The organism is Clostridium sp. DL-VIII (assembly GCF_000230835.1).
In the GTDB taxonomy this organism is placed as follows: Bacteria; Bacillota; Clostridia; order Clostridiales; family Clostridiaceae; genus Clostridium.
This window is the reverse complement of sequence record NZ_CM001240.1, coordinates 4947821-5178506: the sequence shown is the minus strand read 5'-3', so window position 1 is coordinate 5178506 and position 230686 is coordinate 4947821. Positions and strand designations below refer to the sequence as shown.

At 29.8% G+C, this 230686-nt stretch carries 197 protein-coding genes, 4 pseudogenes, 4 riboswitches and 2 other annotated features (2 of these 207 cut by a window edge); of the genes and pseudogenes, 166 read left to right on the top strand and 35 right to left on the bottom strand.

Going from position 1 to position 230686, the window contains the following annotated elements; all coding sequences use genetic code 11:
- The 5 genes from CDLVIII_RS23790 to CDLVIII_RS23770 form a co-directional block, all read left to right on the top strand.
- Positions 1-666, top strand: the 3' portion of a protein-coding gene (locus CDLVIII_RS23790; RefSeq protein WP_009172032.1) for an amino acid ABC transporter ATP-binding protein. The gene continues 57 nt to the left of window position 1, outside the view; 666 of the gene's 723 nt are visible here — the last part of the coding sequence; its start codon lies off the left edge, out of view; it ends in the stop codon at positions 664-666.
- Positions 667-693: 27 nt separating this feature from the next.
- Entirely contained in the window at positions 694-1521 is an 828-nt protein-coding gene (locus CDLVIII_RS23785) for a transporter substrate-binding domain-containing protein (protein WP_009172031.1), read from the top strand.
- Positions 1521-2249 (top strand): amino acid ABC transporter permease, encoded by a 729-nt coding sequence (locus tag CDLVIII_RS23780; RefSeq protein ID WP_009172030.1) that lies wholly within the window; start codon positions 1521-1523, stop codon positions 2247-2249. The genes CDLVIII_RS23785 and CDLVIII_RS23780 overlap by 1 nt, the downstream gene beginning before the upstream one ends.
- A gap of 2 nt (positions 2250-2251) precedes the next feature.
- Positions 2252-2884: an amino acid ABC transporter permease gene (locus CDLVIII_RS23775; protein ID WP_009172029.1), complete on the top strand. Its 633-nt coding sequence runs from the start codon at positions 2252-2254 to the stop codon at positions 2882-2884.
- Between the two features lie 338 nt (positions 2885-3222).
- Positions 3223-4938 (top strand): methyl-accepting chemotaxis protein, encoded by a 1716-nt coding sequence (locus tag CDLVIII_RS23770; protein ID WP_009172028.1) that lies wholly within the window; start codon positions 3223-3225, stop codon positions 4936-4938.
- A gap of 607 nt (positions 4939-5545) precedes the next feature.
- On the opposite strand, the gene CDLVIII_RS31615 is transcribed toward CDLVIII_RS23770, so the two are convergent.
- A complete protein-coding gene (locus CDLVIII_RS31615; protein WP_009172027.1) occupies positions 5546-5707 on the bottom strand; it encodes a hypothetical protein in 162 nt (53 codons plus the stop codon).
- A 332-nt stretch (positions 5708-6039) separates the two neighbouring features.
- On the opposite strand from CDLVIII_RS31615, the gene CDLVIII_RS23765 reads away from it, so the two are divergent.
- The 35 genes from CDLVIII_RS23765 to CDLVIII_RS23600 all read left to right on the top strand — a co-directional run bounded on the left by CDLVIII_RS23765 (position 6040) and on the right by CDLVIII_RS23600 (position 48833).
- Positions 6040-6711, top strand: coding sequence for a response regulator transcription factor (locus CDLVIII_RS23765; protein ID WP_009172026.1), 672 nt, complete (start codon positions 6040-6042; stop codon positions 6709-6711).
- On the top strand, positions 6708-7721 hold the full coding sequence (locus CDLVIII_RS23760) for a sensor histidine kinase (protein ID WP_009172025.1): 1014 nt from the start codon (positions 6708-6710) through the stop codon (positions 7719-7721). The genes CDLVIII_RS23765 and CDLVIII_RS23760 overlap by 4 nt, the downstream gene beginning before the upstream one ends.
- Before the next feature lie 20 nt (positions 7722-7741).
- Positions 7742-8455 (top strand): cell wall-binding repeat-containing protein, encoded by a 714-nt coding sequence (locus CDLVIII_RS32675; protein ID WP_009172024.1) that lies wholly within the window; start codon positions 7742-7744, stop codon positions 8453-8455.
- 298 nt (positions 8456-8753) lie between these two features.
- A complete protein-coding gene (locus tag CDLVIII_RS23750; protein ID WP_009172023.1) occupies positions 8754-9521 on the top strand; it encodes an ABC transporter ATP-binding protein in 768 nt (255 codons plus the stop codon).
- Entirely contained in the window at positions 9511-11538 is a 2028-nt protein-coding gene (locus tag CDLVIII_RS23745) for an ABC transporter permease (RefSeq protein ID WP_009172022.1), read from the top strand. The genes CDLVIII_RS23750 and CDLVIII_RS23745 overlap by 11 nt, the downstream gene beginning before the upstream one ends.
- Positions 11539-11703: 165 nt before the next feature.
- On the top strand, positions 11704-13479 hold the full coding sequence (locus CDLVIII_RS23740) for an HD domain-containing phosphohydrolase (RefSeq protein WP_035301907.1): 1776 nt from the start codon (positions 11704-11706) through the stop codon (positions 13477-13479).
- A 164-nt stretch (positions 13480-13643) separates the two neighbouring features.
- A complete protein-coding gene (locus CDLVIII_RS23735) occupies positions 13644-14024 on the top strand; it encodes a spore germination protein GerW family protein (protein WP_009172020.1) in 381 nt (126 codons plus the stop codon).
- Positions 14025-14036: 12 nt separating this feature from the next.
- Positions 14037-14849 carry a purine-nucleoside phosphorylase gene (locus CDLVIII_RS23730; RefSeq protein ID WP_009172019.1) on the top strand — a complete coding sequence of 271 codons (813 nt, stop codon included), beginning with the start codon at positions 14037-14039 and terminating at the stop codon, positions 14847-14849.
- Positions 14850-15280: 431 nt separating this feature from the next.
- Positions 15281-17215 carry a molecular chaperone HtpG gene (htpG, locus tag CDLVIII_RS23725; RefSeq protein WP_009172017.1) on the top strand — a complete coding sequence of 645 codons (1935 nt, stop codon included), beginning with the start codon at positions 15281-15283 and terminating at the stop codon, positions 17213-17215.
- A gap of 230 nt (positions 17216-17445) precedes the next feature.
- A riboswitch (cyclic di-GMP riboswitch) is annotated at positions 17446-17527 on the top strand.
- A 322-nt stretch (positions 17528-17849) separates the two neighbouring features.
- Complete coding sequence (locus CDLVIII_RS23720) at positions 17850-20318, top strand: LuxR C-terminal-related transcriptional regulator (RefSeq protein WP_009172016.1); 2469 nt, start codon at positions 17850-17852, stop codon at positions 20316-20318.
- 621 nt (positions 20319-20939) lie between these two features.
- Positions 20940-21077: a six-cysteine ranthipeptide SCIFF gene (gene scfA / locus CDLVIII_RS23715; RefSeq protein ID WP_009172015.1), complete on the top strand. Its 138-nt coding sequence runs from the start codon at positions 20940-20942 to the stop codon at positions 21075-21077.
- Between the two features lie 111 nt (positions 21078-21188).
- The gene (gene scfB, locus CDLVIII_RS23710) at positions 21189-22550 is read left to right on the top strand and encodes a thioether cross-link-forming SCIFF peptide maturase (RefSeq protein WP_035301905.1); all 1362 of its coding nucleotides are present in this window, start codon (positions 21189-21191) and stop codon (positions 22548-22550) included.
- 490 nt (positions 22551-23040) lie between these two features.
- Positions 23041-24282: a pitrilysin family protein gene (locus CDLVIII_RS23705; RefSeq protein ID WP_035302546.1), complete on the top strand. Its 1242-nt coding sequence runs from the start codon at positions 23041-23043 to the stop codon at positions 24280-24282.
- A gap of 15 nt (positions 24283-24297) precedes the next feature.
- On the top strand, positions 24298-25326 hold the full coding sequence (locus CDLVIII_RS23700) for a low specificity L-threonine aldolase (RefSeq protein ID WP_009172012.1): 1029 nt from the start codon (positions 24298-24300) through the stop codon (positions 25324-25326).
- A gap of 89 nt (positions 25327-25415) precedes the next feature.
- Positions 25416-26885: an aminotransferase class I/II-fold pyridoxal phosphate-dependent enzyme gene (locus CDLVIII_RS23695; RefSeq protein WP_009172011.1), complete on the top strand. Its 1470-nt coding sequence runs from the start codon at positions 25416-25418 to the stop codon at positions 26883-26885.
- Positions 26886-27047: 162 nt separating this feature from the next.
- A complete protein-coding gene (locus CDLVIII_RS23690) occupies positions 27048-27347 on the top strand; it encodes an ATP-dependent Clp protease adaptor ClpS (protein WP_009172010.1) in 300 nt (99 codons plus the stop codon).
- A gap of 2 nt (positions 27348-27349) precedes the next feature.
- Positions 27350-29620 (top strand): ATP-dependent Clp protease ATP-binding subunit ClpA, encoded by a 2271-nt coding sequence (gene clpA, locus CDLVIII_RS23685; protein WP_009172009.1) that lies wholly within the window; start codon positions 27350-27352, stop codon positions 29618-29620.
- Between the two features lie 283 nt (positions 29621-29903).
- Positions 29904-30053 carry a zinc-ribbon domain-containing protein gene (locus CDLVIII_RS23680; protein ID WP_009172008.1) on the top strand — a complete coding sequence of 50 codons (150 nt, stop codon included), beginning with the start codon at positions 29904-29906 and terminating at the stop codon, positions 30051-30053.
- Between the two features lie 275 nt (positions 30054-30328).
- Positions 30329-30590, top strand: a binding site (T-box leader).
- Between the two features lie 75 nt (positions 30591-30665).
- Positions 30666-31145, top strand: coding sequence for an Lrp/AsnC family transcriptional regulator (locus CDLVIII_RS23675; protein ID WP_009172007.1), 480 nt, complete (start codon positions 30666-30668; stop codon positions 31143-31145).
- Positions 31142-32314, top strand: coding sequence for an aminotransferase class I/II-fold pyridoxal phosphate-dependent enzyme (locus tag CDLVIII_RS23670; protein WP_009172006.1), 1173 nt, complete (start codon positions 31142-31144; stop codon positions 32312-32314). Before CDLVIII_RS23675 ends, CDLVIII_RS23670 begins: the two co-directional genes overlap by 4 nt.
- A gap of 427 nt (positions 32315-32741) precedes the next feature.
- Entirely contained in the window at positions 32742-33767 is a 1026-nt protein-coding gene (locus CDLVIII_RS23665; RefSeq protein WP_009172005.1) for a LacI family DNA-binding transcriptional regulator, read from the top strand.
- 283 nt (positions 33768-34050) lie between these two features.
- The gene (locus CDLVIII_RS23660) at positions 34051-35121 is read left to right on the top strand and encodes a BMP family ABC transporter substrate-binding protein (protein WP_009172004.1); all 1071 of its coding nucleotides are present in this window, start codon (positions 34051-34053) and stop codon (positions 35119-35121) included.
- Positions 35122-35213: 92 nt separating this feature from the next.
- Positions 35214-36764: an ABC transporter ATP-binding protein gene (locus CDLVIII_RS23655; RefSeq protein WP_009172003.1), complete on the top strand. Its 1551-nt coding sequence runs from the start codon at positions 35214-35216 to the stop codon at positions 36762-36764.
- Positions 36739-37866: an ABC transporter permease gene (locus CDLVIII_RS23650; protein WP_009172002.1), complete on the top strand. Its 1128-nt coding sequence runs from the start codon at positions 36739-36741 to the stop codon at positions 37864-37866. Before CDLVIII_RS23655 ends, CDLVIII_RS23650 begins: the two co-directional genes overlap by 26 nt.
- Positions 37856-38740, top strand: coding sequence for an ABC transporter permease (locus tag CDLVIII_RS23645; RefSeq protein WP_009172001.1), 885 nt, complete (start codon positions 37856-37858; stop codon positions 38738-38740). The genes CDLVIII_RS23650 and CDLVIII_RS23645 overlap by 11 nt, the downstream gene beginning before the upstream one ends.
- 162 nt (positions 38741-38902) lie before the next feature.
- Complete coding sequence (gene deoC, locus CDLVIII_RS23640) at positions 38903-39553, top strand: deoxyribose-phosphate aldolase (protein ID WP_009172000.1); 651 nt, start codon at positions 38903-38905, stop codon at positions 39551-39553.
- A 148-nt stretch (positions 39554-39701) separates the two neighbouring features.
- A complete protein-coding gene (locus tag CDLVIII_RS23635) occupies positions 39702-41006 on the top strand; it encodes a pyrimidine-nucleoside phosphorylase (protein WP_009171999.1) in 1305 nt (434 codons plus the stop codon).
- Between the two features lie 170 nt (positions 41007-41176).
- Positions 41177-42349 (top strand): phosphopentomutase, encoded by a 1173-nt coding sequence (locus tag CDLVIII_RS23630; protein WP_009171998.1) that lies wholly within the window; start codon positions 41177-41179, stop codon positions 42347-42349.
- Positions 42350-42503: 154 nt separating this feature from the next.
- The gene (locus CDLVIII_RS23625) at positions 42504-42905 is read left to right on the top strand and encodes a cytidine deaminase (protein ID WP_009171997.1); all 402 of its coding nucleotides are present in this window, start codon (positions 42504-42506) and stop codon (positions 42903-42905) included.
- Positions 42906-42929: 24 nt separating this feature from the next.
- Positions 42930-43643, top strand: a complete 714-nt coding sequence (gene deoD / locus CDLVIII_RS23620; RefSeq protein WP_009171996.1) for a purine-nucleoside phosphorylase — start codon at positions 42930-42932, stop codon at positions 43641-43643.
- A 508-nt stretch (positions 43644-44151) separates the two neighbouring features.
- Positions 44152-44499 carry an arsenate reductase family protein gene (locus CDLVIII_RS23615; RefSeq protein ID WP_009171995.1) on the top strand — a complete coding sequence of 116 codons (348 nt, stop codon included), beginning with the start codon at positions 44152-44154 and terminating at the stop codon, positions 44497-44499.
- 123 nt (positions 44500-44622) lie between these two features.
- On the top strand, positions 44623-44781 hold the full coding sequence (locus CDLVIII_RS31610; RefSeq protein ID WP_009171994.1) for a hypothetical protein: 159 nt from the start codon (positions 44623-44625) through the stop codon (positions 44779-44781).
- Positions 44782-45240: 459 nt separating this feature from the next.
- Positions 45241-46296: an HD-GYP domain-containing protein gene (locus tag CDLVIII_RS23610; RefSeq protein ID WP_009171993.1), complete on the top strand. Its 1056-nt coding sequence runs from the start codon at positions 45241-45243 to the stop codon at positions 46294-46296.
- Between the two features lie 32 nt (positions 46297-46328).
- Positions 46329-47387, top strand: coding sequence for an HD domain-containing phosphohydrolase (locus CDLVIII_RS23605; RefSeq protein ID WP_009171992.1), 1059 nt, complete (start codon positions 46329-46331; stop codon positions 47385-47387).
- Between the two features lie 408 nt (positions 47388-47795).
- Positions 47796-48833: an alpha/beta hydrolase gene (locus CDLVIII_RS23600; RefSeq protein WP_009171991.1), complete on the top strand. Its 1038-nt coding sequence runs from the start codon at positions 47796-47798 to the stop codon at positions 48831-48833.
- Here CDLVIII_RS23600 and CDLVIII_RS23595 read toward each other — a convergent pair.
- Entirely contained in the window at positions 48830-50068 is a 1239-nt protein-coding gene (locus CDLVIII_RS23595; RefSeq protein WP_009167586.1) for an ISL3 family transposase, read from the bottom strand. The genes CDLVIII_RS23600 and CDLVIII_RS23595 overlap by 4 nt on opposite strands.
- 210 nt (positions 50069-50278) lie before the next feature.
- Positions 50279-50752 carry a hypothetical protein gene (locus tag CDLVIII_RS23590; RefSeq protein WP_009171990.1) on the bottom strand — a complete coding sequence of 158 codons (474 nt, stop codon included), beginning with the start codon at positions 50750-50752 and terminating at the stop codon, positions 50279-50281.
- Between the two features lie 222 nt (positions 50753-50974).
- On the opposite strand from CDLVIII_RS23590, the gene CDLVIII_RS23585 reads away from it, so the two are divergent.
- The 14 genes from CDLVIII_RS23585 (at position 50975) to CDLVIII_RS23520 (ending at position 71243) form a co-directional block, all read left to right on the top strand.
- Complete coding sequence (locus tag CDLVIII_RS23585) at positions 50975-52318, top strand: alpha-amylase family glycosyl hydrolase (protein ID WP_009171989.1); 1344 nt, start codon at positions 50975-50977, stop codon at positions 52316-52318.
- An 80-nt stretch (positions 52319-52398) separates the two neighbouring features.
- Positions 52399-54372 (top strand): type I pullulanase, encoded by a 1974-nt coding sequence (pulA, locus tag CDLVIII_RS23580; protein WP_009171988.1) that lies wholly within the window; start codon positions 52399-52401, stop codon positions 54370-54372.
- Between the two features lie 171 nt (positions 54373-54543).
- Positions 54544-55311 (top strand): DUF4931 domain-containing protein, encoded by a 768-nt coding sequence (locus tag CDLVIII_RS23575; protein WP_009171987.1) that lies wholly within the window; start codon positions 54544-54546, stop codon positions 55309-55311.
- Between the two features lie 376 nt (positions 55312-55687).
- A complete protein-coding gene (locus CDLVIII_RS23570) occupies positions 55688-57355 on the top strand; it encodes a ribonuclease J (RefSeq protein ID WP_242836035.1) in 1668 nt (555 codons plus the stop codon).
- A gap of 238 nt (positions 57356-57593) precedes the next feature.
- The gene (locus CDLVIII_RS23565; RefSeq protein WP_009171985.1) at positions 57594-58775 is read left to right on the top strand and encodes a DegT/DnrJ/EryC1/StrS aminotransferase family protein; all 1182 of its coding nucleotides are present in this window, start codon (positions 57594-57596) and stop codon (positions 58773-58775) included.
- A gap of 240 nt (positions 58776-59015) precedes the next feature.
- Positions 59016-60176 (top strand): methyltransferase domain-containing protein, encoded by a 1161-nt coding sequence (locus tag CDLVIII_RS23560; protein ID WP_009171984.1) that lies wholly within the window; start codon positions 59016-59018, stop codon positions 60174-60176.
- A gap of 94 nt (positions 60177-60270) precedes the next feature.
- The gene (locus tag CDLVIII_RS23555; RefSeq protein ID WP_009171983.1) at positions 60271-61470 is read left to right on the top strand and encodes a DegT/DnrJ/EryC1/StrS family aminotransferase; all 1200 of its coding nucleotides are present in this window, start codon (positions 60271-60273) and stop codon (positions 61468-61470) included.
- A 221-nt stretch (positions 61471-61691) separates the two neighbouring features.
- Positions 61692-62879, top strand: coding sequence for a class I SAM-dependent rRNA methyltransferase (locus CDLVIII_RS23550; RefSeq protein ID WP_009171982.1), 1188 nt, complete (start codon positions 61692-61694; stop codon positions 62877-62879).
- 199 nt (positions 62880-63078) lie between these two features.
- Positions 63079-63528 (top strand): Hsp20/alpha crystallin family protein, encoded by a 450-nt coding sequence (locus CDLVIII_RS23545; protein ID WP_009171981.1) that lies wholly within the window; start codon positions 63079-63081, stop codon positions 63526-63528.
- A 220-nt stretch (positions 63529-63748) separates the two neighbouring features.
- Positions 63749-64084, top strand: a complete 336-nt coding sequence (locus CDLVIII_RS23540) for a rubredoxin-like domain-containing protein (RefSeq protein WP_009171980.1) — start codon at positions 63749-63751, stop codon at positions 64082-64084.
- 348 nt (positions 64085-64432) lie between these two features.
- Complete coding sequence (locus tag CDLVIII_RS23535; protein WP_009171979.1) at positions 64433-66955, top strand: dynamin family protein; 2523 nt, start codon at positions 64433-64435, stop codon at positions 66953-66955.
- Between the two features lies 1 nt (position 66956).
- Entirely contained in the window at positions 66957-67649 is a 693-nt protein-coding gene (locus CDLVIII_RS23530) for a hypothetical protein (protein ID WP_009171978.1), read from the top strand.
- 3 nt (positions 67650-67652) lie between these two features.
- Positions 67653-69422, top strand: a complete 1770-nt coding sequence (locus CDLVIII_RS23525) for a dynamin family protein (RefSeq protein WP_009171977.1) — start codon at positions 67653-67655, stop codon at positions 69420-69422.
- A gap of 3 nt (positions 69423-69425) precedes the next feature.
- Positions 69426-71243 carry a dynamin family protein gene (locus CDLVIII_RS23520; protein ID WP_009171976.1) on the top strand — a complete coding sequence of 606 codons (1818 nt, stop codon included), beginning with the start codon at positions 69426-69428 and terminating at the stop codon, positions 71241-71243.
- Positions 71244-71736: 493 nt separating this feature from the next.
- Here CDLVIII_RS23520 and alr read toward each other — a convergent pair whose 3' ends face one another.
- Positions 71737-72900 (bottom strand): alanine racemase, encoded by a 1164-nt coding sequence (alr, locus tag CDLVIII_RS23515; protein ID WP_009171975.1) that lies wholly within the window; start codon positions 72898-72900, stop codon positions 71737-71739.
- Between the two features lie 557 nt (positions 72901-73457).
- On the opposite strand from alr, the gene CDLVIII_RS23510 reads away from it, so the two are divergent.
- The 33 genes and pseudogenes from CDLVIII_RS23510 (at position 73458) to CDLVIII_RS23360 (ending at position 111199) form a co-directional block, all read left to right on the top strand.
- Positions 73458-73946: an NAD(P)H-dependent oxidoreductase subunit E gene (locus tag CDLVIII_RS23510; RefSeq protein WP_009171974.1), complete on the top strand. Its 489-nt coding sequence runs from the start codon at positions 73458-73460 to the stop codon at positions 73944-73946.
- Entirely contained in the window at positions 73936-75816 is a 1881-nt protein-coding gene (nuoF, locus tag CDLVIII_RS23505; RefSeq protein ID WP_009171973.1) for an NADH-quinone oxidoreductase subunit NuoF, read from the top strand. Before CDLVIII_RS23510 ends, nuoF begins: the two co-directional genes overlap by 11 nt.
- Before the next feature lie 79 nt (positions 75817-75895).
- Positions 75896-77596: a [FeFe] hydrogenase, group A gene (locus CDLVIII_RS23500; RefSeq protein WP_009171972.1), complete on the top strand. Its 1701-nt coding sequence runs from the start codon at positions 75896-75898 to the stop codon at positions 77594-77596.
- Positions 77597-77797: 201 nt separating this feature from the next.
- Positions 77798-77962, top strand: a riboswitch (TPP riboswitch).
- Between the two features lie 106 nt (positions 77963-78068).
- Positions 78069-78821 (top strand): ABC transporter ATP-binding protein, encoded by a 753-nt coding sequence (locus CDLVIII_RS23495; RefSeq protein WP_009171971.1) that lies wholly within the window; start codon positions 78069-78071, stop codon positions 78819-78821.
- Positions 78818-79561 (top strand): ABC transporter permease, encoded by a 744-nt coding sequence (locus CDLVIII_RS23490; RefSeq protein WP_009171970.1) that lies wholly within the window; start codon positions 78818-78820, stop codon positions 79559-79561. Before CDLVIII_RS23495 ends, CDLVIII_RS23490 begins: the two co-directional genes overlap by 4 nt.
- Positions 79562-79564: 3 nt before the next feature.
- Complete coding sequence (locus CDLVIII_RS23485) at positions 79565-80578, top strand: ABC transporter substrate-binding protein (RefSeq protein WP_009171969.1); 1014 nt, start codon at positions 79565-79567, stop codon at positions 80576-80578.
- Between the two features lie 172 nt (positions 80579-80750).
- Positions 80751-81110 (top strand): BlaI/MecI/CopY family transcriptional regulator, encoded by a 360-nt coding sequence (locus tag CDLVIII_RS23480; RefSeq protein ID WP_242836034.1) that lies wholly within the window; start codon positions 80751-80753, stop codon positions 81108-81110.
- A gap of 2 nt (positions 81111-81112) precedes the next feature.
- Complete coding sequence (locus tag CDLVIII_RS23475; RefSeq protein ID WP_009171967.1) at positions 81113-83455, top strand: M56 family metallopeptidase; 2343 nt, start codon at positions 81113-81115, stop codon at positions 83453-83455.
- A gap of 182 nt (positions 83456-83637) precedes the next feature.
- On the top strand, positions 83638-85344 hold the full coding sequence (locus CDLVIII_RS23470) for an NAD(P)/FAD-dependent oxidoreductase (protein ID WP_009171966.1): 1707 nt from the start codon (positions 83638-83640) through the stop codon (positions 85342-85344).
- A gap of 116 nt (positions 85345-85460) precedes the next feature.
- Positions 85461-86849 carry a peptidoglycan binding domain-containing protein gene (locus CDLVIII_RS23465; RefSeq protein ID WP_009171965.1) on the top strand — a complete coding sequence of 463 codons (1389 nt, stop codon included), beginning with the start codon at positions 85461-85463 and terminating at the stop codon, positions 86847-86849.
- A gap of 182 nt (positions 86850-87031) precedes the next feature.
- Positions 87032-87718: a response regulator transcription factor gene (locus CDLVIII_RS23460; RefSeq protein ID WP_009171964.1), complete on the top strand. Its 687-nt coding sequence runs from the start codon at positions 87032-87034 to the stop codon at positions 87716-87718.
- A complete protein-coding gene (locus CDLVIII_RS23455; protein ID WP_009171963.1) occupies positions 87705-89123 on the top strand; it encodes a HAMP domain-containing sensor histidine kinase in 1419 nt (472 codons plus the stop codon). The genes CDLVIII_RS23460 and CDLVIII_RS23455 overlap by 14 nt, the downstream gene beginning before the upstream one ends.
- A gap of 100 nt (positions 89124-89223) precedes the next feature.
- Positions 89224-89862, top strand: coding sequence for a hypothetical protein (locus CDLVIII_RS23450; protein ID WP_009171962.1), 639 nt, complete (start codon positions 89224-89226; stop codon positions 89860-89862).
- Positions 89863-90122: 260 nt separating this feature from the next.
- Positions 90123-90749 (top strand): class I SAM-dependent methyltransferase, encoded by a 627-nt coding sequence (locus CDLVIII_RS23445; RefSeq protein WP_009171961.1) that lies wholly within the window; start codon positions 90123-90125, stop codon positions 90747-90749.
- Between the two features lie 327 nt (positions 90750-91076).
- Complete coding sequence (locus CDLVIII_RS23440) at positions 91077-92069, top strand: efflux RND transporter periplasmic adaptor subunit (protein ID WP_009171960.1); 993 nt, start codon at positions 91077-91079, stop codon at positions 92067-92069.
- Positions 92070-92088: 19 nt separating this feature from the next.
- On the top strand, positions 92089-92742 hold the full coding sequence (locus CDLVIII_RS23435) for an efflux RND transporter periplasmic adaptor subunit (RefSeq protein ID WP_009171959.1): 654 nt from the start codon (positions 92089-92091) through the stop codon (positions 92740-92742).
- A 14-nt stretch (positions 92743-92756) separates the two neighbouring features.
- A complete protein-coding gene (locus tag CDLVIII_RS23430) occupies positions 92757-94349 on the top strand; it encodes a DHA2 family efflux MFS transporter permease subunit (protein ID WP_009171958.1) in 1593 nt (530 codons plus the stop codon).
- On the top strand, positions 94315-94797 hold the full coding sequence (locus CDLVIII_RS23425) for a MarR family winged helix-turn-helix transcriptional regulator (RefSeq protein WP_035301903.1): 483 nt from the start codon (positions 94315-94317) through the stop codon (positions 94795-94797). Before CDLVIII_RS23430 ends, CDLVIII_RS23425 begins: the two co-directional genes overlap by 35 nt.
- A 425-nt stretch (positions 94798-95222) precedes the next feature.
- On the top strand, positions 95223-96203 hold the full coding sequence (locus CDLVIII_RS23420; protein ID WP_009171956.1) for a LacI family DNA-binding transcriptional regulator: 981 nt from the start codon (positions 95223-95225) through the stop codon (positions 96201-96203).
- A gap of 33 nt (positions 96204-96236) precedes the next feature.
- Entirely contained in the window at positions 96237-97991 is a 1755-nt protein-coding gene (locus CDLVIII_RS23415) for an ABC transporter ATP-binding protein (protein WP_009171955.1), read from the top strand.
- On the top strand, positions 97930-99717 hold the full coding sequence (locus CDLVIII_RS23410; protein WP_009171954.1) for an ABC transporter ATP-binding protein: 1788 nt from the start codon (positions 97930-97932) through the stop codon (positions 99715-99717). Before CDLVIII_RS23415 ends, CDLVIII_RS23410 begins: the two co-directional genes overlap by 62 nt.
- A 99-nt stretch (positions 99718-99816) precedes the next feature.
- Positions 99817-101055: an MFS transporter gene (locus tag CDLVIII_RS23405; protein ID WP_009171953.1), complete on the top strand. Its 1239-nt coding sequence runs from the start codon at positions 99817-99819 to the stop codon at positions 101053-101055.
- 168 nt (positions 101056-101223) lie between these two features.
- Positions 101224-101961, top strand: a complete 738-nt coding sequence (locus CDLVIII_RS23400; protein WP_009171952.1) for a FadR/GntR family transcriptional regulator — start codon at positions 101224-101226, stop codon at positions 101959-101961.
- A gap of 236 nt (positions 101962-102197) precedes the next feature.
- Positions 102198-103913: a dihydroxy-acid dehydratase gene (ilvD, locus tag CDLVIII_RS23395; RefSeq protein WP_009171951.1), complete on the top strand. Its 1716-nt coding sequence runs from the start codon at positions 102198-102200 to the stop codon at positions 103911-103913.
- A gap of 140 nt (positions 103914-104053) precedes the next feature.
- Positions 104054-104227: pseudogene (locus CDLVIII_RS30895) on the top strand (amino acid permease); the annotation flags it as partial.
- Between the two features lie 276 nt (positions 104228-104503).
- Positions 104504-104695 (top strand): PspC domain-containing protein, encoded by a 192-nt coding sequence (locus tag CDLVIII_RS23390; protein ID WP_009171950.1) that lies wholly within the window; start codon positions 104504-104506, stop codon positions 104693-104695.
- Positions 104696-104747: 52 nt separating this feature from the next.
- Positions 104748-105059 carry a hypothetical protein gene (locus tag CDLVIII_RS23385; protein ID WP_009171949.1) on the top strand — a complete coding sequence of 104 codons (312 nt, stop codon included), beginning with the start codon at positions 104748-104750 and terminating at the stop codon, positions 105057-105059.
- Between the two features lie 19 nt (positions 105060-105078).
- The gene (locus CDLVIII_RS23380) at positions 105079-106140 is read left to right on the top strand and encodes an iron-containing alcohol dehydrogenase family protein (RefSeq protein ID WP_009171948.1); all 1062 of its coding nucleotides are present in this window, start codon (positions 105079-105081) and stop codon (positions 106138-106140) included.
- Between the two features lie 94 nt (positions 106141-106234).
- Positions 106235-106390, top strand: a complete 156-nt coding sequence (locus CDLVIII_RS31605; RefSeq protein ID WP_009171947.1) for a hypothetical protein — start codon at positions 106235-106237, stop codon at positions 106388-106390.
- A 204-nt stretch (positions 106391-106594) separates the two neighbouring features.
- Positions 106595-107047 carry a GNAT family N-acetyltransferase gene (locus CDLVIII_RS23375; RefSeq protein WP_035301902.1) on the top strand — a complete coding sequence of 151 codons (453 nt, stop codon included), beginning with the start codon at positions 106595-106597 and terminating at the stop codon, positions 107045-107047.
- Positions 107048-107217: 170 nt separating this feature from the next.
- Positions 107218-107304: riboswitch (cyclic di-GMP riboswitch) on the top strand.
- A gap of 281 nt (positions 107305-107585) precedes the next feature.
- The gene (locus tag CDLVIII_RS23370; protein ID WP_009171945.1) at positions 107586-108572 is read left to right on the top strand and encodes a 3-oxoacyl-[acyl-carrier-protein] synthase III C-terminal domain-containing protein; all 987 of its coding nucleotides are present in this window, start codon (positions 107586-107588) and stop codon (positions 108570-108572) included.
- A gap of 36 nt (positions 108573-108608) precedes the next feature.
- Positions 108609-110141: a methyl-accepting chemotaxis protein gene (locus CDLVIII_RS23365; protein ID WP_009171944.1), complete on the top strand. Its 1533-nt coding sequence runs from the start codon at positions 108609-108611 to the stop codon at positions 110139-110141.
- Positions 110142-110641: 500 nt separating this feature from the next.
- On the top strand, positions 110642-111199 hold the full coding sequence (locus tag CDLVIII_RS23360; protein ID WP_009171943.1) for an rRNA adenine N-6-methyltransferase family protein: 558 nt from the start codon (positions 110642-110644) through the stop codon (positions 111197-111199).
- A gap of 140 nt (positions 111200-111339) precedes the next feature.
- Here CDLVIII_RS23360 and CDLVIII_RS23355 read toward each other — a convergent pair whose 3' ends face one another.
- Both CDLVIII_RS23355 and CDLVIII_RS23350 read right to left on the bottom strand, forming a co-directional pair.
- Positions 111340-112251, bottom strand: coding sequence for a metallophosphoesterase (locus CDLVIII_RS23355; protein WP_009171942.1), 912 nt, complete (start codon positions 112249-112251; stop codon positions 111340-111342).
- A gap of 35 nt (positions 112252-112286) precedes the next feature.
- Positions 112287-112829, bottom strand: a complete 543-nt coding sequence (locus CDLVIII_RS23350) for a hypothetical protein (RefSeq protein WP_009171941.1) — start codon at positions 112827-112829, stop codon at positions 112287-112289.
- A gap of 215 nt (positions 112830-113044) precedes the next feature.
- Here CDLVIII_RS23350 and ugpC point away from each other — a divergent pair, with 215 nt between their 5' ends.
- The 6 genes from ugpC to CDLVIII_RS23320 all read left to right on the top strand — a co-directional run bounded on the left by ugpC (position 113045) and on the right by CDLVIII_RS23320 (position 120035).
- A complete protein-coding gene (gene ugpC / locus CDLVIII_RS23345; protein WP_009171940.1) occupies positions 113045-114223 on the top strand; it encodes a sn-glycerol-3-phosphate ABC transporter ATP-binding protein UgpC in 1179 nt (392 codons plus the stop codon).
- Positions 114223-115086 carry a sugar ABC transporter permease gene (locus CDLVIII_RS23340; protein WP_009171939.1) on the top strand — a complete coding sequence of 288 codons (864 nt, stop codon included), beginning with the start codon at positions 114223-114225 and terminating at the stop codon, positions 115084-115086. Before ugpC ends, CDLVIII_RS23340 begins: the two co-directional genes overlap by 1 nt.
- Positions 115086-115907 carry an ABC transporter permease subunit gene (locus tag CDLVIII_RS23335; protein WP_009171938.1) on the top strand — a complete coding sequence of 274 codons (822 nt, stop codon included), beginning with the start codon at positions 115086-115088 and terminating at the stop codon, positions 115905-115907. Before CDLVIII_RS23340 ends, CDLVIII_RS23335 begins: the two co-directional genes overlap by 1 nt.
- An 87-nt stretch (positions 115908-115994) precedes the next feature.
- Complete coding sequence (locus CDLVIII_RS23330; RefSeq protein WP_009171937.1) at positions 115995-117347, top strand: ABC transporter substrate-binding protein; 1353 nt, start codon at positions 115995-115997, stop codon at positions 117345-117347.
- Positions 117348-117460: 113 nt separating this feature from the next.
- Positions 117461-118186: a glycerophosphodiester phosphodiesterase gene (locus tag CDLVIII_RS23325; RefSeq protein ID WP_009171936.1), complete on the top strand. Its 726-nt coding sequence runs from the start codon at positions 117461-117463 to the stop codon at positions 118184-118186.
- 236 nt (positions 118187-118422) lie between these two features.
- Positions 118423-118524, top strand: a riboswitch (purine riboswitch).
- A gap of 176 nt (positions 118525-118700) precedes the next feature.
- On the top strand, positions 118701-120035 hold the full coding sequence (locus CDLVIII_RS23320) for an NCS2 family permease (protein ID WP_009171935.1): 1335 nt from the start codon (positions 118701-118703) through the stop codon (positions 120033-120035).
- An 87-nt stretch (positions 120036-120122) separates the two neighbouring features.
- Here CDLVIII_RS23320 and CDLVIII_RS23315 read toward each other — a convergent pair whose 3' ends face one another.
- Together CDLVIII_RS23315 and CDLVIII_RS23310 are read right to left on the bottom strand one after the other, a co-directional pair.
- A complete protein-coding gene (locus CDLVIII_RS23315) occupies positions 120123-121298 on the bottom strand; it encodes an extracellular solute-binding protein (RefSeq protein WP_009171934.1) in 1176 nt (391 codons plus the stop codon).
- 141 nt (positions 121299-121439) lie between these two features.
- Positions 121440-123119 (bottom strand): methyl-accepting chemotaxis protein, encoded by a 1680-nt coding sequence (locus CDLVIII_RS23310; RefSeq protein ID WP_009171933.1) that lies wholly within the window; start codon positions 123117-123119, stop codon positions 121440-121442.
- A 460-nt stretch (positions 123120-123579) separates the two neighbouring features.
- Here CDLVIII_RS23310 and CDLVIII_RS23305 point away from each other — a divergent pair, with 460 nt between their 5' ends.
- The 7 genes from CDLVIII_RS23305 (at position 123580) to CDLVIII_RS23275 (ending at position 132520) form a co-directional block, all read left to right on the top strand.
- Positions 123580-124251, top strand: a complete 672-nt coding sequence (locus CDLVIII_RS23305; RefSeq protein ID WP_009171932.1) for a GntR family transcriptional regulator — start codon at positions 123580-123582, stop codon at positions 124249-124251.
- 151 nt (positions 124252-124402) lie between these two features.
- Complete coding sequence (gene uxuA, locus CDLVIII_RS23300; RefSeq protein ID WP_009171931.1) at positions 124403-125464, top strand: mannonate dehydratase; 1062 nt, start codon at positions 124403-124405, stop codon at positions 125462-125464.
- 123 nt (positions 125465-125587) lie between these two features.
- A complete protein-coding gene (locus CDLVIII_RS23295) occupies positions 125588-127201 on the top strand; it encodes a mannitol dehydrogenase family protein (RefSeq protein WP_009171930.1) in 1614 nt (537 codons plus the stop codon).
- Positions 127202-127698: 497 nt separating this feature from the next.
- A complete protein-coding gene (locus tag CDLVIII_RS23290; protein WP_009167586.1) occupies positions 127699-128937 on the top strand; it encodes an ISL3 family transposase in 1239 nt (412 codons plus the stop codon).
- A gap of 47 nt (positions 128938-128984) precedes the next feature.
- Positions 128985-130391, top strand: a complete 1407-nt coding sequence (gene uxaC, locus CDLVIII_RS23285) for a glucuronate isomerase (RefSeq protein ID WP_009171929.1) — start codon at positions 128985-128987, stop codon at positions 130389-130391.
- 38 nt (positions 130392-130429) lie between these two features.
- Positions 130430-131935, top strand: coding sequence for an MFS transporter (locus tag CDLVIII_RS23280; protein WP_009171928.1), 1506 nt, complete (start codon positions 130430-130432; stop codon positions 131933-131935).
- 162 nt (positions 131936-132097) lie between these two features.
- Positions 132098-132520, top strand: coding sequence for an HIT family protein (locus tag CDLVIII_RS23275; protein WP_009171927.1), 423 nt, complete (start codon positions 132098-132100; stop codon positions 132518-132520).
- Between the two features lie 159 nt (positions 132521-132679).
- Here the strand turns inward: CDLVIII_RS23275 and treR are convergent, their stop codons facing one another.
- Complete coding sequence (gene treR, locus CDLVIII_RS23270; protein WP_242836033.1) at positions 132680-133390, bottom strand: trehalose operon repressor; 711 nt, start codon at positions 133388-133390, stop codon at positions 132680-132682.
- A 627-nt stretch (positions 133391-134017) separates the two neighbouring features.
- Here treR and treP point away from each other — a divergent pair.
- The 11 genes from treP (at position 134018) to CDLVIII_RS23215 (ending at position 148161) form a co-directional block, all read left to right on the top strand.
- Complete coding sequence (gene treP, locus CDLVIII_RS23265; RefSeq protein ID WP_009171925.1) at positions 134018-135433, top strand: PTS system trehalose-specific EIIBC component; 1416 nt, start codon at positions 134018-134020, stop codon at positions 135431-135433.
- Between the two features lie 23 nt (positions 135434-135456).
- Entirely contained in the window at positions 135457-137109 is a 1653-nt protein-coding gene (gene treC / locus CDLVIII_RS23260) for an alpha,alpha-phosphotrehalase (protein WP_009171924.1), read from the top strand.
- A 263-nt stretch (positions 137110-137372) separates the two neighbouring features.
- On the top strand, positions 137373-138752 hold the full coding sequence (locus CDLVIII_RS23255) for an MATE family efflux transporter (protein ID WP_083825381.1): 1380 nt from the start codon (positions 137373-137375) through the stop codon (positions 138750-138752).
- Positions 138753-138830: 78 nt separating this feature from the next.
- Positions 138831-139796 (top strand): aromatic acid exporter family protein, encoded by a 966-nt coding sequence (locus CDLVIII_RS23250; RefSeq protein WP_009171922.1) that lies wholly within the window; start codon positions 138831-138833, stop codon positions 139794-139796.
- Positions 139797-139852: 56 nt separating this feature from the next.
- On the top strand, positions 139853-140719 hold the full coding sequence (locus tag CDLVIII_RS23245; protein WP_009171921.1) for a radical SAM protein: 867 nt from the start codon (positions 139853-139855) through the stop codon (positions 140717-140719).
- 185 nt (positions 140720-140904) lie between these two features.
- On the top strand, positions 140905-142365 hold the full coding sequence (locus CDLVIII_RS23240) for a glycosyltransferase family 39 protein (RefSeq protein WP_009171920.1): 1461 nt from the start codon (positions 140905-140907) through the stop codon (positions 142363-142365).
- Positions 142366-142461: 96 nt separating this feature from the next.
- Complete coding sequence (locus CDLVIII_RS23235) at positions 142462-142986, top strand: sigma-70 family RNA polymerase sigma factor (protein WP_186005523.1); 525 nt, start codon at positions 142462-142464, stop codon at positions 142984-142986.
- The gene (locus CDLVIII_RS23230; RefSeq protein WP_009171918.1) at positions 142979-143998 is read left to right on the top strand and encodes an anti sigma factor C-terminal domain-containing protein; all 1020 of its coding nucleotides are present in this window, start codon (positions 142979-142981) and stop codon (positions 143996-143998) included. Before CDLVIII_RS23235 ends, CDLVIII_RS23230 begins: the two co-directional genes overlap by 8 nt.
- 265 nt (positions 143999-144263) lie before the next feature.
- Positions 144264-145616: an amino acid permease gene (locus CDLVIII_RS23225; protein ID WP_009171917.1), complete on the top strand. Its 1353-nt coding sequence runs from the start codon at positions 144264-144266 to the stop codon at positions 145614-145616.
- Between the two features lie 552 nt (positions 145617-146168).
- The gene (gene rsgA, locus CDLVIII_RS23220; RefSeq protein WP_009171916.1) at positions 146169-147239 is read left to right on the top strand and encodes a ribosome small subunit-dependent GTPase A; all 1071 of its coding nucleotides are present in this window, start codon (positions 146169-146171) and stop codon (positions 147237-147239) included.
- Position 147240: 1 nt separating this feature from the next.
- Positions 147241-148161 carry a GNAT family N-acetyltransferase gene (locus tag CDLVIII_RS23215; RefSeq protein WP_009171915.1) on the top strand — a complete coding sequence of 307 codons (921 nt, stop codon included), beginning with the start codon at positions 147241-147243 and terminating at the stop codon, positions 148159-148161.
- 173 nt (positions 148162-148334) lie between these two features.
- On the opposite strand, the gene CDLVIII_RS23210 is transcribed toward CDLVIII_RS23215, so the two are convergent.
- The 3 genes from CDLVIII_RS23210 to CDLVIII_RS23200 are packed head-to-tail and all read right to left on the bottom strand — an operon-like array spanning position 148335 to position 151279.
- The gene (locus CDLVIII_RS23210; protein ID WP_009171914.1) at positions 148335-149309 is read right to left on the bottom strand and encodes an acyl-CoA dehydratase activase; all 975 of its coding nucleotides are present in this window, start codon (positions 149307-149309) and stop codon (positions 148335-148337) included.
- A complete protein-coding gene (locus CDLVIII_RS23205; RefSeq protein WP_009171913.1) occupies positions 149290-150387 on the bottom strand; it encodes a 2-hydroxyglutaryl-CoA dehydratase in 1098 nt (365 codons plus the stop codon). Before CDLVIII_RS23205 ends, CDLVIII_RS23210 begins: the two co-directional genes overlap by 20 nt.
- Positions 150359-151279: an acyl-CoA dehydratase activase-related protein gene (locus CDLVIII_RS23200; RefSeq protein ID WP_009171912.1), complete on the bottom strand. Its 921-nt coding sequence runs from the start codon at positions 151277-151279 to the stop codon at positions 150359-150361. Before CDLVIII_RS23200 ends, CDLVIII_RS23205 begins: the two co-directional genes overlap by 29 nt.
- A gap of 189 nt (positions 151280-151468) precedes the next feature.
- Between CDLVIII_RS23200 and CDLVIII_RS32340 the strand changes: the two genes are divergently transcribed.
- The 3 genes from CDLVIII_RS32340 (at position 151469) to CDLVIII_RS23190 (ending at position 153176) form a co-directional block, all read left to right on the top strand.
- A complete protein-coding gene (locus CDLVIII_RS32340; RefSeq protein WP_009171911.1) occupies positions 151469-151627 on the top strand; it encodes a hypothetical protein in 159 nt (52 codons plus the stop codon).
- Positions 151609-151884 (top strand): cell wall binding repeat-containing protein, encoded by a 276-nt coding sequence (locus tag CDLVIII_RS23195; RefSeq protein ID WP_009171910.1) that lies wholly within the window; start codon positions 151609-151611, stop codon positions 151882-151884. Before CDLVIII_RS32340 ends, CDLVIII_RS23195 begins: the two co-directional genes overlap by 19 nt.
- A 389-nt stretch (positions 151885-152273) precedes the next feature.
- Positions 152274-153176, top strand: coding sequence for a DMT family transporter (locus CDLVIII_RS23190; protein WP_035301901.1), 903 nt, complete (start codon positions 152274-152276; stop codon positions 153174-153176).
- Between the two features lie 172 nt (positions 153177-153348).
- Here CDLVIII_RS23190 and CDLVIII_RS23185 read toward each other — a convergent pair whose 3' ends face one another.
- Entirely contained in the window at positions 153349-155610 is a 2262-nt protein-coding gene (locus CDLVIII_RS23185; RefSeq protein WP_009171908.1) for a glycoside hydrolase family 3 C-terminal domain-containing protein, read from the bottom strand.
- A gap of 186 nt (positions 155611-155796) precedes the next feature.
- On the opposite strand from CDLVIII_RS23185, the gene CDLVIII_RS23180 reads away from it, so the two are divergent.
- Positions 155797-156579, top strand: a complete 783-nt coding sequence (locus tag CDLVIII_RS23180; protein WP_009171907.1) for a Cof-type HAD-IIB family hydrolase — start codon at positions 155797-155799, stop codon at positions 156577-156579.
- A gap of 443 nt (positions 156580-157022) precedes the next feature.
- A complete protein-coding gene (locus tag CDLVIII_RS23175; protein ID WP_009171906.1) occupies positions 157023-158366 on the top strand; it encodes an FAD-dependent oxidoreductase in 1344 nt (447 codons plus the stop codon).
- Between the two features lie 115 nt (positions 158367-158481).
- Here CDLVIII_RS23175 and CDLVIII_RS23170 read toward each other — a convergent pair whose 3' ends face one another.
- Positions 158482-159990 (bottom strand): PLP-dependent aminotransferase family protein, encoded by a 1509-nt coding sequence (locus CDLVIII_RS23170; RefSeq protein ID WP_009171905.1) that lies wholly within the window; start codon positions 159988-159990, stop codon positions 158482-158484.
- 746 nt (positions 159991-160736) lie between these two features.
- On the opposite strand from CDLVIII_RS23170, the gene CDLVIII_RS23165 reads away from it, so the two are divergent.
- On the top strand, positions 160737-161327 hold the full coding sequence (locus CDLVIII_RS23165) for a TetR/AcrR family transcriptional regulator (protein WP_009171904.1): 591 nt from the start codon (positions 160737-160739) through the stop codon (positions 161325-161327).
- 91 nt (positions 161328-161418) lie between these two features.
- On the opposite strand, the gene CDLVIII_RS23160 is transcribed toward CDLVIII_RS23165, so the two are convergent.
- Positions 161419-162015: a DJ-1/PfpI family protein gene (locus CDLVIII_RS23160; protein ID WP_009171903.1), complete on the bottom strand. Its 597-nt coding sequence runs from the start codon at positions 162013-162015 to the stop codon at positions 161419-161421.
- 201 nt (positions 162016-162216) lie between these two features.
- Between CDLVIII_RS23160 and CDLVIII_RS23155 the strand changes: the two genes are divergently transcribed.
- From CDLVIII_RS23155 to CDLVIII_RS23145, 4 genes are all read left to right on the top strand, one after another.
- Entirely contained in the window at positions 162217-163110 is an 894-nt protein-coding gene (locus CDLVIII_RS23155) for a LysR family transcriptional regulator (RefSeq protein ID WP_009171902.1), read from the top strand.
- 150 nt (positions 163111-163260) lie between these two features.
- On the top strand, positions 163261-163692 hold the full coding sequence (locus CDLVIII_RS32335; RefSeq protein ID WP_050816266.1) for a transposase zinc-binding domain-containing protein: 432 nt from the start codon (positions 163261-163263) through the stop codon (positions 163690-163692).
- A 50-nt stretch (positions 163693-163742) separates the two neighbouring features.
- Positions 163743-164489, top strand: a complete 747-nt coding sequence (locus tag CDLVIII_RS32330) for an IS91 family transposase (protein WP_050816267.1) — start codon at positions 163743-163745, stop codon at positions 164487-164489.
- Positions 164490-164504: 15 nt separating this feature from the next.
- A complete protein-coding gene (locus CDLVIII_RS23145) occupies positions 164505-164699 on the top strand; it encodes a hypothetical protein (protein ID WP_009168857.1) in 195 nt (64 codons plus the stop codon).
- 147 nt (positions 164700-164846) lie between these two features.
- Here CDLVIII_RS23145 and CDLVIII_RS23140 read toward each other — a convergent pair whose 3' ends face one another.
- Positions 164847-166085 carry an ISL3 family transposase gene (locus CDLVIII_RS23140; protein WP_009167586.1) on the bottom strand — a complete coding sequence of 413 codons (1239 nt, stop codon included), beginning with the start codon at positions 166083-166085 and terminating at the stop codon, positions 164847-164849.
- Positions 166086-166315: 230 nt separating this feature from the next.
- On the opposite strand from CDLVIII_RS23140, the gene CDLVIII_RS23135 reads away from it, so the two are divergent.
- From CDLVIII_RS23135 to CDLVIII_RS23125, 3 genes are read left to right on the top strand one after another with little or no spacing between them, the layout of a single operon-like run.
- On the top strand, positions 166316-166876 hold the full coding sequence (locus CDLVIII_RS23135; RefSeq protein WP_009171900.1) for a PadR family transcriptional regulator: 561 nt from the start codon (positions 166316-166318) through the stop codon (positions 166874-166876).
- A gap of 21 nt (positions 166877-166897) precedes the next feature.
- Entirely contained in the window at positions 166898-167602 is a 705-nt protein-coding gene (locus CDLVIII_RS23130) for a flavodoxin family protein (protein WP_009171899.1), read from the top strand.
- 38 nt (positions 167603-167640) lie between these two features.
- Positions 167641-168294 (top strand): VC0807 family protein, encoded by a 654-nt coding sequence (locus CDLVIII_RS23125; protein WP_009171898.1) that lies wholly within the window; start codon positions 167641-167643, stop codon positions 168292-168294.
- A gap of 132 nt (positions 168295-168426) precedes the next feature.
- Here CDLVIII_RS23125 and CDLVIII_RS23120 read toward each other — a convergent pair whose 3' ends face one another.
- Entirely contained in the window at positions 168427-168972 is a 546-nt protein-coding gene (locus CDLVIII_RS23120; RefSeq protein ID WP_009171897.1) for a DUF6512 family protein, read from the bottom strand.
- 183 nt (positions 168973-169155) lie between these two features.
- Here CDLVIII_RS23120 and CDLVIII_RS23115 point away from each other — a divergent pair.
- Together CDLVIII_RS23115 and buk are read left to right on the top strand one after the other, a co-directional pair.
- Positions 169156-169379: pseudogene (locus tag CDLVIII_RS23115) on the top strand (2-keto-3-deoxygluconate permease); the annotation flags it as partial.
- A gap of 149 nt (positions 169380-169528) precedes the next feature.
- Entirely contained in the window at positions 169529-170599 is a 1071-nt protein-coding gene (gene buk / locus CDLVIII_RS23110; RefSeq protein ID WP_009171896.1) for a butyrate kinase, read from the top strand.
- A 332-nt stretch (positions 170600-170931) separates the two neighbouring features.
- Here the strand turns inward: buk and CDLVIII_RS23105 are convergent, their stop codons facing one another.
- The 3 genes from CDLVIII_RS23105 to CDLVIII_RS23095 all read right to left on the bottom strand — a co-directional run bounded on the left by CDLVIII_RS23105 (position 170932) and on the right by CDLVIII_RS23095 (position 173401).
- Positions 170932-171705 carry a 3'-5' exonuclease gene (locus tag CDLVIII_RS23105; RefSeq protein ID WP_009171895.1) on the bottom strand — a complete coding sequence of 258 codons (774 nt, stop codon included), beginning with the start codon at positions 171703-171705 and terminating at the stop codon, positions 170932-170934.
- A gap of 564 nt (positions 171706-172269) precedes the next feature.
- A complete protein-coding gene (clpP, locus tag CDLVIII_RS23100; protein ID WP_009171894.1) occupies positions 172270-172848 on the bottom strand; it encodes an ATP-dependent Clp endopeptidase proteolytic subunit ClpP in 579 nt (192 codons plus the stop codon).
- 154 nt (positions 172849-173002) lie between these two features.
- Positions 173003-173401 (bottom strand): helix-turn-helix transcriptional regulator, encoded by a 399-nt coding sequence (locus CDLVIII_RS23095; RefSeq protein ID WP_009171893.1) that lies wholly within the window; start codon positions 173399-173401, stop codon positions 173003-173005.
- 141 nt (positions 173402-173542) lie between these two features.
- On the opposite strand from CDLVIII_RS23095, the gene CDLVIII_RS23090 reads away from it, so the two are divergent.
- From CDLVIII_RS23090 to CDLVIII_RS23065, 6 genes are all read left to right on the top strand, one after another.
- Positions 173543-175123 (top strand): [Fe-Fe] hydrogenase large subunit C-terminal domain-containing protein, encoded by a 1581-nt coding sequence (locus CDLVIII_RS23090; protein WP_035301899.1) that lies wholly within the window; start codon positions 173543-173545, stop codon positions 175121-175123.
- Positions 175124-175486: 363 nt separating this feature from the next.
- Entirely contained in the window at positions 175487-175774 is a 288-nt protein-coding gene (locus CDLVIII_RS23085) for a hypothetical protein (RefSeq protein WP_009171891.1), read from the top strand.
- A 316-nt stretch (positions 175775-176090) separates the two neighbouring features.
- The gene (locus CDLVIII_RS23080; protein WP_009171890.1) at positions 176091-176999 is read left to right on the top strand and encodes an EamA family transporter; all 909 of its coding nucleotides are present in this window, start codon (positions 176091-176093) and stop codon (positions 176997-176999) included.
- A 22-nt stretch (positions 177000-177021) separates the two neighbouring features.
- A complete protein-coding gene (locus CDLVIII_RS23075) occupies positions 177022-177816 on the top strand; it encodes a YdcF family protein (protein ID WP_009171889.1) in 795 nt (264 codons plus the stop codon).
- A 17-nt stretch (positions 177817-177833) separates the two neighbouring features.
- Complete coding sequence (lepB, locus tag CDLVIII_RS23070) at positions 177834-178376, top strand: signal peptidase I (protein ID WP_009171888.1); 543 nt, start codon at positions 177834-177836, stop codon at positions 178374-178376.
- 197 nt (positions 178377-178573) lie between these two features.
- Positions 178574-179014, top strand: a complete 441-nt coding sequence (locus tag CDLVIII_RS23065) for a hypothetical protein (RefSeq protein WP_009171887.1) — start codon at positions 178574-178576, stop codon at positions 179012-179014.
- A gap of 303 nt (positions 179015-179317) precedes the next feature.
- Here CDLVIII_RS23065 and CDLVIII_RS23060 read toward each other — a convergent pair whose 3' ends face one another.
- Positions 179318-179524 carry a helix-turn-helix transcriptional regulator gene (locus tag CDLVIII_RS23060; protein ID WP_009171886.1) on the bottom strand — a complete coding sequence of 69 codons (207 nt, stop codon included), beginning with the start codon at positions 179522-179524 and terminating at the stop codon, positions 179318-179320.
- 393 nt (positions 179525-179917) lie between these two features.
- Here CDLVIII_RS23060 and CDLVIII_RS30245 point away from each other — a divergent pair, with 393 nt between their 5' ends.
- Together CDLVIII_RS30245 and CDLVIII_RS23055 are read left to right on the top strand one after the other, a co-directional pair.
- Positions 179918-180073 carry a Spo0E family sporulation regulatory protein-aspartic acid phosphatase gene (locus CDLVIII_RS30245; RefSeq protein WP_009171885.1) on the top strand — a complete coding sequence of 52 codons (156 nt, stop codon included), beginning with the start codon at positions 179918-179920 and terminating at the stop codon, positions 180071-180073.
- A 204-nt stretch (positions 180074-180277) separates the two neighbouring features.
- Positions 180278-181570 (top strand): hemolysin family protein, encoded by a 1293-nt coding sequence (locus CDLVIII_RS23055; protein WP_009171884.1) that lies wholly within the window; start codon positions 180278-180280, stop codon positions 181568-181570.
- 94 nt (positions 181571-181664) lie between these two features.
- Here the strand turns inward: CDLVIII_RS23055 and CDLVIII_RS23050 are convergent, their stop codons facing one another.
- A complete protein-coding gene (locus CDLVIII_RS23050; RefSeq protein ID WP_009171883.1) occupies positions 181665-182546 on the bottom strand; it encodes a helix-turn-helix domain-containing protein in 882 nt (293 codons plus the stop codon).
- 203 nt (positions 182547-182749) lie between these two features.
- Here CDLVIII_RS23050 and fabF point away from each other — a divergent pair, with 203 nt between their 5' ends.
- The 9 genes from fabF (at position 182750) to CDLVIII_RS23005 (ending at position 195057) form a co-directional block, all read left to right on the top strand.
- Positions 182750-183985: a beta-ketoacyl-ACP synthase II gene (fabF, locus tag CDLVIII_RS23045; protein ID WP_009171882.1), complete on the top strand. Its 1236-nt coding sequence runs from the start codon at positions 182750-182752 to the stop codon at positions 183983-183985.
- A gap of 112 nt (positions 183986-184097) precedes the next feature.
- The gene (locus CDLVIII_RS23040; RefSeq protein WP_035302533.1) at positions 184098-185006 is read left to right on the top strand and encodes a PhzF family isomerase; all 909 of its coding nucleotides are present in this window, start codon (positions 184098-184100) and stop codon (positions 185004-185006) included.
- 328 nt (positions 185007-185334) lie between these two features.
- Positions 185335-187599: an RNA polymerase recycling motor HelD gene (gene helD / locus CDLVIII_RS23035; protein ID WP_035302530.1), complete on the top strand. Its 2265-nt coding sequence runs from the start codon at positions 185335-185337 to the stop codon at positions 187597-187599.
- A 307-nt stretch (positions 187600-187906) separates the two neighbouring features.
- Positions 187907-189862, top strand: a complete 1956-nt coding sequence (locus CDLVIII_RS23030) for a BglG family transcription antiterminator (RefSeq protein WP_009171879.1) — start codon at positions 187907-187909, stop codon at positions 189860-189862.
- 4 nt (positions 189863-189866) lie between these two features.
- Positions 189867-190337 (top strand): fructose PTS transporter subunit IIA, encoded by a 471-nt coding sequence (locus tag CDLVIII_RS23025; RefSeq protein WP_009171878.1) that lies wholly within the window; start codon positions 189867-189869, stop codon positions 190335-190337.
- Positions 190338-190341: 4 nt separating this feature from the next.
- Positions 190342-190650: a PTS fructose transporter subunit IIB gene (locus CDLVIII_RS23020; protein ID WP_009171877.1), complete on the top strand. Its 309-nt coding sequence runs from the start codon at positions 190342-190344 to the stop codon at positions 190648-190650.
- Positions 190651-190670: 20 nt separating this feature from the next.
- Positions 190671-191738 carry a PTS fructose transporter subunit IIC gene (locus tag CDLVIII_RS23015; protein WP_009171876.1) on the top strand — a complete coding sequence of 356 codons (1068 nt, stop codon included), beginning with the start codon at positions 190671-190673 and terminating at the stop codon, positions 191736-191738.
- A 79-nt stretch (positions 191739-191817) separates the two neighbouring features.
- Positions 191818-192432 carry a YitT family protein gene (locus CDLVIII_RS23010; protein ID WP_009171875.1) on the top strand — a complete coding sequence of 205 codons (615 nt, stop codon included), beginning with the start codon at positions 191818-191820 and terminating at the stop codon, positions 192430-192432.
- Between the two features lie 21 nt (positions 192433-192453).
- Positions 192454-195057 carry a glycosyl hydrolase-related protein gene (locus CDLVIII_RS23005; protein WP_009171874.1) on the top strand — a complete coding sequence of 868 codons (2604 nt, stop codon included), beginning with the start codon at positions 192454-192456 and terminating at the stop codon, positions 195055-195057.
- Between the two features lie 154 nt (positions 195058-195211).
- Here the strand turns inward: CDLVIII_RS23005 and CDLVIII_RS23000 are convergent, their stop codons facing one another.
- Both CDLVIII_RS23000 and CDLVIII_RS22995 read right to left on the bottom strand, forming a co-directional pair.
- Entirely contained in the window at positions 195212-195865 is a 654-nt protein-coding gene (locus CDLVIII_RS23000) for a hypothetical protein (RefSeq protein WP_009171873.1), read from the bottom strand.
- 348 nt (positions 195866-196213) lie between these two features.
- Positions 196214-196744, bottom strand: coding sequence for a nitroreductase family protein (locus tag CDLVIII_RS22995; RefSeq protein ID WP_009171872.1), 531 nt, complete (start codon positions 196742-196744; stop codon positions 196214-196216).
- A 304-nt stretch (positions 196745-197048) separates the two neighbouring features.
- Between CDLVIII_RS22995 and CDLVIII_RS22990 the strand changes: the two genes are divergently transcribed.
- From CDLVIII_RS22990 to ltrA, 4 genes are all read left to right on the top strand, one after another.
- On the top strand, positions 197049-197441 hold the full coding sequence (locus tag CDLVIII_RS22990; RefSeq protein ID WP_009171871.1) for a helix-turn-helix domain-containing protein: 393 nt from the start codon (positions 197049-197051) through the stop codon (positions 197439-197441).
- 368 nt (positions 197442-197809) lie between these two features.
- Positions 197810-199294: a hypothetical protein gene (locus tag CDLVIII_RS22985; RefSeq protein ID WP_009171870.1), complete on the top strand. Its 1485-nt coding sequence runs from the start codon at positions 197810-197812 to the stop codon at positions 199292-199294.
- A gap of 155 nt (positions 199295-199449) precedes the next feature.
- Positions 199450-199596: a hypothetical protein gene (locus CDLVIII_RS31600; protein ID WP_186005522.1), complete on the top strand. Its 147-nt coding sequence runs from the start codon at positions 199450-199452 to the stop codon at positions 199594-199596.
- A gap of 230 nt (positions 199597-199826) precedes the next feature.
- Positions 199827-200831, top strand: coding sequence for a group II intron reverse transcriptase/maturase (ltrA, locus tag CDLVIII_RS22980; RefSeq protein ID WP_242835797.1), 1005 nt, complete (start codon positions 199827-199829; stop codon positions 200829-200831).
- Between the two features lie 642 nt (positions 200832-201473).
- Here ltrA and CDLVIII_RS22975 read toward each other — a convergent pair.
- Positions 201474-202316 (bottom strand): SDR family oxidoreductase, encoded by an 843-nt coding sequence (locus tag CDLVIII_RS22975; protein WP_009171869.1) that lies wholly within the window; start codon positions 202314-202316, stop codon positions 201474-201476.
- A gap of 276 nt (positions 202317-202592) precedes the next feature.
- Between CDLVIII_RS22975 and CDLVIII_RS22970 the strand changes: the two genes are divergently transcribed.
- From CDLVIII_RS22970 to CDLVIII_RS22960, 4 genes and pseudogenes are all read left to right on the top strand, one after another.
- Positions 202593-203570: an AraC family transcriptional regulator gene (locus CDLVIII_RS22970; RefSeq protein ID WP_009171868.1), complete on the top strand. Its 978-nt coding sequence runs from the start codon at positions 202593-202595 to the stop codon at positions 203568-203570.
- A gap of 176 nt (positions 203571-203746) precedes the next feature.
- Positions 203747-203968: a binding site (T-box leader), on the top strand.
- A gap of 57 nt (positions 203969-204025) precedes the next feature.
- Positions 204026-205468: a proline--tRNA ligase gene (proS, locus tag CDLVIII_RS22965; protein ID WP_009171867.1), complete on the top strand. Its 1443-nt coding sequence runs from the start codon at positions 204026-204028 to the stop codon at positions 205466-205468.
- Positions 205469-206065: 597 nt separating this feature from the next.
- Positions 206066-206146: pseudogene (locus CDLVIII_RS32805) on the top strand (hypothetical protein); the annotation flags it as partial.
- Positions 206147-206185: 39 nt separating this feature from the next.
- Positions 206186-206917: a HAMP domain-containing sensor histidine kinase gene (locus CDLVIII_RS22960; RefSeq protein ID WP_242835796.1), complete on the top strand. Its 732-nt coding sequence runs from the start codon at positions 206186-206188 to the stop codon at positions 206915-206917.
- A gap of 272 nt (positions 206918-207189) precedes the next feature.
- Here the strand turns inward: CDLVIII_RS22960 and CDLVIII_RS31595 are convergent, their stop codons facing one another.
- Together CDLVIII_RS31595 and CDLVIII_RS22950 are read right to left on the bottom strand one after the other, a co-directional pair.
- Positions 207190-207363 (bottom strand): hypothetical protein, encoded by a 174-nt coding sequence (locus CDLVIII_RS31595; protein ID WP_186005521.1) that lies wholly within the window; start codon positions 207361-207363, stop codon positions 207190-207192.
- Positions 207364-207385: 22 nt separating this feature from the next.
- The gene (locus tag CDLVIII_RS22950) at positions 207386-207712 is read right to left on the bottom strand and encodes a helix-turn-helix domain-containing protein (protein WP_009171865.1); all 327 of its coding nucleotides are present in this window, start codon (positions 207710-207712) and stop codon (positions 207386-207388) included.
- Positions 207713-207841: 129 nt separating this feature from the next.
- Here CDLVIII_RS22950 and CDLVIII_RS22945 point away from each other — a divergent pair, with 129 nt between their 5' ends.
- The gene (locus tag CDLVIII_RS22945) at positions 207842-208519 is read left to right on the top strand and encodes a flavodoxin family protein (RefSeq protein ID WP_009171864.1); all 678 of its coding nucleotides are present in this window, start codon (positions 207842-207844) and stop codon (positions 208517-208519) included.
- A gap of 40 nt (positions 208520-208559) precedes the next feature.
- Positions 208560-208847 carry a Dabb family protein gene (locus CDLVIII_RS22940; protein ID WP_009171863.1) on the top strand — a complete coding sequence of 96 codons (288 nt, stop codon included), beginning with the start codon at positions 208560-208562 and terminating at the stop codon, positions 208845-208847.
- A 355-nt stretch (positions 208848-209202) separates the two neighbouring features.
- Here the strand turns inward: CDLVIII_RS22940 and CDLVIII_RS22935 are convergent, their stop codons facing one another.
- Together CDLVIII_RS22935 and CDLVIII_RS22930 are read right to left on the bottom strand one after the other, a co-directional pair.
- Positions 209203-210396: a PLP-dependent aminotransferase family protein gene (locus tag CDLVIII_RS22935; RefSeq protein WP_009171862.1), complete on the bottom strand. Its 1194-nt coding sequence runs from the start codon at positions 210394-210396 to the stop codon at positions 209203-209205.
- Positions 210397-210440: 44 nt separating this feature from the next.
- Entirely contained in the window at positions 210441-211043 is a 603-nt protein-coding gene (locus CDLVIII_RS22930) for a LysE family transporter (protein ID WP_009171861.1), read from the bottom strand.
- A gap of 129 nt (positions 211044-211172) precedes the next feature.
- On the opposite strand from CDLVIII_RS22930, the gene CDLVIII_RS22925 reads away from it, so the two are divergent.
- Positions 211173-212060 carry a LysR family transcriptional regulator gene (locus CDLVIII_RS22925; RefSeq protein ID WP_009171860.1) on the top strand — a complete coding sequence of 296 codons (888 nt, stop codon included), beginning with the start codon at positions 211173-211175 and terminating at the stop codon, positions 212058-212060.
- 211 nt (positions 212061-212271) lie between these two features.
- Here CDLVIII_RS22925 and CDLVIII_RS22920 read toward each other — a convergent pair whose 3' ends face one another.
- Together CDLVIII_RS22920 and CDLVIII_RS22915 are read right to left on the bottom strand one after the other, a co-directional pair.
- Entirely contained in the window at positions 212272-213216 is a 945-nt protein-coding gene (locus CDLVIII_RS22920; RefSeq protein ID WP_009171859.1) for an NAD(P)-dependent oxidoreductase, read from the bottom strand.
- Positions 213217-213304: 88 nt separating this feature from the next.
- Entirely contained in the window at positions 213305-214420 is a 1116-nt protein-coding gene (locus CDLVIII_RS22915) for an alkaline phosphatase family protein (RefSeq protein WP_009171858.1), read from the bottom strand.
- Positions 214421-214549: 129 nt separating this feature from the next.
- Between CDLVIII_RS22915 and CDLVIII_RS22910 the strand changes: the two genes are divergently transcribed.
- Positions 214550-215443 (top strand): LysR substrate-binding domain-containing protein, encoded by an 894-nt coding sequence (locus CDLVIII_RS22910; RefSeq protein WP_009171857.1) that lies wholly within the window; start codon positions 214550-214552, stop codon positions 215441-215443.
- 351 nt (positions 215444-215794) lie between these two features.
- Here CDLVIII_RS22910 and CDLVIII_RS22905 read toward each other — a convergent pair whose 3' ends face one another.
- The gene (locus CDLVIII_RS22905; protein WP_035301896.1) at positions 215795-217531 is read right to left on the bottom strand and encodes a solute:sodium symporter family transporter; all 1737 of its coding nucleotides are present in this window, start codon (positions 217529-217531) and stop codon (positions 215795-215797) included.
- 279 nt (positions 217532-217810) lie between these two features.
- Between CDLVIII_RS22905 and CDLVIII_RS22900 the strand changes: the two genes are divergently transcribed.
- The 3 genes from CDLVIII_RS22900 (at position 217811) to CDLVIII_RS22890 (ending at position 222524) form a co-directional block, all read left to right on the top strand.
- Complete coding sequence (locus CDLVIII_RS22900) at positions 217811-219550, top strand: histidine kinase (RefSeq protein WP_009171855.1); 1740 nt, start codon at positions 217811-217813, stop codon at positions 219548-219550.
- A gap of 211 nt (positions 219551-219761) precedes the next feature.
- The gene (locus CDLVIII_RS22895; RefSeq protein WP_009171854.1) at positions 219762-221387 is read left to right on the top strand and encodes a response regulator; all 1626 of its coding nucleotides are present in this window, start codon (positions 219762-219764) and stop codon (positions 221385-221387) included.
- Between the two features lie 144 nt (positions 221388-221531).
- Positions 221532-222524 (top strand): substrate-binding domain-containing protein, encoded by a 993-nt coding sequence (locus tag CDLVIII_RS22890; RefSeq protein ID WP_009171853.1) that lies wholly within the window; start codon positions 221532-221534, stop codon positions 222522-222524.
- 70 nt (positions 222525-222594) lie between these two features.
- On the opposite strand, the gene CDLVIII_RS22885 is transcribed toward CDLVIII_RS22890, so the two are convergent.
- Complete coding sequence (locus CDLVIII_RS22885) at positions 222595-222999, bottom strand: amino acid permease (protein ID WP_242835795.1); 405 nt, start codon at positions 222997-222999, stop codon at positions 222595-222597.
- Between the two features lie 96 nt (positions 223000-223095).
- On the opposite strand from CDLVIII_RS22885, the pseudogene CDLVIII_RS30230 reads away from it, so the two are divergent.
- A pseudogene (locus CDLVIII_RS30230) lies at positions 223096-223302 on the top strand (prolipoprotein diacylglyceryl transferase family protein); the annotation flags it as partial.
- A 243-nt stretch (positions 223303-223545) separates the two neighbouring features.
- Positions 223546-224202, top strand: a complete 657-nt coding sequence (locus CDLVIII_RS22880) for a 4Fe-4S binding protein (protein ID WP_009171852.1) — start codon at positions 223546-223548, stop codon at positions 224200-224202.
- 126 nt (positions 224203-224328) lie between these two features.
- On the opposite strand, the gene CDLVIII_RS22875 is transcribed toward CDLVIII_RS22880, so the two are convergent.
- Positions 224329-224544: a hypothetical protein gene (locus CDLVIII_RS22875; RefSeq protein WP_009171851.1), complete on the bottom strand. Its 216-nt coding sequence runs from the start codon at positions 224542-224544 to the stop codon at positions 224329-224331.
- Between the two features lie 388 nt (positions 224545-224932).
- On the opposite strand from CDLVIII_RS22875, the gene CDLVIII_RS22870 reads away from it, so the two are divergent.
- The 6 genes from CDLVIII_RS22870 (at position 224933) to CDLVIII_RS22845 (ending at position 229991) form a co-directional block, all read left to right on the top strand.
- Complete coding sequence (locus tag CDLVIII_RS22870) at positions 224933-225751, top strand: sulfite exporter TauE/SafE family protein (protein ID WP_009171850.1); 819 nt, start codon at positions 224933-224935, stop codon at positions 225749-225751.
- A 281-nt stretch (positions 225752-226032) separates the two neighbouring features.
- Positions 226033-226563, top strand: a complete 531-nt coding sequence (locus CDLVIII_RS22865) for a cyclic nucleotide-binding domain-containing protein (protein WP_009171849.1) — start codon at positions 226033-226035, stop codon at positions 226561-226563.
- On the top strand, positions 226527-226847 hold the full coding sequence (locus CDLVIII_RS22860; RefSeq protein WP_009171848.1) for a rhodanese-like domain-containing protein: 321 nt from the start codon (positions 226527-226529) through the stop codon (positions 226845-226847). Before CDLVIII_RS22865 ends, CDLVIII_RS22860 begins: the two co-directional genes overlap by 37 nt.
- Positions 226848-226953: 106 nt before the next feature.
- Entirely contained in the window at positions 226954-228654 is a 1701-nt protein-coding gene (locus CDLVIII_RS22855) for an FAD-dependent oxidoreductase (RefSeq protein ID WP_009171847.1), read from the top strand.
- Between the two features lie 169 nt (positions 228655-228823).
- On the top strand, positions 228824-229432 hold the full coding sequence (locus CDLVIII_RS22850; protein ID WP_085959830.1) for a cytochrome b5 domain-containing protein: 609 nt from the start codon (positions 228824-228826) through the stop codon (positions 229430-229432).
- A gap of 139 nt (positions 229433-229571) precedes the next feature.
- A complete protein-coding gene (locus CDLVIII_RS22845; RefSeq protein WP_009171845.1) occupies positions 229572-229991 on the top strand; it encodes a bacteriohemerythrin in 420 nt (139 codons plus the stop codon).
- A gap of 69 nt (positions 229992-230060) precedes the next feature.
- Here the strand turns inward: CDLVIII_RS22845 and modD are convergent, their stop codons facing one another.
- A protein-coding gene (gene modD / locus CDLVIII_RS22840) for a ModD protein (protein ID WP_009171844.1) crosses the window boundary here: on the bottom strand, positions 230061-230686 show its 3' portion. Its footprint extends 223 nt past the window's final position; the window shows 626 of its 849 coding nt (coding positions 224-849); its start codon lies off the right edge, out of view — the gene reads right to left on this strand; it ends in the stop codon at positions 230061-230063.

The following is a 230686-nucleotide window of genomic DNA, read 5'->3' as shown; positions in this document are numbered from 1 at the left end:
GTCAATTTAACAGTTAATGAAGGGGAAAAATTAGTTGTTATAGGGCCAAGCGGATCAGGTAAATCAACTCTTATAAGGTGTATGAATTACTTAGAAGAACCTACTTCAGGAAAAGTAACCATAGATGAATATGACTTGAGCTTAAAGAAGAATTTAGCTAAGGTGAGACAGTCTACAGCAATGGTTTTTCAACAGTTTAATTTATATCCACATATGACAGTACTCGAAAATCTCACATTAGCACCGATAAAGCTTCAAAATATCAGTAAAAAGGATGCAGAAGAATCGGGAATGAAATATTTAGAAAGAGTAGGTTTAAAGGAAAAGGCAAATGCTTATCCAAGCCAACTATCAGGAGGACAGCAGCAAAGAGTAGCGATTGCAAGAGCTCTTAATATGCATCCAAAAATAATGCTGTTTGATGAACCTACATCAGCGTTAGATCCAGAAATGATTCAAGAAGTATTAGATGTTTTGGTTGGATTGTCAAAGGAGAATATAACAATGGTTGTTGTAACTCATGAAATGGGCTTTGCAAAACAGGTTGCAGATAGAATTGTATTTATGGATGGAGGGCAAATAATAGAAGAAGGAGTTCCAGAGGAATTTTTCTCAAGTCCTAAAAATGATAGGGCAAAAAGCTTTTTAAATAAAGTTATAAGATAAAGAATAAATGAATAGGGGGAAAAAAATATGAAATTGAAAAAAATATTTTTAGCATTAGGATTAGGTATTTGTATTATAATGACAGGATGCGGTGGGGCACAATCAACATCAACAAGCAGTAATAGCTCAAGCACAGGAAGCTCTGAAGCAAAAGAGATACAAGCTATAAAAGATAGAGGTGTATTAAAAGTTGGAGTAAAAGTTGATGTACCTAAATATGGGTATAAAAATCCTCAAACTGGACAAGTAGAAGGTTTGGAAATTGATATATCAAAAGCAGTAGCTAAAAAAATATTAGGTGATGAAAATAAGGTTGAATTCCAAGGAGTTACAGCGAAGACAAGAGGTCCGCTTCTTGATAATGGAGAAATAGATATGGTTGCAGCTACATTTACCATAACTGATGAAAGAAAGAAGAGCTATAATTTTTCAGATCCTTATATAAAGGATGGAGTTGGATTACTTGTTAAGAAGAGTCTTGGCGCATCATCTCTTAAAGACTTAAATGGAAAGACAATTGGTGTTGCTCAAAGTGCAACAACTAAAGATGCACTACAAAAAGAAGCAGATAAACAAGGTATAACGCTTAAATTTTCGGAACTTGCTGGATATCCTGAACTTAAGGCTGCATTAGATTCAGGCAGAGTTGATTGTTTCGCAGTTGATGCATCTATTTTAAATGGATACGTTGATGATTCAACAGTAATATTAGATGATAGATATGATCCTCAAGAATATGGTATTGCAAGTAAAAAGGACAATACTGAACTTGCTAAAGTTATAAATGAAGTAATAGATGACATGAAGAGTTCAGGAGAATTGGATAAATTGATTGCAAAGTGGGATATTAAATAATGAATGGACCTTTTTCTATATTTAAATGGGAGGCACTTTTAAGAGACATTAACATATTTTTTGAGGGATTTTTAACAACACTTGAAGTTTCTATATTAGGGCTTACTCTAGCCCTAATACTTGGAATTATTTTTGGAATATTTTCTACAAGTAAGATTAGAACTTTAAAGATAATAAGCAGAGTATATGTAGAAATAATTCAAAATACACCTCTTGTTATTCAAATATTCTTTTTATTTAATGGACTGCCATATGTAAAAATTGTATTACCAGTGTTTTTAGTTGGAATACTTGGAGTAGGTGTATATCATGGAGCTTATATATCAGAGGTCGTAAGGACTGGTATTACATCTATACCAAAAGGACAGTTTGAAGCTGCAAAGTCTCAGGGCTTTTCGCATACTCAAACTATGAGGTATATAATATTGCCTCAAACAGTAAAGATAATAATACCACCACTTGCAAATCAAGTAGTAAATTTGATAAAAAACACTTCTGTACTTGCAATGATTGCAGGGGGAGATTTAATGTATACAGCAGATTCATGGTCAAGTTCGAATATGTATTATGGTCCTGCATATGTTGTGACTGGTGCTCTTTATTTTGTACTTTGTTATCCACTTGCAATGCTTTCAAGAAAGCTAGAATTAAGAGAAAAAAAGAAAGCAGTAGTTAATACTCAAAATTCTATAGAAGATCAAGTTGTGGCAGCAGAAGGGGGGCTATAATAATGTCAACTGTATTTAATCATGCTAACATGATGTTCCTTTTACAAGGACTAAAACTGACTTTAACTATAGCGCTTATATCAATCGCATTAAGTATGATCTTTGGGACAATCTTAGCAATACTCAGAAATTTTTCAAAAGGTATATTTGGTAGAATTGCAACAATATATATAGAAATTTTTAGAAATACCCCAAATTTATTATGGATATTAGCTATAAGATTTTTAGTTCCAATAAAACCGATGTATTCAGGAATTTTAGCATTTACTTTGTTTACTTCTGCTGTTATGGCAGAAATATTTAGAGGCGGAATGAATTCTGTTAGCAGCGGACAGTATGAGGCTGCTTACTCCCAAGGATTTTCAAAGATTCAAACATTGAGATATATTATATTGCCACAGAGCTTTAGGCGCTGCATTCCTACATTTTTATCACAGGCAGTTACAGTAATAAAAGACACGTCTTTCTTATGGGCGGTAGGTATTGAGGAATTTACGGGTAAAGGTATGATTCTTATGGGAAGCTTTGTATCATCTTCTCAAATATTTTTGTTATTTGGTACTATAGCTGGAACATACTTTATAATTAATTTTATTATATCCTATGGTGTTAGGACTATTAGAACTGAATATTAAAGCGCAACTAAATTTGTATGGAAGTAGAAGTCAAGTTATTATTTGTTTGGCTTCTATTTTATTTTTAAACAAATAATTGTAATAAAAAATAATACATTTTTGAAAAAACAGATAGAATACTTACAGAAAATGTTTACAATTCAAGGCAAATACATATAATCAATCATTATGCATTTTATTAAAGTTTTGGCTAAAGTGTACGAATATATATGTGGGGAAAAATTAATTAATACTACTTATTATATATTTTATATATTGTGATATGCAAGTATTTGTTGATTATCAAATAGTTACATATCTATAACTAAATTATAGTAACTCACGGAGGAGGAATGCATATGAAAATAAGTTCTAGAAAGTTGAGGAATGTAAAAATAACCCGGAATATAATTCTAATATGGTTTATATCATTAATTGCGACAGTGGCAATTGGTGGAGTAGGTTATTCCAATACTAACAAAATGTACAATATAACTAATAAAATAAATGGTGAGACAATTCCGAAACTCAAGGATTGGGAAGATGTTAATGGTGACATGGGCGTTTTACGGAACACGTTAACAAAAATAATAGATCGAGATTTTGATGAAGCTAATGAGAAGACAATGCTGCAATTACACGACGATATAACTGCAATAACGGCTAGAGAAGTGGATGCATCAAAGGATGATAAAGCTGAAGCAGAATTAGTAGATAAAGCTAAAACTGCATTTGAACATTACTATTCATTTATTCCCAATATTATAGAACAAAGAAAGCAGGGGTTAACTCCAGATCCACAAATAACTAATGTAGATATGGGGCAGTATGGAAACGAATTAGCTAAAAATATTACTGATCTTGTAGATTATGAAAAAGGTATTGCTAACTCAAAAAACGATGAATCTAAAACTCTCTATACTAAGAATATGATAATATTTGAAATAATATTTGGATTATCACTTTTAATACTAACTGCCATATCATTAGTTGTAACCTTTACTGTTAAGAATTTAATAAAAGAATTTACTGGCAAATTACAAACTTTATCAGAAGGTGATTTTACTATTGATATTGATACGAATTTAACCAATGAATTTGGTATTATGAATAAGGCACTAGAGAAAACTATACTTTCCATAGCAGATATACTTAGAAACATTGAAATGGATTCTAGCGTTATATCTAAAGAAGCTAATTCACTTTCAACATTGTCAGAAGAAATGAATAATTCAACAAAAGAAATATCAAATGCTATTGATGCTGTAGCACAAGGATCTTCTGATCAAGCATCAGAGCTTGCAACAATGAACAGCACATTAAATGCTTTTGGTATTACATTGGAAGATATAACAATAACTATAAATGGTGTTGATAAGAGTACAAATGATATAAATATTAAAGCTCAAAATAGTAATAAAGATTTAGGAAAGCTTATAACTTCCATAAGCGATATATCAAAGTCATTTAAGGAAGTAAGCACAAAAATATCTAATTTAACTAATAGTGTTAAGGCAATTACTGAAATTACTGATTTATTAAATGCTATTGCTGATCAGACAAATCTTCTAGCATTAAATGCAGCAATTGAAGCTGCAAGGGCAGGAGAAGCAGGGAAAGGATTTGCTGTTGTAGCTGATGAAATTAGAAAACTAGCTGAACAATCTAAGAATTCTTCAAATGATATTAATGAATTATTGGCATCAATACAAGATGAAACTAATGCAGTTACAAGAACTACAAGCGATGCAAATGATGAATTATCAAAGCAGGTCTCAGTAATAGATACTTCAATAAATTCATTTAAGGATATAATTAAATCAATAGAAGAGATTTTACCTAAGATAAGTGAAATTAACAGTTCAATTTTAGGGATAAATAATAGCAAAAACGAAATTATTTCTGTTGCAGAGAATACTTCGGTTGTCGCAGAAGAAAATTCAGCTTCGTCAGAAGAAATAGCAGCTACTACTCAAGATATGATCACTTCATCAAATCAGGTAGATGAAGCCTCACAATTATTGAAGGAAAAGACAACTTCCATGATAAATCAAATAAAGAAATTTACTTTATAGATATCAAACTTTGAACTTAGAGTTATGTGGCAACTTACCGAAATCACATACATTTTTATTCCAGCGGACTTATGAAATTTTCGCTAAAAGGTTCTAAGTGGAAGGTTGTGCCCATTTCTGCGTGTTCCTGAAACAAGTTCATGACAAGCAGAAATGGAACAACCTCCCACTAAGAACCATCATAGCTCAATTTCAAATGCCGCTTTCACAAAAATGTATGTGATTTCTGGTATAGGTACACACAAAAGTTTAACTTAAATAGATAGTTATTCCGTATATAAGTTAAGTTCATAAAGTGTTTATCTATACATATCATAATTATAAATTCGACTTGTACATTACCTAAGAACTAGGAATTAAAGAATTTATCTAAGTGTATAAATCCACTTTTTAACTTGGAAGTTTATATAGTTTCTTTGCTTCATACGCAATTAAGTATAGCAAAATCAGAATATATTTCTTGGTATAAAACCAAGATGAAAAATTTATTACAGCTCATTGACCTTCTATTTTATTTCAAAGGCATTAACTAAACTTTTTAGGAAATTGTTTGAAAATCCCATCTGAAAGTATATCAGCAAACTTAATCATATGATCTTCACCTTTATCATAAGCATATATCATCAATCCAAAGCTTTTTTTCATCCATTTTTAAATCTGAAAAAGAATTTGTTATAGGATTTTCATTATTTATGCTATATGCTTTTAAAGGCATTAATGTTATTGTCAGTAAAATAACTAATAATACAAGTGTAAATGATTTTTTCATATTTATACAGCACTCCTTTGTATATCTAGTGTACTTTTTTAAATTTTCCTATTCATAAATAAATATGCAATAATGAAGTTTCTCTTTTCTTAATATTGATACTTTTTGTTGAAAATATTACGCTATTTAACAGATAGAGCCTTTTCAATAACTTGATAAGTTTTTATGAGATATGTAATATATTAAGTAAGAAGTAATTTTAAAGTAATATTAGGATAAAGAACGATAAAATTTATTGTATTTAAGAAAATAAAAGAAGAATAAGATAAATTATATTTATTGATATTAAGGAGCTTAAAGTATTGTGAAATTATAATTTTAAGGAGAACAATATGACTAAGATTATGATAATTGAAGATAATGAAAATATAAAAAAAGAGCTTACAGAATTCTTAAGACGCTATGGATATGAGGTTTATGGTACAGCGGATTTTGAAAATATAGTTAAGGTAGTCTTAGAAGCTAATCCGGATTTAATTCTGCTTGACATAAATCTTCCTTATTATGATGGGTATTATGTATGTAGAGAGATTAGAAAAGAAAAGGATATACCCATAATAATTGTGACTAGCAGAGATAGCGAAATGGATGAGATAATGAGTATGAATCTTGGGGCAGATGATTTCATAACTAAGCCTTATAATACTCAAATACTTCTTGCAAGAATAGCTGCTGTACTTAGAAGAACTTCTTCAAATGCTTCAGTATATGAAGTAGTTGAACACAAGGGATTAAAACTTAATGTTACCAGTGGCAGTGTAAAATTTAATGAAATTGAAGTTGATCTAACTAAAAATGAACTTAAGATATTACTTTGCCTTATGAAAAATAAGGAATGCATAGTAAGTAGAGATGACTTGATGGATTATTTATGGAATTCTGACATTTATGTTGATGATAACACTTTATCAGTGAATGTTACTAGACTTAGAAAGAAACTCAGTGAAATAGGCTTTAATGACGGAATAGAAACAAAGAGAGGTCTTGGATATATATTGTTATGAGTACTAAAGAATATTTTTTATCAAAGTCATCTTATATAATAATTAATTTATTTATATACTTACTGGTTTTAGTTATAGCAGGAATAGCTAAGATGCCTGTTATAATAATGTTTCTCATTTTTCTTATTTGGTTTCTTCCTTTAACAATTTATATAATAATAGACTTTTTTACTAAGAAGAAATTTTATGATAACATTATGAATATTACTGAAAAGTTAGATAAGAAATATTTATTGCCTGAAGTTATAAAGATTCCAAATTATTATGAAGGAAAAATGCTTTATGAAATATTAAAAGAATGTAACAGAAATATGCATGAACATGTTAATTTTTATAAGAATCTTCAAAAGGAATATAGAGAATATATTGAAACCTGGGTTCATGAGATAAAAACTCCAATATCATCATCAAAATTAATTATAGAGAATAGTGAAAGTAAAGAGAAAAACGCCTTAAGTGATGAGATTAGAAAAATTGAGGATTATATAAATCAAGCTCTTTACTATTCGAGAAGTACAGATGTTAGCAAAGATTATATTGTAAAGGAATTTGAAATAAAAGAGGCAGTTCAAGAGGCTATTAGGAATAATAGACGTGATTTCATAAATAAAAGAATTAGCGTTGATATTGAAAATGTATCTGGAAGAGTAGTAACGGATATCAAGTGGATAAAGTTTATTATAAATCAGATAATTGTAAACTCAATAAAATATAGCAAAAATGGTTCTGGAAGTTTAAAGGTTTATGCAGTTGAAGGAAAAGATAATTTGCTATTAACCATAGAAGATAATGGAATAGGAATTCCTAAAAGTGATGTGGGAAGGGTTTTTGATAAGGGTTTTACAGGAGAAAATGGAAGAAAGTATGGCAAATCTACAGGTATAGGACTGTACCTTTGTAAAAAACTTTGTGAAAAACTAGGACTTGGTATATCATTGGAGTCAGTAGAAGATAAAGGAACAAAGGTTAATTTGATTTTTCCAATTGGAGATTTTTTTAATTTAAAGTGATGTAGAGAGGATTTTATAATATGAAAATGAATAGTAAGAAAATTTTTGCTTTAGCATTATCAGCTATTACTGTAGTTGCAATTAGCTTTCCTAAAAATGCTTATGCTTATTGGGAGGAAAATGAAAAAAATTGGAGGTATATAGATGATTCTGGCTATGCAAAAGGCTGGCAGGATATTAATGGAAGATGGTATTATCTTGAACCTGAAACTGGAATAATGAAGATTGGCTGGTTCTATGATGAGGAATATAATAAGTGGTATTATTTAAATGATGATGGATCTATGGATTCCTCTAAGACAACATCCACTTATCCAGTAGAATTGAGTAGTGCTAAGGAAAAAATAAAACAATATACAAATGAAGATGTAGAATATGAAGCTACAAGTCAAATTGATGATAACGTATTTGTATGCTTCAAGAGTAAGAATGACATAAATGCTAAACAATATTATTATGAACCTACTAGAGGTAATATATTTGAAGTTAAAAATGGTATCTTCACAGATATTTCTACAGGAGAAGTAATTAATATGTTTTCAGAGGAACAAGCAGTTGAAGTAGTTCGCGATTATCTGTCAGATAATTATAAATACATTCCAAAGATAATTGAAGTAAAGGCTGATGACGGAGATTCATATTTTGTTCATTGTTATGATGTAGAAGGTGATGCGTCAAATAGCAGCTGGTATCATGTGAATAAAACAACTAGAGAGGTTACACCAGAGATATAAATAATTTAGAATTAATAATTAAAGTTGAAATTCTTACAGGATTTCTTTAATAAGTGCAGAATTACTTTTTGATTTATTTAATTAAGCACAATCAAAAGATAATAGACCAATATAACTGAAGAGTTGGTCTATTATTTATTTGATTGTGCCTTATCTTACATAATTGTAAGAGTATTGAAAGGTTATTCGATATGAAAGAAATTCAAATGATTTTAAAATATAGTCATGTGGTAGTTAAATAATTCTAAGGGCAAAATTTAAATTAAGTTTGACTATATATAAATCAGGAGGAAATTTTATGGAAAATATTTTAGATGTACAAAATGTAGAAAAGTACTATGGGAATAAGGACAATGTGACAAAAGCACTTGATAATATAAGTTTTAAGGTTCAAAAAGGTGAATTTGTTGGAATTATGGGGCCATCAGGCAGCGGCAAAACTACATTATTAAATTGCATATCTACAATAGATAAGGTAACGACAGGAGCTATTGTAATTGATGAAGGTGATATTACTAGATTAAAAAATAAGAAATTAGAAAAGTTCAGAAGAGATAAGCTTGGTTTTATATTTCAAGACTTTAATTTATTAGATACATTAACTGCTTATGAGAATATTGCGTTAGCATTAACCATAGCAGGCAAAAAAGGAAATGAAGTTCACGAATTAGTTAGAAAATCAGCTGAAAATTTAGAAATATCCGAGGTGTTAAATAAATATCCTTATCAGATGTCAGGAGGACAAAAGCAGAGAGTTGCATGCGCTAGAGCAATAGTTAATGATCCAAAGCTTATTTTAGCAGATGAACCTACAGGTGCTTTAGATTCTAAATCAGCTAAATTACTTTTAAATTCAATTGAAAGATTAAATAAGGAATTAGAGGCAACTATTTTAATGGTAACTCATGATGCATTTACTGCAAGCTATGCTCATAGGATATTATTCATAAAGGATGGAAGGATTTCTAATGAATTAGTTAGAGGTAATGACTCTAGAAAAGAATTTTTTAACAAGATAATAGATATTGTTACTCTTCTTGGAGGTGACGCTAAAGATGTATTCTAAGATGGCACTTAATAATGTAAAGAAGAGTTTTAAAGATTACACTATTTACTTTTTAACTTTAACTTTTGCAGTAGCTATATTTTACAGTTTTAATTCTATTGAATCTCAATCTGTAATGGCGGACATGAACAAGGGGCAAACTGATTACGTTATAGCCATGGGGCAGATGATTTCGGTTATATCAGTTGGAGTATCAGTTATTTTAGGATGCCTAATAATTTATGCCACTAAATTTTTAATTAGTAAAAGAAAAAAGGAATTTGGCATATATATGATTTTAGGTATGGCTAAAAGAAAGATGTCAAAAATATTATTTTTTGAAACCTTGTATATTGGAATGGTATCACTAGTTGCAGGAATGTTATTAGGATTACTATTTTCACAAGTATTATCAATATTTACAGCTAAACTTTTTGCAGTGCAGATGGTTAAATATAGTTTTGTAATTTCAACAAATGCAATTTTAAAAACAATTTTATATTTCGGGATAATGTATCTGTTAGTAATGATCTTTAATGTAGTTATTGTTTCAAGATATAAGTTAATTGATTTATTACATGGTGATAAGAAAAATGAAAGAGTAAGGATTAGAAATCCTTATTTAGGAGCAGGTGTTTTAATTCTTTCGATAATAGCTTTAGGATTTGCCTATCATCTAGTGAATAAGGTAGGATTGAACTTTTATGATAATAGATTTAAGGCTGCAATAGCTCTTGGAATCGTAGGAACCGCACTTTTCTTTTTTGGAATTGCAGCAGTCACATTTTTTGTGATTAAGAAAAATAAAAATATGTATTTATATAAGTTAAACATATTTACCATGAGACAGATTTCAAGTAAATTCAATACTAATTTTATTTCGATGACAATAATTTGTTTAATGTTATTTGTTACTATAGGGACTTTAGCATCTGGATTAAGTATTAAAAACTCTATGGAGGGCACGCTGAAGAATCAAACCCCCTTTGATGCATCTATTCAGGTATTTGCTAAAAAAGATGATAAAGCTCTGTCTTCTATTGATACATTAAAACAGCTAAACTACAATTTAGATGATTATGCAGAGTATTCTACAATTAAAAACTATGAGTATAATATGAGCACTAAAGCTTTATTAGAAAAATATGCATTAACAGATGATCAAAAACAAATGTTAAATTTAAAAGTTTTTGAAAAACTAAATATGATTAAGATATCTGAGTATAATGCTATGAGAAATCTAAAAGGTGAAACAAGTATAGATTTAAAAGACGATGAAATATTAGTATCATCTAATTATGAACCATTAAAGCAAATGGTAAAAGATTTTATAGAGAGAGAAGACTCAATAAAAATAGGAGATAAGCTATTTAAAATAAAAGAAAGAAAAATTCAAACAGAAGCACTTTCAACTTCACCAACCAGCGATAGTATGTTTGATTTAATTGTGCCAGATGAATTAGTAACTGGGTTAGAGCCATCAGGAGAAGTGTTAAATTTAAATTTTTCAGGTAATGACAAAATGGAAGGTAAAGAGAAATTAACTACAATATTTGAAAATTTTTCAATTCATAACAGCGAAGCTGTAAAAGCTGATTATGTGCTTTCGGGACTGACAAGGGAAATGGCATATGATGAAAGTAGAGGCTTATCTGCAATGATACTATTTATAGCTATTTATATGGGAATAGTATTTCTGCTAGCAAGTGCAGCAGTACTTGCACTTCAGCAATTATCAGAGTGTAATGAATCTATAGAGAGATATAGAGTTTTGAGGAAAATTGGTGCGACAAAAAGTATGATTAATAAAAGTATATTTAAGCAAGTATCAATATTTTTTGCATTACCTCTGTTACTTTCAATAGTACATTCATATGTTGGAATTAATGTGGTGAATAATTACTTAATTGCATTAGGAGCAGCAAATCAGTTTAAATCGATTCTGATGACTGCGCTCATAATGGTTATAGTTTATGGCGGATATCTTTACGCAACATATATTGCTTATAAAAATGTAGTTGACAATGAGTATGATTAGTTAGAGATTTAGAAGATTTCAAAAATTAAGTATGTTTTAAGTTTAGAGGATATTATTTTAAGTTTAGAATCATTTGAAGTGTAAGAATACAATTGCTTTTATAGACATTTAAACAAGGAAATAGTAAAATTGAATTTAAATAACATTACTTAAAAGGGGAACCTAATGATGGAAGAAAGATGCTTAAGTGAAATATATAAACCTTTTTTAAATAGTTTTCCTTGGCCTGTTTGGATTCAAAAAACCGATTCGAGGATAATATTTCTAAATAAACATTATGAAGCGATGTATAATGTAAAATTAAAAGATGTCATTGGAAAGAAAAACGAGAAGATTTTTCCAAAGGAAGAAGTCGGAATATATAAGGTGCAGATACAGAAGTGTTTAGAGCATCTAAATGTGTGTACTGTAGAAAGTGTTGTAGATGGTACTTATGTTGAGTGCCGCATATTTCCTATATTGAATGATGAAGGAAAACCTGAGGCTGTAGCTGGAATTGTAATAGATATAAATGATAGAAAATTAAGAGAAATTGAAGTAGAAAAACAAAAAAATATATTAAGAACAATAATTGATGCTGTGCCTGAATCTATTTTTTATAAAGATAGAGAAAGTAGATTTATAGGATACAATAAAAAATTTGAAAACTTTTATAATAAATTGGGAGTTACAGATATATTAGGAAAAACAGACTTGGAGATATATAGCGATAAAGAGGTGGCTGCATATTTTATTGAACAAGATCAAGAGATTATGAGAACCAAACAAGCTACTTATTTTGAACAGAGAATAGAAAATGAGAATGGAAAAGAAGTAATACAAGAAAATATTAAAATACCAGTTGTAAACAAAAAAGGTGAAGCATGGGGAGTAGTCGGATTATCAAGAGATATAACCGAAAGAAAACTCATGGAAGAAAGATTGCGTTATCTAAGTGAAATAGATATATTAACAGGATTATATAACAGATATAGTTTTGAAGAAAAAATTAAAGAATTAAATCATGAAAAGCATCTTCCAATGGGAATAATTATGGGAGATGTTAATGGATTAAAGATTGTTAATGATACATTAGGACATTTAGAAGGGGATAAATTATTACAAAGAATAGCACTCATACTTAAAGATATATGTGACCCAAATGGATATGTGTTCAGATGGGGAGGAGATGAATTTATAATTCTTATACCAGATTGTAATGAAGTAAAGTGTGAGCAAATTATTAGAGATATTACCGAAAAGTGTAAACAAGCAAAGTATAAATTTATGCAGCTGAGTATAGCATTAGGTGAAGGAATAAGGTATTCGTTAGATGAGAACATATATGAATGTATCACAAAAATAGAGGAAAAAGTTTATAGACAAAAATTATTAGATAAGAAAAGTATTAAAAGTTCAATTATGGAATCTTTGAAAAAAAGTCTAGAAGAAAAAAATATGGAGACTAATGAACATACTGAAAGAGTTGCTAAATATGCATTAGCAATAGGGAAAAGGTTGAATTTAAAGATTTCAGATTTAGACGAGTTAATTTTAGTTGCAAGTCTACATGATATAGGCAAGATAGGAGTGAATGAAGAAATATTACTGAAATCAGGAAAATTAACAAATGAAGAATTTGAAATAATGAAAACACATACAGAAAAGGGATATAGAATTATAAATGCATCAAGTGAACTTGGAAATGTAGCAAAAGGTGTATTGACTCATCATGAAAGATGGGATGGTAATGGATATCCATTAGGATTAGCAGAGAAAGAGATTCCACTAGCTGCACGAATAATAAATGTAGTGGATTCATATGATGTTATGACCAATGACAGAGTGTATAAAAAGGCTATTGATAAAGATGAAGCTATAAAGGAATTAAAGAATTGCTCAGGTACACAGTTTGATCCTAAAATAGTGGAGTGTTTTATTGAATATATATGTTGCAATTAACAAATTACAACTAAATATTTAATAATGAGAAACTTATAAAAGAAATAATTAAAAAAGAAAAAATCAAAAAAAGGGATTTAAATCCAGGAATATTGGGAAAGAATTACTAATGGAATTGTATGGTTATTATTTGGAGTGTATTTCAAAGTTAGGAGGAAATAACTATGGAAAACAATTTAGTAAAGGAAAACCTGGATTTAATATTTGATAATTTAGAAAAATTTTTAAAGACAGAAACACTTATAGGAAAGCCAATTGTAGTAGGAGAAGTAACGCTTATACCAATTATAAGTGTCACTTTTGGAGGTGGCACTGGAGGCGGAAATGATTATAATAGTAAAGAAATGGATGGAATAGGGTCAGGTGGAGGTATGGGAGCTAGAATATCTCCAGATGCAATATTGGTAATTAAAAAAGATGAAGTTACTATGCTTAAAGTAAAGGAAGAAAGTAATTTAGACAGCCTTTTAAATATGCTTCCAGATATAGTTTCAAAAATAAATGTAAAGAAGGATATGGAAAGGAACCATAAAGATGAAGTTTAAGGAGGAAAAAAGATGTATGATAAAATAATGGAATCGGTTGAGTATATACAAAGCAAAATAAAGAGAAATCCTAAAATAGCAATAATACTTGGATCAGGGCTTGGGGATTTGGTTGAAGAAGTTAAGGATGTGGAAGACATCTCTTATAAAGATATACCTAACTTTCCAGTATCCACAGTTAAAGGGCATGAAGGAAAATTAGTGTTTGGGAAAATAAATAATATAGAAGTTATGCTAATGCAAGGACGATTTCATTATTATGAAGGATATACAATGAAAGAAGTTACATATCCAATATATGTGATGAAAAAGCTTGGTATAGAAAAGATAATTGTTACAAATGCCTGTGGTGGAATTAATAAGAGTTTTGAGCCAGGAACTTTAATGCTTATTAAAGATTTTATAAATTTATTTGGAGATAATCCATTAATTGGAGTTAACGATGAGAGACTAGGAACAAGATTTCCAGATATGTCTGAACCGTATAAATTGGAGATTATTGATAAAGCAAAAAAAATTGGAGATGACCTTGGAATAAAATATGCAGAAGGTGTTTACGCAGGTTTTATGGGGCCATATTATGAAACAGCAGCTGAAATTGTAATGATAGGAAGACATGGGGCAGACGCTGTTGGTATGTCAACTGTGCCAGAAACAATAGTTGCTAATTACTTAGGTATGGATGTGCTTGGAATAGCGTGTATTACAAACATGGCTACTGGAATACAAAAGGTGAAGCATTCCCATGAAAGAGTTGTAGAAACAGCTAAAAAGGTTTCTTCAGATTTGTGCAGGTGGGTAACAAAAATTGTTGAAGAGATGTAAATGTTAAGAATCTAAATTATATTTAACTCTTTATAATAATCTTTTAAGTTTGATCGTAGTAATACGAATTTGATTTAAAGTACTAATACCTGCTAATTTACCTAGTTTTTGCACTGGATATTCCATGTGGTTTGCATCCTTACAAGATTACTTTACATCTTTACGCAGCGTTAATGTCAATAGTTTAGATGAATAAAAATTTAAGTGACGCAGATAGGAAAATATAATGTGTATTATATTGTTTAATTTAGTTGTGCTTTTTATACAATTTATTGCTGCGAGTGTATCTACTGCAATAATTTTAGCAGATATTATGAGAATAATAATTAAAAACAAAAATTTAAGACTAAAAATGGAGCAAGAATAATTTGACAATTAATATTGTTTAGTCTAAAATACTTTTTGAAAAAAGCAAGAGGAGTGGTTATAAAATGATAAAAGAGAATGGTAATATTTCAATCGACACAGAGAACATATTTCCTATTATTAAGAAATGGCTATACTCTGACAAAGACATATTTATAAGAGAAGTAATAAGTAATGCGTGTGATGCAATTAGTAAATTTCAAAGATTAGTCTCATTAGGCGAGGCAAGTACTAATGGAGATGAAACATATAAAGTTATAGTATCAGTAAATAAAGAAAAGAAGACTCTTAAATTTATTGATAATGGTATTGGTATGACTGAAGAGGAGGTTAAAAAATATATTAACCAGGTAGCTTTTTCAGGAGCAACTGATTTTATGGAAAAATATAAAGATAAAATGGATGAAGGCAAGGATATAATCGGTCACTTTGGACTAGGGTTTTATTCTACTTTTATGGTATCCACTAAAGTTCAAATTGATACATTGTCATTTAAAGAAGGTGCTGAAGCTGTAAGATGGGAATGTTCTGGAGGAACAGAATATGAAATTGGAGTTTCGACTGATAGGTTAGCAAGAGGTACAACAATAACTTTATTTGTTGATGATGAAAGTACAGAATTTTTAGAGGAATATAAAGTTAGAGAAATTATAAAAAAATATTGTTCTTTCTTACCTACAGAAATATATTTAGAAGATGAAAATAAGCCAGAAGAAGAGCCAAAGTATGAAACAAAGAAAAAAGAAGATGGAACTGAATATCAAGAATTAGTTGAACCAGAGGCTCCAAAGCCTTTGAATGATACAAATCCTTTATGGATTAAGGCTCCTAAAGATTGTACTGATGAAGAATATAAAGATTTTTATAGAAAGGTGTTTATGGATTTTAATGAACCATTGTTTTGGATTCATTTAAATGTAGATTATCCTTTTAATTTGAAAGGAATATTATATTTTCCTAAATTAACTCATGAATTTGAAGCGACAGAAGGACAAGTAAAACTATATAATAATCAAGTGTTTGTTGCAGATAATATTAAAGAAGTAATCCCAGAATTCTTATTATTATTAAAAGGAACAATAGATTGTCCAGATCTACCTTTGAATGTTTCAAGAAGTTTCCTTCAAAATGATAAAGAAGTTTCAAAGATTTCTAATCATATAGTAAAGAAGGTTGCAGATAAATTAGTTGATTTATTTAAAAATAGCAGAGAAGAATTCGATAAATTCTGGCCAGATATACAAATATTCATTAAATATGGTTGTTTAAGAGATCAAAAATTCTATGATAAGATTAAAGAAATAATTATATTTAAGAATTTGAAAGGTGAATTTATAACATTAAAGGACTATCTTGAAGCTAATAAAGAAAAGCATGAAAATAAAGTATTCTATGTTAATAATGAAAAACAACAATCACAGTATATAAAGATGTTTAAAGAATATGATTTAGATGCTGTTATTTTAGATTGTTCATTAGATGATCATTTTATTTCATTCCTAGAGATGCATGAATCAGGAGTTAAATTTAATAGAATAGATTCAGATATTTCAGATACGTTAGGAAGTAAAGCTGATGAGAATGATGAAACAGTAAAGGCTTTAAATAAAGAAATAGAAGATTTGTTTAAAAATGAACTTGGAGATAAGGTTAAAAATTTATCTGTTGAAGGATTAAAAAATGAAGAAACTCCAGCCCTTGTTTTAGTGTCTGAAGAATCAAGAAGAATGGCTGAGATGAGCAAGATGTATGCAAAATCAGGGATGAGTTTCCAAGGAATGTTTGATGAAGAAAAAACTCTAGTTGTAAATAATAAGAGCGCAATAATCAAAAAGCTTGTAGAAATATATAAAGATGAAACTAAAAAGTCTGAAGTTAAGTTTATTTGTGAACATATTTTAGATTTGGCTAAAATAGCAAATAAAGAGTTAGATGCAAATGAAATGGACGAATTTATAAAGAGAAGTAATCAATTATTAAATAGGGTTATTGCACTATAAGAACTAAGAGTGAGATAAAATTATATTTATGTAAAATGAAAAAATCAGTAATGCTTTATTTATCTAAAGCATTACTGATTTTGTTCTTAGGTGTAGTTAAATTAGTATTGAATATCCATATATAACGCAGTTTATAGGAAAAAAACTCAAAATATGTATACTCATGCATGAAAATGTGGTAAAATATTCATATAGATAATTATAATAAAATAGTATTAAGTATATATTCTAATTAAGTTGGAAATGTTGAAGGATCTCCTTATTTTGGGCACCTTGGGGATTTGGAGTTAATGGTGCAACCGGCCAATGATTAATTTGTTAATTAATTGTTGGCTTTTTTTACGTGATTTAAAAAATCATTGTGAAAAAAGCCGACAGTATCCTTGATATCTTAATATGGTTGGCGTTGAAAATAATATTAAATTCAACAATTATCGATAACATTTCCAAGAGATAGAATAAAATTGAAGTTGAATTTTAAGTGTGATAAAATATCGTTGTATGTCCAATATAGCCTGTTACGATGACAAAAAAGCGGAAAATGAGATGTTATCATACAATAAGAAAAAAAGAAATGCTAAACATATAAAGGCAGATTATTTTGTATAATTTGTTTTAGATGAAGGGGAATACTATGAGAAGTCAGATTTTAAGACCTAAAATATTACATAGAAAGCGTGTAAATAAGTTGTTATCTCAAATATTTGAGGTACCTATATTTTTTGTTTCTGCATCTATGGGATATGGTAAAACAACTTCTGTTAAAAGTTTTCTGGATAGAAAAAAGGGAATGAAAACCATTTGGTTTGATACTGCAAGTGAAGAGGATGACGATGTCTGGATGTGGCATAAGTTCTGTGCTGCAATTAAGACTACAAATGTTAAATTGAGTCAAAGATTAAGTGCATATGGATTTCCTAAAAATAACATGGATGTATACCGAATAATTGATACTATTCGTGATGCGGTAAAACAGAAAACTGTTATAATAATTGATGATTGGTATGATTATAAAACCCTCTATATCAATTACTTAATAAAAGTTATAGCTTTAGAAGAAATACCTGATTTACATATTGTGATAATAAGTCGCAACAAGCCAGCTAATCAATTTGTTGAACTTGAGCTGAAGCAGAAATGCTTAGTAATGTGGCAGGATGATATAGCATTCACTTTCGAAGAAACAATAGAGTTTTTTGAGATTAATGAAATAAATTTAACAGAAAAAGAAAAAGCAGAAGTGTATGAGTACACAGGGGGATGGACTTCAGCTACTTATTTAGCATTATTACAATATTATAATGAGAATACTTTTGATAATATTCCCAAAGCTACGGAGTTAATTAAGAAAGCTGTATATGATAAATTTGATGAAACTACAAAGCAGATTCTTTTAAAGCTTGCACCAGTTGAATACTTTACATTGGAACAAGCTATTTATATAACAGAAAATGAAAAATCTAATGAAGTGATTAAGGAATTATTATCAAATAACTGCTTTATAAAATATGATAGGAAGTCTAAGACTTATGCACTGCATTCTATTTTAAGAAGTGCATTAAAAGAAGAAATTATAGCTTTAAATATTGATGCAAATGAAATTAATAATGTCTGTGGAGATTGGTATTATAAAATTTCAAAAGATATAGAAGCGATGGAGTATTATTATAAGGCGAAAAACTATGAACGCATACTTGATTTAATAGAGAGAAATGATACCATAAATTTGACAAAAGTATGGAAAAAAATTATTAGAATAGTTTTCAATGAGCTGACAATGGAACAAAAGGTAAATAGGCCTATAGCATATTTAAAACATATATTTTTCTATATACTTTATGAAAATCCACAAGCAGGAAAAGAACTTCTATATGAGTTGTGGGTCATATATGAAGTAAATGAGGAATTAAAGGATAGAAATCAAGTACTTGGAGAAATTTCATTTTTAGAAAGTCTTTTGATGCTTAATAATGTTGAAAAAATGATAGAATATCACAAAAAAGCATATGAATTATTCAATGGTGGAATGTCTAAAATTGCAAATGATAAAATGCCAATTACTTTTGGTTCACCACATTTTTTATATTTATATCATACAAAAAATGGTGGGCTTAAGGAATTGGTGGAACATTTTAAAGAAGGGATAGTTTATTTTGATCATATATCAAACAGAGGAGCAGCAGGAGCAAATTATTTGATGAGTGCTGAATATTTTTTTGAAACAGGTGATATTTATAATGGAGAGTTATTTGCATATAAAGCTCTACATAAAGCAAAAGCTAAAAATCAGACAAGTATTATAATTTGTTCACTTTTTCTTTTGATGAGAATTTCAATAAATAAAAATGATAAATATGAAATAAGAAATAAGTTTAATAGTTTAATAAGTGAATATAAAAGTTTAGATATTCCAAGATTTTTAAATGGGACAGATATTGCCTTAGGATATATTGATGGAATTACTGGAAATTTAAACGATATACATATATGGATTAATGATGGTGATAGTCCTGATTTACAAGTATTTTCTCCGTATTTGAGTATGGGATATATTATTTCTGGACTAGCCATGATGCTTAAAAAGAGCTATATTGAATTAGAGATTCAGGCGGAGGTTATGCTAGAAATTTATGCTGGAAGAAATTACATTTTTGGAATATTATATTCGTACATATTTGATTCAATTGCTAAGTACAATTTGCACGATACAGAAAAAGCGCAAAAGTCATTGATCAAAGCAATGGAATTAGCAAAAAAAGATAATATTGTGATGTGCTTCATTGAATTATCACCCCATATATTGCCCATATTAAGGGGAATTAGAAGAAAAGATGAGTATGCAAAAATGTTGCTGACTAAATGCAATGAATTTAATGATATCTATGTGAAAAATTATGGCTTCGGAGAAAAAATAGAATTGACTCCAAGAGAATTAGAAGTAATGAAATTAGTAGATGAAGGTTATAAACAAAGTGAAATTTCGAAGGAATTAAATATTGCATTAGTTACTGTTAAAAAGCATATAGCATCGGTTTATTTGAAATTAAATGTAAAGAATAAAATGATAGCGATAAATTTATTAAAAGAAAAAGGTATAATTTAAAAAAATAAATGTAGAAATATGTGGAGATAAAGTTTTAAACCATGTATTTCTATTGCTTTTTACAATATATTACTAAAAAAAATAAAAAAATATATAATTTATCAAAAAAAGTATACTTTAGTATAATACACAATCGTTTTAGATGAATGTATAATATAGTTGTTGAGAGATTTAAGGGTAGTATAAAGGGTTAAAAATTACATCAACTAGGGTAAAGCGCTTATATTATTTTCATTATTTAAAGAATTTAGGGTAAGTATTACATATATTTAGGGGTAAATATTACATAATATTTAGGGGTAAATTTGTATTATAGAATTTTAAATGGGTGTACATAGTTTGTGGGAACGGTTATTTGAAAATAATGAGATAATGTAAGTGCAGCGTGAAAAATGGTATTGGCTATGAGGGGTGGCCAGGCTAAAAGATATAATAAGCATTTGTTATATAAACTTAAGAAATTATTTTCTTAAGTTTTATAGAAAAGTGTTTGTTATATTTTTTTTTAGGAATAAATTATAAATAATAGAATTAATTAAAAGAGATTTCACTAAATCTTTTATACTTTTGTATATTATGCTATAATATTTAAGGATATTTTTTTAATGGAGGATTTTTAGGATGAAACACATAAAAACTATAAACAAACCAAATATCAAAAATAGTTTATGTAAACCAGGATGCAAAGAATGTGCAAACTCATGCCAATCAGCTTGTAAGACATCTTGTACAGTTGCAAACTTAGAATGTGAAAACTAATTTTCAAGCAGTAGCTATATGGTTACTGCTTACTTTAGGCATATGAAAGAAAATAGTAAGTCTATGAGTTATTTTCTGGAGTATGCCTTATATGTTGAGGAGGAAAATAAATTGTCTTTAATACATAAATTTAAACAAGGTGAAAATTATTTTGTCTTAGATGTAAATACAGGTGCTGTTCATGTTGTAGACGAGCTAGTTTATGATATATTAGATGATGATAAATTAAGAAATAAAAAAGAAGTGTTAGATTCTCTTAGCGGAAAATATGATGAAGAAGAACTTTCTGAAGCATATGATGAAATTCAGGAATTAGCTGAAGAAGGAATTCTTTACTCAGAAGACCAATATGAAGAAATAGCACACAGCTCTATGGATGATAGAGATTATATAAAAGCCATCTGCTTAAATGTAATTCATGGATGTAACCTAAGATGTAAGTATTGTTTTGCTGATGAAGGGGAATATCATGGACATGGTGGTGTCATGAGTGCTGATACAGCAAAAAAAGCAATAGATTATGTAATTAAAAGAAGTGGTCAAAGAAAAAATATAGAAATTGATTTGTTTGGCGGAGAGCCCACTTTAATAATGGATACTATAAAAGAAATAATCCAGTATGCTAGAGATAATGAGGAAAAATGGGGTAAGAAAATTAGATTTACAATGACTACTAATGCGACCCTCTTAACTCCAGATATGATGGATTATATGGATAAGGAAATGGGAAATATAATCCTTTCTTTAGATGGAAGAAAAGAAGTTAATGATAAGGTTAGAATTAAGCCAGATAAGAGCGGATCATATGATGATATAATTCCTAATATTAAGGAAATGATAAAGAGAAGAACTAAGGGGAAAACTTATTATGTAAGAGGTACCTTTACAAGAGAAAACACAGATTTCTATGAAGATGTAATGGCTATGGTTAATGAAGGTTTTAGAGAATTATCCATAGAACCTGTTGTGTTAGAAAATGGACATCAGCTTGCAATTCGTGAAGAAGATATTGACACAATATTTGATAATTATGATAAGTTATATGAAGAAATGGCGAGAAGAAAAAGAGAAGGTAAGGATGAATTTAAATTTTATCATTTCAATATAGATCTTCAAGGCGGCCCATGTGTTTATAAAAGAATTTCTGGATGTGGAGCAGGTTTTGAATATGTGGCAATAACTCCACAAGGCGAAGTGTATCCATGCCATCAATTTGTAGGAAAAGAAGAATTTAAATTAGGAAGTATTTATGAAGATACTTATGATACTGAACTTGCTAAGAAGTTTAAGAAGGCCCATATATATAACAAACCTAAATGTAAAGAATGCTGGGCTAAATTCTATTGCAGTGGCGGATGCCAGGCAAATAACTTTAATTTCAATGGCGATATGAATATTCCTTATGAAATTGGATGTAAAATGCAAAAGAAGAGAATTGAATGTGCAATTGCATTGAAAAGTGAAGAAAACTAAATTTTGTGAGGGCGTACCGAAATAACATACACTTTTATTCCGCAGGACTTATGAAATTTTTGCTGGAAAGCTCTAAATGGGAGTTTGCACCCATTTCAGCATGTTCCCGAAGCAAGTTCGGGACAGGCAGTAATATGGAACAAACTCCCATTAAGAGCTTTCAGCAGCTCAATTTCAAATGCCTGCTTCATAAAAATGTATGTTATTTCTGGTGAAAGCCGCACACATAAAATCTAACTGGCATGTGAGATCTTTAGATAGTCAAATTAAGAAATTGTTTATGTGAAATAATCTATAATAAAAGTCATGTTTTCTTCAAATTAGTGAGAGAGCATGACTTTTATTGTAAAGTTAAATATCTTTATTTATGAGTTTAGAAAATAGGGTATAATATAAGAATAAAATTATAGAGTTTGTGATGTTGTTAATTAGGAGAATGGATGGATTAATTATATTTGATATGTCACCATTAAGTGGACAAGGAGAAAAAATGGAAGAATATGTTTTTGGGAATAATCTGAAATTAATATACAAGAATACAAGTTCAGAGCTTACATCAATTTGCATAGCATTAAATGCAGGTGCAGGAGTTGAAATGGAAAAATATGGAGTGGCTCATGCAACTGAACATATGGTTTATAAAGGGACAAAAAATAGAAGTGAAAAAGAAATAAATGAGGAATTAAGCAATATTTTTGGGTTTAACAATGCTATGACTAATTATCCTTATGTAATTTATTATGGAACCTTGCTTAATGAGGATTTTGACAAAGGTGTAGATTTACTAAGTGATATAATTCTTAATCCGAGTTTTAATGAGCAAGGTTTTAAAGAAGAAATGGATGTAATAAAAGAAGAACTTAAAGAATGGGATGAGGAATTAGAACAGTATTGCGAAGATAGATTATTTTTTAATTGCTTTGAGAAGAGAAGAATAAAATATCCTATTATAGGGACTAAAGAGAGTTTACATAGTATAAGTTTAAATGATATAAAGGCGTTTTATGGTAAATATTATTTCCCGGGGAATGCATCAATTGTAATAACTTCGTCATTAGAATTTCCAAGGGTGAAAGATATTATATGCAGATATTTTGAAGATTGGAAAGCAGAGGAAATAAATACAGCTGAAAAAAATAATTTAAATATTAAACAAATTGAATATGAGAAGCCTAAAGTGGAAACCTTCAATGACAAAAAAGAAGGTATAAAAACGTGTAGAGTTGAAATAGTATGTCCGATAGATAAGTTGAGTTTAAAAGAAATGAAGTGTCTTAGAATTTTTAATCAATATTTTGGAGAAGGTATAAATTCAATCTTATATGATACATTACGAACTAATAATGGGCTTGTGTATGATGTTATTACAAGTATAGCATATGAAAACTATATAAAATTATATAAAATTACGTTTAGTACAGGAACAGAAAATGTAAATAAGGCTATTTTGTTAATAAAGAATTGTATGAAAAATTTATCTGACTTTAAAGAAAGAATCAATGAGAAACAATTGAATCAATTGGTTAAGAATTTTAAGCTACAGAGATTATTTAAAGAAGAGAAAAGTATAATTTTAGCAAAAGAACTTGCTACTTATGACTGCATGTTTGGAGATTATAATATATATATTGACGAGATTCACAATTTGAGTGAATTAACAAGTGAAATGATATTTGAAATTGGAAGTAAAGTATTAAAGAATATTACAATAGAAATAATCAATAATGTATAAATGGAGGAATATTTTATGTATAGTTTTAGGAATGATTATAGCGAAGGTGCACATTCAAGAATACTAAATGCACTAATTGAAACAAATTTTGAACAAACAGAGGGATACGGAACTGACTGCCATACTCAAAAAGCTATTGAAATATTGAAGCAAAAAATCAATTGTGAAACTGTTGATATTCATTTATTAGTTGGAGGGACTCAGGTGAATCTTACTGCTATATCTGGTTTTTTAAGACCTCATCAAGCAACGATAGGAGCAGATACTAGTCACATTAATTGTCATGAAACTGGAGCAATTGAAGCTACAGGACATAAAGTACTTACAATGAAAACTAGTGATGGAAAACTTACACCGGATCTGATTCAAAAAGTTTTAAAGGGACATGGGGATGAACATATGGTTCAGCCTAAATTAGTATATATATCAGATTCTACTGAACTTGGGACTTTGTATACAAAATCAGAATTAACAGAGTTACATAATTATTGTAAGAAGAATAAGCTGCTATTATACCTAGATGGTGCTCGTCTAGGATCAGCACTTGAATCAGCGGAAAATGATTTAACACTTGAAGATATAGCTAAACTAGTAGATGCTTTTTATATTGGTGGAACAAAGAATGGAGCTCTTTTTGGGGAAGCACTTGTTATTTGTAATGATGAATTAAAAGAGGATTTCAGATATTATATTAAACAAAAAGGCGGATTGCTTGCTAAGGGAAGGATGCTTGGAATTCAATTTAAAGAATTGTTTAAGGATGATTTGTATTTTGAGCTTGCAAGGCATGCTAATAATATGTCTATTTTATTAAAGAATGCATTAAAAGACAAAGGATATGAATTTTTATGTGACTCAAGTACGAATCAGCAATTTCCTATTTTACCTAATGAGGTTATGAAGAAACTAAGTGAAAAATATGCGTTTAATATTGAAAGAGTAATTGACGAAACAAATACAGCAATCAGATTAGTAACTTCATGGGCAACAAAAGAAGAAGCTGTTCTTGAGTTTATTGAAGACTTGAAAAATATAGATAAATAAATTTTTAATATATAAATTAAGGTTTGGCATAAATTATTATTTGTACCAAACCTTCTTTAAACAAGATTTCGTATATAAAGAGGTGAGTTATGAAGAAAAAGTTGCCAGTACTAGAAGAACTGCTTAAATACCATGATGAAAATAATTTACTGCTCTCTATGCCTGGAAATAAAGGCGGAGATGGTTTTTTAGAGGATGAATTTGGAAAAGAATTTGCTAATAGGTTAGGGTTCTTGGATATAACAGAAGTTGATCCTTTGGATAATCTGCATTCTCCTGAGGGAATTATAAAGGAAGCTCAGGAACTTTTGGCTAAAACTTATAAAGCTAAGAAAGCATATTTTTTAGTAAATGGAAGTTCCTGTGGAAATTTAGCAGCTATGTTTTCAGCCTTTAATGAAGGTGATGAAGTTTTAGTTGAAAGAAATTGCCATAAATCAATATATAATGGATTAATTATGAGAAGGTTAAAGGTTACTTATATTGAGCCAGTAGTAGATGATGAGAATGGAGTGTTTTTACCACCAGATGAGACTAGGATTTATGAAGCATTGAGCCGAAGTTTAGATCCGAAAGGAATTATATTAACGTATCCTAATTATTTTGGAATAACTTATAATGTTGAGGAAATTATAAAAAAATTGAAATCAATAGGGCTGAAAATAATTATAGATTGTGCACATGGTGCTCATTTTGGCATAAATAAAAGGCTGCCTAAATCTATTTCAAATTTAGGGGATTATGTAGTTTTAAGTGCCCATAAAACTTTACCGGCTTTAACGCAAGGTGCATATCTCTTGGTAAATGAAGAGAATAATATGTTAGAATTTTATTTAAAAGCATTTATGACAACGTCACCTTCATATTTAATCATGGCATCTTTGGATTATGCTAGGTATTATTTAGATAATTATGGCGAGAATGATTATGAACAGTTAATAAATAGATCTGAAAGATGGAAGCAAAAAATAAATGAACTGAAAAAGGTACATATATTAAGTAAAAATGATTTAAATGAGCAGTATGAATATAAAATTTTAAAGGAAATTGAAAGAAATCAGAAAGAATATTATGACATTGATTTAAGTAGATATATAATGATACTTCCTAAAGGATATAGCGGACATAAGCTTTTAGATTATTTAAGAAGCCAAAGAATACAAGCTGAAATGAGTTTTTCTAGAGGTGTGGTTTTAATTTTATCACCATTTAATACTGATTCTGATTTTGAAATAATATATAAAGCTATTTTAGATCTAGAAATGAAGAGTATAATTGGTGAAGCTGAGTCAAAATATTTTATAAATATTCCTATAAAAAATATGGAACCATATGAAGTGTTTAGATTAAAGGGGGAGTGGAAAGAAATTGGTGAATGTGAGGGCAATATTGCCAAAGAGTCAATAATACCATATCCACCAGGAATACCATTAGTTTGTCCAGGAGAGATTATATCACAAGAGGCTATAAATATAATAAAAGATTATATGACGAATGGAAAAACTGTACTAGGAGCAGTAAATAATAAATTACAAGTAATAAGCGACAAACTTAATTAGTTATGAGTTAAAAGTAAATTAAGAGATGTCCTTAACTTTTAATTTTTAGCTTTTAACTCTTAACGGAATATAAGTATTATGATAAAATATAGCTATTTAGAATAACATATGGACAATAAGAAATAAAAAAATAAAGTGCGGGGAGGAATGGAAAGTTATATTATGGAAACAAATATTGTTACCAAACAAAAAGATGAAGTTAAGGTAAAAAAGCCTAAACATTATAAAGTTGTTATGTATAACGATGATTACACAACAATGGAATTTGTTATAAATGTATTAGTGGTTGTGTTTAATAAAAATATTATAGAAGCTGAAAAAATAATGTTGGATGTACATGAAAGAGGTAAGGGGATAGCAGGGATATATAGTTATGATATTGCATTTACGAAAGTTAGTGTTGCAATGTCAATGGCTAAAGAAAAAGGCTTTCCATTTAAGCTTACTGTAGAGGAGGCGTAGATATGAAAATCACCAATGAAGTTAATTTAATATTGCTCAAAGCATATCAGGAGGCAAAAGAAAGAAATAGTGAATATATTACTCCAGAGCATCTGTTATATGCAGCAACATTTAATGGCAGCGTTGAATATGCTATTAAAGAATGCGGCGGAAGCTTAGAAAACTTAAGATATAATCTAAGTACTTATATAAAAACATATATTAATAAAATTGGTCAAGGAGAACCACAGGAAAGTATTGAATTTCAAAAAGTTATATTAACAGCTGATGAACAGGTAAAATATAGTGGTAAAGACGCTATTGATGTAGATCATATAATTTCAGCAATTTTTAATTTAGAGGAGAGTTATGCTAGATATTATTTGGAGCAGGAAGGTATTACAAGAAGGGATTTATTGTATATTTTATGCCATAGTTTAGAAGACACAGTTCAAGATTCTTATGAAGATGAAGCAAAAGAAAATTCAGGTGAAGAAGAATCATTAGAATCTGTTGAGCAGGAGCATAATGATACTAAGAAAAAAGAAGATGCATTCCTTAATAAGTTTACAATAAATCTTATTGAAAAAGCAAAGGAAGAAAGTGAACCTTTAGTAGGACGCGAGGATATCATAGAACGAAGTATCCAAATTCTCTGCAGAAGAGTAAAAAATAATCCTATTCATGTAGGAGAATCTGGTGTTGGAAAGACAGCTATTACGTTGGGTCTTGCAAAACTTATAAGTGAGAATAAAGTGCCAGAAAAATTAAAAGGAAGCGCTATATTTTCTCTAGATATAGGATCAGTGATAGCAGGTACCAAGTACAGAGGGGATTTTGAAGAGAGAATTAAAAGAATTTTAGATTTAATTGAAAAGAAAGATAAGCCAATTGTTTATATAGATGAAATTCATAATATTGTAGGAGCTGGAGCTCTAAATGGTGGGGCTTTAGATGCATCTAATTTATTAAAGCCATATCTTACAGATGGAAAAATTAGATTTATTGGGGCTACTACTTTTGATGAATATAAAAAGTTTTTTGAAAAAGATAAGGCATTAAGCAGAAGATTTCAAAAGATAGATGTTAAAGAACCGTCTATTAAAGAAGCAATAGAGATACTTAATGGTCTAAAAGGTAATTATGAAGAATATCATAATGTAACTTATACAGATGAGGCTATAAGTGACGCTGTAACTTTGACTGATAAATATATAAATGATAAATATTTACCAGATAAAGCCATAGATATTATAGATGAAGCTGGAGCATATGTTAGAATGCATAATGAAAACCTCGAGGAAAAAATTGTGGTAGACAGAAAAACTATTGAGGAAATAATCTCAAAAGTCTGCAGTATTCCAAAGCAGACAGTAGAGAGCAGCGAAATTAATTCATTAAAAAATCTTGAAGAAAAATTAAAGGAAAACATATTCTCACAAGACAAAGCCATTGAAGAAGTGGTAAGATGTATAAAAATGTCTAGATCTGGATTAAATGAAGAAGATAAACCAGTAGCATCCATGCTATTTGTAGGGCCCACTGGAGTAGGAAAAACTGAGATTGCAAGGTGCCTTTCAAAGATGCTTGGAATAGAGCTTATTAGATTTGATATGAGCGAATACATTGAAAAGCATGCAGCTGCAAAACTTATTGGATCACCTCCAGGATATGTAGGTTATGAAGAAGGGGGACTATTAACAGATGCAATAAGAAAGACTCCTCATTGTGTATTGCTATTAGATGAAATTGAAAAAGCACATGAAGACATTTTAAGCGTGCTGCTACAGGTTATGGATTATGCAACTCTTACAGATAACAAAGGTAGAAAAGCTGACTTTAGGAATGCAATAATTATAATGACTTCTAATGCGGGGGCAAGAAATATAGGTAAAAAGCTTATAGGGTTTGGAGAAAGAGAAGTTAAAGGCGAAGCTATAATGGAAGAAGTTAAGAAATTCTTCACACCTGAATTTAGAAATAGGTTAGATAAGATAATTGTATTTAACAGTATGAGTGATTCTATGGCAGTTAATATTGCTAAAAAGCAGTTAAATGATTTTAAAATTAAGCTTGAAGGTAAGAATATTAAAATTAAATTTAGCGATGAATGTGTTGATTATGTTGCGAAAACAGGCATATCGGATGAATTTGGCGCTAGAGAAATTGCAAGAGTCGTCGCCTCTAAGATAAAACCATTGTTAGTGGATGAAATTTTATTTGGGAAATTGAGTAATGGAGGAGAATGTACAATTAAGTTAGTAGATGAGGAATTTAAATTGACAATAAATTAGAGCCAAAATGAAAAAGCATAACTATAAGTTATAAGATATCTTAGTGTTAATTTGCTTAATAAGGTACATGAAAATAAATAACAGGTCCAAAGCTGATATAGAAAGTAGGCTGGCAGATGGACTTGTTATTTTTTTTATTGTGCGTAATTTTAGGTAAAAATATTAATGAATAAAAGCTGAAATTAAAGGTTAATATATTTAATGATAAAGAAAAAACTTTAAACTAAAAGAGGAGGTGAACTATTGCAAAGCCGTATAATGACTTTGACAATAGAACATTGGAATGGAAGATAAGAAAATAATTTGTAAAGACTGTGGAAAAGAATTCGATTTTACAGTAGGAGAACAAGAATTCTATAAAGAAAAGGGATTTGAAAATGATCCTGTAAGATGTGGGGAGTGTAGAAGGGCTAAAAAGCAGCAAAGTAGGTAATCAGCATAAGTTTTGTTGATTTATTTGGGAGCTATAAAACGTGTTTTATAGCTCTTTTAAATTTATATATTAATATAGAAAATTGTTTTAAGAATTCAGATAATGAAAAAAATATAACTAAAATTAAAAAGATATGAAAATTATATTGGATTTTTTGAACATTTGCTAGTATAATATAGAGAAAGATTTAAATTATTAAATTATAACAAAATACGAATTCTATTTTGGATTATTTTAATTATAATGTACATTATAATTAATCAAATACTTATATTAAAAAAATGGTGATAAGGAATAGTATATAAGAGTTAACTTTTAAGAGAGCTAGAGTTTGGTGCGATCTAGTAAGTGAGCCTTATGGAAGCAGCCTTTGAATTTTATAGCTGAGAAATAAAAGTTATTATATGTAACTTTTAATTAGGCTATAACGTAATCCTCACGTTATAGAGGTGGAGTATTAATTGTACTCTATCTGAGTGAACAATATTTATATTGTTTATTAGGGTGGTACCGCGAAGCAGTTCCTTCGTCCCTTGTTTGGGATGGAGGATTTTTTTGTCTTTAAAAAAAGAAAAGTAGTTAATTAATTGAATAAATAGGAGGTTATTTTTAATGGAGGAAATACTTGAAATCTTAGAAAAGAATAGCAGATATAGTGACGAGCAAATAGCTGTTATGACAGGAAAAACAGTTGAGGAAGTTAGAGAAGCAATAAGAGATTATGAAGAAAAAAGCATAATAGCAGGTTACACAACACTTATAAATTGGGAAAATACAGGCAGTGAAACTGTTACAGCTTTAATTGAGGTTAAAATAACCCCTCAAAGAGGCGTTGGTTTTGATAAGGTTGCAGAAAGAATATATAATTTTTCAGAAGTTAAGGCATGTTATTTAATGTCAGGAGGCTTTGACCTAACTGTTATTGTTGAGGGAAAGACTATGAAACAAGTAGCACTTTTTGTATCTGAAAAACTTGCAGTGCAAGAATATGTATTAAGCACAGCAACACATTTTGTATTGAAAAAGTATAAGGACCATGGCAAAATATTTAAGGAAAAGAAATTAGATGACAGGGAGGCAATATTCATATGATTTTAGAAGATATGATTCTTGATAATGTCAAGAATATGCCTCCATCAGGCATAAGAAAATATTTTGATATTATAAATGAGATGGATGATGTAATTTCTCTTGGAGTTGGGGAGCCTGATTTTGTTACTCCTTGGAATGTTAGAGAAGCTGGAATTTATTCTTTAGAACAAGGGCACACACATTATTCTTCGAATGCTGGATTTATTGAACTTAGAAGAGAAATATCAAAGTATCTTTATAGGAGATTTGACCTTAATTATAATCCTGAAAATGAGATAATAGTCACAGTTGGAGGGAGTGAAGGTATAGACGTAGCTCTTAGAGCTTTAGTTGGTCCTGGTGATGAGGTTATAGTTCCAGAACCAAGCTTTGTAGCATATAAAGGATGCACAGCATTCACAGGAGCAACCGCAAAGGTATTAAACCTTAAAGTGGAAGATGAATTTAAATTAACTCCTGAAGCCTTAGAAGCAGCTATCACACCTAAAACAAAGGTGGTTATAATACCTTTCCCTAATAATCCAACAGGAGCAATAATGACAAGGACAGAGCTTGCTGGAATAGTAGAAGTGCTTAAGGATAAAGATATCATAGCAATTTCAGATGAGATATATTCGGAATTGTGTTATGGGGAAAAACATGTTTCAATAGCATCTTTTCCTGAAATGAAAGATAAAACTTTAGTTATAAATGGTTTTTCTAAATCATATGCTATGACAGGCTGGAGATTGGGATATATTTGCGGCCATCCAATTCTAATAGAAGCTATGAAAAAAATTCATCAATACGCTCTTATGTGTTCGCCGACAACAGCTCAATATGCAGCCATTGAAGCTTTAAAGAGTGGAGATGGAAGTGTAGAGGAAATGTGCAAGGAATATAATAGGCGAAGAAGAGTTTTATTGAATGGTTTTAGAAAGATGGGACTTGATTGCTTTGAGCCGCTTGGAGCATTTTATATATTTCCAAGCATACAAGCTACTGGGGTAACATCAGATGAATTTTGTGAGCAATTACTCATAAGTGAAAAAGTTTTGGTTATTCCAGGTAACGCTTTTGGAGAATGTGGAGAAGGATTTGTAAGAGTTTGTTATGCTTCATCCATGGATGATATCATGGAGGCTCTAAAGAGAATTGAAAGATTTATTAACAGATTAAAAGAAAAATAGAAAAATAGAAAAGAAGCAGTCTGAATAGTAAGTATTTGGATTGCTTTCTTAATGATAATATAAATTTAGTGTAAAAAAAGTATATTATTTAATTATTTTTGTAAAAATAGTAGACATTTTTAACATAAATATAATATAAAATTACTTGAAATATAGATGAATACTATAGTATAAAAGAAAATAGTATGTACTAATGAGATATAAATGATAAAATATAAGAATATTGACATCATATTCCGAATATATTATTATAAATGTGGAAGCGATACCATAAATCGCACTATGATTTATAATTTAAGAAATAAAAAGAGTAGCTTAAATTAGAAAATACCTTAGAAATATGAATGGGGAATAGTATTTCAGTTTTAGCTTTTAAAAAGCTAAAGATCAGTAAGGTATTTTTTTATATTGTAATGGGGTGGGTTTTATGCCAGTAACAATAAGTGATATAGCGAAGAGAGCGAAAGTCTCGGCGGCAACAGTTTCAAGGGTTCTTAATAATTCGGGATATGTAAAGGAAGATACTAAAGCAAGAATATTAGTAGCAATAAAAGAGATGAATTATACGCCAAGTGCAATTGCTAGGAGCTTATCAAAAAGTGAAACTAATACTATAGGCGTTATTGTTCCTGACATAACTAATGCCTACTTTGGAGAGATAATAAAGGGAATTAGTGAGATAGCTGAAAAAAATAATTTGAATATAATCTTATTTAATACAAATAATTATTTAGATAAAGAGGTACGTGCACTAAACTTACTTAAGGAACAGAGAATTAAAGGAATTATTATGACGCCGGGCTTTGGGGAAGAAAAGTGCAATGATATATATATAAAGACAATAGAGAACTTAAACATTCCGATAGTTTTAGCTTCAGCAGATGTGAGATTTGTAGAACTAAATGGGGTTTTTGTAGATAATGTAAAAGGCGGATTCGATGCAACGAATTTATTGATTAAAGAAGGGCATACTAAAATAGGAATTATGACAGGATTTCTAAGTTCAGAACCTCAAATAGACAGGCTAATAGGTTATCAAAGAGCTTTAAAAAATAGTGATATTCTATTTGATAATAGGTATGTTTATCACGGTGATTTTAAATTAGATAAGGCATATGAATTAACCAAGAAGCTGATTGATGAAAAGGAACCTCCTACAGCACTAATAATCTGTAGTAATATGATGACCATGGGGGTAATAAAGGCTTTAAAGGAGAAAAATAAAGATATACCTAGAGACTTAGCAATAGTAGGATTCGATAAAATAGATTTTTTAGACATAGTAGGACTTAATATTACATATATGGAAGATTGTCCGATTGAATTAGGCAGAGCTTCAATGGAGATGCTTTGTGAAGTTATAGATAATAAGAAGAATAATAATTCAGGGCTTAAAAGGCTGATTATTTCACCACAAATAGTAGCCAGAGGTTCAGAAAAAAGATTAAGGTAAGATATACAATGGGGTATAATCTTGTTTTATAGTTATAGATATCAAACATATAAATTAAATTTATAACTTGCAACCGATATTTTTAATAAGCTATAAGCTGAAATTTATAAGTAATAAATTAAGTTTTGATTTGTTTATCTATTATAATGCTAAAGGTAACATATTTTTAATATAGTACCATATTTATATTAATAAAAGCCCTATTGGATTTAGGTCATGTAAAATTCATGATTTTAAATATTAAATATTAAATATTAAATATTATATTTTAGGAGGAAATTTAATGAAGAAAAAATTATTATCATTATTAGCAGTTTCAGCAGTAACAGTAACATTATTTGCTGGATGTGGATCAAGCGGTACTAAAACAGCTGATCAAGGTACTAGCACTGAAAAAGAATTTAAGGTTGCAATGGTAACTGATACAGGTGGAGTAAATGACCAATCATTTAATCAATCTTCATGGGAAGGCTTACAAAGCTTCGAGAAAAATAATAAAGGAGCTAAGGTAAGTTACTTAGAATCTAAACAAGAATCAGATTATGCTACAAATTTAGATAAATCAGTTGATGGGGGCAATAAGTTAGTATGGGGTATTGGATTTGCAATGGCAGATGCAATATTAAATTCAGCAAAATCAAATCCAGATGTTAACTATGCTATAGTTGATAATGCATACGTAGATCCAACAACAGGTGAAGATAAGACTCCGGCTAATGTTACAGGAGTTATGTTTAAAGCTCAAGAGCCATCATTCATGGTAGGTTATATTGCAGGAAAGACAACTAAAACTAATAAAGTAGGATTTGTTGGTGGTATAACAAGTGGAATTATAGATCAATTCCAATATGGATACCAAGCTGGAGTAGCTTATGCAGCAAAAGAATTAGGAAAAGATATTTCTGTAGATGTTCAATATGCTGAAAGTTTCTCTGATGCTTCAAAAGGAAAAGCAATTGCACAAAAAATGTTCTCTTCAGGATGCGATATTGTATTCCATGCAGCAGGTGGTGCAGGTGTAGGTGTAATTGAAGCAGCTAAGGAAGCAAACAAATTTGCAATAGGTGTTGACCGTGACCAAGCATATTTAGCTCCTGATAATGTTTTAACATCAGCATTAAAATTAGCAAATGTTGCTGTTGAAAATCTTTCAAAAGAAGCTATGAGTGGAACTAAAATTGGTGGGCAAACATTTACTTATGGTTTAAAAGAAAATGCTGTAGGTATTCCAACTGAAAATAAAAATATGGATCCAGAAGTATATAAAGCAGCTATGGCAATTCAAGATAAGATTAAAGATGGTACAATAGTTCCACCTTATAATAAAGAAACTTTTGATGCCTTTGGTAAATAATACTCAAAAAAAGCAATAATATTAAAATACATATGCTTTGCTAACTAGTAAATCCCAGTTAGCAAAGCATATAAATTAAGGGAGGACCTTGTATGGAAATTAGCAAACAATATGCAGTGCAAATGCGTGGGATTACAAAAAAGTTTGGCTCGTTCTGTGCTTTAGATAATATAAATCTTGATATTAAAAAAGGTACAATTCATGCATTGCTCGGAGAAAACGGAGCAGGGAAAAGTACATTAATGAATGTGCTTTACGGATTATATCAAGCTGACCAAGGAGAGATATATCTTAACGGTGAAAAGATAAATATAAAAAATCCTAATATTGCTATTGAGAATGGAATTGGAATGGTTCACCAACATTTTATGTTAGTTGATAATTTTACAGTAACACAAAATATAGTGTTAGGTAGTGAAATTACAAGCAAATTTGGAATGTTAGATATGAAAAAAGCACGTGAGGAAATAGTAAATATAGTTAAAAAATATGGATTAGAAGTGGATCCAGATGCTAAGGTAGAAGATATTTCTGTAGGTATGCAGCAGCGTATAGAAATATTAAAAGCATTATATCGAGGAGCAGATTTATTAATATTAGATGAGCCAACAGCTGTACTTACTCCGCAGGAAATTGAAGATTTAATAGGCATTATGCATAATCTTATTGCTGATGGAAAGACAATAATTATAATTACTCATAAATTAAAAGAAATAAAGGAATCCTCTGATGTTTGTACAATTATTAGAAGAGGACAATATATAGATACTGTTAATGTTAAAGAAGTAAATGAAGATGAACTTGCTACTATGATGGTAGGTCATTCAGTTAAGTTGGTTGTTGATAAAACACCAGCAAATCCAGAAAATGTTATATTTGAAATAGATAATCTAACAGTGAAGGATGAAAGAAAGTTAGATGCAGTTAAAAATTTATCACTTAAGGTACATAAAGGAGAAATCGTTGGTATTGCAGGAATTGATGGGAATGGACAAAAGGAATTAATAGAAGCTATTACATGCCTAACAAAATGTGAAAGCGGTACCATTAAAATAAATGGAGCAGAAATACAAAATACTACAACTGAAAATGTAATTAAGAATAAAGTTGCAACAATACATGAGGACAGACAAAAGCGAGGACTTGTATTAGATTTTACTGTTGCTGAAAATGTAGTAATAGAAAAATACAAAAGTAAGCCATATTGTAAAAATGGTTTCTTAAATAATAATGAAATTATTTCGCATACTAAAGATATGATAAAACAATATGATATAAGACCTGATAACTGTGAATTAGCTCCTGTTAGAGGATTATCAGGAGGAAATCAACAAAAGGTTATTATTGCTAGAGAAGTAGCTAATGATCCAGATTTATTAATTGCGGTGCAGCCAACTCGTGGTTTGGACGTAGGAGCAATAGAATATGTTCATAAAACATTGATTAGAGAAAGAGATAAGGGGAAAGCTGTTCTTTTAGTTTCCTTTGAGCTTGATGAAGTTATGAATGTTTCTGACACTATAGCTGTAATTTATGCTGGAACTATTGTAGACACATTTAAACAAGGAGAAGTTGATGAAAATACAATAGGTTTATTAATGGCGGGAGGTAAACGAAATGAAAACAGTGGCAAAGATTCTTAAAAAGCCAGTTACTTCAACATTTATTGCAATATTTTTTGGATTTTTAGTTTCTGCAATAGTACTTAGTGCAGCAGGGTATAATTCAATGGATGCTTTTAGTGCACTTTTTAATGGAATTTTTTCAAGACCTAAATATATTTCAAATACAGTAATTAAGGCTACACCTATAATTTTAACAGGTCTTAGTGTTGCATTTGCTTTTAAAACAGGCTTATTCAATATAGGAGCTGAAGGTCAATATATTATAGGGACAATTGCTGCAACAATAGTTGGAATAAAGCTAAATTTACCAGCAGTATTAGAGGTTCCAGTAGTAATTTTATCTGGAGTTATAGCTGGAGCAATATTTGGCGGCATCGTAGGAGTACTCAAGGCGAAGTTTGGTATACATGAGGTTATAACGAGTATAATGCTGAATTGGATTGCATTATATTTGTGTAATTTTGTTGTAGCAAGTGATGCATTTCATCAACCAGATTCAACAAGTACTTTTATGATTAATGAATCTGGGTTCACTTCAATATTGAGCAATTGGAAGACTTCAGATGCTGGAATTAAAACACTTTCAAATACTCCATGGCTTTCTGAAGTGCTAATAAAAACTGATGTAAATATTGGAATTATAATAGCAATCATAATGGCGGTAGTAATATCAATATTATTATATAAATCTACTAAAGGATACGAGTTACGCGCAGTTGGATTAAATAAGGATGCAGCTGAATTTGCAGGAATAAATGTTAATCGTAATATAATACAATCAATGGTAATTGCAGGTGCACTATCAGGACTTGCAGGTGCGTTGATTATTACTGGAACTGCACCGCATAAACTATCTACTTTGGCAGCTTTTGAAAACTATGGCTTTAATGGATTATCAGTTGCATTGATTGCAGGAAGTTCACCAATTGGATGTATATTTGGCGGATTACTTTATGGAGGCCTATTATATGGAGGGCAATCCGTACAATCTGCTATAGGTGCACCATCAGAAATAATAAATATTATGATAGGTACCATAGTATTCTTTGTCGCATTGACTAGAATAGTACCTATTTTAGCCGATAGACTTGTGAAGAGAGGTGAAAAGAATGCTAAGTAGCATAACATTATTAATAGGTATTACATTAATGTATTCTGCACCATTAATTTTTGGAGCGTTAGGAGGCGTTGTTTCTGAGCGATCTGGAGTCGTAAATATTGGGATCGAAGGTATGATGACTATAGGTGCTTTTACAGGTGCAGCAGTAGGATACTATTCTGGTAACGCGTGGTTTGGATTCCTAGCAGCAGGAATTGCAGGTGGAATAATGGCTTTATTACATGCGGTAGCTTCAGTAACATTTAATGCAGACCAAACAATCTCAGGTATTGCTATAAATCTACTAGGTTCCGGTTTTTCTCTATTTTTATGTAGGCTGTTATTTGAAGGTGCTACTATGACTAAGCCAGTTCCTGTTAAATTACCAAAGGTATTTGGTGTGGACATCACAGTTATCTTAGCAATAATAATCACAATAGTTGTATGGTTCATTTTATACAGAACAAAATGGGGACTTCGTGTTCGTGCTGTAGGAGAGCATCCAGCAGCAGCAGATACTCTTGGAATAAGTGTAACAGGAATCCGTTATGCATGTGTTTTGATTTCTGGAATATTATCAGGATTTGGTGGAGCTGCTATGACGCTTGCAATAATAGCTCAATTTACTCCAACAGCAATCAGTGGGCAAGGCTTTATTGCATTAGCAGCAGTTATTTTCGGAAAATGGACTCCACATGGTGCATATGGAGCATGTTTATTGTTTGGATTTGCACAGGCTCTAACAGTTGTGTTAGGTGGAGGAAGTTTTGCAATACCATCACAAATACTTGCGATGTTACCATATATTTTAACAATTGTAGTTTTAATTCTTTTCGTTGGAAGATCAGTTGCACCTAAAGCAGATGGAGTGCCTTACGAAAAAGGAACACGTTAGTCAGTTTACAATTAACAGTTTATTTGAAGAAAAGCTTTCAGCTTTTTTTCAAATATATATTATATAAAGTGAATTTAGGCAGATTAATTTAAGAATTTCATTGGAAATTTGTAATATTATTAATATGTGTAAGTAAAAAATAAAGTTGAGGAGTAAATGAATATGGATATAGCTAGATATATAGATCATACAATATTAAAGCCGGAAGCTACTGCTGAGGATGTAAAGAGACTTTGCTTAGAAGCAAAGGAATATAATTTTGCATCTGTTTGTGTAAATACATGTTACACAAAGTTAGTCAGCACTGAACTTGCAGGAAGCAGTGTTAAAACATGTGTAGTTGTTGGTTTCCCATTAGGAGCTATGACTAAGGAAGCAAAAGCATTTGAAACTACAGAGGCTATCAAAAATGGTGCAAACGAAATAGATATGGTTATAAATGTAGGTGCATTGAAGGCTAAAAATTATGACTGTTTAAAAGAAGATATAGAAGCAGTAGTGAATGCGGCTGCAGGAAGAGCAATAGTTAAAGTTATTATTGAAACATGTTTATTAACTGATGAAGAAAAAGTTAAGGCTTGTGAAATTTCAAAAGAAGCTAAAGCTGATTTTGTAAAGACATCAACAGGATTTTCAAGTGGTGGAGCAACAAAAGAAGATATTGCTCTTATGAGAAAGACTGTAGGACCTGATATGGGGGTAAAAGCATCTGGGGGAATAAGAGATTTTAAGACAGCTATGGATATGATAAATGCAGGTGCAAGCAGAATAGGTGCAAGCGCTAGTATCGCTATAGTTAAAGAAAGTAAATAAATTTTAAAAATGCACAATTGGCAATGAACAGTTAAAGATGAAAAGCCATGGGCTTTTCTAAAAATAAAAGATTATGAAATTACAAAGTAATTTCATAATTAATTATCAATTGTACATTGTCAATTGTCAATTGAAAGAAGGTGTTTCTATGAAAATGATTGATATAATAAGCAAAAAAAGAGCGGGCTTGGAACTTACAACAGAAGAGATAAACTTTTTCATAAAAAATTATACCAATGGAAGTATTCCAGATTATCAGGTGTCAGCACTTCTTATGGCAATTTGTTTTCAAAAAATGAATATGAGAGAAACAAGCGATCTTACTATGGCTATGGTAAATTCAGGAGATATCCTTGACTTATCTAACATCGAGGGAATAAAAGTTGATAAACACAGTACTGGAGGAGTTGGTGATACTACAACATTAGTACTTACACCAATGGTTGCAGCACTTGGTATTCCTGTTGCAAAAATGTCAGGAAGAGGTCTTGGTCATACTGGTGGTACAATAGATAAATTAGAATCATTTGAAGGGTTTTCAGTTGAAATCAGTGAAGAACAATTTATTAAGAATGTAAATAATAATAAAATAGCTATAATGGGGCAAACAGCTGATTTGGCACCAGCAGATAAAAAGCTGTATGCTTTAAGAGATGTTACAGGAACAGTTGAAAATATATCACTTATATCATCGAGTATAATGAGTAAAAAAATTGCTGCAGGAGCAGATGCTATTGTATTAGATGTTAAAATTGGTGATGGAGCATTTATGAAATCTTATGAAAATGCAAAGGAACTTGCAGAGGCCATGGTTAACATAGGAAAGAATGTTAATAGGAATACAGTTGCAGTAATTTCTGATATGGATCAGCCTTTAGGATTTGCAGTTGGAAATGCACTAGAGGTTAAGGAAGCAATAGATACATTAAATGGTGTTGGTCCTGAGGATTTATTAGAATTATGCTTGACACTCGGAAGTAATATGGTAGTGCTTGCGAAAAAAGCTGAAACTGTAGAAGAAGCTAGAAAGATGCTTGTTAAGGTAATAGAAGATAAATCTGCACTTAACAAATTAAAAGAATTTGTTGCATCGCAAGGTGGAAATCCAAAGCAGGTTGAAAATACAGAACTTTTACCAAAAGCTAAATATATTGTGGAAGTTAAGAGTGAAAAAGAAGGATATGTTTCAAAGATAGATTCACAGCACATAGGACTTATAGCAATGGAACTTGGAGCAGGAAGAGCAACAAAAGAAGATAATGTGGATTTAGCAGTTGGCATAGTTTTAAATAAAAAGAGAGGCAATAAGGTTTCAGTTGGTGAAACTTTAGCGTATATACATGCAAATGATGAAAGCAAAATAGAAAAGGCAAAGAAAGATATAATTGGAAGTTATCATATAACAAGCGAAAATAGGGAAGCGGTTCCATTAATTTATGGAGTCGTTAGATAGTTAACAAGTAACAATTAGCAGTTGAAAGTTCGAAGAACAAAATATAAAATTTTGATTTTCCATTTTCCTTTGGAATTTAAAAAATATATTTTAAGAAACGATTTTGGCTTTATCCTTAACTGCAAACTGTGCACTGATAACTGTAAACTGAAGAAAGGGGTGTTTTGTAAATGATAGATAGAGTAATATGGATAGTTTTAGACAGCGTAGGAATGGGAGAAATGCCAGATGCTGAAAAATTTGGAGATGTTGGTGCTAATACAATAGGAAATATTTCTAAGGCAGTTGGTGGATTGAATTTACCTAATATGGTGGAATTAGGACTTGGAAACATAGAAAATATTAAAGGTGTAGAAGCTTCAAAAGCACCAATAGGATGTTATGCTAGATTTAGAGAAGCATCTAATGGTAAAGATACAACAACAGGTCATTGGGAAATGGGAGGCGTTATATCAGAAAAGGCATTTCCAACTTACCCCAATGGTTTCCCAAAAGATGTAATAGAAAAATTCGAGAAATTAACAGGAAGAAAAGTTATAGGAAATAAGCCATCTTCTGGTACAGTAATACTAGATGAACTTGGTGAAGAGCAAATGAAAAGTGGCAGTCTTATTGTTTATACATCAGCAGACAGTGTATTCCAAATAGCTGCTCATGAAGATGTAGTGCCATTAGAGGAATTATACAAAATTTGTGGAATTGCAAGAGAAATGTTAACTGGAGAACATGCTGTTGCAAGAGTAATAGCTAGGCCATTTATTGGAAAGCCAGGAAACTTTACTAGAACACCAAATAGAAGAGATTTTTCATTATTACCACCATATGATACTGTTTTGAATAAAATAAAAAATGCTGGATTAGATGTTATTGGTGTTGGTAAGATAGAAGATATATTCTGTGGTCAGGGTATAACAGAAGCAATTCATACTAAAGATAATATGGATGGAGTAGATAAAACCTTAGATTATATGAAAAAGGATAACAAGGGTTTAATATTTACTAATCTTGTTGATTTTGACATGAAATGGGGACATCGCAATGACTTTAAATCTTATGCAAAAGGTTTAGAAGAATTTGACGTAAGACTTAAAGAAATTATAGATACGATGAAAGAAAGCGATATCTTATTTATAACAGCAGATCATGGCTGCGATCCTACTATGCCAGGAACTGATCACAGCAGAGAGCATGTCCCATTTTTAGCATATGGAAAACAATTAAAAGAAAATGTTAATTTAGGTACTAGAAATTCTTTTGCAGATATGGGGCAAACAGTAGCAGAAGTATTAAAAGTTGAAAGAATAAACAATGGAGCAAGCTTTTTAGAGCAGTTGACAGTTTAAGGTTAATACCTTACAGTTAAAGAACAAACTAAGATAGAGTTTAAAAAATATATACTTACTAGAAGGTAAAAGCATATTAATATATAAGAAAGAGTTTGTAAATTGCAGATACTGTTAGATGTAAAATGTAAACTGATTTAAGGGGTGGGATTTTATGGATTATGAAAGACTTATAAAGACAGCTTTAGAGTATAGAAACAGAGCGTATTCACCTTATTCTAAATTTAAAGTGGGAGCAGCAGTGCTTTTTGAAAGTGGAAAGATTTATGGAGGATGCAATATAGAAAATGCATCTTTTGGTGCTACAAATTGTGCTGAAAGAACCGGTATATTTAAAGGAATATCAGAGGGAGAAACAAAAATAAAGGCTATAGCAGTAGTTGGAAGTTTGGAAGAATACACATATCCTTGTGGTATTTGTCGTCAAGTAATTGTAGAATTTGGCGATGAAGATGTAAAAATAATAATAGCTAAAAATGAAAAAGAGTATATGGTAAAAGACATGGATGATATTTTACCAGGAGCTTTTAAAAAAGATGCATTAGGAAAACTTTAAACTGAATAAATTTGGAGGTATACAATGAGTATTCATATTAACGCACCAGAAGGTGCTATCGCAGAAAGCGTATTATTACCAGGAGATCCTTTAAGAGCAAAATTTATTGCAGAAACATTTTTGGAAAATGCAGTATGTTATAATGAAGTTAGAGGAATGTATGGTTTTACAGGAACATATAAAGGAAAAAGAGTTTCTGTTCAGGGAACAGGAATGGGAATACCATCAATTTCAATATATGTTAATGAATTGATTCAAAGTTATGGAGTTAAGAATCTTATAAGAGTTGGAACTTGTGGTGGATATAGTGAAAAAGTTAAAGTTAGAGATCTTATAATAGCTATGTCAGCTTCAACAGATTCAAATTTAAATTTAGTAAGATTCCAAGGAAGAACATTTGCTCCAACAGCAAGTTTCGATTTATTAAAACCTGCCTATGATGTTGCAGTTGAAAAAGGTTTTGATCCGAAGGTTGGAAGTATATATAGTTCAGATGTATTTTATGGTGATGATACTGAAGACTGGAAGAAATGGGCTAAGTTTGGATGCTTAGGAGTAGAAATGGAAGCAGCAGCATTGTATACAATTGCAGCTAAATTTGGAGTTAACGCGTTAGCCCTACTTACAGTAAGTGATCATTTTGTAACTGGAGAAATTACAAGTGCAGAAGAAAGACAATTAACATTTACAAACATGATGGAAGTTGCGCTTGAGACAATAGTAAAATCAGATAAATAGTAATTAAATAGATAATAAACTAAAGAAGATTCGTACTTGATTTATGTGTTTGCTAATTTTGGAAATTAACGATCATCCTAAACTATAAGACGGATCTTCTATTTTTATGTTAAAAAGTAAGAAATAACGCATTCATTGTAAACAAAAAATAAGAAACTAGCTACTAACTAATCTCTTATTTTTATTTAGTGGGTATATAAGGGTTTGATTATACTGAAATTTAGGGATAATTTCAATATGCTAAATATCTTATCACTATTACATTATATGACATAATATAAACTTTTTCAACGATTGAAATAGGAAAAAATTCATTATAAAGATAAATATTTTAGTACAATTGATATTTTGACTATAATATACAAATAAAGGTAATATGAGTTGGTATTTTTATTTGGGTATAATAATATAAATAAAAATATTATATTTACTATACAAGGTATGTGTTTATTATTTATAATTGTTTTTGATAATGATTAAAATTTAGAAATATGAGGTATAAAGTAATATGAACATACAAATATTTGGGACCAAGAAATGTTTTGATACCAAAAAAGCAGAGCGTTTCTTTAAAGAAAGAAATATAAAATTTCAATTTATCGATTTAAATGAGAAAGCTATGAGCAAAGGTGAGTTTAATAGTGTACTTAATTCTGTAAGTATTAATGATTTAATAGATACTAAATCAAAAGAGTATACAAAACTAAATTTTAATAATATACGAAGTGCTGAAGTAAAAACTGAATTATTATTAAAAAATCAAAAGGTTATTAAAACACCTGTGGTTAGAAATGGTAAGGAAGCAACCGTTGGATATAATTCGGATATTTGGAATAAGTGGATAGAAGAACAATAAAACTTCTTAAGATATAAATTATTATTTAATTCTTAAGTCAAAAGAATGTATACTATATAAATATTTTTACAATACTAAAATTGAAGTTAATATCAGTAGATTTTAGAAAGGATGAAAATATTTATGGCAAAAGCAGGAATGAGAAGACCAGATCCAAGTGAACCACATGGAACAGAAAGTAATCATAAAATGAATTATAAAAAAAATGATGTAAGGAATGTTCCTGGAGAAATTCAAGGGAAAGCTAAAACAGGGAATAAGAAAGCATCACCTATAGAGTAAAATTATATAAAAAAGGATGAAATTTATTTTTATTTCATCCTTTTTTATATATCAAGGATATACTCTAACACATTGCTAATAAAGTAATGTTCCTATGATGGTAATTTCTATATGAGTAAATAGTTAAATAAGTGTAAGTAAATGTGCTATTTTTGTTATTACTAACATTAATTAAAATTCAAAGAATTTTTTACAAAAAATAAAAAATATAGAATAATATAATTTAATTGAGCATATTTTCTAAAAAACTTTAATTGCAAAATTTGTTTTCAATAATAATGTAGAATTAGATTATTGTTAATTATATTATGGTCTAATAAATCAGGTGAATTATGGTGGAATTTGTTTTGAATAATAATATTTTATTTCAAAACAGTTAAAATTATTATCGAAATATACGATAATAAACTAATATTACATTTAGAAGTAAAAAATAGGGTATGATGGGTGTGAGAGTGAATGGATGAAAATAATACAAGGGTAGTAAGCTTTAATCAGTTAGAAGAAGGCATGATATTAGCAAAAGATGTAGAACAAAATGGAAGGGTATTACTAAAAAAAGATATTCCAATAAATAAGCAGATGATAAAAAGGATACAAGGTTTGTTATTTATTGGAAACGCAATAATATATGATAGAAAAGTACAAAAGAATATTATTAAAAAGAAAGAACCTAATAAAGTAGAAGAGGAATTTAAAGAGATAGCTTTAAAGCTGCCTAAAACGTTTAGACAATTAATGAATGAAAATGGAGCAGCTATGAATGAAATTAGAGAGTTTTCTCAAAAAATTCAGAGTGAATTAAAACCAAGCAGCTTAGTTATAAAAAACATAGTGCTTTATGGAAGTGGGACAGACTCCATTTATAGGCATGGAGTGAATGTTGCAGCATTAAGTGCTCTTTTAGGAAAATGGCTGGAACTTGATAAAGCGCAGTTAAATTTGTTAGTTTATTCTGCAATTCTACATGATTTTGGAAAGACTAAAATAGATAGAGAAGTGTTAGATAAAGAAGCAGCTTTAACCCCAAAAGAATTAAAGGTAATAAAAACTCATGCACAGGTAGGGTATAAATTTATAAAGAATATTTCATTTTTGGACAAGGCGGTAAGTTATGGTGTTCTAATGCATCATGAAAGAGTAGATGGTTCTGGATATCCATTGGGGTTAAAAGGAAAAGAGATACATCAATTTGCAAGAATTATTGCTATAGCAGATGTATTTGACGCAATAAATTCAGATAGAACATATAAGAAAAAAAAGCTACCATTTGAAGCCTTGCAGATAGTTAAAGATGAAGGCCTTGGGAAATTAGACTATGAATATGTAAAAGTATTTCTAGAACATATAGTGGGTTATTATATAGGAGAGGAAGTATTATTAAATACGAACGAAAAATGCAAGATAATACTGATGAATGTAAATGATTTAGAAAAACCTCTTATATTAAAAAATGATAAATTTATAGACTTAGCTAAGGAAAAAGATTTATATATTAAAGAAATATTATTTTAAAGGTATAATTGCAGCAATAGGGGGAAAGTTTTATGAAGAATAAAAAGGAATTGGTAAACGTACAAGAATTGAAATCAGGAATGGTCATTACAAAAGATGTTATAAAGAATGGAAATCTTCTAATAAAAGAAGGATCAGTTGTAAATGAGGAGCTAATTGCTCGATTAAATAAGGCATATTTTCTTGAAAAGATTGAAGTCAATGTGCCCGAAGAAGTAATAGCACAAAATACTAAAGAAGCAGAAATGAAAAAGGTAGAAGAAACGTTTAAAGAAATAAGTTCAGAGCTAAAAGATATGTTTTTAAAATTGAGTAGAGTTAAGGAAAATAGAGTTAATGATCTTAGAATATTTTCAGAAAAAATCCAAAGGGAGTTAAAGTCTGCTGAAATTGTTATAAGCAATGTCGTCTTTAGGGGGAGTGGAGATGATCCAATATATAGACATGGGGTAAATGTTGCAGCCCTAAGTGCTCTTTTAGGAAAATGGATTGGACTGGAACAATCAAAAATAAACTTACTAATCTATTCAGCATTATTGCATGATTTTGGTATGACTAAATTAGATTTAAAGATTCCAGAAAAACCTGATATTTTAATACAAGGAAGATATAATGATGTAAAACAGCATACTAAAATAGGATATAAACATGTTGATGGTATTCCATTTTTAGATAAATCTGTAAGTTATGGAGTGCTTATGCATCACGAACGAGAAGATGGATCTGGCTATCCACTTGGAATAACTGGAGAAAAGATACATTGCTTTGCAAAGATCATTGCAATTGCAGATGAACTTGATGTAATGAACTCGGATGAAAAATATAGAAATAAAAGAGGCCCGTTTGAGATTTTAGAGATAATTAAAGAAAAGAGCTTAAACAAATTAGATTATGAATATTCAAAAGTATTTTTAGAACATATAGCTAATTATTACATGGGTGAAGATGTATTACTAAGTACAGGGGAAAAAGCTAAAATACTGCAGATAAATGTAAATGACTTATCTAAGCCGTTATTATTAAAAGATGGTGAGTTTATAGATTTAAGTAAAAATAAAGATATATACATAAAGGAACTAGTATTAAGCTAGAATTAAATAATTGATTGAGGTTTAAATATTAAAGGAATAATGAAATGGGTAGTCCTGATGTTTGCCTGCTATAAAATATAAGAGGATTTATACAATTGTATTTTAAACGCAGCATTGTTTAATAGAAGGCTACCCATTTTTATAATATGAATATATTTATATAATTATTAACATATAAATATAAGTTAAAACTTGTAATTTTCAGATGATATAAATTAATAAACAGCTCTCAATAAATTATGGCTGAAAAGTGATAAGTCTAGCTTACATGTTGTATATTTATATTAATTATTCTATATCTTAACTTATAATTATCATGAATTTAAAACGAATAATTTATATTATAATTAGAATAGTACTCATAAAATATAAGGTATATATAAAATTATAAGAAAGGATTGTAGAAGCATGAGTAAAGAAATAAAGTCGTCAAGGATATATTCGGATTTAGATTTTGAATTTAGAGATGTTAACAAATATATTTCACAAAGTCATTATAAAGAAGAAATGTCAAGCAAGGTAGAACCATATTTAAAGGAAAATTTAAAAAAAGGATATATTTCAGGAGTAAATAATATAAAACTTTATTATGAAAAATATATAGTGGAAAACTCAAAAGCAGGTGTCGTTATATGTCATGGATTTGGCGAGTTTACAGAAAAGTATAATGAAGTTATCTATTATCTTATGAGAGAAGGATATTCGGTTTTTATTCTTGAACATAGAGGGCATGGACGTTCTCAAAGGCTTGGAATGGATGAGTACCAAATTAATGTTGAACGGTTCAATTATTATGTGGATGATTTTAAGAAATTTATAGATGAGATTGTTTTTCCTCAAAATGAAAATAAGAGTTTATTTTTATTTGCTCATTCAATGGGAGGAGCAATAGGAACTGTTTTTTTAGAGTCTTATACTAAATATTTTAAAGCAGCGGTACTTAGTTCTCCGATGTATGAAATAAATACAGGAAAAGTGCCTAAAGTATTAGCCAATGTTGTTGCAGGAGGAATGAAGCTTTTGGGGAAAGGAATTAATTATCTTCCAGGGCAATTGCCGTACAGGGATAAAAAAATGTTTTCTAGCAGATCTACCAGCTGTAAGGAAAGGTATGACTATCTGCAGGAGAAAATTAGAAATAATAATTGTTATCATAGTGGAGGATCTTCTGCAATATGGTATCTTGAAAGTTTAAAGGCAACTAGAAAACTAATTAAGAAGGAGAATGTTTTAAAAGTAAAAATACCAGTGTTATTATTTCAAGCAGAACATGATACTCATGTTATTCCAAGGGCACAAAATAAGTTTTCAACTTATGCTGAAAATTGTGAACTAGTTTATGTAAAAGACTCTAAGCATGAAGCTTATTTTGAAAAAGATGGGATTTCATTCCCTTTTTTTAATAAAATTTTGGCTCAACATCAAAATATGTTCTTGACAGCTTAAGCTGTCAAGAAATGGTTATTACATTCTAATAAAATTCTTCCTTTGTAGTAGTCTTTATTCCTTGTAAAATAGTGTCTGCGTTGAATTGCTTTAATTTTACCGTTTCTACCTTCAACAGCGGCATTGGTATATCTACAATGATGATAGTTAATTATTTCTTGTCTCCAGTTTTCAAAAGTAACCAAAGCACGTTCTACCTCAGGTATATTTAGTGAATGTCCTTTTTTACACCATTTATCAAATACATTTGTTGCCTGTATAACACTTGAACAACAGTCATACCACTCAATAAGTTCCTCTTTCCACTCATATACTGCTTTTAGGTCAGGTGATAATGACAACAACTGCTGGAGCATCTCAACCTCTTTTGATGTAAGATATTCATTCCGTTTTTCAAGTACTGATTTATTTCTTTTCAATACTGTCCGTGCCGCAGGAGTTAAATCACAACTTATGCGTTTTCTTACGCCTCTAAGAGCTTCCATAGCATAGCTATTAACATGAAACCTATCCGCAATACGTATAGCATCTGGGTATACTTCTTTTGCAAATGTGTGATAATATGGAGCCAAATCCATTACTATAGCAAAAGGTCGGAGCTCAAAAAGTTCTGGATTTACAGTCTTATGACTTCTAAGCTCTTCAAGTTTTCTTCCTGGAATTATTTCAAGTAATGTTCCGTTACGAAGGTCATGAATTCCAGTATTATAACTATGTCCTTTCCTTATAGCAAAATCATCCATTCCAAGTATAAGCTTGTTAGTGTTAGAACTTTCTAATATAACTTTTGCTTGCAATTGTGGAACAACATAGTCAATATAATTTTTATATATTCTTTCAACTGTAGAATATGGTATTTTCAATGTTCTAGCACAGTGAATAACCGTTGCTCCTGGTACTTTAGTTGCAATAAACTCTTGAAATTCATTAGTATAACGACTCTTTCCAGTCAGGAATGAATATTGCCATGAAAAAGAGGCATTACAATCCTTACAGGACATTCTTATTTTAGGAACCTTTAATATTACCTCGTTTTGAAATATAGGAAGATGCCTTACTCTTCTAATTCCAGATGAGCCTCGTCTTATTATTTTAAAACTCTTACAGCACGGACAAGGTTGAGTATATTCTGTAGGTTGGATTTCAATACAAATTCTATCTTCAAAACCATAGATAAAATTGATAACATTTATTCCTTGTAAATTTAATATATTAGTGATATCCTGTAATTGCATTTAAACTCCTTCAATTCTATTGGATTAGTCACTTATAGAATACAGGAATTTGAATGCATTTTTCATTTAATTTTATAATTATTTTATGTCAAGCACAGTTTTTAGTGTTGAGCCAAAATTTTATCTTTTTATGATAGAAATATTTAAGAACAAAATCTAAATTGCAGATTTTGTTCTTAAATATAAAAATATTAATTATATATAGAAATGTTATCTTAGAAATTGTTCAAGTATATCAGTACCAGTAGGCTTAGTTCCATCAATTATATCATTATATTCATCTAATCTTTTAGTTTCTTCTTCAGTTAAATTTGTGTTTGAACGTTTTTTGTCCATCAAACATTTAAAATCAGCATATTTCTTATCTCCAAGTCTTCCTTTAATAATACAGTCAATAAGTGAATGCAAAGTTTTCTTTTGATCTTCTGAAAGGGTTTCGCCTTTATCTTTACATTTCTTAATTTCTTGGAGCTCCTTTTTTTGTTCAGCAGAAAGATACTTATGGTTTTTTTCATTAAAGATATCAAATCCTTTAGATTTGCCATCTTTATGAGCATAAGATATTTGATTTTCAAAATTAGAGTAACTGAAATATGTATATGCTGATGCTGATTTAGAAGCAAGAGCTAAACAATTAATCATAACTAAAGAAGTTACTATATATTTTATATTTTTCTTATTCATTTGCATACCTCCGTAAAAATTCAATTTCAAAGTTAGTATGCACATAAATAAAAAAAATATTACTTTATTTTTCAATATAATCAATATAGTTATTGATGCATAAATTAATAATAGAGATAAATAGTAGCAGAATTAGATTGATAGAAATATATATTTTGGTGTTATATGGGAAAAAATGTAACAAGAGTGGTATAATATATGAGGATAAAAGGAGATAAGTTTATGAATTCGTGGATTTCAGAAAGTATATTTTATGAATTTTACACATTAGGAGTTTGTGGTGTATTAGAGCCTAAGAAAATTTATAAAAATGAAAATAGAATTTCTAAAATTGAAAAGTGGATACCACATTTAAAAGAAATGAGTGTTAATGCTGTTTATTTTACACCAATTTTTGAATCCAGTTATCATGGTTATGATACTAAAGATTATTATAAAATAGATAAAAGACTTGGAACAAATAAAGACTTTAAAGAAGTGTGTGTGAAGCTTCATGAAAATGATATAAAAATAATATTAGATGGAGTATTTAATCATGTAGGAAGGGAATTTTGGACATTTAAGGATGTTCAAATTAATAAAAGGAATTCTAGATATTGCGGTTGGTTTGCAGATTTGAATTTTGATAGTAAAAGTCCTTTTGGGGATGAGTTCAGTTATAAGTCTTGGAACGGATGTTATGAACTAGTAAAGCTTAATTTAAAAAATCAAGAAGTTATAGATCATTTATTACAAGCTGTAGGGACATGGATAGATGAATTTGATATAGATGGTTTAAGGCTGGATGCAGCGGATAGCATTGATTTTGAGTTTTTTAAGACTTTAAAAAAATTCACTGAAAGTAAAAAAAATGATTTTTGGCTTATGGGAGAAGTCATTCATGGAGATTATAATAGATGGGCAAATTCAGAAAGCTTAGATTCAGTAACAAATTATGAATGCTATAAAGGAAATTACTCAAGTCATAATGATAAAAATTATTTTGAAATTGCATATTCATTAAATAGATTATTTGGAAGAAATGGATTATATAAAAATCTATGTTTATATAACTTTGCTGATAATCATGATGTAAGCAGGCTCGCTAGTATTTTAAAAGTTCCTGAATATATATATAATGCTTATACGCTTTTGTATACAATGCCGGGAGTACCAAGTATATATTATGGAAGTGAATATGGCATTAAAGGAGTTAAAGAAAAAGGAACTGATTTACCACTAAGACCAGAATTAGATATCGAAAAAATAGACGAGAAAAATGAAAAGTTATTTAAATTAATCAAGAAGCTTGGAATAATTAGAAGTGAGAGTGAAGCTATAAAATATGGTGAATATGAACAGATTCTAGTTAAGAACGAGCAATTTGTATTTAGGAGATTCAGCAAAAATGATGAAATATATGTGATTTTAAATTTAAGTGATAAAGAATGTTATCTGGAGTTTGAACTACAGATTACAAAGGGATCTGATCTGTTAGATGGAAATGAAAACATAATTGATGGCGGAAAAATAAAATTAAACGTTCCAGCATTTTCATCAAAAGTAATAAAAGAATTAAAAAATTAAAACAGATTAATGTTAGGAGTTTAGACTTCCACTAGTAAAAATTAAATGTTTAATATGGGTATTAGAGGAGTAATAATAGAATGAATTTATTAGATAATGATTATAATAATTATGCTGGAAGATTAGGCGTAGAATATGATAAGAGTAGTGCGAAGTTCATATTATGGGCGCCTAATGCAAATAAGGTGCGTTTGGCTTTGTTTGGCAGAGATGAAAATAATTATACAAATCCTCCAGAGGAAATACTTGATATGAACAGAAGTTCACAAGGAATTTGGGAGATTGAAGTTAAAGGCGATTTAAAAGGAGAATTTTATAACTATTTGGTCACGAATAGTGGAATAGAAAGAGAGGTAACGGATCCTTATGCTGATGCAGTAGGTGTTAACGGAAATAGAGGAATGGTAGTGGATCTTAGGGAAACTGATCCTATAGGTTTTGATAAAGATAAAGCTCCAGACTTAAGTGATGCAGCAGCATCAATAATATATGAAGTTCATATAAGAGATTTTTCAGTAAGTGAAAGTTCAGGGATAAGATTTGAAAGAAGGGGAAAATTTCTAGCATTTTGTGAAAATGGTACTACTATTCCAAATAGTGATATAAAAACAGGAATTGATTATTTGAAAGAACTGGGAGTAACGCACATTCACTTACTTCCATCTTTTGATTATGAAACTGTTGACGAAAGTAAAGCAGATGTGCCACAATACAATTGGGGATATGATCCAAAAAATTATTTTGTACCTGAAGGTTCTTATTCTACAAATCCCTTACGTGGGGAAATGAGAATCAAAGAATTTAAAGAAATGGTACTGAGTATTCATAAAGCAGGAATTAGAGTAGTAATGGATATGGTTTATAATCATACCTATAAAAGTTATGAATCTAATTTAAATTTAGCAGTACCAGGATATTATTATAGACAAGATCTAAATGGAAATTTTTCAAATGGTTCAGGATGTGGAAATGAGTTAGCTTCAGAACGTTATATGGTTAGAAGACTCATTATAGATTCAATAATTTATTGGGCTAAGGAATATCATATTGATGGATTTAGATTTGATTTAATGGGACTTCATGACATTGAAACCATGAGAAGAATTAGGGAAGAATTAGATAAAATTGATCCAGCAATATTAATGTATGGAGAAGGCTGGACTGGTGGCTGGACACCACTTGGTGTGGAAGAATCAGCTGTTAAGCAAAATATAATCAAATTTGATAAAATGCAGATTGCAGCATTTAGCGATGATACAAGGGATTCTGTTAAGGGTCATGTATTTAATATAAATGAGAGTGGATATGTGAATGGAAAAACAGGACTTGAAGAAAATATCAAATTTTGTATAGTTGGAGCTACTTTTCAAAAAGGAATTGATTATAATAAGATTATATATTCAAACTTTGCATGGGCCAATGAGCCGTATCAATGTGTAAATTATATTTCGGCACATGATAACTATACATTATGGGATAAGTTGTATTTGACTAATAGAGATTCATCTACTCAGAAGCTCAAAAATATGAATAAGTTAGCAGCCGCTATAGTTTTAACTTCTCAAGGAATACCATTTTTTCAGGCAGGTGAAGAATTTTTAAGAACAAAGAAAAATGATGATGGCAGCTTCAATCATGATAGCTATAATGCTCCTGATAGAGTAAACTGCTTAGAATGGAATAGAGTATTTGAGTATAGAGAAATCGTTAATTACTATAAAGGTTTAGTAAAATTAAGAAAAAGATATAAAGCTTTTAGAATGAATTCTAGTGAAGAAATTAGAAAAAATTTAAAATTCTTAGAGTATGGAGAAGACTTTTATAAATCTGATGTTGTTGCATATAAGATAGAAGACAACAGTGGAAATAATTTATGTAATACTGTGGTGGTAATATTCAATCCAAATGATGAAGAAGTATTTATAGATTTGAAGGAATGCGGATGGAGCGTTCTTGTAAATAAAGAAAAGGCTGGAGTGGACGAAATTTATTCTATAGAAGGTAATAATATAACTGTTCCTTCAAAGTGTGCACATGTTTTGATAAAAAAATGATTATTGGTATATTTAAATAACAAGTCAGCATGCTAAACTGTTTGGGTGGTATCATACTTAGTCAGCATGTTTACCTAACAGTATATTTTGTGGTTGATGTTAAAATAAACATGATATTTTTGACTTGTTATTTTTGTTAATATGCCTTGATGGAAGGTTTTGGTGATGTAAATGGAAGAGGATAAATATTTAGTGTTTTTAAATGACATAAATAAAGATAAGCCTAATGAATTTCAAAAAATAAATATGAAAGAATGTCCATTTTGTAATAGAGACAAACTTAGTGATGTTATAGATGAAAAAGGGCCATTTATGTTGCTTAAAAATAAATATCCAACTATAAAAGATACATATCAATTAGTTATTATAGAAACCTATGGCTGCGATACTGACATGGGAAAGTATTCTGAGGAATACATGGAAGAGTTAATCAGATTTAGTGTTACACACTGGTTAAAGATAGAGGAAAGTGGAGAATATAAATCTGTTATATTTTATAAAAATCATGGACCAAGATCGGGTGGAAGTTTAAAACATCCGCATATGCAGATTGTGGGTATAAAAGATATAGATTATAAATCGAGAATAAAGGATGACTATTTTGAGGGGATAGAAGTTCATAAAGGTGAAGATTGCCTTGTGAATTTATCTCATAAACCATTTAATGGCTTTACTGAGTTTAACATAATAATAGAAGATGATTTACATGCGTTAAATGAATTGGCACTTAATTTGAAAAAGATAGTTCATTATCTTTTAAATAATTATTTTGTAAAATGTGATAGCTTTAATATATTCTTCTATCACATCAAAGGAAAGATCATATGTAAGGTGACTCCTAGATTCACTAGTTCACCATTGCTTCTTGGATATGGTATAAGGCAGATATCAAGTTGTGAGATGGAAATAGTAGAGAAATTAAAGGAAATATATTATTAAATAATACTTATATATATGTTGCAATAATAAAATTATAATTAGGATGTCTATACGCTACGTAAATATCTAAATGTTAAATGTAGAAAATTAATTGCAACAAATATATGTAAATTAGCATATATTTTTATGTAATGTACAATGTATAATTAAGAATTAATTTATGTGGTTAGAACTACAGAATAAAGAAATCCTTAACTATAAGTTGTGCATTAAATTTTTTGCTTTATGTATACTTTTTATATCAATTAATACTCATATATTTAAAATTATTTGTAAATACTTAATTTAAGGTACAATTAAAAAAACATAAATATTGAGGGGTGGTAAAGTGGAGAGTAATGAAGCTGGTAAGAAGACTAAGAATAAAAATAAAAAGGTGAAGAAGAAAGTAGATCCATTAAAAATAATACCATTAGGTGGTCTTGGTGAGATTGGGAAGAACATGACGGCGTTTGAATATAAGGATGAAATAATAGTTATAGACTGTGGGTTAGCGTTTCCAGATGAAGATCTTTATGGAATTGATATCGTAATTCCAGATGTAACATATTTAATAAAGAATAAGGATAAAGTAAAGGGGATTTTTATTACTCATGGTCATGAAGATCATATAGGTGGCTTACCATATGTACTTAAGCAGATTAATATCCCTGTATATGGCACAAAGATTTCACTTGGATTAATTGAAGTAAAATTAAAGGAACATACTATGCTTAGTGATTGTACGTTAAACATGGTAGAACCAGGGGAATTAATAAAATTAGATCAATTTAAAATTGAATATATTAGAAATAATCATAGCATACCTGATAGCTGTTCTATTGCGTTGCATACACCAGTAGGTGTTGTTGTTCACAGTGGGGATTTCAAAGTTGATTTTACACCGGTTGATGAAAAAATTATGGATCTACAAAGATATGCACAATTGGGTAAAAAAGGAGTACTGCTTCTAATGGCTGATAGCACTAATGCTCTCCATAAAGGGTATACAATGTCAGAAAAAACTGTAGGTGAAACACTGCAGAACCTTTTTGGTAAAGCAACAGGCAGGATAATAGTATCAACATTTGCATCAAATATTCACAGATTACAGCAAATTGCTGATTGTGCAATGAAGCATGACAGAAAAATAGCCTTTAGCGGAAGGGGCATGGAAAATATATCAGAAGTAGCAATTTCTCTTGGGTATTTGGTTATTCCAGAAGATATGATAATAAGCCTTGATGAGTTAAAAAACTATCCAGATGATAAGCTAACTATTGTTACAACAGGAAGTCAAGGTGAATCAATGGCTGCACTTACAAGAATAGCAGCATCAACACATAGACAGATACAGATACAAGAAGGAGATATGGTTATTATTTCAGCAACTCCAATACCAGGAAATGAAAAAGCCGTATCAAATGTAGTAAATGATTTGATAGAGAAAGGTGCTAATGTTATTTATAAATCAATAGAAGATATACATGTTTCAGGTCATGCTTGTGAGCAAGAATTAAGATTAATTGAGGCTTTATTGAAGCCTAAATTTTTTATACCAGTTCATGGTGAATATAAGCATTTAATTACACATGTTAAAATAGCACAAAGTATGGGAGTTGAAAAGGAAAATACATTTATCTTAGAAAATGGTGATGTTCTTGAATTAACAAAGAATAAAGGAGAAGTGACAGGTAAAGCACCATTTGGAAGAGTGCTTGTAGATGGAATGGGAGTCGGGGATGTTGGAAACATGGTGCTTAGGGATAGGAAAAACTTGGCTGAAAATGGAATAATAACAGTGGTTGTAGCCATAGATAGAAGAAATAAACTAATCATATCAGGACCAGACATAGTTTCGAGAGGCTTTGTATATGTTAGAAATTCTGAAGAGTTAATAGAAGAAGTAAGAAAAATAGTAACTAACGTTGTGGAAAAGTGTTTAGAAAAAAACATAACTCAATGGGCAGAAATTAAAAATAGTATACGAAGAGAAGTCGATAATTTTGTGTATACAAAGATGAAGAGAAAACCTATGATTTTACCTGTAATCGTTGATTTATAATAAAAGTATAATAGTGAAGCATAAATAAAAACCACAATTTTCTAGTAGGAAAAATAGTTTTAGAGAAAATATACTAGAAAAGCGTGGTTTATTTATTATAAGTTTAACTTGACTCTAACCTAAGGGTGGAGTTTATAATGTAATTAATAAGAGTATATTATTAAGTTTTTATGAGATTATTAAAAATACTCTAATTGAACTTTAAAATTTTTGTTTAATTTAAGAGAGGATGAATTACATGAAAAAAATACCATTTTCACCACCTGATATAACAGAAGAAGAAATAGAAGCTGTAGCTGATGTTCTTAGATCAGGGTGGATTACATCAGGACCAAAGCTTGCGGAGTTTGAAGAAGGAATTCAAAATTATTTAAAAGTTAATAAAGCATTAGCGTTAAATAGTGCAACAGCAGCAGAGGAGTTAGTACTTAAAGTCTTTGATTTTAAAGAAGGAGATGAAGTAATAACAACTCCATATACTTATACTGCAACTTCAAGTGCTGCAATCCATAGAGGTATTAAGCCTATATATGTAGATGTCAAGAAAGATACGTTTATGTTAGATATAGATAAGGTAGCTGAAAAGATTACAGCTAAGACAAGAGCTATTATTCCAGTTGATATAGCTGGTTACCCATTTGATTATGATGCTTTAAAGAAGGTACTTAAAGATATGAATCGTGAAGATATTATGATAATCTGCGACTCAGCTCACTCATTTGGAGCTAAATATAAGGGAGAACCAGTTGGATCTCAGGCAGATTTTCATTCATTCTCATTCCATGCAGTTAAAAACTTAACTACAGGAGAAGGTGGAGCTGTTACTTTTAATGATAATCATTTTGGAGACCATGATGATTTACTTAAATACATGAGATTTACTGCTATGCATGGTCAATCAAAAGATGCATTAAGCAAACTTAAAGCTGGTGCTTGGGAATATGATATTATAAATGATGGACTTAAGTGTAATTTGACAGATATAGGAGCTGCAATTGGTCTAGTTCAGCTTAAGAGATATGAAGGAATGCTTGAAAAGAGAAGACAAATTTTTAAGACATATTCAGATATTCTAGGCAAAGAAGATTTTTCAATAATTCCAGTTACAAAGGATGATAACGGAACTGAAACATCATATCACTTATATCTTTATAGAGTTAAAGGGTTCAATGAAGAAAAGAGAAATGCAGCAATTCAAAAATTAGCTGAAATGGGAATAGCGACTAATGTTCACTATAAACCATTACCAATGATGACACTTTATAAAAACCTTGGATATGATATTAAAAACTATCCAAATGCTTATGCACAATATGAAAATGAAATCACTCTTCCAGTATATACGACTTTATCACTTGAAGATGCGAAATATATAGCTGAAGAAACTGTGAAAGTTATTAAGGAATTATTAAGAAAATAACAAATTGATTTCTTTCATATACCTAAAGAAGTACTATAATAAAAATAGAGGCCTACAATTTATTGATTACTAATAAGTTGTAGGCATTATTTTAAGTTAAGAGTTAAAAGATTGTTGACTCTACCCTGAGGTAGGGGATTACAATAAATTTGAGATATAGTATTCAAAAAATAGAAAATAAATATGCTAGTATATTTGAACTGCTATTTTCGTTTGCATGCCTAAAGAGGAGGGATGATTTTGAAGATTGGTGAATTTGCTAAGAGATCAGGAGTAACAGTAAAAACATTACTTCATTATGATAAAATTGGACTTCTAAAACCATCACAGAAAACTGATGCAGGATATAGGATTTACTGTGAAGATGACTTCTTAAAACTTCAACAGATTACAACTTTAAAATTTATTGGGTTATCGCTTAGTGAAATAGGTCATATTTTACATGAAAGCGGAGAAAATCTAGAAAATATGATAAGCATTCAGAAAAAAGCCTTAGAAGAGAAAAAGAAGCACATTGATGCAGTTATAGCTGTTTTTAATAAAGCTAAAAATACAGCAAAGAAAAATGGATTTTTAGACGCCAGTAACTTAATTGATATTATAAAGATAACTAATATTGAAAGTGTTGTTAGAGAGCAATATAAAAGCGATAAGAATCTCAATATTAGAAATGATCTTCACAGCTATAATATCAATAAGGTAGATTTTGACAAGTGGTGTTTTAATCAAATTAACTTTAGAAAAAATGCAAAAGTCTTAGAGGTTGGATGTGGAACAGGAAAACTGTGGTATAAGAATAAAGAAAATATAGATGAAAGTTTAGATATTACATTATCTGACTTCTCAAAAGGTATGCTAAAGAGTACAAAAGATAAATTAAAAGATTTAGAGCACAATTTTAAGTATGAAGAAATCAATGTTGAAGATATTCCTTATGAAGACCAAAGTTTTGATATCGTAATTGCTAGGCACATGATTTATTTTGCACCGAATATAGAAAAAGCCATATCTGAAATTAAAAGGGTTTTAGTTCCAGGTGGCAGGGCTTACATTACGGTTAATTCCTGCGAAACCATGGCTGAATTAAATAAGCTTGCAGAAAAATTTGATTCAAGCCTAGGCATTGATAATAACGGGTATTCAGCTAGATTTGAATTAGAAAATGGAGAGCCGATTATCAGAAAATATTTTGAGAAGGTTGATATAGAAATATTAGAAGGAAAGATTATAGTAGATAATCCGGAACCAGTAGTTTCATATAAAGCCTCAACAATTCAAGGAAGTTCCATACTTATTGGGGAAAAGAAGAAAGAGTTTACAAGGTACTTAGAGGGATATATTAAAGAAAAGGGCGACATTTCTATAACTACGAAAATATGCATGTTTAAGGTAGCAAAATAGGAAAATAAGAAGTGATTAAGTAAAAAAGTAAGCCATGGAAAAATAGTTTTTATTATGTGAAGAAATCAGTGGCAAATAAAAAGGAGAAAGAAAAATGAACATTCCATTAGTTGATTTAAAGGCACAATATAAAGAAATTGAAAAAGAAGTTGTAGAGGCTGTAAGCAGAGTGCTTTCATCTGCAAGTTATATTATGGGAAATGAAGTATTAGAATTTGAAAAAGAGTTTGCAGAATATATAGGAGTTAAGCATGCAATATCAGTTGGAAATGGAACTGATGCATTAGTTATAGCACTTATGGCATGTGGTGTTGGAGAAGGTGATGAAGTTATAACTACACCTTTTACATTTTTTTCAACAGCAGAAAGCATTTCATTTGTAGGTGCAACACCTGTGTTTGTGGATGTGGAAAAGGATACTTATAATATAGATCCATCAAAAATTGAAGAGAAAATTACTGAAAAAACAAAGGCAATTATGCCAGTTCATATTTTTGGACAACCTGCAAAGATGGATGAAATAAGAAAAATAGCAAAAACGCACAATTTGAAAATAATAGAAGATGCAGCTCAAGCTGTTGGCGCTGAATATAAAGGGAAAAAAGTTGGAACTATAGGAGATGTAGGGTGTTTCTCATTCTTTCCAACTAAAAACCTAGGGTGTGCAGGAGATGGTGGAATCATAACAACCTCTGATGATGATATAGCAACTATTGCAAGAGCACTTAGAACTCATGGCAGTGGCGAAAATGGTCAAAAGGCTTATAATTTATTAAATGGAATAAGTGAAAATATTAAATCGTCAGAAGAACATGATGATACAGTGTACAATCCATTAAAATATTATAATTATCTAATTGGATTCAATTCAAGATTAGATACAATTCAAGCAGCAATTTTAAGAATAAAATTACATTCTATAGATAACTGGAACAAAGCAAGAAGAAAAAATGCTAAAGCTTATGATGAAAAATTAAAAGAAACAGATCTAACTTTACCGGTCATAATAGCAGAAGGTAAATCAGCATATAATATGTATGTAGTGCAAGCTGAAAATAGAGAAGAAGTTATTAATAAGTTAAAAGAAAAAGGGGTAAATACAGGGGTGTATTATCCAGTACCAATGCATTTACAGAAGGTATATAAAGACCTTGAATATAAAGAAGGTGATTTACCTGTAGCTGAATACTTATCACATAGAACCTTCGCAATACCAGTTTTTCCAGAATTAAGTCTGGAACAGAAAAATTATATAATTGATACATTAAAAGATATTACGTTAAATAACAAATAAATATGTAACTTCGGCAAGCTGCCACAAAAGCTTAATTTCAGTGGATAATTATTTTATTTATAAGTATAGTTTATATGTTGGATATCTATATGATATAATTATCTAGCATTAAAAAGTAAACCATTTTACAAATACTAACGTGTCTGGTATTTGTTTTGCTTTAAGTTTTATTTTAGATGCATGAATAAAATAGTTTTGATTATGCATTAGGAAGGATACATATGAAAGAAACAATAATTACAGTAAAAAAAGAATTTATTAATAAATATAAAAAAGGATATCCATTAATTTTAGAAGAAGCATTAGAAATTACAAAAGATTTAAAAGAGGAAGGACAAATAATAACTCTTATAGATGAAAAGAAAGCCTTTTTAGGAAAAGGGTATTATGGAAAGCAAAATAAGGGCTGCGGCTGGATTTTAAGTAACAGTAAAAATAGTAATTTGGATTATAAATTTTTTTATGATAAGCTTAGAAATGCATTTTCTAAAAGGATGAAGTTTTATCATTCAAAAGATACTACTGCATTTAGAGTGTTTAACGGTGAAGGCGATGGAATTGGAGGTCTTACTATTGACTACTTTGATGAATATTATCTTATAACCTGGTATAGTAGAGGAATATATGCATTTAAAGATAATATATTTAAAGCTATAAAAGCATTAGTATCTTTTGAGGGAATATATGAAAAGAAGCGCTTTGAAGAGAATGGTATGGTTGTAGATGAAGATAGCTATGTATATGGGAGGAAAGCACCAGAACCTCTTATAGTTAAAGAAAACAATGTGAATTTTGCAATTTATTTAAATGATGGTGCCATGGTTGGCGTATTTTTAGATCAAAAGGAAGTAAGAAAAGCTATTAAAGAAAAATATTCTAGAAACAAAAGAGTATTAAATACTTTTTCATATACAGGAGCTTTTTCTATGGCAGCAGCAAAAGGTGGAGCTATTACTACAAGTGTTGATTTGGCAAGCAGAAGTTTAGAAAAAACAACTGAAAATTTTACTATAAATAATATTGATCCTCAGAAGCATGAAATAATAGTTCAAGATGTTTTTCTTTACTTTAAACATGCCAAAAAGGAAAAACTAAAGTTTGATGTAGTTATTCTTGATCCGCCGAGCTTTGCAACATCAAAAGATAATAAGTTTAGTGCTGCAAGAGACTATAAAGATTTAGTAAAAACAGTTATAGAAATAACAGAAGATGAAGGCATGATTGTGGCTTCAACAAATTGTGCAACCTTTAATATGGAGAAATTTAAAAGGTTTATACATGAAGCATTTAAGGAATCAAATAGGAATTATGAAATTATAGAAGAGCATAATCTTCCGGAAGATTTCGCAACTACAGAGAAATTCCCAGAAGGAAATTATCTGAAGGTTGTGTTTGTTAAAATACATTAAATATAAGAAATTCGAAGAAATAGTTAGCATTAGCTAGCTATTTTTTTATAGTGAAATTGTAAGCTATAAGAACAAAAAAATAAATATTTTATAGACTTTGACCTTCTTTGACTTTAAAAGTATAATTAACTTGTAAAAACAAAGGATACAAAATAATAAGAGAAAATAATAAATTTTAAAACTTTAAGGAGGGTTTAATATGTTTGGATTGATACCTTTTAAAACTAACAGAGTAGATAGAAAAGGAGGTGCATTTGAAGATTTTTTTGATGGCTTCTTTAATGATGAGTTTTTCTCACCAATGAATTTAGGCTTTGGAAATAATCAAAAATTCAATGCAGATATAAGAGAAACTCAAAATGAATATTTGGTATCTGCAGAGCTACCAGGTGTTAAAAAGGAAGACATTGATCTTGAATATAGAGATAATACATTAATTATTTCAGCAAAGAGAAATGAAGAAATCAATGAAGAAAAAGATAATTACATTAGAAGAGAAAGAACTTATGGACAGATTTCAAGAGCTCTTCGTGTAGACAATGTTGATAAATCAAGAATTTCAGCAAGATTTGAAAATGGAGAGTTACAAATTATTTTACCTAAATTAAATGAAGCTATTAAAGAGAGCGATAAAATTTTAATTCAATAAGACAAAATACAAAACTCCAGCTTACAATGTTATATTTCAAGCTGGAGTTTTATATTTTATATTGATTTATTAAATAATGGTTATTATTTAATAAAAATAATTGAATTTTTTGATAGTTAGGAGTATTATATAAATATACAAAAAAGTTTTTTGTATACTTATATGTTAATAATAATTAAGAATAGAAAGTTATATTATTTTTGGAGGGAGAGAATTAGTTATGAAGAAGTTATTTAAATGCAGTGTATGTGGATATATAAGTGAAGGAGAAACAGCACCTGAGAAATGTCCAAAATGTCATGCTGGAGCAGAGAAATTTGAGGAATTAAGCAGTGAAGCTGCTGAAAAAGTATATCGTTCAGATAAAACAAATGGAATTCATATGGAAATAATAACTTTAGCTGAAAAAATAATAGCTCTTAGTGAAGAAGGTATAGAAGATAATCTGGATCCTAAATGTCTTGCAGCTTTTAAGCAAGCGAAAGATGAGGCTTGGATAATAAAACAAAGATCAAAGACTGAACTTGCAGGGCACATGAGCCTAGGTAAATGGTAATAAGTAGTGTAAGATTTCACAGTTAACAAAAATGCTCTATAAGAAGATATAGCAGAGAGATATATCTATTATAGAGCATTTTTTTTATTCTTTAGGAATTTATAATAAATTTAAATCTGTGGATAACTATTATAAAGGGCTATTTTACTATAGCTAAATAGTTTAAAAAGAATAAAAAATAATCATATTCGCCTGCCAGATTTTCCCCATATGCGTTCGGAAAGGCAGATGCGTAAAAAAATACGAAATTTTGATTATAAAGTAAGTATTTGCTTAGATAACTGATTATAATTATGTTAATATATATATAAGAGATTGAAAATATCCAGAATAAGTATGAGGGGTTCTATGGAAAAAAGTAGTTATATATTAAATACAATTCAGGAAATAGTTAAAGTCTTAGGGGAAAATGAGTATAGACAAAAAAGATATAATAGTGATATAGAGTGGTTTAAAGAAAGGGAAAGAATTTATAATAGCAATATAATAAGAATTGCTATTATGGGAGTGACAAGCAGTGGAAAATCAACTCTAGTAAATACACTTTTAGGTGAAAAAATTCTACCTATGGCAATTAGACCAAGTTCTAGTATTATAATCACAGCAGCTAAGGGCGAAAAAAGACAGGCAACTGTTTATTTTAAAGATAAGGAACCAAAGATATTAGAAGGCACTTATTTAACTCAGGATAATATAAGTAAGTATGCAGATGAAGAAAATAATTCAAATAATAAATATAATGTGACTCAAATAGATATTACAACACCTTATTATAAGCTGGATGATAATATACATATAATAGATAGTCCAGGCTTAGATGCGTGGAATTTAGAAAATCATGAAAAACTAACGTTAGAAGTATTGCTCCCAACAATAGATATCTGTATATTTTTAACTACAGTAAAGGCTAGTAGTGATGGCACAAATGCAGAGAAAATTAAAATTATAAGCGAAAAAGGAAAACAAATAGTTCTAGTACAAAATATGATAGATTCAATCGAAGAGAAAATTGGAAAAGATGGAATAGTAGAAGAAGATAAAACTACCATTTTAAAAAAGCATAGAGACAGAGCTAAAAAGCTTTTAAAAGAGGTAATTAAAGCTGAAGAAAATTTAGAGATAGTTCAAATATCAGCACTTAACGGATTAAAAGGAATTGTAGGTAAAGATGAAATCTTGTATAAAAGGTCTAATATGGAAGCTTTTATTGAGGTTATAAGAAATTGTGTTATGCGAGAAGCTCCTAAGCTTGAATATGAGAGGGCTTTGAGTATTAAGGAGAAAATTAATAGTATAGTTAATACAGATAAAGAGATAATAAACGGAAATGATTTAGAAGGTATAGAAGAATTAATTAAGATAAAAAGCAATGATATAGATAAACTTTTAAGTGATTTTGAAGGTGCACAGGAAAAAATATATCTAAAAATTAGAGAAATCGAAAAGATAATTTCAGAAACTATTGCGGAAATCACAGAGTTACCATCAGAGAGTGTGGATGATTATTTAGGTATAGTGGATAAAATTAATAATAAGAAGCTGTATATTGAAAGCGACATATTAAATATAGTTAAAGATTATGAAGAGACAAAAAGAGAGACATACAATTTGCTAAATTTAGATATAAGATTTTCATATTTTCTGCCAAGTATCGAAAGTAAAAACATAGAAATTAAACATAAATATGAAGAAAGAACTATGTTATTTAAAAAAGACGGAGTATTAAACAAAGGGAAAAGATTATTATCAAATATATTTGATAAAGAGTGGGGATATAAGGAAGTTGGATATGACGAGCAAATAATAGATAAAGAGGCTACAATACAAAAAGCACAAAAAATATGCGATAAAAATAAAATTAAATATATGGATATATTAAAAGAATGGAGCACTCAATACAGAAAATCCATAGATATGTTTTATGATGAAGTAAATAAAAGAGAAAAAGAATATGAAGAAAAGAAAAATCAAAATATAGAAATTTATGATATAGATGACACAAGTAAAAGATTGAGTCTGATTAGAGACAAGCTTTTAACTTTAGAAGGTGACGTTCAGTATGAAATAGAAGTTACAAGTCATGAGTATGAGAGAAAAAGTACACTATATTATATTTCAAAAGCTCAATATAATTTCTATCTGTTAAGTAATAAAGTAATAGAGAATAATTACTTACTAGTCGGAAACTATGTAAGAAGAAAAGGTTTATCAAATAATGATCAGAATATTAGAGATGTTTTTTGGACATGGGAAATAGATTCATGCAGGGATTTTATATTAAGGATATATGGAATTTATTTAAATGAACAAGAATGCAATGAGATAAGAAACAATGGAATATATTATTTTGATAATGTAGTAATTATTCATGAATTAAGCCAATGGAATTTTAACGTTCAGGAAAAGTTGAGAGCAATAAAAGATAAAAAGTGCAATGTGTATTTAATTTTTAATGGGATTCAAATTGGAAATTCTAAAAAAAATATTTTAGAGAGCAGAAATTTAAGTTATTTCTTTAATAATAATGATAATTTATTTGTAAATTTAGTTATAGATTCATGTAGAGAATTTATAAATGCAAATAATGTTCAGGAACTTTTATTAGAAGTAAATAATTTAAAAAATACTATTATAAATAGATTCTATAAAGCTAATATGGGATATATATTAATTAATTCTAAAAATCCAATATATAATATGGCACTAATAGAAAGTCAGGAAAAACATAATTTTTTGATTAGCGATTATAAGATTATAAAAGAAAAATTGTTTGAAAATACTTTATCTAGAGGGAAAGAAGAAAAGGAAACTTTAGAAGCAATTTTAAGTTACTTTTTGAATATCCCTAAATATGAAGGAGTAGAAAAATAGTATGGAAGAAAAATCAATCTTAATTCAAAGTGATGAAGTTACAAAAAATATGATGAGTGAAATACAAGAAGATATGAATAATATACTTTCAAAGATATCTAAAAATATGTCTGAAGAAGTAATAGAGAAATTAAGACCGATTGAAAAGAAGATAAGTGATTTAAAGATGAATTTTCAAGAATTCCAAGAAGACGATTTTGAAGAAAAGCTGGATGAATTGAATGACAGTATATCAAAAACAACGAAATCTATGGAGAGCACAATAGCAGCAATAATTAATAAAAGCGTTGCAGAGCAAAATAAAGTAATGTTTGAAGCTATTGAGGAAAGACTTGCGATTTTAGGGCTTAAAGTAGTAAAAGATGCTGCGGCTAATAAGGAAGCCATTTTAAATAAAATAGATGATATTAAGGTGGAAAAAGTTGAAGAAAAAGTGGACGCATTAGAAAAAGCCATTGATGAAAAAGTTGAACTGTTAGGGAAGTCGATGGGGGAAAATAGTGATAATAATGCAGATTTAATTTTAGGAAAAATAAAGCTTATTGATAATAAGATTAAAGATAAGGATATTATAGTAGAACTCATAAGTAAATTTGAAGATGAACTTAATGAAAGAATAAATGACATACAGGAAGAAGTAGAATGGGGAAATAAATCATTTTTTGCTAGGCTTTTTGGGAAGAGGAGAAGATAAATAATGGCATATGTGAATTTAATTGAAGATGAAAGATTTTATAGCTTATTAGAAAAATATCTTAATAATGAAAACCAAAGTATTGATTACAAGAAATATTTTCAGCACTTTGTTGAAAATTTAAATAAAAAAGAAATTGTAGTTCCAGTCTTGGGAATTCAAGGTGCAGGTAAAAGCAGTTTCTTAAATTCTATTTTAATGGAGGATAATGTATTACCTACTGATGTTGATGAAACAACTTGTGTTCCAGTTGAAATTAAATATGGAGAAGATGCTGATGAAGCTGAAATATATTATTTAAATGGAAACAAGGAGAGCATACATGTAAGAGATTTGGAGAAGTATGTACATAATGATTATAATGCAGCAAATAGTCTTAAGGTATCTAGAATAGTATTACATAATAAAAGTGATATATTAAAAGATAATATTGTTCTTGTAGACTTACCTGGTGTTGGGAGTTTGACGCCACAAAACCAAAGAACTACTCTAGAATATATAGATAAGTTAGCAGCAGGAATCTTCATGATTAGAACAAACCCACCAATTACAAGAACAGAAAAGAATTTCATAAATGCTTTATGGCCAAAATTATCTAATACTATCTTTGTTCAAAATAAGTGGAATGATGAGAGCGTGGAAGATGCAAATGAGGCAAAAGAGCATAATGAAGGGGTACTTTATAGCATTAGCTACGCACATGATGAAAAAGATATAAATGTAAACATAGTAAATGTTTATGAGGCTGTTAAAGGTAAGTTTACTAAGGATGAAACAGCATATAATAATTCAGGTATAACTAAAGTAATAGAAGAAATAAAGAATATCTCAAAAGAATATAATGAAGATTTGATGAAGACTTTAAAGCAAAGAATTTATGAGTCTATGAAGAACATTAATGATAAAATAGAAAGCTATAAAATCTTAGCTCTAAATCAGGAGAAGCAAAATGCAGAAGAAAAGGAAGAAAAAATACAAGAAATAAAAAACATCCTTTCAGCAAATAAAAAGAAAATAAGAAGCTGTAGATCTTATGCAGATAATGAGATGGAAAGTATTATAGAAGACTCTTCAAAGATAATAAAAGAAAATATTGAAGATTTAAGAGTGGATTTAAGAAGAATCATCAATAAAGGAATAGTTGATGGAAATAGGCTAAGTTTAATATACAAGGAAAGTTCTGATAAAGCAATAAATGATATAATGGATGAAATTCTTAGAAGAATCGGTATCTTTATAAGAAACATCAATAATGAATTTGAAAATATTAAGATAAAAGGTTTTGATGGAACATATGAAAATATATCGTTCTTTAATAAAAAGAGTTCGATTAAATATGAAAAAGCTCTGCCAACGGTATTTGGATTATCAAGTGGAGTAATTGGAACTATAGGTGCAGTAGGAACATTAGGAGGGCCAGCAGGAATTCTTGTAGGACTTGGAATAAGCTTAGCATTTTCTCTAATAGGAGACAACATGCGAAAGAGAATTATTGAAAATAGAGCTAATTACACTCTAAAAGATTTAGAGCCAATGATAGAAGATTTAGAAAAATACTTAAAGGAAGAAATCATTGGTGACTTAATGGCAAAGCAAGAAGAAATAGATGAAGCAATAAGAAACTTAAGAGATAGTTTAGAAAGAACCTTTAAAGATGATATTGAAAATATAGAGAAAAGATATGAAGCAAATTATAGCGAAAAGCAGGTACTAGAATTTGAAGAAGATCTAAAGGTATTAAAGGAATTAATAGAAGAATATAAGGAGAATTAATATATGGACATTTTTAAAAGCTGCATAGATAGGCAAAAGAGAATAGATAAGGTTGTTGACATTATTAAAAATGATGGTATTAGAGTTCAAAATCTGTTAGTAAAAGATAGAATAATTAATCCATCCCATTATATTGTCATGCTAGGAGAGACAAGCTCTGGAAAAAGTGCTTTAATAAATACATTATTTGATAAAAAGATACTAGCTGAAAGTGTTAAACCAACAACAGGTATAGTTACAGAAGTTGTTGTTGATGGAAATTCAGAAGAAACTTTAGTAGCTATAAATAATGATTTAAGCATAGAGATTTTAGATAATGATAAATTTTCAACACTTACTTTAAATCCACATGATAATATAAATAGGTTAAGATATATTGGCGCATGTAAAAACGAGAAATATAATGGCATGAGAATTTTTGATACTCCAGGATATGGATCATTAATTGAAAGACATGAGGAAATATTAAAGGAATTTATACCTGAAAGTGATTTTATAGTATATGTAGTTTCATACAGAACTGGAATTGGAGATGATGATTTTCAATTTTTAAAATATGTTGGAGAAATAATAAATAATAATGTAGAAGTTGTTCTAGCTATAAACATGTGTCCACAGGATATTAATGAAGAAAATAAAAGAGTTTGTGAAATAGCTAAAGGTGTAAGTGAATGTCTACATAAAGAAATTAAAATGTTCTTAATTGAAAGTAATAGCGATAAAAATCCGGTTGCAGATAAACTTTGGGATTATATTCATGAAAGCATTAATGAACCTAGTAAATTAGAAGAACTTTCAGAAACATTGAAAAGTTATCAAGATTATATATTGCGTGAATGTGATATAAAAATTAATTCTAGAATTGCAGAAATAGAGAATGAAAAGGAAGATACTCAAGAGAGAGTTAAAGTCATAAAGGAATTTATAGATAAAAAAGAAAATATATTAAATGCAGTAGAAGAGGGCTTTGCTAAAATAAAGTTAAAAACTGTAAGACTTATAGGAAAATCAGATATAAAGATTAAAGAAGAAATATGTAAGTATATATATGATGAAAGCAAATGGTCAATGAAAGAAGAAACCTTTGGACTTATGCAGAATTATTATGTTCCAAGGCTTACCAATAAAGAGACTGATATTTTGAATAATTATATTGAAGATGAGGTTGTTAGTTTAGATAGAATAGTTGATATTATGCTGAATTCAGAAATTACCAAGTTAAAAGAAAATGTTAATAGTAAAATGCCATCTTATAGTGAAGTGGTAGAAGGAGTTATAGAAAAACATGCAGGTGGCAGCGTGGAAAAAGCAACAGGAGAAATATTTAGAAAAGCGTATAAGGGTAATTCGGAAGAGCTTGAAAATGGTTATATAGGGAGCAAAAACTTGAAAAAGCTCTCAAACACTTTAGAAAAATCAGGTCAAGGATATAAAAATAGTAACTTAAATCATATTCTAAAAACAATAAGAGCGACATCTTTAAAAGGAATAACAGAATCATTAAGCGTATTTACAGATTCAATATTCTTCTTATATGATTCTTTGACTTGGCAGAAAAAGATAGAGGAAATATCAATGAATGCCATAGATAAATGGGCAAATGATGTGGAAAACGCTATAAGAAAGTATCTTGATGAGTTAAAGGAAATTAATAAAGAGGAAATATTAGCTTTATTTAATGAATTAAACGAAGAGTTCAGTCAAAGAAAAGAAGAGCTTAAAAATATAAGTTTAGAAGAACTAGTGAGATTAAAAAAGGAAATAGAATTTCTATTGTACAAATGTTTACTTATAACTTTAAAAAAATCAGGTGAATCTTAAAATATTGTAGGTTGAGTCGTAGAGGAATTTTGACATATATGCATGTAGTCCTTTAATTTCTCCATCTGAAGCAAAATATTCAGAGATTAATACATCTGAATATTTATAAGGAGAATATAACAGTTCTTTTACTGATAAATAAATTAATAATGAGACTTATAAAATAAAAATGCATATATGTTTGATAGAACTTATATAGAGAATAATCATCCATTTAAGTTGAACTTTTGTGTGTATCTATACTAGAAATCATATACATTTTTGTGAAGCAGGCATTTGAAATTGAGCTGCTGAAAGTTATTAATGGGAGCTCGTTCCATTTATTGCTTGTCACGAACTTGTTTCGGGAACATGCGGAAATGGATGCGAGCTCCCATTTAGAACTTTCCAGCGAAAATTTCATAAGTCCTGTGGAATAAAAATGTATGTGATTTCGGTAAGTTACCACACAAGTTTAAAACAAAAGTTGTTTATATATAATTTTAGATGTGCTCTAGAGATAATTTCGCACGTTGAATATTTTACCATCTTTTATGTAAACTCTAGGTATTCTGTATTTAAGCATACAAAGTATCTCGTAATTAATTGTTCCCATAATTTCTGCAAAATCGTCCGCGTTGAATTTTAAATTTTCTTGCTCACCAAGAATTATCACTTCATCTCCAACTTTCACATTTCCTCCAATATCAGTAACATCTATCATACATTGGTCCATGCAGATTCTGCCGACAATAGGTGCAAATTTTCCATTGATAATAACTTTGGCTTTTTTAGCTAATAATCTAGAATATCCATCCGCATATCCTATAGGCAATGTTGCTATTAGACTTTTTCTTTCAGTTTTGAAGGTATTTCCATAGCTTACATACATTCCTTCATCCATTTCTTGAACACGAGTTATTGTTGCTTTTAGTGTTAAAGCTGGCTTTAAAGAAAGATTTTCTTTTTTTACTTCATTAGAGGGATAATAGCCATAAAGGATAATTCCGGCCCTTACTGCATCTAAGTAAGTTTCAGGCATATCCATTATTGCACCGCTATTTGAGACATGTTTTAAAGGAATATCTATTCCAGCTTCTGCAAGCCTGTCATTAAAATTTATGAATTTATTAAATTGCTCATGTGTATAGTCTTTATTTTCTTCATCAGAAGTGGAGAAATGCGTGAATATTCCAATAACATCTAAACCTTTGAGAGAGCATATTTCCACAACTGCAGCTATTGCTTTTTCAGTTGGAAGAAATCCAATTCGTCCCATACCAGTGTCTAAAGCAATATGAATTTTAGCTTTTTTATTAAGATTCAAAGCTTTTTTAGATAATTCCTTTGCATAATCTAAATCATAAACTGTCTGTTCTAAATCATATTTTATTAATTCTTCACCTAAATATAATGGAGTATAACCAAGTATCATAATAGGAGCTTTAATATTATGATTTCTAAGTTCAATTCCCTCAGTTAATACGGCAACAGCGAGTCTAGAGGCTCCATTCTCGAGTAAGGTTGGAACCACATCTAAACATCCATGTCCATAACAGTCAGCTTTAACAACTGCAATTACATCTTTATTTTTAACTAAATTCTTTATATTTTTCATATTATGAGCAATTGCATCTAAATTTATTTCTGCATACACAGGTCTAAGTATTTTTTCCATTTATCTAACCTCTCAATTATTTGCTTAAATTTCTATTTAATTAATTTCATGTATCTAAAATACATTAGTGATAATAAATTTTACAATATATACATTGTAATAAAGTTAGAATGAAAAAAAAAGAACCACTAATATTAGAATTTGCATATGTGGTGGTTTTTGCTTTATTTGCAATATTTTTAAGGCACATGAAGTAAAGCATATTGGTAGATGGACTTGTTATTTCTTTGACTGCAACTGAATGGACAAAATAAAATGATAACACAGAAGCTTAAGGAAGCTACATTTTCATAAAATAGGTGTAATATCTTTTGGATTTTTATGTAATAAATGTTAAAAAGTAAAGGAGAAAATGATTTCATGTAGAATATTAAATAAATGTGGTTTAATTAATAAAACCTTATTGGAATTAAAGGACAAGCATATGAAAATACAAAAGGAATAACGTTTTAGATAATATAGATAGATGAGAACTTTGATGAAAATCATGACTTGTTAGAGTCTTGATATAAAAAGGGGTATATGCCTAATTTTTCAGTATAGGAAGGTGAAAAATAATGCTAAATCAAGATGAAAAGAAAAAGTTGGATGATATTTTAATTTCTAATGATTTTAACAAAGCATCAATTATTACTATTATGCAGGAAGTTCAAAAAGAATATCGATATCTTCCAGAGGAGGTGCTATGCTATGTTGCAGAAAAGCTTAAAATTAGCGAAGCTAAAGTATATAGTGTAGCAACTTTTTATGAAAACTTTTCGTTAGAACCAAAGGGAAAATATGTAGTAAAAATTTGCAATGGAACAGCATGTCATGTGAGAAAGTCAGTACCAATATTAAATGAATTTAGAAGTGAATTAGGGCTTTCTGAAAGTAAGGTTACAACAGACGATATGAATTTCACAGTAGAAACTGTATCTTGTCTTGGAGCATGCGGACTAGCTCCAGTTTGCACAGTGAATGACGTAGTATATCCATCAATGACACCAGAGAAGGCAAAGGATATAATCAAGCAATTAAAGGAGGAGATAGCTAATGAAAATTAAAACAAGAGAAGAATTAAATGCTGTAACATCAAAGTTTAAATTATCATTAGACAGCCAGTATAAACAGATATTAGTATGTGCAGGAACTGGGTGTGTGGCAGGTGGTTCATTAGATATTTACAAAAGATTGCATGAAATAATAGAAGAAAAGGGTCTCAAGGTTACTTTGGAGTTACAAGAAGAACCACATGGTGACATGATAGGGTTAAAGAAAAGCGGATGTCATGGATTTTGTGAAATGGGACCATTACTAAGAATTGAACCAATGGGATGGCTATATATAAAGGTAAAAATAGACGATTGTGAAGAAATTATTGAAAAAAGTATTATTTCAGATGAAGTAGTAGAGAGGTTAACCTATAAAGAAGGTAATAAATGTTATAGTAAACAGGAAGAAATTCCATTTTATGAAAAGCAGACTCGTGTAGCTTTGGAAAATTGTGGGCATATTAATGCAGAGTCAATTGAAGAATATTTAGCCGTTGGTGGATATAATGCTACGGCTAAAGCTCTTTTTGACATGACTTCCGAGGAAATAGTGAAGGAAATATCAGAATCTTATCTCAGAGGAAGAGGTGGAGGAGGATTTCCTACAGGCAAGAAGTGGGAACAGGTATTAAAGCAGACTGAGAGTGAAAAGTATATAGTGTGTAATGGTGATGAAGGTGACCCAGGCGCATTTATGGATAGAAGCATGATGGAAGGTAATCCACATGGTGTGATTGAAGGAATGATAATAGCAGGTATTGCGACTAAGGCACATCATGGATACATTTATGTTCGTGCAGAATATCCACTTGCAGTTAAGAGGTTACGAATAGCTATAAATCAAGCTATTGAAAAAGGGCTTTTAGGTGAAAATATTTTAAATTCCGGATTTGATTTTGATTTGCATATAAATCAAGGAGCAGGAGCATTTGTATGTGGTGAGGGTAGTGCGTTAACTGCTTCAATTGAAGGAAGTCGTGGTATGCCAAGGGTAAAACCACCAAGAACTGTAGAACAAGGTCTGTTTGGAAAGCCAACAGTACTTAACAATGTTGAAACCTTTTGTAATGTTCCACAGATAATTAATAAAGGTGCTGAGTGGTATAAGACTATGGGTACCGAAAATAACTATGGAACTAAAGCTTTTGCCCTTACTGGAAATGTTAATAATACAGGTCTTATAGAAGTACCAATGGGAACGACTTTAAGAAAGGTAATCTTTGATATTGGAGGAGGAGTTAAGGATGGAGAATTCAAGGCAGTACAAATTGGTGGCCCATCTGGCGGATGTCTTTGCCTTCATGCACAGCATCTTGACTTACCTTTAGATTTTGATTCTTTAAAGAAAGTTGGTGCTATGATTGGCAGCGGCGGCTTAGTTGTTATGAACGATAAGAATTGCATGGTAGAGATGGCGCGTTTCTTTATGAAATTTACTCAAAATGAATCTTGTGGTAAATGTATACCATGTAGAGAGGGTACAAAGAGAATGTTGGAATTACTCAATGAAATAGTAGAAGGCAGAGGAACATTAGAACACATTGATATGCTAGAGGAATTATGCGAGACAATTTCTGATACTGCACTTTGTGGACTTGGAAAGAGCGCAGCATTCCCTGTCAGGAGTACTTTAAAGTACTTTAGGGATGAATATATTGCTCACGTTGTAGATAAGAAATGCCCTGGCGGAGTGTGTAAAGCATTAATGTCCTATGAAATTGACAAAGAGAAATGTAGAGGATGTTCAAAATGTGCTAGGATGTGCCCAGTACAAGCTATTTCTGGAGAGATAAAGAGCCCTTATACCATTGATAAAACAAAATGTATTAAGTGCGGCAGTTGTATAGAAGGGTGTGCTTTTAAAGCAATTAAAATAGTTTAAGCATATCTTCTTATATTAATTTCCTTCACGCTTTTGCATTAAAGAGAAATATATAATAACGGAAAGGATGATAATAACTATGTCAAAATATATGATAATTGATGGTGAAAGGGTAGAGTTTGATAATGAAAAAAATATTTTAGATTTAGTCAAGAAAGCTGGTATTGATCTACCAACACTTTGTTACTATTCGGATTTATCAATTTATGGGGCTTGCAGAATGTGTGTTGTTGAAGATGAAAGAGGCAGCATTATAGCATCTTGCTCAACTCCCCCAAAGGACAAGATGATAATTAAGACTAACACACCTAAGCTTCATAAGCATAGAAAGATGATTTTGGAATTATTGCTTGCTGCTCACTGTAGAGATTGTACTGTATGTGAGAAGAATGGTAAATGTAAACTTCAAAAATTGGCATTACGTTTTGGTATTACAAACATTCGTTTCAAGAGTAGTGAGGTAAAAGCAGAAATTGATATGTCGTCAAAAGCAATTGTCCGTGATCCAGGCAAGTGCATCTTATGCGGTGATTGCGTTAGAATGTGCAATGAAATACAAAATGTAGGTGCAATTGATTTTGCACATAGAGGTTCTGATATGGTTGTAAGTCCAGCCTTCGGAAAGAAATTAAGTGAAACAAATTGTGTAAACTGTGGACAATGTGCCACTGTGTGTCCTACAGGTGCAATTATTATTAAGAGTGATGTTAAGAATGTTTGGAAAGCTATATTTAATCCTAAACAGAGAGTAGTCGCACAGGTTGCACCAGCAGTAAGAGTAGCCTTAGGTGAAGAATTTGGAATGAAATTTGGCAAAAATGTAATGGGAAAAATCGTTGCAGCTATGAGAAGGGTAGGCTTTGATGATATTTATGACACTTCTTTAAGTGCAGATCTTACTGTTATTGAAGAATCTAAGGAATTTTTAGAAAAGTTAGAAATAGGTGATAATAAACTTCCTTTATTTACTTCTTGCTGCCCAGCGTGGGTTAGATATGTGGAAACAAAGCATCCAGAGTTATTACCATACGTATCCAGCTGTAAATCTCCGATGCAGATGTTTGGTTCTGTTATTAAGGAATACTTTAAGGAGAAAGATGTAGAGGAAGGTAAAGAAACTATATCTGTAGCAGTCATGCCTTGTACCGCTAAGAAAGCAGAAGCATCCAGAGATGAATTCATAAGAAATGGAATTCAAGATGTGGATTATGTAATAACTACAACAGAATTAAGTGCCATGATTAAAGAAATTGGTATTAAGTTTGATGAAATGGAAGCAGAATCTCTGGATGCACCATTTTCTCTATATTCAGGTGCTGGTGCGATATTCGGTGTTACTGGCGGAGTAACAGAGGCAGTTATTCGTAATGTTGTTAGTGATAAAACTTCTAGCGCTTTAAACGAAATAGAATTTATAGGAGTCCGCGGTATGGAAGGAATAAAAGTCTGTGAACTTTCTGTAGGGGATAAGAATCTACGTATCGGAATTGCAAGTGGACTTAATAATGTAGAAACTTTGATTGAAAAAGTAGGAAGCGGAGAAGAGAAGTTTGATTTTATAGAAGTTATGGCATGCCCAGGTGGATGCATATGCGGAGCAGGACAACCATTCATTCTAGGTGAAGATAAGATTCAAAGAGCAAGAGGATTATATAAAGTAGATAAGGTGGCTCAAATTAAGAGAAGTGAAGAAAATCCTATAGTTAAATCTTTATATAAAGGGCTATTAAGAGAACGATCAAAAGAGCTATTACATGTTCATTATATGAATGGTAGGTAGTAGGTAAGAAAAAATTCTATGCAAATTAAGGATATCTGATTTTCTAGAAATTAAAAATGGCTAATGTAGTAATTTATTGTTTCATAAAGAAAAGTTATGCTTCAGTTTAGTAGCTAAAGAAGTATAACTTTTTTTATTTAAGAGGGATATTAAAAATACATTTACAATAGGAAAATATTATTATATACTTTTCATAAGTGAAAATATTACTAGGGGTGCCTTTAGGCACGAGTAAAAACAATAGATCGATATAAATTGCCTATTATTTTTATTCATGTGGCTAAATGCTGAGAGAGTATATTATATGCTCAACCCTTTGAACCTGATTTGGTTAGAACCAACGCAGGGAAGTGAGTTTAATTATGCTATTATTATGCGTAAAGAATAAGCTTTCTTCTTTTGTTGGAGAAAGCTTTTTTGTTTAGAAAAATATTTTTAAAATGTCTTGTAAATTAAACAAGGAGTTGATAATATGCTTGAATTTAGAGACGTTACCTTCAAATATCCAGATGATGACTATAGGATTATAGAAGATCTATCATTTTCTTTAGAAAATGGAGAGTTTATTTCGATTATAGGTACCAGCGGTAGTGGTAAAAGTACTATTTTCAGATTGATAAATGGGTTAGAGAAATTTGAAAGTGGAGAAATTTTAATAAATGGGATTTCAATAAAAAATATAAAGAATTATAGTGCTTATATGCCTCAAAAAGACTTGCTTTTCCCATGGAGAACAATAAGTGAAAATCTTAGTCTGCCAATGGAATTACAAAAAATTAATAAAAGAGATAGAGAGAAAAAGGTGATTGAAATTCTTGAGGAGATTGGACTTTTAGAATATAAAGACAAATTTCCAAAAGATCTATCAGGTGGGATGAGGCAAAGAATATCATTTGCGAGAACAATATTAACTGGTTCTAATTTATTACTTTTAGATGAACCTTTTAGTGCATTGGATTCTTTAACTAAAATTTCAATGCAGGAATGGCTTTTAGAGGAATGGGAACGACTTAATAAAACAATAGTGTTTATAACTCACGATGTTGAGGAAGCAATTTTTTTATCAAAGTCAATATTTGTAGTGAATGATAAACCTATAACTCAGCTAGAGAAAATAGAAATTCCTCTGGAATATCCACGGAATAGAAGTATGCTTCAGAGGAGTGAAATAGTTAATTTAAAAGAAAGCCTTATAAGCAGACTTAGACAGAAGGTGAAATTATGAAAAAAAATTTGCCTGCAATTATATTAACAACAATACTTTTAGTGCTTTGGCAAGTTATAGCAATGATAATAAATGCTCATTACATATTACCATCACCAACGCAAATTTTAGTGAAGTTATGGGAACTTAAGGAACCTTTATTTTTAGTACATCTGCCAGCAACTATGGGAGTGACAATATTAGGACTTTTCATTTCAATTATTTTAGGATTAGCACTTGCTATATTTATGGACATGAGTGAAAAAGTAGAGAATGCTTTATATCCAGTTGTAATAGCATCTCAAACTATACCAACTACAGCTATTGCACCCCTTTTCGTACTCTGGTTTGGGTATAGTATATGGAGCAAGGTCTTGGTGACAATACTAATAACCTTTTTCCCAATAGCAATAGCTGTTCATGATGGGTTTAAAGCCACAAAAAGAGAAATGGAAGAACTTTTAATAACTTATGGTGCAAGCAGAAAAGACATTTTTATAAAACTTAAAATTCCAACTGCACTTCCATATTTCTTTTCAGCAATTAAAATGGCGGTGCCACTTAGTATAATAGGTGCAGCAATAGCCGAATGGCTTGGAGCACAAAGTGGACTTGGGTATTTTAGTAAAAGAATGATGACTCAGTTAGACGGTGCAGGAGTGTTTGCACCAATTGTATTGCTATCACTTATTGCAATTATTATAGTTGCGATTGTAAATATAATAGAGAAAAAGGTAATCAAATGGAGGAAGGAGATTTAATTAATGAACAAAAGAATTTTAGCATTTGCAATGTCATGTTTAATGATTTTTGCAATGGTAGGCTGTAATAAAGCAGCAAATCAATCAGAAGGAAGTAAAGGTAAAGACCTTGAAGAGGTAAACGTTGTTTTGGATTGGTATCCAAATGCGGTTCATGGATTTATTTATGAAGCTATTGAGAAGGGGTATTATGAACAAGAAGGATTAAAGGTAAATATAGAGTTCCCTTCAAATACCAACGATGCTATATCACTTACTGCAGCAGGAAAGGCTGATTTAGGGATATATTATCTTCAAGATGTGGCAATGGCAAGAGGAAATGAAAACATTCCTGTAAAATCTGTAGGGGCAATTGTTCAGTCACCATTAAGCATAGTACTTTCATTAAAAGATAAGAATATAAAGAGTCCCAAAGATCTTGTAGGAAAAAAAGTAGGGTATGGTGGAACAGCACTTTCTGAATCTATTATTTCAACAATGCTTGAAAATGTAGGAGAAAAAAAGGATTCAGCACAAACTGTTGATGTAGGTTTTGATCTAATGAGTTCTATGACAACAGGAAATGTGGATGCAACAATAGGCTGCTTTATAAATCATGAGGTTCCAGCGCTAGAAGAACAAGGATATGATCTTAACTATTTCTCCCCAACTGATTATGGAGTTCCTAATTACTATGAACTTGTTTTTGTTGCAGGAGAAGATAATCTAAATAAGAATTCAGATAAAATAGCAAGATTCTTAAGAGCTTCTAAAAAAGGTTTTGAAGATATGAAAGCTAATCCAGATGAAGCATTAAATATATTAATGAAGAATCAAAATGCAGAAAACTTCCCACTTAGTGAAAATGTTGAGAAGAAGAGTTTTAGCACTTTAATTCCAGTCATGGAAACTAAAGATGCTGAGTTTCTATCACAAGATCCAAAGGTATGGCAGGATAATATCGATTGGCTTGCGAAGAAAGGATTGCTTAAGAAATCATTTGATGCTTCTGAGGTTGTTGAAAATTTAAAATATTAGAGCAAATAAATGAAACACTAGTCATATAAAGATTAGTGTTTTTTTGTGCAAAAATTTTTATATCATAAGAAGAATTAAAATATTGACATCTAATTCTACAGAGCGTAGAATTAATTCTACAAGGTGTAGAATTAAACAATATGAATAGAAAAGAGGTTAAGCTGTGAAATTGATGAAGATTTCTGAATCAGAAATGGAGATTATGAAGATTATTTGGAAAAAAGAGGAGCCTGTTGCTACAGCAACTATTTTAGAAGAATTGCCAAAGGAAAATTCATGGAAGACAACTACGGTAATGACGCTTTTAAGCAGGCTTGTTGAAAAAGGAATTTTAAAAGTTAAAAAAATAGGGAAGTTAAATCATTATATTCCTAAAGTTACAGAAGAGAAATATAAAGCAGTTCAAACTAATATGTTTTTAGAGGATATGTATAATGGATCAATCAAAAATTTTATGGCGACATTATATAATAATAAAGATATTAGTGAGAAGGATATTTCAGATTTAAAGAAGTGGATTGATGAGGTATAAATATGGATAACATAGCTTTTATCTTAAAGATGTCATTAAGCGGCAGTATTTTATTTTTGATTATTTTATTATTTAGGCCGCTTACCAAAAAAGTATTTAGTTCTAGTTGGAATTATTATATTTTAGTTATCGTACTTTTTAGTTTTATTGTTCCTATGGGAAGCTTTGTTAAGTTACCTAAAGAATTGGATTACAAGTTACCAATAGTACAGATAGAAGCCTTTAATAATCGGAGCAGAGAATTAAATATGACAGAGATAGACAGGAAGGATATTGATGAGGGAAATAATGGTGCAGGCCTTCAGGAAAATAATAAGTTAGAAATTACAAGTCAAAGTAGTATAAAAGAAAAATCAAAAGGAATTTATGAAATACTTCGTAAAAATATAATGTTTTATATATGGCTGATAGGCGTATGTGTATGTTTAATGAAGGAGATTTTTATTTATAGATCTTTTTATAAAAAGCTGAAAAATTTAAGTACCGATATTACAAAGGAAAAGATGAGCGATGTATTGAGTAAATGCAAGGCAGAATTAAAAGTAAATAAAAAAATAATAATAAAGGAATGTGATTATATAAAGAGCCCAATGATTACAGGAATAATTAATCCAGTGATTACTCTCCCTAAAATGGACAATAATGAGGAGAAGGTTGAAATAGTTTTAATGCACGAATTAATTCATTATAAGCGTAAGGATTTATGGATAAAGATCATTGCACTTATTGTAAATATGTTAAATTGGTTTAATCCTTTAACATATATGCTTAGAAGCAGTGTCAATATTGAGTGTGAGCTATCCTTAGATGAATGTTTAGTGAAAAATATGGATAAATCAAAAAGGAAATATTATGGACAAATAATATTAGAATTAATAGAAGAGTCTGAAAGGAGATCGTTAATTATGGGAACAGCTTTATTTAAAAGTAGAAAAGAAATTGAAAATCGTTTAAAAAAAATCATGTATTTTAAAAAATCAAAGAAGTCAATTGTGTACTTTTCTCTTATTTCTGCTATAATTTTTACTTTTACTAGTGCGTTTACTTCAACAGTGGTTCTTGCCTCAAATGGCTCAAAAGTAAAGGATAGTTTGGTGTCAACTGAATTTGCAGTATTTGTTTCAGAAGATGGACTTTATATGTCCGACTTAAAAGAAAATAATCCTATTATTCTTGATAAAGGAGATAAAATTGCTGAGCCTTTGATATCAAGAGATGGAGAAAGTATTGCATATATCAAAGATGATTCTCTGTATATATGTAACATTAATACAAAAGAAACTCAAGAGGTAGCTAAAGATATAGAATCATATGATTTCGATGGTGAAAATAATTTAATATATTCTACAAAAGAACCTGGAATTTCAATATATGATACTGGAGCAAAAAAATCATCAAGTCTTATTAGTAATGAATATAAATATTACAATATTAAATGTGATAGCAAAAATAAAGTTTATGCTAGTAAAAGATATGAATATACACAAGGAGGACACTTAAATTCAAAATCACTTGGAATAATAAGTTATGATTTAAATAATAAATCAGAAAAAGTTGTTTTAGAAGGCAAACCGCTAATTAATACTGAAATTGGTGAACATCCTACAAATGCTCAGATACTTGAATCACTCGGATCAACTCCAAATGTTGCAAAAATATCAACCGATGACAAATATCTTTATATATGGAACGGTCCAAATTCTGGATCAGCTGCATCAGATATCAATCAATTTATCGTATATGATGTTATAAATAATAAGGTTATGAATTTTACCGAACATAATAATGGTGGAAATAGTGAAGGAATATATGGATTACATTATGAGGATAATATTTCACAAAATCCATTAAATAGTGATATTGTTGCTATTAATGAAGGTGTTGATAGAGATATGTTTGAAAACAAAAATTTAGGTGTAGCAGATATTAAATCTAATAATTTTGTTAAGCTTATTCCAGAAGATCAGGTATCTATGACACCATGTTATTCAAGTGATGGCAAAAATATATTATATTCAGCAAGTAACAAGTTAGATAGTAATGCTGCATCTTCAGTTTATAAAGATTGGGAAAATCAGCCCCATAATATTTATGAAATAAATACAGAATCTCAAAAGATAAAACAAGTTACAAATGGAAGGTATTTTGATTTCATGCCTAAATACTTATTAAATAATGAGATATTATTTGTAAGAGATGATGGAGGTTCGTTTAGTTTGTGGAAGATAAAGGATGGGGAAGAGACTAAACTTGCCGCTTCTTTAAATTTTAATGGTAAGTATATAAATAGCTGGTATTATGGACATTATGACACAGAAAAAGTTATAGATGTGTTTGCAAAATAATAAATTTAGAAAGTGAGTTCTTAATAAAATAGTTAATTCAAATTCAGCAGCATACAAAATTTAGAGCTAAGTATGCAAAGAATTAAGTTCATAGTAAAAGACTGGCTTTTGCTGGTCTTTTATTATGAACTTAATAATATATTTAATTATGACTATTTATGTTTCAAAGGAGCTGAAGTTACTTGGCTACAGAAACTGATTTTATACAGCCAGATAACCCAACGGATGAAGAGAGATACGAAATGTTAAGAATGACTTTGCAAAAAGCAAAGCGAATGGAGGATTTCTACAATATAGTAGAATTACTTAGTCCACCAAAAGACATTACAACAATTGTTGAACCTGGAAGCTGTAAAGGAATTAAAGTTGGAATAATAGGTGGAGGAGTTGCAGGACTTGCATCAGCCTTTGAACTTAGAAAGGCAGGTTTTGATATTACAATTTTTGAAACTGAAGAGAAACGTATTGGAGGAAGAATTTATACACATTATTTTGATGAAGATAAGAGACTTTATGGAGAGCTTGGAGCTATGCGCATACCTGTAGATCATGAAAGTACATGGCATTATATAAATACATTTAAATTGAAGACCAGGCCATTTATTCAAGATAATAAAAATGCATTTATTTATATAAGAAATAAACGGACCAGAAATGATCCGGAAGGAAAAAGTGTAATGGAAAATATTTATCCGGAATTTAATTTGACCCCAAGAGAAAGAAATACACCATGGCAAAAACTTATTTCAGATGCATTAGCAAGCAATTTATATAAGATAAATCCAACTATAAGAAAAGAATTGTTACAGGTGAAAAAAGAATATTCTTTAACTATTCAATATTTAGGCGATTTTAGAATACGAAAAGTCCTAGAAAAAATGGGATTAAGCGAAGGTGCTATAGAGTTAATTTCAGGATTAGCTCCTTTCCTTGGAGGTTTTTATTATAATAGTTATTCTGAAAACCTAATTGAAGAATATACTGTGGATTATGCTTATAGATATGAAATAGTTGGGGGAACGCTTAATTTACCACTTTCTTTTTATAATTCATTAATGTCTAAATCACCCAAGGAATACAGTAGTATCCAGGAAAATGATTTGGGAACAGTGAATTGGAAGAATGGAAAAACAGTACTTGGTATTTATAAGAAAAATCCTAATCAAGTTATTCTGGAATTTAAAGATGAAAAATCTTCAGAAATATTAAGTGAAACTTTTGATTTTGTTATTTGTGCAATTCCATTTTCAAGTCTTAGAAACGTAGAAATATATCCTATGTTTAGTACAGGAAAAATGCAAGCAATAAAGGAAGTTTTTTATACATCATCACAAAAGACTATATTCTTATGTAACGAACGGTTTTGGGAAAAAGGTGATGAAAGAGAAAGAATAATTGGAGGAGGATCTAACACGGATTTGCCTATTGAAACTATATGGTATCCTAGAAATAATAATAATGGATATGAGCAGAAAGTTTCAACTGGAAGAAAATATGATTTTAGTAATGAACCTGGAGTTTTGTTAGCATCTTATAATTTGACTCAAGATGCTATACGAGTTGGAAATTTAGGTGAAAAAGCTCGTTTTGAGGAAATAAAGAGGCAAGTTGAAGCTGTACATGGCTTACCAAGAGGATACTTGGATTCAGTAGTAGAGGATTTTAAAACAGTTGATTGGAATAGAGAAAAAGGTTTCTATGGTGGATTTTGTTATTTTATGCCAGAGCAGCAAAGACTTTTTTCATATGCAATGGCTAAGCCAGAATATGACAATAAGGTCTATTTTGCAGGAGAGCATATTTCATTAACACATGGCTGGATAGAAGGATCTTTAAGCACAGGAATGCAGGCAGCCAATGATATAGCGGAGTATTGTAAAAGTAAGTGAAAAGGAGCTGCCTAAAAGTAGAAACATGATTTCTATTTCTGGTGGCTTTTTTAGAAAAATTATATGTTATTAAATGAAGTTTTCTAGTATAATAGTACGGGAAGGGAGTAAGTACGATGAGAAAAAAAAGGCAAAATAAACGTAATAAACTCGTATCTGGAGTTATGATTTCTCTTTGTTGTTTAGCTGCTATGTATTTGGGAGTAGCACTTTATTCAGTTAATCACTTTAATTTAGGAACCAAAATTAATGGTGTTAATGTGGGGGGGAAAAGTGTTGATGAAGCCCAGAAAGAACTATCTTCTCAGATGCAGAGTTATAAACTCGAATTAGATGAACGAGGAGATACAAAGGAAGAAGTCAAAGGTACAGATATTGGGCTTAAATATGATCTAGATAAGATTAAGGACATAAAAAAAGATCAAAATCCTTTCACATGGATTTCTACGATTTTTAAGAAAAATGATTCTGCGACACCTGAAATAATTTCATATGATGAAGATTTATTAAATAAATCAATTAATAATTTATCTTGTGTTAATACTAAAAAGGTGACTAATCCTCAAAATGCAAGTTTTGAATATAAAGATGGAAGCTTTGAAATTGTAGATGAGGTTTTGGGGAATAAAATAAATAAAGATTCGTTACACGATAATATAGCAGATGCTGTACTTAGTGGAAAGACGTCCATAAGCTTAGATACAGATAATAGTTACGAGAATCCTAAATATACTTCAAAATCACAGAAAACTTTAGATACTAAAGATCTTCTTAATAAATATGCAGGATTAACTATTACTTATGATTCTAATGATAAGAAAGAGGTCGTAGATGGTTCTACAATACATAATTGGCTTAGCGTTAATGATGATTTAGATGTTACATTTGACGAAAATAAGGTTAGGAGTTATGTAGACAAATTGGCTGGAATTTACAATACCTTTGGAAATACAAGAAATTTTGTGACAGCTACACAAAAAACAGTACAAGTAAGTGGTGGAAATTATGGATGGATTGTAGATAAATCTAAAGAGGTTAAGGATTTAATAGAAGCCATAAAAGGCGGACAAGATGTAACAAAGGAACCAGCCTATGCACAAAAAGCATTTGTTAAAGGCAGTAATGATGTTGGAAATACATATGTAGAAGTAAATCTAACAAAGCAGCATGAATGGTTTTATAAAAATGGAGCTTTAGTTGTAGAAGGGGATGTTGTTACAGGTAATGTAAGCAATAATACAGGAACACCAGCAGGTACCTATGTTTTGAATTACAAAGAGAAAAATGCAACTTTAAAAGGTGAGGATTACGTCTCACCAGTAGAATATTGGATGCCTTTTAATGGGAATATTGGAATTCATGATGCAAGCTGGAGATCTACATTTGGTGGGAATATTTATATGTCAAGTGGTTCCCATGGTTGCGTAAATTCAATACCTGGTGTAGCTAAAACAATATTTGAAAATATTGAGCCAGGAACTCCAATTGTAGTATATAATGAGTAAGGAATTATTTGATTTATATTTTATTAATAAAATCTTAATACTATTAAATGGTATAGATATGTAAAGTTATGCTAATATAAAAGCAGGTTTAGATTAAAAGTCTTAACCTGCTTTTTTTATTATAGAGTATAGTAAAAAGCATACTAATTTAGCTATTTATAATAATTTAGGATGGTGAGTTTATGAATATAAAGATTCTAATAGCAGAAGATGATAATATATTTAGAGATCTTGTTTGCGATATAGTAAAAAAAGAAGGATATCTTCCAATCGAAGCGGGTGATGGAAAAGAAGCAATTGACATATTTTTTAGTTCTAGTGATATTGATTTGATAATACTAGATGTAATGATGCCTGTATATGATGGTTGGGAAGTACTTAACGAAATTAGGGAGCATTCTGATGTGCCGGTAATTATGCTGACAGCATTAGGAGATGAAAAACATGAAGTCTTGGGATTGAAAAAGGGCGCGGATGATTATATTTCAAAACCATTTAGTTACGAGGTGTTTATTGCGCGTCTTAATAATATAGTGAAGAAGATAAGAAAGAATTATTCTAATGAAATAAACATAGGAGGAATAAAGATAAATCAGGAGACGCATAAGGTAACAATAGGTGACGAGGAAATTAAGTTAAATCCTAAGGAATACAGTCTTCTAAATTTTTTGGTTAAGAATACCAATAAAGTATTAATAAGAGAGCAAATATTGGATAAAGTATGGGGGTATGATTTTGAAGGAGATATAAGAACTATCGATACTCATATAAAAACGTTAAGAGCAAAACTTTTAACTCGAGGGAATTGTATAAAAACAGTAAGAGGAAGTGGATATATGTTTGAGGTAGAAGAATATGAAAACAATTAAAACAAAAATGTCTATAATTTTTTTGATACTTATGGTTTCTTTAATTTTAAGTGGAATACTTTTAAATTCGGTATTCTTACAATCATATTATATTTATAAGAATAGAGGAAATTTAGTATCAATAAGTCAAAAAATCAAAGAAGAATATGCTAGCAGTAAAGGTAATAACTATGAATATGCTGATAGCGTACAAAATGTAGATAATATAAATACCATAATTATTGATAAAAATTATAATATGAAATATAATTCGCTTTACTCAAAATCCGCTGATGAAGAAAAAGGATTAACTAAAGAAATAAAAAAAAGCATTTCAGACTATGAGAAAAAAATTTCAAAAAAGAAATATGTTTATTATATTGATGAAAAGGATAATGAGCAAAGAACAAAATTGGTTTTTATTTCTCAAATAAATGATAATGACTTTATTATTTTAAAAAAATCTTTTAAAAGTATACATGAAAGCGTTGTAATAGCAAATGAGTTTTATATAATAGCAGGATTTATAGTGATATTTATTGGTACGATATTTATACTTATTTTCTCTAATAAAATTACGAAACCAATTATAGAGATGAGTAAAGTTGCAGAAAATATATCTAATCTTAAGTTTGATAAGGTTGTAAAAGTAAATTCAGAAGATGAAATTGGAAGGTTGGGGGATAGTATAAATAAAATTTCTGAAAAGTTGAATAAAAGCATAGATGAGTTAAAGAAAGATGTGCAAAGGAAAAAAGAACTTATAAGAAATATGTCTCATGAATTAAAAACACCAATAGGAATAATTAAAGGATATTCAGAAGGCTTAAAATATGGAGTGGTTAATGATAAAGAAAAAATGGATAAATACTGTACAATTTTAGCAGAAGAATGTGATAGAATGGATGCGCTAATTAAAGAACTTTTAGACTATTCTATGATTGAAGGTGGAATGACTGAGTTAAATCTAACGACTTTCGATATTTATGAATTTTTAACTAAAATTGAGGAACGCTTTAGGCCGATATTTGATGAAAAAAATATTGATTTCAACTTAGATTGTATGAAAAATTACAAAGTTTGTGCAGATGAAGATATGCTTGAAAAAGCTGTTAATAACTTTATTACAAATGCAATTAATCATGTATCAAGGAAAAGATTAATCAATGTAACTTGTGGAAAAAAAGAGGATAAAATAAGAATAAGTGTTTTTAATACGGGAGATAATATACCGGAAAAAGAGATGTGCAAAATCTGGGATGTGTGTTATAAAGTAGATAAAGCAAGGTCAAGAAAATATGGAGGACATGGAATTGGTTTATCATTAGTAAAATTAATAGTGCAATTACATGGTGGAATGGCCTGTGTGGAAAATGTAACTGAAGGTGTCATTTTTTATATTGAATTACCTGGCTCTGATTTTTAATTATATTTCACATAAATTTCACAAAAGAACCTTATTATATATTTGTAATCAACTAAGGCTGATTTGTAAATATATAATAAAGTTAAAGGAGAGAATGAATATGAAAAAGAAAAAAATATTAGGGATAGCTGTTGCAGCAATAATTGGAATATCAAGTATTATTCCAGCATTTGCAGATACTATTACTTCTCAAAATCAAACAGCTACTGTAGCACAAAGTCAAACAAATCAAGTAAGTAAACAAGAAAAACTTGCAAAAAAAGCAGCAAAATTAGGAATAGATATTACAGGGATGACAAATGAGCAGGCAAGAGAAAAAATAAGAGAAGCAGAGGCAGCAAAGCTGGGGGTAGACATTTCAGGTTTATCAAAAGAAGATGCTAACGCAAAAATAAAAGCAGCTAAAGAAGCTAAAAAACAAGCAGTGACTGAAAAATTAACACAAAGGGCTGCTAAACTTGGTATAGATATTACAGGCTTAACAGGTGAGCAGGCAAGGGATAAAATAAGGGAAGCAGAAGCAGCAAAGTTAGGCGTAGATATTACTGGCTTATCAAAGGAAGATGCAATGGCAAAGATAAAAGCCGCTAGAGAAACTAAAAAACAAAGTGTAACTGATAAGCTTAAAGAAAAGGCAGAAAAGATTGGTATAGATGTTAATGGTCTAACTAATAAACAAATAAGAGAAAAAATTAAAGCGAGTAAGCAAAGATCAAATACAACAACCATAGCGGAATAACTTGATAAAAATGAATCAATAAAACCATGTAGTTAATATATAGCTACATGGTTTTATCATTATAAAATAGGATAGAAATTATAAAATGCAGGAACAATAATTAGACTAATGCATAATGTATAAATATAACCAAGTAAATATATATGAATTATATAAAAAAGAAGTGAAAGTAAATAAGCTTTAGATATTGTTCTTCGCTTCAAGTTACAAAAAAGTGTAATTAACTTTATAAAAAGCAATGAGAAAAAAGGGGAAATACAATGAATTCAAGAGAATACTTTGATAACGTAGCATTAAATTGGAATAAAATGCGGAGTGAATACTTTAAGGATGAAGTAAAAGAAAAAATAATACAGAAGTTAGATGTGAGAAATAAAGTGATAGGAGATTTAGGGTGTGGAACAGGATTTATTTCATTAGGACTTGCAGAACAAAATCCAAGTATTGTTTTTGCAATAGATCAGTCGTTGAATATGCTTAGAGAATTAAAGAAGGAAATAACTAAACAAAATTTTAATAATGTGTATCCAATAAAATCTACATTAGATGAGTTGGTTTTATTTGATGAGTCATTAGATGCGATAACTATAAATATGGCTCTTCATCATATAATAAATCCTAATAAGAGCATAAAAGAGATGCATAGAGTATTGAAAAAAGGAGGGAAAATAGTAATTTCAGATGTTTATAAGCATAACGGTGAATGGGCTAAAGAAGAAATGCATGATGAATGGCTTGGATTTAGTGAAAATGAAATAAAGGAATGGCTCAAAGATGCTAATTTTAAAGAAATTGAGATAGAAGATACAGAATTAAAGGCAATAGGGATATCGAGTGAAGGAGATTACACAAAGACAGGTATATTCTTGGCTACAGCAATAAAATAATTTGAATTTGTATTGGATATGGAGAAGATTTAATAAGTGTATAAGTTATTTGAAAATTTTATTGTATTTGTTAAAAAATAATGGAAGAAACTTAAGCTTCAATGAAGAATATAAGTTTCTTTCATTATTTTTTGTTTAAAATTATAATTAGGCTTTATAATGATATCGTAAACATAATTTTTTTGTAAATGTTATCAGAAGAAAGTAAATAAATTTGTATAAAAAAGTGGAACAATATGCTTGAATATAAAAACAAATCATTGTATAATACATACTGTTAGTACACGAACAATATGTACGGAAATAATTTACAAATGGAGGGGTAATATGAAAAAGACTATGTTAGTTTGTTTAGTTGCGGCGATGATACTTAGTGGATGCAGTTCGGCTGCCAATACCACAGGTACAAAAACTAACTCACAAATTACTGCGCAAACAACAACAGATGAGCAGGTTAAGGTTAAATATATTATGGCTGGTAAAATTGACTCAAATGATCAGGTAAACATAGCCTCAAAAATTTCAGCAAGGGTTTCAGAGGTATTAGTTGATGTTGGTTCAAATGTAAATGCAGGAGATGTAATTGTTAAATTAGATACAACAGATTTACAATCCCAAGTAAATCAGGCACAGGCAGCGGTAAATACTGCAAATGCGAGTTTGGTTAATGCAATGAATAGTACAAGACCAGAACAAATTGAACAAGCACAGGCAGCCTTAGATAGTGCAAATAAAAGTTACGATATTGCAAAAAAGAACTATGATCGTACGAAATCTTTAGTAGATGCAGGCGCGGCTACACAACAGCAGCTTGAAACTGCTGATCAACAGCTTTCAGCTGCAGAAGCTCAACAAAAATCATCTCAAGATCAATTGAAGATGCTGCAAGATGGTGCAACAGAAACTAGTATTGATGTTTTTAAAGCACAAGTAGAACAAGCACAAGCAGCTTTAAAAACTGCCCAAACCGCTTTAGATAATGCAACTATCACATCACCAATTTCAGGGAAGGTTACTGCTAAAAGTATTAATGTAGGTGAGATGGCATCGCCAGGGGCAGCTCTTGCTTCAATATCTGATCCCAATGCACTAGTAGTAAATGCATACGTGCCTTTAGAGATTGCAAATCAATTAAAAGAGGGAAGCGATGTGACTGTTAGAGTATCGGAAGTAGGAGATACTGAATTTGAAGGGAAAATAGCAGTTATAAATTCAAAATTAAATTCCCAAAGTAATAATGTTTTAGTCAAGGTAAGTTTATCAGATCCAAATTCATTATTAAAACCTGGTATGTTTGCAGAAATTGGACTAAAGGAATAAGGAAAGAGGTGACTTTGATATGAATGGAAAACGTAAAATGTTAATTATTGGAATTTTAATAGCGATTGTAGTAGCATTAGGTAGTATAGGTTTTTATTATTGGTATGAAAATACATATTATGTTTCTACAGAAGACGCAAAAATTAATGCAGATTTTGTAAATGTAATTCCACAAATTTCAGGTAAGTTATTAGAGCTTAACGTTGATGAAGGAGATGTAGTTACAAAAAATGAAATACTGGCTCGTCAGGATATGAATGGTCTTCCAGATACAAGTGTAGAACAGTCTTTAGTTAGAGCGCCTATGGATGGTATAGTAGTAAAAAAGCAAGGCGAGGTTGGGGAAATTTTTTCAAATAGTCAAGCGTTATTTACTCTAGTAGATCCTAAAGAGATATATATAACTGCTAATATAGAAGAAACAAAGCTTTCAGGAGTAAAAGTTGGACAACCAGTTGATATAAGTATAGATCAATTTGGATCAGAAAAGTTTAAGGGAAAAGTTAAAACTATAGGCGAGATATCCAATTCAGCTATATCGCTGTTACCATCATCAACAAGTGGTACCTTTACAAAGGTAGTACAAAAAGTACCAGTAAAAATCTCGATTGATGATTCTGGTGAAAAGATTCTTCCAGGAACTAATGCAGTTATTAAAATTCATATTAAATAATGAGGTGATCTGTAATGGGAGAGAGTAATAATGAGTCATTAGCAAGTAGTTGGTTAGCATTAGGTGTAGTTATAATAGGTACTTTTATGTCTATACTTGATAGTAGTATAGTAAATATTGCTCTTCCTAAAATGATGGCTGTTTTTGGAGTATCTTTAGATGATATAAAGTGGGTATTGACGGCTTATACTTTAGCACTCGGTGCTATTATACCTCTTACAGGATATTTACAGGAAATTTTAGGAGCTAAGAGAATATATGTATTCGCTTTGGCTATGTTTACAGTTGGTTCTATGCTTTGTGGTATCTCTTGGAGCAATACTAGTATGATAGTATTTCGTATAATCCAAGCCATTGGTGGAGGAATGATAATGCCAGTAGGAATGTCCATAATATATCAAATATTCCCTAGAGAAAAAATAGGATTAGCTCTTGGCTTCTGGGGGATAGCAGCTATGGCGGCTCCTGCTATAGGACCAACATTAGGTGGATATATTATTGAGAAGATGGACTGGAGACTTATTTTTAATGTTAATGTTCCAGTTGGAATAGTTGGAGTAATATTAGCTACGATTTTATTAAAAGGTTCAGAAAGGAAGCCGTTTAAGGCTTTTGATATAATTGGATTCTTATCGTCCACTATAGGTCTAGTAAGTGTATTATATGTTCTTGGTGAAGGATCATCAATTGACTGGTCAAAACTTGAGAATCCAATCTTGATGACTCTTGGATGTCTAAGTTTAGTACTATTTGTTGCAAATGAATTAACTCATCCAAGTCCACTTTTAGATTTAAGAGTATTTAAGCTGTTTGAATTCTCAATAAGTCAGATTATAACAAGTGTCTTAACATTGGCGATGATGGGAGGAGTCTATGTATTACCTCTATTCTTGCAAAATGTAAGAGGGTATACAGCTATGCAATCTGGATTAATCATGTTACCTGGAGCTTTAGTAATGGGAGTAATGATGCCGGTAAGCGGTAATCTTATGAATAAAGTTGGAGTAAAGGCTCTGGTTGTACCTGGACTTATAATACTTGCTGGAGCTTCATATGAGCTTGCACTTGCTATAAATATGAATTCTAGTAAAGAAAGCATAGTTATCCTTAATTGCATAAGATCTGTTGGAATTGGATTAAGTATGATGCCAATAAGTACTAGTGGAATGAATGTAGTACCAAGTCATTTAATCAGCAGAGCATCAGCTCTTTCTAATACAATAAGGCAGATAGCAAGTTCAGTTAGTGTTACATTAATGTCTACTATTATACAAGGAAGAAATGATTATAATTATGCAAAACTAGCAGAACAAATTAATGTATATAATAAAACATCTAATGATACAATAAATACATTCGCAAGAGCATTTATGGGCACAGGAATGGATCCAAATACTGCTAAAGCGTCTGCGTTATCATATATAGGAAAGATGATTCAAGGGCAGGCATATACAGATGCTATGGCTTATTCGGTTATGGTGACTGTTGTTATAATATTTCTAGCTATATTTTTAGCTTTATTTATGGGTTCAAAGAAAACACCTAAGAAGGAAAATAAGGAAGGTGAAAAAAATGAATCAACGGGAGGAGTACTCGTCTCCGAATAATGAGTTAATCCAAAAACAAGCAGATGAGATAATGGATATATTTAAAGATATAAAGAAATCCATGGGGTGTAAATTTGAAAAGTGTGCAAAGCAATATGGATTTACAGTTCCGCAAATGGGAGTTATATTTCATTTAAATGATGTACCATCAATAACTCTTAATGAGTTAAGCGAGCATATGGGACTTACAAAAAGTACAGTTTCAGGCATAATAGATCGTCTGACTAAACAGGGTGTTGTTACGAGAGAGATACCTAAGGATAATAGAAGAACTGTGAAGCTATGCATATCAGAAGAATTCAAAAAAAACACGGATATATGCTCTATGAGGAAGAAGTTTATGGGGGATTTTATAGCCGATGCCATAAGAAAAACCAATCCGGAAGAAGTAGAAAAGATGATATATGGATTAAAGCAATTTTGTATATTATTACAGAATAAGGATTGAGAAAAATAAAGATATATAATTAATACACAGATTTTTGATTTATGTATAGTATAGATATATTTAATTATTACCGCACTGGAAAATCCAGTGCGTTTTTTTATTCTTTAAGAATTTATAATAAATTTAAATTTGTGGATAATTATTACAAATGGATATTTTACTATGGTTAAATGGTTCAAAAGGAATAAAAAATAATCGTATCCCCTGCCATATTTTCATTATATGCGTTCGGAAAGGCAGATGCGTAAAAAAAATTCCGTCTCGTACTCACTTACTATGTTTCCTATATATATTTACTAATGCTTAAAATTTATATATAATCTTATATTATAACGTAAATATATTGAGATATATTACGTTAATAAAATTAATTTATAACGTAATATATAATCTTTTATATATCGTTAGGAGGTGCAGTTTTAAAAATGGATAAAGTAAAAATTTCAGATATAGCTAAGGAACTTGGTACATCGACCATCTCTGTAAGCAGAGCACTTTCAGGACAGGCAGGAGTTGGCGAGGAATTAAGAAATAAAATCTTAAATAAAGCAAAGGAGATGGGATATTTTAAGGCTAAAAATAATGAGGATATTAAAATTTTAGTACTTCATCAAAAACCATTTGTGCACGATACAAGTAACTATAGTCTTAAAGTTCAGGGGATTGAAAAAGCAATACAAAAAATAGGCTGCGAATATGACCTGGAATTTGTAGACAAAGATCATCAAGAGGAACTTTATATGCCATATAAGATTCAAAAAGGAAGTAGTTTTGATGGAATCATTTTTATTGGAAGATTTAATAGTGAATATGTAAATTTTATTTCAAGTAAGATAAAGAACCAAGTCTTTTATACGGGTTATTCACCTTCTTTTGATTGTGATAGTGTTTGGTATAACTTTAATAATGGCGGTTATAAGCAATGTGAATACTTAATTAGAAAGGGACATACAAGAATTGGATTTTTAGGAAATAGCAGTGTGTATAAAAACAAGGAAAAGGTACTTGGAATAACATCAGCACTAGAGGATTATGAACTACCAATAAGAAATGAATTTTTTATTTATGAAGAAAATTTTGAAGAAAAGATTCTGAGCTTGCTTAATAGTAAGGATGCGCCAACAGCAATAATTTGTCAGTGGGATTATACAGCAATAAAATTGATAAAATTCTTATATGAGAATGGTATAAAAGTACCAGATGATATATCGATTGTTGGCAGTGGCAATACGGAAATGTCGTCATTATCTATACCTGCACTATCGACTTTGGAGCTTAATATTGATTATGCATGTGAAATTGCAGTATCGCTACTATTAAAGAGAATTGCAAATACTGAGAAGCCTTATGAAAATATCACAATAAATAGTGTTTTGGTAGAGAGAGAATCGGTAAAGAATATATAAATTACTAATGCTAATTTGGATAGGAGATGTTATATGGGGAAAAAGATATTAATTAATTTTATATGGAAACATAAAATATCATATCTTGTTGGAGTGATATTCATGCTACTTACATCTTATATTCAAACTCTTTTTCCTAGAGTTCTTGGGAATACAATAGATATTTTGAAAACAAATAATTTCAATGTGGATGATATATATATAAATATTTTCTATATGATGATTATTGCATTTGGAACCTTTATAACTACATATATATGGAGAAACTTTATTATAGCAAATGCTAGAAATATGGAATGTTATCTGAGAGAAAAGCTTTTTGAGCATTTTCAAAAATTAGCACCTGAATTTTATAATAGAAGGAAAACTGGGGATTTAATCGCTTATGCTATAAATGATATAAATGCTGTAAGAATGACATTTGGTCCTGCTATAGCGAGATCGGTTAACGGAATAGTTATATGCGTTATTTCAATTTATTCAATGACAAAAGCTATAAACTGGAAGGTAACAATGCTCTCTTTAATACCTGTTCCTTTAATAATTCTAATTATGATTAATGTGGGTAAAATTGTTAGAAAGCGCTTTAGAAAAGTTCAAGAAAATTTTGCGTCAATTTCAGACAGGGTTCAAGAAAATATAAATGGTATAAGGGTTATAAAGGCTTATGTTCAAGAGGATGAAGAAGTTGAAAAATTCGAAGAGCTTAATAGGGAAATGGCAAAATCAAATTTAGATATGGTTCGCATATCATCTTATTTAGCACCATCAATTGAAATTTGTTTTACTATTAGCTTTGTCTTGAACCTCATAGTTGGAGGAAATATGGTTTTAAGTGGGGAGATCTCTTTAGGTGACTTCATTGCATTTAATGGATATCTTACAATGATAATGGGGCCTGTAATTTCAATCGGCAGTATTATTTCAGTTTTTCAAAGAGGTATGGCTTCACTAAACAGATTGAATGAAATATTTAATTCAGACATCAATATAAAAGAAAATGAAAGCTGTGTAAAAAATAAGGCCAATGGTGATATAGAAATAAAAAATCTCACTTTTTCATATCCGGGATCAAAAGAAGAGGTGTTAAGAAACATAAATATGGTCATTCCTAAGGGACATACTATAGGAATAATAGGCAAAACAGGTAGTGGAAAGAGCACTTTAGTTAATTTGCTGCTTCGAATGTATAATGTCCCTAGAGGAAAAATAATGGTTAATGAAATAGATATAAATGATTATGAATTGAAATCTCTCAGAGATAGTTTTGGATTTGTTCCACAGGATAATTTCTTGTTTGATGCTTCTATATCTGATAATATAAAATTTTTTAAAGAAATATATCAGAATGAGGAAGTTATAGAGGCTGCTAAAAACAGTTGTATATTTGAAAGTGTTATGGATTTTCCACAGAAATTTTCGACAATTATTGGAGAAAGAGGTGTAAGTATTTCAGGTGGACAGAAACAAAGAATTTCGATTTCAAGGGCATTAGTTAAAGATCCAGAAATACTTATATTAGATGATGCGTTATCAGCTGTAGATACTATTACGGAAACGCAGATACTTAAGAATCTGAAAAAGTTAAGAATGAATAAAACATCTATAATAATTGCCCATAGAATATCTGCAGTTATAGAAGCTGATGAAATTATAGTGCTCGATAATGGTAAAATACTTGAAAAAGGCACACATTCAGAATTAATGGCAAAAGGAGGAACGTATTATGATATCTACAGATCTCAATTCCATGAAGAAGACAATGGATTTGGAAATGAAGCCTCCTAAAAAAACTAAAACTATAAGGCGATTAATAAAATTAATGCTGCCCTACAAAAAAGGAATGGTCTTTGCGTTTACATGTGCGATTCTAGTAAATATAGCAACATTAATAAAACCATACATTTTAAAATTAGTAATTGATGATTTTCTGACAAAGCATATAGCACAAAGAGGATTTTATTCAATAACTACAATGGGAATAATATATTTTTTAGTTGTAGCATTAAGTGGTTTTTTATCGGTATCTCAAGCTTTCTTGATAAATAAAGTAGGACAAGACGTAATGAAGACACTGAGAAGCAGAGTTTTTAAAACAATTCAATTACTTCCTCTTTCATATTTAGATAAAACATCTTCTGGAAGATTGATAACAAGAGCAACTAATGATGTAGAAGCATTAAGTGAAATGTATACAGATGTTATAATTAGTCTTTTTAAAGATGTAATTTTGATAATTGGAATAGTGTATACAATGATTATAATTAATGTAAAGCTTGCTTTAATATCGTTTTGCGTAGTTCCATTAATGTTCGGAGTAGTATTTGCTTTAAAGACGAGAATAAAAAGAAATTTCACTAAAATGAAGAGTTTAATTGGAAAAATAAATGGCTTCATGGCGGAAAATATATCAGGAATGAAAATAATACAAATTTTTGATGGTGAGAAAGAGAAAGAAGAAGCTTTTTCTAATTTAAATAATGAATATTTTAAAGCTACATTATTTCAAGTGTGGATGAATAGTTTTTTAAAACCAGCAGCAGATGTTTTTCAAAGTTTAGCTGTAGCTATTTTAATATGGTATGGCATGGGAAAAATTTCTGATAATACTTTAAGCATAGGTGTACTTTATGCATTCACAAATTATATAAAACAATTTTTTGATCCTATTTCTGATATGGCTGATAATTATACAACCATTCAATCAGCTCTGGTTTCTGCTGATAGAATATTTGAATTGTTAGATCAAGAAGAATATTTAGAAGATTTAGATCTTGGAGTTGAGGCTAATAATTTTCGAGGAGATATAGAATTTAAAAATGTCTGGTTTTCTTATAATGATAAGGATTGGGTTTTAAAAGATGTTAGCTTTAAAATATCTAAAGGGCAGACAGCAGCATTTGTTGGGCAAACAGGTTCTGGAAAGACAACAATAATTAGTCTTTTGAGTGGATTCTATGAGGTGCGGAAAGGCGAAATTTTAATTGATGGAATAAATATAAATAAAATAAAAAAGAGAGATTTAAGAAAAAATATATCAGTTGTGCTTCAGGACGTTTTTCTATTTTCAGGTACAATTGAAAATAATATTACATTAAATGATAGTATTGATCAAAGTGAAATAGAAAGAGCTTTAGAAATTTCTCGAGGGAAAGATGTTATTGAGAACTTTGAGAATGGAATTAAGGAACCAGTAATGGAAAGAGGAAGTACTCTTTCAGCAGGCCAGAGACAATTAATATCTTTTGCAAGGGCAATTGCTCATAATCCTTCAATATTTGTTCTGGATGAAGCTACAGCTAATATTGATACAGCAACTGAAATGTTGATTCAAAAAGCTATAGATAATATTACAAAGGAAAAAACTACAATAATAATAGCACATAGGCTTTCAACCATTAGGAATGCAGACGTAATAGTAGTTCTGAAAAATGGCCAAGTCTTAGAAACTGGTAATCATGATTCGCTTATGAAAGCTGGTGGGTATTATAAAGAGCTGATAATAAAGAAATAAGCTGTATATTTAAGTTTGAAGTAAAATGAAATGACTTTTTAAGTAAAAAATTATATGTATGCTGTTTAGAAAACAATATGTATGGAAGAGAGAAAATATATGAATATCACAAATGATATAAAAAAAACATTTAACAATCCTTTTACTGCATTGAAGCATAAAAATTTTAGATATTACTGGATAGGTATGTGTGTATCTTTAATAGGTACTTGGATGCAAAATATAGCACAGCCATGGCTGGCATATACATTAACTAATTCACCTTTTTTGCTTAGTTTAATAGGAATAGTTCAATTTACACCTATGTTAATATTTTCATTATTTGCAGGAGTTATTATTGATAAGTTCTCAAAGAAGAAGATCCTAATATTTACTCAATCTGCTTCGCTTGTTATCACTTTGATACTAGCGATTTTAGTGTGGACAGGAAAAGTGCAATATTGGCACATATTGATTATGGCTACAGCTCTTGGCATAGTTAATACTGTTGATATGCCATCGCGTCAATCTGTAATCATAGAACTTGTAGGAAAAGAAGATTTGATGAATGCAATTGCTTTAAATTCTATGGTTTTTAATCTAGCGAGAATTATAGGGCCGGCAGTTGCGGGAATGGTAATGGGGTATGCCGGAATTGCAGCTTGCTTTTTTGTAAATGCAATTAGTTTTAGTGCAGTATTAATTAGTTTGTTCTTCATTAAGTTAAATCCAGTAACCAAAAAAAATAAAGAAAATAAGAAAGTTTTAAATGAAATTAAAGATGGGCTTAAATACATTTATAAAAAGAAGACTTTACTCTATACTATTTTAATATTGGCTGTAGTAGGTACATTCGCTCCGAATTTTAATGTACTTGTACCTGTTTTTGCAAAGGAAGTATTGAATCAAAATGAAGCAGGATTTGGAATATTAATGTCTTTCATGGGGTTAGGATCGTTTCTTGGAGCTATGTTTATTGCAACTTTAAGCAAATCTGGGCCTAAAAGGTTTATAATTAATGTTGTACCCTTAATTGTAGGTGCTGCATTAATTATTACTGGATATACCAATGTCTATTTATTAACGGGTATATCTTTAGCGATTACTGGTTTCTTTTTTATATCATTTACTTCAAATGCAAATTCAACTCTACAGCTTAATTCAAGCAATGAATATAGGGGGAGAGTGATGAGCATATATACTTTGGTATTTTCCGGCTCTACTCCATTTGGAAATCTTTATGCAGGATTATTCGCGGAGCATTTTAGTGCCAGAGTTGGATTTGCTGCTTGTGGTGGTATAATAATACTTCTTATGATATTTTTGCTTTTGTGGAAAGAAAGATTGAAAATAAGTTAGAGGTAGATATAAATGAAGATAATATATTTTTGATATGAGTATTTAGTGATATAATCATAACTAGAAACTACTTTTAGTAATTTTATCGTATTGCTAAGTTTATAATTTGGTAGAGTGGGATAATTATTTAGTGAGTAAGAAAAGATATATGAGCCTTTAGGAGGAAATATGGCAGATAATAAGGAAGTTGACAACAATATAATTAATTCATCAAAACCATTAGGAGAACAGACATCAGATAGAATTATTCAATTAATAATAGAAAATGATTGGAAGAGTGGAGATAAGTTACCTAATGAATATGAACTAGCCGATATGCTTAATGTTGGAAGAAGTACAATTAGAGAAGCTATAAAAGCTTTAGTTTCTAGAAATATATTAGAGATAAGGAGAGGAGCGGGGACTTTCATATCTCAAAAGGGCGGAATTGCTGATGATCCATTAGGATTAACATTTGTAAAAGATAAATTTAAATTAGCACTGGATTTATTGGAAGTTAGATTTATGATAGAACCATCAATAGCGTCGATAGCTGCAGTAAAAGCCACAGAAGATGAAATACAACAAATGTCAGTTTTATGCGATGAAATAGAAAAACTTATTTTAAATAATGAACCTTATTTGGATAAGGATATAGAGTTTCATACCGCTATAGCTAAAAGCAGTAAAAATTTAGTTATGGTGAATTTGATTCCTATAATAAACAGCTCGATTACAATATTTATCGATATTACAAACCAAAAATTAAGGAATGAAACAATAGAAACTCATAGAGAAATTTTAAATGCAATCAAGTCACATAACTCTAATGCTGCACACGATGCGATGCTTTTACATTTGGTATATAATCGTAGAAATATTAGAAATGTTATAGATAAGGGGAAAGAAATATATAAAAATTCTTAAAAATATCTGTTTGATTTTCAACAGATATTTTTTTTGACTTTAAAATACATCGGATGTATTTTAAAACTATATTATGTATTACAATAATATATCAGATGTATAAGTGATAAAATAAGCAAAAATAAAAGAAAATAAAGTTTGAGATGAAAAATATTGACAAATACATCTGATGTGATATGATGAATACATCGGATGTATTTAAACGGTATCAAATGTTGATAAAGGAGATATGTATTATGATTAGTCAAGAAATAAGAAAAATTGCTCCAGAAATGGATCCACTCCGCAGAGGAATGGGGTGGACTACAGAAGATTTAGCAAAACCTCAAATTATAATAGAAAGTACATTTGGAGATAGTCATCCAGGAAGTGCTCATCTTTTTGATTTTGTAAATAAAGCTGTAGAAGGAGTTAATCAATTAGGAGGGAAGGCAGCAAGATATTTTGCAACGGATATTTGCGACGGAATGGCACAAGGACATGATGGAATAAATTATTCTTTAGCATCTAGAGATACACTTACATCATTAATTGAAATACATGCCAATGCAACACCATTTGATGCAGGAGTATTTATCTCAAGTTGTGATAAAGCAGTTCCATCACATCTTATGTCAATTGGAAGATTAAATATACCTTCTATTATTGTAACAGGAGGAGTAATGGAAGCTGGACCAGATTTATTGACTTTAGAGCAGATTGGTGCTTATAGTGCAATGTGTCAGCGTGGAGAAATAACAGAAGAAAAATTAACTTATTATAAAGAACATGCATGTCCATCATGCGGAGCATGCTCATTTATGGGAACAGCAGCTACAATGCAGGTTATGGCAGAAGCCTTAGGATTAATGCTTCCAGGAAGTTCATTAATGCCAGCTACTTGTGAAGATTTAAAAGATGTTGCTGTAAAAGCTGGTAGACAAGCTGTTGAATTAGCTAAAATGAACCTTCGTCCAAAAGATATGGTAACAATTAAATCTTTTGAAAACGCTATATTAGTTCATGCAGCTATATCTGGATCTACTAATTCATTATTACATTTACCAGCAATAGCACATGAATTTGGATTATATATAGATGAAGAAACTTTTGATAGATTACACAGAAACGCACATTATTTATTAAATATACGTCCAGCTGGAAAATGGCCAGCTCAATATTTCTATTATGCTGGTGGTGTACCTGCAATAATGGAAGAAATTAAAGATCAGCTTCATTTAGATGTAATGACTGTAACAGGTAAAACTTTAGGTGAAAATCTTGAAGAATTAAAAACAAACGGATTTTATGAAAAATGTAATGAATATCTTGAAAAAGTTGGAGTTAAAAAAGAAGATATTATTCGTCCTTTTAATGATGCTATTAGTACTAATGGTTCAGTTTCAATATTAAAAGGAAATATCGCTCCAGAAGGTGCAGTAGTAAAACATTCTGCAGTTCCAAAAGAAATGCATGAAGCTATATTAAAAGCAAAACCTTTTGATAGTGAAGAAGAAGCTATTGATGCTGTATTAAAGAAAGTAATTCGTCCAGGAGATGCGGTATTTATAAGATATGAAGGACCAAAGGGAAGCGGAATGCCTGAAATGTTCTATACAACAGAAGCAATTTCTTCTGATGAGGAATTAGCTGCAAGTATAGCATTGATAACTGATGGTAGATTCTCTGGTGCATCTAAAGGTCCTGCAATTGGACATGTATCACCAGAAGCAGCAGTAGGTGGACCAATCGCGCTAGTTGAAGAAGATGATTTGATTGAAATTAGTATTCCAAAGAGAAGTTTACAGATTGTTGGTGTAAAAGGTAAGAAATGTAGTGAAGAGGAAATTCAAAAAATACTTGAGGAACGTAAGAAAAATTGGAAACCAAGAAAATCAAAATATGAATCTGGTATTTTAAAGATTTTTTCAGATCATGCAGTATCTCCAATGAAGGGTGGATACATGAAATAATTAATTCTGTGCATGGACTTGTGGGTGTATTAATTATAAATGCTTTGATTTAAATACATAAAATAAGGTTCAAATATTTCAGTAAAGTGATGTCTTAAAGCAATTAATGATTATTTTAAGACATCTTTTTATTAAAAAAGACTTTAGGAATAATATTTGGAGCATGGTGTTTTGTATTTACTGCTTTTGCATGTATTGGTGGAATGTATTCACAAGATACATTTCAATTGGTGCTTAACATTATAACTCCATTTGTATTACTTGGATTAGGTTTGATTCTGCCTTATTTTGCAAGAAGAGAGAAGCGTATTTAGTTAGTATGTAAATTTATTTGCTGAAAACTATTATAAAGTCAACGAGTTAAATACATCAGTATACTTAATTATAAAACCGTGTCAACTAAGTTTGGCACGGTTTTAATTTTTTATGAATCAAGGTTTATTTAAAAGAATAAATATAGATATGGATAAGAAATGAGAAAGTGGTGCATAATTCAATAAAAGACGTAGTAACTAGGGAATTAGATATGGTATAATTTTGAACAAGGAATACGATAGAAAATTATATTTTTTGTAATTATGAGGGGGATTATGGATAAAAAATTATATTTATCGGCAACTGACAAAAAAATAGCAGGAGTATGTGGTGGATTTGCTGAATATTTTGGATTAGATTCTACTCTTATTAGAATCGGGTATTTAGCAATGATTTTATTAGCAGGTACAGGAATACTTTTCTATATTATCTGTGCTTTGGTTATACCTAAAAAGCCAGTGGAATAAAAAATTAATCTTAATTTGATAAGTATGTCTATTCACAAAGGAGGAATTAGAAATGGAACAGATAAATAATATCTTGGATAAAGCGCCAATTCATTTAACTACAAATACAATAGTTCTTGCAGCGGTGGCTATCATTGCAGTATACATTTTAATAAAGGCTATAAGTGGTATTATTAAAATAGCTGCCATTATAGGAATATGCTACTTTGTATTAATGTCTCTTCAAAGTACAAATCTTGTTAATATACCAGGTGTAAGAGATGCCTATACAACAATAGAAAAATATATTCCTTCAAAAGAAGTATGGACAAATGCGGTTGATAAAGCAGAGAAAATAAATAAAGTGGTTAATGATTTGAATTAGTAGCTTAAGGAGGCAAAATATGAAAACTTCAACTCATAGAATAGCAATTCCTTCGATCCTTGAAGTAGGAAAAGGGAATATTAACAGTATAGGTACATTTATTAAGAAAGGAATGTTTAAAAAGGTTTCGATATATTTTGGGGAAGGTATAGAAGAGTTATTTGGTGATGCCATATGTAGTTCGTTAAAGGAAGCTGATATTCAAATTTCTCAAACTGGAACCATATCAGATATAAAATTTGAGGAGGTTAGTATAAAGGCTTTTGAAATATCAAATGATGTTGAAGCGTTAATCGGAGTAGGTGGAGGGAAAGCCATTGATGCAGTGAAATATATGAGCTTTTTAAAAAAAATACCATTCATCAGTATTCCAACATCAACTTCTAATGATGGATTTTCAAGTGCTGGTGCATCACTACTGGTTAATGGGAGGCGTATGTCTCTTCCAGCTAAAACTCCGTATGGAATAATTGTAGATATTGATGTCATTAAAGGCGCACCTGAAAAATTTATATTTTCAGGAATAGGAGATTTGATATCTAATATCACTGCTTTACATGATTGGAAATTTGAAGAAGAGAATGGGAAAGCAATTATTGATGATTTTGCAACTATGATATCTAAAAAGGCAGTAAATAGTTTTGTAAGAACCGAATTTAAAAGCATTAAAGATGATCTGTTTCTGAAAGAGCTAGTTGATTCTTTAACCTTAAATGGGATTTCTATGGAGATTGCAGGAGATAGTTCTCCAGCCTCAGGATCAGAACATTTAATTTCACATGCTCTAGATAAATTTCTTGAGCATCCTGAACTTCATGGGATACAAGTTGGTATTGCAACATACATTATGGCAAAGGTACAAGATCATAGATCTGAAAGAATAACAAAAGTATTAAAGGAAACAGGTTTTTTCGAGTATGTTAAAACATTAAAATTAAAAAAGGAAGATTTCAGAAGAGCTATAGATGAGGCTCCGCTTATAAAGCCTAATAGATATACATATATTCATGTTGAGGAAAATAGAATACTTGCTAAAAAGATAGTTGATGAAGATGAAGTGTTAAATAATATCTTAATATAAAGTATATATGCTGCTTCATAAATAAAGCTGAATAAATATTTAGATGAAGGCAAAACTAATCGTGTATTTATTAATAATTAGAGGAGGCAGGTTTATGAAAAAATTGGAAAAAGGTGAACATGAGAAAGCAATGGAGAAAGCTAAGAAAATGCTTGATAAAGGGTGCGGAATGAGTGAAATAGTAAAAGAAACTAATTTAAGTGAGGAAAATGTGCTGAAAGCAAAAAGAAAATGGGAAGAGTTATCATAAAAATTATTAATAAACAATTAATTTGTTATTTATAAGTTGAATAATAAAACTTACTTTATATAACTATCAATATGTCGCAAAGATTTAATAGCGATATGTTGATAGTTTTTTTATTTAAAAATATAATTATCTATGAATAAATATGCAATAATAATGAATATAGTGTATAATATAATTATATTATTAGAAATAGAGGGAACTACTATGAATAGCATTATATATCAATATATAGATTATACAAATGAAAAATTTAAGGAAGTGATAGATTTAAGATTTAATATTTTATTTAAACCATATAGCAAAATTAGTAAATATGATTACGATGAATTTGATCATATAAGTTTTCATTTAGTGGCATTAAGGGAAGATAAAGTTATAGGATACTCAAGAATGACTAAAGTAAATGATAAAGGCAAAATCACTAACGTAGTTGTTAATCCGGAATACATAAAAAAAGGAATTGGATTTGAAATGATGAAAAGGCATATTTTTAAGGCTGAAGAAAATAATATTGGGCATTTATACTTAAATGCAAGGGCAGACACCATCAATTTTTATAAAAAAATCGGATTTGAGTGTAAAGAAGACATGTTTTTATCTGAGAAAAGCGGATTGATGCTGCAGAAAATGTGCTATGAAGTGAATTTAGTAAGATAGTATTAGAGAAAGGATAAATTTGATATAGATTATAAGGTGTTTTTGAATTATTACATGCATATGAAAAATATTTAAGTCTAGATTGAATATAACGGAACAGAAGGAATTATTGTAGAAATATGCAACTAATATTGAAAAATGTAAGAAAATGGAGTAGTATATAGTGTATATATTGATAATAGTACACTTATTGAAAGGTAAGGTCACAAAGCCATGGGTCTAAGGAATGTTATGTCTATGATTGCCAGGCTACTAAGAGGAAGTTGTTAAGAATAAATGTTTATGCTTTTATTAGGTGTCTATTATTAATTAATAGGCACTTTTTCTATGTATAGGAACTATCTGAAGGGGAAGGATTAATAAAAGTTTGTTTTTTATAAACTAATGGAAAATAGTTTTTTGAAATTAGTGATGTCAATGCTTATTGGAGTATTAATTGGTTAAAAGGTCACAAAAAAGAGAGTAGCACATGCATTTTTTATTTGTATTAATTAAAAATGTATATTTATAAAAAGTAATGTAAAGTGAGGGAAAAGTTATGGGAGTAAGATTAAGTTGTATTGATGTCTGTCATGGTTCTAAAGTTGTTTCAAATGATTTTTACATAAAGCATTTCGAACAACAAGATAAGGATGTGAGACATTTGTTAGAAGATGTAATGGGAAGAGATAAGAGATATATGTTTGATGAAGGCGAGAATTCTCTATCCTTATCCATAAAAGCTGCAAAATCTGTGTTAGATAAAGCAGGTTTGCAGGGGAGTGATATAGATGTATTAGTTTATTCGTCGATATTATCGGAATATGTATCACCTCCAACATCGATTTTGTTGCACAAAGAATTAAATTTAAAGGAAAATGTAATGTGCTTTGATATGAATGCAAACTGTGCAGGCATGGGAGTTGCTTTGGAGAATATATCAAATTATTTAATGTCCTCTAAACATGCAAAGATGGCTCTAATAGTTGGATGCGATGATGATAATTCCTTATGTGATACTAATAATGAAATATGTTATGGAAATTATGGACATGCTGCATGTGCAATAATCTTAGAAAAAGTAGATGAGAATTGTGGGGTGATTGACACTGAATATTATATAAATACAGAAGTTAGTGATAAAGTTTTGTATCCAAGTAATGGTTTTTCAAGTTTTTTTAAATCTAAAAATGTTGATGAACTTTGGTTAAAATGGACACCATTTGATACAGGAGTATTTATGTATCCTGCTACAGAAATAATGACGAAAGTCATAAAAAATGCAGGATTAACTAAAGATGATATCAGTATGTTTTGTTTATCACAACTTGCATTTACTAATACGAAGAAAATAAGAGAACTTATGGATTTAGAGGATGATAAAACAATATATATAGGGAATGAGTATGGATATACAGGTACTACTAGTCCGTTTATAGCATTATATGAATCCATAGAACGAGGCAAAATTAAGAGGGGAGATTATATTGTATTTTGGACATTCGGAGCAGGCTCTCAGAGTATAGTAATGCTATATAAATATTGAAATATAAATAATTAATGTAATATATAGGGGGTAAAAATGGATAAAAAAGAAAGTTTTAAAATAAGGTTCAATAAGAAGACGCTTAAATTTGTGTTAATAATATATATGATATGTTGCGTCCTGTCATTTATATTCTATTGTGGTTTGAAATTATTTGGCTTTAATGATGCTATAAGTGTAAAATCTTTAATATTACTAGGAATATTTGTTGCTATTTATGCTATAGTGCTACATAAGTGTTATAAGCTTACACTTGCTAAAAATGGCTTTAATATCAAAGCTTTTAATGTAACAAAGGGGATACTTTTATTTATAACTTATTTTCAATATTTATATTTAAACTTTACAATGCACTTAAATTCTTTATGGCTAGTAATTTTCTTCTTTACTATTCTTGGAGCGTTATTTTTTGATGTAAAAATGATTAGTGCATCGATAATTTTGAGTATTATATGTCAAGTTATAGTTTTTATAAACAATCCTTCAATTTTTTTAGCTAAAGAATTTACAGTGGCAGAAGCATCTATGACAATTATTACAATTCTGATAACTTTAACATTAGTTTTTGTTGTCGTATATTTTGCATCAAGTTTGTTAGAATCAATTGGCGAAAAAGAAAGTCAAGTAGAGGAAGAGAAGGAAAAAATATTAAATTTGTTCCAAAGTATAACTCAAATTTCAAATACGGTTTTAGCATCAAGTGAAAATTTAAGTGTTGCTATTGAAGAACAAACGAGCTCTCTTTTAGAAGTATCAGGAACAAGTCAATCTATGTCAAAAGACTCAGGTGAAATGTTAAACAAATCAAATAAGAATAAGGAAATATTAAATACATTACTAAGTGCTAATGAAGTAGTTACTAATAAAACAAAAGATAATGAAACTAAAGTAAAAGAGTTTATTGAAATTACTGATAAAAATCAAGAGGCTTTAAATAATACACTGTCAATTATTAATGATATAAAGAATAATATACAAGATACTTTTAAGTCTACAAATGATTTGGAACAAAAATCAAGAGAGGTAGATGAAATATTAAAGCTTATTGGAGATATATCAGAGCAGACAAATCTTCTTGCATTAAATGCATCAATTGAGGCGGCAAGAGCTGGAGAATATGGTAAGGGATTTGCAGTTGTAGCAGAGGAAATAAGAAAATTAGCAGAAGGAACAAAGGAATCACTTAATCAGGTAAGTGCAATAGTGGAAGAATTGAAAAACAATATAAATTTAGTTCAAAGACAAATGACTGATAATAATGAAAAGTCTCAAGTAGGGAATAATATTATTAATGAAACTGTAAAAGGAATAAATAATATGACTTCAAATTTAAAATTATTCAGTAATAATATTATGGAAATAAATAAGGCATCTAATACATTATTTACAGAGACTAAAAATGTAGTAAATTTTAACGAAGAAGTAGCTAATTTAATTAAGGATACAATTTCAAAATTTGAAACGGTGACAGAATCTATAGCTCAAGGAGCTGCTACTAGTGAAGAAATAGAAGCGAGTATTAATGAATTGAAGAATATTGCTGAGGATATGAACAAGCTTATTAAATAAATATTATATCAGAGTTTGTGGAAGGATACATAGAGACTTAATGGTATAAAACCAATAGCATATTACTACATTAAATAGTAGCAAAAAAAATAATTTGATTGCTTTTTGTGTCAATATATCCAGTTAATATAAATGATGTTAATAAAATTTAAAAATGTTTTGTAAGTTATTGAGTTCATTTCCTTAATGTGCTATAATCTAAAGAAAATAAATTATAACATAATTTTCTAATTATTATATAGTGATGCACCGTGGTGGAGAATTGTTAGATATACATCATCAGGTTGCGCACAATTCGCTAGACCGACAATACTTAGTTCTTTTTTGAGTTTTGATTATGTTGTAGTATTGGGCCTAGGATGAAATGTCACAACCAAATACCTGAAGATTATTAAGAAATATTTTAGGATTATCTCCAATTCTATATAGATGGGAATAATCCTTTTTATTAAGAATAAAATATGTGTTTTAATAAAAACATGCAGGAGGGTTATAATACCATGTGGGGAAAATTTATAATAGAGTATTTAAAATCACCTAGAACAGTAGGAGCTGTAGCACCTAGTTCTAAAAAGCTTGCTGAAAAGATGGCTTGTGATATTGACTATGAAAATGCAAAGTGTATTGTTGAGTATGGACCAGGGACTGGGGTATTTACTGAAAGATTAGTGAGAAAAATAAAAAAGCAGACTTTATTAATGCTTATCGAATATAATGAGGAATTTTGCAGGCAGCTAAAAGAAAGATATAGTAATTATAGTAATATTGTAGTTGTAAATGATTCGGCAGAAAATATAGACAAGTATCTAAAAAAATATAATATTAAAGAAGTAGATTATGTAGTTTCTGGATTACCATTTGCAAGTCTACCAAAAAGTATGTCAAATATAATATTAAAAAAGACAAGAGATATCTTAAAGAAAAATGGTTTGTTTATAACTTTTCAGTATACATTACTTAAGAAAGGTTACATAGGAAGTTATTTTAAGGATATAAGCTTAGAGAGAGTTATATTCAATTTACCACCAGCTTATGTTTTAAAATGCCAAAATACATAAAAATATTTTTGTGTTTTGAAATATAATTAAATGTCAAAAGTGGGATTTTAAAAAATTGAATAAGATTAATTAATAGTTAGTGTGAAATCCATGACAATATCTTTTATAGATATTATCATGGGATTTTTTTATTTAAGAATTTATTTGAAAATAGAATTAGAATGAGAGTTAATTCTATTTTCATTTTTATCTATTTTAAATTCATCAATTTTGCTGCCTTTTGAACTTATAGCTGAAACATTAATGTAATTTGTTTCAACATCTACAACTAAAAAGTGATATACGGCAATTGGAGGGATTACAACTCCTTTTTTACTTGTATATTTGTCTCTGAGTTTTTCACCGCCGCCACCTGTAATTACCTGTGTAATACTGTTTTCGTAACAAAAATTTTCATTGCTGAAAGAAGCATCAATTACTTTTCTTGAATAATTGTGTTCATGACCTGAAAAAACTATATCTATATTGTACTTATCAACAATTTTCCAAAATTCATCTCTACATTCTGGATATAAATCAAGGCAATGACCTAAATGAGCTCCAGTTGGAAAAGCTGGTGAATGAACAAAAACAAACTTATTTCTTTTAAACTCTGAAGCTTTTTCTTCGAACCACGCAATCTGATCTTTACCAATTCTATGAGTTAAACCGGGATGAAAAGCATTTAGAATTATAAATCTCATATCGGCAATGTCTATATAATACACTGTTTTATTATAAGCATAAAGGTATTCATTGGGAGTTAAATCATTATAAACCTGACTAAAAATTTTTTCGAATCTGTCATTTAAAGGCTCTATATTAACTTCATGATTCCCTATTACAGGAAATAACGGTTTGTTTGGATGATACTGTTCTATTATTCTCCTTAATTTAGTCAATTGAAAATTTAATATTTCTTCTTTAGAACTACCTGCAACAGTATCTCCACACATTACAATAAATTCTGGTGCTGGTCTTAATTTACATGATTCATGCATTAGCGTTTTAAGTACTTTTTCATTTATGCCATTTTTTTTACCCTTTGAATCACTGAAAACTATAAACCTCATTTTTTCTCCTCTCAAAAACACAATTTTGCAATATTTTATTTGCAGTATTGTAACCATTTAGCATAGAGTTCTGGTTTGTTTATTTTTACAAAGCTCAGGAATTGCTCTTTATATCCTGATTTTTTTAGGCTATCAATAATTAGATAGGGATATATGGTTCTTTTTTTCATGACTCTGGCTGTATCAATAAGCTTGATATCATTTGATGGTGTAAGGAAAATGTGAAATGGAGCGGCATCTAAGCGAGTGTAACCTACTAAATCCATAGCTTCGTAAAGCTCAATAATTTTATTTGAAACATCTTGAGTAAGAGGATGTAATCTTAAATATTTATCCAATTCAATACCTTGTATATATTCTCTAATAATATAATTTGTATCAAAGGCATAAAGTTTTGGAAAGTGAGCATCTTTTTGTGCCATAACTAATGATTCTATTTCATCAGCACATATCTGTTTGTTTTTAAAAATTTTAATACATTTCTGAAAATCAATTTTGTATACTTTTCCTTGTGTTCCTGCACCTAAAAATTGCAAATCTTTTAAGTTTAAGCCTGCATAGAGTTTTATAAAAATCACCTAAAAATAGTAGTATATATTAGGATATGATAATACAGAGCTTTTTGATTTAAATAATTGTATCTATAAGTTAAATATGGGTTTATTATTATTAACTTCCAATTAACTTAGCTTAACTTATATACAATATTTACTTAATATTTAAATATTATAGTTATAGAGTCAAATAAAAACTATATAAGTGGGATAAACCAATTTTAGAAAGGGGCAGATAAATGGCAAAAGTTATCCTAAAGTCTTTGAATAAGTTATATGATAATGGTTATAAGGCTGCTAATGATATTAATTTGAACATTGAAGATGGGGAATTTGTAGTTCTAGTTGGTCCATCTGGTTGTGGTAAATCAACAACTTTAAGGATGATTGCAGGACTTGAAGAAATATCCTCTGGAGAATTGTATATAGAAGATCGATTAGTTAATAAAGTTGAACCAGTGGATAGGGATATAGCTATGGTATTTCAAAACTATGCATTATACCCTCATTTTTCGGTCTATGAAAATATGGCATTTGCCTTAAAAATTAAAAAGATGAATAAAAAGGAAATAGATAAAAAAATACATGAAACAGCGAAGATATTAGAACTTGAAGAGTTATTAAATAGAAAACCAAAAGAACTTTCAGGTGGGCAAAGACAAAGAGTTGCACTTGGTCGTGCAATTGTTAGGGAGCCTAAGGTGTTTTTAATGGATGAACCACTTTCTAATTTAGATGCAAAACTAAGAGTATCTATGAGAAGTGAAATAATAAAATTACATCAAAGACTTAAAACTACTTTCATTTATGTAACTCATGACCAAACTGAAGCTATGACTATGGGAAATAAAATTGTTGTAATGAATAAAGGAGAAATACAACAAATTGCAGACCCAGTAACAATATATGAAAAACCAAGTAATAAATTTGTAGCTAGTTTTATAGGCTCTCCGCAAATGAATTTTATGAGAGTAAAGGTTATGGAAGCTGACGATAATATATACATTGAAAATGCTTATGTAAAACATAATATTAAGGATAGAAATCTTATAAGAATCTTTAAAGAAAAGTATTGTGGAAGTGAAGTCGTAGTTGGAGTGAGAGCGGAAGACATTGAAGTGTCAGAAAATAATAACAGAGAAACTGTTGAAGATTTTAATATAAAAGATAGCGGAAATCAAAATAGCGATTCGATAAATGTAAAAACAGATATAACAGTTGGAGAGATAGAGCTTGTTGAAATTTTGGGAAGTGAGACTTATATACATTTTAAAATAAATAATAGTAGTATGACTTGCAAGGTTAATGGAATATTTAAGAGAGATGAAGGACAAGCTATAAGAGTGAAGTTTGACTTTCAAAGAGCACACTTTTTCGATGGGGATAGCGAAAAAAGAATAGATGGGGAGGAATTATAATGAAAAGTCTATTTAAGAAAATAGAGCCGTATCTTTATTTAATTCCTTGCTTTATAGGATTTTTAATATTTACCTTTTATCCTTTTATAAAAACTATATTTTTAAGTTTTAATGTAACCAATACAAATGGAGAAGCAGCTGGTTTTGTTGGAATGGATAATTATATAGAATTGTTCTCCTCTTCAGATTTTATAGATAGTATCTTGACTACCTTCAAATTTGTTGTAATAACAGCCATACCAGCAATAATTATTGGACTTGCACTTGCAATTCTTGCAAATAAAAAGCTTAAAGGAAGTAAAGTATATGAGGTTATGTTTGCAATGCCAATGGCAGTATCTTCAGCAGCTGCAGCAATAATATGGATGCTACTATATCATCCATCTATAGGAATATTAAATTATATTTTAAAAGCACAAATTGGATGGCTTACAGATGAGAAAATAGCGTTGTTTTCAGTTGCATTAGTCACAGTATGGCTTAATATTGGTTTGAATTTTATATTTATTTTAACAGGTCTTAATAATATTCCAGATGAATTAAATGAAAGTGCACAAATCGATGGTGCTAAATGGGGAAGAAAATTCTTTAGACTGACAATTCCATTAATTTCACCTACATTGTTTTTTGTTGTATTCATAAATATGGTTAATTCTTTTCAAGCTTTTGGACAAGTAAAGTTGTTAACTCTTGGAGGGCCAGCTAATGCTACTAATGTACTAGTCTATGAAATATATAGAGAAGCGTTTTTAAATAATAGATTTGAAACTGCCTGTGCAGAATCAATAATACTATTTTTCATAATACTTATAATAACACTTATTCAATTAAAATTTGAAAAGAAGGGAGTTTATTATTCGTAATGGAGAGCAAGAAAAAAAGATGTTTGTTATATTTATTTAATATAATAGTTGGGCTTATTATGATATCGCCAATACTTTATGCGCTTAATATAAGTTTAATGACTCCTGATGAGATACTTTCTTATCCTCCTAAATTCTTTCCAACACGTATTACTTTAGATAATTTTAAACTGGTAATAGAAACTGTTCCAATTTTTCAATTCATATTCAATAGTTTTTTTGTTTCAGCGGTTGTTACAATAGGACAAATAATAACATCATGTTTAGCTGCATATGCTTTCTCCTATTTTGATTTTAAAGGAAAGAACCTATTGTTTATCTTATGTTTGTCTACTTTAATGATTCCAAGTGAATCAACAATAATAGCGAACTATCTGACAATAGCTCAATTAGGGTGGACTGATACTTATACAGGACTCGTAGTACCGTTTTTAGTATCGGCCATGGGGATATTTTTAATAAGGCAGTTTTATCTGACAGTACCAAAAGAATTAAAAGAAGCTTCTAAACTTGATGGGTGTAGTAATCTTAAGTTCTTTGTTAAGGTATTGCTTCCTATATCTAAACCTATGATAGCATCCCTTGGAGTGTATACCTTCTTAAATACATGGAACTTATATATGTGGCCATTACTAGTAACAAATTCTCCAGAAAACAGGACTGTTCAGATAGGTGTAAGTATGCTTCAATCTTCAGATAACGAGAATTTGGGATTAGTATTTGCAGGAGTTATTATGATCATTTTACCTTCAATAATAATTTTTATTATTGGGCAGAAGCAGCTTATAAAAGGAATTACTTCAGGAGCTGTAAAAGGATAAGGAGAATTTACTAGAATGTCTGACTATCATTCTTATCTAATTTAAATACAGATAAATATTTATAAATAAAAGAGAGTGAGGTTTATTATGAAAAAAAGAATTTTATCAATTATGTTAACGGCATGTATGTGCGCAGCAGTTTTAGGTGGTTGTGGAAAGGCTGCATCAACTAGTGCAAGCAGCAATAATGGGGGTCAGACAGAAATTGTTTTTTGGCATTCAATGGGTGGTACTAACGGTGATGCATTAAATGAGATGGTAGATAAATTTAATAAAGAAAATAAGGATAATATTCATGTTACAGCACAATACCAAGGAGAATATGATGATGCCGTTAATAAAGTGAAAAGTACAAAGGATAAAAAAGCATATCCAGATGTAATGCAAGTCTATGATATCGGAACTAGATGGATGATAGACTCTAAGATAGCAACTCCAATGCAAAAGTTTATTGACGATGATAAATATGATACGTCATCATTAGAACCAAATCTTTTAGCATATTACACTGTTGATAATAAATTATATTCAATGCCATTCAATTCATCAACACCAATTCTTTATTATAATAAGACTGCATTCAAAGCAGCGGGATTAGATCCAGAAAAGGCCCCTGAGGATTTTGATGAAATAAAACAATATTCAGAAAAATTAACTAAAAAGGATGGAAATAATGTTTCAGAATATGGATTTTCAATGGCTATTTATGCATGGCTTTTTGAAGAGTTTATGGCTAAACAATTAAAACCATATGCAAACAATGGAAATGGAAGAGAGTCTGCTGCTACAAGTGTGGATTTTAAAAATAATGGTGGGGGATTAAATATATTAAATGCATGGAAGAGTCTTTATGATCAAGGGCTACTAGGCAATTTTGGAAGGAAAACTCAAGATACACAAGATGCATTTGTATCAGGAAAAACAGACATGTATATTGATTCAACAGCAACACTTACTTCTGTATTAAAAGGAGTTAATGGAAAATTTGAAGTTGGAACAGCTGCTTTACCTAAAATAGATAAAGATGATAAAGGAGGAGTTTCAATTGGTGGAGCATCATTATGGATGTTAGACAAGGGCGATGAAGCAAAGCAAAAAGCAACCTTTGAATTTATTAAATTTATGATATCACCAGAAGAACAAGTTTTCTGGAACGAGAAAACAGGATATTTCCCTGTAACTACAAAGGCTTATGATTTACAAGAGATGAAAGATCACTTACAAAAAACACCACAATTTAAAACAGCAATTGATCAATTGCATTCATCACCAGCTGAATCCAAAGGAGCGCTACTTGGAGTATTTACAGAAGCAAGACAAACTGTTGAAACCAATATAGAAGCTATGCTTCAAGGTAAACAATCTCCGGAGGCTGCTATAGATGCTAGCGAAAAATCAATAAATGAAGCGATTGATAAATATAACAAAGCAAATAAATAGAGTATAATAGAAATAATAGACAAAGAAATTTGTCTATTATTTTCTTGACTTATTTAAGGCAAATATAAGAGCTTATAATTAATTGTGAATGATAAATAAAGGAAGTGTTTGGCTTGAAAATTTTAAATATAGCTCATAGAGGGTATAGTGGCAAATTTGAAGAAAATACAATGATTGCTTTTGAAAAGGCGATAGAGTATAAAGCTGATGGAATTGAGACGGATGTTCAATTATCAAAGGATAAGATACCAGTTTTAATTCATGATGAAACCTTAGAGAGGACAACAGATGGAAAAGGATATGTTAAAGATTATACTTTAGCTGAATTAAAAAGGTTTAGAACTAAAAGTGGCGAAGAAATACCAACCTTGAAAGAGTTTTTTGAGCTTGTTGCTGATTCAAATTTAAAGATATTAAATCTAGAATTGAAAAACAGCATATTCCCATATGATGGATTAGAGGAAAAGGTTTTGGAAATGATTTATGAATATGATATACAGGAGAGAATTATAATTTCAACTTTTAATCATTTAAGTTTAGTTAAAGTGAGAGAATTAGATAAGGAAATAAAGCTAGGAGCTTTGACTAGTTCAACCCTTGCAAATGTTCCGAAGTATTTAAAGGATATATCAGTAGAATGTTATCATCCATGTTTTCCAAGCATATTGAATGAGGAGTATGTGAAGGAAATACAAGAAGCAGGAATAGAAATAAATCCATATACAGTAAATGAAGAAGAGCATATGAAGATGGTTATAAAGTTTAACACTGACAGTATAATTACAAATGAAGTTGAAAGACTGCATAATTTACTTAATTGCTATGAAAATAAACAATGAGTAAATATTTGATTGGTTCGTATTTTTAAGAAAAAAGGCGAACGATTAACCCTGAAATTATAAAAAAATACATAAAATTTTAAAATAGTATTGATTTATAATTAAAAATATTGTAGGATTAAATATGTAAAAAAGAGCTATATATTGCACGCTTAATATATTGTGTTTGGCTATCACATTATTTTCGTAGTTAAAATAATGTGGAAAGTAAAATTCGGTAAATTAGTAGGTTATATATAAATGATGAAATTTTTACCCGTATATGCTTGGAAATAAGGTCTAAGTGTCTCTACCAGACTACCGTAAATTGTCTGACTATGGGTGTTTATAGGTATTTTACTTGCTTATAAACCCCTTTGTTATTGCAAAGGGGTTTTACGTTTTTTTAGGGAAATAGCTATAAATTCTTGTTATTATTCTTTTATATTTTATTTAATTAGTGTAAATACTAATAAAAATATTGTTTTAGAGTGGCAATGTATTTTGTGTAGCTCAAAAATAGGAGGAATTAAAATTGGACAATGTATCAAACAATGCGGTAAACAAGACAGAGAGTGGAATATTAGAAAAAATATTTCATTTACAAAAAAACAAAACGAATGTTAAAACAGAAATTTTAGCAGGTATAACAACTTTTTTAACAATGGCATATATCTTAGTAGTAAATCCAAGTATCTTAAGCCAATCAGGTATGGATATATCAGCGGTATTTACAGCTACAGCCTTAGCTTCTTTTATTGGAACTGTTATTATGGCACTTGTTGCTAACTATCCATTTGGTATGGCACCAGGTATGGGATTAAATGCATTTTTTACTTTTACAATTTGCTTAACAATGAAGTTTTCATGGCAAACAGCTTTAGCAGCTTCATTAATAGAAGGAATTATATTTTTATTACTTAATGTATTTAAAGTTAGACAAGTAATTATCGATAGTGTACCTCAGACATTAAAGTATGCAATTAGTATTGGTATTGGATTCTTTATAGCATTTATTGGTCTTCAAGATGCTAAAATTATTGTTGCTAGTCAAGCTACATTAGTTACTCTTGGAAGTTTAAAAGATCCAGCAGTTCTACTAGCGTGTTTAGGCATAATTATAATCTCAATATTGTATTATAAAAATGTAAAAGGATCATTTATTATTGGAATGTTCGTTGTATATATAATTGGCATGATATTAGGAGTTGCTAAAGCACCTGCCGGAATAATATCTATGCCTCCATCAGTTGCTCCTGTATTTATGCAATTTGATTTCAAGAGTGCAATGGTAATTGGAATTATTCCTGCTATTCTTTCTATGTTATTTATAGATGTATTTGATAGTATTGGAACTTTAATTGGTTTAGCTTCAAAGGCAGGTTATTTAGATGAAAATGGTAATGTTAAAAATGCTGATAAAGTGCTTACTGCCGATGCAGTTGGTTCAGCAATTGGTGCGTGCTTAGGAACTTCTACTCCAGTTGCATTTGTAGAATCAGCAGCTGGAATTGCAGAAGGTGGAAGAACAGGACTTGCAGGTCTTACAATTGCTGCATTATTCTTCTTATCATTATTCTTCTCTCCAATTTTAACTGCTATACCAGCGTTTGCAACAGCGCCAGTTTTAATAGTTTTAGGGGTAGTAATGATGGAACCTATAACAAAGGTTGATTTCTCAGACTTTACTGAAGGGATGCCTGTGTTTCTAACATTAATATTGACACTATTAACATATTCAATTACAGATGGTTTAGCATTTGGATTTGTAGCGTATGTACTAATAAAATTATTTACAGGTAAATCAAAAGATATTCCTAAACCAATGTATTTTATTGCAATAGCATTTGTAGTATTGTTTGCATTATAATAATATTAAAGAATAAACTTCATTACGGAAAAGAATTTTTCCGTAATGAAGTTTTTTTATTGAAATTTTCATTTTAACTAAGTTTGTTTATCTTTTAACTTTTGTACCGAATTGTTGATCCCACATATTTAACGCTTCCATAAAGTTATTTGTATCCAATGGTGTTGTGGTTGGAAGAGTTTTAATAGCATCGTCATATGATTGTCTCATGGCTGGTTTTATTTTATCCTGACTGTCTTTAGGTGCTGCATCAAGTGGAACATCTTTAACAGAAGGCCCAGGGTAGAAGTAACCACTGTCATATGTTATAGCTTGCATTTTTGGAGTCATAAGCCATTCCATTAATTTTAAGGTGACATCTCTTTGCTCATCAGTAAGACCTTTTGGCATAGCCATATATTGAGCATCTGCTACTAGTGTAGTATTATTGAGCATAAAACCTTGGAAGTTACTGGGGATTCCTCCTGTAATTCTTTGGTTTATATCCCAACCCAACTGACTTGTAACAATTGCTCTTTTTCCTGAATTCAATTCTGTGAAAGTAGTGCCAGTTTTAGCTGGGTAATAATCTATGTATTGATCAAGTTCTTTGAGATAAGCCCATGTTTTGTCCCAAGTTTTAGGATCCTTTGGATTTTTATCTCCTAGTATGTATGGTAATCCAAGAAGAAAAGTTCTTCCGGGTCCTGAATTAGCAGGCCTTGCATAAGTGAATTTGCCGGGATTAGCTTTAGCAAAAGCTAAAAGATCATCAGGTGTCTTAGGGACATTTGGAACAGCATCAGGATTATAACTAAAAAGTGGACCGCTAGGAGAGTACACATATGTTATGCCATAACCTTTCACTAAGTCATATGTAGCTTTTGCCCCGGAACTGTAATTTTCCTCTAAGTTAGGAAAGCTGTCACTGTATTTCGGCATAATGTTTTCAATAACATCTCTATTAATACATGTTGAAAGTCCATCAATTCCAGTGAAAACTAAATCAGTTTGTACATTTTCTGATAGAATTTGTGCCTTCAATAAAGATGGAACTTCTAACGCAGTTGAATTTGTAACTACTATATCACCTACTAAATCAGGATTTGCAGCTTTAAATTGATCAATTGCATCTCCGACTAGTTTCATGCTTCCAGATACATCAATTATATTTAAGGTGATAGGTTTTGCAGCTTTAGTGTTATTTTTTGAACTACAGCCTGTAAATATACTGCCCATAAGGACTACTACAAGTGCAATGTTTAAAATTTTCAACTTTTTCATAATTATCCTCCATTTTAACTCAAGATGATATTTTGTGATTAACTATATAAATTTCAGTATCTTATTGCTAATTTAGATTATAGATCTTTAGTTGTCTATTTATATGTAATAGCAATTTATCATTGGAATTTATATAGAATGCTATAATCTAAATTTATTTACTTCATTCATCATAGAGCTTGTTAAGTTTGATAGAGTTTGAGCTGAAGTAGCTACTTCATTAAATGATAGATTAATTTGTTGGACAGAAGCTGCTATTTCTTCAGCTGAAGCTGCATTTTCTTCTGAAACTCCAGAAATATCTAATGTTTTAGATATTATAAGATCCTTTTCAGTATTTATAAGTTCAATTGATTTATTTACATTATCGACTCTAGGTAATATAGTTTCAATAGCATTAAATATCAACGTGAAGGATTTTATAGAATCTTCAATAAGCTCTGATTGATTGTTTAAGCTATCTTTACCCAAATCGGTGGTTTTTACTGCAACTTGAGCTTCTTTATTAATGCTTGAAATAAGGTTGCTTATATCACTAGCTGATAATTTAGACTGCTCTGCAAGTTTTCTGATTTCCTCTGCAACGACTGCAAATCCTTTACCAACTTCCCCTGCTCTAGCTGATTCGATAGCGGCGTTTAAAGCTAACAAATCAGTCTGTTCAGCAATAGAGTTTATAATGTTTGTTATATCATTTACTTTTTCAACATGGTTGTCTAATGAAACAACTTTATTTCTTACGGTATCAAAAGATTCGTTTACATTCTTTATTGAATCAGATAAGAATTTTAATTTTGAATTACCGTTTTCTGCCATTGAATTGATATTATGAAGATTAGAATTTACATCGTTAATTGCCGTTGTTATCTGATTTAATGAATCAGCGAAAGCATCCAAAGATGTTTTTACATTTATTAAATCATTTGATTGTTCGTTAGCAGCACTTGCTACTTCTTGAACAGCTGCGTTAATTTGCTGTGTAGAAGATGACATTTCATCAGAAGCACCTAATAAATTAGTTGTTTGTTCATTTACGATATTTGTAGAATTTCTTACTGATTCAACCATTAAAGATATATTTGAAATTGTTTTTTTTAGGGATTCCCTCATTACTCCAAATTCATTTTTTGAATAAGAATCTATTCTTACACTAAAATCCCCATTGGAAATCATTTTTAAATCAAAAGTTATTTCCTTCATGGATTTCTTAATTACAACAACTATAGTATATGAGACTAATAACATAAGAACGAATCCTATAGCAAATGTAGTAAAGAAAATTGTAGTGCTTCTAACATATAAGTTAGTATTATCGTTATGAAGAGTATTGGCCATATTTGAGCTATAATTTGCTAAATTATCAAGAAAAAGCTGCATTTCAGCTCCAACTTGATTAAAGTTTTCAAGATCAATTCCGTAGAGTTTGCTTCCTTTTTCAAGTTCCTTTATTTGTGAATAATATTTTTCAGAATCGCTTTTAAATTCAGCTATGTTATTTTTTTCTAAGGTGCTTAAAGATAAATTTTCATAGTCGTCCAACATTTTATTCATATTTGTATAACTGTTATCTATGGAAGTTACATCATCGGAGTTGAAATCGCCGGAAGATATTCGACTAACAGTTAATCTAACATTTGAGAATGTTTGTCGAATTTCCTCAGTTTTCATAATTCTTACTAAAGCGTTTTCATACATTGCTGAAGAATTATTATTAACTGATTTCATATTGCTGTATCCGACGATAGCGATAGCTAATGATACAATAGTAGATAGAATTACCATCATAATAATACTATTAATAATTTTAATGTTTTTCAGCATAGTTTTATCCCCTTTCAATTTTTGGTATTTATATAGATATTATATCTAAAAGTTGAATACTTAAAATTCCAAAATTGACCGTATGTGATAAATAAATTGATTAAACGTGAAATTTCTACAAATTGCTAGTTATTTCTATTAGTGTCAATTTAACAATTATTTTATATATGTGTCCTAATTAGTTTTTTACATTTTATATTCTGATATTTACTTAGCCTACAAAGGTTTTAAATGTAATTTTATTATTGTAATATATATTTTTTTTAAAATAGGTTATTGACATTGTAAACGGTTATGATAATATATAAGTATAACTACCATACAAGTATGGCAGTCATAAACTACACTGACTTAATAAAATAGTTTTTAACACATAAGTTTTGTATAAGTATATTGTGATAAAATAGATTTTAAACTACCATACAAGTATGGTAGTTGCGAAAGGCAAGGGAAATAAAGGATGGCTTTAGAGGTTAAGAAAAATACTACAAGTAAAACTATATATTATACACTTAGGGAAGAAATCATTAATTTATATCTTGAGCCTGGTACTAGCATTTCAGAGAAAGAGCTTTCAGATAAATATAATGTGAGTAGAACCCCAGTTAGAGAGGCACTTGTTCGTTTAGCACAAGAAGGATTGGTGCAGATTTATCCCCAAAGAGGTACGATTGTCTCTTTAATTGATTTATCTGCTGTTGAAGATGGCAGATTTCTACGTGAACATTTAGAGAGAGCTGTAGTAAAAGAAGCTTGCAAGGAATTTTCACAAGAAAATATATTGGCCTTAGAAATGAATCTAAAGCTTCAGCAAATGTATATAGAAAATCATGATGATAAAAAAATGTTTGAAGCAGATGAAGAATTTCATAAGATAATTTTCGAGGGAAGCAATAAAAAAAGGATATGGAATAGCATTAATGATGGTAGTACTGAGTTTCAACGAATTCGTATGCTTAGGTTAGCGGCTGATTCTAGCTGGGAGGATATCCTTGAACAGCATAAAGAAATTTTTGATGCTATAAAGAATAAAGATCCACAAAAAGCTGAAGAATATATGGAAGAACATTTAAATATGGTTACTTTCGATAAAAATACAGTAAAAGAAATTTATCCTAATTATTTTAAGTGATAAATTAATTCACAATGATGAAATTAGTTTTGATTTTAACTTTAAGGAGGTGAGGCTTATATAGAGGATGAAATTAAGACTCTTTATATGTCTATAAAAACAATTATTAAAATATAACAAAGTTAAGTAAAATGACAGGAGGTATATCACTATGAAAATGGGATTTAGATGGTACGGTGAAGGTAATGATACCGTAACACTTGAACAAATCAAACAGATTCCTGGTGTGGAAACAATTGTTTGGGCTCTTCATGATATGGCAGCTGGCGATGAATGGCCAATGGAAAAAATTCTTGAGGTAAAAAAAGAGGCTGATAAATATGGATTTAATTTAGATGTTGTTGAAAGTGTTAATGTTCATGAGGATATTAAATTAGGACTTCCAACTAGAGATAAATATATTGAAAACTACAAAAGAACAATAGAAAAGTTAGCTAAGGTTGGTGTAAAAGTAATCTGTTACAATTTTATGCCAGTATTCGATTGGTTAAGAACAGATTTATTTAAGGAAGCAGAAGATGGATCAACAGCCCTTTTTTATGAAAAGGCAAGAATTACTGATATAGATCCAATGGAATTGGTTAACAAGATAGCATCAAATCCAGATTTAACAATGCCAGGTTGGGAACCAGAAAGATTAAAGAATTTAACTCAGCTTTTTGAAGCATATAAGAATGTGACAGAAGAAGATTTATGGAATAACTTAAAGTATTTCTTAGAACAAATTATACCAGTAGCTGAAATCAATGATATTAAGATGGCAGTTCATCCGGATGATCCACCTTGGTCAATATTTGGTCTACCAAGAATCGTTAAAGACAGAAATGATTTAGCAAGATTGTTAAAGCTTGTTGATAATCCATATAATTGTCTTACTCTTTGTAGTGGTGCTATAGGTTCAAATCCTAATAATGATGTACCAGCAATGATAAGAGAATTTGGAAATAGAATTGCTTTCGCTCATATTAGAAATGTAAAGATATATGATAATGGTGATTTTATTGAAACTTCTCATAGAACTTGTGATGGTTCGCTAGATATATGTGATATAGTAAAAGCTTATCATGAAGTTGGATTTACTGGATATGCAAGACCAGACCACGGAAGACATATTTGGAATGAAAAGTGTAGACCAGGTTATGGACTTTATGATAGAGCACTTGGAATTATGTATATATGGGGAATATGGGATACACTTCAAAGAAATAAATAGAGTTTAGAGACAACATAGAATTGGTGTTTTCAAGAAAAGTCTGTCTCTGACAATCTTAAGATACAAAAGAAAATTAATATTATTAATGCTATTATCAATAGTTTTGAAGAGGTGAAAATAGGAATGAGTAACACAAAAATGGTACTAAGCAAAGAAAGTATTAAGAATAGTGAATTATGGGAAAAGGCTGGAATAGAAGTCCCAAAATTTGATCATGATAAGATGTCAGCTTCAACAAAGGAAAATCCTACTTGGGTTCATTTTGGAGCTGGAAATATATTTAGAGGCTTTATAGCAATGCTGCAGCAAGAACTTTTAAATACTGGAAAAGCAAAGTCAGGTATTGTTGCTGTAGAAGGATATGACTATGAAATTATAGATAAAATTTATTCTCCTTATGATAACTTGAGCTTACTAGTAGTTATGAAACCAGATGGCAGCTTAGAGAAGAAAGTAGTTGGAAGCATAGGCGAAAGTTTAGCTGGTGATTACTCAAGGGAAAAGGATTGGAATAGATTAAAAGAGATATTTTCAAATCCATCTCTACAAATAGCAAGCTTTACAATAACAGAAAAAGGTTATAGTGTGAAGAATTTATCAAAGGAAGATACAACAGATGGTTTAGAACATCCTGTAAGCATTATTGCTAAAGTTGCATCATTAGCATATGTAAGATATCAAAATGGACAACTGCCAATAGCTTTTGTAAGTATGGATAACTGTTCAAAAAATGGTGCGAAGCTTCACAATGCTATGGAAACAATGATAAAGAAATGGATTGAAAATGGTTTAGTTGATAAAGGTTTCCTTGAATATATCAATGATGCTAAAAAGGTATCTTTCCCTTGGAGTATGATAGATAAAATTACACCTAGACCATCTCAAAGCGTTAAGGATACATTAGAAGCAGATGGTTTTGAGAGCACTAATATTGTAACAACTAACAAAAACACTTACATTGCGCCTTTCGTAAATGCAGAAGGACCTCAATATCTTGTAATAGAAGATAATTTTCCAAATGGTCGCATGCCTTTAGAGGAAGCAGGAGTATTTTTAACAGATAGAGAAACTGTTGAAAGAGTTGAAACAATGAAGGTAACTACTTGTTTAAATCCACTACATACTTCTTTAGCAGTTTATGGATGCTTACTTGGATTTAATTTAATTGCAGATGAGATGAAGGATCCAGCTTTAAAGAAATTAGTAGAAAAGATTGGATACGAAGAAGGAATGCCAGTTGTTGTTAATCCAGGAATATTAAAACCTGAAGATTTCATTAAAGAGGTAGTTGAAGTTAGACTTCCAAACCCATATATACCTGATACACCTCAAAGAATTGCTTCAGATACATCTCAAAAAGTTGGCATAAGATTCGGAGAAACAATTAAAGCTTATAGAGATAGAGCAGATTTAGATCCTAAAAACCTTAAATATATTCCACTTGTTATTGCAGGATGGTGCAGATATTTAATGGGAATAGCTGATGATGGTAATGTAATGGAATTAAGTCCGGATCCATTATTAGATGAACTAAAGAAATATGTAGATAATATAAAATTAGGTACTACAGAACAATTAGGAGATACTCTAAAACCAATACTAATAAATGAAGAAATTTTTGGAGTAAATCTTTATGACGTAGGTTTAGGAGAAAAAATTGAAGGTTATTTCACTGAAATGATTTCTGGAACTGGTGCTGTTAGGGCGACTTTAGAAAAATATTTAGAATGTAAATAATCTAACATTACTATAAAACAGAGGCAAAAAATAAACATTTTTATCATTCTTCATCTATTATATTCTGGCAAGTAATATAAACAAAGAATGATAAGAATGCTTATAAAAATTAATTAGAAAATGATTATATCATAAGTTAGGTGAATTAACAAATTGACGAAGTGGAGATAAATAATTGATAAGCTTTGAATAACTAAGTTAAAGAAGTTAATTTAACTAAATTTAAAAAATAAAAAATATATAATGGTTAATAGAATAATCAAAGAAAACGTTGTAGTAAAGTGTTGAATAAATACAATAATGCCGTGAAAACCATGTAAGTGTATTATTAACCAAATATATTCAATGCTTTACAAATATAAAATATTTATTTGAAAGTAGGAGGCTCAACACTAAAAACTGTGCTTGACATAAAATAATTATAAAATTAAATGAAAAATGCATTCAAATTCCTGTATTCTATAAGTGACTAATCCAATAGAATTGAAGGAGTTTAAATGCAATTACAGGATATCACTAATATATTAAATTTACAAGGAATAAATGTTATCAATTTTATCTATGGTTTTGAAGATAGAATTTGTATTGAAATCCAACCTACAGAATATACTCAACCTTGTCCGTGCTGTAAGAGTTTTAAAATAATAAGACGAGGCTCATCTGGAATTAGAAGAGTAAGGCATCTTCCTATATTTCAAAACGAGGTAATATTAAAGGTTCCTAAAATAAGAATGTCCTGTAAGGATTGTAATGCCTCTTTTTCATGGCAATATTCATTCCTGACTGGAAAGAGTCGTTATACTAATGAATTTCAAGAGTTTATTGCAACTAAAGTACCAGGAGCAACGGTTATTCACTGTGCTAGAACATTGAAAATACCATATTCTACAGTTGAAAGAATATATAAAAATTATATTGACTATGTTGTTCCACAATTGCAAGCAAAAGTTATATTAGAAAGTTCTAACACTAACAAGCTTATACTTGGAATGGATGATTTTGCTATAAGGAAAGGACATAGTTATAATACTGGAATTCATGACCTTCGTAACGGAACATTACTTGAAATAATTCCAGGAAGAAAACTTGAAGAGCTTAGAAGTCATAAGACTGTAAATCCAGAACTTTTTGAGCTCCGACCTTTTGCTATAGTAATGGATTTGGCTCCATATTATCACACATTTGCAAAAGAAGTATACCCAGATGCTATACGTATTGCGGATAGGTTTCATGTTAATAGCTATGCTATGGAAGCTCTTAGAGGCGTAAGAAAACGCATAAGTTGTGATTTAACTCCTGCGGCACGGACAGTATTGAAAAGAAATAAATCAGTACTTGAAAAACGGAATGAATATCTTACATCAAAAGAGGTTGAGATGCTCCAGCAGTTGTTGTCATTATCACCTGACCTAAAAGCAGTATATGAGTGGAAAGAGGAACTTATTGAGTGGTATGACTGTTGTTCAAGTGTTATACAGGCAACAAATGTATTTGATAAATGGTGTAAAAAAGGACATTCACTAAATATACCTGAGGTAGAACGTGCTTTGGTTACTTTTGAAAACTGGAGACAAGAAATAATTAACTATCATCATTGTAGATATACCAATGCCGCTGTTGAAGGTAGAAACGGTAAAATTAAAGCAATTCAACGCAGACACTATTTTACAAGGAATAAAGACTACTACAAAGGAAGAATTTTATTAGAATGTAATAACCATTTCTTGACAGCTTAAGCTGTCAAGAACATATTTTGATGTTGAGCCAAGTAGGATGATGAATTTTGAAGAATTTCATGGATGAAAATTTTTTATTATCTAATGATACTGCGATAGAATTATACCACAACTATGCTAAGGAACTTCCTATTATTGATTATCATTGCCACATTGATCCTAAAGAAATATATGAAAACAAAAAATTTAAAAATATAACTGAAGCATGGTTATATGGAGATCATTATAAATGGAGAGCAATGAGAAGTAATGGTGCTGATGAAAAATACATCACAGGGGACGGAAGCGATTATGATAAGTTTTTAGCTTGGTCTGAAACTATACCTATGGCAATAGGAAACCCACTTTATCATTGGACTCATTTAGAACTTCAAAGATTTTTTGGAATAGATGAACCTCTTGATGAAGAAACTGCTCCAATGATTTGGAAGAAAGCTAATGAATTACTTAGCGGAGAAGGTTTTAATGTAAGAGATTTAATTTTAAAATCAAATGTTGAAACTATATGTACAACAGATGATCCGACTGATACATTAGAATATCATATAAAGCTTAAAGAAGATACTAGTTTCAATGTAAATGTTTTACCCACTTTTAGACCTGATAAGGGTGTAGAAATAAAGGCGGGTGACTTTCTTACATGGGTAAAGTCTTTAGGAGATATATCAGAAATAAACATAAATGATTATGATAAGTTCCTACAAGCTTTAGACTCAAGAATAAGATTTTTCAATTCAGTTGGATGTAAAGTTGCAGACCATGGTATAGACGGTGTAGTAGTTTATGCGGAAGCAACAAAGGAAGAAGCAGCAGCAATATTTACTAAAGCATTGGAAGGTAAAACTATAACTTCAGATGAAGAAAAGAAATATAAGACTTACACATTAAGACATGTATTTAAACTTTATCATGAACTAGGATGGGTATTACAGCTTCATATTGCAGCACTTAGAAGCAATAATGAAAGAATGTTAGAAAAAATAGGCGTTAATACTGGTTTTGACTCAATTAATGATGAAAGTATAGCTTATCCACTTTCAAGACTTTTAGATTCAGTAGATAAAGAAAATGCTCTTCCAAAGACTATTTTATATACATTAAATCCAAAGGATAACTATGTTCTTGGAACAATGATAGGTAATTTCCAAGGTGAAGGAATTCCAGGAAAAATGCAATTTGGTGCAGCTTGGTGGTTTAATGATAATAAAGACGGAATGATTGAACAAATGAAAGCATTAGCAAATCTTGGACTACTAGGACGTTTTGTCGGAATGTTAACTGATTCTAGAAGCTTCCTGTCATATACAAGACATGAGTATTTTAGAAGAATTGCTTGTAATTTGATTGGAGAATGGGTTGAAAATGGTGAAGTTCCTAAGAATGTGAAATTGCTTAAGAAAATTGTTCAAGGTATATGTTACAACAATGCAAAAGAATATTTTGGATTTAACTAAAATAAGAGTACTTAAGTAAAGAAAGTGAGGAAAAACATATGTCAAATAATAATAGAAAAATTACGATAGCTAGAGGCGTTGGGTATGGATTAGTTGATTTAATGGGTGGTGGTGCATTTACCATTATCGGAGCATTTTTACTATTTTTCTACACAACATTTGCAGGATTAACACCAATTCAAGGTGCATCTATAATTGCGATTGCCAGAGTTGTGGATGCAGTTGCCAGTCTTTTTATCGGTAGTATATCTGATAACTTTTATAAGACTAAGCTTGGAAAGCTTTTTGGAAGACGTCGTTTCTTCTTATTAATTGGAGCACCTTTAATGGCAGACTATGTACTATTATGGGTGACAGGAAGAAGTTATGTATTCTACTTAGTTACATATTTACTATTTGAAATAATTGCAGCTATGGTATTAATTCCATGGGAAACATTGCCTGCTGAGATGACAAAAGGCTTTGATGATAGAACTAAATTATCTGCATCAAGAATGTTCATATCAGCAACTGGTACATTTTTAGCTACTTTTGTTCCAGGAAGATTAATAGCTTTCTTTGGTGAAAAAAGTTCACAAGCATATTTTTTAAATGGTTTAATTTTCGCTATCATTTATGCAATTTGTATATTAATAGCTCACAGAGTAACTTGGGAAAGAGATCTTACACCTGAAATGGAAGCAGAATTAGCAAAAGGTTCTCAAAGTAAGAGTTTCGGTGAACAAATAACAGGAATAATAAAAGTAGCGATAGCTTATATATCTACTTTAAAGCTTAAAGCTTTCAGAAAACACTTAGCAATTTATATATGTTCATTTACTGCTAAAGATTTATTTAATTCTGTATTTGTATATTTCTGTGTATTTAACTTAGGAGTTTCATCTACTACTGCTGCTAATGTACTTTCACTTAGTATCATTGGTATACCTGTAACAATATTAGGCGGAATCATGATGATTAAGGTTGGTCCAAGTAACTTATATAAATTCTCTTATACAGTTATGATTATATGTCTATTAGGATTTTATGGACTTTATGTAGGTCATTTAGGATCAAATATTGTATTATTATTTGTAATTGGTACTATTTATCAAGTTGGAAGAAGCTTATTAGAATTTACTCCATGGAATGTATTCCCTTTCATCCCTGATGTTGATGAAATGGTTACAAGACAAAGAAGAGAAGGACTTTTCGCAGCAGTTATGACTTTTACTAGAAAGAGTAGTGTTGCTTTAGCTACATTTGTTCTAGGAGTTGTATTAGAAGAAAGCGGATTTGTAAAAGGTCAAACAACTCAATCACCACATGTAGTATCAACTATAGCAAATCTTTTAGCAATTGGATGCATAGGTTTACTTATATTAGCATTATATTTCGCAATAACATTCAAACTTAATAAAAGAACACATGGTATATTAGTTGATGAAGTTGAGAGATTAAAAAATGGCGGATCAAAGGCTGATGTTGATGCAGAAACAAAAGAAATTGTTGAAAATCTTACTGGTTATAAATATGAAAATGTATGGAAAGAAACTACAGTATAAATTGGATATTTAAATTAATTTAAAGTTTAAATAAGTTAAAATTAAAAAATGATATCCTATCTCTAAAGATATTTTAACTTGGTTTTATGGCTGTCTTAAGATAGAAGATGAATTGCTATTTTAAGGCAGCTAATTTTAATATAAACGTTAGGAGATTTTAATATGAATAATAAAATTAATTGTCTTTATTGTGATAAAGATGAAAAACTTGATAATCTAATGATTAAAATTTGTGAACTTGATGTATCCACCCTCTATTTGTTTAAAGAGCAAAGCCATGAAGGAAGATGTGTTGTTGCTTATAACAAACATGTGAATGAATTGTTTGAATTAGAAGATAAAGAACTTGAATTGTTTATGAAAGATGTTACAAAGGCAGCAGCTGCAATAAAAAAAGCATTCTCACCTAAAAAAGTAAATTATGGGGCATATTCAGATACCCTTCCTCATCTTCATTTTCATGTAGTTCCTAAATATGAAAATGGTTATTCGTGGGGTGGTGTATTTGAAATGAATCCTCAAAAGACATATTTAAGTGATAAGGAATATAGCGAAAGAATTAAGGTTATAAAAGAAAATCTATAATTCATACTGATTAAAAATTAAGTATTCACATAAACATTCATTGGTTTAAATCAATGAATTGATAAATAATAAAAATATTTTAATCAGGAAAGATAGTCATGAAAATCATTGTAGTAACATTTTGAATTAAGCTTACTAAGAAAGAATCTTAGTAAGCTTTTATTCAGTTTTTCGGGTAGATGAAGATTCAACAAATACAAATTTATCTGGCCTATGACGAGATTCTGTATATTCAAAGAGTTTACCAGAATCAGTATAAGCATATGTTTTTACGATAACAACACAATCATAAGTGCCTAAATCTAGATAACGCTTATCTAATTCAGTTGCGTGTTCAACTACTATAATCTTTTTTGAAGCAAGGATCTTAGTATGTAATTCTTTTTCTATATATTCATATATTGATTTTTGTGCTATTTCTATAGTTAGGTCTTTAACTACATCTGAGCTGAAATAGTTGATATCGAGGATTATAGGTTCATTATCAAGAAATCGGATTCTATGAAGATGATATACTTCTGTATGTGGCTTTAATGCAGTTTTTTTTGATAAGTGATCATTTATTGTTATCTTTGAAAAGTTAACTACACTTGTAGTGAATTTCTTTTTTAGCTTTAGTTCCTGAAGACCTAATAGGTTTCCAATAGGAAGTTCAATAGATTCTCTGCCATCTAGAATAATAACACCTTTTCCTTTTACACTTTCAACATATCCATCTTTACTTAATTCACTGATAGCTCTTCTAACAGTATTTCGGCTGCATTTAAAAGTATTTACTAATTCCATTTCCGTAGGAAGCATCATAGAAGCATCATATTTACCATCATCTATATTATCTTTTAATGTATGATATATATCTTTAAATTTCACATTAGGCAAAAAAAACACTCCTTTAAAATATGTTTAATCAAATTTATACACTTCAATTATACTTCACTTTTAAATATAAGTTAACTAAATGTTAAAGAAACTAAATAAGAAAAGTAAATCTTATATAATTAATTATAGCTGCATATAAAATACTTATACGAAATGTGGAATTTGTATAATTTATTTAAACAAATATAATGGTTATAATATATTTGTTTAAACATATATATTATAAAACGTATTTTAAACAATGGCTATATATCAAGTGAATTTATATATTTTAAAATTTGTTTAAACAAATTTTAAGAAATGTATTGACGATATGTTCAAAAAAGAATATTATGATAATGTAAACATTTAAAATAAGATTTAATTAATGGATCCAAATTCAAAAATATTAAATGTTTTACTGAACTTATATAATGTGCAGATCTGAAAATGAAATTCTTCAATGAAGAAAACGATATTATACGAGTCTGGTAAACGTATACCAGCTAAAAAGATACATAAAGGAGAAAGATAATCATATTACGTCAAAGTGTAGAGTTAAGAAATGTGTATCTAAATATTAATCAGTAATCTGTGAAATAATTCATTAAAAATAAAATTCATTTGGAGGTATTATTTATGGGGAAATTTGAAAATGATTCTAAGGAATTGCTAAAATATGTTGGCGGAAAAGAAAATATATCAGCTGTTACACACTGTGTTACTAGAATGAGATTTGTTCTAAACGATCCAAGTAAAGCTGATAAAGATGCAATTGAAAAGTTGAAGAGTGTTAAAGGCACATTTACTCAGGCAGGGCAATTTCAAGTTGTTATTGGAAATGAAGTATCAATCTTTTACAATGATTTTATAAAAATTTCAGGTATAGATGGTGTAAGTAAAGATGAAGTGAAAAATGCAGCTAAAAATAATATGACTTTTATACAGAAGCTTATGGCTAATATAGCAGAAATATTTTCACCTCTTATTCCAGCCATAATAGTTGGTGGTTTGATCTTAGGTTTTAGAAATGTAATTGGAGATATGAAATTATTAGAAGGTGGAACAAAGTCTTTAGTTGAAGTATCTCAGTTTTGGGCTGGAACAAATAGTTTCTTATGGTTAATAGGAGAAGCTATATTCCACTTCTTACCTGTAGGGATAACTTGGTCAATAACAAAGAAAATGGGGACAACCCAGATTCTTGGTATAGTGTTAGGTATTACATTAGTATCACCACAACTTTTAAATGCCTATTCAGTAGCAAGTACACCAGTAGATAAAATTCCTTTTTGGGATTTTGGATTTGCACAAGTAAAAATGATAGGATATCAGGCACAGGTTATACCAGCAATACTTGCAGGCTTTACATTAGTATTTCTTGAAAGAGGGGCTAGAAAGATAAGTCCAGAATCAATATCTATGATAGTTGTACCATTTTTGGCTTTAGTACCAGCAGTCTTAATAGCTCATATTGTTATAGGACCTATAGGATGGGCAATTGGTGCAGCTATTTCACAAGTAGTATATGGTGGACTTACATCGTCATTTGGAGCTGTTTTTGCTGCGGTTTTCGGATTCTTATATGCACCATTAGTTATTACAGGACTTCATCATATGACCAATGCAATAGACCTTCAATTAATGGCACAATTTAATGGAACATCACTATGGCCAATGATAGCTTTATCTAATATTGCACAAGGTTCAGCAGTACTTGCAATGATATATTTACAAAGAAAAAATGAAGAAGCTCAGGAAATTAATGTTCCAGCTTGCATTTCAGCTTATCTTGGAGTAACAGAGCCTGCAATGTTTGGTGTTAACTTAAAGTATAGCTTCCCATTTCTATGTGGAATGATAGGTTCAGCTGCGGCAGCAGTTATTTCTGTCGGTAGTGGAGTAATGGCAAACTCTATTGGTGTTGGAGGTCTCCCTGGAATTTTATCAATTAAACCACAATTTATGTTAATCTTCGCAGTATGCATGCTTACAGCTATTGTTATACCATTCATACTAACTGTAGTTATAGGAAAAAGAAGAGGAATTAATTAAACGGAGGAAAGGATAAAGGCATCATGAAGGATTTTAAGAAAAGTACTGTCTATCAAATATATCCTAAATCATTTTATGATACAGACGGTGATGGATTTGGAGATTTAAACGGAGTAATAGAAAAACTAGACTATTTAAAAAATTTAGGTATAGATTATATATGGCTTACTCCTTTTTATCCTTCACCTCAAGTAGATAATGGTTATGATATTGCAGACTATTATAATATAGATGAGAGCTTTGGAACATTAGAAGATTTTGAAAAATTAATTAAGGAAGCAGAAGCAAGAAATATATATATAATGCTGGATATGGTTCTTAATCATACATCAACTGAACATAAATGGTTTAAGAAAGCATTGATTGGAGAAGAGAAATATAAGAGTTTTTATATTTTCAAAGAACCAGTAAATAATAATGCGCCAACAAATTGGAAATCTAAGTTTGGAGGCAGCGCTTGGCAGTATGTAGAAGAATTTGATGAGTACTATCTGCATCTTTTTGACAAGACACAAGCCGATTTAAATTGGGACAATGAAGAGGTACGAAAAGAGATTTATAACATAGTGAATTATTGGATAGAAAAAGGTGTAAAAGGTTTAAGATTTGATGTTATAAATTTAATATCAAAACCAGAGAAATTAGAAGATGATTTAGAGGGTGATGGAAGAAAATTTTATACAGATGGCCCAAAGATACATGAATATCTTAAAGAGCTTAATGAAAAAACTTTTGGGAAACATTCTGATATTATAACAGTTGGAGAAATGTCATCAACTTCCCTTGAAAATTGCATAAGATATTCAGAACCAAAAGAAGAAGAATTATCAATGGTATTTAATTTTCATCATTTAAAAGTTGACTACAAAAATCAAAATAAATGGGAATTGCAAGAATGTGATTTTAAAAGCTTGAAGAATATACTTAATGAATGGCAGTTAGGAATGCAGAAGGGCAATGGATGGAATGCTGTCTTTTGGTGCAATCATGATCAACCACGTATAGTTTCTAGGTTTGGAAATGATGGCAAATATCATAGGGAATCGGCTAAAATGCTGGCAACAATGATCCACTTATTAAAAGGTACACCATATGTGTATCAAGGTGAAGAGATCGGAATGACAAATGCGTATTTTACTGATATCAATCAATATGTAGATGTAGAGAGTTTAAATTATTTTAAAATATTAAAAGAGCAGGGAATAGATGAAGGCGAAATATACAAAGTTTTGCAGGAACGTTCAAGAGATAATTCCAGAACGCCAATGCAGTGGGATGCTACTAAAAATGCTGGATTCAGTGAAGGAAAACCATGGATTAGTGTAAATTCTAATTATAAAGAAATAAATGTCTTGAATAGTTTAAATGATGAAAACTCGATTTTTTATCACTATAAAAAGTTGATTTCCTTGAGAAAGCAGTATGATGTTATAGCTTATGGAAGTTATATACCTATACTAGAGGATAATGATTTTGTGTTTTCATATAAAAGAGAATATAAAAATGAATCTTTGATTGTGATTAATAACTTTTTTGAAAAGGAAGTTGAAATAAAGTTAGATATTGAAGAGTTAGAAAAGTATAAATCCATAATTACAAATTATGATGAAAGAGATTTACAATCAGTGTTCGTCCTAAAACCATACGAATCAATAGCATTTTTAAAAACAGTTTAAGAATTTTAATTAATGAAAACATAGGGAAAGTATACTACCCTATGTTTTTTTATATATCTTAGTCTTTTATTTTGATATTGAAAATAAAAGAGAGTTTATATTCTTCCAAAAGCAATGAAAGGGGTATATAATTAACATAGAATAGAGAACACGTGTGCATGAAGTAGATAGTAATAATAATTTATAGTGTATGTTAAGTTATTGCAAAAACATACGGTATAATTAAAAATAACATAGAAGTATTATTATCTGCTATTTTTTATATACGTAAGAAGAGGATTGGGGAGTGGAAAATATTGATTACAGACATGACAAAAGGGAATATATCAAAACATTTAATTAAATTTGCAGTTCCTTTGGTATTAGCAAATTTATTTCAATTAACTTATAATGCAGCAGATTCAATTATTGTAGGAAGATTTGTAGGCACAGAAGCTTTAGCAGCTGTTGGTACAGCAAATCCTATAATGAACATCATAATATTCTTTATTATAGGAATTTGTATGGGAGCTTCAGTACTTATGAGTGAATATTTTGGAGCTAATGATATAAAAAAATTCAAGAGAGAAGTTTCAACTACTATGATAGCCGGACTTATATTTACTTCAATTGTAATTATATTAGGCATAATATTTATTGAACCAATATTAAAGTTAATACAAGCTCCACAAGAAATAATACCAGATGCTGCAGCTTATTTAAGGATTATATTTTTGGGACTGATTTTTACATTTTTATATAATGCATTTGCTTCAATTTTACGTAGCATAGGTGATTCAAAATCGCCATTAATTTTTTTAGCTATTTCAGCAGTATTAAATGTGGTAATGGATATTATATTCGTAGTTTATTTTAATATGGGGGTTATCGGTTCAGGAATTGCAACTGCAACAGCTGAAATGTTCTCCAGCCTTTTTTGTATTATTTATATTTATAAAAAGGTGCCATTATTGCATTTCTCAAAAAATGAAATTATATTAGATAAAAATTTATTAAAAATCACTATAAATTATAGCTGGGTCACAGCAATGCAGCAAACTTGCTTGTATGTGGGAAAAGTTCTTGTTCAAGCTGCCGTTAATCCTCTAGGTGTGGATGCAATTGCAACCTTCAATGCAGTTAACAGAGTAGATGATTTTGCGTTTACACCACAACAAAGTATTAGCAGTGCTATGACTACATTTTTAGCCCAAAATAGAGGTGGTGAAAAACATCATCGGATAAAGGAAGGGCTTTGGACAGGATTAAAACTTGAAATGTTATTTTGGTGCATACTCGTCTTGTCAGTATACTTTGGAGCAAATAACTTGATGAACTTATTTGTCCCAAATGAAGGATCAAAAGTTATAGAGTTAGGAGCGACATATCTTCATTTAATGGCATTTTTTTATATACTTCCAGCATGGACAAATGGAATACAAGGATACTTTAGAGGAATGGGAGATTTAAAGGTTACTTTAAGATCTACTTTTGTTCAAATGGTTGGAAGAGTATTATTTGCTTATTTACTTGCTCCGAGGTTTGGTATAGTTGGTATTGCTTTAAGCTGTCTAGGAGGATGGATTATAATGCTTTCTTATGAAGTTCCAATACTTATAAAGCATAGAAAAGAACATGCTAAGTTTATAAAAAATTTAACATAAAAGAATAGATGAAATGCTTTAGGCATATGATAATAGACCAAAGATGTGCCTTAAGATATAGGATTGGAGAAGATTCGTATGATTAAATATTTACAGTCGAAGGTTTTCAAAATGGCTTTGTCAGCTACAGTAGCAATAATGATATCAAATTATATTGGTTTACAGTTTGGTGTAACCTCGGGTATAATTGCAATCCTTACTATTCAGGATACTAAGAAGGAAGCATTGCTAATCGGAGGCAGAAGAGTAATCACAGCTGCAATAGCTATACTTTTATCTTTTGTATTATACATCTTGCTTGGTAATAATCCTATTGTATTTGGACTGTTTTTGATAATTTTTATATCAACTACTCAGCTTCTAAAAATGAGCGAAGGCATGGTTCCTGGAGCAGTACTTTCAACTCATCTTTTAACAAGTACAAATATAAATGCTTCATGGATAATAAATGAAGCACAATTAACTATAATAGGAATTGGTGTTGCAATGTTATTTAATTTATATGCAGCTTCTTTAGAAGATGAGTTTGAAAAGAATAAGTTAAGAATAGAAGATTGTTATAGAGCTATATTATCAGACATGGCAGTAAGCTTGGTAACTCAAGCTGTACCAGTTTATGAACGAGAAATATTATTGGAAGTCGAGAAACTTATTAAAAAGTCTAAAGATATAGCGCGGACAATAAATAATAATCATTTATTTAAGAAAAACGATTATTATCTAAATTATATAGAGATGAGAATAATACAATTGGATACAATGAAAAGAATGAAAAAGCATTTCTCAAGATTTTATATGACTTATGGTCAAACTAAAATATTATCGGACTTCACCAATAATGTTGCAATGAATCTTCATGAGAATAATGATTGTATTGAACTTATTAATAAATTAAATTTACTTAGAAAAGATTATGCAGATATGGAACTGCCTAAAAATAGAAACGAATTTGAAAACAGAGCCTTATTGTTTCAGTTTTTAAATGATTTAGAAGACTTCTTAATTGTAAAGAAAAAATTTAAAGAGTCTATACACTATAGATAACTAAGTGCAATGTAGAATTAGGAAAGTAAAATCAAACGAAAGGAGCTAGATAATTTATGTATGATTATCCATTATACAGACCGCCAAGTGAGGCTAATAGTTTAATAATACAAGTTACTTTAGGGTGTTCTCACAATAAATGCAGTTTTTGCAGTATGTATAAGTCTAAGAAATTTATGATAAAATCTTTAGATGATATTAAAAATGATATAAATTATTTTAGACAAGTATATAAATATGTAGAGAGAATATTTTTAGCAGATGGAGATGCTTTAATTATTCCTACGGAGAAGTTAAAGGAAATATTCTCATATATAAAGGAAGTATTTCCTGAGTGCAAAAGAATTACTCTTTATGGATCACCTAAATCAATTTTACTTAAAACCACTCAGGAATTAAAGGAGCTTAAAGCTTTAGGTTTATCTATGATATATATGGGCGTTGAAAGTGGAGATGATGTAGTTTTAAAAGATATAAACAAAGGTGTAGATAGTGGAACTTTAATAAAGGCTGGAAAGATGGTTAAAGATGCAGATATTTTACTTTCAGTAACTGTTATTTCTGGTATAGGTGGAAAAAAATCAAGTAGAAATCATGCAATCAAAACTGGGAAAATAATAACTGAAATGTCGCCAGATTATCTAGGTGTATTGACTCTTATGATTGAAAAGGACACGGTTTTATATAATAAAATTTTAAATAAAGAATTTGAAGTTTTAAGTGATAGAGAAATTTTAAATGAAATCAGGCTTTTAATAGAACAAATTAATGTTAATGAACTAATGGTATTTAGATGTAATCATGCATCAAATTATATTTCATTAAAAGGGAATTTACCGCAGGATAAGGAAATGTTATTAAAGCAAATTGATTATTATATGAAAAATAACAGGTTAAAAGGTGAGGAAGAAAGAAGATTATAAATATATATAACTATTTTAAATAATGTTTTTTATAAGAATATAAGTAAACAGTTTCTAACTTAGAATTAGAAGCTGTTTTTTACTAGAAATTATTAGTATAAGCATTTTTGAAATGTATATATTCTTAAGCTGAGGTTAATATAGTAAGGACTCCGTAAATAAACAGATATAAAGGGGAGCATGTTATGAATATATTTAATACAAAATTGTTTGATAGCCTTATAAAGATTATTGAAAAATTGTATTATATTATTTTTATAGTTATATTAATGGTCGCTTTGTTTAATGTATTTTTCAATTTGGGAATCGTGCCTATAGAAAGTTTTGATGAAGCAAGGCATGGTGTTAGTGCCTATGAAATGATGAAAAGAAATAATTATGTAGTAAATACTTATGCTTATAATAATGACTATTGGAACTTAAAACCTCCAATAAGCTTTTGGATAATAGTTTTAGGGTATAAAATAGCAGGATTTAATCCGCTAGGGCTTAGATTGTTTTCAGGATTAGCAGCAATGTTAACCATATTAATTATAGGAATTTTTAGTTTATGTAAGTATGGAAGGCTGGCATCATTAATTTCTACAATTGTTATGGCTACAACAATACCATTTATTACAGAACATTGCGCACGTACTGGGGATGCAGATTCTATATATGTATTATTCTTTACAATGGCAATAGTATCATTGGCATTAGTAGAAAATAATAGCAAATGGATATATGCTTTTGGAATCTCTTTTGCTTTAGCATTTTTAAGTAAGAGCTGGCATGCAGGTAATATAATTGTAATAGGAATAATTTATTTATTATTGAGTAAGTTTTTATTTAAGCTAAAAGTAAAACAAATATTTTTATTGGTTTTAAGTATCTGTGCACCTATATTTATATGGATAATATTAAGATACATCAATGATGGTATAACCTTTTTCAAAACTATGGTAGAATTTGATTTATTAAAAAGAACATCAGAGGTTCTAGAAGGTCATATTGGCGGATACTGCTTTTATTTAGAAGGATTGCAATGGTCGTATTTTTATTGGAATCTTCTTTTTGTTGCAACATCTATGGCATACATAGTTCTTATATATAGGTATATAGGAAATAAGGAAACGGTTAATAATGGCTTGATTATAGGTACATGGATAGTTGTACCATTTCTATTGTATACTATGGCAAAAACGAAAATATCATGGTATATGCTTCCGGTATATCCTGCTATAGCCTTAAGTATAGGTGCTACAACAAGTTTTTTGTTAAAGGAAAAAAATAGAAATTTAATTACTCAAATTATATTAATTGTGATGATTGCAATATCTATATATAAAAGCGAAGAAGTTATAGTAAGTAGAATTTCGAGTCCTGAGCCAGAGCTTAATCAAGAATTGATTAAGAATATTGGAAGTACGCAGCAATATAAAGGAAAAAGAATATATATAAATCATTATGATCAAAGCTACTGGTTAAGTGCTGAATTATATGATGATTTAACTCCAATAGAAGGAGGCGCAGAAGGTTTTTTAGTAGATAATGCAAATGATTCACTTTTATTTATTACAAAAGAAGATGTTAATATACTTGGAGATAAAAAGAATGATTTAAAGGTTCTTCTTGAAAATGAATCAGCCTATATATTTACAAAATAAGCTTAAGCAGACGTTTTTTATGTGTGTTTAAGTTTATTTTTTTGGAAAATTTTAATTATCGTGTTCACTTTTGAAGGAGTAAAAAGTTATATATGTGTGGTACCATTAAAAAGTGGACATAAGGGGGGAGTAAAAATTAAGGATGATATATGCAGTTTAATAAAAGAGGATTTAGCTATAATTTACAAATATTTAATTTCAATAGGTTCATCAAAGGAAGATGCAGAAGATATTGTGCAGGAAACGTTCATTAAAACTTATGAAAATATTGATATATTAATTGATGGAAATATAAAAGCATGGATGTTTAAGGTTTCTATTAACAAATTTTATACATTATATAAAAGAAGTAAAATTAATGTGAGTTTAACAAATGAACTATATGCTACTATTGAAAGTGATTTTAAAATAGGACATATAGATAATTCTATGGAGGTTAATAGAATTTTAGCATCAATGAAAGAAAGTGAAAAAAACTTACTAGTTTTAAAATATAGTTTGGGAATGTCTTATAGGAGCATAGGCAATCTCCTTAATATTGAAGAAGGATCAGCAAAGACTTTATGTTATAGAGCGAGAAATAGGTTTAAAGAAATATGGGAAGGTGAAAAATATGAATAAAGATATTGAAGATATATTTTCAAATAACATGGAGAATCAAATCAAGAAAGAAATAAAAAAGAAAAGAAAACAGTTAAATTTAAAGTTAATAACAATTTCAATAATTTCAACATTAATTATAATTATTTTAGGAATATTGACTCTAAATTTTGCAAGTCATAAATATATAGAAAATGCGTATACCAAGGAGGAAAAGAAACTTGAATTGGAAAATGTAATAATGAATCCAAATGAATATATAGGAAAAGAAACATGTGAAGTAACAGGATATTTTAAATATATGAGTACTTATGAGTATGGAAAGAAAATTGGAGGCAAAGTTATTTATGCTGGTTCTACTAATTATTTAGGAGGTCTTTTAAAAGATAAAATGTCAAAAGAAAGGTTGGCGATAAGCAATATCCCATTAAATGATAATATAAGTGAAAGATCCAGCGATGTTTATGGACTAAGAAAACTGCAATTTTTATATCCATATGTTAATTATGAACAAAACATATATGATTATCAAACAGAAAATAATAAAATTCCTGATAATACATCATCTTCTGATAAAGAAAATATAATAAATGATTTTCAATACTTAAATGAAATTGATAATGATAAAATAGTTGAAATAGCATTGTCCTTCAATAAAGAATATAGTTATGAAGAAGTAAACAAAATGCTAGATAGCAATTTAATAACATTTTATTGGGTTGATAATAATTCTGAAGATGAAAAAGAACATGCAGTTGAATTAAAAAATACAGCATTTAATGTTATAGGAATAAAGTCCACTGATGGGGCTGGTGAATTTAGAGTGGATGTTGATAGCAGGATGGAAAATTTCAAAACTGCACTTAAGCAGTTAAAAGAAATAGGAGATACCCAATATATTGAAAATATAGATGAAAAGAATATTAAGATAGGTGGAGCTGTAGTTATAGGAAGTCCAAAGGAACTTAAAGGGATTCAAAATAATCCAATTATAAAACATGCCATACTTGGAACTGTAGTGGATAAATATTAATTTAAGTACAATGTGCCATTAAAAAGTAGTCTCTAATTTAATAATTAGAGGCTGTTTTTATATCGGAATTAAATATATTCAGTGATGAAAAGAATCTTTGAGTATAAAAAAGAAGAGTAATAAGAATATAAATTTGCATTGAGTAAATAAATAAGTATGGAATTTGTTATATAACATATATTGACTAAATAATGCAAAAAATATAAACTAAGTAAAGCGTTAAATTTAATATGTTATATAAAAAATTAAAAAGGAATGATAATTAATGAATGAGTCAAAAAATAATAAAGAAGAGATTACTAAAGCTAATGGACTCAAAAAGGAAATCGGTTTATTTGAAGCTATAACAATAGTTATAGGAGTAGTTATAGGTTCAGGAATATTCTTTAAAGCATCATCAGTTTTTAAAAATGCAGGCACACCGATGCTTGGAATAATGGCTTGGGTAGTTGGTGGATTAATAACAATAGCATCGGCTCTAACAGTAGCTGAAATAGCTGTAGCGATTCCAAAGACAGGTGGAGTATTTGCTTATATTAAAGAATTATATGGTGAAAAATGGGCGTTTTTATTTGGATGGATGCAAACTCTAATTTATGTACCAGGGGTAGCAGCGGCATTATCGATAGTTTTTGTTACTCAGGCAACATACTTTATACCAAATTTAACTCCAATAGCACAAAAAATATTGGCAATATGTATATTATTTTTTGTAATGATTTTAAATGTTTTATCGACAAAATTAGGAAGCAAAGTACAAGTTATTGCTACAATTGGTAAGCTTGTACCGATATTTTTTATTGTTATATTTGGGTTGATAAATGGGACAGCACATGATTTTACATTACCAGTTTCTTCTACAAATACAGTAGGAGCAGCAGGGTTTGGAGCAGCAATACTTGGAACTTTATGGGCTTATGATGGTTGGATAAATGTAGGAAATATGTCTGGTGAGCTTGAAAGCCCTAAGAAAGATCTACCAAAGTCCATAATTATCGGGCTAATAACAACAATTATAGTCTATATATTAATTAATACAGCTATTATAAATATTATGCCAGTGTCTAAAGTAATTGCTTCTTCTAAGCCAGCTTCAGACGCAGCTGTAATTATTTTTGGAGATATGGGAGCGGCTTTAATTGCAGCAGGGATAATGGTTTCCATTTTTGGTGCATTAAATGGATATTTAATGACAGGTGTTAGAGTTCCTTTTGCAATGGCTCAAGATAATCTTTTTCCGTTCTCCAGATTCTTTGGGAAAGTGAATGATAAATTTCAAACTCCTATCAACACATTTATTTTTGAAGTAGTATTAGCTAGTTTGTATGTATTAAGTGGATCTTTCGATACACTTACTAACCTTGTTGTATTTGTAATGTGGATATTTTTCGTAATGTGTGTATGCGGTATCTTTATATTACGAAGTAAGCATAAAGAGCTGGAAAGATCATATAAAGTTCCATTATATCCAGTTGTACCTTTGATAGGAATTGTTGGAGGTTTATATATATTAATAAGTACATTTATAACAGATTACTTAAATGCAATATATGGAATAGGGATAACCTTAATAGGACTTCCTATATATTTTTATATAAGTAGAAAGAATAAGAAGTAAGATTAAAGCAAGTGTGGAAAAAATATAAGTTTCTATATATTGACAAGTGCTTATTTGTTATAGTATGCTTTATATAGTTATAAAAAGATTTATTATAAAAAAGATGATAATGAATCTTATGAAAGGAGAAATGTTATATGAGAGCAAATGTAAAGGTGATGTTAAAATAAAACTAAATATGGGCGAAAACGTAATTTTGTAATTTTTTAAAGGGGAATTATACCCTTTGTTTGTGTTGCATTTCCGCAGAATATTCTAACCTTTCATAAAAGATTGACTATTATGATTAACATTTAAAATAAGTAATATATACTTATTTTATTAATTATTTATCATATTTCTAGGTGAATAGCAAAGCAGAGCGTATATCTGTTTATTAATATTCCCGCAGGTAGTAGCCATTTTAAGGTTAATGTCTGCGGGATTTTTTTACCCATTTTTAGGAAGGTAAGAAATAAAACTTATTAATTATTGAAAGGAGTGATGTGATAATGAAAGCTTTAAAACTAAAATTAAAATTTAAAAGTTACTTAATTAGCATGGAGGAATTAGATGAATAATAATATAGAAAAGTACGGATATGATGATTTTTTTCAAAAGCAGGTAAAAAAATTTAAGTTATCGGCAGTAGATATTATACCTGCGAGAGTAATTGAGGTACAAAGAGAACAATATAAGTTGATTTCAGAGTATGGAGAAAGTAATGGAAAGTTAAAAGGATCATTATTTTATAATGAAAAATTATATAAGGAATATCCTACAGTTGGAGATTTTGTTTTAATTAAGCATAATTCATTAGGAAATGACATTATATATCATGTATTTGAGAGAAAAAGTAAATTTTCAAGAATGGATTCTTTTAATGAAATTGAACAAGTTGTGGCAGCTAATTTTGATTATGTCTTCATAATGATTTCACTTAATAATGACTTTAACATTAAGAGAATGGAGAGATACTTAGCAGCTGCATGGCAAAGTGGCGGTACTCCAATAATTATCATGACAAAGTTAGATTTATGCAGTGATTGCAGTCTACAAAGACAAAAAATTGAAAAGATAGCACCGTTTGTTCCTATAATTGCAGTAAGCTCTTTAACAGGAGAAGGATTGGAAGAGTTATGGGAATATACAGCCCCATATAAAACTGGTGTGTTTCTAGGATCATCAGGTATCGGAAAGTCATCATTAGTTAATGCACTTTTAGGGGAAGAAATTATGAAGGTAAACAGTATTCGTGAAGCTGATAGCAAAGGAAGACATACTACAACTCACAGGCAGCTCATAATACTTAAAAATAATTCTATGATCATTGATACTCCTGGAATGAGAGAACTTGCAATGTGGGATGTCAGTGAAGGTCTAGATGCAGCATTTGATGATATTGAAGAATTAGCTAAAAAATGTAAATTTAAAGATTGTGCTCACGGTAAAGAGCCAGGTTGTGCAGTAAAGACTGCATTAGAAAATAGCGAGCTTTCTAAGGAAAGATGGGAGAATTATATGAAGATAAAAAAAGAGGCGGAATTTGCACAAAGAAAAGAAAGCAAAATACTTCAAGCCAAAGAGAAAGCAAAGTTCAAGAATATATCTAAAACTCAAAAAGAATTAAAGGGGAGATTTTAAAATGCAAGAAACAAAATTAAATGAATTCATTTGCCTAAAAGAATATATAAATAAGGAAGAATATGATGAGATAAACAGATTAGAAAAGCTTTGTAATCAGGAAAATGGGGTTAATTTGAAATTAGAATTGGATTATAAGCTAAGCCTATATGATGAGAACAATAAAAGTGATATTGGATTAAAAAGTATAAATGAATTTCTATATTATATAGATGGAAATTTAGCAGCCTATATTGGAATTTCAAGTTTTGGTGGTAGAGGCATAGGTGAAATAAATGGTATGACTCATCCTAAATGGAGAAAGAAAGGGATCTTTGAAAAACTTTTTAAACTTGTAATAGACGAATGCAGCAAAAGAAATTTTAAGAAGATATTATTATTAACAGATGGTAAGTCTGATTTAGGAAGTGAATTTATAAAAAATCATGGAGGAAACTATGACTTCTCAGAATATAGGATGAAGTTAACTGATAAAGTTTCTTTAGGAAATGTTAACTCTGTTAATTTAAGAAAAGCTGAGAATAGAGACAAAAATGAAATCAGAAGACAGGATTCAATATTTTTTAGTGATGAAGAAGAAATTGAAGATTCTTTAAATGATAACGAAGCAAATAGTTCAATAGATCAAGAAGTTTCAATTAATAATGTATATATGGCAGAGGTTAATGGTGAAGTTATTGGAAAAATTAAAATTGAATATGAAGAGAATTCAGCTTTTATATGTGGATTTGGAATTCTGCCATGGTTTATAGGAAAAGGATATGGAAAAGAAACATTAAAGGAAGCCTTAAAATTAATAAATAATAAGGAAATAGTAGATATTGAATTGGATGTAGAATCAAAAAATGATAGAGCTCTTAATATATATAAATATTTCGGATTTAGAGAAGTTTCTGTAATGGATTATTATAAATACAGATAATTATAATATGAGAGTTATATAATAGTGTAAAATCAAATGCATTTTTCTTTAGGAATGCATTTGATTTTATTTAAGCTATATAAGTTGCGTTAAAGAATTCATATTGTATATTTTGTGTTTGTATTCATGCAAACAATAGTGCTGTACTTTCATTATCACAACTTATGTAATATCTATGCACCTTTATCAATATTATGGCTAATGGAATTAGTCCATTTGCCACATCTGTCTCCAAAACATCCAATTATAGTCTCGTCATCTTTTATTCTTACAACTTCACATCTATTAGAACAGCCATCGCATTCAAAGCTGTTAGAAATAAAATTGGAATCTGCTATATCAAAGCCTTTAAAATTTGTTGAACCAGTTTTAAGAACAGTTTCTTTTGCAATTATTGCTGCACCTATAGCACCCATAACATTATAATGTTCAGGAATATAGACTTCACAGCCTAAAGCTTTTTCAAAGGAGGCTTTCATTCCTTTATTTGCAGCTACACCGCCTTGAAAGAATATCTTAGGAAATATGTCTTTTCCTTTAGCAATATCATTGAGATAATTTCTAACAAGAGCTTCACATAAGCCATTTATTATGTCAGCTTCATCATAGCCAAGCTGTTGCTTATGTATCATATCAGATTCAGCAAAAACCGCGCATCTTCCAGCTATTCTTAAAGATGTTGTTGATTTTAATGCATAATTTCCGAATTCTTCTATTGGAATACCAAGTCTTTCCGCCTGCCTATCAAGAAAAGAGCCAGTTCCCGCGGCGCACACATTGTTCATAGCAAAATCTATAGGTATTCCTTCCCTTAAAATTATAATTTTTGAATCCTGCCCCCCTATCTCTATAATAGTTCTTACATCTTCATCAATGCTAAGAGCTGCACACGCATGAGCTGTTATCTCATTTTTTACTGCATCTGCACCTATTATAAATGAGGAAATCTGCCTTCCGCTGCCTGTAGTTCCAACAGCTTTTATTTGTTCATCCGAATATTTTTCTTTTAAAATTTTGAAGCCTTCTTGAATGGCATTTATAGGTTTGCCTTTTGTTCTTAAATATAGTTTATCTATAACTTCAAGATTATTATTTAAAAGAACAATATCTGTACTCACTGATCCAACATCAACACCTAGATAATACATTTTGTTTTCTCCTTTCTAATAAGTCTAAAAATGCTTCTATTCTTGTAATATATCCGCCTTCCCCTGTCATTTCATCAACGACTAGGGTTAAGATAGGAAAATCTTTATCTTTAGATATAGCAGGAAGCAGAGCTTTACATACAATTTCAGGCATGCACCCCATGGGGAATATTTGAATAGCACCATCGAAACCTTCTTTAGTTGCCATTACTGCTTCGCCAATGCATTCTCTGCCATGTCCTCCAATATATAAAGGTAAGTATTCCCTAGAGGCTCTTCTTATATCTAAAGAATTAAGGTTAAAAACTGACATTAAACAATCTTTTGCCCACCAGCTTGGGGTTAATCTCCTCTTAGTTGAAACCCCATAATCCATAAGTTTATCTTCAATATAAAGATTGGAAAATGGTTCTATGATAGTGTATATTTCACCTATTATTGCTATCTTAAGAGGTTTCTTGTCTTTGCATATTTCAATAGAATCAAATTTTTTATTATAATAATCTAATATTTTTATCATTTCTTCAGGAGTGTTACTATTAACTGCGTCAATCTTACATTTATTCAATAAATGCTTACATTCATGCTTGTTTTTTTCGTAACCAGCTAGATAATGTGCTTTAGCTTCTATCTTATCAGTTAGATTTAGAACCTTATATCCCATACGCAAAGCATTAAGTTTTTGAATTGTTGTTTTAGTACTATTTGAAGAAACAAAGGATATCCTTTTTAAAAACTCATCTATTCCTATTGCTGATGGTTTATCTAGAACTATAAAATTTAAATTATGCCCTAATTTTTTTAATATGCTGATTTGTAATTCACAATATTCACCGTATCTGCATGGACCGCAGCTTCCAGTAATTATTATTGTATCTACCCCTTTTTCGATGCCTTGAATATAATTACCCATCATGAGTTTAAATGGCAGACACATATCTTCTGGTGAGTACTTAGAACCTATTTCTAAGGCTCTTTTACTATTAAATTCTGGAATTATATAATCCACACCTAGTTTATCAAAGACAGCTTTGGCCACAAGATATGTATTACCTAAATGAGGAGCCATAATTTTCATACAGTTGCCTCCTTTCTAACATGTCAACAAAGGCTTCTATTCGTGTATCAAAGCCTGATTCACCTGTATGTTCATCAACTTTTAGAATTAAAAAAGGAAAATTTTTTGTCTTTTCTTTTATAAGGTCTATAACTACAGAATCTATACCGCATGCAAAAGATGATATATATATTATTCCATCGACTTTTTTATTTTCTGCGAGATATATTGATGCACCATAGGCGTTTCGTGCAAAAGTCCAAAAAGGTCGTTTAAATAAGTATTTTACTTTATCATTTATAAAAGTTTCATCTATAAATTCTTCTGTTATAACTCCTATGCCTAATTTTTTGAGTTTTTTAACTAAATTCATATTTATGAAATTATCATAAATATTATAAGGGTGTCCAATCAATGCAATATTTATTTCACAATCCTGTGTTTTAATTCCAAGATTAAGTTTATTTTGTTCACTTAGTGCTTTTAAATAAGCCTTTTTAATTTTATTTTTATTAGTAGTAATCATTCTTCCTGTGTCTTTAACCCACTTATACAAATTTTCTTTTGAAGTAGCATAAATAGGAGCCATAGTAGTTTTGGGCATATTTGGTATACTGCTTATAATCATTTCTGGCAGACCACAAAATTTAGGACAAATAAATTCATGTTCGCATATCTGCATAATTCTAGGTATAACTATTAAATCGCACTTATCTTTAATAGAGGCAACATGTCCGTGAAATACTTTAATAGGTAAACATGCATCATTTACACAATATTTAACACCTTCATCGAGTATTTGTTTATTTGTATCTGGTGAAGTAATAATTTCAGCTCCAAGCTCATGAAAAAACTCTTCAAAGAATTTATAATACTTATAATTCAATAATCCTTTGGGAATTCCAACCTTCATATACATTTACCTCCTGTAAAAATAAATCTTATTCATATATAGTTCTCAGAAATTTTAGAAATATACATAAGAGTTAAATAAAATTATTATATTGAGGAAAAAGTATTGATATTCCAAACAAGGCCGTTAAAATAGGGGAAGACATATGCGGACCGACATCAAGTGCAAAAATTAATATAGGATCTTCTGATGGTGAAAATCAAAATTTTAAAGGACAAGGCTGGTATAAAGATGAAGACAAGTGGTATTGGTTATGGAGTGATGGATCATATAGATATGGATGGTACAATGAAGGCGATAACTGGTATTATTTTTATGGAAATGGTCAAATGGCTACAGAATTTATAGATCTTGGAGGATATTCGTATTATTTTGAACCAAGCTCAACTGATGGTAAGGCGGTCATGCTAACTGGGTGGAAATATGTAGATGGAAAGTGGTTCTACTTTAATCCAAATTCAGATGGCTATAAGGGGCTTATGAAAAGGGCATGCTGGGCTTATATAGATGGATATTGGTATTATTTCTATTATGATGGGACAATGGCTTATAACACATATATTGATGGATATTACGTTAATTCTAACGGTGCATGGGTACAATAAGTCTTTGTAAGTTATTGAATTGTATAGATGATAATTTACAAAGAATTTCAACAATAATTGGTAACCAATTAACCATAAAGGGGATTAATTGTACAGTGTAAATTGTTAATTCCAACATGTATATATAAATATTGTGCATAATTTGATTTTATAGTATACTTTCATTTGGTAGTTACTACAAACTTTAATATTAGGGGCGCTATTACTAGTGTCCCTTTACATTTTTTTGATAAAAATATGGATATTTAAATTCTATATTTGACTTGCAATGCGAATACATTTAGACATTTAACGAATTTTATATTATTTTTGTTAGTAAACGTATGAATATAAGTTGTAAGTTGCTTATCTATGATAGTAAAACATATGAAGAAGGGAATAAAATTAACATGAATAATAAATCACATATAATTCCATATCTCACAGCTATAATAACTAATTTTATATTTGGACTTAGTTTTTTGTTTTCAAAGCAAGGTTTAAGCACAGCTGATCCAATGACATTACTCTCATTTAGATTTTTAACTGCTTTTATTGCAATGACGATTCTTATAGCTTTAAAAATAATAAAAGTAAATTATAGAAATAAGCCAATGAAATGGCTAATTATTTTAGCATTTATAGAACCTATAATTTATTTTGTATTCGAAACCTATGGACTTCAAAGAATTTCTACATCCTTAAGTGGCCTTATGATTGCACTTATACCAATTATAGTTACAATTTTAGCAGTATATTTATTAAAAGAAATGCCATCAGTAAAACAGACGATTAGTATAATATTATCCGTAGCTGGTGTGGTTTTAATAATTTTAATGGAAAATTCAGATAATGGAGGCAGTACTCTTTTAGGAATATTATTACTCGGTGGAGCAGTGTTTTCAGCAGCATTATTTAATATAATAGCAAGAAAAATATCTAAAGACTTTACGGCTATAGAAGTAACATATTTTATGATGTTTTTAGGGGCTATTTTTTTCAATGGAATTTCAATTATTCATCATATAATGGATAAAAGATTACAGGAATATTTTTTACCGTTAGGTAATACAAGCTTTATAATTTCAATAATATATCTTGGTATATTATCATCAGTAGTTGCTTACTTCTTAGCAAATTATACACTTTCAAAAATCGAAGCATCTAGATCATCAGTATTTGCAAATATATCGACTATTGTATCTATAGCAGCTGGAGTAATATTTTTACATGAAGATTTTCACCTTTATCATCTTATAGGTTCAATTATGATTTTAGCAGGTGTATGGGGGACAAACTATTATAAAAATTAAAAAGCAAGGAGCATAATTTAAGCATGCTCCTTGTTTTTTAGTACTGAAATATTATATATATGTTGCAATAATAAAATTACAGTTAGGATGTCTATCCACTAAGTAAATATCCAGATGCAAAATGCAGAAAACCAATTTCAACATACATACATAGAATTAAATATAAATATAATTAAACTTCATTAACTGATTTTAAAATATTAGCCAGCATTTCGTCTGTAAAGCTTCCATTGCTTATGGTTATTAATCTCTTTATTGGAATGTTATCTAAATAACCCAAAAATTCATCTCTATCATCCTCGTTAGGAATTACAACTTTTGCAATATTTGCAAGTGCTGTGTCAACAATAGGCTTGGACTTTGAATTATTAAGAAAATCTCCTACAGGCGTATTTTCTGTGTATAGAATTTTTGAAACATATGATGATTGAACAAATATATTTTTAGATAGAACAATGTCTCTAGAAGATTTACCAATTAAAATCTCATAAGGTCCACTTTCTATAACCCAGTTGTGTAAGATGACATCATAATGTGAAAAATCTTCTAAGTTAAGTGTAAAGCTTACTTCTTTTTCTTCTCCAGGGAAAAGAGCTACTTTAGTAAAAGCTTTTAATTCCTTTTCTGGTTTTGGAGAAGTGCTTATAAGATTTTTTATATAGAGTTCAACGATTTCTTTGCCAAAACATTTACCAGCATTTTTGACTTTAAGCTTTACTTCTAATGTATCAGTGTCTTTAATTACGTCTTTGTTTAATATTAAATCACTATACTCAAAGGTAGTATAAGATAATCCAAATCCAAAAGGATATTCAACATCTATATCTTTTTTATCATAATATCTATAACCTACAAAAATACCTTCTTTAAATTCCAAGTTATTTTCTGAATCTATATAATCTAAATAAGCAGGATTATCTGATAAATTTATTGGAAATGTTGAAGTAAGCTTTCCAGATGGAGTTGCTACTCCAAATAGAATATCTGCGATGGCACCACCGCCTGCTTGGCCAGGAAACCATGTTTCTAAAATAGCATCAGCATATTTAGACCATTGGGACATAATAACAGGAGAACCATTACTAAGTACTAAAATAAGATTTTTTTGTAGTTTACCGATTTCTTTAATCAATTTTGTTTGATTATCAGGTAAATTAGCATTTCTCTTATCTGCATCCTTCATATTATTAAGTTCTTGAATTCCTACAAACAATATAACAACATCAGATTCTTTTGCAACTTTTCTTGCCTCTTTAATAAGAAAATTATCATCCTCTGTATTTTCTTCTGAAGTATTATAGCCCTTTGCGTAATAAACTTTAATTGAATCACCAACTAATTTAGTTATTTCATCATAAGCATTTTCAACCATAGTAGGATCAATATGATAGCTGCCTTCACCTTGATATAATGGTTCCTTTGCATATTCACCAATTATACCTATTTTCTTGTTTTTTAATTTTTCTCTTTTTAAAGGCAGAAGATTATGTTTATTTTTTAGAAGAACCATGGAATCTTCAGCAGCTTCTCGTGCCAAGTCATTATGTTTTACTTTGTCATATGTATCGTATTCCTTTGTATTTGGAGCAACTTTAAAAATCACATTTAGTATATCTTCGACTGCTTTATCAAGAACTGAAACATCTAAGTTACCAGTTAATACAGCTTCAACTATTTCTTTATTATGAAGGCCGTAAGAATAAGGAGTTTCTAAATCTAGACCTGCATTTAGTGCATCTATTATTGAATTTACTGCAAACCAGTCAGAGGCAATAAGTCCATCAAAATTCCATTCATTTCGTAGAACATCAGTTAATAAATATGAGTTTTCTGTACAAGGTATTCCATTTACGCTATTGGAAGCAGCCATGACAGCAACTGGTTTTCCTTTTTTGATAGCAATTTTAAAGTTAAGTAGATAAATTTCTCTTAATGCCTGTTCATCAATTATATTATTTATGATTTGCCTGTAATATTTTTGATTGTCAGCAATATAATATTTTACACAAGCACCTACGCCTTCACTTTGAATACCTTGGATAAAAGCAGCACCAAATTCACCACTTAATACTGGATCTTCTGAATAATATTCGAAATTTTTACCATCTAGAGGATCACGCTGAATATTTATAGCAGGTCCAAGAAGCAATTGAACATCCTCTGTTAAGCATTCCTCTGCAATAGCCTTACCAATGCAATAAGCTAGGTCTGTATCCCAAGATGAAGCTAAAGCAGAAGATGCAGGAAAACAAGTGGATGGAATAATGTCGGAAAAATTAGATAATCGCTTAGCAAGTCCATAAGGTCCTTGTGATAAAGTTATTGATGGAACTCCAAGCCTTGGAATATCTTGAGTTTCCCAAAAGTTTTTCAAAGAACATAATGATGCTTTTTCTTCTAAAGTTAACTGATTAATTATATTTTTTATATCCACTCAAGTACCACCTTATCTTTCTTAGTAGTTTAATTTATATATTGAAAATTGAATTTCATATATTTAATTAAAAAATAATCTTATTATTATACTATTAAAAATAAACAACATATATTACATTTTTTATAAGAGTTATTGTATTATAAATAGTAAGGAGTATTTAATTTTAAAAATGTGGAGGGAAAGATGAAGAGAAAGGCAGTATTTTTTGATATAGACGGGACCTTATATAATCAAAGTTTAGGGGTTCCAGAGAGTACGGTACAAGCTATTAAAGAGTTGAAAGAAAATGGGCATCTTGCTTTTATATCAACGGGAAGGGCAAGAGCCATGATTCCACAAGAACTAGTTGATTTGGGGTTTGATGGAGTACTTGCTGCGTGCGGGGCTTATGTGGAATTTGAAGGAAATGTGGTCTATAATATAGATTTGGAAAAAGAAATATCTGATAATGTAATAAGTATCTTGAAGGAGCACAATGTTTTTTGTGTTTTGGAAGGAAAGGATTATTTGTATATGGATGATGATGAATCTGAAGGTGATAAATTTTCAGTGAAAGCATTTAAGAGCAGATTTGGAGATAAAATAAAACCCATAACAGGCGTAGATTATCATTTTAATAAAATTACATGCAGAATAGAAGAGTATAGTGATTTTAAAAGAGCATATAAAATTTTGGAAAAGGATTTTGACTGTATTTATCACAATCCGAAATTTATTGAATTGGTTCCAAAAGGATTTTCAAAAGTAAAAGGAATAGAGGCAATAATAAAGCAGTTAGGAGTAGATATTGAAGATACATATGCATTTGGAGATAGCTTAAATGATATTGATATGCTTAAGTACGTAAAATATGGGATAGCAATGGGAAATAGCAGTCCGGAAATTCTTGAAATAGCTGAATATAAGACGGACAATATTGAAAATCACGGTATATATAATGGATTAAGGAAGTTTAAATTAATATAAGTATCTATATGATCATTGAAGAACTATCTGGTTAAAAATTACTAGATAGTTTTTTGTGATTGGATATTATTTTTAGAAAGAAAATAGAGAAAGATAAAGTAGTGTAATTTAAGACAGGATAAAGAAAATTGTAATTAAAGCTAAGAAAGAAACACATAATACTATATAGTACAATTAAGAAATGAAATGTACAACAATTATGGTTGTTAAAGTGCTTTGGTATTTCTTAAAATTAAATTATTCTATAATACAAAATTCAAATTGTAATTTATATACTTGTTGTTAAATAATATTTTAAGAGATTCTTATTATGGATAAATGATTGAAATTTATTAATATTTTTAATAGAACATCTTTATATTATTATTATAAAGATGTATAATTTAATTGAGAGATAATTATTATTAATAAGTAATTTTTATGAATTATAAGGAGGGTATTATATGAAAGTCATCGTAATTGGCTGTACTCATGCAGGAACAGCTGCCATAGTTAATTTAAAAGAACTTCACCCTGATAGTGAAATTGTAGTTTATGAAAGAAATGATAATATATCGTTTTTATCTTGTGGTATAGCTTTAAGTGTTGGAGGAATAGTTACAGAAACTGAAAAGTTATTTTATAATTCTCCAGAGAACTTAAGTTCTATGGGAGTTGTAACTAAAATGAAACATGATGTTTTGGACATTGACTTTGATAATAAAAAACTTAAAGTTAAAAATTTAGAAACTGATGAAGTTTTTGAAGATAATTATGATAAATTGGTGTTAACATTAGGATCATGGCCAATAGTACCTAAATTTGAAGGCGGAAATTTGGAAAATATACTTTTGTGTAAAAATTATAATCATGCAAAGGAAATAGAATCTAGACGAAGTAATGCAAAGAATGTAGTGATAATTGGAGCAGGTTATATTGGCGTTGAACTTGCAGAAGCTTTTAGAATACAGGAGAAAAATGTAACTCTAATAGATGCAGAAAAGAGGATAATGTCAAAATATCTAGATAAAGAAATTACAGATATTGCGGAAAAGGAGTTTGAAGAAAAAGGAATAAACTTAGTTCTAGGTGAGAAAGTAAAATTGTTCAAAGGGAAAGATAACAAGGTAACTCATGTGGTAACTGAAAATAATGAATACGAAGCAGATTTAGTTATATTATGCATTGGTTTTGCACCAAGTACTGTTCTTGTAAAAGGAAAGCTTAAAACATTAGATAATGGTGCAATAGTGATTGATGAATATATGCAAACAAGCAGAGAAGATGTATTTGCAGCAGGAGATTGCTGTGTTGTTAAGTTCAATCCAGCTGATGATACAAGATATATACCTTTAGCTACTAATGCAGTTAGAATGGGGACCTTAATCGCATATAATATAATTAAACCAACATTAAGATACATGGGAACACAAGGTACTTCTGGGATTAAGATATATGAAAAATGTATAGCATCAACAGGCCTCACAGAAGAGGTAGCAAAAAATACTACATCATTAAATGTGGATTCTGTTACTGTGACTGATAATTACAGACCAGAGTTTATGCCAACTTTTGAAGAAGCAATGTTAAAGCTTATATATGATAGGGATAATAGAAAAATATTGGGTGGTCAAATAGTTTCTAATTTAGATTTAACACAGTTTATGAACACACTATCAGTAGTGATTCAGAATAGGATGACAGTAGAAGAACTCGCTATGACAGACTTCTTTTTCCAGCCACATTTTAATAAACCTTGGAGCTTATTAAATATAGCTGCATTACAGGCATTAAAGAAATTACAGTAAAGAGAAACAGAAATTAAGAATTATTTTAAGCATATGCAGAGCTAATATAATTTTATTTTTGATATGAAAATTGACTGACTACATTAGGTGGTCAGTCAATTTTTTAAGTCTGTATTTAATGTGTTTGTAGAAGTTTGATATTCTTTCCGATTATTTTTATACCTTTTATTATGTCAGCATCACTTACTCTTCCAAAACCAATCCTAAATGTATCAGAGCCTCTTAAGTTATTTTCTCCATGTTGTAGAGAATCTTCCTCACAATTTTCTAAGATGTTTTTTGAGTATTCATAGAAAATATCACCAGGCATAAAAAGTACATTATCTTTATAACAAAGATCTAAGAGTGCTCGAGCATTTATATTGCTTTTTAGTTTTATGAAGATGTGGAGGCCTCCTTCGCCAGTTATATAGTCATATGGTATGTATTTCTCAACCATTTCCATAACGAGATTATATTTATCTCTATAGTATTTTCGAACATTTTTTACATATCGGCTGAAGGCACCACTTTTAAGATAATAATAAAAAGCACTTTGATCTAAGAAAGATGAATGAATGTTTCGGCCACGCTTTACGCTTTCTAAAACATCTATAAGTTTCTCATCACCTAAGATCCAGCCGATTCTAAGGCCTGGAAATAGAATTTTTGAAAGACTTCCTATATAAATAACTCCATTCCCATTTCCACATAGAGAAGCTATTGGGTCAATAGGGGAACTTGAATATAATAATTCTTCATTAAAACCATCTTCTATTATAGGTACAGAATACTTTCTAAATAATTTATAAATCTCTTTTCTTCGTTCAGTTTTAGTTACAATTCCTGTTGGATTATTATAAGAAGGAATTAAATATCCAAATTTAGGAGCATATTTACTTAAGGCATTTTCAAGATCTTTTAAATCCAAGCCTTCTTTATCCATTTTTACTTGAACAATTTGAAGATTATAAGCTTTCATAATTTTCAAAGCGGTATTATGAGTAGGTTCTTCACATATAATAATATCGCCTTTAGTAGTTAATGAACTGATAAGTATGTCAAAAGCTTCAGTAAAACCATTTGTAATTAAAATATCCTTATTTGAAGTATTTACACGTTTTTCTTTCATATAATTAAAAAAGTAATCTATTAATGGCTTATAACCTTTTGCATAACCGTAATTTAATAAATTTGCTTCTTCAAATGTCCAAGCGTCCAGAAGGGACCTCTTAAAATCATCAAGATTAAAAAGATGGCTCTCAGGTGAAATGGATTTAAAAGATATCATTCCCTTCTTATAAGGTAATTCGCTTTTTATAATATCAAATTCTTTTAATGTATTTCCATAGTCATTAATTCTTTCGGTGAAATCTATATTATATTCATAGCTTTCATTTTCACCCTCTATTGAGATAAAAGTTCCTATACCTCTTTTAGTGACTATAATACCCATGCTTTCAAGCTCTTCATACGCAGAAATAACGGAATTTCTACTTATATTTAAAAATTTACTTACTTCTCTAGTTGAAGGAAGTTTACTATCCTTTTTTAATTCGCCATTTTTAATTCCCTGCTTAATATGTCTTTCTATTTGAAGATAAATAGGTTCTTCAGCATTTATAATAAGATTAGAAAATATCAATATTAAATCACCTCTTTCTTAAGGCTGTTATCTCATTTAGTATTATAACAATTATTCTATAAACTTTACAATGTGGAACTATAGATAAATCTGACTAAAAATTCATAACAAAGGAGAGCTTGATCACGCTAAATAATCCTATAATTTTTGTAAGATTGCTAATCCATGTAAACTATAACCTAATAAATTTTTATCTTCGATACCAATACTGATAAGTAATTTGTTTAACCATATGAATTTAGATATGGTTAAAATATTGACAAAACAGACAAAGTAGTCTAGTATTAAAACGGATTATAAATTTAAATAGATATATTTATATAGATACCCAAATTAAAAACTAAACTTATGCATTTAATAATTTTTTGATTTCATCAGGTTTCTAATAATGCATATGTCAAACTCTTAAATTGGATATCTATATACACATCCAACTTTAAAATTAAACTTATGTATGTAGTGTTTATCCATGCTGGTTAAACCTTAAGTAGATATCTTCACTAGAAATTTTAAATATTTTTGTGAAGAAAACATTTGAAAATGAGCTGTCAAAGGTTCTTAGTTCTAGGTTGTTCCGCATTAGCTTGTCAAACTGAAAGTTGGAACATGCCAATGCGGATGCAACCTGGAACTTAGAACCTTCAGCGATATTTTCATAGTTTTTCGGAATAAAAATATTTATAATTTCGGTAAGTTACCACATAAGTTTAAGTTAAAAGTTTGATATTTATAGAATGGAGTATAAAATGGCTGGTAAAATCACTAAAGGTGAACAAACGAAAAACAGAATAATTGAGTGTGCAGCAGAATTATTTTTTAGAAATGGATATAACTCAACAGGAATAAATGATATTTTAAAAATTACTAAGCTGCCTAAAGGTTCTTTCTATTTTCATTTTGAAAGTAAAAAAGAATTAGCTATTGAAGTTAATGCTTATTTTCAAAAAAAATTAGGAAAGTGGATTTCAGATACAGCAAAAAATAAGAAATGGGAAGAGTTTGTAAATAACCTAGTGAATGATATGATTAATGGAGTAGAAAGTGGAGTTTACTTTGGATGCCCATTAATTACTTTAGGACAGGAACTTGCTTTTTTTGAACCAGAGATTGCAAGTCACTATCACGATTCTTTGAAGAAATTAATTGATTTATTTACATATATTCTTGAAAATTCCGGGATAGCTAAAGAAAATTCAGTAAGGCTTGCAAGGCGTGTATTTGCTATATATGAAGGTAATTTAGTGTATTATAGAATAAGTAAGAATAAAGACGTCCTAAGAAATATGGGAGAAGATTTAATAGTAATATACCAAAATTATCTTGAAACAGGAAACTAGTTTCTAAATAAATATTAATAACGATGTCCTTTAAAAGTAGAAAACGGATTTTAAAGGGCATCTTTATTTTATAAATTTATATCTATATAGGTTAGTGCTCTACTGCAAAGCCCATCAATTTTTTTACATTATTACAATTTTCTTTAGAAGTCAAAAGTTCTAAAAGCATAAAAGCAACGTCAAAAGCTGTAGCTGGGTTATAAGAGGTTATTATTTTTTGATCCATAACAATTGGTTTATCAGAGATAACATTTACGCCGAACTCTTTTAATTGTCTTTGTCGTATGCTAGCTGGAGAATTGTAAGTCGTAGCACTTCTTCCATATAATATACCGCTCTTGGCTATTGGAAGAGCACCAACACAGATGGAAGCAATTATTTTTCCTGCCTTATTAAATTCCCTAATTAAATTTAAAAAATCTTCATTATAAGCATCGTCATAAAATCCAGCTTCTTCAAAGCCACCAGGAATTGCTAGTGCATCAAAATCATCAATATTAACATCATTAATATTTATTTCTGGAATTATTGTAAAGTTCCATGTACATTTTATTTTGTCATGTAATCCTGCAGTCACTAAATCAGTAGTTTTATCACCTTCAAGGTTATTCCAACCTATAACATCCGTGAAAACACTTGCCTCAACTGCCTCAAAACCATTTGCAAGTAGCAATAATACTTTTTTCATAACTAGACATCTCCTTATTTTAGTTTTTTTAATAATACAAGTGTATAAAATCTTAACACTTTAAAATTAATTTTTAAGGTATGTGTTTTTATATTTTTAGTATAGTAGTTAAGAAGCAATCAGTAAAATTGAAATGATTGAAGTTAATAATCGGAATATCTGATATTATAATAATATATTGATATCATGGAGGTGATAAAATTGGAAATCAGACATCTGCAAACATTTATTGCTATAGTTGAACTTGGAGGTTTTACGAAAGCAGCAGATAATTTAGGCTATGCTCAATCTACTATAACATCACATATTCAGCTTTTAGAAAATGAACTTGATACTGCTTTATTTGATCGTTTAGGTAAAAAGATTGTTCTTACTAATATGGGAAGCCAGTTAGTGCCACATGCTAAGAAAATGCTCGAGATATATAAAGAAATAAAAGACATGACGAATGAAAAAGATCAAGTTACAGGGGATTTAGTCATAGGAGCAAGTGAATCTTTATCAATATATCGCTTGGGAAAAATATTAAAGGAGTATAAAAGAAAATATCCCAAAGTGAATATTATCTTGAAAAATTCAATTTGCAGTGATTTAAGAAAAAGGCTATATAGTGGGGAATTTGATGTTGTATTTACAATTGAGCCAGAAGTAAGAGATGATAATTTAGAAGTTAAAAAATTAAAAGATGAAACTATGGTAATTATAGGTGAACTGAATTCAGATCTAGAATTTTTTAAGAGAAATTCTGAGGAACAGGTTTTAAAAGAAAATGTAATATTTAGTGAAAAAGGATGCAGTTCTAGAATATCTTTTGAAAATTATTTAAAACAAAATAAGATAAAGTATGTAAATCCTTTAGAGTTTTCGAGCATAGAAGCCATTAAAAAATGTGTGATTAATGGTCTTGGAATTTCTATTCTTCCTCTCTATGCTATCAAAAGGGAAATATCTGAGGAAAGTCTTAAAATGATAGAATTAGATGGAAACTTTGATAAATATGCGACTCAACTTATATATCATAAAAATAAAAATCAATCAACTGCAATGAAGAAACTAATTGAAATAACTTTTGAAAACTCTAATAGATGGAGTTAGATAAGTTAAAAGCTAAGAAGCAAAGGTTTGAAATTTTAGATAAAATCCCTTAAAGGGATTTTTTTATTGTATAGGAAAGTATAAAAATCGCGCTCGCTGAAAGCGCGGCGTAGACTTGCATTAGAAAAATATATGTGGTAAATTGATGAAATGATTAAGAGTAAATTAAGAAGAATATTAGAGGAAAATTGGAATGAATTTTATAAAAGATATAAAAACAGAATTAGACCTAGTGTTATTGCAGAAGTAAAAAAAGTTATGAAATGCAAGGATATAAGTAATGGTTATATTGAATTAAAATGTAAGGAATGTGGCGAAATAAAGAAAGTTGGGTTCACTTGTAAAAGTAGATTTTGTACATCATGTGGAAAGGTTTATGTTGATAATTGGGTTAATGGAATGCTGGGAAAATTAATAAATGTAAAGCATAGACATATGGTATTTACAATACCAGAGGAACTTAGAAATTACTTCGGAAGAGAAAGAGATAGGCTGAAGTTACTTCCGCAATGTGCAGCTAAAGCTGTTACGAGTTGGATGTATAAGCAAAATAAAAAGAAGAATTTATACCTGGAATTATAGCAGTTATACATACTTTTGGACGAGATTTAAAGTGGAATCCCCACGTCCACATGATGGTTACAGAAGGTGGAAAGGGTAAGCTAACTACCTGGAGAAATTTTAAATATTTTTCGTATGAAGCATTAAGAAAGAGATGGCAAAAAATATTATTAGATGAAATAATAAAAAGAGAAGGAAATAAAGATAGTTTTAGACGATTAAAGAACAAAATATATAAAAATAATAAAGATGGATTTTATGTTCATGCTAAAAATGAAATAAAATCAGCAAAGATAGCTGCAAAATATATTGGAAGATATGTTGGACGACCTGCGATAGCAGAATCAAGAATAATTGCGTATGATGGTGAAAGTGTAACATTTAAATATAAAAGACATGAAGACAATAAAGAAATAATAGAGAAAGTGCCAGTCTTTGAGTTTATAAAAAAAGTTATAATACATATACCAGACAAGAATTTTAAAATGGTGAGATATTTTGGACTGTATTCGAGGAGATGTAAGGATAAAGATCAATTTATCAAGATGATAGATAAGAAAATAATACAAATTAAGAAATCAATAGAAAAGTGGGAATATCGAATTCTTGCGTCTTTTGGGGTAGATCCATGCAAATGTTCTAAATGTGGTGGTAAGATGAGATTTAATGATATAGTGTATCCACGATACGGCTCGATGCGAGAATATTTTAAAGATAAATTTATAAGTGAAGGGAAAGAAAAATTAGAAAACATCCTGGAAATATATGCAATTGCAAAAGGAGTACTATATGGTAAAATAAAGCCGACAACAACATAGTTGGAGGGATGTTAAGTGAAAGATATAATACCATATAAATGTTTAAATTGTGGAATAACAGAAAATATACCTAGGGAGGTTGTAGAATACTTTGATGAGATGGATCAAAGTAATATAGATGAACCGCCTTGTTTTTCATGCGAAAAATGTGGTGGAGTTATGAGACCTAAAGAATACAATGGGGTATATGGCAAAAGTTATAAACTATAAGAAGAAAACCATAGAGGAACAGCAATCTCTATGGTTTTTAATTTAACTATTAATAATTTCTCCGAAGGAGCGTGTCGCAGACACTTTTGTTCTTTAAGAAAAATTATAGAAATTTTTGGCTCAACATCAAAATATGTTCTTGACAGCTTAAGCTGTCAAGAAATGGTTATTACATTCTAATAAAATTCTTCCTTTGTAGTAGTCTTTATTCCTTGTAAAATAGTGTCTGCGTTGAATTGCTTTAATTTTACCGTTTCTACCTTCAACAGCGGCATTGGTATATCTACAATGATGATAGTTAATTATTTCTTGTCTCCAGTTTTCAAAAGTAACCAAAGCACGTTCTACCTCAGGTATATTTAGTGAATGTCCTTTTTTACACCATTTATCAAATACATTTGTTGCCTGTATAACACTTGAACAACAGTCATACCACTCAATAAGTTCCTCTTTCCACTCATATACTGCTTTTAGGTCAGGTGATAATGACAACAACTGCTGGAGCATCTCAACCTCTTTTGATGTAAGATATTCATTCCGTTTTTCAAGTACTGATTTATTTCTTTTCAATACTGTCCGTGCCGCAGGAGTTAAATCACAACTTATGCGTTTTCTTACGCCTCTAAGAGCTTCCATAGCATAGCTATTAACATGAAACCTATCCGCAATACGTATAGCATCTGGGTATACTTCTTTTGCAAATGTGTGATAATATGGAGCCAAATCCATTACTATAGCAAAAGGTCGGAGCTCAAAAAGTTCTGGATTTACAGTCTTATGACTTCTAAGCTCTTCAAGTTTTCTTCCTGGAATTATTTCAAGTAATGTTCCGTTACGAAGGTCATGAATTCCAGTATTATAACTATGTCCTTTCCTTATAGCAAAATCATCCATTCCAAGTATAAGCTTGTTAGTGTTAGAACTTTCTAATATAACTTTTGCTTGCAATTGTGGAACAACATAGTCAATATAATTTTTATATATTCTTTCAACTGTAGAATATGGTATTTTCAATGTTCTAGCACAGTGAATAACCGTTGCTCCTGGTACTTTAGTTGCAATAAACTCTTGAAATTCATTAGTATAACGACTCTTTCCAGTCAGGAATGAATATTGCCATGAAAAAGAGGCATTACAATCCTTACAGGACATTCTTATTTTAGGAACCTTTAATATTACCTCGTTTTGAAATATAGGAAGATGCCTTACTCTTCTAATTCCAGATGAGCCTCGTCTTATTATTTTAAAACTCTTACAGCACGGACAAGGTTGAGTATATTCTGTAGGTTGGATTTCAATACAAATTCTATCTTCAAAACCATAGATAAAATTGATAACATTTATTCCTTGTAAATTTAATATATTAGTGATATCCTGTAATTGCATTTAAACTCCTTCAATTCTATTGGATTAGTCACTTATAGAATACAGGAATTTGAATGCATTTTTCATTTAATTTTATAATTATTTTATGTCAAGCACAGTTTTTAGTGTTGAGCCAAATTTTTAGCACATAAATTTTAAATTTTAATTGAAAGAGGTATTGTATTTATGTATCAGAGTGATATAATATATTTATAATATATCAGAGTGAAATATATCAGAGGTGAGTACAAATGGCAAAGGTTAACAAAACGAAATACGCATTATTAGGAGTACTTAATATAATGTCTGGATCCGGATATGATATTAAAAAGTTCTGTGATGTGTCCATAGGATATTTTTGGAATGAAAATTATGGACACATATATCCAGTACTTCAGAAAATGGAAGACGAAAAATTAATAACAAAAGAAGTGACACAAACAGAAGGAAGACCTTCTAAAAATGTATATTCAATTACACAAAAAGGTAGAGAAGAATTAGAAGAATGGCTTAAGCTTCCGGTTGAAAATGATCCAATTAGATCAGAATTTTTATTAAAGATGTTTTTATCTAAAGATATCCCAATAAAGAGTGTTCTTGAAAAAGTTGAAAAGTTAAAGGAGCAGTGTGAAGAAGAACTGAAGAAGTATTCAGAAATTGAGAAATTTTTCAAATCTGAACAGACTGATATGAACAAAAAGGAATTAACGTTGTATTTAAGCACCGTTATGTATGGAAAACTAGGAGAAGAAGCAAGAATAAGATGGTGTGAGGAAACAATACAACAATTGAAATCATTAAATAATTTATAAAATTTTTGAGAGGTGTTGTAAATGAAAGTTTTAGCAGTAAATGGTAGTCCAAGAGGAGCAAAAGGGAATACAGAAGTTCTTTTAGTAGAATTTCTTAAAGGATGTGAGGAGGCAGGTGCAGAAACAGAAACAGTTTACTTAAAGGATAAGGACATTAAGCACTGTGAAGGATGTTTTACCTGCTGGACAAAAACTCCAGGAAAATGCATTCATAAAGATGACATGGAAGAATTATTAGATAAAGTATCAGAAGCTGATGTAATTGTTTATGCTACACCGTTATATGTATTTACTGTTACTGGCATAATGAAAGATTTTATGGATCGTAAAATTCCATTAATTAAAGGAAATATAATTAAAGTAGGAGATAAATATAGTCATCCTAAACGCTATGAAAAAGAGCATCATGTTAAAAATGTGCTGATTTCAAATTGTGGTTTTCCTGGAAAGTATAATTTTTCTGGATTAGTAGAAACCTTCAATGTTATGACAAAGGGAAATTTAACAGCGGCTATTTTGTGTGAAGAAGGCGGAATATTAAATGCTATAAAGACTAATAGTGAACTTCAAAAATTATACGAACCATTTTTTTCAGCTTTAAGAAATGCTGGAAGAGAGGTAATCAGCTTAGGATACGTAAAAGCTGAGACACAAGCTATACTTGATAAGGAAGTAATTGATTCTGAACTTTATGTGAAAAGGGCCAATGAAAATTGGGCAAAATAAATGCAAAACTAAATTTACGATAAGAGGGGAAACATATTATGGAGGGGCCTTCTAAAGAGAATCCAAGTAAAAAATATTCAGTATTAAAAAATATATTTAACAAAGATTTCGTTATAAGTGCTATAATTCCTATTATAATTTTTTCAATATTAGATAGGAATGGAATGACTTTTGAAGGAATAGTTTTATCAGGAGGGTGGAGCATAGGTGTAGTTTTAATCAATTATATTAAAGATCATGAGTTAAATGCTCTTGCTACAATAAGTGCTGTTTTTGCTGGAAGTGGATTAATTGGAACTATTATTTCAAAAAATCCAGGTTTCTATTTAATATCTCCAATAGTGCAAGATATTTTATATGCTGCAATGTTTTTTGGATCTTTACTTTTTAAAAAATCATTAATTCAAATAATAGTTGAGCAAAGTTACTTAAAAAATGCACCTGAAGAGGTTAAAAACAGACCTCAATTAATAAAAGCTTGGAGAATTCTTTCTATTGCATGGGGGCTCCTAAATATAAGCCAAGCAGCATTAAGAATCATATTATTATACTCTGTTTCAGTAAGTGCTTACTATGCAGTTAGCACAGTATATGGGAATATTTCAAGTCCACTTATGCTAGGATTTTCAATTATGTTTCCTAAATGGTATTCTAAAAGAAAAAGCATATCAAAAGAAATAGAAATCTCATAATTATATAGAATTGACTTTGAGGGCTATACTAATAATGATATATCTGTGTTATACTTTTGGGTAGTTTGAGTTATTTTAAGTGAGAAAGCATAGGTAATATAGATATCTATACTTTCTTTTTTGTTGTACTATCTAGTTAATTCCGTACTTTTTACTTTCAGGATCCATAAAAATAGGAAATTTAGGCGGATTAAAAGTAAATAATGTAAAACAAATAATTACTAATGTACCGATAATAATAGATAAATAAAAGTCAAGAGTAGTTAATTTAGCATGATTGTATATATATAAGGATATGCATTGAGCAATTGAAAGCCCTAAAAATAATGAAAATATGTCAAGAAATAATGAGTGAATTCCAAAGGCACCTGTATAAGTGTAGTAAAAAGAAATTATAACAATCATATTTACAACAATTGAAATAATACAACAGATATACCATCGATATATGTTTATTTTATCTTCTAATAATATAAATCCTAAGAAGTACCAAAGAAAAATAGGATAAGTGGAAAGCTTTAGATGTTCCCAGATACTTTCATTGACTGGGGTGAAAATTCCTAAGATAATTGATTTACCACTCCATTTATATGCAAAATGTGCTAAAGAACCAAGTATAAAGATGAATGGAATGCCGAGAATGAACCAAGAAGCTGGATTAATAAGAATGTTTTCCATGATTTAAGTTATGCCTCCAATAAAATTAATTATTTATTTGTGGTAGATTTGTAATCTATTTAAATAAGTATTTTTAAATAATTATATGTAATGTGCACATAGTTTAGGACTTAAATTCGTCTTAAGAGATATTATGGTGTGTGTAATTATTAAAATCCAATATAGTAGATAAAAGGATTATTCACAGCGTTATTTAGTGATCGGCATCATCACCAATTCTGGCTTGTTTTATGTTTTTAATCGGTTCAGAAATGCAATTTAAATTAGCACCAAAAGCATTAAAAAAGGTGTTCTGTTACATAGTAGGAAAATTTATTGTGGGTGCTAGTATATTCATAATTGTTGGAAAGGTTTTTCGCCCTGCTGGAGTACTTGGATTGTCACCACTTGCAATTCTTTCAGGATTAATATATAAGATTTAGATATTTATACAAAGATAAAATGTGTGGAATGGTGTTCCGTAAAAATATTATTAAAAATATTGAAAATTTGCTTGAAAAAAAACGTTTAACACTATACAATGAGTACGATACAAAAACGAAGGGGAGGAAATGATGTGAATTATAAATTATTAATAATAAACCCAGGATCCACGTCAACTAAGATAGCAATATATGAAAATGAAAAGGAAGTTTTTGAAGAAACACTCAGGCATTCTTCAGAAGAAATAGGACAATTTAAATGCGTAGCAGATCAAGAAGATTTTAGAAAAGATCTTATATTAAATGCACTAAAGAAACATAACATAGATGTAAGAGAATTAGATGCAATAGTTGGAAGAGGCGGTCTTTTAAAGCCGATACATAGTGGTACATATGCTGTAAACGATGTAATGCTAAAGGATTTAAAAGAAAATATACAAGGAGAGCATGCATCTAACCTTGGAGCAATTATAGCAGATAAAATTGCAAAGGGAATAGGGAAAGAAGCTTTTATAGTAGATCCAGTAGTTGTAGATGAAATGGAAGCGATTGCACGATTTTCAGGTGTACCTGAACTGCCGAGAAAGAGTATTTTCCATGCATTAAACCAAAAAGCAGTAGCGAAGAGATATGCAAAGGAAAACTCCAAGAACTATGAAGATATAAATCTTATAGTTGCCCATATGGGAGGAGGAGTTTCAGTAGGTGCACATAAAAAAGGAAAAATAATCGATGTAAATAATGCACTTGATGGTGAGGGAGCTTTTTCACCTGAAAGAAGCGGTGGAGTTCCAGCAGGTGATTTAGTCAGAATGTGCTTTAGTGGAAAATACACATTAGAAGAAATCTTGAAGAAGATAACAGGAAAAGGTGGATTTGTAGCTTACCTTGACACAAATGATGGAAGAGTAGTAAGGAATTTAATATTAAATGGAGATTCAAAAGCAAAATTAATACATGATGCCATGGGATATCAAGTCGCAAAAGATATAGGTGCAGCTGCAGCAGTGCTAGATGGAAAGGTAGATGCAATAATCTTAACTGGTGGTATAGCTTATGAAAAGATAATGATAGATTTTTTAAGACCTAAGATAGAATTCATAGCACCTATAACAGTTTATCCTGGCGAGAATGAAATGCTTGCCTTAGCAGAAGGTGTAATTAGAGTTTTAGATGGGCAAGAAGAAGTAAAAGAATATAAATAATTTTAAATTAAATATTAGAGAGCGGCTTTATAAAGAGTACGCTCTTTAATTTTGAAGGTACAATTTTATTTGAAATAAATATAAGAATATAGTGAGCTTTAAATAAATATAAACTAAAATTATAGATATAATGTACATAGGTTAATATATTCTATTGAAATATATATGCTGCAATAATAGTTATACATTGTAAATTTAAAAGAATTATGTAAGGATTTTTATCAAAATTATAATTATACATTCTTAATTGAAATGCATATAGAGGCTAGATAAGTTCAATGTTTTCTAGCCATATTTTTTATGGAAATGGAATTTAAATGCGGATAACCTTATTATTGGGGTATATCACCACTTTTGATAAATTGTCCGGTTCTGCCCATTATATAAGCAAGCTTTATTATTGATTTTTCCTCTTCTGTCATTTCCCTATTATACATCTTTTCAAACTGATGAATTAAAGAAGTCATATCAATATCTTCTTTAGGTTTTGAGATTCTCTTTGTAGGTGCAGAAGTGTATACTGATGGTCTAATTATTTTATTATTATAAATAAATTTAAAAATTTCTGCAGTATAATAAGCATCATTAAAGGCATCATGGAATTCACCATTAATAGGTATATTTAAAAGTTCAATTGCATTTCTTAAACCAATTCTAGATTTATTTAAGGTCTTTAAATGCTTTGAAGCATATTTTTGAACATCAATATATTTAGAAATATTTGAAATAGTAAGGTTATAAAATTTTAAATTTCTTATTAATTCTTTAATATCAACAGTGCCCCAGACACATAAAATTATTTCCTCATCTCCAATAAATTCTAGAAAATCTTTATACACATCAGGAAAGTGTCTGCATAAGGCGACTTTTTCATCTGTAATTTGGGTTAAACTCTCTACATGAGGATGGATAGACTTATATACAGTTGGTTTAATCAGTGAATTAAACGTGGAAACTGTTTGAAAATCATCATCTAACTTTAAAGCACCAATTTGAATGATTTCAAAAGGCAGGTCAGATACGTTTTTCGCTGATAAGTCTGTGTTATTTTCATCAGACTTTTTATCTTTTTGATTAAATTCTAGATCATATATTATATAATTCATATTGTCACCCGCTTTAGCTCATAAAACTAGTTTTAAAATTAAACCTATGTATATTATAGCCAAAGCTGTAGAGAATATATAGATGAATAAATCAAAAATTTAATTTATTATCTGTAAATTTTAGTTTATGCTACGTACAGTTATAAGTTATGAATTTAGGATGAAATTCACGCAGAAAGTTCGGTTAACCAAATATAAAATACACGCAAGATAAAAATTCGAATCTAGATTTATAAAGTAAAAATATGGACATGTTTCCTAGATCTTAAGTGGATAGCTTCACTAGAAATAATAAACATTTAAAAATGAGCTGTTAAAGGTTCTTAAGCAGAGAACCCAAATCTATGATTTGGCGTGAATCGCTTACTCAGTGAACGTATGTGAGTCATGTTTCCTCTAAAGGTTGTTCCACTTTAGCTTGTCAAACTGAAAGTTGGAGCACGCTAAAGTGGATGCAACCTACAGCTTAGAACTTTCAGCGATATTTTTATAGTTTTTCGGAATAAAAATGTTTATAATTTCGGTAGTTAACACATAAGTTTAAGTCTGGAGTACAATATATTTTTACAGTATTTTATCTATTATTCCATAGGCTAAAGCTTCCTTAGCAGACATGAAATAATCTCTTTCCATATCTTTTTCTATTGTCTCAATTGGTTTTTTAGTCTTTTCACTATATATTTTATTTATCTTGTCTTTAGTTTTTAATAACCAATCTGTATGAATCTTTATATCTGTAGCTTGGCCTTTAAGACCTCCATATACTGATGGCTGGTGAATGAGAATTTCGCTATTTGGAAGAGCAAATCTCTTGCCAGGAGCACCGGCTGTAAGTAGAAATGAGCCCATGCTTGCTGCTATACCAACACATATTGTAGATACATCTGGTTTTATATATTGCATTGTATCATATATTGCCATTCCTGCAGTTATGGAGCCACCAGGACTGTTTATATAGAAATTAATATCTGCATCAGGATTATCAGCTTCAAGAAAGAGCAGCTGGGCCACAATTATACTTGCACTTGCATCATTTACCTCATCACTAAGCATAATTATCCTATCTTTAAGCAGTCTAGAATAGATATCATACGAACGCTCCCCACGATTTGTTTGTTCAATTACCATTGGCACATAGCTCATAAAATCACTCCTGAAAATTATTTTTGTATAAAAGTTGATTTCTATTGCATTTAATATAGTTTTTAGCTGGGTTAATATAGTTAATAAATATACATTTTAGAAAAGCTGTGAGCTTTTCCTCAGTAACTACAAACTGTAAATTGTGAACTGTTCCTCACGCGGCCATAGAAAGTGTGTTTATAGGTTTCTTTGTAGAAAGTAGTTTTGTAGAATGCAGTAAAGTCATATTTGTTTTATTTTTTCTAAATTCTTTAGGTGGAATTCCATAAAATTTTTTAAAGGCTTTCGTAAAAGATTCCTGAGTGCTGAATTGATAATTTAGTGCTATATCTATGATTTTATGTTCTGTATTCAACAACTCATTGGCAGCCTCTATTAATCTTCTTCTCCGTATATATTCAGCCACAGATTCTCCAATTGTGGCATGAAAAACTCTATGAAAGTGATACTTTGATAAAAAAGCCTTATTTGCAATCTCCTGTAATTCAATTTTTTTCTTTAAATTGTCTTCAATATACTCAATAGATTTTTTTATGCATTTATCATAATTCATTTCAAATACCTGCCTTATCTAAGCTTTTTTCTATATTATATATTAACCATTAATAGAAATCCTGTCTTTTTTTGCTCATTAATATTCATATAATCGGCTTATTAATAATAATGTGATAAAAAGAATGTTTTGGAGAATTATATGGGAAAGTCAAAGAAAAGTAATAGAACTGAAGAAGATAATATTATGCAAATAGATAAGAAAAAATGCATAGGGTGTACAGCTTGTGCATTTACATGTGCTCGGGAGACAAAGATATCTATATTAAAGAAAATAGATATTGGAAGAAGAACAGTTGAACCGAAACAAGGGACTTTTGAAGACACAGGATGCATATATTGTGGACAGTGTGCTACAGCCTGCCCAACTGAAGCTATGAAGGTACGAAGTGATGTAGAATTAGTGAAAGAAGCCCTAAATAGTGGTAAATACTTAGTTTTAATTTCATCTCCTATAGTAAAAGCAACTTTGGGGGAAGAATTTAAGCTTCCTGCAGGATCTTATGTAGAAGGAAAGATAGTGCCATCAGCAAGGAAATTAGGTTTTCAAAATGCATTTAATACTGAATTTGGTACTGATATGACAGTTGTTGAGGAAGCAACTGAACTGATAAAGAGAATTGCAGGTAAAGAAAAACTTCCTATGTTTACTTCTTTTTGTCCATCGTGGATACGCTATGCTGAACTTTTTCACCCAGAAGTATTAGAACATATTTCAACTGCAAAATCTCCACAGCAAATGATGGGTGCAAGCGTAAAAACATACTTTGCAGATAACTACAATATTTTACCTACTAACATTTTTATTGTTTCTGTTAATTCTTGTGCTGCTAAAAAATATGAGGCAGAAAAAGCAGAAATGGGAAGAGATAACTATAAAGATATAGATGCAGTTTTAACTACGAGAGAATATAGCGAGTTATTAAAAGATAATGGAATTGACATAACTGCTATAGCAGATGAAGCAGGTGCTCCTTTTATGAATGAATATACTGGAGCGGGAACAAGTTTTGCAATAAGCGGTGGTGCAATGAGATCTGTTATTAGGACAGTTGCAAGTTATCTAAACAGTGATGTATTTGAAATTGATAATGTAGCTTTTGAGAATGTTTTCGGATATGAGTATATAAAAGAAGCAAATATTAATTTAGGAAGCCAAAGGTACAAGGTGGCAGTAATTAACGGATTAAAAGAAGTCGATAAATTCTTAAAGAGCGAAAAGTGGAAAGAATATTTATTTATTGAAGTTATGACTTGCAAGGATGGCTGTATGAATGGCGGTGGTGCGGTAAGAGTGGAGAAAAGGGCTAAAACTGACGGGGATTTATGTATAAGCTGTGGAACCTGCATAGATAGCTGCCCTGTTAGTGCGAGAGAGTTTAATGAAAGAGGAGAAGCCTTTAGTGATATTAGAAAATGCACTGGATGTAAATTATGCGCGAATATTTGCAGAGCTAAGGCCATAAGCGTGCAAGATTTTGATAAAGCAACAAATAATTTTTTAGACACAGATTACATGAAAATTAGAATTAATTCTTTAAGAAATATAGATAGAACATGTGATAAAAGAGTTTCAGATAAAAATTATAGTCTTCAAGAGATGTACAAAAATTACATGGGTGAGCCAGGGGGCGTAAAATCAATTAATTTGCTTCACACAGATTATACAGATAGATCTAATAATATAAAGAATAAAGATACTAAAAAGCGGAAAAAACATTAAGAAGCTTGCTTCGTGATTTTCTATGTTAAGGCACATGAAAATAAATAACAAGTCCAAAGTTGCCATGGATATTTTTCATCAGGCAAGAAGACAAATTGCCCTCATAGCGGGCTATTAGGCTAATTTGTCGCCGTAGGATGATGGAAAATAGGCTGGCAAATGGACTTATTATTTAATTGATTGTGCCTAAATCTAAAGGTTAAGAAAATATTTTGTTCACAAAGGATACTTAGGAGTAATAGAGTAAAACAATGGAGATAATAAAAGTGAAATGATAAGGCACATGAAAATAGATTTGCAGATGGGCTTGTTATTTTTTTGATTGTGCCTAAGATACAAAAGTTTACAGGAGGTGAAATAAAGATGAAAAATTTAGAATATGAAATAGCATATTCTGATTTAGATGCTCAGAAACTAATAAGAGAGAAACGTTTATTTGATTTAAAAATAATAGCAGCATATATTAAAGAATATAAAAAGGGATTTAAGGTTAAGAATATTAGTAAAACTCATAAAAATGGAACAAAATTTACGTATGTAAAAATTAATAATGATGATGAGTTAGATGATTATAAAAGATTCTTAATTGAAATGATAAGGGAATATAATAATAAATATAATGAAAGAGTAACTATAGATGAGATAAGCTGATAATTTGATTATTTGTAAATTGGGGGTAACCACTAAAGTAATATGGTTACCTCTTTTGAATTTAATAGTAGGGAATATAAAAACTTATGCAATAATATAATTCACAATAATTCTAAATAATATGCAAATATATTAAATATATATTATACTTATATGGGAAATTAATTTGAAGAGAAAAAATATGATATAATTTACTAATTAGCAATAAGGCATATGAAAATAAATAATGAGTCCAAAATAGCCTTGCAAGTGGACTTGTTATTTATTTGATAGTGCCTAAGCAAACTCAAAAGAAGAAAGAGAGTGAAAAATAATAGTGAATACTAAGGAAAGAAGAAGAGGCATAATGCTAATACTTTTTGCAGCTATGCTATGGGGAGTATCAGGCACAGTTGCTCAATATTTATTTCAGCAAAAGGGCTTTAGTTCAGAATGGCTGGTAGATATTCGATTATTAGTATCAGGAATAATTTTATTATTATATGGTTCAATAAAAGATAAGGGAAAGATATATGAAGTTTGGAAGACAAAACATGGCCGCATTAATATTTTATTATTTGGTATTGTAGGCATGTTAAGTGTTCAATATACATATTTTGCTGCGATTAAATATGGAAATGCAGCAACAGCAACTATACTTCAATACTTATCACCAGTGATAATAACTTTATATTTAGCTGTTAGGATGAAAAAATGTCCAAGCCTACAGGAAATTACAGGGATTGCATTAGCGATGCTTGGGACATTCCTTATAATTACAAAAGGAAATATTCATAGCATAGCTATTTCTAAGACAGCATTATTTTGGGGAATCAGCTCTGCTTTTGCAGCAGCTTTTTATACAATTCAGCCTAAGTATTTATTGAAAAAGTTTGGTTCAACAAGTACTGTTGGATGGGGGATGATTATTGGAGGAATAGCTTTTGCTTTTGTCCACAGTCCTTGGAATTTTACAGGAGAATGGTCTATAGAATCAATATTAGCAGTTATATTTGTAGTTTTATTTGGAACTTTAATTGCATTTTATTGTTACTTGGAAAGTTTAAAATATGTACAACCAACAGATGCAAGTATATTATCTTCCGCTGAACCATTATCTGCCGCTCTTTTATCTGTATTATGGCTTAAGGTTTCTTTAGGAATAGCAGAGTGGATAGGAACCATATGTATTATAGTTACAATAATAATGTTATCTTTTGTAAAGACTAATAAGCAAAAGGAATAATGGAAGTTAGCAGGAGGATTTTATGGATAATAAGAAAATTCAGTATCATACTAATAGGATAGCTAAGTTTCTCGCAGTTAGGGATATTAATAATTTGGAATGCAAAGAACTAGAAAGAGCATTTGGAATAAAAAAAGTAGATATATTAGTTTTACTCGGAAATTCTATTCCACATACGATAGAGTGTGCAGTTAATGCTTATAAAAATAACTTATGTGATAAAATTTTAATTAATGGAGGAATAGGACATTCTACTGAGCTATTAAGAAATGAGATCAGGAAAGATAGTAAATTTAATTTCATAGATATTGAAAACAAAGCTGAAGCTGATATATTTTATGAAATCATGACTAAAATTTACAATGTGGATTCAGATAAAATTATTGTTGAAAATAAATCTACTAATTGTGGCGACAATGCAAAAAAAGCAGTAGAATTATTAAATGAGTTATCTATTTCATATAATTCTTTACTTTTAATTCAGGATCCTACTATGCAGCTTAGGACATTTGCATCATTCTTGAAATATGTAGATATAAAAAATGTAAAGATAATAAACTATTCTCCATTTATTCCGAGTATTAATTGTAATTTGATATTAAATAATAAAGATATCAAAGGTATTTGGGATGAACAAAGATATTTTGAACTTATTATGGGAGAAATACCACGATTAAAAGATGATGTTAATGGTTATGGACCTAATGGAAAAAATTTTATTGCACATATAGATATTCCGAAAGAAATTGAAGATGATTATAACGTATTAAAAAATTTGATTAATAATAATAAGTTTTCAGCAAGGTGTGAACTATAGAGCAGGAGGGATTTATTTTGGAAGAAAATATTAAAATAAAAGCTAAGGATACAAAGAAATATAAGTTTTTTAAGGAATGGGTAGTGCCAATAGTCTGTGCTTTAGCTATAGCATTTCTATTAAGAAAATTTGTGTTTTTTAATGTCTATGTACCAACAGGTTCAATGATTCCAACTATAAACAAAGATGATAAAGTATTAGTTACTAGAATAATGAGTCTTAATAGTTTAAAAAGAGGAGATATAATAGTGTTTGATTCTGATGAACTTGGAGAAACACTAGTAAAGAGATTAATAGGACTTCCAGGCGATAAAATAGATATAAAAAACGGAGAAGTGTTTGTAAATGGAAATAAATTAGAAGATGATTATGTAAAAAATAAAGATAAATATAATGGATCTTTTGAAGTACCAGAAGGAAAATATTTTTTCTTAGGTGATAATAGACCAGTATCAAATGATGCGAGATATTGGAAAAATCATTACATAGATGGATCAAAAATAGAAGGAAAAGCACAATTTATATTTTATCCATTTAATGATTTTGGAAAATTGAAATGATAAAATGCAGCTTAGATTAAGCTGCATTTTTCTTTTTATGCTAATCAGAGGAATAGAGATTAATGCATTAATATATTTAACAATAGTAGTATATATTATGTATTAATTATCATTTAAATCAATTAAAAAAGTAGCTTTTAAGATTATTATTTCATATTTTGTTGTATAGAAATAATTTTAAGAAGGAAGTCGGAAATATGTTAAAAACAATCTTAAAACCAATAGAAGTAATATTAAAAAGCAGAATAGAACAATCAGGATTAAAAGATGAATTTGCAAAATATCCAGAGTATGTTGCAAAAGCAAAAGAAATTTGGGATATGATAGATAAGGATTTTGGAATTTCAAATACAATAGAGAACATGTTGAAGATAAAAATAGATAAATTTGATGAAACATTAAATAAAAAATTTCCAGAATTGAAAAGTGAAGATATTACTAAATTAAAGGAAAGCATAATTGGTGAATTTAACGAAAATAAGGGAAAAGTATTAAATCAAGTTTATGCATTTAAAGAATTGCAAGATCTTTATACTAAAGTGCAGGAAGAAAACGAGAAACTTAAAGAGCAGTTAGGAAAGATTCAAGAAGTATTGCCTTCAAATGTTAATACGGAATCAATTAAAGATAAAAAGTAAAGCTTATTGTAATGTAGGAGGAATACAATAAGGTTTAAGGGGTGGAACAATTGATAAATTTTTGCATATATTATTCTTAGTATTATGAATTAGTGTAACAGTCTAGAGATGACTGTTATACTAACACTCTAATAATTTCATTGTAATCCTCCATAGCATTGCAGTAATCCTATTATTTAAATTGTAATGCAAACTTTTAAAATCTTCTTCATAATTTAGGATGGTAGACGACATCTGTTTGCTATCCTTAAATTTTTCTGCTAAATAAGAATTTATTGCAGCAAGGTTATAGTTTATATTAATTTAATTCTTTTTTTCTTTTATAAAATATAAAAAAATTTTAACAGGATCTACGGTAAGTTCTTTTGATAATTTTAAAATAAGATTAACATTTGGATTACAAAGAGAAGGGTGTTTCTCTAATTTTGACAAATATCCTTTGCTAATTCCTAAATTTCTGGCTAATTTTGACTGAGTAATTCTTTTTTCTTGCCGCGTTTCTTTTATCACATTTATCACCTCGTATTATCAAGCTCAAAAATGGTCGAAAGTTTCCTGGGAGTAAACTTTTTTTGTTGTATAATGTTTTTATAAGGGATAATCACTAAATATAGGTTTCTAGAGAAGCTTTAATTCATGTATTTTCTACAACAAGATTATTGTATAACTTTTTACTTGTCACTAATTAAGTTTTTTTGACAACAAAGTAAAAATAAGTTGTTATGATTACAAATTTAATTGTGTAACTTTACATACGGTTTTTAAGCATAATAAATTAAAATTATGAATTTATAAAAAAATTTTTAATTAAGAATTTATGAAATGTGATATTGTACAAGCTAAAGCATCAATGGAAAACAGCAATATACTGATTGTGCCTAAGACTTATCTGGAGAGTGAATAATGAAGGAGAATAGTAAGCTTGATGAATTAAGAGACGAATTGAACGAGATGATAAATAATAACTTGGATCCTAAAGAAATTTTAAAGTTAAGCCAAGAATTAGATGTTTATATAGTGGAAGAAATGAAAAAAGACTCCAAGATACTGAATGAATAATAAAATAAGAAGCAAATATATTTTTTATGCAATAATATATTTGCTTCTTATTTCTTTTAACAAGGGGAAAAATTATAATAATTATATTTTAATAGGAAATAATTAATATACAATCTATTAAATATGATATAATATTTAATATCACTTAATAAAGTGTTAACTAGTAGAAGATATATAACAACTTAGGAGGGAAACTATCAATATATGATAACTATAATAAATATTATCATTGCAATCTTACTTGTACTTATGAATGGTTTTTTTGTAGCAACAGAATTTGCAATGGTTAAGGTAAGAAAATCAAGGGTAGAAACACTAGCGCTAGAAGGAAGTAGAAATGCAAAGTATACTCTAAAGGTCGTTAAAGATTTAAACTCATATTTATCTGCATGTCAGTTGGGAATAACCTTAGCTTCATTAGGACTTGGTTGGATTGGAGAACCGGCAGTTTCAGAGGCACTTAGCCCATTGTTTAGTTTGTTAAACTTATCAGAGAATACTGTTCATTCAATTTCTTTTGTTTTAGGTTTTTCAATCATAACTGGACTTCATATTGTGCTTGGAGAACTCGCACCTAAGTCGTTAGCAATTATAAATACAGAAAGTATAGCAATGTTTACGGCTTTTCCGCTTATAGCATTTTATAGATTAACTTATCCAATAATGTGGACTTTTAACCATAGTACTAATTTAGTATTAAGAATATTTGGAATTTCACAAGTTGAAGAACATGAAGCAGCACATACAGATGAAGAAATAAAGCTTTTAGTAGAGGATAGCTACAAACATGGACTAATCGATCAAACAGAGTTAACTTTTGTAGATAACATATTTGATTTTTCAGAAAAAACTGTAAGAGAAATTATGATACCGCGTACTGATATGGCATGTATTTTTATTGAAGATACCTTTGATGAAATTATTGAATATGTCTTGAAAGAACAATTAACTAGATATCCAGTATGTAGAGACAGCAAAGATAATGTTATTGGTTTTATACATATTAAGGATTTATTTAAACTTAAATTTGAGGGTAATGAAAACATAGAAGAAATCATTAGAGAGATAAAATTTGTTCCAGAGTCATTATCAATCAGTGAATTATTTAAGACCTTTAAAAAAGAAAAAGCGCAAATGGCCATAATTATTGATGAATTTGGAGGAACCTCAGGACTAGTAACTACTGAAGATATTCTAGAAGAGATAGTTGGTGAGATTCAAGATGAATTTGATGATGATGTGGAAGAAGAGGTAAGAAAAAATGAAAACGGAAGCTATGTTGTAGATGGAAGAGTTCATATTGGAGATATTAATGAACTTTTAAATATAGAGATTGAAGTTGAAAACATTGATACTATTGGAGGATGGATTTATTCACAGTTAAAATCATATCCTAAGCCTAAGGAAAAGGTTTCTTATGAAGAGTATGAATTTATTATTTTAAAATGCGATAGAAAGAGAATAAGTCAGGTGCTAATTAAAAAGATAAGTGAGTAATAAAGAATTGACTTACTAATACAAAAAATATATAAATTAAAAAAATGATATTACTTTTGATTAAATTAAAATCAAAGTAATATCATTTTTTCATTTAAATATCTTCTATTGGCTGAAATACATATAGCTCACAATAATTATCCTTTGATCTTGAATTATCTATATATTCAAATCTAAAGGTATCTGCAAACTTATATCCTGATTTAAAAATCCATTTTCTATATAGTTGAACTAAAAGACGTCCCAAATGCCTAGCATTAAGATTGTCTGGGCAAAAGAAGCCAACAAAGCGGAATACGACATATTTATGCGCAGGGATAGATATACTTGTCATTCCTTCTGGAACAGAATTTAAATCTGATACCTGAGCACTTGGAACATAATATATAAAACCATCGCTGCTCCAATCTGTAAATCCAAAGTATTCTTCAGGATTGATTATGTTTTGAATTTTATCCTTATGATTATAAAAGAAATCTCTTCCATATATGTTTGCACTCTTATCACCAGATTTACTTAATATTTTGTGTTTAATTCCAATTAAATTGAATTTTTGTTTGAATACAAAATGAGGAGTATAGGTGATTGAGTCGCCTATGGATAAAATGTCATTAATATTGATTTTTTCTTTAAGTACTAAGCTAAGTGAAGAATTATCAGATCTCACTTTTACAGGAGTATGACCAAAACATTTTTTAAAAGCCCGAATATAAGATTGTTCATAATCAAAGCCATAGCTTAAGGCAATATCAATGATTCGCATACTTGTATTTATAAGTTCATTAATACTATTTGTTAATTTGCGTCCTTGAACATATTCAATGATAGATTCACCTGTTAACGATTTAAAAATCCTGTGTAGATAATACTTTGATAGTCCAGTATGAAGAGATATATCATCTAAAGTGATTTTATCATAAAGATTATCTTCAATATATTCTACGGTTTCAATAATAGTTTCTTTCAAGTCTTTCATAATTTAAACACCTTTTCTTAGAAATAATTGCAATAATAAAAAGCAACATCTGTTAATTTTAATGGATAATTTTAATTATAATTGTATTAAAGGCGATTATGTATTATTCGTTTTAATTCATTATATAGGATTATAGTTATTAATGTAAATACTATAAGATCTAAAAATATTTATAGACTTTATACATTTAGGAGGGTTTTACTATGAAAAGAAGAGTAGTAATCACAGGGATGGGATCTGTTTCATCTCTTGGAATAGGAGCAGATAAACTTTGGGAATCAATTAAAAGCGGGAAATGTGGAATCAGTGAAATTGAAAGAATAGATGTTTCCGATATACCAGCTAAAGTTGCAGCAGAAGTAAAAGACTTTAATCCAGAAGATTTTATGGATAAAAAGGAAGCTAGAAGAACTGATAGATTTGCACAATTTGCTTTAGCAGCAGCTAAATTAGCAGTCGAGGATTCAAAGCTTGATCTAGAGAAAGTAGATAGAGATAGGCTTGGAGTATTCATTGGAAGTGGTACAGGTGGAATTGAAACTGTAGAAAATCAATGTAATCAATTTTTAGAGAAAGGATATAAAAGAGTAAGTCCATTTTTAGTACCAATGATGATATGTAATATGGCTTCAGGATTAGTTGCTATAAAATTTGGAGCAAATGGGTATAATGAATGTACTGTAACAGCATGTGCTTCTTCAACTAATGCAATTGGAAATGCATTTAAGGTAATTCAAAGAAATGATGCAGATATTATGATAGCAGGAGGAGCAGAAGCATGTATCACAAGACTTACTATATCAGGTTTTTGTGCAAGTAAAGCTATGACAACAAACCCTGATCCTAAAACTGCTTGTAGACCGTTTGACACAGAAAGAAATGGTTTCGTAATGGGAGAAGGTTCAGGAATACTTATTCTTGAGGAACTTGAGCATGCGATAAGCAGAGGTGCTAATATAATAGCGGAAATTGTTGGATATGGCTGCACAAATGATGCATACCATATAACTGCACCATCAGAAGGTGGAGAAGGAGCTGCAAAATGTATGCAGAACGCAATTAAAGATGCAGATATAAATCCAGCAGACATTGGATATATAAATGCTCATGGAACTTCTACACCAGCAAATGATAAAACTGAGACAAAAGCTATAAAAACTGTTTTTGGAGACTATGCACATGAAGTTCCAATTAGTTCCACAAAGTCAATGACAGGACATTTACTAGGAGCTTCAGGGGCTATTGAGGCAATAATTGTAGCATCTTCAATTAAAGATGGCTTTATTCCTCCAACAATAAATTATAAGAATCCAGATCCTGAGTGCGATTTAAACTATGTGCCTAATGAAGGCAAAAAGTCAGAATTTACTTATGCTTTAAGCAATTCATTTGGATTCGGCGGACATAATGCATCAATTATTTTAAAAGCTTTTAATTAATAATTTAATATTTACTACACCAAAAATATGTTTTTGGTGTAGTTTTTGTTATAGAAAGTAAATAAGAATAATTAATGCTAGTACATAAATGTTAACATTTTTGGAGGTAAACATTATGAGTGAATATATTTTATATCAAATAGATTCATTTACAAAAGAAAAATTTACGGGTAATCCTGCTGGTGTAGTAACAAATGCTGATGGACTAACAGAGGAAGAAATGCAGAAGATAGCAAGAGAACTCAATAATTCAGAAACAGCGTTTATTTTTTCTTCAAATAATGAGGAATATGATGTTCATGTAAGGTTCTTCACTCCATTAAGCGAGGTGCCTATTTGCGGACACGCTACTATAGCTGCCCATTATGTCCGTGCTATTGAAAATAAACTAGATAAAGCAAGAGTTTACCAGAAGACAGGGGCTGGAATTTTGCCTGTTGATATAGTAAAAGAAAATAATGATTATAAGATAACCATGACTCAGGGAAAAATTGAGTTTGGAGATGTAATAGATGGTAATAATAAAGAGAGCCTTTTGGCAGCACTTAGTATAAGTGAAGTGGATTTAATAAAAAATTATCCTATTCAGATAGTTTCAACAGGACATTCTAAGGTTATGATTGGTATAAATAGCTTGGAACTACTAAATAGATTAAAACCTAAGTATGATGAACTTTCTAGATTAAGTAATATTATTAAGTGCAATGGATATTATGTTTTTACAACTGATCCTAAGGATAAAGATATCTTAGTGCATGGCAGAATGTTTGCACCAGCTATAGGAATTAACGAAGATCCAGTAACAGGTAATGCAAATGGGCCTTTAGGAGCATATCTTGTGCATCATAAATTAGTAGAACATGATAATTACTTATTTAAGTTTAAAGCTAAGCAGGGTGAAGCTATAAATCGTGCAGGAATTATTGAAGTTGAAGTAGCAATTGAAGAAAAAGAGCCAATAGAAGTTAAGATCTCTGGAAACGCTGTAATTGTATTTAAATCCAAAATAGTTCTGGATTAATATAAAAAATATAAATTTATGTCTTTACAAACCATCGAAATAAAATATATACTAAATGAATGCGGTATTTTTATAATGATCTCCTAAATTACGTTGCTCGTGTGTCTAAGCGTAAATGGGAATGCCATGACAAGAGGCTTATAGCATCTTGTATACGAGATATTTAAGAAAGGAAAATATAGTGACTTTAATAATATGCATGAAATAAGGCACATGAAAATAGGCTGGCAGATGGGCTTGTTATTTTTTGATTGTGCCTAAACTAATATTTAAATTAGTTACCCTCTTGATTGTGCTTAAGGTTAAAGGCATTATACAATGTAGTAATATGGATGTGAATTTAAAAGAAGAAAAAGAAGTATTATTTCAAAAGAAGAATTTAATACAAGAAGAACTAAAAGAGAAAAAAACAAAGTTTCAAGCAGTGGAAGAAAAACTTAACAGACTCAATAAAGAAATAAAGACATTTAGTGAAGAGAAAGTAGCTAATGAACTGATTTTTAAGCACTTAGGTGAGGATATAGAAAAGTATGAAGAATCATTAAATGAGCCTTATTTTGGAAGAGTTGATTTTAGGGAACATCGTGGATTTACAGAAAGTATTTACATTGGAAAGAAAGGGATAAACAGTAGTAAAGATGGCGAAGAGGTAGTTGTAGATTGGAGAGCACCGGTTGCTGATCTGTATTATAGTGGAACAGGTGGAGAAGCGTATTATACAGCTCCAAAGGGAGTTATTGAAGGTATACTCAAACTAAAAAGGAAATTTTTGTATAAGAATAATGATATAGAGCAGCTATTTGATGAAGGCTTAAATGAAATCATTATAAACGGAGGAGAAGGGCAAAACTTAGTTGATGAATTTTTAAAGATTAATCTTGAAGAGAATAGAGGAAAAAAACTCAAAGAAGTTGTTGCTACAATTCAAAAAGAACAAAATGAAATAATAAGATGGCCTAAGAACCTGCCTATAATAGTTCAAGGCTCAGCAGGGTCTGGAAAGACTACAATAGCATTACATAGATTGGCATACCTTATTTATAGATATAAAGAAAATATGAGCGGGAGTGAGATTTTAGTTTTAGCTCCTAATAAATTATTTCTAAACTACATCTCAGATATCCTTCCTAGCCTTGGAGCTGATGAGGTTAATCAAAGTACTTTTGAAGAACTCATTTTATCAAAGCTTAAATTAAAAGAAAAGATATTAAACAAAGATGAAAAGATAATGAAAATCATTGAAGAAAAGGATGAGCACACGAAAAAGCTCATAGTAAATTCAAGTAAGGTTAAAGGAACATTGGTGTTTAAAACCATGCTAGACAGATATATTTCATTGATTGAAAAGAATACTTTGAATATAGATGACATTAAAGTTAGAGATGAAATATTATTTGATAAAAAAGAGATAAAAAGATTATACTCTATGGATCTTAAAGCTTACCCAATAAATAAGAGAAAAAGTGAAATAAAGAAATATTTAAATTTAAAGATAAAGGGAAGAATTGAAACCCTGTTAATAGAGATAGACAACAAGTGGGAGAGGAAAATACGAGAAATCAGAAACGGGGAAAGAGATTCAGAAGAAAGACGGAAAAAGCTCATAAGTTTATATGAAGAACGAGATAAAATAAAAGAAAATATAAAAAGTAACAGTAAAAAGGAATTTAATAATTATTTTAAAGAATGGAAAGATGTGAATTCAAGGGATATATATTATAGCTTTTACAATGGTGATTTGTTTGAAGAAGCTACAGGGAATAAAATACCTAAAGTTCTAGCAGATTATATGAAAGAAGAATTCAATAACAACCATGAGAAGAATATAATTGATGAGGATGATTTGGCTGCTCTTGGTTATCTTAGAATCTTGCTTGAAGGAATAGATGAAAAAGAAAAATTTGAATATATCGTAGTCGATGAGGCTCAAGACTATAGTCCATTTCAAGTTTATTTAGTAAATAGTTTTGCTAAGGGGAACGCTTTAACCTTAGTTGGAGATTTAGCTCAGGGGATTTATTATTATAAGGGCTTAAAAACGTGGGGAGATATAACGGAAAGTGTTTTTGATGGGAATGCCACATATGTTCAGCTTACCCAAAGTTATAGATCAACTGTTGAAATAATAGATTTTGCTCAAAAAACATTAAATGCGCAAAATTTAGGACTTAAAGATGCAAAGCCGGTTTTAAGGCATGGAGCTAGACCAGAAATAGTGAAGGTTTCAAATGATGAAGAAGCTCTTTCTGCTATAGAAAATATAATAGAAAATGCAGTAGAACAAGGGAAGCGCACTATAGCAGTAATAACAAAGGATGGAGTGGAAGCAGCTAAAATATATAAGCTTCTAAAGAAGAGTAAGTATACCTTTGAATTAGTGGAAGGGAAAGAAAAAGAATTAAAGGAAGAGCTAATAGTAATTCCGTCATATATGACTAAAGGTTTAGAATTTGACTGTACAATAATATTAAATCCAAGCAAAGAAAATTATAAAGAGAATACTTTAGATGAAAGATTACTGTATGTTTCATTAACCAGAGCGCTACATTTAGAGTATATAATTGAAAAGGATGAAGCTACTACTTTAATTTAACAAACTTTATTAGAAAAATTTAATATTTTATAAAAAACTTCTGATTATTAATAATGTGAATTAGAAGTTTTTTTGTATTTCATTGATTAAATACAATTTTATAGTATATCTTTAATTTTATCATTTCTAGTATTAGCATACTTTGTAGAATTTTAATATATTTTTAGTGTAATATAAAGAGTATAAAATATTATTTTAATAAATAGTAACTTTTGGTGGCCGGATAAGTTCCGCTAATAAAGGAATTTTATAGTCTATCGTAAGCAATATACCGATGCTAAAATAAAAGTGCAATGAGGTGAGATCCATGATAAAAAAAAGGGAATTAAAAGTAATTAGTTTTTTGCTAGATAAAGATCATCATATTACAGGAGATGAGATATCAAATTTCATTGGGGTATCATCAAAAACTTTAAGAAGTTATATTAGAAATATTAATCAGGAACTAAAAAAAATAGATTCCCATATAGCTTGCATAAAAGGAAGAGGATATATATTAGAAATTAGTAATAGAAAAAGTTTTGATAATGAGCTTTTTAAACTATACGAGGAAGATATTAGCAGCAATAATTTTATACCAAGTACTCATGAAGGAAGAGTTATTTTCATTATTAAGAGATTATTACTTTTAGAACTAAAATATAGTAAAGGTATAACTCATAATGAATTATGCGATTTATTATTTATAGGTCTAACAACATTAAAAGCAGATCTAGTTGTAGTACGAAGAAAACTTAAAAGATTTCAAATCGAACTATTAAAAGATGGCATAAAAGGTGTGGCATTAAAGGGAAGTGAAGAAAACATAAGGAGCTGCATTAGTCATTACATTTTTAATCTCTATGAAAATGATATCATAAATCTCAATTCAATAGAAATGATTTTTGAAAAAAGCAGTATAGAAAAAATGGAATATATTCTGGTATGTGCTATTAAGAAAAACAATATAAGTATTACTGATATTAGTTTCTATAACTTGCTTATACATATTCTTATAGCAATAAAAAGAGTGAAAAATGAAAATACATTAGATAGGCCATTATTTGCAGATGAACTTAAAGAAACCTATGAGTATAAGGTTGCTAGAGAAATTGCTGACAATATATTTAAAGAAACAAAAGTCAAATTTCCAGAAGAGGAAATCTATTATATAACTCAACACTTGTGTACTAGAAAAATAATAAATGATAGTGGACAAAATAATCTTGATCTAAAAGACAAATATATAGCTATGGCTACTGAAATGCTTGATCATGTTGAGGAAGTAATAGGAATAGATTTTACAAAAGATAAATCCTTAATATGGAGTCTGGCAATACATTTGAAATCCGCAGTAACTAGGATAAAATACGATATGCATATAGTTAATGATATGCTTTCTGAAATAAAAAAGAATTATCCTTTTGCATACAAAATTTCATCTATTATAGCACAATATATTGAGCATATAATAAATAAACCTGTAAACGATGACGAGATTGGATTTATATGCCTTCATTTTGCAGCAGCCTTAGAAAGAATAAAGAATGGAAAAAGTAAAAATAAACTGAAAACTTTAATAGTATGTGCATCTGGCTTAGGTACTTCAATGATAATATCTGCAAAAATTAAAAGAGAGTTTGCAAGTAGTATAGAAATAGTAAAAATAATTCCTTTAAATGAGTTAGTACATGTAGCGGATAATAGCTATGATATTATTTTATCAACAATAAAAATTAACGTCAAAGAATATGGAATTGAAGATAAGAAGATAATGTATATATCACCAATATTTAAATCAAGCGATCTGTCCTTATTAAAGGAATTTATACAAGAAAATACAGAAGATAATTTGCTTAAATTTATAGAATTTACTGATGAAGATTTATTTTTCCCAGAGAAAAATTTAAATTCAAAAGAAGATATTCTTGATTTTATGCTAAATGAAATGGTGAAAAAAAGTTTTATAGAAGAACAGGACAAAGAATTTTTCTATAAGAGAGAAAACATATCTTCAACAGAGATTGGGAATCTAATATCAATTCCTCATGCAATTGATATTAACCCCCAAATAAGCAAAGTGTGCATTTTAATAAATAAAAGGCCGGTAAAATGGGAAGAAGAAAATGTAAGATTAGTAATGCTTATGAGTATAGAAAAAGAGCTATATATAGAATTTGAGAATATATTTGAAAACTTATATTCTGTATTAAGTGATGAAGAAAGTGTTTCTAAACTTATGAATGCAAAAAACTATAAGGATTTTATTAAGCTATTGAGGTGAAAAAATGGATATAACAGAAATGATAACAATAAACACAGTCGAATTTAATTTGAATTTAAAAACACAAGGAGAAGTATTAGAAAAAATTACAGACATTTTATTTAAAGACAATAGAATAGAGGATAAAAAGGAAACACTAAAAGGATATATCGATAGAGAAAATGAGTGTACAACTGGAATTGGATTTGGACTGGCTATCCCTCATTGCAAAGTAGAAAGCGTAATTAAGCCTACAATAGTTTGTTTGAAATTAAATCAAGCAATAGATTGGAACTCGCTGGATGAGGAGCCTGTTAATATTATCATAGGACTAGCTATACCAAAAAAGTATGAAGGAACATTGCATCTTGAGATTCTTGGAAAGCTAGCATCTAATCTAATGGAAGATGATTTTAAGCGTACATTGTTTAATATAAACGATAAAAATAAATTAGTTACATTTTTACAAGAGAATTTAATGAAAGTGGAGGAGTAATATTATGAAGATTGTGGGAGTTACATCATGCCCAACAGGAGTTGCGCATACTAATATGGCAGCAAAAGCTTTAACAAAATCAGGAGAAAAGTTAGGACATATAGTCAAAATTGAAAAGCAGGGTGCTTTAGGAATACAAAATAGATTGACTAAGCAGGAAATTGAGGAAGCAGATGTAGTGATATTTGCAGTAGAGCAAAAGGTACGAGAAGAGGAACGATTTGAAGGAAAAACAATATATAAGATACCTGTTGCTGCACCTATTAAAAATGGAGTAAAAGTTATAGAAGATGCTTTAGCATTAATTAAATAAAATGAGAGGTGGAATAAAAGATGAAAGAATTTTTAGCAAATCTTAAAAGACACGTATTAACAGGTGTATCTTATATGATTCCGTTCACTATTGCAGGAGCAGTAATAATGGGAATTGCTAGAGTAGGTGGGATGATATATGGTGTTACTGATATATGGGATGCCTCACATAAAACAGCGCAAGGACTTATACCTTTTTTTAATACATTAGATGGATTAGGAGGATTGGCTTTAGGATTGATGCTGCCGGTTTTTGCCGGATTTATAGCATATTCAATTGCTGATAGGCCAGGGCTTGTTGCAGGATTTGTCGGAGGAGTATTGGCAAATAATTTAGGTACAGGATTTTTAGGAGCACTAGCGGCAGGGCTTGTAGCAGGATATATAGTATCATTTTTAGCAGCTAATATTAAGTTACCTGAAAGTGCAAGTAGTATAATTCCGGTATTTATATTGCCAGTGTTTGGTACATTGTTTACAGTTTTGATAATGCAATATATTATAGGACAACCATTTTCAGCATTAAATAGCGCTTTAGTTCAATGGATGAGTGGTATGAGTACTGGAAGTAGTTCTTTAGTTTTGGCTTTAGTTGTAGGAGGAATGGTTGGATTTGATTTAGGCGGTCCGATTAACAAAGCAGCAGTTGTCACTGCTATGGCACTTATTTCAGAAAAATTATTTATTGCTAATACAGCGGCTCAAGTTGCAATTATAATTCCTACCCTAGGATATGGATTGGCAACATTTATAAGAAGGAAGAAATTCTCAAATGAATTAAGTGAAGCTGGAAAAGCGTCGTTCATAATGGGATTAGTAGGAATATCGGAAGGTGCAATTCCATTTACATTGGTAAATCCTATTAGAATGATACCTGTAAATGTTGTCGGATGTGCTGTAGGTGCGGCAATAGCTGTTTCACTTGGTGCAGTAAATTCAATTCCTATATCAGGTATATATGGATGGCTATTGGTTGAAAAATGGCCGGTATATGTTTTGGGTATATTAGTTGGAAGTTTGATTGTTGCAGTAGGAGCCATTATTTTTGGAAAAGGATTTGATTCAGATGATGTTGAAGGTGTAGTTTAAGAAAAATTATAAGAGGTTTTAGTGAAAACTATAACCTCTTTCTTAATATAAATTTCATTAAGTTATTATAGGAGAACATATGAATTTAAAAATTTTAAAAAACAGAATAATTATATTTGTACTAGGAATTATAATACTTACATTGGGAGTTTCACTTACAATTAAAGCTAATTTAGGAGCGGGATCCTGGGACTCTGTAAATGTTGGATTAAGTAATAAATTTTCTCTGTCAGTTGGGAGTTTTGGATTTATAATAGCTATAATAATGACTATTATAGCAGGGGGGTTAAGGAAAGGAAGATTTAACTTCTATACTTTGGCGACAGCATTTGTATTAAGCAGCTGCACTGACTTCTGGCTAATTGTTGTAAGCAAGATACAATTTAATAATGGATTAATTGAGAGATTAGTTTGCCTTCTAATAGGAATATTAATATTATCAGTAGGATTAGCTATATATTTAACACCAAATCTTGCACCAAATTCAATAGATGATTGTATGATGGCATTTAGACAAAGATTTAATTTAAGTGTTGGAGTGGCAAAATTTTTAGTTGATGTTTTGGGAATTATAATAGCGTTAATTGTATCAGGTCCAATAGGAATTGGAACTATAGCAATTACATTTTCAGTAGGACCGTTGGTTAATATTGCATTTAATAAGTTAAATGCAGTTCTGGGACCAATTAATTAAGTTTATATATGGAGGAATGTTATGGCAAAGATACATATAGTAAATCATACACATTGGGATAGAGAATGGTATTTCTCTACTATGGATGCATTAATACTTAGTGATCAAGTTTTTACTGAGATTTTGGATGAATTGGAAAATAATAATGAAGCTGATTTTTGTCTAGATGGGCAAGTATCAATACTAGAGGATTATTTATCAATTAGGCCAGAAAGATTAATACAAATAAAAAAGCTAGTTAGCCAAGGAAAGCTTTTTATAGGCCCATGGTATACTCAAACTGATGCGCAACTTGTATCAGGAGAATCTATTTTAAGAAATTTAAGTATTGGCATCAATGAAACCAATAAAATAGGCAAACATATGAGGGTAGGATATTTACCAGATACGTTTGGATTTAATGCTCAAATGCCAACCATTTTAAAAAGCTGTGGAATAGATAACATAGTTTTTTGGAGAGGAATAAATCTAGAAAAACAAGTTTCTTCACCATATTTTATTTGGAAAGGACTTAGTGATGAAGAAGTTTATGCAGTAAATCTTATTGATGGATATGGGAGCATTCCTAGATTATATACGGATAAAAGATTTCTTGAAAACAAACTCTTTAATTTATGTGAAAAAATAAAAGGTTTAACTAATTTAGATGAAATACTTATTCCAATAGGTAATGATCAGGTAGAAATTACTGTTGATTTAAACAAGAAAATTAGTGAAATTAATAAGATTAGTAAAGATCTATATATACAAAGTACTTATGAAGAATTTATAGATTACATTAAGAAAAATAATGATGTTCTTGAAAGATATGAAGGGGAATTTAGAGAACCAAAGACTGGACGAGTACATAAAACCATTGGTTCTGTACGGTATGATATAAAAGAAATGAATTTTCATATTGAAAGAATGCTTTTGAATAGGGTAGAGCCATTATATGCTATAGCTAAAGATCTTGGATTAAACATAAGTAAAAACTTAATAATAACTGCATGGAAAAAGCTTTTGGAAGGACAAGCTCATGATAGTATGGCTGGATGTATAACTGATAATGTTGCAGATGATGTATTATATAGAATGAAACAAGCAAAAGAAATAGGTGAAGGTTTAGAAAACTTAGTGAAAAAAAGAATAGCAGAAGGATTAAAACTTAATGAAAATGAAATAATTGTATTTAATACGTTACCATATAAATTCAATGGGTATAAAGTTATTGAATTTATAAGCAGGACAGCAGAAGTTAAAATAAGTGATGTAGAGAAATATAGTATTTTAGAAATTCATGAATTTGAAGGAAAAGATAATATACTTATTGAAGCGACAGAAGGCAATTATTATATTAATGAAGAAGGATACTATAAAATTACAGCATTAATTAAGACTGAATTGCCTTCAATGGGATATAAAGTATTTAATATAATAAATGGAGAAAGTATTAAAATAAAAGTAAGAGATGAATTAGAAATAAGAAACTCATATTATAGGATATTTGTAAAGAATGAAAAATTAAATATAGAATTAAAGAATGGTGAAATTATTGAAGATTTCATAACATTTGAGGATTGTGGAAATGATGGAGATACTTATGATTTTTCACCATTAAGAAATGATAGCTCTATATATTTCAAGGTGATTAAAGGTAGTAAAAAATTTAGTGACAATTTTTATAGTTTAGAGCTTGAAGGAGCTGTGTTATTACCAAAAGATCTTAGCTCAAGAATAAATAAAGAAGAGTTAGAGAAGATGTCAATAAAGTTAAAAATAACTTTAATTGAGGGTGAAGAATTTATAAGGTGTAAAGTAGAAATTAATAATAATATAAAAAGTCATAGGCTAAGAGCTATTATAAAATCTGAAATATTTGCTGATGAATCTATAGCCTCAGTGCCATTTGGTTATATAAAAAGGCCTATTTTAAATGGAACAATAGGGGATTGGAATAGTAGTTACTTAGAAATTCCAATTGATATAGAGATTTTTGAAGATACTGTATCAATAACAAATAATAGAAACACAATAAGCATATATTCAAGGGGGATAAAAGAATATCAAGTAATAGAAGATAAAATATATTTAACATTGTTTTCGACTACAAGCCAGCTAGGAAAACCTAATCTGGTTTACCGTCCAGGGAGGGCATCCGGGGATACAACAAAGCAAGGCCATGTTATGATAGAGACACCTAATGCAGAACAACTTGGAAAACGGGAATTTGAGTTTGCTGTTTCAATAAGAAACGAATTGTTTGACGAACACTTAGTAGAAAAAAGATATGAAAGGTACATATCACAAGAAGTTTATTATCAGCTACAAGAAATTAATAAATTTGTAAATAGGCTTGATAATAAAATACAGAATTTAAATAATAAATTATGTTTTGAAAGAGAATATAGTTTATTAGAACTAGATTCAAATTTATGTTTTAGTTCTATATCACCTTCATTAAAAGATGATTCTGTTCTATTAAGGTTAAAAAATTCCTCGGATAAGAAAATTAAAATGAATAGCACTAATTTCAGTAAATTTAAAAAATGGGAGTTGGTAAATACTATTGAAGATGTACTATCAAAAAAGGAGTTAACTATTTATCCATATAATATAATAACAATTAAGCTGTATTATAAATAGAATACAACATTAATAAAAATTTTATTTATATATTTTACTCTAAATTATTGATATAATCAGATAATTAAGGTGTACTAATATTCTATAATGTAAGTACACCTTGTAAATTATAAATATTTAATTTAGAAACTAGGTATTTGATATATTTGTTAAACTATTTATTTTTTAATATATTATGAGATTTTGAAAGAATGCTATGCATTTTTTTTATGTGATTTAAAAAATATATATAAATAAGATCAAATAAAGAGCAGAAAATTCCAATGATGAGAGCTAGCCTGTTTCCGTAGATGAAGCCGAATAAAATTGTAGGAGCTAAAGTCCCAATCCATTTATTAATAGCAATAACTAAATTTTGGCCTTTTAAATCATTTCGATGAACGAGCATATTGATGAATAGTATAGACATAATAAGATTTTGAAGAAAAGCTGAGTAGACTTGCCCAGAAGCTCCAAATTCTATGATAAAGAAATACTGAAGGACAAAGGACATAAGAAATATAATTAGAGTCCAAGGTATAAAATATTCTCTGTTACAGTAAGGTGGAAAATATTTAGTCCCGTAGAGCAGGTAAGTAAAAATAATAAAAATATCTAAAAAAAGCCATATGAAAGTAATCCATGTTTGAATGCTTGTATAATTATGATTTATTAAATTAAAATAGGAATATATAACTTCCCAGGAAAAGTTAAGAGCTAACGCAATAAACGGCATTCCATAAGTTTTTTCTTTGAAACCGGAAATAATCATTTTAATATAAACAATTGTCCAGCAAAAGCCACTTAATAATAATAAAAAAGTTACCATAAAAATTTTCCCCCCATAATTTCTATATATGTAAGCTAATTAAATGAATTCATAAATATCAACTCTAAATGTATATGATTTCTAGTGTAGATACACAAAAAAATCTGCTTTGAATAAACAAGTATTCCATATGTAAGGTAAGTTAGTAATTTGTTTATATATAAATGTAGTTATATATTAATACATTTACAATTCATATTATTATAGAATATTCAGTTATACCAGAAACTAGAATTGTTAGGGTAATAATTAGTAAAGTAAATTTTATATGAAGCTAAAAAAGAGGTGCAAAATTGTTATTAAACAATTTTACGCCTCTGTTTAAAGGGATTATATATAAATAGATAATTATTTTATAAAAGTAGTTTCAATAGTTTTCTTTAATTCTTTTTCTGTAGTTAATGGTTCAGTTGGATAACCTATTGCTATTCCAGCAGCAGGTACGAAACCTTCAGGTAAGTTTAATTCTTTTAGTAATTCTTCATTTTTAGAGATTGCATATGTGAAACCTAATAAGTATACACTTCCTAATCCCATATCAGTAGCAGCAAGAGACATATTCTCAATTATGCAAGATGCATTAGCCAATTCAACTGCAGGTGCCTTTTCATTTGGTTGTCCAGAAACAACTACAAGTGTAGGTGCAGCATAAAGTGGATTCATTTTAGGATTATTAAATGCTTCTCTAGTGATATTTGCGATTTTATCTAATATATTAGAATTTTGAATTACTGTTAGATGAAGTGATTTATAAGCACCCATTCCTACTGGTGCAGCATAACCAGCCTTTAAAATAATATCTAAGGCTTCATCACTGATTTGTTCTGATTTATAACTTCTAGTAGATTTACGTATTGCAATAGCTTTCATTAATTCCATATTAAGAAATCTCCTTTATTCTATAATTTATTCAAGTTAGGCATAAATAAGAAATAATAAATTTGATATGCAATATATATATATATATATTAGTTAGATAAGCAGCACTATTTTCGCAGTTTAGCTGCTTGTCTAACTAACTAAATAAAATAGAGATTAGAATTATGGCGCGCATACAAATGTATTATTTTGAATATGCTAAATAAACTTGGTATAATTATTATATCTACATAAAATTATATGGACAAGTACGCAGAATTTTATTATCAGGTATGATTTTTAATACCATGGAGGAGTTATAGATATGGCAAGTAATCAAGAACTGCAAAAATATTTAAAAGAACTTAGAGAGAGCAATGATACTAAGAAATGTGATGAGAATATACAATGCCCTGTAAAATACACCTTGGAAGTTATTGGAGGAAAGTGGAAACTTCGTATATTGATGCAATTATTAAAAAAAGATGTAGTACGTTTTAATGAACTGAAAAGGCTGATTGAAGGAATAACAAATACAATGTTGTCAAATTCTCTTCATGAACTGGAACAAGATGAATTGATTATTAGAAAACAATATAATGAAATGCCCTTAAGAGTTGAATATGAGCTGACTGATAAAGGGAAGAGTTTGCTGCCGTTACTTTATGAGCTATCCAGTTGGGGAAGAAGTCAAATGAATTGTAATTTAGAAGCCTGAAATTTATATTTGTATATATTTGGTTTTCTATATTTTGCATCCGGATATTTACTTAGCGGATAGACATCCTAACTGCAATTTTATTATTGCAACATATATATTAAAAAGGTTATACGCATAAGAATAATCTCTTATGTGTATGGCTTTTTTTGTGTATAGAAGTATAAATATTCTATTTTGTATCATATTACTAATGGGGGGATTTTAGATGGATAGCAGTTGGGGGTATGAAGATATAGATTAAATAAACCAACAACTTAATTTATTACTTGTAACTTTGGTTTACACCACGCACAGTCATAAGTCTCGTTTATATGTCGAATATCTAGAACTTTGAGGCCACATATATAATAATGGAGGAAAATCTAATGAAGATGAAAAGGAGTATAGTAAATCTATATAAGGTTTTACTCACTATGATTGCAATTTTAACAATTGCTGGAGTGCTATTTATTAAACCAGAAGTAGGTGTTGCAGATCAAGGAGATTTCGATAGAATAATGAGAATCTCGGGTCTAACCTTGCTTGATTCAGATAAGAATAACGCTGATTTTATTAGATTCTATGATTATATAGTGCCGGAGTATAAGATAAATGAAATAGATAAAATTTCTGATACCGTAAGAGGCAGCAGCTTAAGTTATTTGATTGTTTTTATAAATGCAATTTGTAAGAACTTTGGACAGAATATATTTAAGACTCAGTATTTGGCTATTATATATAGTATCATGTATGTTATTGCGTTTGCTATTATATTAAAATCTATAAATATAAAGGATAATATTAGATTGATAATAATTCCTATATTAATAATATTGATTTTTTTTGATGGAAACTATTTGGTTTGGTTTAATAGTCTGTATGGGGAACCAATGATGATAGTCACATTTGCACTGTTTATTGCATCGATTTTAAATTATATACATTATAAATATGTGATTAAGAAAAATGGAAGTATGCTGCTAAGAATAATTCCTATATTACTTGCAGCATATTTATTTATAGGATCAAAGCTTCAGGTAAGTGTCTCTTTGCCTTTTGTAGTAATTATTATAGTGAAGATAATATGGGAAAATAGAGATTGTTTAAATAGGATAAGTATAGCAGCTTTATGCGTATGTGTTTATGCGATGATCCTTTATCCAGCAGGGATTTCTAGAAATAGTAACAATCTAAGTAAGGATACAGAGTATAATTCTGTTTTCTATGGAATATTAAATGGCTCTAAAACACCAAAGCAGGATTTAGCAGAATTAGGGCTTGATTCAGATTTGTATGTGGAAGCAGGAAAGCATTCTTACTTAGATACAGATGAATATGCAAAATATGTGCCAGGAACAGAAATAACAGATGAAGAGTTTTATAGTAAGATAAGTAATTTAAAACTTGCTAAGTTTTACTTAAATCATCCTGTAAGATTATTAAAGGGGATGAAATACACGGCTGGAAAAGCTTTTGATACCAGCACCTCATTAGGAAAGTGCTCCCAAAGCTATAGCAAAACTCCAGTAATTGAATTTAATAGATTTACACTTTGGTCATACTTTAGGGATCATGTAATATTTAAGAACTTATACTTTATTGGTGTAGTTTATTTCATAATAATATTAGTTTCAGTTCGTAAATATATCAAAAACAAATGTAATTTAGAATTAAGAAGTAAGATATTCTTACTTTGGATTGCTATGCTAATTGGTGCAGTTCAGTTTCCTATGCCTTTTGTTGGAAATGGAAGAGCAGATACTGCAAAACAATTATTCTTATTTAATTTCATTTTTGACGGATTATTTTTGATTATCTTTGGTTGTATTTTTTCAAAAACAATTAAATATTTTAAAGATAGTTTAGGATAATGAAGGGTGAACCGGTGCGGCTGAGCAAGGTTGTGTAATTTAATCGGTGGAAATCCGTTCTGAAAAGATTAAGTCAAATCATTCAGTAGCGAGTCATGGAGATAAATAGGTAACTATTTATTTTAAGCGTTGACAGTTAGGTTGTAGGCTTGAATGTGAATGAGCCTCGTAATAAGTATAAAGTTGGGAAGGCTGACGGTGTCGGTTCTCTGGAAAGCAATATTATGGTAGGCGATAATGACGAGTCTACTATAACTTCCTCGGGGTCAAAGAGCCAAGCATGCTATACAATGATTACATAGCAACTCAGGAGACTCTATCAACTCTCAAAAAAAAGAGTATAATAAACAACCGATAAAAAGGAAGAATATTAAAAGGTTGATGGGGAGTCGGATAATATCATAGTACCAATGATAGTGGGTAATGCCAAAGTAGGGAAGGAGATTACATATTATTGTCTTAACTAAGGAAACATTACTACGCACAGGAGTAGATGAATTAGTGGAAACAAAATTGATTAAGATAGCAGAAATTGCTAGACAAAAACCAAAAGAAAAATTTACATCACTATACCATTAAAAAAGAAATGTTTTTAAAATGCCATAAGCAATTACTAGGTAATAAAGCAACTGGAATAGATGATGTAACAAAACAAGAATACTCTAAAGAACTGGATAATAATATAGAGAATTTAGTTGTAAAATTAAGAAATCATAGTCATAAACCGCAAGCTGTAAAGCGAGTCTACATACCTAAGGGATATGGGAAAACTAGACCGTTGGGTATTCCTTCTTATGAAGATAAATTAGTACAAATGGCTTTAAATAAGATATTACAATCTATATATGAAGCTGACTTTAAGGGGTTCTCGTACGGATTTAGACCTAAAAGAAATTGTCATAGTGCCATAAAAGCACTAAACAAGGTGATTGAAAATGGAAGAATAAATTATGTGGTTGATGCTGATATTAAAGGATTTTTCAACAATGTAAATCATGAATGGATGATTAAATTCTTAGAAGTGAGAATTGGTGACCCAAACATAATGAGGCTTGTTAAGAAGTTTCTCAAAGCGGGACTAATGGACAATGGTGTTATAATGACAACAGAAATTGGCACACCTCAAGGCTCAATAGTATCCCATACATTAGCCAACATATATTTGCATTACTCCTTAGATTTATGGTTTGAAAAGATAATTAAAAGAAATTTTAGAGGTCAAACCGAAATAACGAGATATGCTGATGATTTTGTATGTTGCTTTCAATACGAAAGCGAAGCTAGACAATTCTGTAGGTTGCTAGTTAGTAGGCTGAATAAATTTAATCTTGAAGTCGAGAGAACTAAATCAAAACTAATATTATTTGGGAGATTTGCAGAAGAAACAAGGAAAAGCAGAGGATTTAAAAATGCAGAGACATTTGATTTTCTTGGGTTCACACATTATTGTGCAAAGAGCAAAAGAGGATACTTTAGAGTAAAGAGGAAAACAAGTAAAAAGAAATTTAGGGCAAAAGTTAAGGACTTTAATCAGTAGATTAAATCTGTTAGGAATAAACTTCATATAGGAGATGTTTTTAAATTAACAAAACAAAAGCTTATGGGGCATTATCAGTACTGTGGAATTACAGATAATTCATATATGATAGGTCAATTCTGCCTAGAAATCTAGAAATAAAGAAAGCACTTTTCAAGTGGTTGAACCGCAGAAGCCAAAGGCGAAGTTTTGATTTGGAGAAGTTTAAAATGTATATGAAGTACAATCCTTTACCTAAGCCTAAAATAAATGTAAATGTATATAGATAGCAAGTTCTGTAAAATAATATGAGGAGCCGTATGCCTTAATTGGGCACGTACGGATCTGAGAGGGGGAAAATTCGTGAGAGCTTTCTCTACTCGACTACCATAAATAACGTAGGACTTTTTTAAAGTATTGTATGATTGTATTGTTCAATGATTTGAGAGGATTTTTATTTATGTTAGACTAACTTTTACGCAGAAATAAGAATATTCGCGTTAAGGGATTAGAGTTAATATTTACTCAATTTATGAAATAATCTGCTATCAACTAAACGAATTGATAGCAGATTATTTGTTTCTACTAAGCTTTCAAAAATATATGATTAATTTTGTATCTAATAAATTCGACACTTTAAATGCATATTCCACCTTCTACTTTTTATTTATTATCAGGAAAATCAGTAGAAAAGGCAAGTTCTTTTTGTGCTTCAAGTTCTTCAAGGCGACTCAAGAGTGCTTGATGTATTGAATTGTAGGAGTCGCTGCCAAGAGTGATTCTTTTTGGAATTAGTTGCTTATCCATACTGCCAATGATGATTTTTACCATTTTTGCTGGATCTCCAATTGGATCAGTTGAGGTATTTTCAAGCATGCGTCTTACGTAATATACTGGAGTAATTGAGTAAGCCTCTAACTCTTGACCTAATTGGGCACTATGATTTTTAAAGTTCGTACGTGCTCCGCCCGGCTCAACGATAGTTAGACTTATGTTAAAAGGAGCTACTTCTTGACTAATAGCTTCGCAGAAGCCCTCAATTCCCCATTTAGTTGCATGATAGAGTGATCCTCCAGGGTATGCAGTTTGGCCAGCAACTGACGAAAACTGTATAATATGTCCTCCTCCTTGAGCACGTAGATGAGGCAGGGAAGCTCGTATCAAATGGATGGAGCCTAAAAGATTGGTGTCAATCTGATGAGTAATTTGGTCAATAGTTAATTCTTCTGCTGCACCAAAAAGTCCATATCCAGCGTTGCTGACAATAATATCAATTTTCCCAAGTTCGTTGAAGACTTGGTCAACAACCTCATAAATTGTTGCGGTGTCGGTAACGTCAAGATGAGCCACCCAGAGAAGATCCCCATATCTTTCCTTAAGATCATCCACCGAATTCATGTTTCGGACAGTACCAGCAACTTTATCTCCTCTTTCAAGGAGTTGTTCAGTCATATGTCGTCCGAAACCGCTGTTAATTCCTGTTATAAACCAAGTTCTTTGTTCCATTTCTCTATACCTCTTTCTTCCTAGAATTAAATAATTTAGACATTAAGTTTAACTAACTATATTATCACATGGGGGATAAAAAAAATATATAACGATAATGCTTAAAATTTGCCTAATTCTGCAAAGTATTAATACAATGAATTGAGGAAAAAATAAATTGATTTTTTAAGCAATATCTACTATAGTTTTAATAAATATTATCATTGAGTAGAGAAATGAAGCTAGATATGGAGTTATTAACAGGTGATATACAAATAAAGGCTAGGTGATAAATAAATGTTAGATAAAAGAGAAAATTTGAAAAAAGAAGTATTATTCGAAGAGAGCAACTTTATTAAAAAGAAGGCATTAGATACTATGATTGAAATGACAGAGAAGATTACGAAAATGGATGGAAGCAGGAGTACAATAATTCCGTTTTTTTCAATCGAAAGGCACAGTCAAGAAATTCCTCCAACACCGGGAGTTATGAATCCTGCATTTGGTATCATTCTTCAAGGAAGAAAGGAAGTTCATTTAGGAAACGAAATTATTCATTTTAATCCTGGTGATTTCGTAGCTTCTATAATTGATATGCCTGTATCTGTACAAGTAAAAGGAGTTTCAAAAGAGTTGCCAAGTATTAGTCTGCGAATCGGCTTTACTAGAAGTGAAATTGCTTCTGTAGTGATGGATGCTCATATTGAGTTTAATATAAAGAATAAGAATCTATATTTAGGAGCATTTGTAGGAAGGTCAGATGAGGAACTGCTAGATTTATTTATAAGACTTTTGAAGCTAACTGATAGACCTAAAGATGCGTACTTTTTATCCGAACTTATTAAGCGTGAAATGATTTATCATCTATTAACTGGAGAGTATGGATACCTATTTTTCCAACAGGTACTTGTTGACCAGGAAATAGTTGGAATTGGTAAAGCTATAGAATGGATTAAAGAAAATTATACGCGTTCTTTTACTGTGGAAGAGCTAGCAAAATCAAATAATATGAGTGTCTCAGGACTGCACCATAAGTTTAAAGCTGTAACTGCCATTGGTCCGTTACAATATCAGAAAGAGCTGCGACTTCATGAAGCAAGACGACTGATGCTTAGTGATTCTATTGATGTTACTACTGCTGCCATGGAAGTTGGTTATGAAAGCTCATCTCAATTTACCAGGGAATATAAGCGGTTATTCGGACAGCCGCCACTTAAAGATATAAGAGCTTTGCGAAAAAGTTTTGAAAATGGTGAATTTCAAAGTGGTATATAAGATGTATTGTATGCTTTTCCAGTTGGTGATAATTTGTTGTTTCAGCATTTAGATTTTAAAAAGTCTACGTTATAACTGTTACGGTGAACCATATAATAAATGAAGGATATTATGTAAACTTGAAGGAAATATAGTGCTTGACGCAAACTGGTTATTAAGGTAAAATTGAGAGAAATATTATTGCTGTGAAGAGGAATAGTAAGTATAGTGATTTCATTTAGAGAGGGAATGCTTGGTGAAAGTTCCTAGAAATTATATACTGAACCAGCCTTGGAGTTCTGTACCGAAATAATAGTAGGCTACAGCGGGTATTTCCGTTATAGATAAAGAGAGATTATAAGATTATTGCGCGCAATTTTATAATAATTAGGGTGGTAACGCCAAGAAGGGTCCCTTTTGGATTTTTCTTGGTGTTTTTTGTATTTAAAAATTAATAGACAGAAAGGAAGAAAATTATGGGTAAAAATAATAATAAAAAATTTGTTGAAGCTATAACAGCTATAGATGAAGATTTTGCACAGTGGTATACAGATATTGTAAAGAAAGCAGAGCTTATTGATTATTCAACAGTTAAAGGTTGCATGATTATAAGACCTTATGGATATGCAATTTGGGAAAACATTCAAAAGTACTTAGATAATAGGATTAAGGAAACAGGGCATGAAAATGTATATATGCCAATGTTCATACCAGAATCATTATTGCAAAGAGAAAAGGATCATGTAGAAGGATTTTCACCAGAGGTTGCTTATGTTACTAGAGCAGGAGGAGAAGATCTTGCTGAAAGATTAATAGTGAGACCAACTTCAGAAACTCTATTTTGTGAGCATTATGCTAAGATTATTCAAAGTTATAATGATTTGCCTAAGAAATATAATCAATGGTGTTCTGTTGTAAGATGGGAAAAAACAACTAGACCATTTTTAAGAACCTCTGAATTTTTATGGCAAGAAGGACATACTGCTCATGCAACAGCAGAAGAAGCAGAAAAAGAAACTATAGATATGTTAAATGTTTATGCTAATATGCTAGAAGAATATTTGGCAATTCCAGTTCTAAAAGGACAAAAAACTGAAAAAGAAAAGTTTGCAGGAGCTAAGGCAACATATACAATTGAAAGCTTGATGCATGATGGAAAGGCACTTCAAAGTGGAACATCTCATGACTTTGGAGATGGATTTGCTAGAGCATTTAATATAAAATATTCAGATAAAAATTCTAAGTTGCAATATGTGCATCAAACTTCATGGGGAGTTACAACTAGATTAATTGGAGCTATTATAATGGTTCATGGAGATGACAGTGGGTTAGTATTACCACCAAAGGTAGCACCAATTCAAGCGGTCATTGTTCCAATTGCGCAACATAAAGATGGAGTTCTCGACAAGGCTAATGAACTAAAAAATATGCTTTCTAGTGTTGTAAGAATTAAGTTAGATGATTCAGATAAGATGCCAGGATGGAAGTTCAATGAATATGAAATGAAGGGGATACCAGTTAGAATTGAAATTGGACCAAAGGATATAGAAAACAATCAAGCGGTTTTAGTTAGAAGAGATACTAGAGAAAAAGAAGTAGTTAATTTAAATGATTTGAAGGATAGAATTTTAGTTATACTAGATGAGATTCACAAGAACTTATATGAAAAGGCATTAAAGAATAGGGAAGAACGGACCTATGTTGCTAAAACAATGGAAGAACTTAAAGATAATGCTGAAAATAAATCAGGTTTCACTAAAGCTATGTGGTGTGGGGAAAGAGAATGCGAAGAAAAGATTAAGGAGGTAGTAGGATTAACTTCTAGATGTATTCCATTTGAACAAGAAGAGATTGATACTAAATGTGTATGTTGTGGCAAAAAAGCAGAAAAAATGGTTTATTGGGGTAAAGCATATTAAGATTTTATATTATTGTTGCTATATTACCTGCTACTGATATTAATAATATACTCAAGTTACTGGGGCGAACCAAGTTCAGATGATGGAGGAGGTTTGCCTTCTTATTTTGTTTCTAGAAAAAAGCTAATGATAAATCTTGTGAATATAAAAATTTGGATATAGGCAATATTTATATATGAATAAATTAATGATGTATTTTAAACCACAGAATAAGTAAAAAATAAACCTAGTGGTTCTATTGTATATGGCAATGAATCCGTATAATTAATAGGTATAATATGGTTTAGGAGATATAATTATGAATGATTATTTTATAAAAGAAAGTAATGATACTGACGCAAAATTAATTATAGAGAACTTAGTAAATTAAAATTTATCTATAGTTCCACAAATTCAGGAACAGCCTTTCATATGGATAAATAGAGTTATTAAAAATAATGAAGATAAAATCATTGCAGGGATAAATAGCAAAATGTATTGTTGGAATTACTTATATATAGATTCTCTATGGGTTAATGCCGATAAGAGTATTCGGAATTTAATTAAAGTTTATCTTGAAAATGAGGGATATAACATTTTAGAAGCTTCTATGGAAGAATTAAATATCTAAAGAATATTAGTAAAAGTATTACTAATATAAAGACACAGCACTATTTAAATCCTATAGAGATAAAGGGCAATGACGAGATTTCTCAGTTAGCTGAAGATATAAATACAATGTCTGAGAGACTTAAAGAAAATTATGAAAAAGAAAAAAAGCAGGAAGAAGCTAAAAACGAGTTGATAGTTGCTGTTTCACATGACTTAAAAACGCCATTAACATCTATTATTGGATATTTGGAACTTCTTAATGAAGATAAAGAAAGTTTTACAGAAAAACAGCAAGAGTTTTTAAAAGTAGCTTATGAAAAAAGTGGAAATTTAAAGAAATTAATTGAAGAACTTTTTGAATATACTAAGCTTTCAAATAATTATGTGAAACTAAATAAAATTCCATTTAATGTAGCTGTTCTAATAAATCAGATAGTGGGGGAGCATGTTTTATTTTTAGATGAAAAGAATATAAAGGTTGAAATTGAATGTACTAAAAATGAATTGATGTGTGAGATCGATATGCAAAAATTTATTAGAGTTATTGAAAACTTAGTGAAAAATGCTGAAAAGTATAGTTATAAAGACTCAACATTTAAAATTATAATGTGGGAAGAAGATAAGAATATTAAACTTTCTTTTATTAATGAAGGTCATAATATTAGTAAAGATGATTTGGTGAAGATATTTGATGAAATGTATAGAATTGATAAGTCTAGAAATGTTGAAGTAGAAGGATCTGGCCTTGGTCTTCCTATTTCAAAGAAAATTATTCAACTTCATAGAGGAAGAATTTGGGCTGAATGTAGCGGAAATAAAATTAATTTTAATATCGAATTACCTAAAAGTACGAGATAAATTTATCTAAAAAAAATCTTAAGAATTCTTAAGATTTTTCTAGTCCTTTATTTAATAAATCCGATATACAATGAATCTTATAGTTAGAAAAGTAGGAAATTTATAATTTTAAATATAAAAATTACTGCAAGAATAAAGGTATTAATGATGAATAAGTTATTTAAAGGCTTTGCTTTTTTGTTTTGGATAGCAATCCTAGTTGTATTTTTTAAATATCAATTGTATATTGATGGGGCAGGAAAAATAACTGGATTTTTGCAAGCATATCCAAATTATAGTACATTGTCATTTTTAATAATTGCTTCATTTAGGATTTTTACACTTATTCCTTGTACTGCATTCATTATCAGTGCCGGAATGTTATTTAATCCTGTAAAAGCATTTATTTTAGTTACCATAGCAAATTTATTAAGTGAGATTTTTTTATTTTTATTTGTTAAAGCCACAATTTATCTTATGTAACAAACTTTAGCCGTTTTCTTGACCCCACTGAGACATAAGCTTCATTATTGGAATGAGTGTTTTTCCTTTATCAGTTAAACTATATTCGACTTTTGGTGGAATTTGATTATATTGTTCTCTATGAATAATGTCGCTATCCTCTAGTTCTTTAAGTTGTTGGCTTAAAGTCCTATGAGCTATAACTTGTACTTTATTTTTTAATTCGCCATAACGTAGCATTCCATACTTAGATAGCAAAAACAATATTATCCATTTACATTTTCCGCTTACGATTGACAAAGTATAAATCATAGGGCAGTCTTCTCTAAACTTAAGTTCGTGTTCATTTTCCATAATATTTTCCTCCTTACTTACTTATTGTTTAGTATATAACAATAATGTGCATACTTCATTTTTATAAAATAATCATATACAATACAAATAGAGATTGCAATCGCTAAAAAATAAAAAATGGAGGCTTATATGAAAGTTATAGTAATAAATGGTAGTCCAAGAAAGAATGGGACAACTTCAATTCTATTGAATGAAGCAATTAAAGGGGCAGTTTCACAAGGAGCAGAAACCGAACTAATAAATCTTTATGATTTTAATTATAAAGGTTGTAAGGGGTGCTTAGCGTGCAAAAATAAAGATGGAAAAAGTTATGGTATGTGCGCTATAAAAGATGAGCTGACTCCAATTCTTAAAAAAGTTATTGATGCAGATGCTGTTATCATTGGCTCTCCTATATATTTTAGTTCTCTTACAGGCGAAGCAAGATCTTTTATGGAAAGATTAATATGGCCTCGTATGGGGTTTGAAGGCTCTGGTTCTCCCAAAAAAATTATACCGACTGGTTATATTTATACTATGAATGTAGAGAATATAACAGACGATGTACTTGGTTATAGTTACAAGGATCATTTTAAAAGCATTGAATTGCAGACACAATGGGGGATGGGAGCAGCTGAATCACTGAGCGTTACTAGGATTTATAATTATCCACTAGAAACAGAGTATTCAAAGTATTTTTCGACACTAATTAACCCAAATGGTACTGTAGAAGATACTGAGAAACGAAAGGAAGAGTTTATAACAGATTGTGATAAAGCTTTTGAGCTAGGCATTAAGCTTGCAAAACAAAGTACTATTTCTAATTAATCATAATAAATATATTTAAATATAAAGGGGTGATTGTAAAATGATTACGAATAATGTAATGCTTAGGCTTGAGGAAAGAAGCAATGAAAATATCCAAAAGGCAAGAAATATTTTGTTAAGTATGAAAGGTAAGATTGAAATTCTACGTGATATAAAAGTAGAAGTTGCTATACATGAAGGAGAATATGATATTTTGCTCATTACTAAGTTTGATTCGATGGAAGATTTGAATAACTATCAGGTCCACCCGGTTCATCTTGAAGTACAAAAACATATTCTCAGTGTTCTTAAGACTGCAGCATCTTTATGCTATGAATCCATGGATTAATATAAATAAATCCATGAAATAATAGATAAACTGCATCCTGTAAGATAGATGCAGAAAAAGAGGTAAAAAGTAAAAATCAAAAGGATTAATAAAGAAAATATATTTAGAAGAAGGAATAGTAATTCTTAATATATGTAAAGACAATATATTAACAATGACTCCAATTAATGAAAGAGAACAAAGTCAAAATGAATGAGGTTCTCTTTCTTCTTTCTTTTCAAGAATGATATTTATGGTAAATATTTCAATACTAATAATAGGGTTAGGAAATTTAAGATTTACATTGGTATATATTGATATGTTTTTATGCTGAGATCTAAGATATATTTTTTATTACATTCTTATTATTTTCATATTAATTGTTTGGTAGCATATTTTCTTTAATAACATTTGATAATATTTTAATTCCTTCTCTTATTTTCGCTTCATTAATATTTGTGTAGTTCAAGCGTAAGGTATTTTTATGACCACCATTTGGGAAAAATGCTTCGCCTGAAATAAAAGCTATACCATTTTTCAATGCACATTTTAGTAAGTCCTTGCTGTCCATATAAGTTGGAAGTGTAACCCAGAGAAAAAAGCCTCCATTAGGTTCAGTATATTTAACTTCTTTGGGAAAGTCAGCTTTAATTGCATTAAGCATAGCATCCCTCCTATTTTTATAAATTGCTATATTTTTTTCTATATGTGCTTTAACATCATATTTTTCAAAGAACTTTGTTATCTGCATCTGAGAAAATATATTTGTATGAAGATCTGAACCTTGTCTAAACAAGACAAATTTTTTTATAATTTCTTTGGAAGCACAAATCCATCCAATTCTGAAGCCTGGACAAACGATTTTTGAAAAGGTACTGAGATAGATAACTCGTTCTTCAGTATCAAGACTTTTCAATGAAGGAAGATATTGCCCAGTAAAATTCAACTCACTGTAGGGACTATCTTCAACTATTAAAATATTATATTTGTTTGCCAGCTCAATTATTGATTTTCGTCGTTCAAAACTTAATGTAACTCCTGTTGGATTTTGAAAATCTGGTATAGTATAGAGAAACTTAACATTTTTACTATTTTTAAGTTTTTCTTCTAAGACTTCCGGGTCTAAACCTTCATTATCTATAAAGATCTCTTCAAACTTTGGATAAAAAGGTTTAAAGGCATTAATTGCGGAAAGATATGTAGGGCTTTCGCAGATTATAGTATCACCTTCATCAATAAATGCCTTTGCAGTTAGATCCAAACCTTGCTGAGAGCCTGAAATAATCAGTATATTATCTATGTCTGTATTGATTCCTCTTTCTCTCATAATTTCAATAATGATTTTCCTAAGCTTATCATATCCTTCAGAGGTCGAGTATTGCATACTTTTTCCACCATGGTCTGAAAGTATTTCATTACAAATAACCTTCATTTCCTCTACCGGAAATGTTTCCTCTGAAGGAAGTCCACCTCCGAATGAAATAATATTATTGTTTCCTATTAATTTTAATAGCTCCCTTATTTCAGAAGCTTCAATTGTATCACTTCTTTTTGAAAATTTAATATTCATGTTAAACATCATTCCTTTCGTTGTGTTCAGGGTACAAAAAATTATCAATGAATTAGAAGTTTAAAATCGGGAACTGATAATGCACAATATACTAGGAGAAATGCCATAACAATATTGAATAACTTTCTATGACGGCTAAGAATTTTTTGAAATAATGAACCAAAAAGAGTCCAGCAGGACATCGATATAAATCCTACGAATGCAAGGAATATAGCAAATAAGTATAATATTATGCTCGATTTATAGTATGGTATTATAAAAATTGAAGTCACTGTTATACCATAAAGTATTGTTTTAGGATTCATGAATTGCATAAGCATTCCAGATTTAAATGTATTGATATTGTAATCATTAATTGCATTTGGGTTAGAATTACTTTTGAGTATCTTGATAGCTAAATATATTATGTATGCCGAACTAAATATCTCCATAGACAACTTTATGTTGGGAAGAAGTTTAAATAAAAATAAGTTGAGATAACCACACAATAACATGATCACAGCCATACCCGCTGTAGCGCCTAGAACAAATTTCAATGCTTTTTTATATCCAAAGTTAGTACCATTTGTCATAGACATAATATTATTTGGACCAGGTGTAAAAGTTGAAACAAGAACATAAGATAAAAGTGCAGATAAATTGAACATAGCTGACCTCCTTAATTTTTTAATTTGAAAAGATAGTAACAATATGATATCATGCTACTAATAATTAGTGAAATCAATAGTTTAAATTGTAACAATCAAAATAAATGATTGATTTGGAGGTATATACAAATGGAATTTCGTCAATTAAATGCATTTATTACCGTAGCTAAGCTGAGTAATTTTACAAAAGCAGCATTTGAACTAGGATATTCACAATCTGCTATCACTGCTCAGATACAACAGTTGGAAAAAGAATTAGGTGTTAATTTATTTGAAAGATTAGGGAAAAATATATCTTTGACTTCAGAAGGGGAGCAGTTTCTTGTTTATGCTAAACAAATAATTAATCTTTGTGATGAAGCAAAAAACAATTTAAGTACATCAGATGTAGTAAAGGGAACTTTGACAATAGGGGCTAATGAATCACTTTGTGCTGTAAGGCTTCCTCCTCTATTAAAGGAATTTCATGAGCGTTATCCGGAGATTGAAATTATTCTAAAAATGGAGGGGAATAACAAATGTAAAGCATTGATAAGAGAAAATCAGATCGATGTTGCTTTTATTATTGGTCAGAAAATCAGTGATTCTGAGTTAATTACAGAATTGGAATTTCCTGAACCTTTAGTTTTATTAGCAGCCCCAGGACATCCACTCACTTTCAAGAAATATGTTTATCCTGAAGATATTGCTGACTGTAACATAGTTGTTGCAGAAAAAGGCTGCGGTTACCGAAATCTTTTTGAACAAAGCCTCAATGATGCTGGGGTAACTCCGAAATCAATAATGGAAATGGGCAGTATTCAATCAATCAAACAATTGACAATGAGCGGACTTGGAATAACGCTGCTTCCCAAGATTGCTGCTCAGGAGGAGTTGAAACGAAATGAATTGATAGAACTTCATTTGTGGGAAGATTCCTTCTATTTGACTACGCAAATGGTATATCACAGGAATAAGTGGGTTTCAAGAGCATTAAGAGCCTTTATAAATTTGAGTAAAGAAATGATGAATAGTTAATATAATATTTTGAATTGAAATAACAAAGGTATTTGTTTTGTGTTCTTATAAAGTCATTCTGACTGCCAAGTTTTTTTCGTATATTTTTTATATGAACAGTGACTGTGTTTAGTTCACCAAATTCATCTCCCTAAATATAATTCCATCTACTTTGTATATAACATTCATATACAAAGTAGAATAAAAGGCTCTTATTTTTATTGTATCAAAGCTATAACTGATTGAGCTTGCTTTCAGGCTCTTCACCATTCTCTACACGCTTTATATTATTCACGAAGAAATCATATCTTTTTTTATGGAATTTGAGACCATCAGGCAAGCCTGCTGTATGAGGAGTAAGTATAACATTTCTTAGATTTCGGAGTTCACTTTCAATTGGAAGAGGTTCAAATTCAAACACATCAAGGCATGCTCCTGAAATGTCCCTATTTTTTAATGCATCTATCAACTCTCTTTCGTTGACAATTCCGCCGCGGGCTGTATTGACAAAAAGTGCAGTATTCTTCATTTTCTTGAATACCTCTTTGTTGATCAGCTGTTTGGTTTGCTGATTCAAGGATACATGTACACTTACTATGTCCGATGCGCTTACAAGAGTATCGAAATCCGTCATTTTCACAAAACTGTCAGACTGTACAACGGGATTTCTAGCATAAGCCAGAACATTCATATCAAAAACCCTGCAAAACTCAGCTACTTTTTTACCGATGGCGCCAAAGCCTATAATCCCGATGGTTTTGCCTTTTAATTCACTCCCTGTATACTGCAATTCATTTTCATCTATCCTATTCTTCATGAAAGAATCAAGAAACGGTATGTTTTTATAATAAGACAATATGAGCGCCATTACGTGTTCGGCAACTGCCTGTGCATTAACTCCCGCAGCATTGGCGGCCCAAATGCCGTACTGCGTACAGGCATCTATATCTACATTGTCAAATCCTGCACCCGTCTGTACTAACGTTAATTTTTTTGCTATAGAAAGCAAACTGCAATCTACTTTAATATGTTCAGGTATGAGTACCTGACAATCTTCAATGTGATGCAACATTTCTTTTCCGGGCTGGACAATTACAATGTCCCAGTCTTCTGGAAAATGCCTTACAATATTTGATTTTGAGGTCTCAGTAAAATATCCGACTATAAGAATTTTCATTTTTAAACCACCTTTCATGCTCTATATCTATTTCGAAGAAAATCCGTTTGATGTTTGCAATTACAATCTTTGCAAAATGTCCACACTGCTATCTAGATAACAATTGCAAAATATTTGAAGTTATATCTTTACTGAATTGATACTTTTCTTTTGATGCAGCAGGATTAATTGCTGCTAAAGGTATTTTCATTTCATAAAGGGAGCCGTGAGTTCGTACGTCTTTAGTATTTAAATAAATACCTTCAATTTCGGCAAATGCATAATCTTCAGAGGCAAAAATGACGTAGTCTCCTATACTATTTATTGGCAAATGATAAAGTTCAGCAGCTTCTTTTTTGTTCAAAACTTTGTCAACTGATATTTGAGCAGACACAAATTGAAGATACTTTTCCATTTCATCTGCATTTTTCATATATACATAAAGTGTTCCACCTTCCTGATACCCATGATTTTCAATATATCTATCTTTTATTGGAGGTACGCATACAACATGAAAACCTGCTTGTTCAGATAAATTTTGAAAATTTACAAGAGTAGTTTTTTTATTCATTCCATGATCAGCAGTAATATAAATCTGGCGGGGTGGTTCTAATTCGTATATTTTTTTGATACAGTTATCAATATCGTTTATTTGCTTTTTAGCCTGTTCAGAGTTTGGCCCATAATGATGCATAATATAGTCGTTAGTAGTGCAGTACACTATTTCAGGAGATTCTTTTTGTATGCACGTGTAGGCTGCATCTAAAATCCATTTGCTACTTTCTACACTTTGTATTTTTGGCGGCATAGAAATGCCTAGCTGCTCTAAAAGGTTAAGAGCAGGCTTTTCAGCACTAATTCTTAAATCAACATCTTCTCCATATACTTCAAGAATCTTTCCTTTTACTGTCAATAAAGCAGTTTTACCACCAATACTTTTAATGTGCTGTAATATTGTAGTAGCCTTCATAAATCCTTTCTCTTGTATAAATCCAGACTTTCCTGTTATGTGATCATAAAAAAAATTTCCTACCATTTGTGTCTCATTTGGCCAAAGTCCTGACAGAATAGAAGCGTGATTAACGTTGGTTACTGTAGGAACTGCACCATAAATATTTTTTATGAACCCTCTTTGTTCACATAAACTATAAATATTTGGTGCATTTTCCAAAGTAAAATACTCTGGAGAGCACCCATCAATGACAACAATCAATATTTTTTGCATAATTCACATCCCCTTTAATCAAGACGCTTATTTGTTTTTAGATTATCACCTCTATAATGCTTTGTAAAATATGAATAATATTATATAATGATTAGTAAATACTTAACTATATGGAATGGGGGATTTCAATTGACAATTCGTGATTTAGAAATATTTGTAGAAGTTTGTACTCAAATGAGCATGAGTAAAGCTGCTCAAAAATTATATATATCGCCATCATCCGTCAGCCAGTCAATATCAGCGCTGGAGAATGAATATAATACAAAGTTATTTGAGCGATTATCTAAAAAACTATATTTGACTTCTAATGGAAAGGAATTGCTTTTTCATGCAAAACAATTATTATATGATTTAGGGCAAATGAACTTAAAAATGAGAAATCTTTCATATCAAGGACTAGTACGAATTGGGGTTTGTACCACAATTGGTCATAAACTGATTTATCCGATATTAGAGAAATTCCAGAACCTTTATCCTTCTGTAAATATTCAAGTTGAAATTGGAAATAGCTCCCACATAGAAGAAAAGATATTATCATATGATTTGGATGTAGCCATTATTCAAATGGAATCTCCTTGCAGTGAGTTAACATATATTGATTTTTTAGATGATAAACTAATACTTGTTTGCCATCCAGAAAATCACCTTGCTGAACAAACAATTAAAATTAATCAATTACGTTCGGAACCAATAATAGCCCGTGAACCTGGAAGTAGGACTCAAAAAATGCTTCAAGATATTTTTGATGAATCGCATATTATTCCTAATGTTACATGGATTTGCAAAAGTATTGATTCTATAAAAGAAGCTGTAATTCATAATAAAGGAATAGCACTTTTATCTCAATACTTAATACAAGACGAATTAAAAAACAGAAAAATAGCAAAAATAAATTTAGAAGAATATAACTGTAAAAGGAAGTTCTATGTTTCATATCATAAAAACAAGCACTTAACAGAATATATGCATAACTTTATAATGCTGTGTAGTGCAATAAAGGAGGAGAATCTCCAAAAGATGTGATAGCACTCTGGCTATATTACCTATATATTAAGAAGCATAATGCTCATGAGTTTATTAGGAGGTCAACGTATGGCAGAAGAATTAGCAAAAACAGCATGTATTAAGCCACAAACAGTAACATTTAATTTATTTAAAATGGTTAACTAAAATAAAAAATATTGCTAGAAATCAAAATTTCCAGCAATATTTTAATGATAAATTTTCTATTAATATATATATTGCACTAATAATTCTACATTTTCAAGAAATCCTGTAAGGATTTCAACTACAATTGTACATTGTCAATTGTTAATTGCAACATATGTATAAAATTATCTAGAGCCTCCATTTTTTAGAGTCTACTATATATTTTTATATTCCTTCCTTTACATTATTATAATTTAATTCTTCATAACCATCCTTTCTATGTCCTAAAGATCTTGCTTTTATAATCTTTACTAGTCCATACATTATAGCAGCAACTAAAGCTATAGGAATCAAGGTTCTAATACTTATTCCACCTTCGTTAGCAAATCCTAACTTTGAGCAGACTATATACATTGATATCATAAAGAATATTACAAATCCGCAAGCTTCATAACGGTATTTCCATGGTTTTATATCTACAACGTTATTATCTTTTAACGTATATTCTGTAGCTCTTGGTCTTATTTTGCCGATAACCAGCATGATTATACAGCTTACTACAAATAAAATAGCTAATTGATAAAGATAATGTATATCTGGCTTTATTACTAATTGGAGTGTTCCATAAGTTAATACAAATAATACTATAGATATTTTAGCAGCTATAGCTGGAACTTTCTTTGTCACATAACCAATGAATACTATTGTAAATATAGGAACATTGAAGAATCCATTAACTGTTTGTAAGTATTCAAATAATCCTTGTGGTGCATACATTATAAATGGTGCTATAGTCATAGAAATTATAGCTAAAATAAGTCCAAACAATTTACCTTTTGATATAATTTCTTTATCAGATTTGCCCTTTCCAAATACAGGACTATATACATTTAATGCAAATAAAGTTGAAGCACTATTTAAAACTCCATTAAATACGCTTAATACTGAACCAAACATAGCTGCTGCAAAGAAACCAATTAATGGTTTTGGTAATACATCATTTACTAGTCTTGAATATAATAAATCTGGGTTTTTAACTCCTGCTCCATAAATATGAAAAGCTATAATTCCAGGTATTATAACGACTAAAGGCGTTAATACTTTTAAAAGACCTGCAAAAATTATTCCTTTTTGGCCTTCTGCTAAGTTTTTAGCTGCTAATGCTCTTTGAATAATTGCTTGATCTGTTCCCCAATAATAAAGGTTAACTAAAATCATTCCTGTAAATATAGTTCCAAAAGGTATTGGATCATGTGATGTTCCTATGGCATTAAACTTTTCAGCATTATTTGCTAATATATTAGACAATCCAGTAGAAAAGCTGCCATGACCAAAATAAATAAGTCCGAATATAGGTACCATTAATCCACCAATAGCTAGTCCTATACCGTTTAAGGTATCAGATACTGCAACTGCTTTTAATCCACCAAGTATAGCATAAATAAATCCTATTATACCGATAACCCAAACCATAATCCAAACACTAGCTGTATAGCTTATACCAAAGGTTTCCTGAACGTTAAATATTTGAGCTAGTGCAATAGCACCTGAATAAAGAGTGATTGGAAGTAAATTTGAAACATAACCTAATAAAAATAATATTGAAACTATCTTTTTAACACCTGAATCAAAACGTTCTTCAAGAAAATCGGGTACAGTTGTAACCCCTTGTTTTAAATATCTTGGAAGTAAAAATAAAGCTACAATTACAAGGGTGACACCAGAACCAACTTCCCAGCCCATAACGCTCATATTACTGCTATAAGCCTGAGCGCTCATCCCAACAAAGTTAGATGCACTTAAATTTGTAAGTAATAAAGATGCACCAATAACGCCACCTGTTAAACTACGTCCACCTAAGAAGTAAGAATCCTTTGAATTATTTTTCTGTCCTTTTAATTTACGATAGGTAACGGTTGCTACCAATATGATACAAAATAAAAATGAAATAATGGTTAACATGTTTTTTCCTCCTTTTAAAGTAGAAACGTTTACTAAGTCCATAATATTTCCTGAATATTTTTATGGATATTAAATCTTCACATTCCTGTAATCTAGAAGATGTTATTGTTTTCTGTAATCGTTAATCATATTATATTGAAATCGTTCTATTATAAAAATTTAAATTATTAACTTTTCTTATAAAATATTAACTTAATTAAAAATAAATTTTTAAGATACATTTTATTCTTAACTTGTTATTTTTTTTCATGTGCCTTATAATTTCCTAAGGTGATGATTATGAAGATGAAAAAGATCACAAAAATAAGCAATAGAATAACTATATATTTTTCAATTATAATATTTGCATTAACTTTAGCTGTTACATCATCTATAAGTTATATTTTTTCTAGGGAGATAACTAAGCAGTATAATAATGTTGCGACGGAGAAAATAAATGTAATTTCTAAAATACTTAATGAAAATTTAGATTCTATAAGAAATGATGCTTACATGATTGAAAACGATACGAATATTTATGACTATATGTATAAAGTTAATAAAAACAATTCTGCTTATTCAGAAGCTAATACTGAATTTTTTGATAGTCTTTTAGAATATTCCAAAAGGAGTAATTATATAAGTTCTGTTATTCCATTAACAACAGATAAAAAAATAATGGATCCTTTATATTCACAATATCCTTATAGTGAATTAATTTATGGAAACAAGGAATTGGACAACTTCATTGAAAGTGGTTATTCAAACAAATTCTCAGCTCCTAACACTTTTCCATTTAATTATGAAAATCCTGATTATGAAAAAAAGACTAATATAACTTATTTTTCTAGGTATTTAGATAAAGAAAATTACTCGCTATTAGGGTATCTTATGATTAACATAAAGAAAAAGAATTTATTTGCAAACATAGATGACTATTGCAATGGGGGCTTTGATAGTACTTTTATTGTTGATCAAAATGGCAATTTGATCTATAAAATAGGAAATATCAATTATGATAAAGCAATGTTAGAAAAAATTAATAATGATACTGTAAAGGTCAAAAATGAAAAATATATTGAATTTAATAGTGTCATTGAAGCATATCCAGAATGGAGAGTTATTGGATTGATATCGTTAGATTCTTTAAATAAGAACCTTAATGATATTAAAGTACTAATTTGTTGTATTGGTATTTTCAGCATTATAGTCGTACTTTTTATAAGTCATATTACTTCAAGAAAAATTACTGATCCTATATATGATATAACAAAGGCAATGAATAAATTTGAAAATGGGGAATGGCCAGATAAGTTGGAAGCTAAAACTGAGGATGAACTTAAATATCTTATAATTAGTTTCAATAAGATGATTCACAATATGAAAAATTTAGTTGAACAAATTTATAAAGAAGAGGAAGAAAATAAAAAGCTTGAAGTAGAATCCATGAAAACTCAATTGGATTTATTGCAGTCTCAAATTAACCCTCATTTCATACATAATACCTTAAATACAATAAACTATTTGGCTATAAAAAATAATCAAGGAGAAATAAGAGAACTTATTCAATCATTTAACAGTCTGCTCAGACAAAGTATATCGACAAGTAAAAAGCTTATAACTTTAAAAGAGGAACTTACCTGTACACAAAATTATCTAAAAATACAAAAGTATAGATATGGAGATATAGTTAAACTAGTATGTAATATACCTGAAGAATTGAATAATTGTTTAGTACCGAAACTCATTCTTCAACCACTTATTGAAAATTCTCTTTATCACGGAATCGTGCCTAAAGGCTATGCTGGTACTATCATAATAGATATATCGCCGCAAAAAGATTTTATAACCATAAGAATTATTGATGATGGTGTTGGAATTGGTAAGAAGAAAGCTACCCACAAGGGCTTTAATGGGATAAGCCTGGATAATATAAGTGAAAGACTTAGATTATATTTTGGAAGTGAATATGACTTAAAAGTATATAGTAAAATTGGAATTGGAACCTGTATAGAATTTAATATTCCATACATTTATTAATATATATATGTTGAAATTAAAAATTTACAATGTACAATTGACAATTATGGTTGAAGCTCAAAGAGAAGGTTCGAGAAACCAAATGCAAGATTCGGACTCTCACTTTTCCTTATAGGATTTCTTCAAAAATTGTTAATTGCAAACCGTGCATTGCAAATTGCAATATATACAAGGAAAAATAACAAGTCCATGTGTGAGGGAGGTAAAAAACATGTATAAAGTAATGGTTGTAGACGATGAAATACCAGCACGGGAAATTTTATCTTACATTATAAATTGGGAAGAAACTGAATTTAAAATAGTGTATAGTGCGTCAAATGGTAAGGAAGCATTGAACAAATACTCTGATATAAAACCAGATCTTATTATTACAGATATACAAATGCCTATAATGGATGGCCTAGATTTAATAGAAGAAATACAAAAAATAAATAAAGCACAGAAATTTTTAATATTAAGCTGCTATGAAGATTTTACTTATGCTCAAAGAGCTATGAAAATGGGGGTAACAGACTATTTAATAAAAGATTTAATAACTCCCAATGATCTATACGGAATATTAGCCAAAACTAAAACAGATTTTGATAATATGAAGTTTAAAAGTGCTGAAACTAAAAATGAAAGTAAACTTTTAGAGTTTTTTAAAAAGAATAAAGATATCGCACTAAGAAAGCTTATATTTAATGATATAAGTGATGATGACTGTTATAGCTTTATTGAAAACCTTAACCTTAATTTAAAGGGAAAACTTTTTGCTTTATTCTTAATACAAATAGATAATTTTTTTAAATACATAGAAGATGAAGAATTTTATACAAAAACCTTAAATAATATAATAGGAAATGTTTCTGGAGTTATGGAAGAACTGAGTATTGGAGAATGCTTTTATAGTGAAAATGGGGAATTTACAGCTATTATGCGGCTAACTCCAACCATTAGTGAAGCAGATATAATAAATGAATGTTATTATTTAGCTCAGGAAATAAGACGAAGAGTTTCTAGTTGTAATAATATCAGCTTAACAATAAGTGTAAGCTCAACCTTTAAAAAACCATTTAGAATAAAAAAATACTTTGATGAAGCCTTTAAACTCTCTAAAATGAAGGTGTTTCTAGGCAATGACACCATAATTTTAAACAATACCTTCGTTAAAAATTTAAACTTTGATACTGACACGTTAACTAAAAGAATTAACGCTATCAATATAGCTATTGAGCAAAATGATATGGAAGACTTAAAATTAGAATTAACCCATTTATATGGCAAGGATATAAGGGGCTTTATGCAGTTTAATTATCTAAATTATATAAACTCTTCTCTCTTGGATTTAGTAGTAAGAACCTGCAATAGATATTCAATAACTTATGAAGATATTTTTTCAACTTCATACATACCTATAGAAATCCTATCAACAAAGGAAACCGTTGAAGAAATGAGAAGCTGGTTTATTGAGATATTTTCAAAAATAATAAATATCAAATGTAATAATTCTTTTAGAAACAAGTATAGCAAAAAAGTATCTGATTCCATTGAGTACATAAATAAAAATCTGTTTAACCAATCACTAAGTTTAACAGATATAGCAGAAAACATTAATGTACATAAAGTTTATCTTTGCAGAATATTTAAAGAAGAAATAGGCGAAAATGTAACACAATATATATTAAAGGCTAGAATAGAGAAATCTAAAGAAATTATTATATCTACCAATTATAAGCTTTACGAAATATCAGACAAACTTGGATTTAATAGTCCTCAACAATTTAGTATGCTGTTCAAAAAAGTCACAGGCATGACCCCAAACCAATTTAGAGACTCATATTTTAAAAATTTGTAATTTCGGACTTGCTATTTATCTTTATGTACCTAATTACTATATAAGTTGAGATAATGAAGCCACATAACTATTGCTTACATGAATACGAACGCAAAGTATTTAATTCAACTTATATGAAAACTTGTTGAAAGGAATTTATATTATATGAACAAGAGAATACTTTTAGCTTTTATTTTAATTTTATCTAGTTTTGCTTTTTCATGCGATACTGTAAGTAACAAACAGGATGCTAAGAAATCTAACCTAGTCATTGCTGTTATTTATAAAACTTTAGATGAAACTTGGTTTCAGGAAGAAAGTGAAGCTGCGAAAAGTAAGGCTTTAAAAATGGGAGCTAAAGAGGTAATTACTATAGACGCTAAAATGAATCCAGATGTGTATTTGTCTGCTTTGGACAACTTAATTACTCAAAAAGTAAACGGAATTTTAATATGTGTTCCTGATCAAAAACTAAGTAAAATAACCATAGAAAGGTGTAAGAAAGCAAATATTGCTGTTATCGCCTGTGATGATCCTCTTACTGATGAAGGAAGTTATCTTGCTCCATTTGTTGGAATAGATTCTAATCAGATTGGACGAGATATGACTAATCTTATGGTAGATTACTTAGAGAAAAATAATAAAATGACTAATCCTAATTCTTCTGGACTTTTGCTTATGTCAATGGATTCGGTATCTAGCTGTGCTCCTAGAACAGAAGGACAATTAGAGACGTTTAAAAACAGATTTCCAAGCTTTCCAAAAGAAAATATTTTTCAAGCGGAATATAATGGACAGTCAGAAAAAAGCTTTTATTCTGCAGCTTCCACTATTGCTAGTAATAAAAATATTGAAAATTGGTTTGTCATGTCAGCAAACGAAGCAGGCACCATTGGTGCAATAAAGGCACTTGAACAATCAAGCCTTGCAAAAAATGCTGTAGTTGTAGGAGTTGGAGGTTATGTAGCAAAAGATGAATTTCAAAAAGAAAATTCTCCTCTTATAGCTTCTGCATATATAAGCGCTACGGAGGTAGGGCAGATTGCGTCGCAGGAACTTATGGAAAATCTTTTGGATGGTAAAAATATACCGGATAAGTATTTAGTTACAGACAAAATAATTACTAAAGATAATTACCAAAACTTAATACTTAAATGATTTGGAATAATATTTATTGTTACTGCTCTGTTACTTTATAGTAGATGATCGGTGAAATATTTACATGACTTTATGTAATAAAGACAATCAACATACCAAGAATTAATGCTGATGGATTTTTTGAGGGAAGAATACCATTTCCTGAAATGAAAAAAATTCCCAATGCAACAAAAAATATTATAATAGCTATTTTTGCTATAGACATTACAGACTCTATGTATCCAAAATATTTGGTTCCAAGCCTATTTATAAATATCACTATAATTAAAGCAGCTAGAGAAAATATAGAAGATGAAATATTTGGAATCCAGTACTTTAAAAATATGCCTGCGGCAATAGCTTCAGAACCTAGTGTCAAAATTCCAGAAATAAATATTACCCATCCTAATAAGAAACCTGTAAATTTTCCCATGTATTGTTCTGCGTATACCCGGAAAGAGCCTTTAACAGGCCTATTTATACTTATACTTGTCATTGAACCAAGCACCTGGGACATGATTAAACCACCAAATAAAAATGCAATTATAATTTATTGCATTGATAGTTTTCAAATTTAAAATATTTATAAACTAGAAAGTCTACAAAGAATGGAATAGTATTTTTTTCATACATTGGATTGTATTCTATAGGAAGATTCATAATTGAAGGCATAAGAACAGATAGTTTAATGCCTGCAAATATTAGAATAGCTCAATTGGTAAGTTTAAGTGGAGTTATTGTATGGATAATATTTTTAGGACTAAATTATTATAAAAGAGTAGTAAGAGGAAGAATGTAATAATAGAAGTATAAAAAGTAGCAGATCAATATTTTTATATTGGTCTGCTACTTTTTATATATAAGTTGATTACCAAATGATAACATATTTCTGGAAAATATAGTTGTAATCTTAGTTCGTGATAAAGTTACAGATAAGAATAAATATATTTATTAGAATAAAGAAGAACTGTTCAAACAATATTAATTAATCCATATGGAATATTTTATATGAAATAATTATAGTAAATTCGGGGGTATCATAATGGAAAATATTTTAAAAGTCTGGAAGAAGTATTCATTTACACTATTAATCGCATTTATAGTATTAGGTATGTTTGATTTAAGGTTTGCAGTGGTAGCTTTAATATGCATGATAGCACCAGTAATCGTGTCTATTTTTAAAGGAAGGTTTTGGTGTGGGAATTTATGCCCAAGAGGAAATTTTTATGATAATGTAGTTTCTAAATTTAGTAATAAAAGAATACCACCTAAATTTTTCAAGTCATATTATTTTAGAGCAGTAATACTAACAATAATGATGACAATGTTTGTTTCAGGGGTATATAAAAATTGGGGTAACCTTTACGGTATAGGAATGGTAGTTTATAGACTAATTGTTGTAACAACGATAATAGGTATATTATTATCATTAGTATATAATCATAGAACCTGGTGTAACTTTTGCCCAATGGGAACTTTAGCATCAATCACAGGAAAGTTTAGAAAAAGTAATAAAGTATTGCATGTATCATCTTCATGTGTTTCATGTAAAATATGTGAAAAGAAGTGTCCAATAGGTTTAGTGCCATATGATTATAAAGGTGATATATTAAGTCATCCAGATTGTATTCAATGTGGTAAATGTGCTATTGCGTGCCCTAAAAAAGCAATAGGATATAATAAAATTATTATGAAATAAGAAGATTATGTTCAATACCTCTGTATTAAAGCAAAAAACAAAAAAATGTGAACAAGGTAGCACAAAAAACACGCTAATTCTAGCGTGTTTTTTGTAGTACATATTTCGAGTATTAATTAATATATCTTATTCAAATTGTTTATTTGTAGCTTTTATTCCTCTTTTTGTTCTTTCAACATAACCCTTTTTTATAAGACTTTCTAAAACTTCTTTATTCTTCAGAACTCCATTTAGATTAGGTTCTAATATTTTTATTTCTTTAACTTCGTTTGGAGTAAAAAACTCCAATGATCTAATAGTTAAATATAATTCCACTTCTTCAAGTCCAATGGCTTTTATCATTTTGGTATTAAACTATTTTTTATATATGATAAAGTCATTTAATCAATTCCTTCCTTTGTGATGATTCCAAGGTGTATAATAATATTTTTTGATAATTGGTTACATACGATTCATATCTTAATATTATATCAAGGCAAAAGATGGAGTTAAAATCATCTTATAAATAAAATACAAAATAATATGTATTTTAAAAGTAGAAAAAGCCTAATAATTTCGTCCATATAGCAACTGAAATTTGAAAAAATATAAAACTTATTTCCGAAATGGTTAAAAGATAATGTATAATATAAATGAATCATATTGAAATAATTAATAGCTTATAAAATTAAAAGTTTTATCGATCTAGTTAAATTGTAGATTATAAGTGTTATGAAAGAAGGTTTTTTAATTGATACAATTTTTATGGTTAACCCCATTAGGTTTTTTAGTTGGTGCATTTGGAACTTTAATTGGTGCTGGTGGTGGATTTATACTGGTACCTATTTTATTGCTACTATATCCGGACAAGAGTCCAGATACAATAACTAGTATTTCTCTAGCAGTTGTATTTTTTAATGCATTATCTGGCTCCTTTGCTTATTCTAGGATGAAACGTATTGATTATAAATCAGGAATAATTTTTGCAATAGCAACACTCCCAGGATCAATACTCGGATCAGTAATAACATCATATGTACCAAGGCAACTTTTTAATGGAATATTTGGTGTAATACTAGTTATAGTATCAATATTTTTAATTGTAAGAACAAAGGAAGAAAGAAGAAGTAATAATATAGTAGTTAAGAAGGGCTATATTACAAGAACAGTAATAGATAATGAAGGAACAGAGCACACATTTTCATATAATCCGGTTATTGGAATAGTTGTAAGTGTTTTTGTAGGCTTTATGTCTAGCTTTTTAGGAATAGGGGGAGGAATAATACATGTTCCAGTACTTGTCAATATATTAAATTATCCGGTTCATATTGCAACTGCTACGTCACATTTTGTTTTAGCAGTAATGTCATTATCAGGAACTGTGGTTCATATAGTTGACGGGGTGCTACAATCTAGTGTAATGCAAACAGCAGCATTATCCATTGGAGTATTATTTGGAGCTCAATTAGGTGCTAGACTTTCAAAGAAAATTCATGGAGTTGCAATAATTAGAAGTCTTGCAGTTGCATTAGCTATTGTAGGAGTAAGAATATTTATTATGGCATTTTAAAGGATAAGGACAGTAATTTTGCTTCGAAAATTATTTAATAAAGATGAAATTAATATATATTTAAACAGTTGTATATATTGATTTTTCTGCATCTCGTACATATTGTTATTTTTATAAGCGTATCTAAAATGAAGATGATAATTAAATAAAAAGTTTAATGATAAAAAGAGAGGAAACGAAAAATAGTTTATCCTCTCTTTTTTTGAAGGCGTTTATATATGTGATTAAATCACATATATTTATGAAATACTAATATATAATAAAGCCATGGAGGGAAGCAAATGATGACTAATGCTGATGTTACATTGAATAATAAGTTAAAAAATATTGAAGCTTTATACAGCCAATATCCTGTATTAGAGAAGATTGATAAGAAGAATAATAGAATGATAAGTGAGCATGCCAATTTTAAAAATTTACATGCTGATGAATATATAGCTGGAGCAGAGGAAACATGCCATGGAATTTTATTTGTACTAGAAGGAATAATTAATATCCAAAAGATAAACATAAATGGAGCGCAGACAAATTTATATAATATAAAACAAGGAGAGTTCTGTCATGAAGCTCTAAGCTGTGTATCAAACTTCGAATCATTAAATATAAATGGAAAAGCAATTCAATATTCAGAAATATGCATTATTCCGCTTGAGATAGTAAAACGATATATTATAGTTGATGAGGAATTCTTACTATACATATATGAAGATTTATATAAGAAATTTAATGCTGTTCTAGAGAACAAAGAAAATATGATTCATGAATCACTGGAAAAATGTTTGGATTTTTCAAGAAAAATAATGGAAGAGTAATTAATGTAAATGATATGGATGATTTAATTGGGAAAGTCGAATTAATAGATATAAGAGAAAAGTATGAATATGCAGGTGGAAGTATAAAAAGTGCCAAAAATATTCCAATGGGTGAACTTTTGAATAACACAGAAAAGTATTTAGATAAAAACAAAGAATATTATATAATGTGTCAATCAGGTGGAAGAAGTACAAGAGCCTGCAATACACTTACAGGACAAGGATTTAATGTTGTTAATGTTAGTGGTGGAATGGGTTCGTATGCAGGAACTAAAAGAAAATAGTCAAGTTAATATATTTGTTTAAATATTTTTTAAAGGGAAAATTTGATGATTACAGAATAGTGTTAAATCCAATAATCAAAAAATTAGGTATGAGAGGAGAATAAATATGAAGAGAAAAATATTAATAGTTGGTGGAGTTGCAGGGGGAGCATCTGCTGCAGCAAGACTTAGAAGGCTTAGTGAAGAAGATGAGATAGTAATGTTTGAAAAAGGACCTCATGTATCTTTTTCAAATTGTGCACTCCCATATCATTTGAGCGGAATGATAGATGAAGCTGATAAATTAGTTTTAATGAGTCCAGAAAAGTTTTTAGTTCAATATAATATTAAGGCCAAAGTAAATAATGAAGTATTATCAATAAGTAAGGAAGAAAAGTATGTAACAGTTAAAGACTTATTAACTGGGGAAACATATAAAGAAAGTTATGATAAGTTAGTGTTATCTCCAGGAGCTAAACCAATTGTGCCTAATATTCCTGAAATTGAAGAAGTGAATATTTTTACAATAAGAAATGTAGCCGATATAGATAAGTTAAATAAATATGTTAAGTCAAGTGATGCAAAAGATGTAGCAGTTATTGGAGGTGGATATATAGGAGTTGAAGCAGCAGAAAATTTAAGAGAAGCAGGGCTTAATGTATCATTAATAGAAGCTACTGATCAAATATTAAGACCTTTTGATTACGATATGGTTCAAATTCTTCACAAAGAACTTTATGATCATGGAATAGATTTAATCGTAGAAGATAAGGTTGAAAAATTTGAGCGGGATACAGTAGTTTTAGCATCAGGTAAAAAGGTTAATGCTAAAGTTGTTGTAATGGCTATTGGTGTTTCACCGGAAACTTCATTAGCCAAAGAGGCAGCTTTAGATATTGGTGAAACTGGAGCAATGAAAGTAGATACAAATTATAGAACAAATGATGGTGATATTTATGCAGTTGGAGATGCTATAGAAGTTTATAATTCTTTAACTCATTCTAACGTAAAATTATCCTTAGCAGGCCCAGCTCAAAAGCAAGCAAGATCAGTTGCAGACCATATAAATGGAAAGAAAGGTTTGAACAATGGATATATTGGTTCATCAGCTATAAAGGTTTTTGATTATAATGGAGCATCAACAGGCTTAAATGAAGCTCTTATAAATGTTCTAAATATGAAAATACAATATGATGTTGTAAGAGTAATACTTACAGATAAAGTGGGAATTATGCCTAATTCATCACCAGTACATTTAAAATTATTATTTGAAGTTCCAACTGGAAAGATTTTGGGAGCCCAAGCTATAGGTAAAGGTGATGTTACAAAGAGAATTGATGTGATTGCTACAGCTATAAAATTTGGTGGAACTGTAGAGGATTTAAAGGATTTAGAACTATGTTATGCACCACCATTTTCTACTGCAAAAGATGTAGTTAACTATGCTGGATATGTTGGCTCTAACCTCTTAAATGGTGACTTTAAACAGGTAAATGTTGATTTAGTAAGAGGACTTGTTGAGCATAATGCTCATATAATAGATGTAAGAGAAAGAGGCGAGTTTGCAAACGGTCATGTTAAAAATGCAGTTAATATACCATTAAGTGAACTAAGACAAAGATTAAATGAAATACCAAAAGATAAACCAGTATTTTTACACTGTAGAACTGGTCAAAGAAGTTATAATGCTACCTTAGCACTTCAAAACTTAGGATTTAATAATGTTTATAATATCACAGGAAGCTTTTTAGCATTATCCTTTTATGAATATTTTAATGATAAGACTAAGAATAGAGAAAGTATTGTGACTGAATATAATTTTAAATAAAGTTTTGAAAATGCTAATAAAAAACCACTCAAGTTAGTTATAAATTTGAGTGGTTTTATAGATGATTTTAATTTTAGTATTTAATAATAGAAAATAAGAAGTAGTATAATATTTGGAAAGTAATTGTATTAATAAACAAGGTTCATATTCTCATTATTACATTAATAAAATGTTTATAGGTAGAAATAGTCAAGAGGTATCTATATCAATTTATTTTGATTTCAAAACTATTGAAGAGCCTATAGGAGATAATCATTTAAGGCAACAAAAACAATTTATATTAGAAGAATTGTCGCAATATGATGGAAGTAATGGGAAATCAGCTTATGTGGCAGTTGATGGTATAGTCTATGATTTAAGTAATGTAGAAGCATGGGCAGGAGGGAAGCATTTTGGTCTTACAGCTGGAAAAGATTTAACATCTGAATTTAACTCTCATCATGGGATAAAAAAAGTTCTTAACGATAAACCAAAGGTTGGAATACTTATAGAAAGTAAACAGAAGAATATGGACTCTATAGCTAGGCTAACATTGGCAGATACATATGATTTTAGTCCTGATGATTGGATTGAGTATATTATGCCATTAGTTGATAATGCATTAGAAGAAGCTACTGGTGGAGTTAGTTTAGAGCATTTATTTCAAAAATATATCATGATAGGTATACTAGTAGGGCAAGGGATGACTTTTAAGGAAGCTACTGGTGAGATAGAAGATTGGGAAAAGACTGGTATATCTAAGCTATTAGATCAAAGTAAGGGGAAGCAAGTTTATTAGGAGCAAATTGAATAAAACTAATAGTTAGAAGAGATGGAAATTTCCATCTTCTTTTTGTTGGTTAAATTTGCATTTGCCAAAAACCTATGATAAAATATATTTAATAATAATAATTATTAAATAACAAGGAGAGAGAAAAATGGCGGCATTTCAATGGAAAGAAGAATATAATTTAAATATTGGGGAAATTGATAAACAACATAGAAAATTACTTGAAATAGGAAGAAGAGCATATGACATTGCGGTAATAGATGATGGATATGATAGGTATGATGAAATAATGACAATAATTGATGAGCTTTTAGATTATACAAAATATCATTTTGAATATGAAGAAAAAATGCTTAAAGAATGTAATTATGATCATATTCATACTCAGGAAGAAGAACATGGGCATTATGTATATAAGATGAATGAAGTTGCTTCTAGGGATGAAGAGGATATCGATGATAATCAAAGAAAAGTAATATTGGAGCTTATAGATTTTCTATCTGAATGGATTAGTAAGCATATTAATGTGGAAGATAGAAAATATGCTTTATTTTTAAAAACAGTTTAATAAAATTAAGAGAGGACGGCAAAATAGCTATCCTCTTTTTATTTTTAATGTTAATTTATAAATCTATTATTAAATTTTATTTTTTGTTATTTTACAGCCAATATCAATAGGTTTAGCATGATATACAGAGGTAGTAACAATAGCACTGGCTCCTGTCTTAGCATAATCTTCAATATTACTTTCATTTATGCCTCCAGAAGCTAAAATGATAATAGAAGGATTGATGTTTTTAAGAATATCTACATATGATTTTAAAACATCATGTGGTATTTTATCAAACTGAATGCCATCGATACCATTTTTGCAAAGTTTAATAGCATCATCTATATTTTCCACTTCGGCTATTATTTTTTTCTCGCAGGCTTTAGATTTTATACTTTCTAAATCTTTAATAAGTTCTTCAATTCCGCCTAAAAAGTTTAAATGTTGCTTAAATATCAATATGGTTTCTGATAATCCTAGTCTATGGGGAAATCCACCTCCTGCAATTACAGCTTTAATCGCTAATTCTTTAGTTCCAGGAATAACTTTTCTTGTAGTCATAACATGTAGATTAGGATTTATTGAAGAAGCTTTGTCGACTAATTTTTTTGTTGCTGTAGCAATTCCAGAGCTGTAATCAAGAAGGTTCTGAGATACTTTCCATGCTGTGTGTAAATTTTCAACATTCCCCTCTCCCTCAAGAAAAATTTCAT

Bases quoted from the DNA above. Each gene is read 5' to 3' on its own strand.
- CDLVIII_RS23785 (WP_009172031.1), top strand. From the start codon at position 694: ATGAAATTGAAAAAAATATTTTTAGCATTAGGATTAGGTATTTGTATT.
- CDLVIII_RS23780 (WP_009172030.1), top strand. From the start codon at position 1,521: ATGAATGGACCTTTTTCTATATTTAAATGGGAGGCACTTTTAAGAGAC.
- CDLVIII_RS23775 (WP_009172029.1), top strand. From the start codon at position 2,252: ATGTCAACTGTATTTAATCATGCTAACATGATGTTCCTTTTACAAGGA.
- CDLVIII_RS23770 (WP_009172028.1), top strand. From the start codon at position 3,223: ATGAAAATAAGTTCTAGAAAGTTGAGGAATGTAAAAATAACCCGGAAT.
- CDLVIII_RS31615 (WP_009172027.1), bottom strand. From the start codon at position 5,707: ATGAAAAAATCATTTACACTTGTATTATTAGTTATTTTACTGACAATA.
- CDLVIII_RS23765 (WP_009172026.1), top strand. From the start codon at position 6,040: ATGACTAAGATTATGATAATTGAAGATAATGAAAATATAAAAAAAGAG.
- CDLVIII_RS23760 (WP_009172025.1), top strand. From the start codon at position 6,708: ATGAGTACTAAAGAATATTTTTTATCAAAGTCATCTTATATAATAATT.
- CDLVIII_RS32675 (WP_009172024.1), top strand. From the start codon at position 7,742: ATGAAAATGAATAGTAAGAAAATTTTTGCTTTAGCATTATCAGCTATT.
- CDLVIII_RS23750 (WP_009172023.1), top strand. From the start codon at position 8,754: ATGGAAAATATTTTAGATGTACAAAATGTAGAAAAGTACTATGGGAAT.
- CDLVIII_RS23745 (WP_009172022.1), top strand. From the start codon at position 9,511: ATGTATTCTAAGATGGCACTTAATAATGTAAAGAAGAGTTTTAAAGAT.
- CDLVIII_RS23740 (WP_035301907.1), top strand. From the start codon at position 11,704: ATGATGGAAGAAAGATGCTTAAGTGAAATATATAAACCTTTTTTAAAT.
- CDLVIII_RS23735 (WP_009172020.1), top strand. From the start codon at position 13,644: ATGGAAAACAATTTAGTAAAGGAAAACCTGGATTTAATATTTGATAAT.
- CDLVIII_RS23730 (WP_009172019.1), top strand. From the start codon at position 14,037: ATGTATGATAAAATAATGGAATCGGTTGAGTATATACAAAGCAAAATA.
- htpG (WP_009172017.1), top strand. From the start codon at position 15,281: ATGATAAAAGAGAATGGTAATATTTCAATCGACACAGAGAACATATTT.
- CDLVIII_RS23720 (WP_009172016.1), top strand. From the start codon at position 17,850: ATGAGAAGTCAGATTTTAAGACCTAAAATATTACATAGAAAGCGTGTA.
- scfA (WP_009172015.1), top strand. From the start codon at position 20,940: ATGAAACACATAAAAACTATAAACAAACCAAATATCAAAAATAGTTTA.
- CDLVIII_RS23705 (WP_035302546.1), top strand. From the start codon at position 23,041: ATGGAAGAATATGTTTTTGGGAATAATCTGAAATTAATATACAAGAAT.
- CDLVIII_RS23700 (WP_009172012.1), top strand. From the start codon at position 24,298: ATGTATAGTTTTAGGAATGATTATAGCGAAGGTGCACATTCAAGAATA.
- CDLVIII_RS23695 (WP_009172011.1), top strand. From the start codon at position 25,416: ATGAAGAAAAAGTTGCCAGTACTAGAAGAACTGCTTAAATACCATGAT.
- CDLVIII_RS23690 (WP_009172010.1), top strand. From the start codon at position 27,048: ATGGAAACAAATATTGTTACCAAACAAAAAGATGAAGTTAAGGTAAAA.
- clpA (WP_009172009.1), top strand. From the start codon at position 27,350: ATGAAAATCACCAATGAAGTTAATTTAATATTGCTCAAAGCATATCAG.
- CDLVIII_RS23680 (WP_009172008.1), top strand. From the start codon at position 29,904: ATGGAAGATAAGAAAATAATTTGTAAAGACTGTGGAAAAGAATTCGAT.
- CDLVIII_RS23675 (WP_009172007.1), top strand. From the start codon at position 30,666: ATGGAGGAAATACTTGAAATCTTAGAAAAGAATAGCAGATATAGTGAC.
- CDLVIII_RS23670 (WP_009172006.1), top strand. From the start codon at position 31,142: ATGATTTTAGAAGATATGATTCTTGATAATGTCAAGAATATGCCTCCA.
- CDLVIII_RS23665 (WP_009172005.1), top strand. From the start codon at position 32,742: ATGCCAGTAACAATAAGTGATATAGCGAAGAGAGCGAAAGTCTCGGCG.
- CDLVIII_RS23660 (WP_009172004.1), top strand. From the start codon at position 34,051: ATGAAGAAAAAATTATTATCATTATTAGCAGTTTCAGCAGTAACAGTA.
- CDLVIII_RS23655 (WP_009172003.1), top strand. From the start codon at position 35,214: ATGGAAATTAGCAAACAATATGCAGTGCAAATGCGTGGGATTACAAAA.
- CDLVIII_RS23650 (WP_009172002.1), top strand. From the start codon at position 36,739: ATGAAAACAGTGGCAAAGATTCTTAAAAAGCCAGTTACTTCAACATTT.
- CDLVIII_RS23645 (WP_009172001.1), top strand. From the start codon at position 37,856: ATGCTAAGTAGCATAACATTATTAATAGGTATTACATTAATGTATTCT.
- deoC (WP_009172000.1), top strand. From the start codon at position 38,903: ATGGATATAGCTAGATATATAGATCATACAATATTAAAGCCGGAAGCT.
- CDLVIII_RS23635 (WP_009171999.1), top strand. From the start codon at position 39,702: ATGAAAATGATTGATATAATAAGCAAAAAAAGAGCGGGCTTGGAACTT.
- CDLVIII_RS23630 (WP_009171998.1), top strand. From the start codon at position 41,177: ATGATAGATAGAGTAATATGGATAGTTTTAGACAGCGTAGGAATGGGA.
- CDLVIII_RS23625 (WP_009171997.1), top strand. From the start codon at position 42,504: ATGGATTATGAAAGACTTATAAAGACAGCTTTAGAGTATAGAAACAGA.
- deoD (WP_009171996.1), top strand. From the start codon at position 42,930: ATGAGTATTCATATTAACGCACCAGAAGGTGCTATCGCAGAAAGCGTA.
- CDLVIII_RS23615 (WP_009171995.1), top strand. From the start codon at position 44,152: ATGAACATACAAATATTTGGGACCAAGAAATGTTTTGATACCAAAAAA.
- CDLVIII_RS31610 (WP_009171994.1), top strand. From the start codon at position 44,623: ATGGCAAAAGCAGGAATGAGAAGACCAGATCCAAGTGAACCACATGGA.
- CDLVIII_RS23610 (WP_009171993.1), top strand. From the start codon at position 45,241: ATGGATGAAAATAATACAAGGGTAGTAAGCTTTAATCAGTTAGAAGAA.
- CDLVIII_RS23605 (WP_009171992.1), top strand. From the start codon at position 46,329: ATGAAGAATAAAAAGGAATTGGTAAACGTACAAGAATTGAAATCAGGA.
- CDLVIII_RS23600 (WP_009171991.1), top strand. From the start codon at position 47,796: ATGAGTAAAGAAATAAAGTCGTCAAGGATATATTCGGATTTAGATTTT.
- CDLVIII_RS23595 (WP_009167586.1), bottom strand. From the start codon at position 50,068: ATGCAATTACAGGATATCACTAATATATTAAATTTACAAGGAATAAAT.
- CDLVIII_RS23590 (WP_009171990.1), bottom strand. From the start codon at position 50,752: ATGAATAAGAAAAATATAAAATATATAGTAACTTCTTTAGTTATGATT.
- CDLVIII_RS23585 (WP_009171989.1), top strand. From the start codon at position 50,975: ATGAATTCGTGGATTTCAGAAAGTATATTTTATGAATTTTACACATTA.
- pulA (WP_009171988.1), top strand. From the start codon at position 52,399: ATGAATTTATTAGATAATGATTATAATAATTATGCTGGAAGATTAGGC.
- CDLVIII_RS23575 (WP_009171987.1), top strand. From the start codon at position 54,544: ATGGAAGAGGATAAATATTTAGTGTTTTTAAATGACATAAATAAAGAT.
- CDLVIII_RS23565 (WP_009171985.1), top strand. From the start codon at position 57,594: ATGAAAAAAATACCATTTTCACCACCTGATATAACAGAAGAAGAAATA.
- CDLVIII_RS23555 (WP_009171983.1), top strand. From the start codon at position 60,271: ATGAACATTCCATTAGTTGATTTAAAGGCACAATATAAAGAAATTGAA.
- CDLVIII_RS23550 (WP_009171982.1), top strand. From the start codon at position 61,692: ATGAAAGAAACAATAATTACAGTAAAAAAAGAATTTATTAATAAATAT.
- CDLVIII_RS23545 (WP_009171981.1), top strand. From the start codon at position 63,079: ATGTTTGGATTGATACCTTTTAAAACTAACAGAGTAGATAGAAAAGGA.
- CDLVIII_RS23540 (WP_009171980.1), top strand. From the start codon at position 63,749: ATGAAGAAGTTATTTAAATGCAGTGTATGTGGATATATAAGTGAAGGA.
- CDLVIII_RS23535 (WP_009171979.1), top strand. From the start codon at position 64,433: ATGGAAAAAAGTAGTTATATATTAAATACAATTCAGGAAATAGTTAAA.
- CDLVIII_RS23530 (WP_009171978.1), top strand. From the start codon at position 66,957: ATGGAAGAAAAATCAATCTTAATTCAAAGTGATGAAGTTACAAAAAAT.
- CDLVIII_RS23525 (WP_009171977.1), top strand. From the start codon at position 67,653: ATGGCATATGTGAATTTAATTGAAGATGAAAGATTTTATAGCTTATTA.
- CDLVIII_RS23520 (WP_009171976.1), top strand. From the start codon at position 69,426: ATGGACATTTTTAAAAGCTGCATAGATAGGCAAAAGAGAATAGATAAG.
- alr (WP_009171975.1), bottom strand. From the start codon at position 72,900: ATGGAAAAAATACTTAGACCTGTGTATGCAGAAATAAATTTAGATGCA.
- CDLVIII_RS23510 (WP_009171974.1), top strand. From the start codon at position 73,458: ATGCTAAATCAAGATGAAAAGAAAAAGTTGGATGATATTTTAATTTCT.
- nuoF (WP_009171973.1), top strand. From the start codon at position 73,936: ATGAAAATTAAAACAAGAGAAGAATTAAATGCTGTAACATCAAAGTTT.
- CDLVIII_RS23500 (WP_009171972.1), top strand. From the start codon at position 75,896: ATGTCAAAATATATGATAATTGATGGTGAAAGGGTAGAGTTTGATAAT.
- CDLVIII_RS23495 (WP_009171971.1), top strand. From the start codon at position 78,069: ATGCTTGAATTTAGAGACGTTACCTTCAAATATCCAGATGATGACTAT.
- CDLVIII_RS23490 (WP_009171970.1), top strand. From the start codon at position 78,818: ATGAAAAAAAATTTGCCTGCAATTATATTAACAACAATACTTTTAGTG.
- CDLVIII_RS23485 (WP_009171969.1), top strand. From the start codon at position 79,565: ATGAACAAAAGAATTTTAGCATTTGCAATGTCATGTTTAATGATTTTT.
- CDLVIII_RS23480 (WP_242836034.1), top strand. From the start codon at position 80,751: ATGAAGATTTCTGAATCAGAAATGGAGATTATGAAGATTATTTGGAAA.
- CDLVIII_RS23475 (WP_009171967.1), top strand. From the start codon at position 81,113: ATGGATAACATAGCTTTTATCTTAAAGATGTCATTAAGCGGCAGTATT.
- CDLVIII_RS23465 (WP_009171965.1), top strand. From the start codon at position 85,461: ATGAGAAAAAAAAGGCAAAATAAACGTAATAAACTCGTATCTGGAGTT.
- CDLVIII_RS23460 (WP_009171964.1), top strand. From the start codon at position 87,032: ATGAATATAAAGATTCTAATAGCAGAAGATGATAATATATTTAGAGAT.
- CDLVIII_RS23455 (WP_009171963.1), top strand. From the start codon at position 87,705: ATGAAAACAATTAAAACAAAAATGTCTATAATTTTTTTGATACTTATG.
- CDLVIII_RS23450 (WP_009171962.1), top strand. From the start codon at position 89,224: ATGAAAAAGAAAAAAATATTAGGGATAGCTGTTGCAGCAATAATTGGA.
- CDLVIII_RS23445 (WP_009171961.1), top strand. From the start codon at position 90,123: ATGAATTCAAGAGAATACTTTGATAACGTAGCATTAAATTGGAATAAA.
- CDLVIII_RS23440 (WP_009171960.1), top strand. From the start codon at position 91,077: ATGAAAAAGACTATGTTAGTTTGTTTAGTTGCGGCGATGATACTTAGT.
- CDLVIII_RS23435 (WP_009171959.1), top strand. From the start codon at position 92,089: ATGAATGGAAAACGTAAAATGTTAATTATTGGAATTTTAATAGCGATT.
- CDLVIII_RS23430 (WP_009171958.1), top strand. From the start codon at position 92,757: ATGGGAGAGAGTAATAATGAGTCATTAGCAAGTAGTTGGTTAGCATTA.
- CDLVIII_RS23425 (WP_035301903.1), top strand. From the start codon at position 94,315: ATGAATCAACGGGAGGAGTACTCGTCTCCGAATAATGAGTTAATCCAA.
- CDLVIII_RS23420 (WP_009171956.1), top strand. From the start codon at position 95,223: ATGGATAAAGTAAAAATTTCAGATATAGCTAAGGAACTTGGTACATCG.
- CDLVIII_RS23415 (WP_009171955.1), top strand. From the start codon at position 96,237: ATGGGGAAAAAGATATTAATTAATTTTATATGGAAACATAAAATATCA.
- CDLVIII_RS23410 (WP_009171954.1), top strand. From the start codon at position 97,930: ATGATATCTACAGATCTCAATTCCATGAAGAAGACAATGGATTTGGAA.
- CDLVIII_RS23405 (WP_009171953.1), top strand. From the start codon at position 99,817: ATGAATATCACAAATGATATAAAAAAAACATTTAACAATCCTTTTACT.
- CDLVIII_RS23400 (WP_009171952.1), top strand. From the start codon at position 101,224: ATGGCAGATAATAAGGAAGTTGACAACAATATAATTAATTCATCAAAA.
- ilvD (WP_009171951.1), top strand. From the start codon at position 102,198: ATGATTAGTCAAGAAATAAGAAAAATTGCTCCAGAAATGGATCCACTC.
- CDLVIII_RS23390 (WP_009171950.1), top strand. From the start codon at position 104,504: ATGGATAAAAAATTATATTTATCGGCAACTGACAAAAAAATAGCAGGA.
- CDLVIII_RS23385 (WP_009171949.1), top strand. From the start codon at position 104,748: ATGGAACAGATAAATAATATCTTGGATAAAGCGCCAATTCATTTAACT.
- CDLVIII_RS23380 (WP_009171948.1), top strand. From the start codon at position 105,079: ATGAAAACTTCAACTCATAGAATAGCAATTCCTTCGATCCTTGAAGTA.
- CDLVIII_RS31605 (WP_009171947.1), top strand. From the start codon at position 106,235: ATGAAAAAATTGGAAAAAGGTGAACATGAGAAAGCAATGGAGAAAGCT.
- CDLVIII_RS23375 (WP_035301902.1), top strand. From the start codon at position 106,595: ATGAATAGCATTATATATCAATATATAGATTATACAAATGAAAAATTT.
- CDLVIII_RS23370 (WP_009171945.1), top strand. From the start codon at position 107,586: ATGGGAGTAAGATTAAGTTGTATTGATGTCTGTCATGGTTCTAAAGTT.
- CDLVIII_RS23365 (WP_009171944.1), top strand. From the start codon at position 108,609: ATGGATAAAAAAGAAAGTTTTAAAATAAGGTTCAATAAGAAGACGCTT.
- CDLVIII_RS23360 (WP_009171943.1), top strand. From the start codon at position 110,642: ATGTGGGGAAAATTTATAATAGAGTATTTAAAATCACCTAGAACAGTA.
- CDLVIII_RS23355 (WP_009171942.1), bottom strand. From the start codon at position 112,251: ATGAGGTTTATAGTTTTCAGTGATTCAAAGGGTAAAAAAAATGGCATA.
- ugpC (WP_009171940.1), top strand. From the start codon at position 113,045: ATGGCAAAAGTTATCCTAAAGTCTTTGAATAAGTTATATGATAATGGT.
- CDLVIII_RS23340 (WP_009171939.1), top strand. From the start codon at position 114,223: ATGAAAAGTCTATTTAAGAAAATAGAGCCGTATCTTTATTTAATTCCT.
- CDLVIII_RS23335 (WP_009171938.1), top strand. From the start codon at position 115,086: ATGGAGAGCAAGAAAAAAAGATGTTTGTTATATTTATTTAATATAATA.
- CDLVIII_RS23330 (WP_009171937.1), top strand. From the start codon at position 115,995: ATGAAAAAAAGAATTTTATCAATTATGTTAACGGCATGTATGTGCGCA.
- CDLVIII_RS23315 (WP_009171934.1), bottom strand. From the start codon at position 121,298: ATGAAAAAGTTGAAAATTTTAAACATTGCACTTGTAGTAGTCCTTATG.
- CDLVIII_RS23310 (WP_009171933.1), bottom strand. From the start codon at position 123,119: ATGCTGAAAAACATTAAAATTATTAATAGTATTATTATGATGGTAATT.
- CDLVIII_RS23305 (WP_009171932.1), top strand. From the start codon at position 123,580: ATGGCTTTAGAGGTTAAGAAAAATACTACAAGTAAAACTATATATTAT.
- uxuA (WP_009171931.1), top strand. From the start codon at position 124,403: ATGAAAATGGGATTTAGATGGTACGGTGAAGGTAATGATACCGTAACA.
- CDLVIII_RS23295 (WP_009171930.1), top strand. From the start codon at position 125,588: ATGAGTAACACAAAAATGGTACTAAGCAAAGAAAGTATTAAGAATAGT.
- CDLVIII_RS23290 (WP_009167586.1), top strand. From the start codon at position 127,699: ATGCAATTACAGGATATCACTAATATATTAAATTTACAAGGAATAAAT.
- CDLVIII_RS23280 (WP_009171928.1), top strand. From the start codon at position 130,430: ATGTCAAATAATAATAGAAAAATTACGATAGCTAGAGGCGTTGGGTAT.
- CDLVIII_RS23275 (WP_009171927.1), top strand. From the start codon at position 132,098: ATGAATAATAAAATTAATTGTCTTTATTGTGATAAAGATGAAAAACTT.
- treP (WP_009171925.1), top strand. From the start codon at position 134,018: ATGGGGAAATTTGAAAATGATTCTAAGGAATTGCTAAAATATGTTGGC.
- treC (WP_009171924.1), top strand. From the start codon at position 135,457: ATGAAGGATTTTAAGAAAAGTACTGTCTATCAAATATATCCTAAATCA.
- CDLVIII_RS23250 (WP_009171922.1), top strand. From the start codon at position 138,831: ATGATTAAATATTTACAGTCGAAGGTTTTCAAAATGGCTTTGTCAGCT.
- CDLVIII_RS23245 (WP_009171921.1), top strand. From the start codon at position 139,853: ATGTATGATTATCCATTATACAGACCGCCAAGTGAGGCTAATAGTTTA.
- CDLVIII_RS23240 (WP_009171920.1), top strand. From the start codon at position 140,905: ATGAATATATTTAATACAAAATTGTTTGATAGCCTTATAAAGATTATT.
- CDLVIII_RS23230 (WP_009171918.1), top strand. From the start codon at position 142,979: ATGAATAAAGATATTGAAGATATATTTTCAAATAACATGGAGAATCAA.
- CDLVIII_RS23225 (WP_009171917.1), top strand. From the start codon at position 144,264: ATGAATGAGTCAAAAAATAATAAAGAAGAGATTACTAAAGCTAATGGA.
- rsgA (WP_009171916.1), top strand. From the start codon at position 146,169: ATGAATAATAATATAGAAAAGTACGGATATGATGATTTTTTTCAAAAG.
- CDLVIII_RS23215 (WP_009171915.1), top strand. From the start codon at position 147,241: ATGCAAGAAACAAAATTAAATGAATTCATTTGCCTAAAAGAATATATA.
- CDLVIII_RS23210 (WP_009171914.1), bottom strand. From the start codon at position 149,309: ATGTATTATCTAGGTGTTGATGTTGGATCAGTGAGTACAGATATTGTT.
- CDLVIII_RS23205 (WP_009171913.1), bottom strand. From the start codon at position 150,387: ATGAAAATTATGGCTCCTCATTTAGGTAATACATATCTTGTGGCCAAA.
- CDLVIII_RS23200 (WP_009171912.1), bottom strand. From the start codon at position 151,279: ATGAAGGTTGGAATTCCCAAAGGATTATTGAATTATAAGTATTATAAA.
- CDLVIII_RS32340 (WP_009171911.1), top strand. From the start codon at position 151,469: ATGGTGAAAATCAAAATTTTAAAGGACAAGGCTGGTATAAAGATGAAG.
- CDLVIII_RS23195 (WP_009171910.1), top strand. From the start codon at position 151,609: ATGGCTACAGAATTTATAGATCTTGGAGGATATTCGTATTATTTTGAA.
- CDLVIII_RS23190 (WP_035301901.1), top strand. From the start codon at position 152,274: ATGAATAATAAATCACATATAATTCCATATCTCACAGCTATAATAACT.
- CDLVIII_RS23180 (WP_009171907.1), top strand. From the start codon at position 155,797: ATGAAGAGAAAGGCAGTATTTTTTGATATAGACGGGACCTTATATAAT.
- CDLVIII_RS23175 (WP_009171906.1), top strand. From the start codon at position 157,023: ATGAAAGTCATCGTAATTGGCTGTACTCATGCAGGAACAGCTGCCATA.
- CDLVIII_RS23165 (WP_009171904.1), top strand. From the start codon at position 160,737: ATGGCTGGTAAAATCACTAAAGGTGAACAAACGAAAAACAGAATAATT.
- CDLVIII_RS23160 (WP_009171903.1), bottom strand. From the start codon at position 162,015: ATGAAAAAAGTATTATTGCTACTTGCAAATGGTTTTGAGGCAGTTGAG.
- CDLVIII_RS32335 (WP_050816266.1), top strand. From the start codon at position 163,261: ATGATTAAGAGTAAATTAAGAAGAATATTAGAGGAAAATTGGAATGAA.
- CDLVIII_RS32330 (WP_050816267.1), top strand. From the start codon at position 163,743: ATGATGGTTACAGAAGGTGGAAAGGGTAAGCTAACTACCTGGAGAAAT.
- CDLVIII_RS23140 (WP_009167586.1), bottom strand. From the start codon at position 166,085: ATGCAATTACAGGATATCACTAATATATTAAATTTACAAGGAATAAAT.
- CDLVIII_RS23135 (WP_009171900.1), top strand. From the start codon at position 166,316: ATGGCAAAGGTTAACAAAACGAAATACGCATTATTAGGAGTACTTAAT.
- CDLVIII_RS23130 (WP_009171899.1), top strand. From the start codon at position 166,898: ATGAAAGTTTTAGCAGTAAATGGTAGTCCAAGAGGAGCAAAAGGGAAT.
- CDLVIII_RS23125 (WP_009171898.1), top strand. From the start codon at position 167,641: ATGGAGGGGCCTTCTAAAGAGAATCCAAGTAAAAAATATTCAGTATTA.
- CDLVIII_RS23120 (WP_009171897.1), bottom strand. From the start codon at position 168,972: ATGGAAAACATTCTTATTAATCCAGCTTCTTGGTTCATTCTCGGCATT.
- CDLVIII_RS23105 (WP_009171895.1), bottom strand. From the start codon at position 171,705: ATGAATTATATAATATATGATCTAGAATTTAATCAAAAAGATAAAAAG.
- clpP (WP_009171894.1), bottom strand. From the start codon at position 172,848: ATGAGCTATGTGCCAATGGTAATTGAACAAACAAATCGTGGGGAGCGT.
- CDLVIII_RS23095 (WP_009171893.1), bottom strand. From the start codon at position 173,401: ATGAATTATGATAAATGCATAAAAAAATCTATTGAGTATATTGAAGAC.
- CDLVIII_RS23090 (WP_035301899.1), top strand. From the start codon at position 173,543: ATGGGAAAGTCAAAGAAAAGTAATAGAACTGAAGAAGATAATATTATG.
- CDLVIII_RS23085 (WP_009171891.1), top strand. From the start codon at position 175,487: ATGAAAAATTTAGAATATGAAATAGCATATTCTGATTTAGATGCTCAG.
- CDLVIII_RS23075 (WP_009171889.1), top strand. From the start codon at position 177,022: ATGGATAATAAGAAAATTCAGTATCATACTAATAGGATAGCTAAGTTT.
- CDLVIII_RS23065 (WP_009171887.1), top strand. From the start codon at position 178,574: ATGTTAAAAACAATCTTAAAACCAATAGAAGTAATATTAAAAAGCAGA.
- CDLVIII_RS30245 (WP_009171885.1), top strand. From the start codon at position 179,918: ATGAAGGAGAATAGTAAGCTTGATGAATTAAGAGACGAATTGAACGAG.
- CDLVIII_RS23055 (WP_009171884.1), top strand. From the start codon at position 180,278: ATGATAACTATAATAAATATTATCATTGCAATCTTACTTGTACTTATG.
- CDLVIII_RS23050 (WP_009171883.1), bottom strand. From the start codon at position 182,546: ATGAAAGACTTGAAAGAAACTATTATTGAAACCGTAGAATATATTGAA.
- fabF (WP_009171882.1), top strand. From the start codon at position 182,750: ATGAAAAGAAGAGTAGTAATCACAGGGATGGGATCTGTTTCATCTCTT.
- helD (WP_035302530.1), top strand. From the start codon at position 185,335: ATGGATGTGAATTTAAAAGAAGAAAAAGAAGTATTATTTCAAAAGAAG.
- CDLVIII_RS23030 (WP_009171879.1), top strand. From the start codon at position 187,907: ATGATAAAAAAAAGGGAATTAAAAGTAATTAGTTTTTTGCTAGATAAA.
- CDLVIII_RS23025 (WP_009171878.1), top strand. From the start codon at position 189,867: ATGGATATAACAGAAATGATAACAATAAACACAGTCGAATTTAATTTG.
- CDLVIII_RS23020 (WP_009171877.1), top strand. From the start codon at position 190,342: ATGAAGATTGTGGGAGTTACATCATGCCCAACAGGAGTTGCGCATACT.
- CDLVIII_RS23015 (WP_009171876.1), top strand. From the start codon at position 190,671: ATGAAAGAATTTTTAGCAAATCTTAAAAGACACGTATTAACAGGTGTA.
- CDLVIII_RS23010 (WP_009171875.1), top strand. From the start codon at position 191,818: ATGAATTTAAAAATTTTAAAAAACAGAATAATTATATTTGTACTAGGA.
- CDLVIII_RS23005 (WP_009171874.1), top strand. From the start codon at position 192,454: ATGGCAAAGATACATATAGTAAATCATACACATTGGGATAGAGAATGG.
- CDLVIII_RS23000 (WP_009171873.1), bottom strand. From the start codon at position 195,865: ATGGTAACTTTTTTATTATTATTAAGTGGCTTTTGCTGGACAATTGTT.
- CDLVIII_RS22995 (WP_009171872.1), bottom strand. From the start codon at position 196,744: ATGGAATTAATGAAAGCTATTGCAATACGTAAATCTACTAGAAGTTAT.
- CDLVIII_RS22990 (WP_009171871.1), top strand. From the start codon at position 197,049: ATGGCAAGTAATCAAGAACTGCAAAAATATTTAAAAGAACTTAGAGAG.
- CDLVIII_RS22985 (WP_009171870.1), top strand. From the start codon at position 197,810: ATGAAGATGAAAAGGAGTATAGTAAATCTATATAAGGTTTTACTCACT.
- CDLVIII_RS22975 (WP_009171869.1), bottom strand. From the start codon at position 202,316: ATGGAACAAAGAACTTGGTTTATAACAGGAATTAACAGCGGTTTCGGA.
- CDLVIII_RS22970 (WP_009171868.1), top strand. From the start codon at position 202,593: ATGTTAGATAAAAGAGAAAATTTGAAAAAAGAAGTATTATTCGAAGAG.
- proS (WP_009171867.1), top strand. From the start codon at position 204,026: ATGGGTAAAAATAATAATAAAAAATTTGTTGAAGCTATAACAGCTATA.
- CDLVIII_RS22960 (WP_242835796.1), top strand. From the start codon at position 206,186: ATGTCTGAGAGACTTAAAGAAAATTATGAAAAAGAAAAAAAGCAGGAA.
- CDLVIII_RS22950 (WP_009171865.1), bottom strand. From the start codon at position 207,712: ATGGAAAATGAACACGAACTTAAGTTTAGAGAAGACTGCCCTATGATT.
- CDLVIII_RS22945 (WP_009171864.1), top strand. From the start codon at position 207,842: ATGAAAGTTATAGTAATAAATGGTAGTCCAAGAAAGAATGGGACAACT.
- CDLVIII_RS22940 (WP_009171863.1), top strand. From the start codon at position 208,560: ATGATTACGAATAATGTAATGCTTAGGCTTGAGGAAAGAAGCAATGAA.
- CDLVIII_RS22935 (WP_009171862.1), bottom strand. From the start codon at position 210,396: ATGAATATTAAATTTTCAAAAAGAAGTGATACAATTGAAGCTTCTGAA.
- CDLVIII_RS22930 (WP_009171861.1), bottom strand. From the start codon at position 211,043: ATGTTCAATTTATCTGCACTTTTATCTTATGTTCTTGTTTCAACTTTT.
- CDLVIII_RS22925 (WP_009171860.1), top strand. From the start codon at position 211,173: ATGGAATTTCGTCAATTAAATGCATTTATTACCGTAGCTAAGCTGAGT.
- CDLVIII_RS22920 (WP_009171859.1), bottom strand. From the start codon at position 213,216: ATGAAAATTCTTATAGTCGGATATTTTACTGAGACCTCAAAATCAAAT.
- CDLVIII_RS22915 (WP_009171858.1), bottom strand. From the start codon at position 214,420: ATGCAAAAAATATTGATTGTTGTCATTGATGGGTGCTCTCCAGAGTAT.
- CDLVIII_RS22905 (WP_035301896.1), bottom strand. From the start codon at position 217,531: ATGTTAACCATTATTTCATTTTTATTTTGTATCATATTGGTAGCAACC.
- CDLVIII_RS22900 (WP_009171855.1), top strand. From the start codon at position 217,811: ATGAAGATGAAAAAGATCACAAAAATAAGCAATAGAATAACTATATAT.
- CDLVIII_RS22895 (WP_009171854.1), top strand. From the start codon at position 219,762: ATGTATAAAGTAATGGTTGTAGACGATGAAATACCAGCACGGGAAATT.
- CDLVIII_RS22890 (WP_009171853.1), top strand. From the start codon at position 221,532: ATGAACAAGAGAATACTTTTAGCTTTTATTTTAATTTTATCTAGTTTT.
- CDLVIII_RS22885 (WP_242835795.1), bottom strand. From the start codon at position 222,999: ATGACAAGTATAAGTATAAATAGGCCTGTTAAAGGCTCTTTCCGGGTA.
- CDLVIII_RS22880 (WP_009171852.1), top strand. From the start codon at position 223,546: ATGGAAAATATTTTAAAAGTCTGGAAGAAGTATTCATTTACACTATTA.
- CDLVIII_RS22875 (WP_009171851.1), bottom strand. From the start codon at position 224,544: ATGATAAAAGCCATTGGACTTGAAGAAGTGGAATTATATTTAACTATT.
- CDLVIII_RS22865 (WP_009171849.1), top strand. From the start codon at position 226,033: ATGATGACTAATGCTGATGTTACATTGAATAATAAGTTAAAAAATATT.
- CDLVIII_RS22860 (WP_009171848.1), top strand. From the start codon at position 226,527: ATGTTTGGATTTTTCAAGAAAAATAATGGAAGAGTAATTAATGTAAAT.
- CDLVIII_RS22855 (WP_009171847.1), top strand. From the start codon at position 226,954: ATGAAGAGAAAAATATTAATAGTTGGTGGAGTTGCAGGGGGAGCATCT.
- CDLVIII_RS22850 (WP_085959830.1), top strand. From the start codon at position 228,824: ATGTTTATAGGTAGAAATAGTCAAGAGGTATCTATATCAATTTATTTT.
- CDLVIII_RS22845 (WP_009171845.1), top strand. From the start codon at position 229,572: ATGGCGGCATTTCAATGGAAAGAAGAATATAATTTAAATATTGGGGAA.